This is a genomic window from Micromonospora sp. WMMD1120, assembly GCF_029626235.1.
Classification (GTDB): Bacteria; Actinomycetota; Actinomycetes; order Mycobacteriales; family Micromonosporaceae; genus Micromonospora.
The window spans coordinates 1-230,686 of record NZ_JARUBO010000005.1; the positions used below are offsets into that span (position 1 = coordinate 1).

Below are 230,686 nucleotides of genomic sequence, written 5' to 3' on the forward strand. Positions count from 1 at the left end.
GGTCGTCGTGCTCGTGCCGGACCGCACCGGTGGCGGCCGGCACCCCGGTCAGGCCGCGCAGGCGCTTGAGCGGGGTGAAACGCCAGTCCTCCTCCAGCCCGGTGAGGGCCGGGAAGTCGGCGACGTCGTACGAGCGCAGCGCCTGCGACTTGGTGCTGGGCGGCGGCGCGGAAGCCTGGGTAGTCATCTCTTCCTTGGTCTGTCATGGATCGGAGGGTCGAAGCGGGCTGGACCGGACCCTGCGCACCGGGTCCGGGTCCGGCCCTGGCCGGGCGGAGGCGGCGTCAGCCGACCGCGCCCTCCATCTGGAGTTCGATGAGCCGGTTCAGCTCCAGGGCGTACTCCATCGGAAGCTCCTTGGCGATCGGCTCGATGAAGCCACGCACGATCATGGCCATCGCCTCGTCCTCGCTCAGGCCCCGGCTCATCAGGTAGAAGAGCTGGTCATCGCTGATCTTGGAGACGGTCGCCTCGTGCCCCATCGCCACGTCGTCCTCGCGGATGTCGACGTACGGGTAGGTGTCCGAGCGGGAGATGGTGTCGACCAGCAGGGCGTCGCACTTGACGGTGCTGCGGCTGTGGTGCGAGCCCTCCAGCACCTGCACCAGGCCCCGGTACGACGTGCGGCCGCCGCCGCGGGCGATCGACTTCGACACGATGGTGCTGCTGGTGCGCGGCGCCGCGTGCACCATCTTGGCGCCGGCGTCCTGGTGCTGGCCCTCGCCGGCCATCGCCACCGAGAGCACCTCGCCCTTGGCGTGCTCGCCGGTCATGTAGACCGCCGGGTACTTCATCGTCACCTTGGAGCCGATGTTGCCGTCGACCCACTCCATGGTCGCGCCCTCGTGGCAGACGGCGCGCTTGGTGACCAGGTTGTAGACGTTGTTCGACCAGTTCTGGATGGTCGTGTAGCGGCAGCGCGCGTTCTTCTTGACGATGATCTCCACGACCGCGCTGTGCAGCGAGTCGGAGGAGTAGAGCGGCGCGGTGCAGCCCTCGACGTAGTGCACGTACGCGCCCTCGTCGACGATGATCAGCGTCCGCTCGAACTGGCCCATGTTCTCGGTGTTGATCCGGAAGTACGCCTGCAGCGGGATCTCCACGTGCACGCCCTTCGGCACGTAGATGAACGAGCCACCGGACCACACCGAGGTGTTCAACGCGGCGAACTTGTTGTCGCCGACCGGGATCACCGTGCCGAAGTACTCCTTGAAGATGTCCTCGTGCTCGCGCAGCGCGGTGTCGGTGTCCAGGAAGACGACGCCCTGCTCCTCAAGGTCCTCACGGATCTTGTGGTAGACGACCTCCGACTCGTACTGCGCCGCGACACCGGCGACCAGACGCTGCTTCTCCGCCTCCGGGATGCCCAGCCGGTCGTAGGTGTTCTTGATGTCCTCGGGCAGGTCCTCCCAGCTGGCAGCCTGCTTCTCGGTGGACCGCACGAAGTACTTGATGTTGTCGAAGTCGATCCCGGTCAGGTCGGCGCCCCAGGCCGGCATCGGCTTGCGGTCGAACAGCCGCAGGCCCTTCAGCCGCAGGTCGAGCATCCACTGCGGCTCGTTCTTCTTGGCCGAGATGTCCCGTACCACCGCCTCGTTGAGGCCGCGCTGGGCAGACGCCCCGGCGACGTCCGGGTCGGACCAGCCGTACTCGTAGCGACCGAGGGCCGCGAGCTGCTCCTCCTGGGTCAGGGGCTGGACGATCTGCTCGGTCATCTATCTGTCCTCACAGTGGTGACGGGATTACCGGATGGAGCACGGCCCGGCTGGGTCGGGATGTGCGTGGTGCACACCCCGTCGCCGTGTGCGATGGTGGCCAGGCGCTGCACGTGGGTGCCGACCAGACGGGAGATCACCGCGGTCTCGGCCTCGCACAGCTGGGGGAACTCGGCGGCCACGTGCGCCACCGGACAGTGGTGCTGGCAGAGCTGGCCGCCCGAGGCGATCGTGGTCGCGTTGGCAGCGTAACCCTCGGCGGTCAGCGCCGAGGCGAGTGCCTCGGCTCGGGCGAGAGGGTCGTCGCCCGCGTCCTCCATGGCGGCACGGCAGCGCGACTCCAGCGCCGACACCTGCTCGGCGGCGAACGCCGCGACCGCGTCCGAGCCGCCGCTGCGGGCGATCCAGCGCAGCGCGGCGGTGGCCATGTTGTCGTAGTGGTGTGTGCCACAGCGGCCCCGGGCGGCCTCGGTCAACAGGAACACCTTGGCCGGACGCCCCCGGCCACGGCTGCCCCGCACGGTCTGCTCACGGGCGTAGACGTCGCCGTCGGCGAGCATCGCGTCCAGGTGCCGGCGGATCGCCGCCGGACTGAGCCCGAGGGCCACACCGAGCTGCGCGGCGGTCGTCGCGCCCCGCTCCAGCAGCAGGTGGGTGACCCGGTCCCGGGTGGAGACCTCGGTCGCCGACGACCCGGCAAGAGCGGTCGGCGCGGCCCCGACGGACGCGGACGCGGGCGCGCCGAGGGCCGGAACGGCCGTCGGTTGGTGCCCGGAGAGCGCCGCCGCGTTTTTCACAACGCCAACGTTACGTAATTACCCGGACTGTCGCAAACCTGGGTTCCGGTGATCCGAACCACCGGGTCGGCGGAGTCGGACGAACCTCGATCACTACGGTGCGTAGGATTTGGGCCGTGAACCGAATCGTCCCCCCGGTCTCCGGCACCCTGCTGCGCCGCCTCGCCCTCGCCTCGATCATCGCGAACGTGGGCATCGTCGTCACCGGCGGGGCCGTCCGGTTGACCGCCTCGGGTCTCGGCTGCCCCACCTGGCCCCGGTGCACCGACGATTCCTACGTCACCACGCCCGAGATGGGCGTCTACGGGGTGATCGAGTTCGGCAACCGCATGCTCACCTTCGCGGTGGGCCTGATCGCGCTGGCCACCGTCCTGGCCGTGCTGGCCCACCGACCGCGCCGCCCCGGGCTGCTCGGGCTGGCCGTGGCGGTTTTCCTGGGCATCCCCGCCCAGGCGGTGATCGGTGGCATCACCGTGCTCACCAACCTCAACCCGTGGGTGGTCGGGCTGCACTTCCTCGCCTCGATGGCGGTGATCGCCGCCGCGTACGCCCTCTGGCGTCGCGTCACCGACCCGGACGGCCCGGCCGTGGCCGTGGTGCCCACCCCGCTGCGGACACTGGCCCGGATCACCACCGCCGTCACCGTCGCGGTGCTCGTCGTCGGCACCTGGGTCACCGGCAGCGGCCCGCACGCCGGCGACCACGGCGCGGCGCGCAACGGGCTCGACCCGGAGACCATCTCCCAGGTGCACGCCGACGGGGTGTTCCTGCTGGTCGGTCTGTCGGTGGCGCTGATCCTCGCGTTCCGCGCGGTGCACGCGCGGCGGGCCACCCGCGCCGCGATCGTCCTGATCGCCGTCGAGCTGGGCCAGGGTCTGATCGGCTTCGTGCAGTACTTCACCCACCTGCCGGCGCTCCTGGTCGGCGCGCACATGCTCGGGTCCTGCCTGGTGCTGCTGGCCGCCCTGTCGGTGCAGTGGTCCACCCGGGAACGCCACCCGGTCACGTCGGCACCGGAGGCCGTCCCGGCCCAGGCCGCCCCGGTGCCGGTCAACGCCTGACGCGCCCCGCGCCCCGCGCCCCGCGCCCCGCGCCCCGCGCCCCGCGCCCCGCGCCCCGCGCCCCGCGCCCCGCGCCCCGCGCCCCGCGCCCCGCGCCCCGCGCCCCGCGCCCCGCGCCCCGCGCCCCGCGCCCCGCGCCCCGCGCCCCGCGCCCCGCGCCCCGCGCCGAAGATCGTGCTCGAACCACGATGTAGTGGCCTCACCGACACGCCCAGGCCACTACATCCGGGATGTTGCGCGATCTTGACCTCGAGAACCCCAGGTAGCGCCCGCGCACTGGGCCATCGGCCTCAAGATCCGCGCAACATCAGGGAAAGTGCTGGCTCATCGTGCGGTGAGGCCGCAACTCCGGTGAAGTTGCGCGGATCTTGGGACGCCCCCCGCGGGTCTCGGCCCGCGACGCACGGCAGAAGGCCTCAGCGCGTGGCAGGAAACGGCAGCGCGTGGCAGGAAACGGCAGCGCCCAACCCAGCCCCCACTCAAGGGTCGCGACCAACCAGGGCGACGCGCGCCCAACCCAGCCCTCACTCAAGGGCCGAGACCAACCAGGGTGACAAGCGCCCAGGCCAGCCCGGCTCAGGGGCGGCGGGTCAGGTGGGTGGTGATCGCCCCGGCGAGGCGATCGGGGGCTCCGTCGGCGTACCCGATGAAGAGCGACGGCTCGGTCAACTCCAACTCGACCAGGACCGGCTCGCCGTCCGGGCCGGGGATCAGGTCGACCCGGGCGTAGAGCAGTGCCCGGGTGCCGCCGGGGACCGCCGCGAGAGTGCGCTCGGCCACCGCCAGCTCGGCGCGCCCGGGGGTACGGGGACTGATCTCCTCGGCCTTCTCCGGCGCGGACGGGCCGAGGTCGGGACCGGTCAGCATCGGGCCCTTGCGGATCGCGTGGCTGAAGGTCAGCCCGTCCGGACCGGCCAGGTAGAGCAGGGCGGTCTCACCCTCGGTGTCGACGGCGGGCAGGTAGGGCTGCACCATTGTCACCCGGCCGGCGTCGGAGAGCCGACGGGCGTGCGCGGCGGCCAGGCGCCGGTGCTCCGGGTCGGCCAGGTCGTAGCGGCCGGTGTCCTGGCTGCCGGCGCTGATCGAGGGCTTGAGCACGTACTCGCCGGTCTCGGCGGGCGGCTGCCAGGTCTCCCCGGGTTCGATCCAGGTCGTCGGTACGACCGGCACCCCGGCGGCGGCCAACTCGGCGAGGTAGCGCTTGTCGGTGTTCCAGCGCACCACGTCGGCCGGGTTGACCAGCCTGGGCACGGATGCCGCCCAGGCCACGAACTCGTCCCGGCGCAGCGCGTAGTCCCATGGTGAGCGGAGCACGACCAGGTCGTAGCGGACCCAGTCGACGGCGGGGTCGTCCCAGACGACGATGTCGACGGCGACGCCACGGGCGGCGAGCGGGGACAGGACCAGCTGGTCGTCGCCGTTGAGGTCGACCAGTTCGGCCCAGGTGACGAGAGCGACCCGGGGTTCCCCCCGGGTCGACTGGTGGTTGGTGGTCAATTCAGGTGTCTATATCAACGGGCCATCGTGCGTCGGGCCATCGACCGCCAGAGGTCGTTGCTCGGCCGCATCTGGTCCATCAGTTCACGCTCCCAGGCGTTCTCGACGGTGACTCCCGCCTTGGCGCACGCCTCCCGGGCGGTGACGGTGTCGTCGGCGAACTGGTCGCCCCACTCCCCGTCGGCGCCCACCAGGACGATTCGTGCGCCACGCTTGCCGACGTACTCGATGACCGCCTTCGCGCCGCCGTGTCCGGCGGCGAAGGCCTTGAGGCCCGCGACCAGGCCGTGGTGCGCCTGCTCGCCGGCGGTCTGCTCGGCCGTCAGCGTCGTATCGGAACCATCTGCCATAACGCGAAGCCTAAGCAGACTTGCACACCGTTGGGCGAGAACCATGAACCTTTTGTGATGCCAATTACCTAAGGGTTTAAGGCTGACCACAGGTAACCTGACCGGATTTATCCGACTTGTACGGGCGAAACCACCCGGCAAACCTCCCGCAGCCGGCGCAGGTTGAGCCGATCCGACTCATGCTGAAAGTTACTCTGATGTGATGTTAAACCCGGACAACTCATCTACGAGCATGATTAGTCGGCGGTTATCCCGGTAAGCCACCGACGACAGAAACGTGAGAGCGAATCAGATCAACGCGTCGAGCGCGACGGCGACGAAGACGATCGTCAGGTACGTCGTCGACCAGTGGAACAACCGCATCGGCTTGACCGCCTCGCCGCGCGTCGCCCGGCGGCAGAGCCGGTGCGCCTCCACGATGAAGATGGCTCCCACGACCAGGGTCGGCACCCCGTAGATCGCGCTCAACCCCAGCGGCCAGACGGCCAGTGACGTCAACACGGTCAGCCACGCGAAGATCAGGATCTCGGCGTTCACCCGGCGGGTCGAGGCCACCACCGGCAGCATCGGGATGCCCGCACGGGCGTAGTCGTCCTTGTACTTCATGGCGAGCGGGTAGAAGTGCGGCATCTGCCAGAAGAAGACCACCGCGAAGAGCCCCCAGGCGGCCGGCGCCAGCGAGCCGGTGACCGCCGCCCAGCCGATCAGCACCGGCGCGGCCCCGCAGGCGCCGCCCCAGAAGGTGTTGGCCGGGGTGGAGCGCTTCAGCCACAGGGTGTAGACGAGGTCGTAGTAGGCGATCGCGGCCAGCGTCAGACCCGCGGCCAGCAGGTTCGTGAACGTCGCCATCAGGACGACCGACACCGCCGCCAACACCAGGCCGAAGACCAGAGCGCTGCGCGGTGACACGGTGTGCGCCGGCAGCGGGCGACGCTTGGTACGCCGCATCAGCTGGTCGATGTCCCGGTCGATGTAGCAGTTGAGCACGCTTGCCGCGCCGGCGGCGAGCGAGCCGCCGATGAGCACTATCGCCATCAGCCACAGCGACGGCAGCCCACCCTCGGCGAGCATCATCGCCGGAACGGTGGTGACCAGCAGAAGTTCGACGATCCGGGGCTTGGTGAGCGCCACGTACGCCGAGATGACCGCGCGTACGTCCCGCCGGGCCACCGGGCCCTCGGCCGCCCGCGCCGGATGCTGCCCGGCCGGGTTGCTCACGGGGCGCTCGGTGATCATGCTCACGGATTGCCACCTTCCGGCATCGCCATGGGGAGATCGGTTCGGCGGAGCCCGCTCGGGTCCGCACACCGACCCACACACTACGCGTCGTCGTTTTGGCTGCCCGGCCGACCCGACAACGGTGCGGGCCGTCACACCACCGGGTGCTGTCGCGCAGTCAGATCGTCACGTAGCGCACACCATGATGAGATCCCCGGGCGCACGTTTAGGCACGCTCGATAAGGTCATCGGTGAGGGTTCCGCCCATCTGCCGAGGAGCACAAACCATCGTGGCTGCCAAACGACCCGAGCACTCCGCACTGAACTGGTCCGACCTCGATCGCCGGGCTGTCGACACCGTCCGCGTGCTGGCCATGGACGCCGTGGAGAAATCCGGCAACGGCCATCCGGGCACCGCGATGAGCCTCGCGCCCGCCGCGTACCTCCTCTTCAACCGCGTGATGCGGCACAACCCGGCCGACCCGAACTGGCCCGGCCGGGACCGTTTCGTGCTCTCCGCCGGACACTCGAGCCTGACGCTCTACATCCAGCTCTTCCTGTCCGGTTACCCGCTGAGCCTGGACGATCTGAAGTCGCTGCGGCAGTGGGGCTCGCAGACTCCGGGGCACCCGGAGCACGGGCACACGCCGGGCGTGGAGACCACCACCGGCCCGCTCGGTCAGGGCCTGGGCAACGCGGTCGGCATGGCCATGGCGGCCCGCCGCGAGCGCGGCCTGTTCGATCCGGAGGCCGAGCCGGGCGCGTCGGTCTTCGACCACGACATCTGGTGCATCGCCTCGGACGGCGACATCGAGGAGGGCATCAGCCACGAGGCCAGCGCCCTCGCCGGGCACCAGCAGTTGGGCAACCTGACGCTGATCTACGACGACAACGAGATCTCCATCGAGGACGACACCCGGATCGCCAAGAGCGAGGACGTGGCCGCCCGCTACGAGGCGTACGGCTGGCACGTGCAGACCGTCGACTGGCGCAGCGGCGACGCGGACCAGGGCGACTACCACGAGGACGTCGAGGCGCTGTACGCGGCGCTGCTGGCCGCCCGGGCGGAGACCAGTCGCCCCTCCTTCATCGCGCTGCGCACCATCATCGGCTGGCCCGCGCCCAACAAGCAGAACACCGGCAAGATCCATGGTTCGGCGCTCGGCGCGGACGAGGTGAAGGCCACCAAGCGCCTCCTCGACTTCGACCCGGAGCAGACCTTCCAGGTCGACGAGAACGTGCTCGGCCACGCCCGCACGGTGATGGGTCGCGGCGCGGACGCCCAGCAGGAGTGGACCACCTCCTTCGACGCCTGGAAGGCGGCCAACCCGGAGCGCGCCGCGCTCTACGAGCGGCTGGCGGGTCGGGTGCTCCCGGACGGTTGGACCGACGCGCTGCCGGTCTTCCCGGCCGACGCCAAGGGTGTGGCCACCCGGGCCGCCTCCGGCAAGGTGCTGGAGGCCCTGGCGCCGGTGCTCCCGGAGCTGTGGGGCGGCTCCGCCGACCTGGCGGAGAGCAACAACACCACGATGAAGGGCGAGCCGTCGTTCATCCCGGCGTCACACGCCACCAAGGACTTCCCCGGCCACGAGTACGGCCGCACGCTGCACTTCGGCATCCGTGAGCACGCCATGGGCGCGATCCTCAACGGCATCGCCCTGCACGGCGGCACCCGCCCGTACGGTGGCACCTTCCTGGTGTTCAGCGACTACATGCGCCCGTCGGTGCGGCTGGCCGCGCTGATGAAGCTGCCGGTGACCTACGTGTGGACGCACGACTCGATCGGTCTCGGCGAGGACGGCCCGACCCACCAGCCGGTGGAGCACCTGACCGCGCTGCGGGCGATCCCCGGCCTGGACGTGGTCCGCCCGGCGGACGCCAACGAGACGGCCTGGGCCTGGCGGCAGGCGTTGGAGCACACCGACCGGCCCACCGCGCTGGCGTTGAGCCGGCAGCCGCTGCCGACCCTGGACCGCGACGTCCTCGGTAGCGTGGAGGGGGTGGCCAAGGGCGGTTACGTGCTGGCCGAGGCGTCCAACGGCAAGCCCCAGGTGATCATCGTCGGCACCGGCTCCGAGGTGCAGCTCTGCCTGACCGCCCGGGAGCGGCTGGAGGCCGACGGCACCCCGACCCGGGTGGTCTCGATGCCCTGCCAGGAGTGGTTCTACGAGCAGGATGAGGCCTACCGGGAGTCGGTTCTGCCACGCGGGGTAAAGGCACGGGTGAGCGTGGAGGCGGGCATCGCGATGTCGTGGCGCGCCATCGTCGGTGACCTGGGCGAGAGCGTGAGCCTGGAGCACTACGGGGCGAGCGCTCCGCACACCGTGCTCTTCGAGCAGTTCGGGTTCACCCCCGACCGGATCGTGGCGGCGGCGCACGCCTCGCTGGCTCGGGTGGGCGACATCACCGGTTTCACGACCGGCAACTGAGGGAGCGTGGACGGCATGACCGACAAGTTGAATGAGCTGACCGCCGCGGGCGTGGCGGTCTGGCTCGACGACCTTTCCCGGGTGCGGTTGAGCTCAGGCGGGCTGGACCAGCTCCGCCGGGAGAAGCACGTCGCCGGGGTCACCACCAACCCGACGATCTTCGCCAAGGCGCTGAGCGATGCCGACGAGTACAACTGGCAGCTGCGTGACCTCGCCACCCGTGGGGTGGACGTCGAGGAGGCCGTGCGCATGCTCACCACGTACGACGTGCGGTGGGCCTGCGACGTGATGCGCCCGTCGTACGACGGCAGCGACGGTGTCGACGGCCGGGTCTCGATCGAGGTCGACCCGCGCAGCGCGCACGACGCGGACAAGACGGTCGCCGAGGCCAAGGCGCTGTGGTGGCTGGTCGACCGGCCCAACCTCTTCATCAAGATCCCGGCGACCGAGGAGGGCCTGTCGGCGATCACCGACACGCTCGCCGAGGGGATCAGCGTCAACGTGACGTTGATCTTCGGGCTGGACCGCTACTCGGCGGTCATGGAGGCGTTCCTGGCCGGTCTGGAGCAGGCCAAGGCGAACGGTCACGACCTGTCCACGATCGGCTCGGTGGCGTCGTTCTTCGTCTCCCGGGTCGACTCGGAGGTCGACAAGAGGCTGGAGAAGATCGGCTCGGACCAGGCGAAGGCGCTGCGCGGCAAGGCCGCCGTCGCCAACGCGCAGCTCGCGTACGAGCGCTACACCGAGGTCTTCTCCTCGGACCGCTGGAAGGCGCTCGAGGCCGCCGGGGCGCACCCGCAGCGGCCGCTGTGGGCGTCCACCTCCACGAAGAACCCGGACTACCGCGACGTCATCTACGTCGAGGAGCTGATCGCCGCCGGCACCGTCAACACCATGCCGGAGTCGGTCATCCACGCGTACGCCGATCACGGCGAGACCCGGGGCGACACCGTCACCGGCTCGTACGACGCGGCTCGGCAGGTCTTCGCGGACCTGGAGTCGGTCGGGATCGACATGTCCGACGTGATCGCCACCCTGGAGCGCGAGGGCGTGGAGAAGTTCGAGGTCAGCTGGCAGGAGCTGCTCGACGGCGTGCGCAAGTCGCTGGACGCGGCGAAGCAGGGCACCGGAGCCCCGAACAAGGCGGCCACCGGCAACGCGCAGGCCGCCCAGAAGGCCGGTGGGGCATGAGCGAGCGAATCGGCGGGCACGGCACGCGGCGGAGCGGAGTGACGGCATGAGTGACCTGCTCGCGGGACCGGTAGAGGCGGCCGCCGGGCTGGCCGTGTACGGCGCGGACGCGGTCGACAAGACCGCGCCGGCGTCTACCCGGGACGCGCTGGTCAAGGCCGGTGTGCCGGGCAGGCTGGCCGGCAAGGACGCCAGCCTGTGGGGTCCGGACGCCGAGGCGGAGGCGAAGATCCGGCTGGGCTGGGTGGACACCCACCAGCGCAGCCGGGAGCTGCTGGCGCAGTTGGCCGAGCTGAAGGCCGAGCTGACCGACCTCGACCACGTGGTGCTCGCCGGCATGGGTGGCTCGTCGCTGGCCCCCGAGGTGATCACCCGGACGCTCGGTCGTCCGCTGACCGTGCTGGACACCACCGACCCGGGCCAGGTCCGGGCGGCGCTCGGCGACCGGTTGGAGCGCACCGTCGTGGTGGTGGCCAGCAAGTCCGGCTCCACCGTCGAGACCGACAGCCACCGGCGCGCGTACTGGCAGGCGTTCCTGGACGCCGGGATGACCGAGGCGGAGGCCGGCCGGCACTTCGTCGTCGTCACCGACCCGGGTTCGCCGCTGGAGCAGACCGCGACCGAGATGGGCGCGTTCACCGTGCTCGCCGACCCGAACGTGGGCGGCCGCTACTCCGCGCTCACCGCGTTCGGCCTGGTGCCCTCGGCGCTGGCCGGGGTCGACGTGTCGGAGCTGCTCGACCAGGCCGACGCGCTGGCCGCGTCGCTCGGCGCGGACCGGGACAACCCGGCGCTGGCGCTGGGCGCCGCCCTGGGCGCCGCCGCCACCCTGGCCCGGGACAAGGTCGCCCTGGTCTCCGACGGCACCGGCATCGACGGGCTCGGCGACTGGGCCGAGCAGTTGATCGCCGAGTCGACCGGCAAGGCCGGAGTGGGCATCCTCCCGGTGGTGGTGGAGTCGCCACAGAGCCCCGGCGCCACCGGCGCGGACGTGCTGACGGTCAGCTACGGCGGCGCGCTGGCCGCCGGGGAGATGCCCGGCGGCGGCGCCAACCCGGACGTGGCCGTCAACGGCCCGCTCGGCGCGCAGTTCCTGGCCTGGGAGTACGCCACCGCGGTGGCCGGCGTGGTGCTCGGCATCGACCCGTTCAACCAGCCGAACGTCACCGAGTCCAAGGAGAACACCAACAAGATCCTGGCCTCGGGCCTGCCGGCGGAGACGCCGTCGTTCACCGAGGGCGCGATCGAGGTGTACGCCCCGCAGGGCGCTCCGGCAGACCTGGTCGGCGTGCTGCGCTGGCTGCTCGACGGGCTGGGCGACGACGGCTACCTCGCGGTGATGGCGTACCTCGACCGGTTCGCCGACGCCGACACGGCCCGGCTGCGGTCGCTGCTGGCCGAGGCGGGCGGGCGTCCGGTCACCTTCGGCTGGGGCCCGCGGTTCCTGCACTCGACCGGCCAGTACCACAAGGGCGGGCCGCAGGTGGGCAGCTACCTCCAGGTGACCGGCGCGGTCGCCGAGGACCTGGAGGTGCCGGGCAAGCCGTACACCTTCGGCACCCTCCAGGCGGCGCAGGCCGCCGGCGACCGTCAGGCCCTCGCCGGTCGGGAGCGCCCGGTGCTGCGCCTGCACCTGACGGACCGGACCGCCGGCGTCGCCCAACTGCTCGACGCGGCCGGTCAGCTCCGGGCCTGAGGATGAACGACGTGAGTGAAGCGGAGCGAGGAGGCGACTCGGTGAACCCGCTGCGCGACCCACAGGACCGCCGGTTGCCCCGGATCCCGGAGCCGTGTGCTCTGGTGATCTTCGGGGTGACCGGCGACCTGGCCCGCAAGAAGCTGCTTCCGGCGGTCTACGACCTGGCCAACCGGGGGCTGCTGCCGCCCGGGTTCGTGGTGCTCGGTTTCGCGCGCCGCGACTGGGGCGACGGCGACTTCGAGACGTTGGCCTGCGAGGCGGCCCGCAAGCACGCCCGTACCCCGTGGCGGGACGAGGTGTGGGCGCGGCTGGCCGGCAACATCAAGTTCGTCGGCGGGTCGTTCGACGACGACGCGGCGTTCGACACGCTCGCCGAGACGCTCGACGACCTGCGGCAGACCCACGGCATCGCCGGCAACGCCGCGTTCTATTTCTCCATCCCGCCGGCCGCGTTCCCGGTCGTGCTCAAGCAGCTGGCCCGCACCGGCATGGCGGACAACAACAAGTCCGGCGGCTGGCGCCGGGTCGTGGTGGAGAAGCCGTTCGGTAGCGACCTGCCGTCGGCGAAGGCGCTCAACGACCTCGTCGACGACGTGTTCACCCGGCAGGACGTCTTCCGGATCGACCACTACCTGGGCAAGGAGACGGTCCAGAACATCCTCGCCCTGCGGTTCGCCAACAACCTGTTCGAACCGTTGTGGAACTCGAAGTACGTCGACTCGGTGCAGATCACCATGGCCGAGGACGTCGGCATCGGCACCCGGGCCGGTTTCTACGACACCGTGGGGACCGCCCGCGACGTCCTGCAGAACCACCTGCTGCAACTCCTCGCCCTGGTGGCGATGGAGGAGCCGACCAGCTTCGACGCCGACGAGATCCGGGCCGAGAAGCTGAAGGTGCTCAAGGCCATCACCCTGCCCAGGGACGTCGCGCGGGACACCGTTCGGGGGCAGTACCTGCCGGGCTGGGTCGGCGGCGAGCGCGCCGTCGGCTACCGGGAGGAGCAGGACGTCCCACCCGACTCCACCACCGAGACGTACGTGGCGGTGCGGCTGGGCATCCAGAACCGCCGGTGGGCGGAGGTACCGTTCTACATCCGGGCCGGTAAGCGCCTGCCCCGGCGGGTCACCGAGGTCGCCATCATCTTCAAGAAGGCGCCGCACCTGCCGTTCAACGACGCCGACATGGAGTCGCTGGGCAACAACCAACTGGTCATCCGGGTGCAGCCGGACGAGGGCGTGGTGCTCAAGTTCGGCTCGAAGGTGCCGGGCACCACGATGGAGGTCCGCGACATCGCGATGGACTTCCAGTACGGCGAGGCGTTCACCGAGTCCAGCCCGGAGGCGTACGAGCGGCTGGTGCTGGACGTGCTGATCGGCGATCGCACGCTGTTCCCGGACGCGGCCGAGGTCGAGCAGAGCTGGCAGGTGATCGACCCGCTGGAGCACGCGTGGGCGGGCACCACGCCGGAGCCGTACCGGGCCGGCGAGTGGGGGCCCCGGGCCTCCGACGAGATGCTGGCCCGCGAGGGCCGCGCTTGGAGACGAGCATGATCGGGCTGTGGGACACCACCGGCAACGAGGTGGTCAAGGCGCTCGCCGCCGAGCGGCGCAGCGCCGGTGGGGTGGCCAGCGGCATGGCGCTCACCCTCATCGTGGTGGTGGACGAGAAGCGGGTCCGGGAGGCGGAGGCGGCGGCGACGATCGCCGCCGCCGCCCACCCGTGCCGGCTGCTGGTGGTGGTGCGCTCCGACATCGAGCGGGACCGCAACCGGCTGGACGCCGAGATCGTGGTCGGTGGCCGGCTCGGCCCGTGCGAGGCGGTGGTCACCCGGATGTACGGCCGGCTGGCCCTGCACGCCGAGTCGGTGGTGCTGCCGCTGCTGGTCCCGGACGTCCCGGTGGTCACCTGGTGGCACGGTGAGCCGCCGGCGGAGATCGCCACCGACTTCCTGGGTGTGGTCGCCGACCGGAGGATCACCGACGCCGCGCAGGCCGCCGACCCGGTGGAGGCGCTGCGACAGCGGGCCCGGGACTACGCCCCCGGCGACACCGACCTGGCGTGGACCCGGATCACCCCGTGGCGCACCCTGGTCGCGGGCGCGTTCGACACCACGAGCGCCCAGGTCACCGAGGCGACGGTGGTAGCGCCGCCGACCGACCCGACGGCGACGCTGATGATCGGTTGGCTGTCCAGCCGGCTCGGCATCACCCCCCGCCGGGTGGACAGCACCGACGCACCCCGCATGCGCGAGGTGCAGCTGAGCTGCGCCAACGGCGACCAGCTCACGCTGACCCGGGAGGAGAGCCTGGCGGTGTTCCGGCGGACCGGCCAGGACGACCGCACCCTGCCCCTGGTCCGCCGCCCGCTCGGCGACGAACTGGCCGAGGAGCTGCGCCGGTTGGACGCCGACCAGGTGTACGCGGAGGCGTTGGGCGCGACGGTCGGGCTGCGTGGGCTGGAACAACGGCCCGCACAGCGGGTCCACGTCTGGAAGGATCCGGCCACCGCACAGCGCGCCGAGGCCGGCGTCACGGCGCACTCCGGCACCAGCGGCGAGGTCTGAGCCCGTACCGGGTTCGCGCACCAACCGCCCACCCCCTCGGGCACCCCGTCCGGGCACGACGCGACAGCGACCGCCGAGCGGTCGGGAAACGAAGGCGCAATCAATGAGTGAGGCGAGTGTCGCCGTACACGCCGACGCCGACCTGCTGGCGCAGGCCGTGGCCGCCCGGTTGCTGGTGAAGCTGCTCGACGCCCAGTCCGACCGGGGCGAGGCCTCGGTGGTGCTCACCGGCGGCCGGGTCGCCGCGGCCGTCTACCGGGCGGTGGCGGCGCTGCCGGCCCGGGACGCGGTGGACTGGTCCCGGGTCGACGTGTGGTGGGGCGACGAGCGGTTCCTGCCGGCCGGTGACCCGGACCGCAACGAGACGCAGGCCCGGTCCGCCCTGCTGGACGTGGTGCCGCTGGACCCGGCCCGGGTGCACCCGATGCCGGCCTCGGACGGCCCGGCCGGCGACGACCCCGAGGTGGCCGCGGCGGCGTACGCGGACGAGCTGCTGCGCGCCGCCGGCCCGGGGCACGGCACGCTGCCGCACTTCGACGTGCTGATGTTGGGCGTCGGCGAGGACGGGCACGTCGCCTCGGTCTTCCCCGAGCACCCCGTGCACTACGACACGCGACCGTGCAGCGCGGTGCGGGGCAGCCCGAAGCCGCCGCCGACGCGGACCACCCTCACCCTGCCGGCGATCAACACCGCCGAGGAGGTCTGGTTGGTCGCGGCCGGCGCCGACAAGGCGCACGCGGTGGGTATGGCGCTGGCCGGCGCCGGGCCGGTGCAGCTACCGGCGGCCGGGGTGCACGGCGTGGCCCGCACCCGCTGGCTCCTGGACCGGGCGGCGGCGACCGACGTGCCGGCCCGGCTGCGCAGCCTCCGCTGAGCGCGGGCTGCCCCACCCGCCGCGTGGCGGCCCGCTGACCTGCTCGGCCGGCCGCGCTGCGCTACTCGCCCCGGCGACGACGCAGCGCGGCCAGCGCCTCGTTCAGCAACGCCTCGCCCTCCTCGGCGGTGCGCCGCTCCTTGACGTACGCCAGATGGCTCTTGTACGGCTCGGCGCGGACGCGGCCCGGCGGGTTCTGCGCGTCCGGCCCGGCGGGTAGGCCGCAGCGGGGGCAGTCCCACAGGCTCGGCGGCACGGCGTCCGCGGCGATCCGGATGTCGACCTGGTGGTCGTTACGGCACCAGTAGGTGACGTTCTTGCGCGGCGCGGGTTGGTGCCGCTCGTCCGGGCGCATGGGCGCGGACCCGACCCGGGCGCCCCTGATGATGTTGCCACTCGGCACGGCTGCTCGCTCCTGTCGTCGGAGGGGACCCGCCGACTTCGGGGGTGGAGCGGCGGGCGACGCGGTGCAGCGGAGAAAAGTCTGCGCGCGGCCCGTCGAGTGACGGACCGCGCGCAGATTGTACGACTTGACGAGCCTGCTCAGGCGCCGCTGTTCATCTGGAGGCGTAGCCAGAGCCCGAGCCCGACGATCGCGGCGAACCAGACGACGCTCACCAGGACGGTGTAGCGGTCCAGGTTCTTCTCCGCGACCGAGGAGCCGGCGAGGCTGGAGCTGACGCCACCACCGAACATGCTCGACAGACCGCCACCCTTGCCGCGGTGCAGCAGGATCAGCAGCGTGAGCAGAATGCTCGTGATGACCAGCAACACGATCAACGTGTATGCGAACCAGATCGGCATGGCTGGGGTCAGTTCCTCTCGTAGCGATCCTCGCCCGGTCTGATCGGGCACGGTGGCACCGACCGGCGGACGGGCGGTGTCAAGGATACCGAGCGATCAGCGAACGAGGTGCTCCGGGAACCTGCAGATCTGCGCGAATTCCTCCGCGTCCAGGCTGGCGCCCCCCACCAGGCCCCCGTCCACGTCCGGCTGGGCCATGATCGAGGCGACGTTCGACGCCTTGACCGAGCCGCCGTAGAGGACGCGTACCTGGTCGGCGGTCTCCTGGTCGAAGCGTTCCGCCAGTCGCTGCCGGACCGCCCCGCACACCTCCTGGGCGTCCTCCGGGGTCGCGGTCTTGCCCGTGCCGATCGCCCAGACCGGCTCGTACGCGATCACGACCTGCCGCACCTGCTCGGGGGTGAGCCCGGCGAGGCCACCGTCGAGCTGGTCGGAGCAGTGCGCCACGTGGGTGCCCTGCTCGCGGACGTCCAGCCCCTCCCCCACGCAGAGGATCGGCGTCAGGCCGTGCGTCAGCGCCGCCTTGACCTTGGCGTTGACGAGCGCGTCGTCCTCGTGGTGGTAGGCCCGCCGCTCGGAGTGCCCGACCACGACGTACGTGCAGCCCAGCTTGGCCAGCAGCGGGCCGGAGATGTCCCCGGTGTACGCGCCGGACGCGTGCGGGGAGAGGTCCTGCCCGCCGTAGCCGATCAGCAGCTTGTCCCCGTCCACGGCGGTCTGCACGGTGCGCAGGTCGGTGAAGGGGGGCAGCACGACCGTCTCGACGTCGGTCAGCTGCTTCTCGGTGAGGCTCGCCGCCAGCTTCTGCACCAGCAGGTTGGCCTCGAGGTGGTTGAGGTTCATCTTCCAGTTGCCGGCCATCAGCGGCCGGCGGGTGGTGCTCGCCATGTTCATTTCTCCAGGGCCGCGATGCCGGGGAGGGTCTTGCCCTCGAGGTATTCCAGGGAGGCGCCACCGCCGGTGGAGATGTGCCCGAAGGACGACTCGTCCAACCCGAGGGCACGGACCGCCGCCGCGCTGTCACCGCCACCGACGACGCTGAACGCGTCGGCCTTGGTGATCGCCTCGGCGACCCCCCGGGTGCCCGCCGCGAAGGCCGGCATCTCGAACACGCCCATCGGCCCGTTCCAGAAGATGGTCTTCGCCTGGGACAGCGCGGCGCTGAAGCCGGCCACCGTCTCCGGGCCGACGTCCAGGCCGAGCCGGTGGCTCGGGATGCCGTCGACGCGGACCGTGTCGTGCGCGGCGTCCGGGGCGAACGCGTCCGCCACCACCACGTCGACCGGAAGCATGATCTTGCCGCCGGAGCGCTCCAGCAGGTTGCGGCAGGTCTCGACCATGTCCTTCTCCAGCAGCGAGGTGCCCACCTCCAGGCCCTGGGCCTTGAGGAAGGTGAAGCACATGCCACCGCCGATGAGCAGCCGGTCCACGGTGGGCAGCAGCGCCTCGATCACCGCGAGCTTGTCGGACACCTTCGACCCGCCGAGCACCACCACGTACGGTCGCTCCGGGTCGCCGGTCAGCTTCGACAGCACCTCGACCTCGCGCAGCACCAGTCGGCCCGCGACGTGCGGCAGCCGCGCCGGCACGTCGAAGACGCTCGCGTGCTTGCGGTGCACCGCGCCGAACGCGTCGTCCACGTACGCGTCGCCGAACGCGGCGAGCTGGTCGGCGAAGGCGCCCCGCTCGGCTTCGTCCTTACTGGTCTCGCCCGCGTTGAAGCGCAGGTTCTCCAGCAGGGCAACCTGACCGTCGGCCAGGTCGGCGACGGTGGCGCGGGCCGACTCGCCGACGGTGTCGGTGGCGAAGCGCACCGGCGCTCCGAGCAGCTCACCGAGCCGCCCGGCGACCGGGCTGAGGCTGAACTGCGGGTCCGGCGCGCCCTTCGGGCGGCCCAGGTGCGAGCAGACGACCACCTTCGCGCCGGCCTCAACCAACGCGCCGAGGGTCGGCAGCACCGCGCGGATGCGGCCGTCATCAGTGATCGCACCGGTCTGCTTGTCGAGCGGGACGTTCAGGTCGGCGCGCACCAGCACGCGCCGACCCGACACCCCCTCGGCGAGCAGGTCGTCGAGGGTCCGGATGCTCACAGTGAGCTACCGACCAGCTTGACCAGGTCGACGAGGCGGTTGGAGTAGCCCCACTCGTTGTCGTACCAGCCGACGACCTTGACCTGGTTGCCGATCACCTTGGTCAGCGGCGCGTCGAAGATGCACGACGCCGGGTCGGTGACGATGTCGGCGGAGACGATCGGGTCCTCGTTGTAGACCAGGATGCCCTTGAGCGGGCCGTCCGCGGCGGCCTTCAGCGCGGCGTTGACCTCGTCGACGGTGGTCTCGCGGCCGACCTCGACGGTCAGGTCGGTGGCCGAGCCGGTCGGGATCGGCACCCGCAGCGCGTACCCGTCGAGCTTGCCCTTCAGCTCCGGCAGGACCAGGCCGATGGCCTTCGCGGCGCCGGTGGAGGTCGGCACGATGTTCAGCGCGGCGGCGCGGGCCCGGCGCAGGTCCTTGTGCGGCGCGTCCTGGAGGTTCTGGTCCTGGGTGTACGCGTGGATCGTGGTCATCAGACCCTTGGTGATGCCGAACGTGTCCTGCAGGACCTTCGCCATCGGGGCCAGGCAGTTGGTGGTGCACGAGGCGTTGGAGATGATCGTGTGCTTCGCCGGGTCGTACTGGTCGTGGTTCACGCCCATGACGACGGTGACGTCCTCGTTCTTCGCCGGGGCGGAGATGATGACCTTCTTGGCCCCGCCGTCGACGTGCGCCTTGGCCTTGGTGGCGTCGGTGAAGAAGCCGGTCGACTCGATGACGACGTCCGCGCCGACCTCGCCCCACGGCAGCGCCGCCGGGTCCTTCTCGGCGTACGCCTTGATGGTCTTGCCACCGACGGTGATCTCGTCGGCGGTGGCCTTGACCTCGTACGGCAGACGACCCAGGATGCTGTCGTACTTGAGCAGGTGGGCGAGCGTGCCGTTGTCGGTCAGGTCGTTGACCGCCACGACCTCGATGTCGGCGTCGGACGCCAGCACTGCCCGGAAGAAGTTACGGCCGATTCGGCCAAAGCCGTTGATGCCAACCCGGATGGTCACAGGTCCCATCTCCTCGCGTTCTGGTCCGCCGGCTTCTCAGAACGGTCCGGCGGGAATGGTGTGCGCCGACCGTTTGGAGCCGGCCGTCGACGGTTCATCTCGGCCACCCCGCCGCGCGGTCTGAGGACCTGACCGCCCGAGGCGGTGGGCACGACGAGAAGTGCCGGTGTCGGCCCCCTTGCCGTACTCAGCGACCCTATCCGAGCGTGCGAGACCACGCTGCGCCGGGGCGTGCTCCCGGGCGCACCGTACGGCCCCACCGTCCTATCAGACCACGAGCATGTCGGGCGTGACTGCCGCTTCGGTATCCGGGATGCCGAGGTCCCGGGCGCGCTTGTCGGCGAGCGCCAGGAGCCGGCGGATCCGGCCGGCGATGGCGTCCTTGGTCAGCGGGGGGTCGGCCAGCGCGCCCAACTCCTCCAGCGACGCCTGGCGGTGCTCCAGGCGCAGCCGCCCGGCGTCGGTCAGGTGGTTGGGCGCCTCGTCGGCGAGGATCTCCAGGGCGCGGGTGACCCGGGCGGCGGCGGCGACCGCGGCGCGCGCCGAGCGGCGCAGGTTGGCGTCGTCGAAGTTGGCGAGCCGGTTGGCGGTGGCGCGCACCTCGCGGCGGACCCGGCGTTCCTCCCAGGCCAGCACGCTGGAGTGCGCGCCGATGCGGGTGAGCAGTGCGGCGATGGCGTCACCGTCCTTGACGACCACCCGGTCCACCCCGCGTACCTCGCGGTTCTTGGCGGTGATGCCGATGCGGCGGGCCGCGCCGACCAGCGCCAGCGCGGACTCGGGCCCCGGGCAGGTGATCTCCAGCGCGCTGGAGCGGCCGGGTTCGGTGAGCGAGCCGTGTGCCATGAACGCGCCCCGCCACGCGGAGACCGCGCAGCAGACGTTCGCCGCCACCACGTGCGGGGGCAGCCCGCGCACCGGGCGGCCCCGCACGTCGAGCAGGCCGGTCTGCCGGGCGAGGGCCTCGCCGTCCTTGACCACGCGCACGATGAAGTGGCTGCCCTTGCGCAGCCCGCCGGAGGCCAGAACGTGGATCTCGCTCGGGTAGCCGTAGACCTCGGCGATCTCCCGCCGCAGCCGTCGGGCCACCGCCCCGGTGTCCAGCTCGGCCTCCACCACCACCCGACCGGAGACGATGTGCAGCCCGCCCGCGAAGCGCAGCAGCGCGGCCATCTCCGCGCGCCGACAGCAGGGCTTGGGCACGTCGACCCGACTCAGCTCGTCCTTGACCGCGGCCGTCATCGCCATTGTGCGTCCCCTCACGGACCTGTTCCGGCGTGTCGCCGGAGATTACGTACGTGTCTAACGATCGGAGCCCAGGACAGGCACCAGCGCGGCGCCCAGGGCAGCGGGATCATGGCGGGGAGTGCCGTCGATGACCGCGACGGGGGCGAGGACCAGGCGGGCGCCCAGCGATTCTGCCGCACGTTCGACCGGTTCGGGGTCACCCACCGCCTTGGCGTCGGCGAGCACGAGATCCACCTTGAGTTCGGGCAAATACCAGTGCAGGGCCGCTAGGTGGTCGGCGACGGAGAGCCCGAGGGTCTCCTTCTCCGCGGCGAGGTTGAGCGTGACCAGCCTCCGGGCCGAGGTGGACACGATCGCGTCGGCGAGCTGCGGCACCAGCAGGTGTGGCAGCACGCTCGTGTACCAACTCCCCGGTCCGAAGATCAACCAGTCCGCCGCGCGGATGGCCTCGATGGCCTCGGCGCAGGCCGGCGGGGCGCTCGGGGTGAGTCGCAGCGACTCGACCCGACCCGTGGTGACCGCCACCTGGTGTTGACCGCGCACGGTGCGCACCTCGTCCGGGGCGGCCGGGTCGGCGCCGCGGACCCGGGCCTCGATGCCGACCGGCTGGCGGGACATCGGCAACACCCGGCCCACCGCGCCGAGCATCGCGCCGGCGTGCTCCAGCGCGGCCACCGGGTCGCCGAGCAGCTCCATCAGGCCGCAGAGCACCAGGTTGCCCACCGCGTGCCCGGTCAGCCCGTCGCCGCCGGCCGACGCGCCGTCGGTGCCACGCGGGCCAGCCCCGTCGGTCCCGCGCGGGCCGCCGCCGGACCGGTCCGGGTCGTCGCCGGCAGCCGGGGCCGCGTCGACCGCCCCCGTTGCGGGTACGCCCGCCGGCACGGCGGCGAAGCGGTGCTGGAACAGCCCGGCGCTGCGCCGGGTGGCCGGATGGTCCCCCGCCAAGGCCACCAGCGCCTGCCGCAGGTCACCCGGGGGCAGTCCACCCCGCTCGGCGCGGAGCCGACCGCTGGACCCCCCGTCGTCGCCCACCGTCACCACGGCGGTGATGTCGAGGTCGAGTTCGGGGGCGCAATGGCGCAGCGCGCGCAGGGAGGCGGACAGCCCGTGCCCGCCGCCGAACGCCACGACCCGCCGGGACGTCATTCCCGCCCCAGGTCGCGGTGCTGGGCGTTGGCCGCCAGGCCGGAGTGGCGCAGCCGGCTGGCCAGCTCCTCGGCGATGGCCACGCTGCGATGCTTGCCACCGGTGCAGCCGACCGCGACGGTGAGGTAGCGCTTGCCCTCCCGCTCGAATCCGGTGGTGGTGGCGTTGACCAGGTCGGCGTACGAGGCGACGAAGGCGTCCGCGCCCTCCTGACCCAGCACGTACGCGCTGACCGCCTCCTCCCGTCCGGTGTGCTCGCGCAGCTCCGGCACCCAGTACGGGTTCGGCAGGAAACGGGCGTCCAGCACGAAGTCGGCGTCCGGCGGCAGGCCGTACTTGAAGCCGAAGGACAGCACAGTCACCCGCAGCCGCCGGGCGTCCTCGCCGCCGAACAGCTCCTCGATGCGCCGCCGGAGCTGGTTGACGTTCAGGTGGCTGGTGTCGATGATCACGTCGGCCTGGTCGCGCGCCTCCTCCAGCAGGCCACGCTCCACGGCGATGCCGTCGGCCAGCCGCCCGTCGCCCTGGAGCGGGTGCGAACGGCGGACGCTCTCGAACCGCCGGATCAGCACCTCGTCATCGGCGTCGACGAACACCACCCGGGGTGAGAACCCGCGGTCCCGCAGTTCTCGGATGGCTCCGGCCAGATCGGTGAAGAAGGCCCGCGACCGGACATCCAGCACCATCGCCGTACGCCGGGCCGCTCCGCCGGCCTTGAACGCCAGCTCGGCCATGTCCAGCATCAGTGCCTGCGGCAGGTTGTCGACCACGTAGTAACCGACGTTCTCCAACGCCCGGGCGACGGTGCTACGGCCACCCCCGGAGACGCCGGTGACCACCACGAGAGTGGTCTCCGACTCGGTCGCCACCTGCCCGTCGCCGACAGCCCGGTCGTCCATCCGGTCACCGGACGTGCGCGCCTCGCTCACCCGTACCCCCAAGCCGTGGCGCCGCGGCCGCCATCGGCCGCGATTGGTCAATCAGCGACTCTATCCCGCCACCAGGCCGTGGCCGGGCACCCGTGGCCGGACGGGGGCAACCGTCACGCTCCCGACAGTCGGCGCACTTGATGACGATCAGTAATCGTCTATACGCTTCGTGTGATCACCGCAGGTCACGGTCGACTTTTGGAGGGTGCGATGCACGACCTGGCGGACAAGAACAAGTACGTCGGCTTCCTGTTCATGCGAATCAGCCCCGAGTACTTCGCCCTCGGCCGCGAGGGCATCCACGAGATCTCCGCCGAGCACGCCCGCGACCTGGGCCGGTTCGCCAAGCAGCTCACCCACGTCGTGACGACCGGGGTGAACGGCACCTACGACCAGGTCACCATCGTCGAGGGCGACACCCTGGAGGAGATCAACGCGGCGGCAACCGCGTTCCGGATGGGCAACAAGGCCCGCTACATCGAGATCGTCGACATCGTGGTCGGGATGAAGGCCCCGCCGCGCGGGCTGGCCAACCGGTCCAGCCAGCCCGGCTGACCGCCCCGCCCGGCGTACCCGACCGCACGGGTGCGCCGGGCGGGCGCTGTCGGGGTGGGCTCGTAGACTCCCCGGATGGCCTCTCCCACCGACCTGCGTGCCGCCTCCGGCGCCCTCGATGCGCTGCGCCGGGTGTTCGGCTACGACGCGTTCCGAGGGTTCCAGCAGGACGTGATCGACCACGTGGTCGCCGGCGGTGACGCGTTGGTGCTGATGCCCACCGGTGGTGGCAAGTCGCTGTGCTATCAGATCCCCGCGCTGGTCCGCGACGGGGTCGCCGTCGTCGTGTCCCCGCTGATCGCGCTCATGCAGGACCAGGTCGACGCCCTGACGGCGGTCGGCGTCCGCGCCGGTTTCCTCAACTCCACCCAGAGCCTGGACGCCCGGCGCCGGGTGGAGGCCGCCTTCGTCGCCGGTGAACTGGACCTGCTCTACCTGGCTCCGGAAGGGCTCGGCGTCCGGTCCACCCTCGCCCTGCTGGACAGGGGGCGCATCGCCCTGTTCGCGATCGACGAGGCGCACTGCGTGTCCCAGTGGGGGCACGACTTCCGCCCCGACTACCTGGCGCTGTCGATGCTGCACGAACGGTGGCCCGACGTGCCCCGCATCGCGCTGACCGCCACCGCCACCAGCGCCACCCGCACCGAGATCGCCAGCCGGCTCAAGCTCGACGACGCCCGGCACTTCGTGGCCAGCTTCGACCGGCCCAACATCCAGTACCGGATCGTGCCCAAGCGGGAACCGCGCAAGCAACTGCTGTCCCTGCTGCGCGACGAGCACCCGGGCGACGCCGGCATCGTCTACTGCCTGTCCCGCGCCTCGGTGGACAAGACGGCGGAGTTCCTCACCGCCAACGGCATCCCCGCGCTGCCCTACCACGCCGGGCTGGACGCGGGCACCCGCGCCGCCAACCAGCAGCGCTTCCTGCGCGAGGACGGCCTGGTCATGGTGGCCACCATCGCCTTCGGCATGGGCATCGACAAGCCCGACGTGCGGTTCGTGGCCCACCTCGACCTGCCCAAGTCGGTCGAGGGCTACTACCAGGAGACCGGCCGCGCCGGGCGGGACGGCCTGCCGTCCACCGCCTGGCTGGCGTACGGCCTGCAGGACGTGGTCCAGCAGCGCAAGATGATCGACACCTCCGACGGCGACCTGGCCCACCGCCGCAACCTCGCCGCGCACCTGGACGCGATGCTCGCCCTCTGCGAGACGGTGCGCTGCCGCCGGGTCCAGATGCTCGAATACTTCGGCGAGACCACGGCGACCGCCTGCGGCAACTGCGACACCTGCCTCACCCCGCCGGAGTCCTGGGACGGCACCGTCGCCGCGCAGAAGTTGCTGTCCACCGTCTTCCGCCTGGACCGCGAACGCAACCAGCGGTTCGGTGCCGGGCACTGCATCGACATCCTGCTCGGCAAGCAGACCGACAAGATCAGCCAGTACGGCCACGACTCGCTCACCGTCTTCGGCATCGGCGCCGAGCTGAGCGAGGCGGAGTGGCGCGGCGTGGTCCGGCAGCTCCTCGCCGAAGGGCTGCTCGCTGTCGAGGGCGACTACGGCACGCTGGCGCTCACCGACGCGAGCGCCGACGTCCTCGGTCGCCGCCGCACCGTCACCATGCGCCGCGAGCCGGAGAAGCCGGCATCGAGCCGCTCGTCCAAGCCGCGCGGCGCGTCCACCGTCGTGGCCGAGCTGACCCCGGCCGCCGCGTCCGTCTTCGAGCGGCTGCGCGGCTGGCGGGCGGCCACCGCCAAGGAGCAGGGCGTCCCCGCGTACGTGATCTTCCACGACGCCACGCTGCGCCAGATCGCCAGCGACGCGCCGAGCACGCTCGCCGAGCTGTCCCGCGTCAGCGGTGTGGGCGAGAACAAGCTCGCCAAGTACGGCGACCAGATCCTGGCCGTCCTCTCCGAGTGACCACGTGCCGAAGGGCCGGGCCCCGGGTGGGGTCCGGCCCTTCCTTCGTGGTGGTGCTTAGCTGGTGGCGTAGCCGCGGGTGGCGATCCAGTCGGCGAGGTGCTCGACGGTGATCTGGTAGGAGGCGGTGTCCGGGTCGGCGGAGTCGGCGATCGTGACGACGTTGCCGTTGTCGCGGTAGCCGGTGACGCTGATGTAGTGCCCGCCCTCGAACGAGTGCGTGTTGCCGTCGGTGTCGGTGGTGGTGCCGGCGATGTTGGCCACCACAGCCCGACCGTCGTCGACGGTCTTGACGATGTCGGCGCGCAGCGTGTCGGTCTGCGCCGCGTCGGCGTCGGGCTTGCTGATCTCGACCGAGTGGTACGCGTCGGCCTTACCGGTCTCCTTGTTCAACACCGGCGTGATGTCGTTGATCGAGTTCGTGCCGGCCTCGGTCGTGCCCATCTCCTTGGCCATCGCGTCCACGCTGATGTCCTTGCCCTGCACACTCAGCGCGTTACGGGCAGCGGCCGGGCCGCAGTAGTAGAAGTTCGGCTGCGCCTCGTAGCGCACGCCGAGCTGACGCTCACCATGCCCCTGACGGTCGGCGACCGTCTGGGTGGTGGGCCTGGCGGTGCTCTGCGCGGCGAACGCGGTCGTGACGGGGCCGACGATGGCCCCACCGGTGAACGCGAGACCGGCAGCGGTCAGAGCGGTCCTACGAATCAGATCGGTACGCATGATGGCGTGCTCCTCTGCTTCATTCGGGGGAAAGAACCCGCACGCTGTGATCGGGGGGGCGTGCGGGGGAAGATCGGTGCTGGCGCCCGGCGGCCCTGCGGTGGGGCCGGCATCGGGACCCTGTGCAACGACACCCGACCGGGGCTCATTCCCAGGCCCGGGATGGTGCGACGGGCGCGGGTGGCCGGTGGCCGCTGTTCGGGGGATGTAACCGAGGCGGCCTGGCCGGTGTTCCCGGCGGCTGCCCCGCGCCATCGACCTACCAGTCGCGGCGGCGTGCCAGGTATAACGACCCCGCCCCGGCGGGGATTCCACCGCCCGGGTGACCCCGTCCACAGGACGAGCCCTCTGCAAAACCGGTCAAATGACCCAGCCAGGCAACCCGCGCCCCGGCTACCCGGACGAACCGCCCAGTCGGGCAGTCTCACATACCGGCCCACTCACGTGATCCACTCGGGGTTCCTGGAAGTTGGGCCCTCCGGCTTGGGCGGATGGCCCGGTTTCAAAGAATCCGAGTCGATCACGTCGTCTGACTGTTCCAGGTCGACCAGGCCCGGCGCGCCGACGCGCGCACGTCCGGGTGGTTCGTGTCCGGGGCGGTTCGTATCCGCGCGCTTCGTGTCCGCGCGCTTCGTGTCCGGTTCCCTAACACCCAGCCGGGCCTTCCCGTCCGGCCATGGCCGCGCCTGCTGGATGACCCACTCGGGTTCCTGAAAGTCGGGCCCACCAAGCGTGCGCGACGGCCCGACTTCCCAAAAGACGAGTCGATCACGCCGGCCGTCCGAGCGCTTCCTGTCCGGGCGCGGCAACCCTGTTCCGTCATCCACGCGCGCTCCCGCGAGCCGGGCCTCCCGGGTCCACAGGAAGACGCGGCCTCCCTCAACCCGAGACGATCACGCCGCCGGGCCACAGCGCCGACAGGGCGCGCGGGATCAGGACCCCGAGGTCGACTCCGCGCCCTCGTTGGCGGCGCCCTGGTCGAGGGCGGCCTGGATCGCCTCGGCCGTACGGCGACCCACCCCGGGCACCTCGGTGATCTCGTCGACGCTCGCCGCGGAGAGCCGCTTGAGTGACCCGAAGTGACGCAACAGCGCCTTGCGTCGTACCTCGCCGAGGCCGGGCACGGTGTCCAACGCCGATTCGGTCATGCGCTTGGACCGGCGTTGCCGGTGGAAGGTGATGGCGAACCGGTGCGCCTCGTCACGCACCCGTTGTAGCAGGTAGAGGCCTTCCGAGGTGCGCGGCAGGATGACCGGGAACTCGTCGTCCGGCAGCCACACCTCCTCCAACCGCTTGGCCAACCCGCACAGCGCCACGTCCTCGATGCCCAGGTCGGCCAGGGCCTGGGCGGCGGCCGCTACCTGTGGGGCGCCGCCGTCGACGACCACCAACTGCGGTGGGTACGCGAACTTTCGCGGCCGACCGGTGGTCGGGTCGATCAGGACACCGACCTGCGGCTCGGCCGCTTCCTCCGGGGCGGTCGGGTCGTCGGCCGACTCCACCCCCACCTCACCTGTCTCGGCCCGGGAGTCCAGGTATCTGGCGAAACGCCGACGCAGCACCTCGGACATCGCGGACAGGTCGTCGGTGGCGCCCCGGACGATGAACCGCCGGTATTCGCTCTTGCGGGGCAGCCCGTCCTCGAAGACCACCATGCTGGCGACCACGTCGGTGCCCTGGATCTGCGAGATGTCGAAACACTCGATGCGCAGCGGTGAGGTGCGCATGCCCAGCGCCTCGCTGATCTCGTCGAGCGCCTTGCCCCGGGTGGTCAGGTCACCGGAGCGCTTCAGCTTGTGCCGGGCCAGCGCGTCCTTGGCGTTGCGCTCCACCGTCTCCAGCAGCGCCCGCTTGTCGCCGCGCTGCGGCACCCGCAACGACACCCGGCTGCCCCGGTGGTCGGAGAGCCATTCGGCCAACGCGTCCGCGTCCGCGGGCAGCTCGGGCACCAACAGCTCACGGGGCACGTCGCCCTCGCCGTGCTCACCGCCGTACACCTGGGTGCAGAAGTGGTGGACCAGGTCTCCGGTGGTCAGGTCCTCGGTCTTCTCCACCACCCAGCCGCGCTGGCCACGGACCCGGCCGTCGCGGACGTGGAAGACCTGCACCGCCGCTTCGAGGGGGTCGTCGGCGAACGCGACCACGTCGGCGTCCGTGCCGTCGCCGAGCACCACCGTCTGCTTCTCCATGGCCCGGCGCAGCGCGGCCACGTCGTCGCGCAGCCGGGCGGCCCGCTCGAACTCCAACTGCTCGCTGGCCTCGGTCATCTCACGTTCGATCTTGCGGACCATGGTGTCGGTCCTGCCGGCCATGAAGTCGCAGAACCCGTCCACGATGGCCCGGTGCTCGTCTGCCGAGACGGTGCCGACGCACGGCGCCGAACACTTGCCGATGTAGCCCAGCAGGCACGGGCGGCCCACCTGCCCGGCCCGCTTGAACACCCCGGCGGAGCACGTCCGGGCGGGAAACACCCGCAGCAGCAGGTCGAGGGTTTCCCGGATCGCCCAGGCGTGCGAGTACGGACCGAAGTAGCGCACACCCTTGCGCTTGGCGCCGCGCATCACCTGCAACCGGGGGTATTCCTCGTTGAGGGTGACGGCGAGGTACGGATACGACTTGTCGTCGCGGTAACGGACGTTGAACCGGGGGTCGTACTGCTTGATCCAGGTGAACTCCTGCTGGAGCGCCTCGACCTCGGTGCCGACGGTGATCCAGTCCACCGACTCGGCGGTGGTGACCATCTGCCGGGTGCGCTCGTGCAGGTTCCACACGTCGCCGAAGTAGGAGTTGAGCCGACTGCGGAGGTTCTTCGCCTTGCCGACGTAGATCACCCGGCCGGTGCCGTCGCGGAAGCGGTAGACCCCGGGCGCCTCCGGGATGGTGCCAGGTGCGGGGCGGTAGGTAGAGGGGTCAGCCACGCCAGCAAGCCTAGTCCGCGGCACCGACAGCCCTACGCAACCTCTAGATCGACTCGGTTTCCGGGAAGTCGGGGTGTCGCCGTGTCACGAACACCCCGACTTCCTGAAACGCGAGTCGATCAACCGGCCGGGCAGACGCCTCACCGACCGGCCACCCGGCAGGACCGGCCTCGCCGCGCGGGTCAGGCCAGCGAGATCTGGTCGCCGGTGACCTTGATGTCCCTGGGCGGCAGCGGCTTCGTCGCCGGGCCGGCCTTCACCGAGCCGTCCTCGATCGAGAACTTGCTGCCGTGGCAGGTGCAGTTGATGGTGCCGCCGTCGATGTTCGACACCGGGCAGTTCTGGTGCGTACAGATCGGGCTGAAGCCCTTGAACTGGCCGGCGGTGGGCTGGGTGATCACCACGCCCTCGGCGGCCAGGATCTTGCCGCCGCCGACCGGGATGTCGGCGGTGGTGGCCAGCGACTGGGCGTTCTGCCGGTCGCCGCCGCCGGCGTCGCCGGTGCTGGGCACGGCCGGGCCGCCGCTGGTGGGGGCGTCGCTGCCGCCGCCGTCGTCACTGCCGCAGGCCGCCAGGACGACAGCCGCGCCGACCGCCCCGACGCCGGTGAGCAGGGTACGACGGGTCTGCGTGCCCGGACCGGTCAGCGCCTGATCGTCACTCATGCCTCGCCTCTCTCTAGCCCGCTGCGCCGGTCGGACGCCGGCCACACCTCTCCACACGCGCAACTGTGCCGGATGGTTCAGGGCGGCACCCGGTCGACCCGGCAAAAGGCGCGGGGCGGGGTCGTCATCCGACCCGCCCCGCCCACGAACACGCAGAGAGAGGTCAGCGCGCGCCGGCCGCCACCTTACGGCCGGCCCGTGCCTTGGTAGCGCCGTTGGCCTTGGCGGCACGGCTGGTGGCGGCAGCCGCGCCCTTGGCCTCGCCGTCGAGCTTGAGCACCTGGCGCAGGAACTGACCGGTGTGGCTCTCCGCCACCTCGGCGACCTCCTCGGGGGTGCCGGTGGCGAGCACTGTGCCGCCCCGGTGACCGCCCTCCGGGCCCATGTCGATCAGCCAGTCCGCCGTCTTGATCACGTCGAGGTTGTGCTCGATGGTGATCACCGTGTTGCCCTTGTCGACCAGCCCTTCCAGCACCATCAGCAGCTTGCGGATGTCCTCGAAGTGCAGACCGGTGGTCGGCTCGTCGAGCACGTACACCGTCCGCCCGGTGGAGCGCTTCTGCAGCTCGGAGGCGAGCTTGACGCGTTGCGCCTCGCCACCGGAGAGGGTCGGCGCCGGCTGGCCGAGGCGTACGTAGCCCAGGCCCACGTCGACGAGCGTCTTGAGGTGCCGGTGGATGGCCGGGATGGCGGAGAAGAACTCCGCCGCCTCCTCGATCGGCATCTCCAGCACGTCCGAGACGGTCTTGCCCTTGTAGTGCACCTCCAGGGTCTCCCTGTTGTACCGGGCGCCCTTGCAGACCTCGCACGGGACGTACACGTCGGGCAGGAAGTTCATCTCGATCTTGATCGTGCCGTCGCCGGAGCAGGCCTCGCAGCGCCCGCCCTTGACGTTGAACGAGAACCGGCCCGGACCGTAGCCACGGACCTTCGCCTCGGTGGTCTCGGCGAAGAGCTTGCGGACGTGGTCCCAGACCCCGGTGTAGGTGGCCGGGTTGGAGCGCGGCGTCCGGCCGATCGGCGACTGGTCCACGCCGACGACCTTGTCCACGTGCTCCAGGCCGGAGACCCGCGTGTGCCGGCCGGGCACCAGCCGGGCGCCGTTGATCTGGTTGGCCAGCACCGCGTAGAGGATGTCGTTGACGAGCGTCGACTTGCCCGAGCCGCTGACCCCGGTGACCGCGATCAACTGACCCAGCGGGAACGAGACGGTCAGGTTGCGCAGGTTGTGCTCCCGCGCGCCGTGCACCACCAAATCCCGGCCCGCGGTCTGCGGGCGGCGCGACGTCGGCGTCGGGATCGACCGGCGCCCGGACAGGTACGCCCCGGTGATCGACTCCTTGTTCTTCAGCAGCGCCGGGACCGAGCCGCTGTGCACGATCCTGCCGCCGTGCTCACCCGCGCCGGGCCCGATGTCGACGATCCAGTCGGCGACCCGGATGGTGTCCTCGTCGTGCTCCACCACGATCAGCGTGTTGCCCAGCCCGCGCAGCCGGATCAAAGTCTCGATCAGCCGGTGGTTGTCGCGCTGGTGCAGCCCGATCGACGGCTCGTCGAGCACGTAGAGCACGCCCACCAGGCCGGAGCCGATCTGGGTGGCCAGCCGGATGCGCTGCGCCTCGCCGCCGGAGAGCGTGCCGGCCGGGCGGTCCAGGGAGAGGTAGTCCAGACCGACGTCGAGCAGGAACCGCAGCCGGGCGTTGATCTCCTTGAGCACCCGCTCGGCGATCAGCTTCTGCCGGTCGGTCAGCTCGATGCCGGCCAGCAGGTCGGCGCACTCCCCCACGGACAGGTTGCAGACCTCGGCGATGCTCTTGCCCGCGAGGGTGACCGCGAGCACCTCGGGCTTGAGCCGGGCGCCGCCGCACGCCGCGCACGGCACGTCGCGCATGTAGCCCTCGTACTTGTCGCGGGACCACTCGGACTCGGTGTCGGCGTGCCGGCGCTCGATCCACTGCACCACGCCCTCGAAACCGGTGTAGTAGGAGCGCTCGCGACCGTACTTGTTGCGGTATCGCACGTGCACCTGATCGTCGGAGCCGTGCAGGATCGTCTTCTGCGCCCGCGCCGGCAGCGCCCGCCACGGGGTGTCGACGTCGAAGTGCTGGGACTCGCCGAGCGCCTCCAGCAGGCGCAGGAAGTATTCCAGGTTGTGCCCGGTGGACCAGGGCTGGATGGCGCCCTCGCGCAGGCTGCGCTCCGGGTCGGGGACCAGCAGCTCCGGGTCGACCTCCTTCTTGGTGCCCAGGCCGGTGCACTCCGGGCACGCGCCGTACGGCGCGTTGAAGGAGAACACCCGGGGCTCCAAGTCCTCGATGGCGAGCGGGTGGTCGTTGGGGCAGGCCAGGTGCTCGGAGTAGCGGCGCTCCCGGTCCGGGTCGTCCTCCGGCAGGTCGACGAAGTCGAGCAGCACCAGGCCGTTGGACAGGCCCAGGGCGGCCTCGACCGAGTCGGTCAGTCGCTGCTTGGCGCTCGGCTTGACGGTCAGCCGGTCGATCACCACCTCGATGGTGTGCTTCTCCTGCTTCTTGAGCTTCGGCGGCTCGGTCAGCGGGTGCACCACGCCGTCGACCCGGGCGCGGGCGTAGCCCTTGGCCTGCAACTCGGCGAAGAGGTCGACATATTCGCCCTTGCGGCCACGGATGACCGGGGCGAGCACCATGAACTTGGTGCCCTCGGCCATCGCGAGGACGCGGTCGACGATCTGCTGCGGGCTCTGCCGGGAGATCCGCTCACCGCAGACCGGGCAGTGCGGCTCGCCGATGCGGGCGAAGAGCAGGCGCAGGTAGTCGTAGACCTCCGTGATGGTGCCGACTGTCGAGCGCGGGTTACGCGAGGTGGACTTCTGGTCGATCGAGACGGCCGGGCTGAGGCCCTCAATGAAGTCGACGTCGGGCTTGTCCATCTGACCGAGGAACTGCCGGGCGTACGACGAGAGCGACTCGACGTAGCGCCGCTGCCCCTCGGCGAAGATCGTGTCGAAGGCCAGGCTCGACTTGCCCGACCCGGACAGCCCGGTGAAGACGATGAGTGCGTCCCGGGGCAGGTCGAGACTGACGTCACGCAGGTTGTGCTCGCGCGCGCCACGGATTAGCAGTCGGTCGGCCACGATGCGGGTACTCCCGAAAGAAGACGAAGCAAAGGTTGTGTCCCGCTCTGGGTGGTAATGAGCGGTCGTACGGGCGCGGAAAGCACGCCTCGGCAACTCTAGCCCCGAGGTACGACACTTTCCCTCGCCCGCACATTCCCCCAGCTCAACCCGGTCGGCCGCGCCGCCCGTCACCAGCGTCAGAAGCCCCCGGGGGTCGGCGGCCGGGTCGCCCGCCGCCGGGCCGAGCGCCAGCCGCCGCGCCGCTCCGCCGCCGTCCGGGCCTCCCGTCGGCGGCTCTCGTGGGCGACCTCCCCCTGCAGTCGCCGCCAGCTCTCCCAGCGGCGGGTGGAGAGCTCACCGCTGTGCAGCGCCTCCCGCACCGCGCAGGCCGGCTCGCCGTCGTGGCCGCAGTCGGCGTACCGGCACCCCTCGGCCAGCCCCGCGATGTCGGCGAACGCCCGGTCCAGCCCGGCCACGCCGTCGAGGAGTCCGACCGCCCGTACACCGGGAGTGTCGATCACCGCGCCGCCGCCGGGGATCGGTACGAGCGCCCGCCAGGTGGTGGTGTGCCGACCCTTGCCGTCGACCCGCCGGATCGCCTGGGTCGGCATCAGCACCGCCCCGACGAGGGCGTTGACCAGGCTCGACTTGCCGGCCCCGGAGGGCCCGAGCAGACCGAGCGTGCGGCCGGGCGCCACCTCGGCGCGCAGCGGGTCGAGCCCGACGCCGCGCTCGGCGCTGACCGGCAGCACCGGCACCCCGGGAGCGACCGCTGCCAACTGGCGGGCCAGCGCCGCCGGGTCGGCCGCCAGGTCCGCCTTCGTCAGGACGACGAGCGGCCGGGCGCCCGAGTCGTGGGCCACCGCGAGCAGCCGCTCGATCCGGCCGACGTCCGGCTCGGGGTGCACCGGTTCCACCACGGCGGCGGCGTCGAGGTTGGCGGCCAGCACCTGCCCGCTGGCGTCCTTGCCGGCGGTACGCCGGATCAGCGCGGCCCGCCGGGGCAGCACCACCTCCACCGTCACGCGGCGGTCCGGCCAGTGGGTGAGCAGCACCCAGTCCCCGGCGCAGGGCAGCGCGGACGGGTCTGCGGCGGCGGCGGCGGCGAACACCGCCCCGCCGAGGCTGGCGCGGACCGGACCCGCGGCGGTGAGCACCGTGCAGACCCCCCGGTCCACCCGGGCCACCCGACCCGGGTGCTGCTCGCCGCGTCGTTCGGCGTACGCCGCCCGCTCGGCGTCCCAGCCCAGGGCGGTCAGATCGATAGTCATGGCATCCTCATCGGTGTCGAAGCTGGTGATGGCGGAACACGCGTGCCACGTCCGGCATGATCACCACCCCCCGCCCGATGTCCCGGTGCCGCGTCTGCCGCTGACGGTAGGTCGCGCGCCGACGCGCCGAAAGCGAATTCCTCGGCGACGCCGCGACGGGTTCACCGCTAGGGTCTACGGGTGACCACGGACCCGCTGCTGCTGATGGGCGAGGTGGACGCGGCCACCAGCCGGCTCCTGCGTACCGCCGGGTCCTTCGACGCGGCGGGCCTGGCCGCCGCGTCGCTGCTGCCCGGCTGGACTCGCGGCCACGTGCTGGCCCACCTGGCGCGCAACGCCGACGGTTTCGTCAACCTGCTCACCGCCGCCCGCACCGGGGAGGCGCTGCCGATGTACGCCTCGGTGGACGCCCGCAACGCGGACATCGAGGCCGGCGCGGGCCGGCCGCCGGCCGCGCACCTCGACGACCTGCGACGCACCGCGGACCTGTTCGCCGGGGCGGTCGCGGCGATGCCGGTGGAGGCCTGGGCGGCGACGGTGCAGGCGCGTCTCGGCCCGTGGCCGGCGGCGCTGCTCGTCTGGGGCCGCCTGCGCGAGATCGAGGTGCACCACCTCGACCTGAGCGCCGGGTACGGCCCCACCGACTGGTCGGAGACGTTCGCCCACCGGCTGCTGCGGGAGACGGCCAGTCATCACGCCATGCGGTCGACACCGCCGTCGATGGTGTTACGCGCCGACGGCAGTGGGCATGAGGTGGTGATCGGGGACCGCGTCGGCGCCCCGATCGTCGCCGGTCCCGTTCCCGACCTCGCCGCCTGGCTGATCGGCCGGGCCGACGGCGCCGCGCTCTCCGTCACTCCCGACGGTCCCCTACCCACTCCACCGGAATGGATCTGAACACCTCATGACTTACAGCGGAGACGTCACCCCCGGCGGCGCGCCGGCGGTGCGGGAGCTGGACGGGCTGACCATCAGCAAGCTGTCGGTGGGCCCGATGGACAACAACGCCTACCTGCTGCGCTGCGCCAGCACCGGCGACCAGGTGCTGATCGACGCCGCCAACGAGGCGCCCCGGCTGCTGGAGCTGATCGGCGACGGCGGGCTCGCCGCGGTGGTCACCACCCACCAGCACATGGACCACTGGGTGGCGCTGGAGGAGATCGTCGCCAAGACCGGCGCGCGGGCGCTGGTGCACGCCGACGACGCGGCAGGGCTGCCGATCGAGGCCGAGCGGCTGGCCGACGGTGACACCGTGCCGGTCGGCGACTGCGCGCTGGAGGTCATCCACATCAAGGGGCACACCCCGGGCTCGATCGCGTTGCTCTACCGCGACCCCGCCGGCACCCCGCACCTGTTCACCGGCGACAGCCTGTTCCCCGGTGGCGTCGGCAACACCGACAAGGACCCGGAGCGCTTCGCCGCGCTGATCGACGACGTCGAGCACAAGCTGTTCGACCAGCTGCCGGACGAGACCTGGTTCTACCCGGGCCACGGCGGCGACAGCACCCTGGGCGCCGAACGCCCCGCCCTCCCCCAGTGGAGAGCAAGAGGCTGGTAACCAGCCTCCGACAGGGGCGACCCCACGTTCACTGAGAACCCCGAAAGATCAAACCCCACCGGCTGCTGGCGGCACGGACGGACGCCACGGCACGGGGGCGGGGGCCTGCCGTGCCCGGCGGAGGGATCAAGCCTGACCGCCCGGAGCCGGGCACGGCAGGCTCCCGCCCACCACCGCAACCACCGCAACCCCTCAAGAAGCGACAGCGAACAACCGACGCCGAGCCCCCAGCAGGACGACAGACGCCAGCACCATCCCGACCCCCATGGTGACCAGCAGCGGGCTGGGCGCACCGGGTAGCAGCCCGGCCAGCGTCCGGGACGCGGTGCCGAGGGCGAGGTAGAGACCGGCCCAGGCGGCGGCGCCGAGCGCCGCGCAGCCGAGGAAGCGACGGTACGACATCCGCAGCCCACCGGCGGCGAGTGGCAGCAGCGCGTTGAACACGGGCAGGAAGGGCGCGACGACCATCATCCGGCCCCCGCCACGACGCAGGATTCCCTCGGCCGCCGCCCAGCGTGTCTCGCCGATCCAGCCGCCGATCCGGCTCTGCCGCAGCCGATCGGAGTAGCGGCGGCCGACCAGGAAGCTCAGTGACCAGCCGGCGAGGCAGCCGACCAGCACCGCGGCGAAGGTGGCCAGCCCGGTGGTGGGGCGGCCCACTCCGACGGCCGCCAGGATCGCGACGTCGCCGGGGACCAGGACACCCAGCAGCGGTACGGCGTCGAAGAGCATGACGAGCCCGAGCGCCGCCATCAGCAGCACAAGCGGTAGTTCGCCGATCTGGGCCAACCATTGCGTCATGCTCCGACGCTATGACCGCCGCGCCACCGCGGACATCCGGTCGTAGCCCCCACCGACCCCTGGTATCCGCCTCGGGGTCGCCCCTGAGAGGGGTCCACGTCAGACCGGTCGCAGCACCTGGACGTGCCGCGGCGAGGAGTCGACTGTCGGCTCGGTGGTGGGCACCGGGTAGTCGGCAAGCACCGCCAGCCGGTCCGCCGGCAGGTGGTCCCGGCCGGGGTCGCCGACCAGGACGACGGCACCGGAGGCGGCGGCCCGCTCCAGGAACGGCAGCACCCGGTCGGCCAGCGCGCGGTCGTAGAAGACGTCGCCGGCCACCACCAGGTCGACGTCGGTGCCGGCGCCGTCGAGCAGGTCGTCCCCGGTGGCGTCGACGGCGACCCGGTTGGCCCGCGCGTTGAGCGTGACGGCGGCGACCGCGTACGGGTCGATGTCGTTGGCGGTGACGGCGCTCGCGCCGGCCAGCGCGGCGGCGATGGCCACCAGCCCCGATCCGGCCGCGAGGTCGAGCACGCGTCGACCGGCGGCCAGCTCGGGGTGGTTGAGCAGGTGCCGGGCCAGGCCCTGGCCGCCGGCCCAGGCGGATGCCCAGTACGGCGCGGGCAGCGGGTGCCCGGCGCTGGCCTCCATGCGCGCCCACCAGACGATCGCGTCGACGGCCAGGTGCAGCCGCACCTCGGGGACGAACGGGGTGGGCACCAACCGAAGCCGGTCCAGGCCGGCGCCAGGGGCGTCGATCTCCCGTTCCAGCTCGGTCAGCGCGTCGGCTGCGGCACCCTCCATCGGCGCAAGCATGCCCCAGCGGTAGGTGATCGGGATGGGTTTCGCAGGCCGGCACGCAGAGTTCACCCGAGTTCACCCGAAGACCTACGGCACTTCGGCCAGCAGATCGGGGTTTTGCCCGTTACTGTCGGACAGGTACGGGCGATCATCGGCCGAAGGCCGGTGGTCAGCCGCTTTGAACAGGGAGAGATGCATGGCAACCGGCACGGTTAAGTGGTTCAACTCGGAAAAGGGCTTCGGCTTCATCGAGCAGGACGGTGGGGGTCCGGACGTGTTCGTCCACTACTCCGCCATCGCGACGAGCGGCTACCGGGAGCTCAACGAGGGCCAGAAGGTCGAGTTCGAGGTGACCCAGGGGCAGAAGGGCCCGCAGGCGGACAACGTCCGCCCGATGTAGCTCCGTGCCGGTGACGGCGGCCGGCGACCCGGCCGCCGTCGCAGCGCACTCACGACGTCTCCGGGGCGGCGGGCAGGTCCCGCCGCCTTCGGATTGGCCCCACCAGCAGGGTCAACGGGGTGAACGCCTGCCAGGTGGTCATCACGACGATCGCCGTCCCGACGCCGTAGCGCGCGCCGAGCGCGCCGGCCACCACCGCCGCGAGCGGGATCGTGCCGTAGTTGAGCAGCTGCATGCTCACTGTCACCCGGCCCAGCAGGTGGTGCGGGGTGTAGGTCTGCCGGAAGGCGCCCTTCACCACGTTGCCGACCGCGACCCCGAGGCTGACCAACAGACCGCCGAGCGCCGGCCAGGCCAGCCCGATGCCCGGCGCGGCCAGCGGGATCAGCAGGGCGGGCGGCCCGGCGAACGCCGCACCGATCACCATGGCCCGGGCCGTGCCGCAGCGCCGGGAGAGCCTGGTGGCGAGGAGCGCGCCGAGGATGCCGCCGGTGCTCATGACGCCGACCAGCACGCCGACCACGCCCGGTTCGACCCGCAGGTCGCGCACGAGGAAGACCACCAGCAAAGCCTGGTAGCCGGTCAGCCCGATGTTGCTGACCGCGCCGAAGACCGTCAGCACCCGCAGGTACGGGTCCCGGACGACGAACCGTAGGCCCTCGGTGATATCCTGGCGCATTGAGCGCGCTCCGGTCGAGCGGCGTACCAGTGGTTCACGGGTGCGGATGCGCAGCAGCAGCACGGCGGAGAACAGGAAGGTGAGCGCGTCCAGCACCAACGCGGTGACGGCCCCGATGAGCTGGGCGATCAGGCCGGCCAGGCCGGGCCCGACAACGTAGCTGACGGTCTGGGTCGCCTGGAGCTTCGCGTTGCCCTCGGGCAGGTGTTCGGGGCGCAGCAGCACCGGCAGGTACACCTGGTCGGCGGTCTCGAAGAAGACCCGCGCCGCCCCGGCGCCGAGGGCGACCACCAGCAGGTGCGAGACGGTGAGCCGGTCCACCAGGGCGGCCACTGGCACGCTGAGGAACGCCACGGCGCAGCAGACGTCGCAGGCCACCATCAGTGGCCGACGCGACAGCCGGTCCACCCACGCGCCGGCCGGCAGGCCGATCAGCAACCAGGGCAGCCACGCCGCGGCGGTGAGCACCGCCACCTCGAACGTGGTGGCGTCGAGGACGGCGACCGCGACCAGCGGCAGCGCGACGGTGGTGACGTTGCTGCCGACGCTGCTGACCGCCTGGGCGGCCCAGAGCAGCCGGAAGTCCCGGTGTCGCAGCAGGCCACCGGCCGCCCGGCGGCGGGTCGGGGCGCTGCGCGCGGCGGTGGTCACGGCCGGGCCGGCACGCCGTGGACGAACACGAAGACCGGTCGGCGCTCGGCGTCGTCGCCGGGCAGGTCCCGGTCGGCCCAGCGCGCGAGCAGGTCGACCACCTCGCGGCTCAGCTCGGCCAGCTCGTCCGGGGTGAGGCGCAGCCAGTGGTCGGTGGAGAACGGCGCGTCGTGCCAGTCGGCCTGGGTGGCCTCGTCGGTGGCGTGCCACGCTCGGGCCAGGGCGACGTGCCGGTCGAGGTTGAGGGAGGTGGCGGCGTCGGCGACCGCCCGGGCGGCCGGGTCGGTGTCGAAGTCGGCGTTGGACCAGCGCAGCTTGCGGCTGACCAGGCGCCACCAGCGTTCGCGCCGGTCCCGGGCCAGCTCCGGCGCCTCGGTGACCAGGTCGGCGGCGGCGAGCACCTTGAGGTGGTGACTGACGTTGGCGGGCGACTGGTCGGTGCGCTCGGCGAGCAGGCCGACAGTCGACGGCCCGTGCACCTTGAGCACGTCCATCAGCCGGCGACGCAGCGGGTGGGCCATGGCCGCCAGCACCCGCGAGTCGGTGATCTGGCGTACGTCGGGGGTGTCCATGCGCACAGCCTGCCATCCGCAACACCTGTTGCGCAATTGCTGTTGCTCAAGAGGTGTTGCGAAGTGAGGGGCGGCCCGGCGGCTACGGACCGCCCCTCGGCTCAGGCAACGAGTCTGCGGGCCAACTCGTCGGCGACCTGCTTGGCGATCGTGGGCGGGATCGCGGCCGCGATCTCCTCCGGCGTCAGCCCGGCCAGCACGCCCTGGATGATCGCCTCCTCGTCGGTGAAGTCCCGGTTGGACAACTCCGTCAGCGCCGCCTGCAGGGCGGCCACCTGCGCGGCGAGCGACTTCAGGGTCGGGTGGGCCGGTTTGTAGTTCGGAACGGTCACGTCCTCACCCATGGCCATCCGGGTGTAGATCTGCCCGACCGGGTTGCGGCCGTCGAGCACCGTGAGGTTCCTGTGGACGGTCGCCAGCCAGTTGTGTTCCTCGGGGGTCATGTCGTCCTCCAACAGTCCGATGGAGCTGAGGTAGCGGCGGAAGAGCGGTCGCTGGTCGCGGCCCGCCCTGATGGCGTCGCGGAAGAAACTGAAGTGGGTGTGCCAGCGGTGTGAGCTGTCGCCGCTGCTGCGTTTACCGAGGCGGTCCCACCGCTTCACGGTGGTGCCGTCCGGGCTGTAGATGATCTCGCGGATGTCCCGGGTGTCGGCGGCGTTGGCGACGCACTGCGCCACGCACCAGACCGAGAAGCTCCGCAGGGTGTGGGATCGACCACCGGAGCGGACGTCGAACTGGCCGACGTCGAGCGCCGCCGCGTCGAGGGTCAACCCGGCCCGGTCCCGGGGTGACTCGACCACCGAGTAGTCGTTGGGGACCACCCGGTCGGATCCGCAGTGGTAGCCGCCCCGGTGAGCCGAGTCACCGACGATGCCGACCTCACCCGGGTCCAGGTCGTCAGGCCCGGGGGCGTTGTCGAGATGGGTGAGGAGCAGACTTCGGACGGCCAGGAGATTAGCCGGGGCCCGCGTCATGGGGTCCCCCTCTCTGGTGGGCGGGGACCGGGCACAACGTCACACCGCGTGCGCGGCGCGGGGCTGGTGACGCGCCCGGTCTACTGGTGCACAGCGCCGGGCGTTGAGTCCACCATAGCCCGCGTTTCCGGCAAACGCCCAGCTCAGGGGGGCTCTGTTCAGATTGGAGACTGCGCCGGGGCAGAGTGGACGATGGGCAACACCACCGCCGAGGGATAGGCCGGATCGTGCAGCACCTGCCGCCAACCAGCACGCAACGTAACCGCCTCGCCGAGGGAGTCCCCGGTGCCGGGGTTACGTGCCCACCGCGGGTGGGCCCCGCCGGACACCTGGGCGCGCAGCCGGTGCCCGGCCCCGAACCGGTACGCGGTCGGCCAGAGCGACACCACGACACGCCGTACCCCGGCCGCGTCGGCGGGGACATCCTCGGGGGTGACCCGCACCAGGCCGTCGCAGACGTTCCACGAACGACCCCGGCGGTCCACGTCGCACAGTCGGACGAAGACGTCCAGGTACGGCAGCTCGCTGCGGACGTGGATCTCCGCGCGGACCGGACCGACGACCTCGACCGGCCGGGTCAGCGCCGCACTGGTGTAGGTCAACACGTCGGGGCGCGCCTCGACGTGCCGGTTGTCCACCGGCCCGGCCCGCTGGGCGACCAGCAGCGGCCCTCCCACCGACGGGGTGGGGTCGGCGGGGTCGTAGCGGAACCCGTCCGGCGCGGACTCGACCGGAGGGCGTACCGCCAGCTCACCGTCGGGATGCAGGTGCCAGGCGGTCTCGACCGCCGGCGGCGGCCAGTGCGGGAGGTCCCGCCAGCCGCCACCGGCGCCCCCGACGTGCACCCGCACGGCAGCCGAGCCGCGGCGGAGCCGCCCGCGGGCCGGTGCCGACGCGGGCAGGTGCGCGTCGAGCCAGGACAACCCCTCCCGCAGCGCGGCGACGAAGAGCCCCGGGCTGCCGTGCGTCCACGGGCCGACGACCAGGCGTGTCGGCGTGCCGGCGGCCCGCAGCACGGCGTGGTCGTCGAGCTGGGCGGGCAGGAAGATGTCGTGCCAGCCGGTGACCATGACCACCGGCGCCCGGACCCGGCCCACCCGGTCGGCGAAGACCCGGGTCCGCCAGTACGCGGCCTGCGGGGTGTGGTGCCGCAGCCACTCCTGGAAGAACGGGATGCGCACGCCGGTGGCCACCCGGTCGGCCTCGGCCAGCGGCAGGTGCGCCAGCGCGGCGGCGAGCCGGGGTTGCCCCCGCTTGAGTTCCCACTGCCGGGCCAGCCACGGCACGGTCTGCGCGTGCAGCAGCTCCGCCCAGGTCAGCACGGTGTCCAGGGCGAAGGACTCCCCCGCGTACGTCGAGTCCCGGGTGGCCGAGGCGGTCACCACAGCGACCATCGCCCGCAGCTCCTCGCCGGCGTCGGCGGCGAGCGCCCACTGCGCGAAGCCCTGGTAGCTGACGCCGAACATGCCCAGCCGCCCGGTCCACCACGGCTGGCGGCGCAGCCAGTCCAGGGTGTCCACGCCGTCGTCGCGCTCGTGCACCAGGGGGGCGAAGGTGCCGCCGGAGCCGCCGGTCCCCCGGCACGACTGGATCACCGCGTGGCAACCCCCCGCGGCGAGCAGCCGCCCGAGCAGTCGCAGCGGCCCACCTCGCCCGTACGGGGTACGGATCAGCACCGTCGGCGCGTCCGGGACACTCGGGGAGTAGTGGTCGGTACGCAGCACCACGCCGTCCCGGACCCGGACCGGGAGGTCGCGGGTGACCCGTACCGGGCCGGGGCGGGTCGGCGGCAGGCCCAGCGCGGCGCCGGCGAGGCGGGCGACGAGTCGTCCCGGCACCGGTCAGCCCGTCGGGCGGCGCGACGACTCGGGCCGGGCGGCGCGCACCGCGTCCCGGTGCCCGCGCAGCGACTCGCTCATCTCCGCCATGAACCGGTGTACGACCTCGAGCTCGTCGTCGCCGAAGCGGTCCATCACCGTGTCGGTCCGCGCGCCCAGCGGTCGGAAGAACTCCATGGCCAGGGCGGCGCCCCGGTCGGCGTAGCGCAGCAGCACCTTGCGCCGGTCGACGGTGTCCCGGTCCCGACGGATGTGACCGGCGCGCTCCAGCCTGTCGATCAGGGCGGTGACCGAGCCGGACGAGAGGTTCAGTTGCTCACCGAGGCGGCCGGCGGTGATCGGGTCGCCGAACAGCTCGGCGTCCATCACCGCGATCAACGCCTGCAGGTCGGTCGGGTTGAGGCCGTGCAGGTTGGCGAAGGCGTGGCCGACGTGCTGGGCGTCCACCGCGTACCGCCGGAGGTTGTTGGTGATCTCCGCGACCAACTGCTCGCGGCGCGTGTCGCGCCGCCGGTACATGCCGTGAGTCCCCACCTCGCGCCGCTCTTCCCGTCGTCGGTCCCCCGGGTTGCAGCATAGAACAGCCGCCGATAATCTCGATTATCAAGATACTCGGCTTCCGAAGGACCTTGAGGTCACCTGATGTCTGTGTTCACCAGAGTCGCCCTGGGCCGGCTGGCCGCCTGGCTCACCGTGGCCGCCGCGATCGTCGTCGGCGCGGCCGTCTTCGGGACGCCCCAGCCGGACAACCCGGAGCCGGTCTCCGCCACCGGGTTGTCCGTGCAGTGGCAGTCGACCCAGGTGCAGCGCCTCCAGGACCAACTGCCCAACAGCGAGGTGCAACCCGCCATCGTGGTGGTCAGCCGGGGCGACGGCGGCGCGCTGAGCGACGCCGACCGGGCCGCCATCGGCGCGCGAACCGGTGACCTCGGCCGCTTCGCGGTGGGCGGGCGGGTCAGCCCCGCCCAGGTCTCCCCCGACGGCGCGGTGGCCCTCGTCGCCGTGCCGCTGGACACCTCCGGCGGCCAGGAGGCCGTCACCGAGACCGTGACCCAGCTGCGCGACGCCGTCGGTGACCTGCCCGGCGGGCTGACCGCCGAGGTGACCGGCGCGCCGGCCTTCACCGCCGACCTCTCCTCGGTGTTCGACGGCGCCGACGTCACCCTGCTGGCGGTCACGGCCGCCGTCGTCGCGCTGCTGCTGCTGGTCACCTACCGCAGCCCGTTCCTGTGGATCGTGCCGCTGGTCGTGGTCGCCGCGACCGAGCAGATCACCCTGCGCGCGGTGGACGTCATCGTGCCGGCCGTCGGCATCAACCTCCAGCAGGGCCAGGTCACCGGCATCGCCAGCGTGCTGGTCTTCGGCGCCGCCACCGACTACGCGCTGCTGCTCATCGCCCGCTACCGGGAGGAGCTGCGACGCGAACAGGACCGGTTCGCCGCCATGCGCGCCGCCCTGCGCAGCACCGCCGAGCCCATCCTCGCCAGCGGCGGAACCGTCGCGCTCGGTGTGCTCACCCTGCTGCTGAGCGAGCAGGAGGTCAACCGGGCGCTGGCCGTGGCCTGCGCCACCGGTGTGGTCTTCGCCATGCTCTCGGCCCTGTTCGTGCTCCCCGCCGTGCTGGTGCTCTTCGGACGCCGCCTGTTCTGGCCCTTCGTGCCCCGCGTCGGCGGTCCGGCCCGCGAGGGCCGGCTCTGGGGTCGGCTCGGCAGCGCCGTGGAGCACCGCCCGGTGCTGGTCGCCGCGCTGTCCACCGTGCTGCTCGGCGGCCTGGCCCTGGGCGGGCTCGGCATCCGCACCGGCCTGTCCGAGACCGAGCAGTTCCGGGCCACGCCCGAGGCGGTCACCGGGGCGCAGACCCTGGCACGGGCGTTCCCCGCCGGCAGCACCCAGCCGGTGGCCGTGATCACCACCCCGCGGGCGGTGCGGGCGGTCACCGACGCCGCCGCCGCGGTGCCCGGCGTCGCCTCGGCCCGTCCGGGCGACGCCGGCGCGGCCGTCGCCCAGGTCGACGTGGTCCTGGACGCCGAACCCGGCACGACCGCGTCGGACCGCGCGATCGAAGCGCTGCGCGAGGCGGTGGCCGCCGTGCCCGACTCCGCGCCGCCGGCCGTCCCCGGCGCCGACGCCCCCTCCGGGGCGATCGTCGGCGGCTCCGTGGCCGCCACCTACGACTCCGACGAGGCCAACAACCGGGACCTACGCCTCATCCTGCCGATCATCCTGCTGCTCGTCGGCGCCGTGCTGGTCCTGCTGCTGCGCGGCCTGCTCGCCCCGGTCCTGCTGGTGCTCACCGTGATCGCGTCGTTCTTCGCCAGCCTCGGCGCGGCCTGGCTGCTCTTCGACCACGTGCTGGGCTTCCCCGCCCTGGACAGCGGGGTGCTGCTGCTCGCCTTCGTGTTCCTGGTGGCCCTCGGGGTGGACTACAACATCTTCCTGGTCACCCGGGCCCGGGAGGACGCCCGCAGCGCCGGCACCCGGGACGGGATGCTCTCCGCCCTGCGGGTCACCGGCGGGGTGATCACCAGCGCCGGTGTGCTGCTCGCCGCGGTCTTCGCCGTGCTCGGCGTGCTGCCACTGATCACGCTGACCCAGGTCGGCATCATCGTCTGCATCGGCGTCCTGCTGGACACCCTGCTGGTGCGTACCGTCCTGGTGCCGGCGCTGGCGTTCGTGCTCGGGGACCGCTTCTGGTGGCCCGGCCGGGTCACCCGCGACCCCGCCCCGGCGACCCCCAGGTCACCGGAGCCGGTCGGCACGCACGACTGACCGGCTCCGGCCCGAGCGGGTCAGTACGACAGGCAGACGCACTGGGTCATCAGGGCCCGCACGTTGCGCACGTACGACGGGTTGGGGATGGCCAGCGGCTTGCCCTCCTGCGCCACCGCCCCGTGCCCGTAGTTGTACGCGGCGATGACCGCGTTGATCAGGCAGGAGTTCAGTTCGCTGGTGCACAGGGCGGGGTCGAGACGGAAGTCGGACTCGAAATACATGTCGCCGATGTACTTCGTCAACCACGCCAGGTAGGTGGCGCCCAGGTAGGCGTTGTCCTGGTAGTTGTCGATCTGGTAGCTCTTCTCGAACCGCTGGTTCATCCAGGTCGCGGTGTCCGGCATCACCTGCATCAGCCCGACCCCGCCGTCACAGGCGTAGATGTTGGACTGCCAGCCGCTCTCCTGCCAGGCGGTGGCCTTGAGCAGGTCCAGCGGGATCCTGATGTCCGGCGCGGAGACCGGCCAGTAGACCCGGGTGGAGGCGTTGGTCAACGCCGTCTTCACCTCGGCGCGGGTCGCCTGGTTGCCCTGGTAGAAGGGACAGTTGGCGGGGAGCGGCAGCTTGCGGTTGGGCGCCGGCGGAACGCTGGTCTCGGTGGGGCGCCGCGGCACCGTACGCGGTCGTGGCGCCACGGCCGGGCGGTCCGGCCTGGCCGCCACCTTCGCCACCGGTGGCGCCTCGCTGCTGGGCGGGGGCGCCGCCGACGTGACCCGGGCCGCCGACGGGGTCGGCTCCTCGGTGACCTCGTCGGCCTGCGGAGCGGCCACCGGGGCCTCGGTGACCGCGACCGGCGCGGCGACCGGCTCCTGCGCGGCCTCCTCCTTGGGGCCACAACCGACCAGCGCGCCCGCCAACAGCAGTCCGGCGAGCACCGCAGCGCCCCGCCGGCCGGTCCGTCGAACCATTCCGATGCCTCCCCCGTGTGATCGTCGCCGCACCCTAGCAAGGTTCGGCGGGGCTGCGATGCCCCTGCGACGGCGGCGTCGGCTGGTCCACCGGAGACGCCCGGTCGCCCACCGCGCGGTCCCGGGTGGCCCAGGCGACCATGAACACCACGGTCCAGAGCACCCCGAGCAGCACCGCCGCCGCGATTCCGCTGGCCGTGTCCAACCCGAGGTAGAGGCGCGCGCCAACGATCCCGAGCAGGCCCGCCGCTGCGGCGGTCCAGGCCGCCACCGCCACCGGCCACCGGGCGCCGCGCGACACCAGCCAGGCCAGGGTGCAGAAGCTCGCCGCGACCACGGCGCTCTGGGTGGAGAGCGGGGCGACCCCACCGCCACCCGGGGCGGTCCCGTCCGCCCCGGTCAGCTCGGCCGCCACCGCCAGCACCACCAGCGGAACGAACGCGCCCACCGTCCCGACCACGCTGAGCAGGTCGGCGCGCCAGGGCCGGTTGCGCCACGCCAGCACACCGGCCACCACCGCCACCAGGACGATCAACACCGACCCGCGGACCACCGACACCACCATCAGCGTGGCGTCGGCGGCGCCCGGGGTACGGCGGGCGGCGAACCACCCCGCGATGGCGCCGTCGAGCGCGGCGAGCCCGCTGTTGCGGACCGCCACGGAGAGCAGGCCGGCGATGGCGAGCCCGGCGGCGAAGAGCAGCAACAGCCCGGCGGCCAGGTTGAGCAGCAGCGTCCAGGCCGGTCCGATCCGCATGGCGAGCAGGAAGAACAGCACCCCGTAGCGGGCGGTGAGCCAGCGCACCGGAGGAAACGCGCCGGCCCGGGACAGCAGCGCGCGCACCGGGTCGGGGTTGCGGCCCAGCCACCGGCCGACGAGCACCACGCCCAGCAGACCGGCCAGCAGCAGCAGCGCCACCCCGGTGGCGCGGCCGAGCAGGCGGGAGACAGTGTCGTACGACTCACCGGCGAGGTGACCGAGCAGCACCGAGCCGCCCACCCAGGTGACCACCCCGCCCAGGTTCCACAGGAAGAACCGCCGGTACGGCATGCCGGCCGCGCCGGCCAGCCGGGGCACCAGGGTCCGGGCGAAAGCCACCCACCGGGCCGCGAACACGCCCCGACCACCCAGGCGGGCCAGCATCGCGTCGGCACGACTCCACCGCTGCGGCCCCACCCGGTGACCCAGCCCGGCGCGCAGGCGGGGGCCGTACCGGCGACCGGCCCGGAAGGCCAGCCCGTCACCGAGGACACCGGCGGCGATCATCGCGAGCAACGCCGGCCCGAGCCGCAAGGTACCGTTGTAGGTGAGGAAGCCAACCAGCAGCAGGGTAGCCTCACCCGGCACGAGCAGGCCGAAGATCACCGCGGTCTCGCCCGCCACGATCAGCGCGGCGACCAGGTAGATCCACAGGGTGGGCAGACCCTGCAAGAAGGTCAGCAGGTCGTGCACTCAGGCCCCCGGGACACGGGAGCCAGCATGCCAGCCGGGAGAACCGCCGGCACAGTGGTTTCACCAGAGATCAGGGGCACCTGGGGGTGACCCCGACGCGGCCTGCGCGAGCGCAGGCGGAAGGATAGAGGGTATGCAGCTTCGCACCGACCTCCGCAACGTCGCCATCATCGCTCACGTCGACCACGGCAAGACCACCCTGGTCGACGCCATGTTGCGGCAGGCCGGCGCCTACGGTGCCCGTGGCGAGAACACCGAGCGGGTGATGGACTCGATGGACCTGGAGCGGGAGAAGGGCATCACCATCCTCGCCAAGAACACCGGCGTGCGCTACCTGCCGGCGGACGGGTCCGACCCGGTCACCATCAACATCATCGACACCCCCGGCCACGCCGACTTCGGCGGCGAGGTCGAGCGTGGCCTCACCATGGTCGACGGTGTGGTCCTACTCGTCGACGCCAGTGAGGGCCCCCTGCCGCAGACCCGCTTCGTGCTGCGCAAGGCCCTGCGGGCCCGGATGCCGATCATCCTCGTGATCAACAAGGTGGACCGCCCGGACGCCCGGATCAAGGAGGTTGTGGACGACACCTACGAGCTGTTCCTCGACCTGGACGCCGACGAGGAGCAGATCGACTTCCCGATCGTCTACGCCTGCGCCCGCGACGGCATCGCCTCGCTCACCCAGCCCGCCGACGGCGCGGTGCCCGACGACAGCACCTCCCTGGAGCCGCTGTTCCGCACCCTGCTGGACACCATCCCCGCCCCCGCGTACGAGGAGGACGCGCCGTTGCAGGCGCACGTCACCAACCTCGACGCCTCGCCGTTCCTGGGCCGGCTGGCGCTGTGCCGGGTCCGGCAGGGCACCATCAGCAAGGGCCAGACGGTCACCTGGTGCCGCACCGACGGCAGCAGCCAGCGGGTCCGCATCTCCGAGCTGCTGATGACCGAGGGCCTGGAGCGCAAGCCGGCCGAGACCGCCGGGCCGGGCGACATCATCGCCGTCGCCGGCATCCCGGAGATCATGATCGGTGAGACCCTCGCCGACGCCGAGAACCCGATCCCGCTGCCGTTGATCACCGTCGACGAGCCGGCCATCTCGATGACCATCGGCACCAACACCTCGCCGCTGGTCGGCCGGGTCAAGGGCTCCAAGGTCACCGCCCGGATGGTCAAGGACCGCCTCGACAAGGAGCTGATCGGCAACGTGTCGCTGCGGGTGCTGCCCACCGAGCGGCCGGACGCCTGGGAGGTGCAGGGCCGCGGCGAGCTGGCGCTGGCCATCCTCGTCGAGCAGATGCGCCGGGAGAGCTACGAGCTGACCGTCGGCAAGCCGCAGGTGGTCACCCGCGAGATCGACGGCAAGACCTGCGAGCCGGTCGAGCGGCTCACCATCGACGCCCCGGAGGAATACCTCGGCGCGATCACCCAGCTCCTGGCCACCCGCAAGGGCCGGATGGAGCAGCTGGTCAACCACGGCACCGGCTGGATCAGGATGGAGTGGCTGGTCCCGGCGCGCGGGCTGATCGGCTTCCGCACCGAGTTCCTCACCGACACCCGCGGCACCGGCATCCTGCACCACGTCTTCGAGTCGTACGAGCCGTGGTTCGGCGAGCTGCGCACCCGCAACAACGGGTCGCTCGTCGCCGACCGGGCCGGCGCGGTCACCGCCTTCGCGATGATCAACCTCCAGGAGCGTGGCCAGCTCTTCGTCGAGCCGACAACCGAGGTGTACGAGGGCATGATCGTCGGGGAGAACTCCCGCTCCGACGACATGGACGTCAACATCACCAAGGAGAAGAAGCTCACCAACATGCGGGCGTCCACCTCCGACGAGACGGAGAAGCTGATCCCGCCGCGCAAGCTCTCCCTGGAGCAGGCCCTGGAGTTCTGCCGCGAGGACGAGTGCGTCGAGGTCACCCCGACCGCGGTACGCATCCGCAAGGTGGTGCTCGACCAGCAGCAGCGGGGCCGCGCCGCCGCCCGCCGCAAGCACGCCAACTGACCCACCAGCACCCGACACCGGGCGCGCCGGCCACCACGGCCGGCGCGCCCGTCCGCTCTCCCCGACGGGTACCCACGCCCGCCCACCCGTGATCCGCTACGGTCACCCGCATGACCTGGGATGATCTCGACGCCCACCTGGACCGGGTCCCCGGCATCGTCTCGGCGTACGTGGGCCGCCTCGGCGCGGCGCCCACCTGGACCCGCCACCCGGACGCCGCCCACTACGCCGCCAGCACCATGAAGATCGCGGTCCTGGCCGCGCTGCACCGCGCCGCCGAGGCCGGCGCCCTCGATCTGGACGCCCCCGTCCCGGTCGTCAACGAGTTCGACTCCGCCCGGCCCGGCGCGCCCCGGTTCGCCTGCGCCCAGGCCTACGACAACGACGACGCGGTCTGGGACCTCCTGGGCGGCACCGCTCCCCTGCGCTGGCTGGCCGACCGGATGATCGTCCGCTCCAGCAACCTCGCCACCAACCTCGTCCTCGGGCACGTCGGACTGCCCGCGGTGGCCGAGGTCTGGGCGCTCGCCGGCGCCCGCACCAGCAGCACCGGCCGGGGCATCGAGGACTTCGCCGCCCGCGACGCCGGCATCACCAACACGGTCACCGCCGCCGATCTGGCCGCCCTGCTCGGCGCGCTGGCCACCGGGGCCAGCACCCCGGGCCGGCTCGCCTCGCCGGTCGCCTGCGCCGCCATGCTGGACGTCCTGCTCGCCCAGGAACACCGTCAGGACCTGGCCGCCGGCCTACCCGACGGCACCCGCGTCGCGCACAAGAACGGCTGGGTCCACGGGGTACGCCACGCCGCCGGGGTGGTGCTGCCCGACGACGCGCCGCCCTACCTGATCGCCGTCTGCACCACCACCGACCCGGACGACGGGGTCGACGACGACGCCTGCCTGCTGATCGCGGACGTCTCCGCGCGGGCCTGGACCGCCCGCCACGACCTCTGACCCGAGCCGGTCACTCCAGCAGCCGCGCCCGCAGCGCCGCCACGTCGGCGTCGGTCAACCCCAACCCGTCGCGCAGGTACGCGTCGAACGAGCCGTGCGCCCGCCGCACCTCGTCGTAACCGGCGTCCAGATACTCGGCGCGGACCTCCAGCACCGGCAGCACCGCGTCGACATCCAGGTCGGGCTGCCGCCGCCGCATGGCCTCGATGATCACCGCACGCAGGCTCTCGGTCAGCGCGTTGTTGCGCAGGTAGTCGGCGCGGATCGCCGCCTCGTCCACCCCGAGGGCCGTCAGCAGGATGACGGTGAGCCAGCCGGTCCGGTCCTTGCCGGCGGAGCAGTGGTAGACCAGCGGGAGGTTCTCCGCCCGGCCCGCCAGCCGCACCGCCTCGGCGAAACCAGCCCGTGCCGACTCGCCGGTCACGAACCACCGGTAGATCGCCGCCATCGCCCCCGCCGTGCCCTGCCGGGCCAACTCCGCGTAGGCGTCCAGGTCGTGGCCGAGCAGCACCGCCGAGACGTACGTGAAGACCGGATGCTCCGGATCGTGTACCGGCAGGCGTACCACCCGTGGCTCACCGGCGAGCCGGTCCGCGGGGGCGACAGCGATCTCCGCGGGGGCACGCAGGTCGAGCACGCACGCCGGCCCGAGCTTCGCGAGCACCGGCACGTCCTCGTCGGTCAGCCGACCCAACGCCGGGGTACGGATCAGCTGCCCGTCCCGGACCCGCCGCCCGCCCGCGCCGACAAGCCCGCCCAGGTCACGCGCGTTCGGCGCGCCCACCAGTTCCCAGCTCTGCCCGGCCATCGGTCCCCCCTCGCGCCACGAACCTGCGTATAGGGTGCCTCACATGACGATCTCGGCGGTACGCACCCACCGGGTTTCCGCCCCCTTACACACCCCGTTCGTCACCGCGTTGCGCCGTACCACCACAGTGGACACGCTGGTCGTCGAGCTGGTCGACGCCGACGGCCGCTCCGGCTTCGGCGAGGCGCCCCAGGTCTGGCAGGTCACCGGCGCGTCGATCGCCGGCGCGCAGGCCTGCGTCGCCGAGGTCCTCGGCCCCCGGCTGGTCGGCCGCGACCCGGACGACCTGGTCACCCGTTGCGCCGAGGTCCAGCGCGCGGTGGCTGGCAACGAGGCCGCCAAGGCGGCGGTGGACGTCGCCCTGCACGACCTGGCCGCGCAACGGCTGGGCGTACCCCTGGTGCGTCTGCTCGGCGGCACCACGCTGCGGGTACCCACCGACGTCACGCTGGCCGCGGGCGACGCGGTCGATCTGGCGGCGGCGGCGCGGCAGCGCCAGGCCGACGGTTTCGGCGTGCTCAAGCTGAAGGTCGGCACCGACGCGGCCGGCGACCTGGACCGGGTCCGGGCCGTCCGCGCGGCGGTCGGCCCCGGCGTCCAGATCCGGCTGGATGCCAACCAGGGCTGGACGCCCCGCGAGGCCGTCCGGGTGATCCGGGGCATTGAGGACGCCGGCCTCGATGTGGAACTCGTCGAACAGCCGGTGGCCCGCTGGGACCTGGACGGGCTGGCCTGGGTCAGCGACCGGGTGTCCGTGCCGATCCTGGCCGACGAGGCGGTCTTCGGGGTCCGCGACCTGGTCGAGGTGATCCGCCGCCGGGCCGCCGACCTGGTCAACGTCAAGCTGGCCAAGTGCGGCGGGCTGTATCCGGCGCGCACCCTCCTCGACCTCGCCGCCGCCCACGGGCTCGGCACCGTGGTCGGCTCGATGATGGAGAGCCAGGTCGGCATCGGCGCGGCGGCCAGCCTGGTCGCCGCCTACGGCACCAGCGCCGTCGCGGACCTGGACGCCGCGTGGTGGCTGGCGTGGTCGCCGGTGCGGGGCGGGATACGTTACGACGGCTCTACCGTCGTGTTGCCGAACGTCCCTGGCCTGGGCGTTCTCGGTCTCACTGAAGCAAAGGTGCGCGCCAACGGTTGAGGACCGTTGCTTTCTTTCATATGGTTTTCCCGGGACAGCCGACACGATCTGGGGGTTGACGTGGAGCTGCAACCGGGCCAGACGGCCGTCGTCCGGGTCGCGGTGGCGACGCTGTGGACCTCCCCCGAGGCGGTTCGCTCGGTCGACCGCCCCGCCCTGACCGCCAGCGCCGACATCTCCGCCTGGGTCTCCGGGATGGACACCGACCAGCTGGTTGGCGACTGCGTGCTGAGTCAACTGCTGCTCGGCGAGCGGGTCATCGTCAGCGCGGTACGCCCGGACGGCTGGACCCAGGTCGTCGCCGTCGAACAGCCGGCCGCCAAGCTCGACCCGCGTGGCTACCCGGGCTGGCTCCCCGCCGACCAACTGACCACCGTCGACCCGGCCCACACCGACCAGTCGCTGGTGGTGGACGCCACGGTCACCGCACTGCACGCCACCCCGGACGGGTCGGTGGTGCTCCCCGGCGTCGCCGTCGGCACCCGCCTCGCCCCGGCCGGCCCCGCGCGCGACGGCTGGCGGCCGGTCCACGTCCCCGGCCGGGACGCACCGCTCTGGCTGCCCGACGCCCACCTGGTTCCGGCGTCGGTCACGTCGCCGACCGCCGAACAGGCGCTCGCTGTCGCCCAGCGGCTGCTGGACGTCGTCTATGTCTGGGGCGGCCTCTCCGCGCACGGCATCGACTGCTCCGGGCTCGTGCACCTGGCCTGGCGTCGGTTCGGGGTGTCCCTCCCCCGGGACGCCGACGACCAGGCCGTGGCCACGACACCGCTGACGATGGGCGCGGAGCGCCCCGGCGACCTCTACTTCTTCGCCCGACCCGGCCGCAAGATCCATCACATCGGCATCGTCACCGCCGTCCCCGGCGAGGGCGACGAGCGCCGGATGCTGCACGCCTGCTACCGGCGGCGGCGGGTCGTCGAGGAGCGGTTGCCGGCCGAGCGAACCGCGACGCTCGTCGGCGCGCACCGGGTCTGACCGGCCGGGCGCGGTCGGCACCCGGCCGGTGACCGGTCAGCGTCGGGCGTCGGCCAGCTCGCGGCGGCGGTCCCGGGAGGACTTGATCAGGCTGGCGGCCGTGGCCACGGCCAGGGTGCCGAGGATGACCAGCAGCGACAGCCAGATCGGGATGTGCGGCGCCCAACCCACGTGCTCGCCACCGTTGATGAACGGCAGCCTGTTGTCGGCCAGCGCCTCCAGCACCAGCTTGACCCCGATGAAGCCGAGCACGACGGCCAGCCCGTAACTCAGGTAGATCAGCCGGTCGAGCAGGCCACCCAGCAGGAAGTAGAGCTGCCGCAGGCCCATCAGCGCGAACACGTTGGCGGTGAAGACCAGGTACGGCTCCTGGGTGATGCCGAAGATCGCCGGGATCGAGTCCAGGGCGAAGATCAGGTCGGTGGTGCCGATCGCGATCATCACGATCAGCATCGGGGTGAACAGCCGCCGACCGCTGACCGTGGTCGTGAGCTTCGCGCCGTCGTAGTCCTTGGAGATCGGCAACGCCTTACGGCTCCATCGGATCAGGACGTTCTCGGAGAACTCGTCCTCGTCCGGCTCGCCCTGTCGGGCCAGGTTCACCGCCGTGTAGATCAGGAACGCGCCGAAGATGTAGAAGACCCAGGAGAACTGCGAGATCAACGCCGCGCCGGCGGCGATGAACCCACCGCGCATGACCAGCGCCAGCACGATGCCGACGAGCAGCACCTTCTGCTGGTACTGCCGGGGCACCCCGAAGCGGGCCATGATGATCACGAAGACGAACAGGTTGTCCACGGAGAGGCTGTACTCGGTCAGCCAGCCGGTGTAGAACTGGCCGGCCGAGCTGGCCCCGGAGGTCAGCCAGACACCGGCGCCGAAGAGCAGGGCGAGACCGACGTAGAAGGCGACCCAGAGGCTGGACTCCCGCACACTGGGCTCGTGCGGGCGTCGACCGATGATCAACAGGTCGACCAGCAAAACCGCGGTCAGGGCGACCAGCGTCCCCGCCCAGACCAATCCGGACACATCCAACGTTCATTCCTCCGGCAGACACGCGGCGTCGGGCACACCGTACGCCCCCGTGGGGGTCGGTGTGCCGCTGTCGCTCACTCTGGTGACTGTCGGAGGTCTCTTCCGCCACCGGCCCGGATGGGACGGCGACCGACGGGGCCGGGCCGAGCCACCGTGGTTCCGGCGATCGGCCGTGCTGACGACTCCGTCGCGGGGGAATACTCCCCTCCTTGATGACCATTCTTGCCCACCACGCCCCGTGATCACACCCCGGGCGGTTGGTGGTGCGGTACACCCCACACACCCGCTATGGCTTCCTAGGAGGCTAGCCCATATCCGAGAGGCCTGGCCACCGGACAGGGGTGACCGTCGGATTCCCTCCGTCGGGGCCGGACGCACTGGTGAGCGACCTGGCGGGCCGGCCGAGTCGAAGGCGGGGAGGGTGCAGCGTCGACCGCAACGGACCCGCGACGACACCGACCGCCAACGGCGTGGGAGGCTTTCCGGCATGGTGCTTGAGGTCGCGTTGATCGACGTACTTCCCGGACACGAGGACGCGTTCGCCGCCGCGTACGCCGAGGGGCGCCCGGTGCTCGCGGGTGCGACCGGCTGCCGGTCGGTACGGATGACCCGAGGAATCGAGTCCCCCACCCGCTTCGTGCTGCTCGTCGAGTGGGACTCGGTCGAGGCGCACGAGCAGAACTTCCGGGCCACCGACCGGTTCGAGCGCTGGCGGGCGTTGATCGGGCCGCACTTCGCGAGCCCGCCCATCGTCGAGCACTTCCTCGACGTGCCGGCCTGAGCCGAGCTGTCGTACCCCTCGATTATCGTCCCCGCGCACGCGCCGGCCGCCGGTCCCGACGGGCTCGGGGGCGCCGGGCCCGGTGGCCGCGCGTCGCACCAGCGCGGTCGCCGACCGGCTACTCGCCGACGCGGCGGGCCAGCGTCGTCACCGTCTCCTCCGGCGACAACGCGGCCGCCAGCAGCGACTCGGTCATCCGCTGGTAGCGGTCCACGTCGAGCACTGTGGCCAAGCGGACGTCGGTGGTCAACGCCTCCAACATCACCGTGCGCGGGTCCGCCGGGTCGGGGAAGGCATAGCAGGAGTACGGGGTGAGCGGGTGCAGGCCACCGCCGGCCGCCCCGCGCGGCAGCAGCCGCACCGTGACGTGGGACAGCCCGGTCACCGTGACCAGATGCCGCAACTGCTCCCGCCAAACCGCCACCGGCAGGTCGCCCGGGTCGCAGACGGCGTCGGCGAGCACCGCCGTGTACCGCGGCGGGTAGGCCCGCCGTAACACCTCCTGCCGCAGCGCCCGGGCGCGCACCTCGGCCTCCACGTCGACGTCCGGCGCGAGCTGGGCGCCGGCCGCGACCAGCACCCGGGCGTACGCCGGCGTCTGGAGCAGCCCCGGCACCACCGACGGCTGGTACTCCACGATCTCGGCGGCGCCCGCCTCCAACTCGGCGTAGGTGCGCTGTCGCTCGCTCATCTCGCCGAGAGTCTTCCACCAGCCCCGACTGGTCGCGGCGTCGCGAGCGATGACGATCAGCGCGTCCCGGGCGGGCGTCGGCACCTTGTAGACGTCGAGCAGATCGAGCACGTCGGCGAGGTCCGGTCGGCTCTGACCCAGCTCGATGCGGGACAACTTCGACGTCGACGCCCAGCCCAACCGGTCGCAGACCTGCTCCAGGGTCAGCGACTCACGCCGACGGAGCTGGCGCAGCTCTGCGCCGAGACGTACGCGTCGAATGACAGGACTTGTTGGCAGCGGCATCCCGGCCTCCCCACCGAGGGAGACTACGCAGGACGATCACCCAGTGCAATAGCGCGCTCGCACACCGCAATCAGGGCATTCGACGCCGCCTACCGCCGGTCCCGACCCGAGCTGACGTTTCCGCAGCTCAGGGCAGTTGCGGACGGTAGGCGGCGACGTTACTTCACGCCGGCCGCATCCATTCCCCGCAGCTCCTTCTTGAGGTCGGCGACCTCGTCGCGGATCCGTGCCGCCAGTTCGAACTGCAACTCGCGGGCGGCCGCCAGCATCTGGTCGTTGAGCTCCTGGATGAGCTGGGCGAGGTCGGCGCGGGCCATCCCCTCCCGCGAGGTGGTCGGTGCGGCGGCCCGGCTCCGGCTGCGAGTCTCCTTGACCGGCGCCTTGCCTCGGGAGAGCTGACGCACCGCGCCCCCGACCCTCGAACTCTCCGTGTCCTCCGCCTCGCGGTAGATGTCGTCGAGGATGTCGTGGATCTTCTTGCGCAGCGGCTCCGGACTGATGCCGTTCGCCTCGTTGTGCGCGATCTGCTTGGCCCGGCGCCGGTCGGTCTCCTCGATCGCCGCCGCCATCGACGGGGTGATCTTGTCGGCGTACATGTGCACCTGGCCGGAGACGTTACGGGCCGCCCGTCCGATGGTCTGGATCAGCGACCGACCACTGCGCAGGAAGCCCTCCTTGTCGGCGTCGAGGATCGCCACCAGCGACACCTCGGGCAGGTCCAGACCCTCCCGGAGCAGGTTGATGCCGACCAGCACGTCGTAGTCGCCCTTGCGCAGCTCGCGCAGCAGCTCCACCCGGCGCAAGGTGTCGACCTCGGAGTGCAGGTAGCGCACCCGGATGCCGTTCTCCAGGAGGTAGTCGGACAGGTCCTCGGCCATCTTCTTGGTCAGCGTGGTGACCAGCACCCGCTCGTCCCGCTCGGTACGCAGCTTGATCTCGTGCATCAGGTCGTCGATCTGACCCTTGGTCGGCTTGATCACGACCTCCGGGTCGACCAGACCGGTGGGCCGGATGACCTGCTCGACGAACTCGCCCTGGGCCTGCTCCATCTCCCAGGTGCCAGGAGTCGCGGAGAGGAAGACCATCTGGCCGACCCGCTCGAGGAACTCGTCGAAGCGCAGCGGCCGGTTGTCGGCGGCGCTGGGCAGCCGGAAGCCGTGGTCGATGAGCATCCGCTTGCGCGACGCGTCACCCTCGTACATCCCGCCGATCTGCGGGATGGTCACGTGCGACTCGTCGATGACGGTGAGGAAGTCGTCGGGGAAGTAGTCGAGCAGGCAGTGCGGCGGGCTGCCGGGCAGCCGGCCGTCCATGTGCATCGAGTAGTTCTCGATGCCGGAGCAGAAGCCCACCTGCCGCATCATCTCGATGTCGTAGGTGGTGCGCATCCGCAGCCGCTGCGCCTCCAGAAGCTTGCCCTGGCGCTCCAGCTCGGCGAGCCGCTCGGCCAACTCGGCCTCGATGTCACGGATCGCCCGCTCCATCCGCTCCGGACCGGCGGCGTAGTGCGTCGCCGGGAAGATCACCAGCTGGTCGACCTCGCGGACCACGTCGCCGGTCAACGGGTTGAGGTAGTAGAGCTTCTCCACCTCGTCGCCGAACAGCTCGATGCGGACCGCCAACTCCTCGTACGCCGGGATGATCTCCAGGGTGTCGCCCCGGACCCGGAAGGTGCCGCGCTGGAAGGCCATGTCGTTGCGGGTGTATTGAATGTCGACCAGCCGGCGCAGCAGCTGGTCACGGTCGAGGTCCTGACCGACCTGCACCCGCACCGCCCGGTCGAGGTATTCCTCCGGGGTGCCGAGACCGTAGATCGCCGAGACGGTCGCCACCACGATCACGTCGCGTCGGGTGAGCAGGGACATCGTCGCCGAGTGCCGCAGCCGCTCCACCTCCTCGTTGATCGAGGAGTCCTTCTCGATGTAGGTGTCGGTCTGCGGGATGTACGCCTCGGGCTGGTAGTAGTCGTAGTAGGAGACGAAGTATTCGACGGCGTTGTGCGGCAGCAGCTCGCTGAACTCCTTCGCCAGCTGCGCGCAGAGCGTCTTGTTCGGGGCGAGCACCAGGGTGGGCCGCTGCAACCGCTCCACCAGCCAGGCCGTCGTGGCGCTCTTGCCGGTGCCGGTCGCGCCGAGCAGCACGCTGTGCCGATCACCGCGGCGAACCCGACGCTCAAGATCGTCGATCGCGGCCGGTTGGTCGCCGGCGGGTTGGAACTCACTGACGACCTGGAAGCGGCCGTCGAGCCGGGGAATGTCGAGCGCCATGCCATCAACGGTACGCCGGAGGTCCGACAGGTTCGGCCGTCACGCCAGGTACGTGATCGGCTTCAATATTCCCATTGTGTGGCCCATGTCACCGGGACTACCCTTCTCCTGTAGGCCGCTCGCGGCGGCCGACCGGGCCGGCGCCAGGCCGTTCATCACGGGCCGGCGCCCCCGGCACCTCGGTCGCAGCACCCGGCTCGTCCGGCGTGCGCACCGGTGCGGTCGCGCTCACGGCGCAGACCGGCCGCCGCGAGCGCCCCCTGCTCGTCACCCCGGTGCCGTTCCGCCCGTTTCACCTTCGTGGACACGACTTCGACCCCGATGCCCGGCGCCACCGCCACGAACCCCGCCGGGACGACCGCCCCCGACGAGGACGCCGCCGGCTCCGCACCGGCCGGCCGACGCCGCCGCCGTGCGCTGCTGCTGCTCGGCCTGACCGCCGTCACGTCCGCGACGGCACTGGTGCTGGGGCTGTTGAGCTGGGCGCCCGACCCGCCCGAGCCGGCCCGGCCGGTGACCGTCGCGGAGGCCGAACGACTGGCCGCCGTACGGGTCACGAACCTGCGGGACCTGCGCGCCGGCGTACGCGTCACCGCCGGCGCCGACGCCGACCGGATCGAGCTGGTGGGCTGGGTTGACTGGTCCCGGTCGCTGCTCTACGTCGACGTGGGCGGGCCGGGCGCCGGCGCCGAGCGCGGGCTGGTGCAGCAGAACGGGCGGGTGCTGGTGCTCCGTCCCGACCCGGCGGCGGTGCCCACCCCCGCCGCGCCGCCGCTGGTGCCACCGGCCGATCGGTGGCGGCTCCACCGGCTGACTCCCGGGACGCCCCTGGGACCGGTGCTGGGCCTGCTCCTCGGGCTCGCCGCCGACCGTCCCGACCCCCCGGCGACCGGCGCGCGCTGGATCGCCCGGGAGACGGTGCTGGCCGGCCCGGTGGACGTCCTGGAGGCGGCCCCGCCCGCCGGGACGAGCACCCCGACCCCGGCGGCGGACGGGCCGACCCGGTACTGGCTCGACCAGGACGCCCGGCTGCACCGGCTGGTGACCCGAGTACCGGACGTCGGACCGGTCACCATCGTCCTCAACCGCGCCGACCGGCCGACACTGCGACCGGTGGACGCCCTCGGCGGTCGACCGGGTCTGCCCCGGGGGCTGACCGACGACGAGCAGCGTCGGCTGGACCGGTTGCCGGCCCGGTTACGCGCCCAGGGCGGTGCCACGGTGACGCTCACCGCCCCGGTCGGCACGGAGACGAACCTGCGGGGCGCCGGCTGGTTGAGCTGGACCGCCCGTAGCGCGTACCTCGCGGTCGCCGACCTCGGCGTACCGGATCGCCGGACCCTGCTGCGCCGCGACAGCACCGGTCTGGCCCGCGCGGACGTGGCGGCGGTGGCCGCGGACGGCGACACCGCGGAGGCGCCGGCCCGACCGCCGCTGCCGCTCCCGGCCGGGCCCTGGCGGACCAGCCGGACCGGCGCGGACGACCTCGGGGTGCTCGTGGACGCCGCGCTGGCCGCCGGGTCGGTCCGGCACCGCGGTACTGCCGAACGGGTCCGCGAGGACGTCATCGCCGGGCGGGCCGTGGACGTCGTCGAGTCCGGCCCGGCCACCGCGCGGTTGCGCTACTGGATCGACCGTGCCGACGGGTCGCTACGCCGGCTCGAGCTGCGGACCGGCGCGGACGCCTGGGCCCAACTGGACCTGCGGCCCGCGGTGGTGCCCCGCCTGGCTACCGCCCCTCGCCCCGGGGCCCGCTGAGCCAGCCGGTCAGGGACGCCAGTCGGTCTGCGCGGCCCACTGCTCGGCCCGCAGGTACTCCTCGTCGAACCACGGGTCGCGGGCCGTGCCGGAGTCACCGGCCTCCGGAGCGGCGTCGACCAGGTCCCGCTTGAGCAGCAGGTACGCGGACCGCTGATCCGGGTCGGCGCGCAGGTGGTCGCGCATCAGCAGCGCGTACCGCCACCCCGGCGAGTCCGCCACCCGCACGTGCAGGCGCACCGGACGGGCCGGGTCCGCGCTGCCGTGCAGCCGCTTGCGCCAGCGGGCCCGACCGGCCGGACGCGGGTCGTCCCACCACTCCCCCGGCACCCGGGGGAACCCGGCGCCCGCCAGCCGGTCGGCCAACGCCCCGTCCGCGTCGGCGAGACTGGACACCGCGACCTGGATGTCGATCACGTCCTGGGCGGCGAGACCGGGCACCGCCGTCGCGCCGATGTGATCGATGCGCAGCGCTTCCGCGCCGAGCGCGTGCCGGATCCGAGCGGCCAGCCGCGCGTACTGCTCCGGCCAACTCGCGTCGGCTTCGGCCGGGGCACGCCGGCTCGGGGGAATCACCCGCCGCTGGCGCAGATTGTCCTCGTAGGGCCGCAGCCGCTGCCGCCAGAGCGCGTCGACGGCGTCGTGCAACGCCGTCAGGCTGTCGTCGTTGGTCAGCACCACGTCCGCGGCCGCCCGGCGACGGGCGTCGTCGGCCTGGGCGGCGATCCGCCGCTCGGCCTCCGCGCGACTCATCCCCCGGTCGCGCGCCAGCCGCTCCAGTCGGATCGGCGCCGCCGTCTGCACCACGACCACCAGGTGGTACGTGGGCGCGAGGCCCGTCTCCACCAGCAGCGGCACGTCGTTGACGACGATCGCGTCCGGCGCCGCCGCGGCGATCAGCTCCGCCGTACGGGCCCGGACGCGGGGGTGGACGATCGCCTCCAACCGACGACGGGCGTCCGCGTCGGCGAAGACCACCGCTCCGAGGGCGGCGCGGTCCAGGGCGCCGTCGGCGTCCAGCACGGCGTCGGAGAACGCGGCGACGATCTCGATCAGCCCGTCCGTGCCCGGCGCCACCACCTCCCGGGCCACCTGGTCGGCGTCGATGACCACGGCGCCCCGTTCGGCGAGCCGCGCGGCCACGGCGCTCTTGCCTGACCCGATCCCGCCGGTCAACCCCACCCTCAGCACCCGACCAGTCAACCGGATCGGTGCACGCGTCGCCAACCCGCCCCACGCCCCGCCGCCGCTTTGATCGACTCGCTTTCCTTGGAATCGGGCCTTCCACGCCGCTTCGACACCGCGTCATCAAGGAAACCGAGTGGATCAACACTCACGACCGGTCGCAGGATCAGCGCACCAGGTACGGCGAAGGCCCCGCCCCCGGCGATCCGGAGATCGCGGGGGACGGGGCCCGTCGTCGTCAGCGGGTCACTTACCGCCGGCGAGCTTCTCCCGCAGTGCGGCGAGCGCCTCGTCGGTGGCCAGGGTGCCGGCCGGCTCCTCGGCCTGCCGGCTCGGGGCCGGGCTGGACGAGGAGGTGGTGCCACCGCCACCGCCACCGGCGGCCGAGACGGCGGGAGCCGGGTTGGCAGCGGCCTCGGCGTCGGCGGCCCGAGAGGTCTGCACCTGCTTGGTGTGGGCCTCCCAGCGCTGACGAGCCTCGGCGTACTGGTTCTCCCAGGTCTCGCGCTGCTTGTCGTACCCCTCGAGCCACTCGCCCGTCTCCGGGTCGAAGCCCTCCGGGTAGATGTAGTTGCCCTCGTTGTCGTACGTCGCGGCCATGCCGTAGAGGGTCGGGTCGAAGTGCTCCTCGCCCTCGACGAAGCCCTCGTTGGCCTGCTTGAGCGACAGCGAGATCCGGCGGCGCTCCAGGTCGATGTCGATGACCTTGACCATGACCTCGGAGCCGACCTGGACGACCTGCTCCGGGATCTCCACGTGGCGCTCGGCCAGCTCGGAGATGTGGACCAGGCCCTCGATGCCGTCGTCGACGCGGACGAACGCACCGAACGGCACCAGCTTGGTGACCTTACCCGGCACGATCTGCTGGATCGCGTGGGTACGGGCGAACTGCCGCCACGGGTCCTCCTGGGTCGCCTTCAGCGACAGGGAGACGCGCTCGCGGTCCAGGTCGACGTCCAGGACCTCGACCTCGACCTCCTGGCCGACCTCGACGACCTCGGACGGGTGGTCGATGTGCTTCCAGGACAGCTCGGAGACGTGCACCAGGCCGTCGACGCCACCCAGGTCCACGAAGGCGCCGAAGTTGACGATCGAGGACACGACGCCCTTGCGGACCTGGCCCTTCTGCAGCTTGTTGAGGAACTCGGTGCGCACCTCGGACTGCGTCTGCTCGAGCCAGGCCCGGCGGGACAGGACCACGTTGTTGCGGTTCTTGTCCAGCTCGATGATCTTGGCCTCGAGCTCCCGCCCGACGTACGGCTGCAGGTCACGCACACGGCGCATCTCGACCAGGGAGGCGGGCAGGAAGCCGCGCAGCCCGATGTCGAGGATGAGGCCGCCCTTGACCACCTCGATGACCGAACCGCGGACGACGCCGTCCTCGTCCTTGATCTTCTCGATCGTGCCCCAGGCCCGCTCGTACTGTGCCCGCTTCTTGGAGAGGATCAGACGACCCTCCTTGTCCTCCTTCTGGAGGACCAGGGCCTCGATGTGGTCGCCAACCGTCACAACCTCGGCCGGGTCCACGTCGTGCTTGATCGACAACTCCCGAGAGGGGATGACGCCCTCGGTCTTGTAGCCGATGTCGAGCAGGACCTCGTCCCGATCGACCTTGACGACGGTGCCTTCGACAATGTCGCCGTCGTTGAAGTACTTGATGGTCTCGTCGATCGCGGCGAGGAAAGCCTCCTCGGAACCGAGATCGTCGTGGGTGACCCGGGTGGCGCTCGAGGGGGCCTCGATGCTGCTCGTCATGTGGGCGGTTGCTCCGGTCGGTGGGTTGTCACAGCAGGCTGGTGTGTCGCGGTGACCCGTTCGCGCCAGCGGATTTGTCGCCGGGCACACCGAACGATCGCCAAATGAGATCATGATGTGGCTCCGTCGACCGCGCACCTGCTCCCTGCCGAGGCAACGCGATCCGCGAGCGCATCGTCTAGCCTACCGTGCGCATTACCACAGCGTGCAAGCCCTCCCGGCATCTCTACGCGTGCCGACCTGCGAAAGCCGAACAATCGCCCGGAAACCACCACTGCTGTCTCGTGCGTCACAGCAGCCCCAATCGCCCCGGCCGCACGGCTGGTCGCCGGGTCGGGGCGGCCCACCGCGTACTCCGACAGCGGCGGGGCCTAGCGTTGGCGCGTGGATGACGACAGCCGGGTCACCCGGCGCCGGGTGGATGACGCGGAGGCCCGCCGGGCGAACCGGGGCTGGTGGGACGCCGACGCCGACGACTACCAGGCCGAGCACGGCGCGTTCCTGGGCGACGTGGACTTCGTCTGGTGCCCGGAAGGGCTGCGCGAGGCCGACGCCCGGCTGCTCGGTGACGTCGCGGGGCGACGGGTGCTGGAGGTGGGCGCCGGCGCGGCCGCCGCCGCCCGGTGGTTGGCCACCCAGGGCGCCCGGCCGGTCGCCTTCGACCTGTCCGCCGGCATGCTGCGGCACGCCGCCGAGGCCGCCGAGGTCACCGGGGTACGCGTACCGCTGGTGCAGGCCGACGCGCTCGCCCTGCCGTTCGCCGACCGGTCGTTCGACATCGCCTGTACGGCCTTCGGCGCGATCCCGTTCGTGGACGACTCGGCGGCCCTGCTCGCCGAGGTGCACCGGGTGCTGCGACCCGGTGGCCGTTGGGTGTTCTCGGTGACCCACCCGATGCGCTGGATCTTCCTCGACGACCCGGGCGAGGGCGGGCTGACGGCGGTGCACTCGTACTTCGACCGTTCCCCCTACGTGGAGCAGGACGAGTCCGGCGTGGCCACCTACGTCGAGCAGCACCGCACCCTCGGCGACCGGGTCCGGGAGCTGGTCGGCGCCGGGTTCCGGCTGCTGGACCTGGTGGAGCCGGAGTGGCCGGAGGGGCACGGGCAGACCTGGGGACAGTGGAGCCCGCTGCGCGGACGCCTCTTCCCCGGCACCGCCATCTTCGTCACCGAGAAGCCCGCCGACTGAGCGCGTCGCACCCGCAGTCCGACCTGCGCGCCATCGATCGCCGGTAGGCTCCAACCCATGAGCGCCGAGCCCATCCCGACATCACCTGGCCCCTGGTGTCCGGACCCGATGCGGCAGCAGCGTGCCGACTACACGCTGGAGGACCTGCTCGCCCTGCCGGACGACGCCCCCCGCGTCGAACTCGTCGACGGAGTTATCCAGGTGACACCCTCCCCCACCCTGGGCCATCAGGACATCTCGCTGCTGCTGGCGCACTGGCTGCTGCAACACGTGCCGGCCGACCTTCGGGTCGTCCAGGCCGTCGGCGTCGGGCTGAGTCCCAACACCAGCCGGCAGCCGGACGTGCTCCTACGGCGGGCCGGCGTCGACTCCTCCCGGTCCACTCTGCGGCCGGCGGACGTCGTGCTCGCCGTGGAGATCGTGTCGCCCGGCACGCGACGGATCGACCGGTTCGCGAAGCCCGGTGAGTACGCCGCCGCCGGCATCCCGTTCTACTGGCGGATCGAGCAGGACCCGGTGCACGTCTACGCGTACCAGATCGGCGACCGGGTGGGGCCGGGCGGTGAGCGGCAGTACGAGCTGGTCGCCGACGGCGCCGACGTGATCGAGCTGACCGAGCCGTTCGACATCAAGCTGCCGATCGCCGAGATCACGCCGTAGCCGTTTCGCCCCGACGGTGCCGGGTAGCCGGTGACCATGGCCGAACAGCGATTCCACGAGGGCGACCACGTCTCCTGGTCGGCGCACGGCAGCCGCGCGTACGGCGTGGTCCAGGGCACGATCACCGAGCGGACGCGGATTCGCGGGCGGGCGGTGAACGCGTCCCCGGACGACCCGCAGTACCGGGTCCGCAGTGACGGCACGGGCCGCGACGTGGCCCACCGGCCGGAGGCGTTGCGTCATGAGCAGAGCTGACGACCAGGGCCGGGACACCTACCGGGAGTTCACCGAGGCGGTGAACATGAAGCCCGGCGAGCTGTCCACATGGCTCGAAACCAACGAGTCGAAACAGGTCGGCTGGCACAAGGGTGGCCGTACCGGCGGTGGGGAGTCCGTCGGGCACGAGTCCGGCCGAAAGATCATCAACCTGCTGCGCCGCAAGCGCGGTGACCTGTCCGAGGCGGACTACAAGCACATGCGCAAGGTGGTCGGCTACGTACGCCGACACATGGCGCAGCGCCCCTCCGGCAACGTCCGCGACACCAAGTGGCGCTGGTCCCTGATGAACTGGGGCCACGACCCCCTCAAGTAACCGACACCCCTCTCCGATCCCGACCCGCGCGATGGCCGGGCAGCAACGCGACCAGGTCAAGCCGGTCAGGGTTCCGGGGCAGCCCGACCCGCGCAGGGATCAAGCCTGACCGCCCGGAGCGGGTCGGGCTGCCCCGGAACCCCCCATCGCAACCACACTCCGGAACCTCACACCGTGACCACAGATCAGTGGTCAGCGCTGTTCCAGTCCCGACCCACGCCGACCGACACCTCCAGCGGCACCGACAGCGGGTGCGCCCCGCCCATCTCCCGCCGGACCAGCGCCTCCAACGTCTCCCGCTCACCGGGAGCCACCTCGAAGACCAGTTCGTCGTGCACCTGCAACAGCATCCGGGAGCGCAGCCCGGCCTCGCGGATGGCGGTGTCGACGTGCAGCATCGCCACCTTGATGATGTCGGCGGCGGAGCCCTGGATCGGGGCGTTCAGCGCCATCCGCTCGGCGATGTCGCGACGCTGTCGGTTGTCGCTGACCAGGTCGGGCAGGTAGCGGCGGCGGCCCAGGATCGTCGAGGTGTAGCCGTCCTGGCGGGCCCGGGCGACCACCTGGTGCAGGTAGTCACGCACGCCGCCGAAGCCGGCGAAGTAGTTCTCCATCAGCCCGCGCGCCTCTTCGGTGCTGATGCTGAGCTGCTGGGACAAACCGAACGCGCTGAGCCCGTACGCCAGGCCGTAGTTCATGGCCTTGATCTTGCGGCGCTGGTCGGGCGTGACCTCGTCGACCGCCACCCCGAAGACCGACGAGGCGGTGGCGGCGTGGAAGTCGGCGCCGGAGTTGAACGCGTCGATGAGCGCGTCGTCCGAGCTGAGGTGCGCCATGATGCGCATCTCGATCTGGCTGTAGTCGGCGGTGAGCAGACACTCGTAGCCCTCCCCCACCACGAAGGCCCGGCGGATCCGCCGGCCCTCCTCGGTGCGGATCGGGATGTTCTGCAGGTTGGGCTCGGTGGAGGAGAGCCGCCCGGTGGCCGCGACAGTCTGGTTGAAGGTGGTGTGGATGCGGCCGTCGTCGGAGACCGACTTGAGCAGCCCGTCGACAGTCGACTTGAGCTTGGCGACGTCGCGGTGGCGCAGCAGGTGGGCCAGCACCGGATGCTGCTGCTGCGCGTAGAGCCACTGCAGGGCGTCGGCATCGGTGGTGTAGCCCGTCTTGATCTTCTTGGTCTTCGGCAGACCCAGCTCGGTGAAGAGGATCTCCTGGAGCTGTTTGGGCGAGCCGAGGTTGAACTCCCGGCCCACCGCCTCGTACGCGCCCTGGGCGGCGGCCTTCACCTCGGCGGCGAAGTGCGCCTCCAAGTCGGACAGATAGTCGGTGTCGGCGGCGATGCCGACGGTCTCCATGCCGGCGAGCACCCGCATCAGCGGCAGCTCCACCCCGGCCATCAGGCGGGCGGACTGCTCGCCGTCGCGGGACAGCTCGGCGTCGATCGCGTCGGCCAGGTCGAGGGTGGCCCGCGCCTGGAGCATCAGGTTCTGCTCGGCCACCCCCTCGTCGCCCAGCCCGTCGAGGGTGAGCTGGCCGGTCTCCGGCGCGTCCACCCGCAGCTCGCGGTGCAGGTAGCGCAGCGCCAGGTCGGTCAGGTCGTAGGACCGCTGGTCGGGGCGGGCCAGGTAGGCGGCGATCTGGGTGTCGCGGACGATGCCGATGAGCTGCCACCCGTGCGCGGCGCAGGCCAGGACCGCCGGCTTGCTGTCGTGCAGCACCTTGGGCCGCTGCGGGTCGGCCAGCCAGCCGGACAGCGCGGCCTCGTCGGTCGGGTCGAGCCGCGCCGGGTCGACCCAGGCCGCGGCTCCGCCGGCGGTGGCCAGAGCCAGGCCGGTGATCGAGGCGGTGTGCCGGCGGTTCGGGCCGGTGTCGAGCTTGACGGCCAGCCCGACCGGGGTGCCGGTCGGGACGTGCGTGCCCAGCCACCCGGACAGCGCGCCCGGCTCGGTGAGGACCTCGCCGGCGAGGTCGAAGCCGGACTCCGCCTCCGGCTCGACAGACTCCAGGTATTGGTAGAGGCGGTCCCGCAGGATGCGGAACTCCAGGGTGTCGAAGACCTGGTGCACGGCCTCCCGGTCCCACCCCGTCCAGCGGGTGTCCTCCGGGCGCAGCGGCAGCTCCAGGTCGGAGACGAGTCGGTTGATCTCGTAGTTGCGGATCACGTCGGCGAGCCGCTCCCGCAGGCTGTCGCCGGCCTTGCCCTTGATCTCGTCGGCGCGGGCGATCACGCCCTCGACCCCGCCGTACGTGGTGATCCACTTGGCGGCGGTCTTCGGGCCGACGCCGGGGATGCCGGGCAGGTTGTCGCTGGTCTCGCCGACCAGGGCGGCGAGATCCCGGTACTGCTGGGGGCCGACGCCGTATTTCGCCTCGATGGCCGCCGGGTCCATCCGGGCCAGGTCGGAGACACCCTTGCGCGGGTAGAGGACGGTGATCTGGTCGTCGACGAGCTGGAAGGCGTCCCGGTCGCCGCTGCTGATCAGCACCGTCATGCCCTGGTCGCGGGCCTGGCAGGCGAGCGTCGCGATGACGTCGTCGGCCTCGAAGCCCTCCTTCTCCAGCACCGGGATCTGCAGCGCGGCGAGGACCTCCTTGACCAGGCTGACCTGGCCCTTGAAGTCGGTCGGCGTCTCGCTGCGGCCGGCCTTGTACTCCGCGTACTGATCCGTGCGGAACGATCGGCGGGAGACGTCGAACGCCACGGCGATGTGGGTGGGCTGCTCGTCGCGCAGCACGTTGATCAACATCGAGATGAAGCCGTAGACCGCGTTGGTGGGCTGGCCCGTCGTGGTGGAGAAGTTTTCCACAGGCAGGGCGAAGAACGCCCGGTATGCCATGGAATGTCCGTCGACGAGGAGCAGGCGCGGTGTCGTAGCTGTCACGGCAGCGACTCTAGTCCGTCGTACCGACATCCCTGGCCGGCGGCACGGCCGCCGCGACGTCGAAACGACGGACCGGCCGCACACGCCGGCGGCCGGCCGTCCCCCGGGAAGGACGACCGGCCGCCGGTCGGGGTGGCTCAGGCCACGCCGAGGTACGCCTCCTTGACCGACGGGTCGTGCAGCAGGTCCTGACCGGACCCCTCCTTCACGATCCGGCCGGTCTCCAGCACGTACCCGCGGTGTGCCCGCGACAGTGCCTGCTGGGCGTTCTGCTCCACCAGCAGGATGGTGGTGCCCTGCTGGTTGATCTCCGTGATGATGTCGAAGATCTGGCGGATCACCAGCGGGGCCAGACCCATCGACGGCTCGTCGAGCAGCAGCAGCTTCGGGCGGCTCATCAACGCCCGGCCGACGGCGAGCATCTGCTGCTCACCGCCGGAGAGCGTGCCACCGGCCTGCTTGCGCCGTTCGGCCAGCCGCGGGAAGAGGGTCAGCACCCGATCCAGGTCGGCGGCGATTCCGGCGGAGTCCCGCCGGGTGTACGCCCCCATGTCCAGGTTCTCCATGACCGTCATGCCGGGGAAGATCTGCCGACCCTCGGGCGACTGGCACAGCCCCCGGACCACCCGCAGGTCGGCGCGGAGCTTGCTGATGTCCTCGCCGTTGAAGGTGATCTTGCCGTTGGCGAGGGAGCGGGTGCCGGAGATGGCCCGCATGGTGGTGGTCTTACCGGCGCCGTTCGCGCCGATCAGGGCCACCACCTCACCCTCGTTCACGGTGAGGCTGATCCCGTGCAACGCCTCGATCCGACCGTACGCGACGGCGACGTTGTCCAGCTCAAGCAGCGTCATCGGCGGACTCCCCCAGGTACGCGGCGATCACCTTCGGATCGCGGCTGACCTCCGCGGGCGCACCCTCGGCGATCTTGCGGCCGAACTCCAGCACCACGATCCGGTCGGTGACGCCCATGACCAGCCGCATGTCGTGCTCGATGAGCAGGACGGTCAGGCCCATGTCACGGATCTTGCGGATCAGCGTGAGGAGCTCCTCCTTCTCCGCCGGGTTGAAGCCGGCGGCCGGCTCGTCCAGGCAGATCAGCTTCGGCTCGGTGGCCAGCGCGCGGGCGATCTCCAACCGGCGCTGGTAGCCGTACGGCAGGTTGCGCGCCTCGTCGTTGGCCCGGTCGGCGATGCCGACGAAGCGCAACAGCTCCAGCGCCTTGGCCTCCGCCGCCCGCTCCTCCAGGATGTGCCGGGACAACCCGAACGTCTTGGCGAACGTCAGGCGCGTCTCCTGCCACGTCCGCTGGATGCCCGACTCGGCGGTCACCTGCGGCAACTCGTGCGGCTTCGCCTTCTTCCGGGGCAACCGGAAGAGCGCCCCGGGCACGCTGGTCTTGTGCCGGGAGTCCGTGCCGACCATGACGTTCTCCAGAGCCGTCATCTCCGGGAAGAGACGGATGTTCTGGAACGTCCGGGAGATGCCCAACTGGCTGATCTGGTGCGGCTTACGGCCGGTCACCCTCTGGCCGCGGAACAGGACCGCCCCGGAGGTCGGCCGGTACACACCGGTCATCACGTTGAAGCTGGTGGTCTTGCCGGCGCCGTTCGGCCCGATGAGGCCGAGGATCTCGCCCTCGTAGATCTGGAAATTGATCTTGTCAAGGGCGACCACGCCGCCGAAGCGGAGCGTGACGTCGTCGACTTCGAGCAACACCGACCGGGGACCGGGCTGGGCCGGGATCTTCGGCGCTGACGTGCTGGTGGTCTGGTCAGACATGAGCGGGCGCCTCCTCTGCCTCCGACGCGCGGTCCTTCAACTCGCGGGCTCGCCGCCGGCTCGGGATCAGGCCCTGCGGACGCAGGATCATCACCAGCACCATGGCCAGGCCGAAGACCAACCACCGGTAGTCGGCGAAGTCGCGGAACCGCTCCGGCAGGTACGCCAACAGCACGGCGCCGAGCGAGACGCCGACCATGTTGCCGGAGCCGCCGACCACGACCATGGCGACGAAGAGGATGGAGAGGTTCGCGTTGAACTGGGTCGGGTCGATGAACGCGTTACGGCTGCCGAAGAGGAAGCCGGACAGGCCACCGAGGGCCGCGCCCATGGCGAACGCCCACAGCTTGAACTTGAACGGGTACACGCCCATCACCGCTGCGGCGTCCTCGTCCTCGCGGACGGCGAGCCACGCGCGACCGACCCGGCTGTGCTCCAGTCGACGGACCAGGATCACCATCAGCAGTACGAAGGTGATCGCCAGCCAGTACCAGGGCTTCGCGTCGATCAGACCGAAGACCTTGTTGTCCGCCGCCGGCGGACCCTCCGGACCCGGGATGGCGGAGATGCCGACCGGACCGTTGGTGACACCGGTGGCGTTCCGGGCCACGATCCGGATGATCTCGCCGAAGCCGAGCGTCACGATGGCCAGGTAGTCACCGCGCAGCCGGAGCGTCGGCCAGCCCAGCAGCACGCCGGAGATCATCGTCAGCACGATCGCGATCAGCAGGCAGATGCCCCAGGTGACCGCCCAGGTGGGCGGCAGGTCGAACTCCTGCTGGATCCACTTGACCACCGGCGAGTTCACCGAACCGAAGAGCGCCACGCTGTAGGCGCCGATGGCGAAGAAGCCGATGTATCCCAGGTCGAGCAGGCCGGCGAGACCGACCACCACGTTCAGTCCGATGGCGACCAGCACGTAGATGGCGCAGACGAACAGCACGCCCGCCCAGTTGTTGCCACCCTCGATCGAGTCGGTACGCAGGTCGTTCAGACCGGGGATCATGAGACCGCCGGGCAGCTTGCCCAGGTACGGCAGGGAGTAGATGAACACGAGCAGCGCGACCACGCCGATGGCCTTCTGCCACTTCGGCAGCGCCTGCCAGCGATCGCCGATCGAGGTCAGGAAACCGACCCGACGGCGGTCTGCGGAGCGGATCTTGTCGATCATGCGCGGGCCCTCCCGAGCGACTCACCCAACAGGCCGGTGGGCCGGAACATCAGCACCACGATCAGCACCACGAAGGCGATGACGTCCTCCCAGTTGGACGCGAAGAGCGTCGCCCCGTAGACCTCGACGATGCCGAGGAAGAGGCCGCCCAGCAGTGCGCCGCGCAGGTTGCCGATGCCGCCGAGGACCGCGGCGGTGAACGCCTTCAGACCCAGCACGAAGCCGATGCTGTTCTGGGTGAAGCCGAACCGCATGCTCCACAACAGCGCGGCGGCGCCGGCCATGATGCCACCGAGCACGAAGATCAGCATGATCACGCGCTCCTGGTTGACGCCCATCAGCGCGGCTGTCTCCGGGTTCTGGGCCACCGCCCGCACACCCCGGCCGTACCGGGTGCGGTTGATGAACCAGTCCAGCACCGCCATCATCGCGACGGCCGCGACGAAGACGATCACCTGGATGTTCGTGATCGCCGTGTTGCCGATGGTGAACAGGGTCTCCTGCTGGATGATCGTCGGCATACCGACGATCTGCCGGGGCCGGCCGAACGCCTCCGGCAGCGCGCTGCCGAGCAGCTTCGGCAGCACCTGCCCGAAGAGCTCCACGAAGACCAGCGACAGACCGATAGCGGTGATCAGGAAGATCAGCGGCGGCGCGTTCTTGCGCCGCAGCGGCCGGTACGCGATCCGTTCCAACGCCAGGGCCGTACCGCCCGAGGCGACGGCCGCGACGATCAGGCCGAGCACCAGGAAGAGGATCGCCTGGCCGACCGGAGGGTTATTTTGCACGCCGAGCTGCGTCCACAGGATCAGCACCGCGAAGGTACCGACCATGAAGACCTCGGAGTGCGCAAAGTTGATCAGGCGAAGGACGCCGTAGACGAGGGTGTAGCCAAGCGCGATCAGGGCATAGATGGCGCCCTTGGACAGGCCATCGACCGTGTGCTGGCCGAGATGGCCGATCAGTTCATCAAAATGCACCGGGGGTCTCCTTGAATCGAGTGCGGCCGGGGTGAGACACCCCGGCCGCACTCCACTGCCTGGGCGTCAGCTGAGCTTGAGCTCCTGCAGCGGCTCGATAGCGGTGCCCTTGATCTGGTAGGCCCAGATGACGACCTTGGTCGGGTCCACGTCACCCTTCGAGTCGAACTTGATGTACTTCGACACACCCTGCTTGTCGTACGACTTCACGAACGCCAGGATGTCCGCCCGGGTCTTCTTGCCGGCCTTGAAGGCGTCCAGGTAGATGGTCGCGCCGTCGAAGCCCTCAGCGCCGTAGGAGCCCGGCGGGATGCCGAACTTCTTCTGGTAGTCGGCGGAGAAGGTGCCGCCGGCCTTGTCGGCCGGGAGGCACGGGCAGGTGATGATCGCGCCCTCGGCGCCACCGGAGGCACCCGACGGGAACGCGGTGTCGTAGAGACCGTCCGGGCCGACGAACTTGGCCTGGACACCGGCGGCACGCATCTGCTTCACCAGCGGCGCGGCCTCACGGGTGTAGCCGCCGTAGAAGACGAAGTCCGCCTGGGCGGCCTTGATCTTGGAGATGGTGGCGTCGAACTGGGTCTGCCGCTCCTGGACCTTGTCCTTGTTCACGACCAGCGGGCCGAGCTGCTTGCCCAGCTCGTCGGTGATGCCCGCGCCGTACGCGCTGGCGTCGTCGACCATGAAGACCTTCGTGGCGTTCTGGGTCTTCAGGTAGCTGGCCACCGCGCCGGCCTGGGTGCCGTCGTTGCCGACCACCCGGTAGAAGGACGTGTTGCCCTTCTGGGTCAGGTCGGTGCGGGTCGCCGAGGGGCTGACCATGGCCAGGCCGGCGGCCTGGTAGATCGGCATCGTGGCGTCCGACTCACCGGAGAAGTGACCACCGATGACACCGAGGAACGAGTTGTCGCCCGCGATCTGGTTCGCGAACGGGGTCGCCACCGCGGGGTCACCCTGGGTGTCGAACTCCTGCATGGTGACCTTGCAGTTCGGGTTCGCGGTGTTGAACTGCTCCACGGCGAGCTTCGCGCCGTTCAGCGACGGGATCACCAGACCCGCGTTGTCGCCGGTGAACGCACCGAAGATCGCGATCTTGCCACCGCAGTCGCCCGACGCGGTGCCACCCTCGCCGCCACCGGAATCCTGGCAACCAGCCGCAACCACCAGGGTCGCGGCGAGCGCGACGGTGCCCAGCGCCCGTACATAGCTTCGCCTCACGGCTTCCTGACCTCCTCGAGATACGGACGGCGGCTGACCCGCAGCGACGGCGACAGCAGCTGACCGCAATTCCACCCACCCCGCAGGGACACCCCCTGCGTTACGGCTCGTGATGGCGGAGCGTACCGACACGACATGTCGTCTCGGAAGGCCTGAAGGCGGGGTCTGCGAAACCGTTACGAAGACGTGGGCAATCTCGTCGATGCCCGTAACAGGTGAATCGGCCAGACGGTCCTTAAGCCCGCCTCGCGGCCCAGTCCGCGCACGCTCACCGACACGGAAAAACGCCGCCGAAACGGCTGATCACCTGCGCAGACGTCGGTTCATGACGGATCAACGCCGGAGCGCCACCCGAATGTCGGCATTCAGACGCCGATGCCCGTCGCCGACCACAAACCGGCCCGCGTGCCGTCGTCGGCGGCCAACCAGCACCGGTCACCCACCGCCACCAGCGCCACATCCCGGTCGACGCCCGCCGGCACATCGGCCGGCATCGCGACCTCCCGCCACGATTCGCCACGGTCCGTCGACACCCACACCGAGTGCCGCGACCCGTCGGCCACGGCGGCGAACAGACGATCACCGGACGACACCAACGCCACGACCACCGGCACCCCGGCGCCGGACCGTCGCCCGAACGTCCCGGCCGCCACCCAACCGGCGCCCTCCTGCCGCCACGCGCCGAACGTCGCCCCGCGCAGCCCCACCGCCACCGGCACGCCGCCGACCAGCACGACCCGCTGCAACTCCTCGTACTCCGAGCCGCCCGGCAGCACGGTGCGTCGCCACGACCGCCCGTCCGGCGACGACCACACCGCCGGGTCCCGGTCGATCCGGCCGGCGGGCAGCAGACCACCCACCGCCAGCCACCCCGAGGAGGTCGCCACCGCGTCGAACGCCCAGGTCACACCCACCCTGTCGCTGGCCAGCTCCGGCGCGCCCTCGATCAGCGTGAACTCGGCCGCCGCCGGCGACGCCACCCAGGACGCCGCGCCCGCCGAACGGTTGCCGACGATCAACCAACCCGGCGCGCCGGCCGTCAGGCGGGACACGTTCACCGCCGTCGGCCCGCCGTACGTCTCGAACGGCGCCTGCACCTCGACCAGCGCGCCGTCGGCCACCTGCCGCCAGGTGCTCACCCTCGGATAGCCGTGCGCGCCGCCGACCTTCGCGCCGATCACCGCCACCCGCCCATCCCGGCAGGCCGCCGACAGGAACACGTTCTGCTTGCCGTAGAAGGACTCCGGTCGGACCGGAAGCACCGTCCAGGTCGTACCGTCCATGCTGGTCCAGGCCGCCGGGCGGGTGCCACCGGCGGAATCCGCGAGGCCACCGACCAGGAACCAGCGGCCCGCGCAGGCGGCCGCGTCGCGCAGCAGGGCGCGGCCGGCGGGACCGGGCGGGGCGGGCAGCGTCAGCGGCTGCCAGGCCGGCCGCAGCGCGGGCGCGGCGGCCGTCGTGGCTCCGGCGCCACCCGGCGTGGCCGGGCCGTCACATCCGGCGAGCAGCAGCGCGAGAAGGCCGAACACCGCGATCACCCGTCGAACGGACACCCGTCGATGCTAACGCCGCAAACGACCCGGCCGACCGCGCGCTCAGACGGACGGCTGCTGCGACACCTCGCCGCCGGAGGTCTCCGCGAGGATCCGCTCGGCGACCTCCTTCATTGTCATCCGGTGGTCCATCGCCGTGCGCTGGATCCACTTGAACGCCTGCGGCTCGGTCATGCCGTAGGTGGTCATCAGCGCGCCCTTCGCGCGCTCCACCGACTTGCGGATCTCCAGGCGGTCGGTCAGGCTCGCGACCTCGGCCTCCAGGGCCGCTACCTCCGAGTAACGCGACAGCGCGATCTCCACCGCCGGGACCAGGTCGCTCTTCTGGAAGGGCTTCACGAGGTACGCCATCGCGCCCGCCGCGCGCGCCCGCTCCACCAGGTCGCGCTGACTGAACGCGGTCAGGATGATCACCGGGGCGATCCGCGCGCCGGCGATGCGCTCGGCGGCGGCCAGCCCGTCCATGATCGGCATCTTGATGTCGAGGATGACCAGGTCGGGCTTCAACTCCTCGGCGAGGCGGACGGCTGTCTCGCCGTCGCCGGCCTCCCCGACCACCTCGTAACCCTCTTCGACAAGCATCTCGGCGAGGTCCAGCCGGATCAGCGCCTCGTCCTCGGCGATCAGCACGCGCCTGCGCTCGGCATCCGTCGGCGTCTCAGCCACCAGCCCTACCCCCACCAGTTCGAACGGGCACCCGCCCAGCCGGGTGTCGCCGCCTTCAGCGTAGTGGGTATCCTGTCAGTGCTGAATCAGGGAAGCGCCCTCGTAGCCCAACTGGCAGCAGGCAATGGTCTCAAACTCCATACAGTGTGGGTTCGAATCCCACCGAGGGCACAAATCAATGTCGTACAGGTGTTCGAAGATGACCCTGTGCATCCACCTGAGATCCGAGCCCGTGCTCGACGGCTCTTCCTCGCCGGCAGCACCGTGGCGGACACAGCTCGCGCTGTCGGTTTGCCATATCGGACCGTCTGGCACTGGTGCAACGACCGGCCGGACGCGAAGCAGCAGAGCACCCAGCTCCGGTGTTTCCGCTGCCGGGCGGGTGTCGACAGTCCGACAGATCCCGGCTCCTACGCATACCTGCTCGGTCTCTACCTCGGCGACGGTCACCTGGTCACGTCCGCACGTGTTCCGGTGTTGCGCATCTACTGTTCCGATGACTGGCCCGGGCTGATCGAGGCGTGCGATGTGGCCATGCGAGCCGTGTTGGCCTCGAAGGTGCAACGGGTCCAGAAGCAGGGTTGCGTGGGCGTGCAGAGTTACGGCCTGCACTGGCCGTGCCTGCTCCCGCAGCACGGTCCCGGCAAGAAACACGAGCGACCGATCGTCCTCGCCGACTGGCAACGACCGATCATCGAGCAGCACCCCGGCGACTTCCTGCGCGGCCTGTTCCACTCCGACGGCTGTCGATGCGCCAACCGGGTGACAATGCGTGGCAGGACGTACGTCTACCCCCGCTACATGTTCGTCAACGAGTCGGCCGACATCATGGGGCTCTGCCAGTGGGGCCTGGACCTGCTCGGCATCGCCTGGCGGATGAACCGACGCAACTCGCTGTCGGTGGCACGACGCGACGCGGTCGCCACCCTCGACCGCCACGTAGGCCCAAAATCCTGACCCCCCACCCCACCCCCACCCACCCACCCACCCCACCCCCACCCGGCCCGGTCGATCATGAAGTTATTGCGCCGACACGCCGATGTCGCAGGCAATAACTTCATGATCGACCGGCGTGGGGACGGCGACCCGCATGAGCGTGGGAGCCTTGCGGGGTCCACGACGGAGGGTGGTTCTGATGCGGGTGGTGATCTTCGGTGCGACCGGAATGGTCGGTCAGGGCGTCCTGCGGGAGTGCCTGCTCGCCGAGGACGTGCGGGAGGTGCTCACCGTCGGCCGCCGGCCGACCGGTCAGCGGGACCCGAAGCTGCGCGAGCTGACGGTCGCCGACGTCGGTGACCTGGAGTCGGTACGCGCGGAGTTGACCGGCGTGGACGCATGCTTCTACTGCCTCGGGGTGTCCTCCCTCGGTCTCGACGAGGCCGCGTACACCCGGATCAGCTACGGCTATCCGCTGGCCGCCGCGCGGCTGCTGGCCGAGGTGAGCCCGCAGGTCACGTTCGTCTACGTCTCCGGTGTCGGCACCGATTCGAGCGGGCGGGGCCGGGTGATGTGGGCGCGGGTCAAGGGCCGTACCGAGAACGAGATCATGGGCCTGCTGCCCAACGGTTACGCGGCGCGGCCGGGGTTCATCCAGCCCACCTACGGGGCGGTGTCGCGGACCCGGGCCTACCGGATCGGGTACGCGGCCACCCGTCCGCTCTTTCCGGTGCTGCGTCGGCTGCTGCCGAACCACGTCACCACCACCGACGGGATCGGCCGGGCGATGCTGCGGGTGACCCGGGAGGGCTCCCCGACCCGGGTGCTGGGCAACCGCGAGCTGCGCTGATCAGGCGATCGTGTCGAGCGCTCGGGCGAGGTCGGCGCGCAGGTCCTCGGAGTCCTCCAGGCCGACCGAGAGGCGCAGCAGGGCGGCGGCGGGCTTCGCGTCGCCCGCGACGGGCCGGTGGGTGAGCGAGGCCGGGTGCTGGATGAGGGTGTCCACGCCGCCGAGGGAGACCGCGTGGGTGATGAGGTGGCAGGCGTCGGCGACGGCCGCCGCCGCGGGCGCGCCGCCGCGTACCTCGAAGGCGAGCAGGCTGCCGGGTCCGGCCATCTGCCGGCCGACCAGCGCCGCCGGGTCGTGCGTCGAGGGGTGGTGCACCCGGTGTACGGCGGGGTGGTCGGCCAGCCAGCCGGCGAGTTTCTCGGCGGTGGCCTGCTGGGCGCGGACCCGCAGCGGGAGGGTTTGCAGGCCACGGTGCAGCAGGTAGCCGCCGAGCGGATGCAGGATCGCGCCGGTGACCGCGCGGACCTGGCGCAGGCGCGCGGCCCAGTCGGCGTCGCAGGCGACGACGCCGGCGAGCACGTCGCCGTGCCCGCCGATGCTCTTGGTGGCGCTGTGCAGGACCAGTGTCGCGCCGTGTCGGGCGGGTTGTTGCAGCACGGGGGTGGCGACGGTGTTGTCGACGAGCAGCGGGACGTCGCCGGCCTCGGCGGCGAGGGCGGCGATGTCGACCAGGTCGAGTGTGGGGTTGGCGGGAGTCTCGACGATGACCAGCGCGGTGTCCGGGCGGACGGCGGCGGCGACCTCGCCGGGGCACGCCCAGCTGACGGTGGTGCCGAGCAGGCCGGCGGCGAGGACGTGGTCGGTGCCGCCGTAGAGGGGGCGGACGGCGACGACGTGCCGGCGGTCGTCGCGGGCGGCGGCGAGCAGTGTCGCGGTGAGGGCGGCCATTCCGCTGGCGAAGGCGACGGCCTGGGCGGTGCCCTCCAGCTCGGCGAGGGCGCTCTCGAACCGGGCGACGGTCGGGTTCCAGAGCCGTTGGTAGACCGCGCCGCCCTCGCTGGGGAGCGTGCCGCCGGTGGCCAACCGCTCGTAGGCGGCGCCGCCGTCGTCGACCGAGGGCAGCGGGTTGGTGGTGGAGAGGTCGATGGGTGGCACGTGCACGCCGAGGGCGCGCAGGTCGTCGCGGCCGGCGTGTACGGCCCGGGTGTCCACCGTCGTCATGCCCGAAGCGTCGAACATCCTCCGGGGCGGAGGCAATAGATCGGCAGATCATTCTGTCGAAGGCACTGGTTTCCGCGTCGTGTTCGGGCGAGGATGGCGCGATGCCCAGTGAGTCGAATGTTCTGCGGCCGTATCCGGCGCTGGACGACGTGGACCGCGCGATCCTGACCGAGTTGGTGGCGGATGGCCGGCTACCGAACAACGCCCTCGCCGAGCGGGTGGGGGTGGCGCCGTCGACGTGCCTGGCGCGCACCCGGGCGCTGCGCGATCGCGGGGCGATCCGCGGCTTCCACGCCGAGGTGGACCCGGCCGCGCTCGGCCTGCCGTTGCAGGCGCTGGTGTCGGTACGGCTGACCGCGCACGAGCGCGCGGCGGTGGACGCCTTCCGGGCCCGGTCGGTGCGGCTGCCGGGGGTGGTGTCGGTGTTCCACGTGGCCGGCGCCGACGACTACGTGCTGCACGTGCGGGCGGCGTCGGGGGACGCGTTGCGGGATTTCGTGCTGGACCAGCTCGCTGTCGACCCGGCGGTGCAGCACACGCAGACCAGCCTGATCTTCGAGCAGGCGCGCGGGATGGGTTGATGGTGGCGGAATGAACGGGCAGGCCAACGGGTTGGCACCACGTGTGATCACCGTACCGTTGTCTGTTCTTGATCTTGCTCCGGTGGCCCGGGGCGCCACCGCCGGCGCGGCCCTGGCGGCCACCACCGAGCTGGCCCGGCGCACCGAGGAGCTGGGCTACCACCGGTTCTGGGTGGCCGAGCACCACAACATGCCGGCCATCGCCAGCTCGGCGCCGGCGGTGCTGCTGGCGCACCTGGCCGCCAACACCTCGACGATCCGGCTCGGGTCGGGCGGGGTGATGCTGCCCAACCACGCGCCGCTGGTGGTGGCCGAGCAGTTCGGCACCCTGGAGGCGCTGCACCCGGGCCGGATCGACCTGGGCATCGGCCGGGCGCCCGGCACCGACCAGGTGACCGCGCTGGCGCTTCGGCGCACCATGGAGGGCCTGTCCGCCGAGCATTTCCCCCGCGAGCTGGCGGACCTGATGAACTACTTCAGCGGCGAGAAGCCGGGGCAGATCGTCGCCACGCCGGGTCGGGGTGAGCAACCGGCCGTGTGGCTGCTGGGCTCCAGCGGTTTCAGCGCCCAGCTCGCCGGCCTGCTCGGTCTGCCGTTCTCCTTCGCCCACCACTTCAGCTCGGCGAACACCCTGCCGGCGCTGGCCCTGTACCGGCAGCACTTCCGGCCGTCGCAGTGGCTGGACAAGCCGTACGCGATGGTGGCGGTCAACGCGGTGTGCGCGGAGACAGACGAGCGGGCCGAGTGGTTGGCCGGGCCGAGCGCCCTGTCGTTCCTGAAGCTGCGCTCCGGACGCCCCGAGCCGCTGGCCACGCCCGACGAGGCGGCGGCCTACCCGTACACGGAGGTCGAGCGGGAGTTCGTCCTGGCGCGTCGCGACGGCCAGGCGATGGGTTCCCCGGAGACGGTACGCCGGCAGCTCACCGAGTTGCAGGAGCGCACCGGGGCGGACGAGCTGATGCTGACCACGCTCGTCTACGACGTCGAGGACCGGGTGCGCTCGTACGAACTGGTCGCCGAGCAGGTGGCGGGCGGTCTGCGCCAGCCGGCGTGAAACACGATCTTCACGTCAGCGTCACCCCGCCGACCCGGACGGTCCCTAATGTTGGTTCCGGTGGTGGTACGGCATTCCCGGTCGGGACGGGTTGGGAATGCCGCGGTGTGGAGCACCGGGCCGGAGCTGAGCGGATTCCGCGGCTGCGGCCCGGTGCCTGCCACCCTAGGCGATCCGACTCACCTGAGGTAGATGTCCGGCGTGGGCGGATCGGTCATCCCGTTGCCGATGAAGAACCCCGGGTGCGGCGGCTGGTTGTAGGCGGTGTTCTGCCAGGCGATGGCCACCCGATACTGCGGGTCGTGCATCAGGGTGTGGATCCGGACGCTGGTCGGGGTGGGTGTGCTGTAGATCCGCAACGCCCGACTGTCGCTGGTGCGCCAGATCACCTCCTCCCGCCAGTCGCCGAGGATGTCGCCGGAGAGCGCCGGGGTGGACTTGGTGCCGTTGTTGGACGCCACCGAACTGCCGTCGAGCAGCCGGGTCTCCCCGCCGGTGCCGTACTTGTCGATCTTCGTGCCGTCGAGCAGTTCCCGCACCGGGTCGGCGTCCCACCAGGCGAGGAAGTTGGCCGAGGACGGTTTCCGGCCGATGTTCTGACCCCTGGTGTTGGCCAGCCCGGAGGCCGCCGACGACCACGACTCCGCGCCGGGGCTGCCCGCCCAGATGTCCGCGGAGACGCCCCGACCGTTGTCACCGGAGGCCGGCGTGGACCAGAGCACCTGACCGGTACGCGCGTCGGCGAAGTACGAGCTGGGCTTGCTGCCGTCCTCGTCGACCTTGAAGACCTCCAGGCCGGTACGGCTCGGGTCGAGGTCCCCGACGTGCAGGGCGTCGCCGTGCCCGTTGCCGGTGGAGTACAGCAGCCGGCCGTTGTCGTCGATGGTGGCCGCGCCGTACACGATCTCCTGGCGGCCGTCACCGTCGACATCGGCGACGGAGAGCTGGTGGTTGCCCTGACCGGCGACGGCGCCGTTGCCGGACGCGTTCGAGTCGAACGTCCAGCGCCTGGTCAGCGTGCCGTTGCGGAAGTCCCAGGCGGCGATCACGGCCCTGGTGTAGTAGCCGCGCGCCATGATCAGTGAGGGGCGCTGCCCGTCCAGGTAGGCGGTGCCGGCGAGGAACCGGTCCACCCGGTTGCCGTACGAGTCGCCCCAGGACGAGACGGTGCCGCGCGGCGGGTCGTAGTTGACCGTGGAGAGGATCGCGCCGGTCTGGCCGTTGAACATGGTCAGGTACTCCGGGCCGGACAGCACGTAGCCGCTGGAGTTGCGGTGGTCCGCCGACGACGAGCCGATGAGCTGGCCGGTGCCGGAGCGGGTGCCGTCGGCGGTCTTCATGGCCACCTCGGCGCGGCCGTCGCCGTCGTAGTCGTACACCTGGAACTGGGTGTAGTGGGCGCCGGCCCGGATGTTGCGGCCCAGGTCGATGCGCCACAACCGGGTGCCGGTGAGGGTGTACGCGTCGACGTAGACGTTGCCGGTGTAGCCGGACTGGGAGTTGTCCTTCGCGTTCGACGGGTCCCACTTGAGCACGATCTCGTAGCTGCCGTCGCCGTTGAGGTCGCCGACGGAGGCGTCGTTGGCGCTGTAGGAGTAACTCTCCCCGGAGGGGGTGGTGCCGCCCGGCGGGACCTGCAACGGCACGTCCAGGTAGCCCGCGCCGAACTGCGCCGCCGGTGCCGACGCCGCCTGCTCGACGCCGCCCACCACGGCCCGCACCGTGTACGCCGACCCGGCCGCCGCGCCACTGTCGAGGTAGTTGGTGGCGCCGGTGATCGGGCTGGCGTTGACCCTGGTGGAGCCCCGGTACAGGTTGAAGGCGATGCCGGAGGTCTCGGTGCCGAGCAGCCGCCAGGAGACCAGGTTGCCGCTGCCGGAGCGGACGCTGACCAGCCCCCGGTCCAGGTTCTCCATCTGCAGTCTCCCGCTCGACGGCGGAGGGGTGGTCGGCGGAGGGGTGGTCGGCGGAGGGGTGGTCGGCGGTGGGGTGGTGGGCGGTGGGGTGGTCGGTTCCCCGGTGGGCGGCGCGCCGGTGCAGGTGACGCCGTTGAGCGCGAAGCTGCTCGGCACCGGGTTGCTGCCGGTCCACGAACCGTTGAAGCCGAACGACGCGCTGCCGTTCGTACCGATGGTGGCGTTGTGGTCGACGTTGCGTGCGGTCACCTGCGCGCCGGACTGGCTGACTGTCGCGTTCCACGCCTGGGTGACCTGCTGGCCGGCGGCGTACGACCAGGTGAGCGTCCACCCGTTGACCGGGTCGCCGAGGTTGGTGACGGTGACGTTCGTGCCGAAGCCGCCCTGCCACTGGTTGGTGATCTGGTAGTCGACACGACAGCCGACGGCGGCGGCCGAGGCGACAACGGCGCCGAGGGTGCCGGCCACCACGGCGGTGGCGGTCGTGGCGGCGACCGCCGTCGTGGCGGCGAGCAGGAACAGCCGATGTCTGGACGGGTGCATGGACTGCCTCCGGAGATCCGGTGGTGATCGCCTTGGCCCACCGGCCCTGCCCGGGAAGCACGGTGGAGCGAACCTGCCGCGACGGCGGCGGACGGCGATCTGGTCGGGAGAACGCCCTGGGACTCACGGATCCGACTCACCGCGCATCGTAGGGCAAGCGCTTTCCGACACGCAACATCGATCGATGTCGCTGGGCTGGCCGGCCACGGAGTTCGGCGCGCAGCCACCGGGCTGGCGGCGACGGAGTTCGGAGCGCAGCTTCCGGGCTGGCGGCGGCGGCCTTGCCCCGGCGATCGATGCCTGATCAACTCGTTCGGGTGAGCGCCAACCACATGGACCCCGCCGAGTTCCGTCGCGCCGGCCACGCCGTGGTCGACTGGATCGCCGACTACTGGACGACAGTGCAGCACCGACCGGTGGCGCCGGCCGACCCGCCGGGCACCGTCGCCGCGGCCCTGCCCACCGCGCCGCCCACCACCGGCGGCGAACCGGTCGAGGCGATCCTCGCCGACCTGGACTCGATCGTCGTACCGGGGCTGACCCACTGGCAGCACCCGGGCTTCTTCGGCTACTTCCCGGCCAACACCTCCGGGCCGAGCGTCCTCGGTGACCTGGTCAGCGCCGGGCTCGGGGTGCAGGGCATGCTCTGGGCCACCAGCCCCGCGGGCACCGAGTTGGAGACGGTGATGATGGACTGGCTGGCCCACCTGCTGGACCTGCCGGAGCGGTTTCGGTCCACGAGCACCGGTGGCGGGGTCATCCAGGACTCGGCGTCCTCGGCGACCCTGGTGGCCACCCTGGCAGCGCTGCACCGGGCCAGCGGAGGCCGGTGGCGCGACACCGGCATCGACCGGCGCTACCGGGCGTACACCTCCACGCACGGGCACTCCTCCATCGAGAAGGCCGCCCGGATCGCCGGGTTGGGCAGCGACGGAGTCCGCTCGATCGAGGTGAACCCGGACACCCAGGCGCTGCTGCCGGGCGCGCTCCGCGCGGCGATCGAGGCCGACCTGGCCGCCGGTGACGTGCCGGCCCTCGTGGTGGCGACCATCGGCACCACCTCCACCACCGCCATCGACCCGCTACCGGAGATCGGGGCCATCTGCGCCAAGTACGGCATCTGGCTACACGTGGACGCCGCGTACGCCGGCGCCGCCGCCATCTGCCCGGAGCTGCGGTGGTCGCACGCCGGCCTGGAGTACGCCGACTCGTACTGCTTCGACCCGCACAAGTGGCTGCTCACCGGCTTCGACTGCGACGCCTTCTGGGTGGCCGACCGGACCGAGCTGATCGAGGCGCTGACCGTGCTGCCGGAGTACCTGCGCAGCGCCGCCTCCGAGTCCGGCGCGGTGATCGACTACCGGGACTGGCAGGTGCCACTCGGCCGCCGGTTCCGCGCCCTGAAGCTGTGGTTCGTGCTGCGCTGGTACGGCGTCGAGGGTCTGCGGGCGCACATCCGTACCGGGGTGGCGCTGGCCGCGCGATTCGCCGAACGGGTCCGGGCCGACGACCGGTTCGAGCTGGCGGCGGCACACCCGTTCTCCCTGGTCTGCTTCCGTCTATGCGCCGACGACGACACCAACGCGGCTCTGCTGACCTCGGTCAACGCCACCGGACGCGCGTACCTGACCCACACCCGCGTGGCCGGCCGCTACACGCTACGGCTGGCGATCGGCGCACCGCAGACCACCGAACGGTACATCGACGAAACCTGGGCCATCCTGGCCGACACGGCCGACACCCTCTCCACCGGCTAGCCCCGCGCCCCGCGCCCCGCGCCCCGCGCCCCGCGCCCCGCGCCCCGCGCCCCGCGCCCCGCGCCCCGCGCCCCGCGCCCCGCGCCCCGCGCCGAAGATCGTGCTCGAACCACGATGTAGTGGCCTCACCGACACGCCCAGGCCACTACATCCGGGTCAACGCCGTTGGGAGTGTGGGTCTAAGGGTGTTTCCGGCCTGACCTGCCGGGCGTTGTGCCTGGTGAGGAGGGTGCCGTGATGACCGCGACGCTGAACGAGCAGACCGGACGCAGGAAGCGGCCCGAGCCGTCGGCGGAGGCGAAAGCCGCCGCCGAGCTGGTTCGGGCCGCAAAGGAGCAAGGGCTGTCGTTGACCGGCCCGGACGGGCTGCTCAAGCAGTTGACCAAGACGGTCCTGGAGACTGCGCTGAACGAGGAGATGACCGAGCACCTCGGCTACGAGAAACACGACCAGGCCGGGGCGGGGTCGGGCAACATCCGTAACGGAACCCGGTCGAAGACCGTGTTGACCGAGGCCAACGGTCCGGTGCAGATCGACGTGCCGCGGGACCGGGCTGGCACGTTCGAGCCGCAGATCGTGCGCAAGCGGCAGCGCCGCCTGTCCGGGGTCGACGAGGTCGTGTTGTCGCTGTATGCCAAAGGGCTCACGACCGGGGAGATCTCGGCGCACTTCGCCGAGATCTACGGGGCTTCGGTGTCGAAGGAGACGATTTCGCGGATCACCGACAAGGTGATCGAGGAGATGACCGACTGGTCCCACCGGCCCTTGGACGAGATCTACGCGGCGGTGTTCATCGACGCGATCGTGGTCAAGGTCCGCGATGGGCAGGTCGCCAACCGGCCGTTCTACGCCGCGATCGGGGTCACCCTCGACGGTGATAAGGACATCCTCGGGCTGTGGGCCGGCGCCGGCGGTGAGGGCGCGAAGTTCTGGATGAGTGTGTTGACCGACCTGCGCAACCGGGGCGTCAAGGACGTGTTCTTCCTGGTCTGCGACGGCCTCAAAGGGCTGCCGGAGGTGGTCACGAACGTGTGGCCCCGAACGGTGGTGCAGACCTGCATCATCCATCTGATCCGCAACACGTTCCGGCTCACGTCCCGCCGCTACTGGGATGAGCTCAAGCGGGACATCAAGCCGATCTATACCGCCGTGAACGCTGACGCGGCCAAGGCCGCGTTCGACGACCTCGCGGAGAAGTGGGGCGGCCGGTATCCGGCGGTGATTCGGCTCTGGGACAACGCCTGGGCCGAGTTCATTCCGTTCCTCGACTACGACCTGGAGATCCGCAAGGTCATCTGCTCCACGAACGCGATCGAGTCGCTCAACGCCCGCTACCGGCGGGCCGTGAAGGCCCGTGGCCACTTCCCCAACGAACAGGCCGCGTTGAAGTGTCTGTACCTGGTGACCCGATCCCTGGACCCCACCGGAGCAGGCAGAACCCGATGGACGATGCGCTGGAAACCCGCGTTGAACGCCTTCGCCATCACCTTCAGCGACCGCTTCCCAGCCGCTGAAACCTACTAACCAAGATCGCCGGAAACACCGTTAGCGAGACAGCCCCAGCCCCGATCGCCAAACGCAACGGCGTTGACATCCAGGTTCGAGCGCGATCATGCGCGTCGCCCCGGGCCGGCGGCACTCGACGATCCGTCCGGCGGGCCCGCCAGCGCTTCCGGCGAGCCCGGCGAGGCTTCCGGCGAGCCCGCCAGCGCTTGGGGCCAGCCCGGCCGCGCTTCCGGTCAGCCCGGCGAGGCTTCCGGCCAGCCCGCGTTGACCGGCGGCCCAGCCAGGGGCGGCAGACGTCGCGTGGATCAGCGCGGGCTCGGCGTACCCGTCACGGCCAGATCGGCCGGGACCACGTCGCCGGCAGGAGCGACGGAATCGGTCGAGACAGCGCTCGCGGCGTCGGCGGCGGGAACGGCATCGGCGGTCGCAACGGCCTCGGCGTGGGACCGACGGGTTCGCCGCAACGCGCGGACGGCGAGGACCATGGCGGCCAGCCACCCGGCGGCCAGCAGGACGTAGAGGGTGGGGCGGACCGGACCGTCCAGCTCGGCGGACCGGATCAGGGTACGGGCGTTGGTCAGCACGATGACTCCCCCGACCGCCGCGCCGAGCAGTTGGGCGGGCACGATGCGCACCAGCCAGGCGGCCAGCGGGGCGGCGATGAGCCCGCCGATCAGCAGGGCCGCGACGGTGGGGAGCAGGAATCCCTCCGTGCCCAGCCCGATCAGAAAGCCGACGCTGGCGGCGCCGGCCACGACGAACTCGGCGGTGTCCACCGAGCCGATCACCTTGCGCGGCTCCATGCGGCCGGACACCAGCAGCGCCGGGGTGGCGACCGGACCCCACCCGCCGCCACCGGTCGCGTCGACGAAGCCGGCGACCAGGCCCAACGGGCCGAGGAAACGTCCGCGGAGCCGGCCGCCGACCCGGCCGGTGCGCAGCGGCCGGGCGAAGCGCACCAGCAGGTACGCGCCCAGAGTGAAGAGGATGGCGGCCATCCACGGCGCGGCCGTCTCGGTGGAGATCGAGCTGAGCACCGTGGCGCCGGCGAAGGCACCGATCGCGCCGGGCAGGGCGATGCGGGTCACCACCCGCCAGTCGACGTTGCCGAACCGCCAGTGCGCGACCCCGGCGGCGAGCGTGGTGCCGATCTCGGCCAGGTGCACCGACGCCGAGGCGACGGCCGGGGCAACCCCGACGACCAGCAGCAACGTGGACGAGGTCAGCCCGTACGCCATGCCGAGCGAGCCATCGATCAACTGCGCGACGAGCCCGACCAGAGCGAGGACCAGTAGCTTGCGCATGAGCGCCCCCTGACTTTTCGGCATCTCCTATCGACTTGGTCGACAATGCGGTACGCGGCAGCCCGGGTCAAGCCCCCGATCGGTGGATGGGACGCCACTGCCGGGCGCGGGCCGGCGGAGCCGCTGCACGATGTATCCCGGCGATGCGACGTATCAACGCAAACCAACCGCCCGACGCCCCTCCACGACGGCCGCACGCATCGCCACGATGAGATCTTGGACAGTTTCCGTTCCGCGTGGACGGAAACTGTCCAAGATCTCGTGGGGGCCGCGCCGGACCGTCGGCGATCGGCAGATCAGGGGCACGGGCTGCACTCAGGCCCGGCACGGGCTGCACTCAGGCCCGGCACGGGCTGCTCAGGCCCGGCACGGGCTGCACTCAGGCCCGGCACGGGCTGCTCAGGCCCGGCACGGGCTGCTCAGGCCCGGCACGGGCTGCACTCAGGCCCGGCGCGGGCGGCGCGGTAGGCCCTGGGCGGACGATGCCGCAGGCCCAACGCGGGCAGCGCGCTCAGGTCCGGGTGGGCGGGTCGGCGGCCCGCCCGACGCGACGGGCGGGTCAGGCGTCCGCTGCTAGCTCAGGTCCAGGCGCGCGGGTCGGCGACCAGCTCGGTGACACGGGCGGGCAGGGTTCCCGCCGCCACGTCGGCGACGCTGACCAGTTCCAGGATCTCGCGTTCGCTGGCGCGCAGCGCGATCCAGACCTCCTGGAGCGCGCGGGCCGGACCGTGGTAGCCGAGCTGCTCCGGGCGCTGGCCGCGGACGTGGGCGAGCGGCCCGTCGATGATCCGGATCACCTCGGCGAGGGAGATCTCCTCGGCGGGGCGGGCCAGCCAGTAACCACCCTCCGGGCCACGCTGGGCGTGCACGATGCCGCCCCGGCGCAGTTGGAGCAGGATGCTCTCCAGGAACTTCGGCGGGATCTCCTGCGCACGGGCGATCTGGTCGGCCGTGACCGGCCGACCGCGCCCAGGGCCGCTGGCCGTCGCGGCAAGCTCGGCGGCCGCGCGGAGGGCGTAGTCGACCCGGGCGGAGAGGCGCATGCCGGCAAGGTTAGCCGTTGGTCAACCGGGCGGGCGGCCGACCCTCGACCGGCGGTCGCGACAACGCCGAGATCGATGAATATCCGCGAATCCCGGCGCTCGGGGAGAACCCGTGAACTGCGTCATGATCCACCATGAGGTGGCGGCCGAAATGCGGCTGCGGGGCGTCCCTATGCTGAGCGGGAGTACGGCTGTCCGACCGTTTACCCGACCGTCCGGCAGATATTGACAAACACCCGGGCACGCCGGGGGGAAGGCCACACGATGACCGACACCGCGACACGCACCTGGGATGGCATGACCATCCCGGTTGCCGGCACCTATCTTCTCGATCAGGCGCACAAGCGGATCGGTTTCCTGTCCCGGCACATGATGGTGAGCCCGGTACGCGGTGAGTTCGCCGAGGCCACGGCGCAGATCACGGTGGCGGAGGATCCGCTGCTCTCGTCGGTGACGGCCACCATCACGTCGGCCAGCCTCACCACCGGCAGCGTCGACCGGGACACGCACCTGAAGAGCGCCGACTTCCTCGACGTGGAACGCCACCCCACCCTCGAATATCGAAGCACCGGGATCAGGTGGGCAAGCAACGACAACCCCATTTTCCAGTGGGCCCGACTGCGCAACCACCGACTCGGTGGACGAGGCAGAAGTCACACTGTTCCGCCGCAGTCCGGCGGGGCGCCCAACCGATTCATTCTCATCGGTGAGTTGACGGTGAAGGGAATCACCCGGGCCGTCGATCTGAGTGTTCTTTTCGGCGGCGCGCGTCGCGATCCGTACGGGCAGAACATCTTTGGCTTCAGCGCCACCGCCGAGATCAACCGCGAGGACTACGGCCTGCTCTGGAACGTCGCGCTGGAGAGCGGCGGTGTGCTGGTCGGCCGGACGGTGCAGATCGAGATCGCCGGCGAGGCCATCCACCAGGCCTGACGACCGTCGGGGCCACCGGGCGGGCAAGCAGTCCACCGGCGGCCCTGGCGCACAGCACCGCCGCCCCACAACACCAGCCACCCACAACGGCCACCGACCCCACAACACCAGCCGCCCACGCCGGACGGCGACGGACGGCGACGACGGGTGGGCAGGCGGGCGGCGGCAGGCGGCAGCCGGGCGGACGGCAGGCGGCAGCCGGGCGGACGGCAGGCGGCAGCCGGACGGCGGGTGGACGGCAGGCGGCAGCCGGGCGGACGGCAGGCGGCAGCCGGGCGGCAGGCGGCAGCCGGGCGGCAGGCGGAGGGCGGACGGCAGGCGGGCGCCCGACCTGGCCCGGTTCGCGGCCCGGCCCGGCTCGGCTCGCGCCCGGCCCGGCTCGCGGCCCGGCGACGACGGGGCGTCAGGCGCCGACGCGGCGGAGCAGGCCCTCCTGGACGGCGCTGGCGATCTGCCGGCCGTCGGTGGTGAACATGCGGCCGGTGGCCAGCCCGCGCGCCCCGGACGCCGACGGGCTCAGGCAGTCGTAGAGGAACCACTCGTCGGCGCGGAACGGCCGGTGGAACCAGAGCGCGTGGTCCAGGCTCGCGCCGACCAGCCCGCCCGGCCCCCACACCTCGCCGTGCGCGGAGAGCACCGAGTCCAGCAGCGTGAGGTCGGAGGCGAAGGTGAGGGCGCAGGCGTGCAGCAGCGGGTCGTCGGGCAGCTTGCCCTCGATGCGCATCCAGACGCGCTGGTGCGGGTCGGCGGGCCGGTCGCCCGGCCGGACCCAGCCGGGCTCCCCCACGTACCGCACGTCGATCGGTCGCGGGATCTGACTCCAGATGCCCAGTCGTTCCGGGTAGCGGGCGAGCCGGTCGGCCATCGTCGGCACGTCCTCCGGCGGGGGTACGTCCAGCGGGACGGTGACCTGGTGGTCCAGGCCCTCCTCGGCCCGCTGGAACGACGCCGACATGAAGAAGATCGGCTTACCGTGTTGCAGGGCGACCGACCGGCGGACCGAGAAGGATCGGCCGTCGCGGATGTTCTCCACCTCGTACGCGATCGGCTCGGCCGGGTCGCCGGGGCGGACGAAGTAACCGTGCAGCGAGTGCACGAACCGCTCCGGGTCGACGGTGCGGCCGGCGGCGACCAGGGCCTGACCGGCGACCTGGCCGCCGTACACCCGTTGGGGGCCGACCGGGGGGCTCATCCCCCGGAAGGTCATCTCGCCGGTCGGGTCGAGGTCCAGCACCTCCAGCAGCTGGTCCACCGCCGCCTGGCCGACAGCGACCCGACCGTCGCTCACTGCAGCGCCCGCGCCGACGCGGCGTCGACCAGCGAGCCGAGCTGGTGTACGCGCAGGGTGTTCGTCGAGCCGGGAGTGCCGGGCGGACTGCCGGCGACGATCACCACGTAGTCGCCGGGGTTGGCCCGGTTGAGACCGAGCAGCGCCTGGTCGACCTGGCGGAACATGTCGTCGGTGTGCTGCACGAACGGCATCAGGAAGGTCTCCACGCCCCAGGTGAGGGCGAGCTGGTCGCGCACCTCGGGAACCGGCGTGAAGGCCAGCAGCGGCAGGTCGCAGTGCAGGCGGGACAGCCGCCGCACGGTGTCGCCGGTCTGCGAGAACGCGACCAGCGCCTTGGCGTTGATCGCCCGGGCGATCGACGAGGCGGCGACGGTGAGCGCGCCACCGTGGGTACGCGGGTCGTGCTGGAGCCGCGGCACCCCGATCGAGCCGGACTCGGTGGTCTTGATGATCTTGGCCATGGTGCTGACGGTCAGCACCGGGTACTTGCCGACGCTGGTCTCGCCGGAGAGCATCACCGCGTCCGCGCCGTCGAGCACCGCGTTGGCGACGTCGGAGGCCTCCGCCCGGGTCGGGCGGGAATTTTCGATCATGGAGTCGAGCATCTGGGTGGCCACGATGACCGGTTTGGCGTTTTCCCGGCAGAGCTGCACGGCGCGCTTCTGCACCAACGGGACCTCGTCCAGCGGCATCTCGACACCGAGGTCGCCGCGGGCGACCATGACGCCGTCGAAGGACAGCACGATGGCCTCGAGGTGGTCGACCGCCTCTGGCTTCTCCACCTTGGCGAGGACCGGGCGGAACACGCCCTCCTCCGCCATGATGCCGTGCACCAGCTTGATGTCCTCGGGCGAGCGCACGAAGGACAGCGCGACCAGGTCGACGCCGAGGCCGAGGGAGAAGCGCAGGTCCTCGGCGTCCTTCTCCGACATGGCGGGCACGCTGACCGCCACGTTGGGCAGCGACACACCCTTGTTGTTGGAGACCGGACCGCCCTCGGTGACCAGGCAGCGGATGTCGTTGCCGGTGATGTCGGTGACCTCCACGGCGACCCGACCGTCGTCGATCAGGAGGCGGTCACCGGGCTTCACCTCCTGCGGCAGCTTCGTGTAGGTGCAGGAGACCCGGTCCTTGCTGCCGACGACGTCGTCGCCGGTGATCACGACGGAGTCGCCGGTGCGCCACTCGTGCGGGCCGTCGGCGAACTTGCCGAGCCGGATCTTGGGGCCCTGGAGGTCGGCGAGGACGGCCACCGGCTTGCCCGCGGCCTCGGACGCCTCCCGGACCAGTCGGTAGACCGCCTCGTGGTCGGCGTGGCTGCCGTGGCTGAAGTTGAGCCTCGCCACGTTCATGCCGGCCTCGACGAGACCCCGAATGCGCTCCGGGGACGAGGTGGCGGGACCAAGAGTGCAGACGATCTTCGCGCGGCGTGTCACGCCCATCAGGCTAGTCTCTCCTCCAGGTCGGACTCGTGGCCGACCCCTTGCAGGCAGCGGAACATTGTCCAACGACGCGCGGCGCGCGTCGGGCCGGCGGGCGGAAGCGCACCGGGAACGTTGTGGCGACGGGCAGCAGCGACCGCGCGCCGGGAATCGTACGCCCCCGGCGGGGCGTGGTGTCGGGGTGCTCCCGTCGGCGACTCACTCCGGGCGCACCGAGGGCGGCAGGGTGGGCACCGCGTCGAGCAGGTCGCGGGGGTCGTAGCGGTGCTTCGCCCGGCGCAGCCGGGCCCAGTTCGGGCCGTAGGCGAGCCGGACCCGGTCGGTCTCCTCCGGGGCGAGCAGGTTCGGGTACCCGCCGGGCAGGGCGTGCGGGGCCAGCGCGGTCGAGGCGCGCTCGGCCCACCGCCGGTGCGGGTCGTCCCGCTCACCGGGCGGCCAGACCGCGATGATCTCGGTCAGCAGGTGGTCGGCGCGCAGGCCGAACGCCGTGTCGGCGGTGCGGACCCGGGTCGCCGCGCCGTGGAAGTGGTGCACGGCCAGCGCGGAGAACGGTGAGCTGACCCGCCGGGCGGCGTCGACGAGCGCGTCCGCCGCGCCGTCGGTGAGCGCGGGCAGCCATCGGGTCCGCAGCAGGTAGTGGTTGCCGTCGACCATCCCCCCGTCGAACAGCCGCAGCGCGTCGGCGTACGGCATGGGGTTGATCTGGTCGACCAGCGGGGTGCCCAGCGCGCGCAGCCGGTCCAGCCACGGCGCGCCGGCGGCCAGGTCCGGGCCGCTGTAGAACGGGCAGACGAAGACCACCGGCTCGCCGGCCGGGCCGGGCAGGAAACCGGTCATCACGGTCAGCTCGTCCGGGGCCTCGGCGAGGAGCGCGCGGTAACCGCGCAGCACCCTCGGCGCCTCGGCGAGCGCAAACATGATCATGCCGGCCAGCACGGCCGGGAGCCGGTGCGCCCGGAAGCGCAGCTCGGTCACGATACCGAGATTGCCGCCGCCGCCGCGCAACGCCCAGTACAGCTCGGCGTCGTGCCGGGCGTCGGCGGTGACCCGTCGACCGTCGGCGAGGACGACCTCCGCGCCGAGCAGGTTGTCCAGTGCCAGACCGAACCGACCGCACAGCGGGCCGTACCCACCTGCGAGGGTCAGCCCGGCCATGCCCACGGCGTCGACCACGCCGGTGGGCACCACCAGGTCGTACGGCCGGGCGGCGGCGAGCAGCCGAGCGCCGGTGGCCCCACCGCCGACGGTCACCGTCGCCGCGTCGCTGTCCACCCGGACGTCGTCCAGGCCGGTGAGGTCGAGCGCCAGACCGCCGTCGCGCAGCGCCCGGCCCGCCCAGTCGTGCCCACCGGAGCGGACGGAGACGGGCAGGTGGCACCGGGCGGCGACGCGGACCGCCCCGGCCACCTCGTCGGCGTCGCGGCAGTGCGCGACGAGCGCGGGAGTATGCCGCACCGCGCCGTTCCAGAGTCGGGTGGTGGTGGCATAACCGGCATCGCCCGGCTCGTGCAGCCGGTCGCCGAGCAGGGCGCGGAGCCGAGCGGCGGCTGTGGCGACATCGGGGGTGGCGGCGGGAACCATGGCGACTCCTCGACCGGGGGCCGACCGTTCGCGCCGGGTACGCCCCGGTGGCGGCCCTCGCTGGCCGCGACCGTAGCACCGGCGGGCGGGTGGGCGCCGTCGTCATCACGACAGCCGCCTGACCAGCAGCTCAGCTCCCGGCCTTGACCAGCGGGAACTCGAGGGAGCCGGCCGGGCAGAGGAAGGTCAGCACGTCGATCCGGTAGAGCCCGGCCTGCACCGCCGGATCGGCCTCCAGCACGCTGCGTACGTCCTCGACGCTGCCGGTGCGGGCCAGCCCGAAGCCGATCGGCGGTTCCGGGTTGTTGGTCGTCCCGTCGATCGAACCGGCGACCAGCACGATGCCGCGGCGCTGCAACGCCTGCATGTGCTCGGCGTGCTCGGCCTGCAACCGCTGCACGGTCTCGGTGGGCAGGGCCCGTCCGGCCGCGCCGGGATAGATCACGATGCACTCGTACGTGTCGAGCGCGAAGTTGACCTGCGGCACTCCCGCCATGGGTGCTCCCTCCGCCGTCGCGCGCCGGACCGCACCGGCTCCGGCCAGCGTCGCACGGACGCCCCGGTCCGACCCCGCGCTTCGCGGCAACTCGTCCGGGCGGTGTCGGCGCACACAGTCCGATGGTGAGCGGTGTGCGGGGCCGGTTACGGGGGATGATCTGCCAGTGGCGGGGCGGCTGCGCGTGCCCGCGCGTTCGCCGTCCACCACGACGAGACGATTGGGGATCGGGCAATGGCGACAAACATCAGTGAGCAGCCCGCGAAGGCGTCCGGCACGTACCGGATCGGCGGCGACGTCACCGTCAACCGGTTGGGTTACGGGGCGATGCAGCTCACCGGCCCGGGTGTCTGGGGTGACCCCAAGGACCCGGCCGAGGCCGTCCGGGTGCTGCGTCGGGCGATCGAGCTGGGCGTGACGTTCATCGACACCGCCGACTCGTACGGGCCGTTCGTGTCGGAGCTGCTGATCCGGGAGGCCCTGCACCCGTACGCCGATGACCTGGTCATCGCGACCAAGGGTGGGTTCACCCGGTCCGGGCCGGGCGACTGGCGGGTGGTGGGCCGCCCGGAGTACCTGCGGCAGCAGTGCGAGCTGAGCCTGCGCCACCTCGGCCTGGACAGTATCCCGCTGTACCAGCTGCACCGGATCGACCCGCAGGTGCCGCTCGCCGACCAGCTCGGTGAGCTGGCGCTGCTGCGGGACGAGGGCAAGGTCCAGCACATCGGGCTGTCCGAGGTGACCGTCGCGCAGATCGAGGAGTCCCGGGCGATCACCGAGATCGTCTCGGTGCAGAACCTGTACAACCTCGCCAACCGTAGCGCCGAGGACGTGCTGGAGTACTGCGAGCGCAACGACCTCGCGTTCATCCCGTGGTTCCCGATCGCCACCGGCGAGCTGGCCCGTCCGGGCGGCCCGCTGGACGCGATCTCCACCGCGCACGGCGCGTCGCCCGCGCAGCTCGCGCTGGCCTGGCTGCTGCGCCGCTCGCCGGTGATGCTGCCGATTCCGGGCACGTCGTCGGTGGCGCACCTGGAGGAGAACGTGGGCGCGGCCGAGGTGCGGCTCACCGACGACGAGTTCGAGGCGCTCGCGAAGGCGAGCTGAACCGCCGGTCCGGAGGCGTCGACTCAGTCGGCGGCGTCCGGGCCGGGCTCCCTGGCGGCGCGCAGCGCCTCGGTCGCCTGGGCGAGCAGGCGAGCGGAGTCGGTGCGGCCGTTCACCTGGATCTCCACCTCGGCGTCGCCGGCCTGGATCCGGACACTGGCCTCGGTGCGTTGCTGGTCGACCCAGGACTGCAGCAGGTTGAACAGGCCCGGCAGCAGACCCTGGGCCAGCACCGCGATGATGACGGCGTCGCTGAAGCCGGGCCGCCCCCCACCGCCGCCGCCCTGGCGCACCACCGGCCGGTACTCGGGGCGGCGGTGGATCCAGGTCAGCAGGTCGACCGCCGTGGGCTGCCGCTGCCGGGGGTTGATGGTCAACCGCACGGGCAGCCGGGCCGCGACGTCGCTGTCGGTCACTGTGTCGTCTCCCGGTCAGTCGGAGGGCGGTTGGAAGCTGACGGTGTCGCCCTCGGCAGTGGCGACGCCGGTGACGGTGAACGTGTCGTCGTCGGTGAACGGCGAGCTGCCCCCGAAGTACGTATTGGTGCCGCTGACCTGCACCCGGCCCCGGGTCTCCACCGGGGTGGACACCCGGGCGGTGCTCGGACCGGTCAGCTCGACGGCGACCTTCGGGTACTCCAGGATCTTCCAGGTCACCTTCTGCGTGCTCGAACCCCCGTAGTAGCTGAACGGGCAGTTCGGCGGCGCGGCGACAGTCTGCTTGGCGCACTCGTCCAACCAGGACCGGACCCGGGTCTCGACCGCCTCGATCGCGGTGGGCTTGAGCACCGGCACCAGCTCCAGGGTCGCGGCGCTCTGCCCCGGGCCGACCGTCACCGTCGTGGTGGGCGTCTCGCTGAGCGCGCTGGACGGCCCGGTCGCGGTGTACGCGCCGGGCAGCAGCACCGGCGGCGGACCCTCGGTGGCGACCGGCAGCTCCACCCCGTTGAGGCGTACGCCGGGGTCGGCGATCGACGAGTTGAGCGGGATCGGCCCGCCGTTCAGCCGCCAGCCGTGGAACAGCCCGAGGGTGGTCTCGTCCCGGCGGGTCAGCGTGAGGGTGGCGGTCTGCGGCGCGTCGGCCAGCCGGTACGTCACGGTGGCGGTGGCGTTGTCGCCGTCGCGTTCCAGCGTGCTGATCTCGACGTCGGTCGGCGGTCGGTAGCCCTTGCCGCGCAGCAGTTTGGCGAGCAGGTCACGGTCGCTGCCGGCGCCCTGGTCGGTGAGGACGTCGAGCGCCGCCTCGCTGTCCCGGTCGGCGAGCGCGGAGAAGTAGCTGTCGATGGTCGCCTGGGGGCGAAAGAACGCCCACTGCACCACGCCGAGGCCGCTGGTGCCGAGGCAGGCGGCGAGGACGAGGGCGCCGACCAGCAGCCAGGTGCGGCGGGTGCCGACCGGCCCGGGGTGGCCGAACAGCCGCTCGACGGTGACCGGCTCGGCCGCGCGGTCGGGCACACCGGCAGTCGCCGCCACCGACGCCCGCTCCAGCGCGTCGAGCCGCAGTTCGTGCGGCGGATGGGTGGCGCAGACCGCCTCGTCCCAGCCACTGCGGCCGCTCTCGAAGGACAGCCGTCGTTCCAGGACGCGCCGCAGCCCGTCGACGTGCCCGGTCAGCACCGCGCCGAGGTCGGCCCGGTACTCGGCGGCCCGTACGTCGCGGGCGTGCAGGGGCAGCACCACGTACCGCATGGTGAGCAGCACCGGCCAGAAGAACAGGAAGACCACGAAGTTGGTCGCCGGGTGCGGGAACGTCCGCATCAGCCAGGTGGGCAGGGCGTGCGCGAGGGTCAACGGCAGGCCGACACCACGGACGAAGGCGCTGGTGATCTCGTCTCCGGTGCGCCAGTGCACCAGCTCGTGGCTGAGCAGCGCGGCCACCTCGTCGTCCGGCTCGGTCAGCACGGCGGTGGTGACCACCACGTGCCGGGCGTACGTGCGGGCGTTGCTCAGCACCGGGTCGTCCTCCATGAGCAGCCGGGGGACGCTGGGCAGGCCGAGTCGTCGCGCGCAGTCCTCCAGCACCGGGCGCAGACGCGCGGTCTCGCGGCGGCTGGGCTGGCGGGCGCCGGACACCACGAGCAGTTTCGGTTCGAGCAGCACCCGGTACAGCGTGTAGAGGACGCCGATCAGCGCCGCCGCGGCGACGGTGCCGACCAGCCCGGTGAGCAGCGCCAGCGGTTCGTCGGCGACCCCCATCCAGGGCAGCGCGAGCACGGCGAGGAAGCCGCCCAGGAAGCCGACGGCGAAGCCGACCACGCCGCCGAGCAGGCCGCCGGAGCGGGCGAAGAAGGCCTCCAGCAGAGAGCCGATCAGCGGGGCGTCGCGCAGCGCCGAGGGGATCTGCTCGTCCGCGTTGAGGCCACCGGCGAAGAGGCCGACAGCGGCGAGACTGAGCCCGCCCCAGAACGCCAGCAGCAGCCCGATCGGCAGGTAGAACCAGGTGGCGACGAACGCGCCGAGCACGCCCCGCCAGTCCCGCAGGATGCCGGCGCGCAGCCACACCAGCGCGCTGGGATAGCCCGGTGGCCGGTCGGCGAACCCACCGGTCTTCGTCGGGGTGTCGGCGGTCGGGGGTTCGGCGGCCCGGACGTCGAGTTGCGGCACTGTCGGCGGTGTGCTCTCCGGCGGCACGCTGTGCGGCTCGGTCATGCGCGCTGCTCCTTCGTGCGCGGCGTCGACTGTCGGGAATGGACAGCCGGAGCAGGCTATCGAGGACGCCTGATGCGACGCCACACCGTTTCGCGTCATCGTCGCCGACCCGACACTCCGGGTGGGGTGGTCCCACCGGGACCACCCCACGGTCCGGGTCAGAGCGCGAGGCAGTTGGGTCGCACCGGGCCGTCGACCAGGGCGCCGCGCACGATGGTGTACGCCGTGCCGTCGAGCACCAGACCGAGGTGACCCACCACCCGCAGCGGGCAGGACGCCTGGATCAGCACGTTCGTCGCGCCGTCGTTGACGGCCGCGTTCCCGGTCGGCCGGACCAGCTCGTCCTGGAGCGTGCGGATGGTGGTGTAGCGCACCGCGCCCGGTGTGTCGTCACCGGCGTTGAGATCGGCGAGGAACGACGAGCCGATGGTCATCTGCTGGCAGGCCACCACGCCGGCGCAGCTACCCAACCCGAGGAAGGCCACGATGTTGGCCACGTAGGTGCCGTACTGCGGGGTGCCCAGGCTGACGTACCGGCCGACGGAGGCGGTGCCGCCGAGCCGCTTGAGGTAGTAGCGGCTGACCAGGCCGCCCTCGGAGTGGGCGACGAGGTCGACCGCCGACGCTCCGGTGCTGGCGCGCACCTGGCTGACGTAGGTGGCGAACGCCCGGGCCGAGGTGGGGATGTCGCCGAGGCCCAGGCCGGGCAGTTGGTAGATGAACGTGCGGTAGCCGTCGGCGCGCAGCCGGCCGGCGATCGGCTCGTACGCGACGGCGACGCCGCTGAGCCCACCGACCACGATCACGGGGTTGGCCGCCGCCGCGGCCCGGACGTCGGCGGCGGTGGCCGTTTCGGCGGGGCCGGGGGCGGGCACGGGATCTGCGGTAGCGGCGCTCGCCGCGCCGGTGGACGCGAGCACGGCGGCGGTGGCGAGGGCCAGGACGAGGACGGTCTTTCGGAGCAGCATCGCTGCACCTCCAGGGGGAGGCGCCCGGCGAGGCGGGCAGGTGGGTGGGGGTGTCCGGCCGACCGTGCGACGATCATGCCCGCAACAATCCAGAAACGTCAATGACTTGTTACGCGCCGGTAACCCGTTGTGCCGGCGGGGGCGTAAACCGGCATACCCGCCACGCTCCATGTCGGACACCGAGCGCGCCTGACATGCTGTGGCCGTGGCTGTCGACGAACCCCGCACCGAGCGCGAGTTGCGGGTGATGCCGTGGTGGCTGGTCCTGGTCGGCCTGCTGCTTTCCGTAGCCCTGGGTTGGTTGGTCCTGGCCCTGCTGCTGGGCGAGGCGGACCGGGCCAGCCAACCGGACACCCGCGCCACCCTGCGCATCGACGCGATCCGGACCGGGCTGACAGTGGTCGCCGGCACCGGCGGAGGGCTGGCGCTGCTGTTGGCCGCCCGCCGGCAGTGGATCACCGAGCGCGCCCAACGACACCAGGAGATCGTCGCCGCGCGGGACCAGGCGCACCGGGACCGGGTGCAGGCGCACGCCGAGACGGTGGCCGAGGCCGCGCAGCGCCACCAGGACCGGCAGTCCACCGCCGCCGAACACGACGCGGCGGAGCGTCGCCTGACCGAGCTCTACACCCGCGCCGTCGAGCTGCTGGGCAACGACAGCGCGGCGGTACGCCTCGGCGGCCTGCACGCGCTGGAGCGCCTCGGCCAGGACAATCCGGCGCAGCGGCCGACGATCGTGGCGGTGCTCTGCGCGTACCTGCGGATGCCGGCGCCCGACGACGAGCCGCGCGAGACGGAGGTGCGGCGCAGCGCGCAGCGGGTGCTCACCCGGCACCTGCGGGCGGACGACGCGGCCCACTGGCCGGAGGCCAGGTTGGACCTGAGCGGGGCGCGGCTCGTCGACTTCGACGCCACCGGCTGCACCCTCGTCGACGCGGACTTCACCGGCGCGGTCTTCGACGGGGCCACCAGCTTCGCCGCCGCGACCACCCGCGGACCGCTCCGCCTCGGCGCGGCGGTCCTCGGGGACGTGGTCTTCGACGGGCTCGCCACCGACGGGGGGGTCGTCCTGGACGACGCCCGCGTCGCCGGTCGGGCCAGCTTCGACGGGGCCGACCTCACCGGGCTGTCCTGCCGGCGGTCCCGCTTCGCCGGCCCGACGTCGTTCCACCGGGCGACGTTCCACGAGCCGAGCAGCTTCGACGCGTCCCACTTCGCCGACGGGGTCCGGTTTCGCAAGGCGACCTTCCTCGGTGGGCTGTCGATGGAGCACACCGAGTTCGCCGGTTACGCCGGGTTCCGCGCGGCCCGCTTCGCGGACATGGCGCTCTTCCGGTGGGCGGTGTTCGCCGCCGACGTCACCTTCGAGCAGGCGCGCTTCGAGGGGGCGGCGACCTTCGGCCGGGCCCGGTTCGAGGGCGCGGTCAGGTTCGACGGGGCCCGGTTCAGCCGGCCGCCGCTCGTCGACCAGGCACGCGCGGCGGCCGGCGCGGAGCACTCCTGGCCGGCCGGCACCACAGTGGAACGGCTCGACGACGAGTGGCTGCTGCTCGTCGACCGCTGAAGCTGGGGCGGCGTCAGCGGGACGCGCCCGGCGGGCGCAGGCCGTCCAGGGCGACGCCGAGCACCCGGTCGCGCTGCTCGGGCGACGGGAACTGGGCCATGGTGAGCCCGCTGATCAGCCGCACCACGTCGTCGAAGCCGATGTCGTCGCGCACCGCCCCGGCGGCCTGGGCGCGGCGCATCAGCGGCTCACCGGCGGCGTAGATCTCCGTCCGGCAGGTCCCGAAGATCTCCGAGTCCTGTAGCAACTGCTCGGCGAGCGCCCGCTTGGTGGCGACGTACGCGACGAAGCGGTGCAGCCACGCGACCAGCGCGTCCCACGGGGGCAGCTCGCTCAGGTCCTCGGCGGAGCGGCTGAGCGCCCGGACCTCCTCGACGTAGACCGCCTCGAAGAGGTGCCGCCGGCTCGGAAAGTTGCGGTAGAGCGTGCCGATGCCCACTCCGGCACGGCGGGCCACGTCCTCCAGGGAGGCGGCCGCCCCGTGCTCGGCGAACGCGTCGCGCGCCGCGGCGATCAGGGCGTCGTAGTTCCGCCGCGCGTCGGCGCGCTTCGGCCGCCGGGCGAACACCTCGGACGCCGGCCCCGCGCTGGTCATGACGTACGTCACCTCACCCTGGTTGCAACCGGAGGCAACCCTCCGCTAGCTTAGTGGAGGCACCCCTCCGGAAACCCCGGAGGCCTGCCTCCGGTTAGCTTACTCCAGGACCCGCCCGATCCGCCTGGCCACCCGATCGCCCGGGCCCCCGACAGCCAGCCCGTCCCCTGGACGACGGGTGACACACCTCCTTCCGTACGTAATCAGGGAGTTTTCTCTCGTGACAGTGACCTCCCGACGCGGCTCGCGTCGGCTCACCTTCACCGTGCTCGCGGCCGGCGCCGGGTTCTTCGCGATGCTCCAGTCGCTGATCACCCCGGTGCTGCCGACCATCCAGCAGGACCTGCACACCTCGCAGAACACCGTGACCTGGGTGCTGACCGCCTACCTGCTGAGCGCGTCGATCTTCACGCCGATCCTCGGACGGGTCGGCGACATGGTCGGCAAGGAGCGGATGCTCGTCGTCTCGCTCGCCGCCCTCGCGCTCGGCTGCCTGCTGGCCGCCATCGCGCCGAACATCGGCGTGCTCATCGTCGCCCGGGTCGTGCAGGGCATCGGCGGCGCGGTCTTCCCGCTGTCGTTCGGGATCATCCGGGACGAGTTCCCGGCCGCCCGCGTCTCCTCCGCCGTGGCCGCCATCTCGGCGATCGTCGCCGCCGGCGGCGGCCTGGGCGTCGTGCTGGCCGGCCCGATCGTGGCCGCGCTCGACTACCGGTGGCTGTTCTGGATCCCGATGGTCGTGGTGGGGCTGACCGCCGTCGCCGCCCACCTGTTCATCCCGCAGTCGCCGGTGCGTACGCCCGGCCGGATCGACTGGCGTGCCACGCTGCTGCTCTCCGGCTGGCTGGTCGCGCTGCTGCTGCCGATCAGCCAAGGCGCGGCCTGGGGCTGGACCAGCACCCGGGTGCTCGGCCTGCTCGCCCTCGCCGTGGTGCTCCTGGTCGGCTGGCTCATCGCCGAACTGCGCTCGCGTAACCCGCTCATCGACATGCGGATGATGCGCCTGCCCGGCGTCTGGACCACCAACCTGGTCGCGCTGCTCTACGGCGGCTCGATGTTCTCCGTGTACGCGTTCCTGCCCCAGTTCGTGCAGACCCCGACCGCGGCCGGCTACGGCTTCGGCGCCAGCATCAGCCAGGCTGGTCTGCTCATGCTGCCGATGCTCGTCGCGATGTTCGTCGCCGGCCTGGTCGCCGGCCGGCTCCAGGCGGTGTTCAGCGCCAAGGCGCAGCTCGCCACCGGCGCCGCGTTCAACGTGGCCGCGTCCGCGATGCTCGCCGCCGCCCACGACACCCGCTGGGAGGTCGCCCTCGCCGGTGGTCTGGTCGGCCTCGGCATCGGCCTGGCGTTCGCGTCGATGGCCAACCTGATCGTCGCCAGCGTGCCCGCCAGCCAGACCGGCGTGGCCACCGGCATGAACGCCAACATCCGTACCATCGGCGGTGCGATCGGCGCGGCGGTGGTCAGCGGCGTGATCACCGCGCACCCGCAGGCCAGCGGCCTGCCCCGGGAGGCCGGCTTCACGACGGGGTTTCTGGTCCTCACCGCGATCGCCCTGGCCGCCGCGCTCGCGGCCCTCGCCGTCCCGTCCGCCCGGCGGGCGGCGGCCGGTCGCCGGCCGTCCGCCACGGCGATCGTCGAGTCCGAGCTAGCCGGCGAGTTCGCCACCATGCCGGCGACCCGCTGAGAGTTCGTGTCGCGGCCCGGGCGGTTCGCTGCCCGGGCCGCGACGTGCTCCGGAGTACGCTGGCCGCTTCCCGCCCCTCGTTCGTCAGGATGCGCCCATGTCCGAGTTGCTGACCGCCGACCGCATCGACGAGATCGGCGCCACCGGCCCCGGCAGCCCCGACCCGGCGGCACTGGTCACCGAACTGGTCAGCGCCGTCGACGAGGGGCGGGTCGCCGATCCCGCCGACACCGGGTACGCCCTGCTGGTCGCCGCGGACATCCTCCGGCAGGCGGGCGACCTGGCCGACGCCCTCGCCCTGGCCACCCGCGCCATCGCCGAACAGCCCGACGACGACGCGTACGCCCGGGCGGTGCGCGCCGGCCTGCTGCTGCGCCTCGACCGCACCGACGAGGGCCTGGCCGAGCTGACCGCCCTGCGTCCGCTGCTGGAGACCGACCCCGACGCCGCGTACCTGATCGACGAGCTGGCCGGGGCCGGCCACACCGACACGGCGGTCGAGTGGCTCACCGGCGCGCTCGACGTGCTGCTGGAACGCAGCCGCGCCCAGCAGCACGAGTCGGAGGACGCCCAGGACGCGGCGGCCGCCATGATCTACGGCCTCGCCCAGCAGCGGCACGACCTGCGCGAGGACATGGGCCTCCCGCACGACGAGTACGACACCCTCGCCGACCGGCTGCGCGACGCGGCCAGCCACGCCCTCGACGCGCTCGACGACGGCCCGGCGACACTGCTGTTCTGGCCGAAGGCGGAGTTCGACGCGCTGCTGGTGCGCTGGCCGGCCCTCGCCGAGAGCTACCCGACCACCTGGGACGGACACCGCGCCCAGATCGAGCGCGCGTTCGTCGAGACCTCCGGACTGGGCGGCACCGGCCTCGGCGTGGTCGCCGGCAGCGTCGACGGTCTGGCGGCCTTCGCCGGCACCGAACCCATCGATGAGGAAACCCTCGACGAGTACGCCGACAGCCTCGAGGACACGGGCGTGACGTCGTGGCCGCCGGGCCGCAACGACACCTGCTGGTGCGGCTCGGGCACCAAGTACAAGAAGTGCTGCCTGCCGCGCTCGCGCGCCTGATGGCGCTCCCGGGTGGGTGCCGGGCTTCGAGGCTGGAGCTTCGGGGCCTCGGCCCAACACGATCGATTGATGGTGGTGAGCCCCGGTGATGGCTACGGTGACCGTGGGAAACGCACCCACTCCATTGAGGAGGACCGCCGTGCGCCGCGTCGCCACCACCATCGCCCTGCTCAGCCTGTCCCTGTCCGCGCTGCTGGTACCAACTCCAGCGAGCGCGGCCGCCACCGTCGAGGTCACCTCGGCGAAACTGGTCGCACGCGGCGTCGCCGTCGACATCACCATCACCGTGACCTGCGAATCCAGTCAGAACGGCGGCGCAGAATTCAGTCTGCGTCAGCGCGCCGACGACCACGTCGCCTACGGCAGTGGTTGGTCGGCCGTTCACTGCACCGGCGCGCCGCAGGCCGTGACCGGCCGGGTGTACGCGGAGGCCGGAGGCTACGCCTTCAACCGGGGCATAGCGCTCGTCAACGGGGGCATCGAGCTGTGCACCGAGATCGACTGCGACTACTCGACACGCTTCGACGGCGAGATCCGCATCACCCGCTGACCGTCACCGGAGTGCTCGCGGCGACTCCCCCGCGAGCACTCCGGATCGTCAGTCATCCGTCGGCCGAGCCTCAGAATGTTCGTCACCGAATGTGGTGATCCAGGCGGTTACAGCTTCCCGGCGGCGGCTGGTACAACCTGTAGGGACGGGCAGATCACCTGGCTCCACCGGGCTGCGCCGGATCTGTCGGAGCTGCGGTAATCCCCACTGCGATCGCCCGCAGGGCGTCCGGGGTGAACCGCTCCGGATCGAGGAGCACGTCGAGAGCCACACCAGGCTCGACCAGCCAGAACGCCTCGGCGGCACCGATGAGGCCGGGTTCCTCGCCGTGCTGAAACCCCCTCAACGCCCAGTCGGCGGGATCGCGCTCGTGATATTCGGCCAGGAAATCGCGCAATTCGGCGAGGCTGCTCAGGCGATCGCCCCGGAGCACGTGCACCCGCAGATCGACCCGATGACCGTCCTCGACCTGGCGCTCCCACATTCGGGTGGAGAAACTGACCTCCTCCCACTCGGAGGCGAAATCCGACGCGAGGTCGCCGACGTCCGGCGGCAGATGACCGATGCGGAAGCCATCCAACTCGCCGCCGTCCCGGGACGCCGGGTCTATCACGACCGTCATCCGGCCGCCTCGATTGCAGCCTCCACCTTGTCCAGATAGTTGAACCACCACTGCCCCTCAGGCATTGGCTTTGCCGAGAGCAGGCTGCCCGCGACGACGAACGCCAAGACCACAGCGTTCGGGGGTGTGAACCGCTCGGTCAAGGGCTGACCAGCGACAACGGCGTTCATGAAGGAGGCGGCTTCACCCACACTGACGGCTGCCCATGCCTCCATACGGCTGATCTCCTCAGCCAAAGCATTCACCTGCTGCGGAGTGGGCCTCGCACCGTGCAGGTCGATAAGGATGAAGCCCGACACCGCTCTCTCTGCGCGTTGGACTCGGGGCCTCGGCAGCACTCTGATCTCGGAAGGCAGGAGACAGACTGCCAGCGCTGGGCGCGACGGCTGATGCTTCGCTTGGTACTGCCGGTCGCAGGGTGACTCCGGTCGCTGCGGGTGGTTGGTGGGTTGCGCTGCCACCACCCGTGGTCAGTTTCCCAGCGCTCGCACCTTGGCGATCGTCTCCTGGACGTGCTGCTTGGCCGGGTCGCCGCCCTGGGAAGCCTGCGCGAGCGCCTGCCGGTACGAGTCGATCATGCCGACCAGCGGTCCGGCGGCCACGCCCTCCAACGCGCCCGCGACGAGCGCCCGCGCCTCGGCCGCGTCCTGGGCTGCCGCCGCGGTCTTCGCCTTCGCCTCGTCCAGCTTCTGCGACGCCGCCGCCAACCTCGCGATGATCTGTGCCGCGCTCACGCGCACCTCCCCGTGGTCGACCAGAATCTCCACCGCCGCACCGGCGAAGACCACAAGGGAGAGTACGAGATTCGCGCACCGAGCGCGACCGCCGCCTTCCCGATCGTCACCGAGCGAGGCAGGCGTGCAGGTCCGCCGAACCCAGATCTTGGACACTTTCCGTCTTGCGCTAACGGAAACTGTCCAAGATCTCGCGCCACCGACGCGGCGACCCCATCGGGACCAACCGATCGTCGGTCGGGTCGACCAGCGGAGCCCGGGGCCGTCGAACGATCAGCGCTCGGCCACGAACACACCCACGCCGCCGACGCCCTCCACCAAGCCCTCGATCTTGAGGGCGTTGATGGCTTGGCGAACCACGATCGCCGACACGTCGTGCTGACGGCACAACTCCGAAGTCGACGGCAGTTTGTCGCGGCCCGGCGGTTCGCGGCGGCGATCACGCGGTTGGACGTGGTCGTTGCCCGGCTCGCGGTCGGCGGTTGCCGACTCGACCGGTCGGTGGGGGTGTTGACCGGTGAGGCGACCACGACGCCCACCGTCGGGCCGCAGAGCCGGGCGACGGCCGCGGAGATAGCCCTCGGCTGCCGGACGGCGAGCGCCCTGGTGGTCCGGCGGGTCCGACGAAGCGGGCGAGGCAGGTCCACACGGGCACTGATGTGGAGGCGACGATGGTGAGTGATCCGCACGCGGCGCTACGCGGTCTGCTGACGGGACGGATGCGCGGCCACGAGCGGCGGCTGCGCCGGTTTGCCGAGGCGGACTGGCGGCGGTACGCGGACCTGCTCGCCGGGGCACTGCTGGTGGCGGTGCGGCGGCGGTTCGTGGCCGGGCAGGATCGGGGGCCGGTGATCCGGTTTGTGGCCTCGGTCCGGGGAACGCTACGACGCGACCGGGCGCGACGTGGACCCGGCGCTCGCCGAGGCGCTGGTCTGGGCGGCGCTCGGTGAGCGCCCGCCAGCGCCCGACGACGCGGCGGCGTTGGTCGCGCGGACGGTGCTGCTGCTCGGGCTGCTGGAAGACGAGGGTCTGACCGACAGCAAGGTCGACGAGATCCTGGCGGCCGCCGCCCACGCGGTGGACGACTCGGCGCAGGGCGCGGAGTGTCGACAGGTGCACCCGTCGAGACCGATCGCGGGTGAGCGCGAGATCAACACGAGTTCGTGGAAGTCGGGGTATCCCGCTGGCACGGATACCCCGACTTTATTGATACCGAGTTGATCACGCCCGAGGCGGGCCGCCGACGCGGCCGGGCTCGCGCTAGGCGGCCGGCGGGCCGTTCTGCGCCCGGTTGATCAGGTCGCGCAGCGGCTTGGTGCCACTGCCGACCATCACACCGGTCACGATGGCGTCCACCCAGACCGCCACCCCGTTCCAGTCTCCGCCCGCCACGGCGTGCAGCACACAGAACACGCCCGCGCTGGACGCCGCAGTGGCCAGGCCGATTGCGAGGCCCCAGGCGACGATCGTGCGGTTCGCCCTGGCCCGCGCCACTGTGGCGGGATCGACTCGGGTTCCGTAAAGCCGGGCTGTCCCGCCGGCTTGGATGCCCCGATGTCAAGGAAATCGGGTTGATCATGGGAGGGCGCTCAGCGCAGGCCGCGCACCAGCAGCAGGTAGGCGCAGTAGGCCATCGGCACCAGCAGGAAGCAGATCAGGAAACCCAGCGGCAGGTAGCGCGGCGGGGTGCCGGCCACCATCGCGGGCCGGCCCCACCGGCCCAGCACCAGGTAGCCGGCGAAGAACGCCACCGCCGGCAACCCCGCGCAGATCCACGCGCCGAGGGTGAACCCGTCCACCAGACCGACCCCGGAGGCCACCACCAGCATCAGCATGAGCACCCCGGCGGCGGTCCCGCAGGCCGCGTAGACGGCGACCGCCCGGGCCAGCGGCGACCACGTGGGCAGCAGCGCCGGGCGCTGGGCCAGCAGCTCCGCCTGCTGCCCGTGCCGGTCGGCCTCGTCGGCCATCCGCCGGGCCAGCTCCAGCTCCACCGCCGGGTCGATCGCCGCGCGCTGCGCCGGCACCCCCACGCCCGCCGGGCTCACCGCCGTCGGCAGCGCCAACCGCGTCTCCCCCGCCGGCAACGGGGGGTACGCCCCGACATCCGACCGCCCTGGCACGCCGGCTGCGCCGTCGAATGCCCCGTGCACCGGTCCGGGGCTCCCAGCGGCGGAAACACCACCGGCACCGGGAGCCGGGCCGGGGCCGGTGGCGGCCGGTGGGCCGGGTGGGGGCTGGTCGACACCGATGGCGCGGCCGAGCTGGTCGAGGCGTTGCCCCTGAGCGGTCAGCCGCTGCTGGAGATAGTCGACCGCCGCGTTCAGGTCACGGCGGCGCGCGGACTCGGCGGCGGCGTGGTGCTCGCCGGCACGACGCTGCTCGGAGAGCTGTCGGGCCAGCGCCGCGTACTCCTCGAAGGACACCGTCACCGCTCCCCGTCCGGCTCGTGCCCGTCGCCGACGAACGGGACGATCAGCCGGGTGCGCTGGTCGTGCCGGTCGATCAGCAGCGCCCGGTCGGCGCGGGGCGTGTAGGTCAGCTCGTGCGCCCCGAGGTGCAGGGCCAGCTCCGCCCCGGGCACGTTGAGCGCGACCAGGCAGGCGATGTCGTCGCGGTTCTGGGTGCCGCCGAGGTCGTCGGCGAGCCGGCGCAGCCCGCGCCACCAGCCGAGCAGGTGCAGCCCGTGCCCGGGGCCCTGACGCAGCACGGTACGCAGGTCGTCAAGGCCGGAGCGGAACGTGCCCGGGTCGGTGGCCCCGAGGACCGGCGCGGCGGCGTCCATGCCGAAGACCACCAGGTATTCGCGGCCGGCGGGCTCGGCGGCCAGCGCGGCGATCCGTTCGCGCAGCCCGGCCGCGTCGAGTCGTCCGACACGGTGGCCGGCGGCGCGCAGCACGGCTTCGGTGTCGTCGGCGACCGGATCGGCGGCGCCGACCAGGCAGGCCAGCTCGAACCGGGCGTCGCCGGGGGTGTGCTGGCGGGCCAGGCTGAGCGTTGCCGCGCGCAGCACGTCCGCGCCGGCCGGCGCGGTGCCCACCACGGCGAGGTGCCGGCCGGGGGTGGTGTCCATCAGGAACAGCGCCGTGGTGCCGTGCACGTCGACGGTCCGGCCGACCAGCGCCATCGGGCGTCGCCCGCCGGGGCGCAACCCGGCGAAGGTGGTGTCGTCCTCGATCCGCGCGGCTTCGTACCCCCTGAAGACCGCTGGCGCCCGCGAGCCCGGCGGACGGGCCTGCCACAGCTCGTGGCGCAGCGCGGCGAGGTCGGCCGCGGCGGCGTGCGCGTCGGGGAAGCGCAGCACGGTGTCGGCGCCGACCGCGCCGGCGGCGGTGTTGACCACGGCGGAGCCGATCGGAAGGGCCGCGGCGGCGTCGTTGAGCTGGTCGAGCACGCCGCCGCCACCGGGCAGCGCCACCCGCAGCGCGAACTGCCCGAAGATCGCCTCGGCCCGCCCGTAGAGGGCTTCGATGCCGGTCATGCTCTGGCTGGCGAGCACCAGGTGGATGCCGTACGAGCGGCCCTTGCGGGCCAGGTCCTCCAGCAGGTCCACCGACTCCCGGGCCAACGCGTCGTTGCCGGCGAGCAGGACGTGGAACTCGTCGATCACCGCCACGACGCGCGGCAGCGGATTGTCAGGGGGCAGGTCGGCGAGTTTGGTGACGCCGTGCCGTTTGAGCGCGGTGGCCCGGCGCTGCGCCTCGCGACGCAGCTCGCGGAGCACGGCCAGGCCGTACTCGCGGTCGGACTCGATGCCGACGGCACGGGCGTGCGGCAGCCAGGACGGGTCCCGGCCGGTGGGCACGAACTCGCTGAAGCTCACGCCCTCCTTGAAGTCGAGCAGGTAGAGCTGCAACTCGGCGGGCGCGTAGCGGGCGGCCAACCCGTACAGGACGTCGAGGAGGAAGACCGTCTTGCCGGCGCCGGTGCGCCCGCCGACCAGCCAGTGTGGGGTGACGTCGTCGAAGGCGAGCGTCAGCGGGGCGCCGCCGGCCCGGCCGATCACCGTCCGTAGACCGTTGCCGGCGGACTCGGCCCAGCGCCGCTCCGGCAGCAGCTCGCTGAAGGGCAACGCGTCGGCGCGGCGGGTGGCGGTGCCGAGGTGCTCGGCGAGCGCGCGTACCGAGGCGGGCGGCGGGTCACCGTCGAGCCGCACCGGTGCGGCGAGCCCGCTGCCGTCGGCGCTGAACGGTGTGCCGGGCGGGTCGCCGACCTGCGCGTACCCCTGGTGGAGCCGGACCGCCGTGGTGCCGCCCAGCGGTGGCGCGCTCTCGCCCGGCACCCGGGACGGGTGGCCGGCGAGCAGCACGCAGACCGCGGCGGCCGGGCCGGCGTGGGTGAGCGCGGCGAGCCGGGCCAGCTCGCGCGGCGGCGGCGCGGCGGTGGCGACCACCACCAGCAGCTTCCGCGCGGCGGGCTGACCGTGCTGCGCGGCGCGGGCGTGCTGCTCGGCGGCGTCCAGCAGGGCGACCACCTCGGCCTCCCCGGTGGCCGGCGGGTCGAGCACCCCGGCGTCGAGCAGGGGACGCAACGGGCCGAACGTGGCGCCGAGCGCGGCGGTGTCGATGCCGGCGACGCGCACCTGACCGGGTGGCGCGGTGGCGACCAGGCGCAGCACCAGCGCCCGCAGCAGCCCGGCGACCTGCGGGTCCCGGGCGTCGGTGTCCACCGCCAGGTGGTGGCCGCCGCCGAGCGGAACCAGCACCGGGAAGACACCGTCCGCCGTGGACGCCTCGCCGATCCGCACCGGGGTCGGCTCGTCGGTCAGCGGCGTCGCGCCCGGGGCCGGTGTGGCCAGCGCGCCGCCGAGGCGGGCGAGACGGGCCACCAGCTCGTCGACGCCGGTCGGGGCGGCGGCGGTCGGTGCCGAGCCGAGCGCGCCACGGGCGCTGTCCAGGTGTGCCCGGGCCGCCCGGTGGGAGTTGACCGCCTGCCCGTACGCCGACGCGAGCCTGCCCACCCTCTGCCCCCAACGCCTACGGCCGTCTGGTCCCAGGAACCCTAACGGACACCGGTGGCACCCGGACAGTCCTGCGAGGACGTGTCACAGCGGGTCGGTCACGCCGGACCGCAGGCCGCCGGGCCGGTCGCGTCCGCCACTCCACAACGGAACACCTCGACCGGCGCGGTGGCCACGTCGGGCACCTGCTCCACCCGCATCAGCGCCAGCCGCTTGTCGACCGGCTCCCCGGAGTCGGGCGTGAACCGGATCAACCCGGCCACCCCCGGGTAGCCCTGGCCGGCGTTCTGCCGCAGCACCTCGGCGTGCACGGCGACCGGGTTGACCGACTCCGGTTCCCAGCGTTGCCGCGGGTCGGCGTGTTTCAGCCGGGCGGCGAGGCTCTCCACCGCCCGGATGAGCATCATCGCCGCGTCGTAGGCGAGGCTGACCCGCTCACCGACCTGCACTTCGGAGTCGGGTCGGCACCGCGGCGGGTCGAGCAGGTCGTCGGCCTGGACCCAGGACAGGAAGCTGGCCCGCGCGTCGTCGCGCCGGTCCTGGGCTGTCCGCAGCGCGGCGCAGGTGGCCAGGGCCGCCTTGGAGACGTACGTGACGGGCAGGTTGCCGGGCGCGGCGGCGCGCAGACCGGGGTTGGCCATGTAGCGGTTGGCCGAGTCGTCGGCGACGAGGTGCCGGGGCGGGTTGCCGCCGCACTCGCGCAGCGCCCGCAGGAAATCGTCGAACTCGGCCCACCGGCCGGCGTAGAAGAGCAGACCGGCGTAGCCGCACTCGCCGGTCAGCCGCTGCCCGGTGCGCCACTCGTCGAGCCGCGTGATCCGGCTGCCGAACCGCTGCCGCAGCCCGTCGACGAGGGTGCCCACGTAGAGGTCCTCGGTGAGCGAACTGCCCTCCAACGTCGTGTAGTAGACGTGCGCCTCGTCGACCTTGAGCACCTGCGTGGCGTACGCGTCGACCAGCTTCACCTGGTCGGCGTTGGGCGCGGAGATCTGCAGGTAGAGGCGGGAGTTGGCGTCCATCCGGTCGGCGGAGAGGGTGGGCGCCAGCACCGGCAGCCCGACCTGGTTCAGCTCGCGCAGCGCACGGGCGGTGCTGGTCCGGCTCTCCACCAGCCCGACCACCCCCAGCACCGTGGGGTCGTCGTGGGCCAGTTCGGCGAGCATCGCCACGGCCCGGTCGGCGTGCACCATCTGGTGGCCGGCGTTGGCGACCACGATCCGCAGCAACGCGGCGCCGGCGGCGCCGGCCGACTCCTTGAGCAGCGCGTACTGGGCGGTGGCCATGCCCTCCAGCTCCTCCCGCTCGGAGACGTACGACTCCTCGTCCTTGCGGGTCAGGTTGCCGGTGAGGGTGCCCAGGTAGACCAGGGTGAGGAAGGGCCGCCGCCGGTCGCTGCGCTCCCAGACCTCCTCGGCGGCGCGGTTCTGCGCGAAGATCCGCCGCTGGACGGTCCGTAGCCGGTGGCGGATTCTTGGGGTCCTCGCAACACCTGATGGTTTATGTGGTCGTCAGTAGATCACGCAGGCGCTCGGCTGGGGTTCGCCAGCCGAGCGTTTTGCGTGGTCGGCTGTTGAGTCGTTGCGCGACGTGTTCGAGGTCTTCGGGGCTGTGCACGGACAGGTCGGTGCTCTTGGGGAAGTACTGCCGCAGCAGGCCGTTGGTGTTCTCGTTTGATCCGCGTTGCCAGGGTGAGTGCGGGTCGCAGAAGTAGACCGGCACGCCCGTGGCCACGGTGAACTGCTTGTGCGCGGCCATCTCGCAGCCCTGGTCCCAGGTCAGCGAGCCGCGTAGGTGTGCGGGCAGGGTTTGGATCAAGGGCACCAGCACGTCACGGACTTCCTCGGCGGTGTGTCCGCCGGGCAGGTGCCCGAGCAGGACGTAGCGGGTGGAGCGCTCGACCAGAGTCACGATCGCGCTTTCGCTGCGGGGGCCGACGATCAGATCGCCTTCCCAGTGGCCGGGAACCGCCCGGTCCTCGACCTCGGCGGGTCGTTGGGAGATCATCACCATCTCGTCGACGAAGCGGCGGGTGCGCTGCTGCGGACCGCGGTGTGGCTTGCGGCGGGTGCGCCCAGTGCGCAGTGCGACCGCGACCTCGCGGCGCAGCCCGCCACGGGCCTGGACGTAGATCGCCTGGTAGATCGTCTCCGGACTCACCCGCATGCTCTCGTCGTCGGGGAACTCGATGAGCAGAGCGTGACAGATCTGCTCAGGTGACCACTGTTCCCGAAGCTTGTCCGCGACGAACTCGCGCAGCGGACCGTCCTGGGCAAGCTTGGACTCCTTGGGGCGTGACCGGCTCTTCGCCCACGCCCGCTGCGCCCGATGCGGCTGGTAGACACCATCGACTGCACGGGCATCGACCTCGCGTTTGACGGTGGATGCCGGTCGGCCCAGTTCCCGTCCGATCGCGCGTAGTGACCGGCCCTCACGACGCATGTCAGCGATCAATTCCCGCTCACCGACGGTGAGGAACCGAGCGTGCAACTCGGCCTCGACCGCCGCGAGAGACGACGCTGACGTGGCGGCAATGAGGCTGGTCATGCCCGTTGTGTAGTCGATCCTGCGTCCATCGGGGTGCAGGCGCGCGTTGCCGATCTTCCGGATACCACGGTCCCAGTCCCGGGCAGTGCGTTCGTGGACCCCGACCTGCGCCGCAGCGTCGCGCCGTCGCACCCCGCACGCCCGAAGCCGCTCATACTCCACCCGACCCGGATGCCCGCTCGTGCCCGTCTTCCCACGACCACGAACACCGGCCTTGCGCGCCCACCCGAACGCCGTCGCACGGTTCACCCCGACCGCCCGAGCAGCTCCCGAGACGCTGCCGTTCTCCCGGTCCAGCGCCTCGAAGAACTTCACCTTCAAGTCCTCAAAACCCACGATCCCCGCAACTCCCTGGATTTCAGGGTGTTGCGGGGATCGCTAGAACCCGCCGGTCCTGGCCGGGGTCGTTGTTGAACACGTGGGCGGCGCTGTCGCTGTAGCCGACGCACTCGCCGCCGGCGGCGATCTCGACGGAGACCCGGCCACCCGTGAGCGAGGGGTGGCAGCCGGCTCCCCACCGGGCGCCCACCCACAGACCCAGCGCCGCCACCAGCACCAGGCAGAGCGCCGCCGGCAGGAAACGCCGCGACCACCAGGGCGGGTCGGGCGCGGAGAAGGGTCGGACGCCCGCCCGGGACGGCGGGCCGGTGTCGGTGTCGTCCGGACGCAGCGCCACCAGCCAGGCGGCCGGGCGGCGCAGTCGCCGCATCTCCGGCAACGCCTCGGTCCACTCGTCGTACGCCTCCTCGGCCTCGCTCAGCGGATGCGGTTCGGGCAACTCGGGCGGGGCGTGCCCACCGGACGCGACGACGAGCAGCGGGTCGTTGCGGCCGGTCTCGGTGCGGACGTCGCCGAGCAGCCGGACCAGTTCCCCGCCGACGTTGTCGGGGGCGACGTGGTCGAGCAGCAGCGCCGGGTAGGCGGTGCGCCGCCAGTCCGACGGACGCCAGAACCGACGCCGGTACGCCTGGCGCAGATCCTCCAGGAACGCGTGCAGCAGCAGCTTGTTCACCTGGTCGGGTTGCTCCCCGTCGCGCCAACCGGCGGTGAGACGCTCGGCGAAGCCGAGGAACGTCACCGACTGCCGGGGCGCCAGGTACTGCTGGCGCATGAACCAGCGGTAGTGCCGGCCGAGCAGCGGCACCCGACCGGAGACGGCGGCCCGGAAGAGCACCCCGGGCACGGCGCGGCGGACCAGCCAGAGCAGCAACTGCGAGACGATGCTGACGGCGTCACCGCCGGAGGGCGGCGCATCCGGAGCGCGCCGGCCCCGCCGGTCGCGCAGCCGGCGCACCAGGGCCGCGCGGCTGTCGTCGGCGTCGACGCTGACGTTGAGGCTCTGCTGCATCAGCCAGTCGGCGAGGGGGTAGTGCCGGAAACGCAGCCGGGCGGCGCCGAAGGCTTCCAGCGAGAGCTGCCGGTACAGCTCGCGCAGCACCGCCGGCACGTCCCCGGCGCCCGGTGGCACGTCGGCGTCCAGCACCGCGTGCGGCACCCGTCGTCGGGGACCCTGGCCGAGGAACCGGCGCAGCGGCACCATCAGGTCCTGCGGGTCGGCGCGGACCAGCCAGAGCAGCGGCAGCCGGCGCTCACCACGACGGGGGCGACGCAGCAACCGCGCGAGCAGACCGAAGAACTCGAGCCCACCGGCCGGCAGCCGGTCCCGGCTCCCGGGCACCTGTCGCTGGCCGATCAACTCCCGCTTGGACACCTCCGACCGGCGCACGCGTCACCTCCGATGCACACAGTGTGACCTTGCGGTGCAACATACGCCAGGGATCGACCGACGGTGGGCCGGCGATGTTCACGGTTGTCGATTAGGTTGGCGTGGCGAACACCCGATGGAGGGAGTCCACCCCGTGCGACGAGTCCTCACGGCGGCTACCACCGCCCTGACCCTCACCACCGCCGGCACCATGCTCGCCGGCACCCCAGGCCACGCCGCCCCGACCGGCTGGGGCCGTCCCGTCGTGACCGCCGCGCCGCAACCCGGCGCGCCCGGGATCGGCGACAGCTACTACCCCGACTACGGCAACGGCGGCTACGACGTCCAGCACTACGACGTCCGGCTGCGCTACGACCCGGCCACCGATTTGCTCACCGGCACCACCACCATCCTGGCCACCGCCACCGCCGACCTGTCGTCGTTCAACCTGGACTTCCTGCTCGACGTCGAGTCGGTCCGGGTCAACGGCTGGGCGGCGGGCACCAGCACCGCCGGCGTGCACGAGCTGGTGGTCACCCCGGCGCGTACGGTGACCCGGGGCCAGCAGCTCACCATCGTCGTGCGGTACTCGGGCGTCCCCTCGGAGACCCTGGTCGGCGGCTACACCGGCTGGACGCGTACCGACGACGGCGCCCTGGCGGTCGGCGAGCCCGAGTCGGCGTGGTGGTGGTACCCGAGCAACGACCACCCGCTGGACAAGGCCACCTTCGACATCTCCGTGTCGGTGCCCACCGGCGTCGAGGTGATCAGCAACGGCGTGCAGCCCAGGCCGCCGCTGGCCGAGGCGGGCAACCGCACCCGCTGGAGCTGGCGGACCACCTCCCCCACCGCGACCTACCTGGCGTTCCTGGCCATCGGCCAGTACGACATCGTCACCGACACCACCCCGGGCGGCCAGCCGGTGGTCAACGCGTACAGCACCTCCCTGGGTGAGCTCGGGCCGGCCGCGCGGGCCAGCATCGAGCGGACCGCCGAGATCGTCGACTGGTGCGCCGGGATCTTCGGCCCGTACCCGTTCGAGGCGCAGGGCGGCGTGGCCGGGCCGCCGGACGGCATCGCCTTCGCCCTGGAGACGCAGACCCGACCGGTGTACGGGCCGGGCTTCTGGCGACGCGGCGCCAACACCTACGTGGTGACGCACGAGCTGGCCCACCAGTGGTTCGGCGACTCGGTCTCGGTGGCCGACTGGCGGCACATCTGGCTCAACGAGGGCTTCGCCACGTACGCCGAGTGGCTGTGGTCCGAGGAGCAGGGCGAGGGCACCGCGCAGGAGCTGTTCGACTTCTACTACGGCAGCTACCCGGCCGACAGCGGGTTCTGGCAGGTGCTGCCCGGCGACCCGGGCGCCGACCGGATCTTCGACGGCGCCGTCTACGACCGGGGTGCCATGGCCCTGCACCAGCTGCGGCTGGCTGTCGGCGACGACGCGTTCTTCGAGATCCTGCCGGCGTGGGCCAGCGAGCACCGCTACGGCAACGGCACCATCGCGCAGTTCCAGACCCTCGCCGAGCGGATCTCCGGACTGGACCTGGACGAGGTGTTCACCGCCTGGCTGTTCACCGCCGGCCGACCCGACGTGGCCAGCGCCGCCCGCCAGGCGGCCCCGCCGGCCGAGCCGAAGTCCTGGGCGAAGATCCGCGAGTCGCACCACCTGCTGGCGCACTAGAGGCTGCTGTCGGCCGGGGCATCCGCTTCCACCGGGGCGTGGGTGCTTCGGCCGACTGGACCGGGCGGGCAGTGTCCCGTCGCATGCCTGTAGAGCTGCCCCACCCGCGGGGCAGCTCTACAGGCGACATGAGGATGTTGCGACACCTGCCAGCGGCCGCCGAGCGTGGTCCGGCCGGTGGGCGGCGATGCCGCCACACCGACCGGACGCCCTCGGCTCAGCGCGCCGCGAGAGCCTGCGCGCGCGGACCCACCGGGGCCGGCAACGCGCCGACACCGCCCAGATAGGTGTGGATGGCGGCGGCCGCCGCACGCCCCTCGGCGATGGCCCAGACGATCAGCGAGGCGCCCCGGTGCATGTCACCGGCCACGAACACGCCGTCGGCGTCGGTCTGCCAGTCGTCACGGGCGTCGATGGCGCCCCGGGCGTTGCGGACCACCCCGAACTGGGCCAGCAACGGCTGCTGCTCGGTGCCCTCGAAGCCGATGGCCAGCAGCACCAGGTCGGCCGGCAGCTCCCGCTCGGAGCCCGGAACCACCGTCACCACCCGGCGTCCGTCCACCTTCTCGACCGTCACCTCGGCGATCCGTACCGCCCGCACCTGGCCGGTGCCGTCGTCCACGAACTCCTGCACCGCCACCGCGAAGACCCGCTCGCCACCCTCCTCGTGCGCCGGGTAGCTGCGCAGGATCCACGGCCAGGTCGGCCACGGGTCCCGCGCCTCGTCGCGCGTCTGGGGCGGCTGCGGGTAGAGGTCGAGCTGGTGTACGCCGGCGGCGCCCTGCCGGTGCGCGACACCGAGGCAGTCGGCCGCCGTGTCGCCGCCACCGATGATCACGACGTGCTTGCCGGCCGCGTCGATCGGTGTGCCGTCCGGCAGTGCCGCGGTGGCCGGCCGGCCCTCGCCGGGCTGGCCGGTGGCCGCGGCGGCGACCGCGCGGTTCGCCGCGACGAGATGCGCCATCGCCTGGTGTACGCCCCGCAGCGCCCGCCCGGGGGTCTCCGGGGTGTCCCGACCCTGCAACGCGCCGCAGGTCAGGAGCACCGCGTCGTGCTCGGCGCGCAACTGTTCGGCGGTGACGTCCACTCCGACGTCGACGCCGGTGCGGAAGCGCACCCCCTCGGCGGCGAGCTGGGCGAGCCGGGCGTCGATGTGCCGCTTCTCCAACTTGAAATCGGGGATGCCGTACCGGAGCAGGCCGCCGATCGCGTCGTCGCGCTCGTACACCGTCACCGCGTGACCGGCGCGGGCCAGTTGCTGGGCGGCGGCCAGGCCGGCGGGCCCGGACCCGACGACGGCGACCGACCGGCCGGACGGCGCCGGCACCGGGCGGGGCGTGAACCCGCGCGCCGCCGCGGCGTCGGCGATCTCCACCTCGACCTGCTTGATGGTGACCGGCTGGCCGCCGGAGATGCCGAGCACGCACGCCGCCTCGCAGGGCGCCGGGCAGAGCCGGCCGGTGAACTCCGGGAAGTTGTTGGTGGCGTGCAGCGACTCCACAGCGGCGTCCCAGTTGCCGGTGCGGACCAGGTCGTTCCAGTCCGGGATGCGGTTGCCCAGCGGGCAGCCGTCGTGGCAGAACGGGATGCCGCAGTCCATGCACCGGGTGGCCTGCTCGCGGATCAACTCCTCGCCGGCCGGCGGGTACACCTCCCGCCAGTCGCTGATCCGCACCGGCACCGGGCGGCGGGCCGGCAGCCGCCGGTCGTAGCGCAGGAAACCGTTCGGGTCAGGCACGTGCCACCTCCTGGGCCGCCACCCGCGGGGCGGGCGGCACCGGCGCGACCGGCGCGCTCAGCGCGCCCATGACCGCGTCGTCGACGTCGCGGCCGGCGGCTTCGGCGGCCCGCATGATCTCCAGCACCCGGCGGTAGTCGCGGGGGACCACCGCGGTGAACTCGGTGACCGCCTCCGGCCACCGCTTGAGCAACTCCTCGGCGACCGCCGAGCCGGTCTCGGCCACGTGCCGTTGGACCAGCTCGTGCAGCAGCGCCTGCTCCTGCTCGCCGAGCGGCGTCAGGTCGACGAGCTCCGCGTTGACCCGGTCGCGGTCCAGCCGGTGCACGAACGCCGTGCCGCCGGACATGCCCGCCGCGAAGTTGCGGCCGGTCGCGCCGAGCACCACCACGGTGCCGCCGGTCATGTACTCGCAGCCGTGGTCACCGACACCCTCGACGACGGCGACGGCGCCGGAGTTGCGCACCGCGAACCGCTCCCCCACCCGACCGCGCAGGAAGACCTCGCCGGCCGTGGCCCCGTACAGGATGGTGTTGCCGGCGATGATCTGGTCCTCGGCCCGCCGGCCCGGCTCGGCGTCCGGGTCGAGGAACGGCGCGGCGGCGTCCGGGCGGACGACGAGCCGCCCACCGGAGAGGCCCTTGCCCACGTAGTCGTTGGCGTCGCCGTGCAGACGCAGCGTCACCCCACGCGGCAGGAACGCGCCGAACGACTGCCCGGCCGTGCCGCGCAGCACGAACTCGATGGTGTCCTCGGGCAGGCCGGCGCCGCCGAAGCGGCGGGTCACCTCCCCACCGAGCATCGCGCCGACGCTGCGGTGCTCGTTGCGCACCGCCACCTCGACCCGCACCGGCGACCCGTCGGTCAGGGCCGGACCGGCCAGCGCGATCAGCTCGTTGTCCAGAGCCTGCTCCAGGCCGTGGTCCTGGGCGCGGACACCACGACGGGCGGCGTCGGCGGGCACCTCCGGCAGGTGCAGGACGGGTGACAGGTCCAGCCCGTGCGCCTTCCAGTGCGAGACCGCCGGGGCCACGTCGAGCAGCTCGGACTGCCCGATCGCCTCCTCGATCGACCGGAAGCCCAGGTCGGCCAGGTAGCCCCGGACCTCCTCGGCGAGGAAGAGGAAGAAGTTCTCCACGAACTCCGGCTTGCCGGTGAACCGCTCCCGCAGCACCGGGTTCTGGGTGGCGATGCCGACCGGGCAGGTGTCCAGGTGACAGACGCGCATCATCACGCAGCCCTCGACGATCAGCGGAGCGGTGGCGAAGCCGAACTCCTCCGCGCCGAGCAGCGCCGCGATCAGCACGTCCCGGCCGGTCTTGAGCTGGCCGTCGACCTGCACGGTGACCCGGTCGCGCAGCTTGTTGAGCAGCAACGTCTGCTGCGCCTCGGCCAGCCCCAGCTCCCACGGCGTGCCGGCGTGCTTCAGCGAGTTCATCGGGGACGCGCCGGTGCCGCCGTCGTGCCCGGAGATCAGGATGACGTCCGCCTTGAGCTTCGCCACGCCGGCGGCGACGGTGCCGACGCCGACCTCGCTGACCAGCTTGACGTGCACCCGGGCGGCCGGATTGACGCACTTGAGGTCGTGCACCAACTGGGCGAGGTCCTCGATGGAGTAGATGTCGTGGTGCGGTGGCGGGGAGATCAGACCCACGCCGGGGGTGGCGTGGCGGGTACGGGCGACCCACGGCCAGACCTTGTTGCCGGGCAGTTGACCGCCCTCGCCCGGCTTGGCGCCCTGGGCCATCTTGATCTGGAGGTCGTCGGCGTTGACGAGGTATTCGCTCGTCACCCCGAACCGACCGCTGGCGATCTGCTTGACCGCCGAGCGGCGGACCGGGTCGTGCAGCCGCTCGACGTCCTCGCCGCCCTCACCGGTGTTGGACTTGCCGCCGAGCCGGTTCATCGCGATGGCGAGCGTCTCGTGCGCCTCCGCGGAGATCGAGCCGTACGACATCGCCCCGGTGGCGAACCGCTTGACGATCTCGGTGGCCGGCTCGACCTCCTCGATCGGCACCGCCGGCCGGACCCCGGTGCGCAGGGTGAACAGCCCGCGCAGCGAGCCGGCCTGCGCGGCGAGCGCGTCGACCTTCGCCGTGTACTGCCGGAAGACGTCGTACTGGCGGCTGCGGGTGGCGTGTTGCAGCAGGAAGACCGTCTCCGGGTTGAACAGGTGCAGCTCGCCCTCGCGCCGCCACTGGTACTCGCCGCCGACCTCCAGCCGGTTGGAGGTGGCGGTGCCGGCCGGTGGCCAGGCCAACGCGTGCCGGGCGGCCACCTCGGCGTGCACACCGGCAAGCCCCACCCCGCCGATCCGGCTGGGCGTGCCCCGGAAATACCGTTCGACCAGGCGGGTCTCCAGACCGACAGCCTCGAAGACCTGCGCCCCGCAGTACGACGAGACGGTCGAGATGCCCATCTTCGACATGACCTTCAGGACGCCCTTGCCGAGCGCCTTGGCGTAGTTGCGCACCGCGGCGGCCGGTTCCACCCCGGCCAACCTGCCGGTGTGGATCATGTCTTCCACCGACTCGAACGCCAGGTACGGGTTCACCGCCGCGGCGCCGTAGCCGATCAGCACCGCCGCGTGGTGCACCTCCCGGCAGTCGCCGGACTCCACGACCAGCGCCGCCTGCGTCCGGGTCTGCTCACGGACCAGGTGCTGGTGCACGGCGGCGGTGAGCAGCAGGGACGGGATCGGCGCCAGGTCGGCGTTGGAGTCCCGGTCGGAGAGCACCAGGATGCGGACGCCGTCCTCGATCGCCTCGGACACGTGCCGGCAGATCTCGGTCAGCCGGGCCTTGATCCCGGCGGCGCCCTCGCGGATGCGGTACAGCCCGGACACCCGGACCGCCTTGAAGCCGGGCAGGTCGCCGTCCTCGTCGATGGAGAGGATCTTGGCCAGCTCGTCGTTGTCGAGGATCGGGTGCGGAAGCACGATCTGCCGGCAGCTCGCCGCGCCCGGGTCGAGCAGGTTGCCCTCCGGCCCGATGGTGGACGCCAGGCTGGTCACCAACTCCTCGCGGATGGCGTCCAGCGGCGGGTTCGTCACCTGGGCGAAGAGCTGGTGGAAGTAGTCGTAGAGCAGCCGAGGCCGGGTGGACAGCGGCGCGATCGGGGTGTCCGTGCCCATCGAACCGAGCGGCTCGGCGCCGGTGCGGGCCATCGGCCCGAGCAGGATCTTCAGCTCCTCCTCGGTGTAGCCGAAGGTCTGCTGCCGGCGGCGCACCGAGTCGTGGGTGTAGACGATGTGTTCGCGGGCCGGCAGGTCGTCCAGCTCGATCAGACCGGCGTGCAGCCACTCCGCGTACGGCTGGGCGGCGGCCAGCTCGGACTTGATCTCCTCGTCGTGCACGATCCGACCCGCGACGGTGTCGACCAGGAACATCCGACCCGGCTGGAGGCGCCCCTTCGCCACCACGTGGGCCGGGTCGAGATCCAGCACGCCCGCCTCGGAGCCGAGCACCACGAGCCCGTCGTCGGTCTGCCACCAGCGCCCCGGGCGCAGCCCGTTGCGGTCCAGCACCGCGCCGACGATCTCGCCGTCGGTGAAGGCCACCGACGCCGGCCCGTCCCACGGCTCCATCAGGCTCGCGTGGAAGCGGTAGAAGGCCCGCTTGCCCGGCTCCATGCCGGGGTCGTTCTCCCACGCCTCGGGGATCATCATCAGCACCGCGTGCGGCAGGCTGCGGCCGGCCAGGTGCAGCAGCTCCAGCACCTCGTCGAAGTTCGCCGAGTCGGAGGCGCCGGGCGTGCAGACCGGGAAGACCCGCCGGATGTTGCCGGGCAGGTTCGGCGAGCGCAACAACGCCTCGCGCGCCTGCATCCAGTTCCGGTTGCCCCGGATCGTGTTGATCTCGCCGTTGTGGGCGATGAACCGGTACGGGTGCGCCAGCGGCCAGGACGGGAACGTGTTCGTGGAGAAGCGGGAGTGCACCAGCGCGATGGCGCTGTCCACCCGCTCGTCGCGCAGGTCCGGGTAGTAGGCCGGCAACTGGTCGGGCGTCAGCATGCCCTTGTAGACCATGGTGCGGCTGGACAGCGACGGGAAGTACGCCGGGACGCCCCGCTCGGCGGTCTCCCGCTCGGCCTGCTTACGCAGGCAGAACGCCACCCGGTCCAGTTCGATGCCGCGCAGCGGGGAGCCGGCCGGCCCGTCGGGCGTGTCGGTGAGCCGGCGCGCGGCGAGGAAGAGCTGACGGACCCGGGGCATCGCCGCCAGGGCGGTCTCCCCCAGGTCGCTCGGGTCGGTCGGCACCTCCCGCCACCCGAGCAGGTCGGCGCCCTCGACCAACGCGTACTTCTCGACCACCTGGCGGGCGCGCGCCTCGGCCGTGTCGTCGTCCGGGAGGAAGACCAGGCCGGTGGCGTACTCGCCGGCCGGGGGGAGCGGCACGTCGGCGACCGCGCGCAGGAACGCGTCAGGCACCTGGATCATGATGCCCGCGCCATCGCCGGTGTTCGGCTCCGCGCCGCGGGCGCCCCGGTGGTCCAGTCGACAGAGCGCGCCCAGCCCGTTGGCGACGACCCCGTGCGAGCGCCGGCCGTGCAGGTCCGCCACGAAGGCCACCCCACAGGCGTCGTGCTCCTGCGCCGGGTCGTAGAGGCCCTGGGCGGACGGGCGGGAATCAGGCGTGGGGGACACCTGCGGGCTGCGCGGGGACGGCTGGTTCTTGTCCGGGTACGGCTGAGCCACCGGGCCTCCTGTCGTCACTCAGGTTGATCATGTGGGGACGACGTCGGCCCGTGGGTCTATTGAGTCTACGTTAGGGCTCAGGTCGTACGGCCACCCGAGATTGATCACACCGTCCATTGGCTGGGACGTGTAGTCTCGCGCGGTGGAGCCGCGACACAAGCACGTCTTCGACCGGTTGGAGCACTTCTACGACGCGGTACCCCGCGACGTCGCCGGTGCGGAGGAGCATGGCGGGCTGGTGCTGTTCGTCCGCGAGCACGTCGGCTGGCCGTTCTACGCCCGCCCGAGGATCGACGCCACCGAGCCGCCGTCCCTGGCCGACGTGATGGCGGTCCGCGAACGGCAGCGCAAGCTGGGCCTGCCGGAAGCCTTCGAATGGGTGCACGAGACGACCCCCGAGCTGCTGGCGGTGGCCCGCTCGGCGGGGCTCTCCGTGCTGGAGGCGCCGCTGATGGTGCTGGACCCGAGCGCGCTGCCCGACCCGGCGACGCTCACCGACGCGGCGATCCGGGTGCTGGCCGCCGACTCCCCCGGCTTCGCCGCCGACGTCGCCGCCCGACGCGCCGTGGCCACCGTGTCGTTCGCCGCCGCCGGCACCGCTCCCGGTCCGGCCGGACCGGCCGAGCGCGACGCCGCCGTCACCGAACTCGAACTCGCCGCGCTGGACGAGGAGCGCGCCCGCATCGCCGACGGCCGGCGAATCTCCGTGCTGGCCGGCACACCGGACGAGGGCGCGCTGGCCAGCGGCATGGCGATGCGGGTGGGCGACGTCGCGGAGATCGCCGGGGTGGCCACCCTGCCGGCCGCCCGGCGACGCGGCCTGGGCGCCGCGGTCACCGCCACCCTGGCCCGGGAACTCCGCGCCGCCGGCACCGACCTGGTCTTCCTCTCGGCGGGCAGCGAGGACATCGCGCGGGTCTACCTGCGGGTCGGCTTCCGTCGCATCGGCACCGCCTGCATCGCCGAGCCCGCCGCCCTGATCCCCTGACCGTCAGGCCGGCGGGCGCCACTGCGCGGCGGACGCGGCGGCGCTGGACAGCAGTCGGGTGTTGATCGTGCCCAGCGCGGCGTCCCGGGCGCGCAGCGCCAACCGGCCCCGGGTCTGCAACACCGCCGACATCCGCCGGGTCTGCCGGACCACCGTCGCGGCCCGGGGGCGACGCACCCGGTCGTACGCCTGCACGGCGTCGGGCAGCCGCGCCTCTCGCAGCAGCGACGCGAGCGTGGCGGCGTCCTCGAACGCCAGGCAGGCGCCCTGACCGAGGTGCGGCGGCATGGCGTGCGCCGCGTCGCCGAGCAGCACCACCCCACCCGGCCCGACCGGGAAGCCGTACGCCCGGGGCAGCGGGCGCAGCTCGCGCACCTCCTGCTGCACCAGGTCGGCCGGATCGGTGGCGTCGAGCAGCGCGCCGACCGGGGCGGGCCAGCCCGCGTACCAGCGGCGCAGCAGCGCGAGCTGGGTCTCCGGAGGTTCCGGGCGGGGCGCGCCGGCGGCGGTGGCCACCCAGTAGATGCCACCCCGGCTGGAACCACCGGAGGATCCCCGCTCGCCGAGCGAGGCGGCCACGAACCGGTAGCCCGCGCCGAGGATCTCGCCGGCCAGCGGTTGGTCGTCGGGCAGTCGGGGCGCCTGGTACCAGGGGATGACGGCCCGCCAGGCGGCGCACCCGGAGCTGACCACCCGGGACTCCGGGGCGAGTTGCCGGCGGATGCCGCTGTCCGTGCCGTCGGCGGCGACGACCAGGTCGGCCTCGATGGTGTGCCGCCCGTCGCTGACCCCCGGTCGGTGACCGGGCTCGACGCGGACGTGCCGCACCGTCACCCCGGTCCGCAGCTCGACCCGGTCGCCGAGACCGGCGATCAGGGCGTCGTGCAGGTCCTCCCGGTGCACCACGACCGGCATCCGGTCGGCCGGCACGGGCCGGGGTTGCACCAGCCAGTGCCCGTCCGGGCGACGGACCCCGCCGTCGGACAGCGGCGTGGCGATGGCGGCGAGGCCGGCGCCGAGGCCGAGAGCCTGGAGCGCCCGGACGCCGTTGGGCCAGAGCACCACGGCGGTCGGCTCGGGACGGACCCGCTCGGCGCGTTCCAGCACCGTCACCTGCCAGCCGGAGCGGGCGAGCGCGCCGGCCACCGCGAGGCCACCGACCCCTGCGCCGACCACCACCGCGCTTCGCATCGCCGTACCCCCGTTCAGCTGTCCCGGTCGGCCGGACGCGCGCCGGTGGCGTCGGCCCGGTCGGCGCGCGGCACCGGCGACCCGTCCGCCGGCTCCTCGGCGTCGGACGGCCCGTCGACGAGCGTGGTGTCCCCGGACGGCCCGTCGCCGGCCGGCCGGTCGTCGTCGGTTGCCGCCTCCGGGGGTACGACACCGGTGTCCCGCCAGGTCGCGTACTGCTCCTCGCTCACCACCCGGTAGCCCTCCGGCGCGGCGGCCCGGGTGGGGGTCTCCCGTTCGGAGAGGTCGACCTGGGACAGGTCGGACGCCGGCGGCGGGGTCGTCGCCGCGCCGAGCGGAATCAGGTAGTCCCGGGGGCCTCGCACCCGGACGAAGTAGATCAACCCGCCGAGGAAGACCAGCGCGGCCGTCCAGACGTTGAGCCGGACACCGAGGATCTGGTTGGCCTCGTCGGTGCGCATCAGCTCGATCCAGAAGCGACCGGCGGTGTAGCCCATCACGTAGACCGCGAACGCCCGACCCCGACCCAACCTGAGCCGGCGGTCGAGGAGCAGGACGAGCGCGACGACGCCGAGGTTCCACAGCAACTCGTAGAGAAACGTCGGCTGGTAGAGGCCCGGCTCGAGAATCGGCTGACCGGCGTCGTCGCGCAGCGCCCGGCCGGGGTTGTCCGGGTCCATCCGGTGGATCTCCAGGCCCCACGGCAGCGTGGTCCGGGCACCGAAGAGCTCGTTGTTGAACCAGTTGCCGAGCCGACCGACGGCCTGCGCCAGCGGCAACCCGGGCGCCAGCGCGTCGGCCACCACGCCGAACGGAATGCCGAGCTGTCGGGCGGCGATCCAGGCCCCGAGCGCGCCACCGGCGACCGCGCCCCAGATGCCGAGACCACCCTCCCAGATGGCGAACGCCTTCATCGGGTCCCCACCGGCGCCGAAATATTTCTCCGGCGAGGTGATCACGTGGTAGATCCGGGCGCCGATGATGCCCGCCGGCACCGCCCAGACGGCGATGTCGAGGACCGCGCCGGGCGCGACGCCGCGTTGCCGCAGCCGGCGCTCCGTCACCCAACAGGCCAGCACGATGCCGGCGATGATGCAGAGCGCGTACGCCCGGATCGGGACCGGCCCGAGCTGCCAGACCGCGGTGCTGGGACTGGGCAGGGCCGCCTGGGGGGACAGCGAGGCGAGGGTCACGGGTGCACACGCTACCGCTGCACACCCCCACAGCGGCACCCCGGGCCACCGGAGCGGGCATCTCGGTGACTTCTGGTTTGCGCCACCGTAGGCTCTTTGTCCATGAGCGCGCTCACCTGGGCGGTCGCCGCGGTCGTGCTCGACGACGCCGGTCGGGTGCTGCTCTGCCGGCAGGGCCGGGGCACCCGCCGCCACGCGCTGCCCGGCGGGCGGCTGCGCCCGGCCGAGAGCCCGGCGCGGGCGGCGGTGCGGCACGTCCGCGCGGAGACCGGCTGGGACATCACGGTGATCGACCTGGTCGGCGTCTACCACCTGACCGGCCCCGCCGGGGGCACCCGGGCCGGTCGCGCCGGGCCCCTGCCGGACGTCCTCGTGCACGTGTTCCGCGCTCGGGCCGCCGACCCCGGCCCGTCGGCCGACCCGTCGCCGGACTGCCGGTTGTCGTGGCACTCCCCGGCCGCGCTACCCGAGGCGGTCACCCCGTTGACCCGGGCCGCCGTTGTCGACGCGGCCGCCGGCCACTCCGGGGTGCTCCGCGAGGTTCCCTGGTCTACCGGCGCGACCGGCACCGGGGGCGCCGCGCCGACGGGAGCGAGGCAGCCACCGGCGCAACGCGGCGAAACCGAGGACCCGTCAGTGCGTCGCTGACCCCTGTGTGCGCGGACCGGCGGATCGCTCAGCGGGTCGGGTTGCGGACGCCCTCGGCGAGCTCGGCGCTGAGGGTACGCAGAGCGTCCAGCCCCTCCGCCTCGGTGGAGGCGTCGAGCAGACACCGCACCAGCGCGCTCCCCACGATCACCCCGTCGGCGTAGCCGGCGACGGTGCCGGCCTGCGCGCCGGTGCCCACGCCCAGCCCGACCCCGACCGGCAGGTCGGTGACCTCCCGGACCCGGGAGACGAGCGTCGGCGCGGCGGCGGAGGTCTGCGCCCGCGCGCCGGTCACCCCCATCACGGCGGTCGCGTAGACGAAACCACGGCAGTGCCCGACCGTCATCGCCAGCCGCGCGTCGGTCGACGACGGCGAGACCAGGAACGTGCGGTCCAGGCCGTGCGCGTCCGAGGCGGCCAGCCACTCGTCCGCCTCGTCGGGAATCAGGTCGGGCGTGATCAGGCCGGTGCCCCCGGCGGCCGCCAGGTCACGGGCGAACACGTCCACGCCGTACCGCTCGACCGGGTTCCAGTAGGTCATGGTGACCACCGGCGCGCCGGTGGCGGCGACCGCCTCGACGATGCGCATCGTGTCCGCGGTGCGGACGCCCCCGGCCAGCGCGATGTCACTGGCCCGCTGGATGACCGGCCCGTCCATCACCGGGTCGGAGTAGGGGATCTCCACCTCGATCACGTCGACGCCGGCCTCGACCATCGCGGTCATCGCGGCGATGCTGCCCTCGACGGTGGGGAACCCGGCCGGCATGCAGCCGACCAGCAGCGCCCGCCCGTCGGCGCGGGCCTTGTCGAAGGCCACTCCGATCCGGCTCATCTCACCGCTCCTTGTCGAGGATGCCGAAGTAGTCGCCGGCGGTGTGGACGTCCTTGTCGCCCCGACCGGAGAGGTTGACCACGATGGTGGGCTCGCGACCCAGCTCGGCGGCGAGCTTCGGGGCCAGCGCGACGGTGCCGGCGAGAGCGTGCGAACTCTCGATCGCCGGGATGATGCCCTCGGTGCGGCAGAGCAGCTCGAACGCGGCCATCGCCTCGTCGTCCGTGACCGGCAGATATTGTGCCCGGCCGGTGTCGTGCAGCCAGGCGTGCTCCGGCCCGACGCCCGGGTAGTCCAGGCCCGCCGAGATCGAGTGCGACTCCAGGGTCTGCCCGTCGGCGTCCTGGAGCACGTACGTCCGGGTGCCGTGCAGCACCCCGGCGGACCCGCCGGTGATGCTCGCCGCGTGCCGCCCGGTGGCCACCCCGTCGCCGCCGGCCTCGAAGCCGTACAGCCGCACCGCCTCGTCGCCGACGAACGCGTGGAAGATGCCCAGGGCGTTCGAGCCGCCCCCCACGCAGGCGCTGACCGCGTCCGGCAGCGCGCCGGTCAGGTCGAGGCACTGCTGACGAGCCTCGTCACCGATGCCCCGGACGAAGTCGCGGACCATCGCCGGGAACGGGTGCGGGCCGGCGGCGGTGCCGATCAGGTAGTGCGTCGCGTCGACGTTCGCCACCCAGTCGCGCATCGCCTCGTTCATCGCGTCCTTGAGCGTGCGCGAGCCGTTCGTCACCGGGACGACCGTGGCGCCGAGCATCCGCATCCGCGCCACGTTCAGCGCCTGCCGCTCGGTGTCGACCTCGCCCATGTAGACGACGCACTCCAGGTCGAACAGGGCGGCGGCGGTCGCGGTGGCCACGCCGTGCTGGCCGGCGCCCGTCTCGGCGATCACCCGGGTCTTGCCCATCCGCTTGGTGAGCAGCGCCTGACCGAGCACGTTGCGCACCTTGTGCGCGCCGGTGTGGTTGAGGTCCTCCCGCTTGAGCAGCACCCGCGCGCCGACCTTGGCGGAGAACCGCCGGGCCTCGTACAGCAACGACGGCGTGCCCGCGTAGTCGCGCAGCAGCGCGGCGAACTCGGCCCGGAAGGAGTCGTCCGCCATCGCCGTGCGCCACGCCCCGTCCAGCTCGTCCAGCGCGGCCACCAGGGCCTCCGGGACGAAGCGGCCGCCGAAGCGGCCGAAGTGACCGGCGGAGTCGGGCTGCGGGCCGGCCACCGGGGCCAGCGCGTCGGCGCTCATGGGGATTCCTCTCGGTGGGACGTCACACCGGCGCGAAGTCAGCGCACCGGTCGGGGCGTTGCCGGGTGGTTGCCAGCGTTGACCAACTCGGCCACCGCCTCCCGGGGGCTCTTCTGCGTGACCAGGCCCTCGCCCACGAGGACCGCGTCGGCGCCGGCGGAGGCGTACCGGATCAGGTCGTGCGGGCCGCGCACACCGGACTCGGCGATCTTGACGACGCTGCTGGGCAGGCCGGGGGCGATGCGCTCGAACACGGACCGGTCGACCTCCAGGGTACGCAGGTCGCGGGCGTTGACCCCGATCACCTGCGCGCCGGCCTCCAGGGCGCGGTCGGCCTCCTCCTCGTCGTGCACCTCGACCAGAGCGGTCATGCCCAACGACTCGATCCGCTCCAGCAGGCCCATCAGCACGTTCTGTTCGAGCGCGGCGACGATCAACAGGACCAGGTCGGCACCGTGCGCGCGCGCCTCGTGCACCTGGTAGCTGGAGACCACGAAGTCCTTGCGCAGCACCGGCACGGTGACCGCGGCACGAACCGCAGCCAGGTCGTCCAGCGAGCCGCCGAACCAGCGCCCCTCGGTCAGCACGCTGATCGCCCGCGCCCCGCCGGCCGCGTAGTCGACGGCGAGGTCGGCCGGATCGGCGATCTCGGCCAGTCGACCCTTGGACGGTGACGAGCGCTTCACCTCGGCGATCACGGCGACGCCCGGCTTGCGCAGCGCCGCGTACGCGTCCATCGCCGGCGGCGCCGCCGCGGCCAGTTCGCGGATCCGCTCCAGCGGAACCTGCTCCTGGCGTCGGGCGACGTCCTCACGCACGCCAGCCAGGATCTCGTCGAGCACGCTTACGGACGCAGCCTGACCGGCGTCGTCCCCCTCCGCGTGCGCATGCTCAGCAGTCACCAACGGACTCCCCTCTCCGGGCGTCATGGGCCGATGCTAGGGGCAGCCGACCGACGGCAGATGCCGGGGGTATGGCGCTGCTCACGAAAAGGGCTGCGGCATAATGGCCGACTTGCCGTGAACGGGGTGTCACGCAGCGCCACCTCCGGTATCGACGACCGTCAGAAGGTACGGAGTCTGTCGACCGCTGTAGACCACGGCCGATCCATCGATCATGCCACCAGTTCCCGGCCGCCGCCCGACGGCAGCGATCTCGGTCGATGCTGTGAGCAAGCTCAAGGCGACCCGGACGGGCCTGGTCAGGAGCCCGGCGGGACAGTTGACCGGTCCGTCACGGCGGCGAAACGTCGGCCGGCCAGCATCGTCCTCGGGCAGACTCGATGACGCGCCCGCTCCGACCGCCGCAACTCGTGCGAGGTGACCATGAGCAATCCCGAGCCGCTTCCCACCATCGGACTGACCACCATCTCACGGACGGTGGCGTCGCTCGCCGTCGGCGTGGTGCACACCGTGGAACGGGCCGTGGTGGGCGAGGGACGGATGCGCACCGCGCGGGGCAACGCCTGGGAGGCGGTCTGCGCCGACCGGGCCCGCGCCGACCAACGCGCCGAGCTGAACCGCCTGGTCGCCGAGCTGACCGCCGCCCGCGCCGCCGACCGCCGCGCCGCGTGGGAGCGCCAGCCCGTCGGCTGACCCGACACCGGCGTCAGTCGGCCGTCGGATCCTCGCCCCGGTCCAGCGCGTTCCACGCCTCGGTGGTGCGTCGCCCGGCGAGCGGCGTCGACGACCCCGCCGCCGTCGCGGCCTCCGGCACCCGGGCGGGACGCTCGTACCGCGCGCCCATCGCCGGCCAGTCGCCGCCCCGCAGCGCCGTCCATCCGCCCCCCACCGCCGCCGCCAGGCCACCGAGCAGGCAGAGCGCCGGCCACTGCCGACTGACCGGGCCACCCAGGTCGGCGCCGAGCGCGTACCCGCCGCCGCCGGCCACGACCAGACCCAGCGCGGCCAGCAGCACCCCGAGCACCCGCCGCACGCGGCCCCGGGTCGCCAGCACCGCGCCGGCGCCCGCCAGGGTCACCACCGCCAACGCCGGCAGCCAGGGCAGCAGGCTCGCGCCGGTACGGGTGCCCCGCACCGGCGGCAGCGGCGCCGGCCGCGCCGTCAACTCCACCGACCAGCCCCGCGTCGCGGCCCACAGCGCCAGGCCCGCGCCCGCCAGGCAGAGCAGCACGGCGTACGTCAGAGCCCGCCGACCCCCCGCGGAGCGCTCCCCGTCACTCAACGGGATGGCCTTTCGTTCGCGACTGCGGGGCTCCGCTGCGCTGCACTCCTCGCGCTCACCGGGATGGCCTTTCGTTCGCGACTGCGGGGCTCCGCTGCGCTGCACTCCTCGCGCTCACCGGGCCGGCCTTTCGTTCGCGACTGCGGGGCTCCGCTGCGCTGCACTCCTCGCGCTCACCGGGCCGGCCTCAGTGTCTCGGCGGCGGCGATGGCCGCCAGCACGGCCCTGGCCTTGTTCCGCGTCTCCTCGTCCTCGGCCGTCGGGTCCGAGTCGGCGACCACCCCCGCGCCGGCCTGGACGTAGGCGCGGCCGTCACGGATCAGCGCGGTACGGATGGCGATCGCCATGTCCAGGTCGCCGCCGAAACCGAAGTAACCGACGGTGCCGCCGTAGACGCCCCGGCGTACCGGCTCCAGCTCCTCGATGATCTCCATGGCGCGCACCTTGGGCGCGCCGGAGAGGGTGCCTGCCGGGAAGGTCGCGGCGAGCGCGTCGAAGGCGGTCTGGTCGTCACGCAGGGTGCCGGTGACGGTGGAGACGATGTGCATCACGTGGCTGTACCGCTCGATGGTGGCGAACTCCGGCACCTCCACGGTGCCCGGCCGACAGACCCGCCCGAGGTCGTTGCGGCCCAGGTCGACGAGCATCACGTGCTCGGCCCGCTCCTTCGGGTCCGCGAGCAGCTCGGCGGCGAGCGCGGCGTCGGCGGTGGGGGTGTCGCCGCGCGGCCGGGTGCCCGCGATCGGGTGCAGCAACGCCCGACGCCGCCCGTCCGGAGCGCCGGTCACCTTGAGGTGCGCCTCCGGGGACGAGCCGACGATGTCGAACCCGTCGAAGCGCAGCAGGTACATGTACGGGCTGGGATTGGTCGTGCGCAGCACCCGGTAGACGTCCAGCGGGTCGGCGTGGGTCGTGCGTTCGAAGCGCTGGGAGAGCACGATCTGGAAGCACTCGCCGGCCCGGATCGCCTCCTTCGCCGCCTCCACCGCCTTCGGGTAACCGCCCTCGGGCGTACGACAGAGGACCTCGCCGCTGGACGGACGCTCGACCGTGGAGATCATCGGTGGGATCGGCCGGGACAGCGCCGTCGTCATCGCGTCCAGCCGGCCCACCGCGTTGTGGTACGCGGCGGCGACCTGCGGCGCGCGGTCCGGGGCGTCCAGCGGCGGCAGCACCGCGTTGGCGACCAGGATCGCCGAGCCGTCGTAGTGGTCGAGCACCACCAGATCGGTGGCGAGCATCATGCCCAGCTCCGGCACGCCCAGGTCGTCCTCGGTCAGGTCGGGCAACCGCTCGAAGCGCCGGACCAGGTCGTACCCGAGGTAGCCGACCATTCCCCCGGTCAGCGGCGGCAGGTCGCCGGACGGGTCCCCGGCCGGGCCGGCCAACGCCGTCACGGTCTCCCGCAGCATCCGCACCGGGTCACCCTCGGTGGGCAGCCCGGCCGGCGGCTGACCGAGCCAGGTCGCCACACCGTCGCGCTCGACGAGGGTCGCGCTGCTGCGGACACCGATGAACGAGTACCGCGACCACGCCATGCCGGCCGAGCCGACGCCCTGCTCGGCGGATTCCAACAGGAACGTGCCCGGTCCGCCGGCCAGCTTCCGGTAGACCCCCACCGGGGTCTCCGCGTCGGCCAGCAACCGCCTGGTGACCGGCACCACCCGCCACTCGGCGGCCAGCGCGGTGAAGCTCTCCAGGCTCGGGCTCAGGGCGCCGTCGGTCATGGGAGTGCCTCCGGGGTCGTGACGGGCAGTTCGGTGAAGAAACAGGTGCGGTGGCCGGTGTGGCAGGCCGCGCCGACCTGGTCCACGCTGACCAGCAGCGCGTCCCCGTCACAGTCGAGGGCGACGGACCGGACGTACTGGTGGTGGCCGGAGGTGGCGCCCTTGACCCAGTATTCGCGGCGGCTGCGAGACCAGTAGGTGGCCCGGCCGGTGGTGAGGGTGCGGTGCAGCGCCTCGTCGTCCATCCAGGCGACCATCAGCACCTCGCCGGAGTCGTGCGCGCGGACCACCGCGGCGACCAGGCCGTCGGCGCTGCGCCGCAGCCGGGCCGCGATGGCCGGGTCGAGCCGGGACGGGCGAGCCGGCGGGACCGTCTCGGTCGAATCGCTGGGAACGCCGGTCACCGGCGGGTCAGGTACGGGCACAGTCGCCAATTCTCCCGCACGCGGCGCGGGCACGGGGAACCGCTCCCGCCGGGGCGCGGGCCGCGACCCGGCGGGCCGGGCCAACTGGGCGACGTAGCGACCCAGGCGACCGTCGACCAGGGCCGCCGCCAGGTCCGCGCCGGCCGCCTCGGCGATCTCCTCGGCGTACGGCCGGATCAGCGGCAACGTGCCGGCGACCAGCCGTACGGCGGCGGCCCAGAGCTGCCCGGTGGCACCCGGGCGCAGGCCGAGGCAGAGCAGCATGTCCGCCCGGTAGCCGGGCGGGGCCACCGGCAGGTCCAGGGCCGCCGCGAAGGCCGCCCGACGGGAGTGGACCCGCACCGACGGGTTGGCCGGGCGCAGCACCGAGGGGCAGAGCCGGGCCAGGTCGGCGACCGCGAGCCGCATCCCGATACGGTCGCGCGTGGCGCGGGCGGAGGCGGCCTTACCCAGCGTGGCGATCAGCTCCTCGAGCCGGGGCGGTTCGGCGGGCTGGCAGAGCACCGGCAGGTCGATCCGGGGCCGCCAGTGCGGGTCGGCCCAGAGCAGTCGGGCGGGCGCGGTGACCGGCAGCCCGAACGCCCAGTCGGCCGGCTCGCCGAGGCGGTGCACCCAGGAGTGGACGTCGCGGGCGGCCACCGAGACGTGGGTGACCTGGCCCGCGGACTCCGCGAGGTAAGCCTGCCGCGCCGCGTACGGGGCGCCACCACCCACCAGCACGTCGAGGTCGACGTCGCTGTGTGCGGTGGCGGCGTGACGGGCGTGGCTGCCGCGTAACAGGATGCCGACGACCGGCCGCTCGGCGGCTTGCCGCAACCGCGCGGCCCAATCCTCGAGAAAACCGCTGTCCGGTAACGGAGCGTGACCCACCGCGCCATCGTGCCGCACGTCCGATCAGCGCGCAATGCCCGTTGGCGGACTTCGTGTCCGGTCCGGAGCCTACTGCCCGTTCTCGCGCCACCTGCGACGCCCGACGGTCGGCCACCCGTCACGACCGTTGCGGTCCGCCGAAGATTTCATCTAGCGTTGATTTCAACAGATGATGAGTTCTTGGGAGGTGCGTGATGGACGACGCGATAGCCGTCCAGAACCTGGTCGTGAACCGGGGTGGACGGCGGGTGCTGGACGGGATCAGCTGCCGCGTGCCGCGCGGCGCCGTCACCGGGCTGCTCGGCCCGAGCGGCAGCGGCAAGACCACGTTCCTGCGGGCGGTGGTCGGGGTGCAGGTGGTCGCCGGTGGCACCGTCACCGTGCTCGGCCAACCTGCGGGCACCCCGGCGCTGCGGCACCGGGTGGGCTACCTGACCCAGGCGCCGAGCGTCTACGCCGACCTGACCGTCCGGGAGAACGTCCGCTACTTCGCTTCCCTCTACGGCCGTGGGCGGAGCGAGGCCGACCAGGCGGTCCAGGATGTCGGGCTGGCCGCGGCGGCCGGCCAGTTGGTCGCCACCCTCTCCGGTGGCCAACGCAGCCGGGCCTCGCTGGCCTGCGCCCTGGTCGGGGAGCCGGAACTGGTCATCCTCGACGAGCCGACGGTCGGGCAGGACCCGGTGCTGCGCGCCGACCTGTGGGCCCGGTTCCACGCGATGGCCGCCGCCGGCACCACCCTCCTGGTGTCCAGCCACGTCATGGACGAGGCGGCCCGCTGCGACCGGCTGCTGCTGATCCGCCAGGGACGGCTGATCGCCGACGACAGCCCCGCCGCGATCCGCGCCGCCGCCGGGGTGGACGACCTCGACGAGGCGTTCCTGCGACTCATCCGCGCCGGCGAGGCCGCCGCCACCGGCACCGACACGACAGCCACCCGGGAGGCGACCGCGTGAACCCACGAATCCTGGCCGCCACCACCGGCCGCATCCTGCGTCAGCTCCGGCACGACCGGCGGACCATCGCGCTGCTCGTGGTGGTGCCGGCTGCGCTGCTCACCCTGGTCTACTTCATGTACGCCGACCAGCCGACCCCACCGGGGCAGCCGAGCGCCTTCGACCGGATCGCGCTGGTGCTGCTGGGCATCTTCCCCTTCGTGATCATGTTCCTGGTGACCAGCATCGCCATGCTGCGGGAACGCACCTCCGGCACCCTGGAACGGCTGCTCACCACGCCGCTGGGCAAGCTCGACCTGCTCTTCGGCTACGGCATCGCGTTCGGGCTGGCCGCCGCCGCGCAGGCCGCCGTCGCCGCCGCCGTGGCGTACTGGATCTTCGACCTGGACACCGCCGGCAGCATCGGGCTGGTGCTCGGGATCGCCGTGCTCGACGCGGTGCTCGGCGTCGCGCTCGGGCTGCTGTGCAGTGCCTTCGCGCGCACCGAGTTCCAGGCAGTACAGTTCCTGCCAGTCGTGGTGGTCCCGCAACTGCTGCTCTGCGGGCTGTTCGTGGCCCGGGACCAGATGGCGGGCTGGCTCCAGGCGCTCAGTGACGCCCTTCCCCTGTCGTACGCCATCGAGGCGTTGCAGGAGGTCGGCGCGCACGCCGAGCCGACCGGCCGGACCTGGGCGGACGTGGCGGTGGTGTTCGGCGCGGTGGTGCTGGCGCTGGTGCTCGCGGCGGCCACCCTGCGCCGACGCACCGGCTGACCGCCGGGGCCGGGCCAGTCGCCGGCGCGGGCCGGGCTGACGACCTGGCGCGGGCCGGACGACCTGGCGCGGGCCGGACGACCTGGCGCGGGCCGGGCGACCTGGCGCGGGCCGGGCTGACGACCTGGCGCGGGTCCGGTGATCCACGACAGGCCCGGGTGGACGAACGAGGGGCGGCGATGACGCGGCGGACCGGCCGGCGACCCGGCAAACCGGGCACCCGGGAGGCGATTCTCGACGCGGCGCGCACGGCGTTCGCCGAGCGCGGCTTCGACAACGCCTCGATCCGCGCCATCGCCGCCGGCGCGGAGGTCGACCCCGCGCTGGTGCACCACTACTTCGGCAGCAAGGACCAACTCTTCCTGGCCGCGATGAACTTCCCCGTCGATCCCAGTCAACTGGTGCCGAAGGTGCTCACCGGCGACCTGGACACCGTCGGCGAACGCATGGTGCGGATCTTCCTCGGTGTGTGGGACTCCCCGGCCGGCAGCGCCGGGGTGGCGCTGCTGCGCTCGGCGGTGAGCAACGAGTGGACCGCGCGGCTGCTGCGCGAGTTCATCACCACCCAGGTGCTGCGCCGGGTACTCGAACAACTCGACGTCGACCCGGCCCAACTGCCACTGCGGGGCTCCCTGGTCGCCACCCAGATGATCGGCCTGGCCATGATGCGGCACGTGGTGCGCCTGGAGCCGGTCGCCTCCGCGGACGCGGAGACCCTGGCCGCCGCAGTGGGCCCGACCATCCAGCGCTACCTCACCGGCCCCCTACCCCACTAACACCAACCCTCACACCCCACCGCCCCGCCCCGTCCCACCGCGCCCCGCCCCGCCCCCACCGCGCCCCGCCCCGCCCCCACCGCGCCCGTCGATCTTGCACTTTCTGCTGCGACTTAAAGGGCATACCGCGCGAATCAACGACCGAAAGCGCAAGATCGACGCTGGCAAGGGCGTGGCGCGAGGGTGCGCCCGGCCGCACTCCGCGATCTTGCGCTTTGTGCTGCGACTAAAGGTACAAAGTGCAAAGATCGTCGACCGAAAGTGCAAGATCGGCGGGCGCGGGAGCGCGGGAGCGCGGGAGCGCGGGAGCGCGGGAGCGCGGGAGCGCGGGAGCGCGGGAGCGCGGGAGCGCGGGAGCGCGGGAGCGCGGGAGCGCGGGAGCGCGGGAGCGCGGGAGCGCGGGAGCGCGGGAGCGCGGGAGCGCGGGAGCGCGGGAGCGCGGGAGCGCGGGAGCGCGGGAGCGCGGGAGCGCGGGAGCGCGGGAGCGCGGGAGCGCGGGAGCGCGGGAGCGCGGGAGCGCGGGAGCGCGGGAGCGCGGGAGCGCGGGAGCGCGGGAGCGCGGGAGCGCGGGAGCGCGGGAGCGCGGGAGCGCGGGAGCGCGGGAGCGCGGCCTCGTTGATGAGGTCAGGTTGGTGGGTGGGCTTCGGCGGGCTGGCGTAGCGGCGGCAGCAACCACGACAGCTCCGCCGGATCGGCCACCGGGCCGGGGAAGGCGAGCCGGATTCGCCGCCGGGCACCGGGGCGGCCGACAGCCACCACCAGACCGTAGCGGTCGACGCGTACCACCCGGGGCGGCCCGTCGGGCGTCTGCTCGGTCAGGCCGAGCTGCCGGCGCAGGTACGCCGTCACCCGGGTGCTGTGGCGCTCGGCGAGGTCGGCGAGCAGGCGCGCCTCCACCGGGTGCACGGGGTCCGGCTCCGCCTCGGCGTACTCCCCGGGGTCGACCCGGCGCACGACGCCGGCCCGCTCCCAGCGGACCTCGACCACCTCGAAGCGGAACAGCCGGAACCGGGTGCCCAGGTCGAGCAGGTCGCCGGTCGGCTCCACGGCGGCGAAGTCGACGGCCGCGTGCCGGGCCTCGTCGCCGCGCAGCTCCGCCGCCCAGCCGGAGACCCAGGCGCGGCCCAGGCCGGGCGCGCCGGCGGCGGGTGGCAGGTCCAGCACGTCGAGCACCACCGCGACGTCACTGCCGCCGGTGGCCGGTTGCAGGGCGGCGGCCAGGTGGCTGGCCACCGGCACCAACAGCAGCACCCGCCCGTCCGGGTCGGTCACGTGCCGGGCGTGGTGCGGGCCCGGCCGGTGGGCCAGGTGGACGAGACCGGGTAGGCGACCGGCGACGAGGGTACGGACGATCTCGGCGGGATTGGGCCGCATGGGCGCGACTCCTTCAAAGGTTAGGCTTACCTAACCGGAGACTAGAGCACCCGCCCCGCGCCGTCCACCGACACCGCCACACCCGGTCACCGGGTCTGCTCCAGCCAGGAGGCGTAGAGCAGCGCGTAGACCGAGCCGGCCTCGCGGACCAGCTCGTCGTGCGGGCCACGCTGCACCACCCGACCCCGGTCCACGACGATGACCTCGTCGGCGGCCTGCGCCGTGGAGAGCCGGTGCGCGATCGCGAGGGTTGTCCGACCCCGGGTGACCGCGTCCAGGGTGCGCTGCAACCGCACCTCCGTCGCCGGGTCGACAGCGCTCGTCGCCTCGTCGAGCACCAGCAGGTCCGGGTCGGCCACGTACGCCCGGGCCAACGCGACCAACTGCCGCTCGCCCACGCTCAGCGCCTCACCGCGCTCCCCGACCGGCGTGTCCAGGCCCGCCGGCAGACCCTCCAGCCAGTCCGACAGCCCCAGCTCGGTGAAGGCCGCGGTGAGCTGCTCGTCGGTCAGCTCCGGCCGGGCGAACCGGACATTTTCCCCCACCGTCGCGTCGAACAGGAAACCGTCCTGCGGCACCATCACGACCCGCGAACGCAGCGAGTCGAACCGGACGTCCGCCAGCGGCACCCCGGACAGCAGCACCGCCCCGGCCGACGGGTCCATCAGCCGGGTCAGCAACTTGGCGAACGTCGTCTTGCCGCTGCCGGTCTCGCCGACCACCGCCACCCGGCTCTTCGCCGCGATCTCCAGGTCGATGTCGTGCAGCACCGGCGGGCCACCCGGATAGGCGAACCGCACCCCGGAGAACCGGACGTCCAGCGGCCCACCCGGCAGCTCCCGCCCCTGCTCCCCCGGGTCGGCGACGTCCGGGGCGACGTCCAGCACGTCCAGCACGCGACGCCAACCGGCGATCGCGTTCTGCGCCTCGTTGAGCACCTCCGTGGCGATCTGCACCGGCTGGATGAAGAGCGTGACCAGGAAGAGGAACGCGGTGAGCTGGCCGATCGACAGCGTGCCGTCCACCCCCAGCAACACGCCGAGCACCACCACGCCCGCCAGCGCCAACCCGGCCGCCAGCTCCCCCACCGAACTGCCCACGATGCTGATCCGGATCGCCCGCTGCTGGGCCAGGCGCTGCGCGTCGATCGCCTCGTCCAGCCGACGCTCGGTGCGCCCAGCGATCCCGTACGCCCGGATCACCGGCGCGCCCACCACACTCTCGCCGATCGCGCCGAGCAAGGTGCCGGTCCGCTGCCGTACCGTCGCGTACGCCGCGCCGAGGCGCCGTTGCAACTGCCTGATGATGAACACCGCCGGCAGGAACGCGGCCAACACCACGAGCGTCAACTGCCAGGAGTACGCCAGCATGACCGCCGTGGTGACCACCAGCTGACCCAGGTTGACCAGCAGGATCACGCCGCCCCACTGGAGGAACTGGGTGATCTGGTCGACGTCGCTGGTCACCCGCGACACCAGCGAGCCACGCCGCTCCGACTGCTGGTGCAACATCGACAGGTCGTGCACGTGCCGGAACGCCCTCGTCCGCACATTGGCCAGCGCCGTCTCGCTGACCGTGAACAGTCGACGCATCATCAGGTAACCGCAGAGGGTCGTGACCGCCAGGATCGCCGCGGTGGCGGCGACCACCGTCCAGACCACCTCCAGGTCCAGGCCACCGACGATGCCCCGGTCGATGCCCTGCTGCACGGCCACCGGTACGGCCACCCGACCGACCATGTACACGAGCGCCAACGCCAACGTGCCGGCCAGTCCCGTCCGCAACTCCGGCGAGAGCGCCAGCCCTCGGCGCAGGGTCTGCCAGGTCGTCTCCTCCCGCTTGTCACTCGTTTCCGTGGCTGCGCTCGCGCTCACCGGGCCCGCCTTCCGTTCACGACTGCGGGGCTCCGCTCCGCTGCACTCCTCGCGCTCACCGGTCCACCTCGATTTCTAGGCCCGACGGCAACGGCGCGACCTCGTCGTCGTACGGGGTGTCCTGTGCGCGGTCGACCTCGGCCTGCTCGTAGGCGGTGACCAGGTCCACGTAACCGGGCACGGTGGCCAGCAGCTCGCTGTGGGTGCCCCGGGCGACCACCCGTCCCTGCTCCACGTAGATGACCTCGTCGGCGAGCGCGATGGTGGCCCGGCGGTACGCCACCACCAGGATCGACGCGACCGGCACCCCCGCCTCGGCGGTCGAGGAGCGCAGCCCCGCCAGGATGGCCGCCTCGACCCGCGGGTCCACGGCGCTCGTCGCGTCGTCGAGCACCAGCAGGCGGGGCCGGCCGGCCAACGCGCGGGCCAGGGTGAGCCGCTGCCGCTGGCCGCCGGAGAGCGAGGTGCCCCGCTCACCGACCATGGTGTCCAGCCCGTCGGGCAGCGCGGCGACGAACCCGTCCGCCTCGGCGAGCCGCAGCGCCGCCCAGACCACCTCGTCGTCGACGCCCGGCCGGTCCAGGGCGATGTTGGCGCGGACGGTGTCGTCGAAGATGAAGGGCACCTGCGCGACCAGGGCCACGGTGCCGGCCAGCGAGGCGGCGGTCAGCTCGCGCACGTCCACCCCGTCCACCGTCACCGAGCCGGCGTCCGGGTCGACCAGGCGCACCGCCAGCGAGGCGATCGTGGACTTTCCCGACCCGGTGGGCCCGACCAGGGCCACCGTCCGACCGGCCGGCACCGTGAAGCTGACCTCGCCGAGGACCCGCGCGCCGGGCTGGTGGGCCTCGGCCGGCGGATAGGAGTAGTGCACGTCGTCGAAGGCGAGAGTGGCCGGGCCGGCGTCCGTCGGGTCGAGCGCGCGCCGCCCGTACGGCATCTCGCCGGTGGCGTCGAGCACCCGGCGGACCCGGTCCCAGCCGGCGACGCTGCGCGGCAGCTCGGCCAGGACCCACCCGATGGCCCGCACGGGGAAGGCCAGCACGGTGAAGAGGAAGGCCACGCTGACCAGCTCGGCCACGCTGATCGCGCCCTGCCGCAGCCGGAACGCCCCGACCACGAGCACGGCGAGCGTGCCGAGGCTGGGCAGCGTCTCCAACAGCGGGTCGAAGACGCCGCGCAACCGACCGACGGCGATCAGCGAGTCGCGCAGCTCGCCGGCGCGGCCCGCGAACCGGGCGGTCTCCTGCGCCTCGCGGCCCATCGTCTTGACCACCAGCGCGCCGTCGAAACTCTCGTGGGCGATGCCGCTGACCTCGGCGCGCAGCCGCTGCGCCCGAGCCTGTCGAGGAGCCATCCGGCGGGAGTAGACGACGTTGAGCGCGAACAGCGCGGGAAAGACCGCGAGACCGACCAGGGCGAGCGCCCAGTCGGTGGCGAACAGCGACACCATCGCCCCGACCAGCATCACCAGCGTGCCGACGGCGAAGGGCAGCGGGGCGATCGGATACCACGCCGCCTCCACGTCCGAGTTGGCGTTGGACAGCAGGGTGCCGGTGGAGTTGCGGTGGTGCCAGGACAGCGGCAGTTCCAGGTAGCGACGGGTGACCCGGCGGCGGTAGGCCGCCTGGAGGCGGTACTGCATGTAGCCGGCGCCGAGCCGGCGGCCGAAGATGCCCGCCACCCGCAGCACGCTGATCCCGAACAACGCGGTCGCGGCCAGCGCCAGGGCGCCGGCGCCCACCTCGCCGCGCTCGATGGCGGGCAGCGCCACCCCGCCGACGACCGACCCGACGACCCGGGCGCTGACGATGATCATCCCGCCGAAGAGCACGCTGCCGACGACCGCCACCGTGAAGATCCGCGGCTGCTCCCGGATCGCCTGCCGCAGGACGCCCAGCCCTCGACTGAGAACGTCCCGACTTGTCCTGCTCGCCACGCTCTCCCCCGCCGTAAGCCGCAATTATCTCCCTCATCCTTACCGTTCGCGGCCGGCACCGCCGACCCTGACCGGATATGTCGACCGTCACGTACCGGACGGGGGCCGGCGGCGTTGTCGACGGTCGCCCGCCGCCCAGCAGCGACCGCCCGCCCGGCCTACGATCGGGTCATGCCGCGGTACGCCCGAGCCGAGCGCGAGGCGCTGGCCGATCTCCTGTTGGCCCTCGGGCCGGACGCCCCGACGATCAACGAGGGCTGGGCCACCCGCGACCTCGCCGCGCACCTGGTGCTCCGGGAGCGCCGACCGGACGCGGCGGGCGGGATCGTGCTGCCGCCGCTGCGCGGCCACGCCGAGCGGGTCCGCCGTCGGCTCGCCGACTCGCCCTACGCCGAGCTGGTGGCCCGGGTGCGACGGCCGCCGCTGTGGAGCCCGATCAGCAACCCGCTGACCGACGAGGTCGCGAACCTGATGGAGTTCTTCATCCATCACGAGGACGTCCGGCGGGCCGCCCCGGGGTGGCGGCCCCGCGACCTGCCCGCCGGCCTGCAACGCGCGCTCTGGAAGCGAGCGGCCCCGATGGCCCGGCTGGCCCTGCGCCGGTTTCCGGCGGACCTCTACGTGCAGGCGCCCGACCACGGCGAGGTCTCGGTCGGGCGTGGTGGCGAGCGGTTGCGCGTGGTCGGCCCACCGGGCGAGTTGGTGCTCTTCTTCTCCGGTCGGCAGCGGGTCGCCCGGGTGCAGGTGAATGGTGCGGTGGAGGCCGCACAGCGACTGCGCGCCGCCAGCCTGGGCTTCTGACTCTCTGCGCCCAAACGGTCACGAAAACCCTGTGTCATTCCCCACACCCAGCGAAACACGCGGATGCGCCCTCCCGTACGCTTCACCGCGCCGCTCCGCGCCGGGCGGCACGAAAGTGGGGGCGCACTGTGCGTAGTTTCGCGATGTCGGCGCTGCGGGAACCCCCGTTTCCCACGCGCCGCCATAGCGCCACGGAGCAGGTGGCGAGCGAGAGCATCGAGTGGGCGCGGGCGTTCGGGCTGGTCGATTCCGGTCAGCGGGTGCATCGGCTGCTGCTGGCCGACGCCGCCGGCCTGGCCGGTCGCGCCTGCCCGGACGGGTCGGTGGACGGCCTGCGGCTGCTCACCGACCTGATCAGCTGGCTGTTCGTGATGGACGACGCGTGCGACGAGGACGGTCTCGGCGCGGACCCGGTCCGCCTGGGGCCGGCGATCAGCACGCTGCTCGACGTGCTCGACCGGTGCGGCGACCCGGACATCGTGCCGCCCGCCGTCGGGCCGCTGGGGGACGCGCTGCACGACCTCTGCCGTCGGACCCGGCTGCACGACCACGCGGCGCTGCTGCTGCGGTTCGTCAGCCAGATGCGGGAGTACCTGCTGGCGTTGCTCTGGGAGGCGGGCAACCGGGAGCGTCACCGGGTGCCCGAGGTGGCGGAGTACCTCCAGTTGCGCCGGCACATCGGCGGCGTACACCCGTGCCTCACGCTCACCGACCTGGCCTCGACGCGACCCACCGGGCCGACCCAGCGCGCCGATCCCGGGCTGGTCGCCCTGGATCTGCTCGCCGTGGACCTGGTCTGCTGGTGCAACGACCTGTTCTCCTACGGCAAGGAGAGCCGGGCCGACCCGGACGCGCACAACCTGGTGACGGTGCTCGCCCAGGACGCCGCGGCGGACGAGGTCACCGCGCTGCGGACCGCCGCGCACCGGTTCAATGAGGGCCTGGCGACGTTCCTGGACGCCGAGGAGGCGATCCTGGCCGAGGGCGACGACGTGATGCGGCAGGCGTTGGCCGCCCGGCGCAACTGGGTCCGGGCCACCTACGACTGGTCGGTGCTGGCCGCCCGGTACGCCTGATCCGCCCTACCGGCGGTCAGGAGGGGACGGCCGGACGATCACCAGGACTAGCCGATGCGCACCGCCAGGCAATACTCTTCGGTAACCATCATGACGTGACGACCGTCACGCCACCACCCCCGAAGGCGGCTACAGCGATGGCTCTCGATGTACCGTACCGCTCCATCCCGGACATGTTCCTCAAGCGCGTGGCGGCCACCCCCGACCGGAACGCGTTCGCGTCCCCGAACCCCGACGACTCCGCGCCGGTCTGGCTCACCTGGGCCCAGGTGGGTCAGCGGGCCAAGGCTGTCGCCGCCGGCCTGCACGGCCTGGGCGTCGGCCAGGAGGACCCGGTCGCGATCCTCGCCAACACCCGGCTGGACTGGGTGATCGCGGACCTCGGCATCATGTGCGCCGGTGGCGCGACCACCACCGTCTATCCCACCACCGAGCCGGCGGACGCGACGTACATCATCGCGGACTCCGGGTCGAAGGTGCTGTTCGCGGAGAACCCGGCCCAGGCGGCGAAGATCGCCGGCGCCGACCTGCCCGCGCTGACCCACGTCGTGCTCCTCGACGGCGCCGTCGACCCGGCCGCGGCGGTTCCGCAGCTGACGCTCGCCGAGTTGGAGGAGCGGGGCGCTGCCGCGCTGGCCGCCGAGCCGGACCTGATCGACATGCTGGTGGCCGGCATCGGCCCGGACCACCTGGCGACCCTGATCTACACCTCCGGCACCACCGGCCGGCCCAAGGGCGTCGAGCTGCTGCACGGCGGCTGGTGCTGGGAGGCCGTGGCGCAGGCCGAGGTCGGGCTGCTGCGCGACGACGACCTGCAGTACCTGTGGCTGCCGCTGGCCCACTCGTTCGGCAAGACCCTGCTCTGCGGCGCCATCCACGTCGGCCTGCCCACCTACGTCGACGGACGGGTGGACAAGCTCGTCGACCTGCTCGCGGTGATCCGTCCGACGCTGATGTGCGGCGCTCCCCGCGTGTTCGAAAAGGTCTACAACAAGGCCGTGACCACCGCGCAGGGCGCCGGCGGCGCGAAGGCGAAGATCTTCACCTGGGCGGTGGGCGTCGGCAAGCAGAAGGTCGAGTTGGAGCAGGCCGGCAAGCCGGTGCCGGCGGGGCTGGCGCTGCGCTACGGGCTGGCCGAGAAGCTGGTGTTCAGCAAGCTCCAGGCGCGGCTGGGCGGCCGGATGCGGGTGCTGGTGTCCGGCGCCGCCCCGCTCAGCCCGGAGATCTCCACCTTCTTCGCCGCGGCGAACCTGCCGATCTCCGAGGGCTACGGCCTCACCGAGACCAGCGCCGGCAACTTCGTCAACCCGCCGGACGGTCTGCGGATCGGCACCGTGGGCCGGGCGATGGGCGACCTGGAGTGCCGGATCGACACCGACGGGGAGATCCTGGTGCGCGGCCGGCCGGTGATGCGCGGCTACCACAACCTGCCGGAGGAGACGGCCGCCTCCTTCACCGAGGACGGCTACTTTCGCACCGGTGACATCGGCAGCCTCGACGAGCAGGGCTACCTCCGGATCACCGACCGCAAGAAGGACCTGGTCAAGACCTCGGGCGGCAAGTACATCGCTCCGTCGCACATCGAGGGGATGTTCAAGGCCATCTGCCCGTACACCTCGCAGGCGGTGGTGATCGGTCAGGCCCGCAACTTCTGCACGATGCTCGTCACCCTGGACCCGGAGGCGATCCGCGGCTGGGTCGCCGGCGGCCCGCTGGAGGGGCGCAGCTACCCCGAGATCGTCGCCTCGCCGGAGGCGCAGACGATGGTCGAGGAGTACGTCGCGCAGCTCAACGCGAAGCTCAACCGCTGGGAGACGATCAAGAAGGTGGCCATCCTGCCCCGTGACCTGACCATCGAGGATGGCGAGATCACCCCGTCTCTGAAGATCAAGCGACGGAGCGTGGAGAGCAACTTCGCCGGCGAGATCGACAAGATGTACGCCGGCACCCTCGCCGAGCTGTGACGCGTCGCCGGTGGCCCCGTACCCGCCCGGGTGCGGGGCCACCGGCGTCCGCGCCCGGTCGGGGGCTCAGGCGATGACCGCCGGCTCCCGCCACCGCTGGCGACCGGCCCGGTCCAGGTCGTAGCGGACCGCCGCGATCCGCTCGACGGCCTCCACGAGGTCCGCCGCGGGCCGGGTGAACGGCAGCCGCAGGAAACGCTCCAGGGTGCCGTCCAGGCCGAACCGGGGGCCGGGGGCCAGCCGTACGCCGACCTCCTCCGCGGCCCGTGCCAGCGCGCTGGAGACCGGCCCGTCCAACTCGGCCCAGAGCGTCACGCCACCCTGCGGCACGGTGACCCGCCACTCCGGCAGCCGCCGGGCGAGCGCGCCGAGCAGGGCGTCGCGCTGGGCGGCGAGTTGGACCCGACGCTCGGCGACGACCACGTCGGCGTCGGCGAGCAGACGCACCGCCACCAGCTGGTCGAGCACCGGACTGGCCATGTCCACCCCGACCCGGACGGCGGCCAGCCGCTGCACCTGGGGCGCGGAGGCGCGCACCCAGCCGATCCGCAGACCGCCCCAGTAGAGCTTGCTCATTCCGCCGATGCTGACCACCCGGCTGTGCCGGTCGTAGGCGGCGACCGGAGGCGGCGGCGCGGCGCCGTCCAGCGCGAGGTCCACGAAGGACTCGTCGATGACGAGGTCGGTGCCGACCGCGTGGGCGGCGGCCACCACGCTCTCGCGGAGCGCCGCGGGCATCAGGTGCCCGGTCGGATTCTGGAACTCCGGTATCAGATAGGCCAGCTTGGGTCGGGTCTGCCGGAGGCTGCCGAGCAGCAGGTCGGGCTCCCAGCCGGCGTCGGCGGCCAGGCCGTGGGTGGTGATCCGGGCCCGCCGGCCGGCCAGCGCGGCGAGCGCGTTGGGGTAGGTCGGTGATTCCACCAGCACACTGCCGCCGGGGGCCAGGGCAAGCCGCAGCACCAGGTCGAGGGCGTGCTGGGTGCCGCTGGTCACCATGATCTGGTCGGCCGTGGTGGGCAGGCCCCGGGCGGCGTACGTGGCGGCCACCGCCTCGCGCAGCTCGACGATGCCGGTCGGGTGGTAGCCGGCCCCGCCCAGGTAGCGGGGCAGGTCCTCGGTGGCGGCGCGGGCGGCCGCCAGCAGCTGGGGCGGCGCGGCCAGCGCGGCGACGCCGAGGTCGAGCATCTCCCGGTCGTCGGTCGGCGTCCACAGGCCCGTGCTGGCCACCCGGTGGTTGCCGGGCAGCATCGTCCAGCTGCCGGCGCCCCGCCGGCTGGCCAGGTGCCCGGTCTCGCGCAGTTGCCGGTAAGCGGCGGTGACGGTGGTCCGGCTGATCCGCAGCGCTTCGGCCAGCTCCCGCTCGGCGGGCAGGCGGACCCCCAGCGGCAGTCGGCCATCGGCGAGCAGACCGCGCACCGCGCCGGCCAGGGCGGCGTAGTCGGGGCTGCGACGGCGCCCCGGCAGGGCATGCCACTGCCCGAGGAGACGTGCCAATTGGACGCCTCGCACCTGCCCCGTCATGGCCACTCCTCCGATATTGGCTTCTTCCTTGCCGAGGATTGGCACCTAGGGTGGCATGCATGGCACTGATTGGCAATCTGCGGCACCGGCCGCTCCGGCGGCTGTCCCAGCTGTACCTCGGGCTCGTGCTCTACGGGCTCAGCATGGCCCTGATGATCCGCTCCCACCTGGGCCTCGATCCGTGGGACGTGTTCCACCAGGGCGTCGCGGAGCGCACCGGGCTGTCCTTCGGCACCGTCACCATCGGCGTCGGCGCGCTGGTGCTGCTGCTCTGGATCCCGCTGCGGCAGCGACCGGGCCTCGGTACGGTCAGCAACGTCGTGGTGATCGGCCTGGTCGTGGATGCCACCCTGGCCCTGATGCCCGCCACGGACCCGCTCGGCCTCCGGATCGCGCTGCTGGTCACCGGGATCGTGGCCAACGGCGCCGCCACCGCCCTCTACCTCGGCGCCCGGCTCGGGCCCGGCCCCCGCGACGGGCTGATGACCGGTCTCGTGGCCCGCCGGCCCGGCCTCTCGGTACGACTGGTCCGCACCGTCATCGAGGTCACCGTGCTGGCCCTGGGTTGGCTACTCGGCGGCACTGTCGGCGTGGGCACTGTCGCGTACGCGCTGGCCATCGGTCCACTGACCCAGCTGTTCCTGCCGCCGTTCACGGTGTCCGACACCGTCGCGCCCGCGCCCGACGGCGCCGCGCCGGTCGCCCCCGTCGGCTGACCCTCACCGACCGTTCGCGAACCGGTACGTCCTGGTGGTACGAGATACCAGGATGGAGAGTGGGTGTTCCCTTCCGCCACGCGCGCCGTCATCATCTCTGCATGGGGGAGAACGGCTGGCACCGGACAGACGCCTGGATTTTCGTGTCGCTCGTCATCGCGAGTGGGGCCGGACGACACCGACGCTCGGCGACGAGTCGACGGCCGGAGGGGGTGCGCCTGGCCGACGTGCTCTCCACCGCCGACCACCTCAACCACTCGATCCCGCAGCGGCACGAGGTGGAGGCCGCGGTCCAGCGACTGGTCGGCGCCGGCCTGGTCAGCGTCGTGGACGGCTGGTTCCGGATCACACCCGAGGGTGAGCGGCTCTGGCGCACCCGTCCGCGCGCCGGGGTGGCCACCATGGTGGACACGGTCCAGGGGGTGCTGACCCGCCGGCACGCGCCCGGCCGGGCCGACTGGATCCTGGACGAGGCCGAGCACGCGGCCGCCGTTCAGGAATACGCGGTCCGCTCGATCCCCACGCCCCGGCGATCGCCGGAGGGGCACTCCGGGGAGCGCTGACCAGCTCAGCGCACCGGGTGGCCGCAGCGCTCAGCGCACCGGGTGGCCGTCGCGGCGCAGGGCGTCCTTGACCTCGGCAACGGTCAGCTCGCCGAAGTGGAAGACGCTGGCGGCGAGCACGGCGTCCGCACCGGCGCCGATCGCGGGCGGGAAGTGGCCCACCTGGCCCGCTCCGCCACTGGCCACCACCGGCACCTCCACCACCGCCCGCACGGCGGCGATCAGCTCCAGGTCGAAGCCCGCCCTGGTGCCGTCGGCGTCCATCGAGTTGAGCAGGATCTCCCCCGCGCCCAGCTCGGCGACCCGACGGGCCCACCAGACGGCGTCGATCCCGGTGCCGCGCCGGCCGCCGTGCGTGGTCACCTCGAAGCCACTGGGCGTGGCGTCGGTCGTGGCCCGGCGTACGTCGAGGGAGAGCACGAGCACCTGCCGACCGAACCGGTCGGCGATCTCGGCGATCAGCTCCGGCCGGGCGATGGCCGCGGTGTTGACACCGACCTTGTCCGCGCCGGCCCGCAGCAGCGTGTCGACGTCGCCGACCTGCCGGACCCCGCCGCCGACGGTCAACGGGATGAACACCGACTCGGCGGTGCGGCGCACCACGTCGAGCATCGTGCCCCGGTCGCTGGAGGACGCGGTGACGTCGAGGAAGGTCAACTCGTCCGCGCCGGCCCGGTCGTACGCGGCGGCCAGCTCCACCGGGTCACCCGCGTCGCGCAGGTCGAGGAAGTTGACCCCCTTGACCACCCGCCCGGCGTCCACGTCCAGACACGGGATCACCCGAACCGCCACCGTCATGCCGCGAGCCTATCCCCCGCCCACGCGGGGGTGACCGACCGGTGCGGCGGGTCACCCCCGTGCGGCGAGAGGGCACTCACAGGCGGACGAGCATCTTGCCGAGGTTGTCGCCACGCAGCAGGCCGAGGAACGCCGCCGGGGCGTTCTCGATGCCGTCCACGATCGTCTCGTCGTAGGACAGCGTGCCCTCGCGCAGCCAGCCGGCGACATCGCGCACGAACGCCGTACGCACGTCGTTGTGGTCGTTGACCAGGAAGCCGCGCAGGGTGAGCCGCTTGCCGATGACCAGCGCCAGGTTGCGCGGCGCGGCCGGCGGCTCGGTGGCGTTGTACTGCGCGATCATGCCGCAGATGGCGATCCGGCCGTGCAGGTTCATGGCCGAGATCGCCGCCTCCAGGTGGTCGCCGCCGACGTTGTCGAAGTAGACGTCGACGCCGTCCGGCGCGGCCACCCGCAGCGAGTCGCGGACCGGCCCGTCGTGGTAGTCGAACGCGGCGTCGAAGCCCAGCGCCCGCAGCCGCTCGACCTTCGCCGGGGAGCCGGCGCTGCCGATCACCCGCCCGGCGCCCTTGAGCTTGGCGATCTGGCCGACCAGGCTGCCGACCGCGCCGGCCGCGGCGGAGACGAAGACCGTCTCGCCGGGCTTCATCGCGGCCACCTCCAGCAGCCCCGCGTACGCGGTCAGCCCGGTCATGCCCAGCACGCTCAGGTAGGCGCTGACCGGGGCGAGGGTCGGGTCGACCGGGCGGGCGGCGCCGGCGTCGAGCAGCGCGTACTCCCGCCAGCCCAGCCCGTGCAGGACCGTGGCCCCGACGGCAACGTCGTCCGACCCGCTGGCCACGACCTCGCCGATCGCGGCCCCGTCCAGCGGCGCGTCGAGCGCGAACGGCGCGACGTACGACTTGACGTCGTTCATCCGCCCGCGCATGTACGGGTCGACGGACATGTACTGGTTACGGACCAGGATCTGGCCCGGTCCCGGGGTCGGGACGTCGGTCTCGACGAGCCGGAAGTTCTCCTCGGCCGGCCAGCCGTTCGGGCGGCTGGCCAGGTGGATCTCGCGGTTGCTGGTCACGGGGTGGTCGTCCTCTCGTCCGGGGTTCTGGCCGGCAGGGCTGGTCAGGCCGACAGGGTCTCGCGGACCGTCAACGCGACGTCGATGTTGCCCCGGGTGGCGTTCGAGTAGGGGCACACCTGGTGGGCCTGCTCGACCAGCTGCTCGGCGGTCGCGCGGGGCACGGCGGGCAGGTCGACGACGAGCCGCACGGTGAGCCCGAAGCCGCCGCTGCCGTTCGGGCCGATGCCGACCTCGGCGCCGACGACGGAGCCGTTCACGTCGGCCTTGGCCCGGCGGGCCACCACCCGCAGCGCGCTGTGGAAGCAGGCGGCGTAGCCGGCGGCGAAGAGCTGCTCGGGGTTGGCCGCGCCGCCGGCGCCACCCATCTCCTTCGGCACGGCCAGGTCGAGCGCGAACGTGCCGTCGGAGGTCTCGACGTGGCCGTCCCGGCCGTCGCCGCTGGCGGTGGCGGACGCGGTGTAGAGAACCTGCATGATGGTCACTGCTCCTTCTGTCGGTGGATGGTGTCGGTGACCCGGGTGAGGGTGTCGCGCAGCGTGACCAACTCGTCGAGGTCCAGCCCGGTGGCCCGGGCGACGCACAGCGGGACGTGGTCGACCCGTTGCCGCAGGGCCCGACCCTGGTCGGTGAGCCCCACCTCGACCCGCCGCTCGTCGAGGGCCGACCGCCGCCGGACCACCAGGCCCGCCCCCTCCAGCCGCTTGAGCAGCGGGGAGAGGGTGCCGGAATCCAGTCGCAGCTCGGCGCCCAACTCGGACACGGTGCGGGCGTCGTCGGGGCGCTCCCAGAGCGCCAGCAGCACCAGGTACTGCGGGTAGGTCAGCCCGAACTCGTCGAGGAGCGGCCGGTAGACGTCGGTGAGCGCGCGCGACGCGGTGTAGAGCGCGAAGCACACCTGCCGGCGCAGCACCAGGTCATCGGTCACCGTTGAACCGTAGCGCGCAATTAGGTTGTGCACAACCTATCGGGCTGGGGCCGGGGTCGTCCGGCGTACCTCACCGGTCGCCGAGGTACGCCTCCAACTCCACCTCCACCAGGTGTTCCGGGTCCAGCAGGCCGGCGACCACCACAAGGGTCGCCGCCGGCCGGACCGCGCCGAAGACGACGTTGTGCGCCCGACCCACCTCGTCGGCGTGCAGTCGGTCCGTCACGTACATCCTGGTCCGGACCACGTCACCGGGCTCCGCTCCCACCTCGGCGAGCGCCGCCAAGCCGATCCGCAGCGCCTGCGCGGTCTGCGCGGCGGCGTCACCCACGTGCGCCACCCGACCGTCCACCGTCGACGTGCAGCCGGCGGTGAAGACCCGGTCACCGGCCCGCACCACCCGGGCGTAGCCGTACCGCTGTTCCCAGGGACCGCCCGAGCCCAGCCGGGTGACGGTCACGCCTCGGCCAGCGTCCGCAGCGCCTCGGCCACCGTGAAGGCGCCCGCGTACAGCGCCTTGCCGGCGATCACGCCCTCCACCCCCACCGACTCCAGACCCGCCAACGCCCGCAGGTCGTCCAGTGTGGACACCCCGCCGGAGGCGATCACCGGACGGTCGGTACGGCCACACACCTCGCGCAGCAGGTCCAGGTTCGGCCCGCGCATCGTGCCGTCCTTGGTGATGTCGGTGACCACATACCGGCTCGCGCCCGCCTTGTCCAGGCGCTCCAGCACCTCGTACAGGTCACCGCCGTCCCGGGTCCACCCCCGCGCGGAGAGGGTGCGACCCCGCACGTCCAGCCCGATCGCCACCCGGTCGCCGTACTCCCCGACCACCCGGTCACACCAGACCGGGTCCTCCAACGCGGCGGTGCCGATGTTGACCCGGGCCGCTCCGGTGCCCAACGCGGCGCGCAGCGACTCGTCGTCCCGGATGCCACCGGAGAGCTCCACCTTCACGTCCAACTGCCGCACCACCTCGGCGAGCAGGTGCGCGTTGGTGCCCCGCCCGAAGGCCGCGTCCAGGTCGACGAGGTGGATCCACTCCGCGCCGTCCTGCTGCCACGCCAGTGCGGCCTCCAACGGGTCACCGTAGACGCTCTCGCTTCCGAGTGCGCCCTGCACGAGCCGGACGGCCCGGCCGTCGGCGACATCCACGGCGGGCAACAGGGTGAGGCTCAACGTCTTCTCCTCGATCAGGTACGACGGTCCAGTGCGATCACCACGATCGCCGGCAGTACGAGCAACAAGAGCACGATCAGCGCGACACGCAACGCCAGATTGTCGACGAGCGTCCAGATCAGGATCAGCGCCGCGCCGGTGAGCAGCACGATCGCGGCCCGCTCACCTCGGGTGTGCCGGGCCAACCGCCCGGAGCGGCCCCGCCGCAGCCGTGGCGTCAACCGGCGGAACACCGCGCGACGGCGCTCCCGACGGGCGACCCGGCGCTGCCGGACCGCCCGCTCCCGGGCCTGCTCCGCCTCCCGCTGGGCCCGGCGACGGGCGCGTTCCCGACTCACCGCGACACTCCACGACCGGACGTCGCGCGACGACGCTCACCCACCGCTGGGCAGTGTGGCCAACCAGTTGCGCAGCAGCGCGGCACCGGTGTCGGCGGACTTCTCCGGGTGGAACTGGGCCGCCGCGAGCGGCCCGCGCTCCACCGCGGCGACGAAGTCCTGGCCGTGGTGTGCGATGGTCACGGTGGCGCCGGCGGCGGCCAGCGCCGCCGGGTCGCCCACGGCGTACGAGTGCACGAAGTAGAACCGGCTCTGCTCGCCCAGCCCGGCGAAGAGCACCGACTCCCGGGGCGCCCGGACGGTGTTCCAGCCCATGTGCGGCAACCGGTCGGCGGCCAGCCGGGTCACCCCGCCGGGCAGCAACCCGAGCCCCTTGGTCACCACCCCGTGCTCGTCGCCGTGCTCGAAGAGCACCTGCATGCCCACGCAGATGCCCAGCACCGGCCGGCCGGCGGCCACCCGCTCGGCGATCACCGGACCCGCACCGAGCGCCTCGATCCCGGCCATGCACGCGGCGTACGCCCCCACGCCCGGCACCACCAGACCGTCGGCGGCAGCCGCGGCGGCCAGGTCGTCGGTCACCCGAACGTCCGCGCCGGCGGCGGCCAGGGCCCGCTCGGCCGAGCGCAGGTTGCCCGAACCGTAGTCGAGCACCACCACGTCGCTCACGCGTTCTCCCCGGGCAGAAGCCACAACACCCCGCCGGCCGTGGCCAGCACGGCGAGCAGCGCGGTGATGATCACCGCTCCCTTCGGCGCGCCCTGCCGGTGCAGCGACCACGCCCCACCGACCAGCACCCCGGCCAGGATCAGCAACAACGTCGGCAACGCGGTCATCAGCGACACCTTCCATTCGCGACTGCGGGGCTCCGCTTCGCTGCACTCCTCGCGCTCATCAGAGCGCACCCTTCGTGCTCGGGATCGCGCCCGCCGACCGCGGGTCGATCGCCGTGGCCTCGCGCAGCGCCCGGGAAACGGCCTTGAACTGCGCCTCCACCACGTGGTGCGCGTCCGGGTGCCCGCCCGGCCGGGCCGCCCGCAACACGTCCACGTGCAGCGTCACCCGGGCCGCCTGGCCGAACGACTCCCAGATGTGCCGGGTCATGCTCGTCGCGTACACCGGCCCGATGTACGGGGCCAGCACCGGCTCGTCGTGCACCACGTACGGCCGACCGGACAGGTCCACCGCGGCCCGGACCAGCACCTCGTCCATCGGCACCGTCGCCGAACCGTACCGCCGGATGCCCGCCTTGTCGCCCAGCGCCTCGTCGAACGCGGCGCCCAGCGCCAGCGCGGTGTCCTCGATCGTGTGGTGCGCGTCGATCTCCAGGTCACCCACCGTGCGCACGGTGAGGTCGAACCCGCCGTGCCGGGCGATCTGGTGCAGCATGTGGTCGTAGAAGCCGACGCCGGTGCTGATCTCGGCGGCGCCGGTGCCGTCGAGGTCGATCTCGACGAGGACCTTGGTCTCCTTGGTGATCCGCTCCACCCGGGCGGTCCGGCTCATTGAAGATTCTCCATCGCAGAAAGAAAGGCGTCGGTCTCGGCGGCGGTGCCCGCGGTCACCCGCAGCCAGCCGGGCAGGCCCACGTCGCGGACCAGCACCCCCCGGGCCAGCAGGGCGTTCCAGACGACGGTCTGGTCGCCGCCCACCTCGAACAGCACGAAGTTGGCGTCGCTGTCGGCGACCCGCAACCCACGCTCCCGCAGCGTCGCCACGATCCGGTCCCGCTGCGCCATGATCGCGCTCACCGTACCGAGGAGGGCGTCCCGGTGGGCCACCGCCGCGCGGGCGGCGGCCTGGGTGAGCGTGGAGAGATGGTACGGCAGCCGGACGAGCTGCACCGCCCGCACCACCGCCGGGTCGGCCGCCAGGTAACCCAGCCGCCCGCCGGCGAAGCCGAACGCCTTGCTCATCGTCCGGGTGACCACCAGCCGCGGGTGGCCGGGCAGGACCGCGAGGGCGCTGACCGTCCCGGGCCTGGCGAACTCGGCGTACGCCTCGTCGACGACCACCATTCCCGGCGCGACGTCGAGCACCGCGGCGACCACCGCCGGGTCCAGCGCGGTGCCGGTGGGATTGTTCGGCGAGCAGAGGAAGACCACGTCGGGCCGGTGCTCGCGGACCTGCGCGACCGCCTCGGCGGCGGTCAACCCGAAATCGACGCCGCGCGCGGCCGGCACCCACCGGGTGCCGGTGCCGAGGGCCAGCAACGGGTGCATCGAGTACGCCGGGACGAATCCCAGCGCGCTGCGCCCCGGCCCGCCGAACACCTGCAACAGTTGCTGCTGGATCTCGTTGGACCCGTTCGCCGCCCACACGTGCTCGACGGTCAGCCCGTGGCCGAGATATTCGGCCAGGTCGGCGCGGAGCGCCACGGCGTCCCGGTCCGGGTAGCGGTTCAGCTCGCGCAGCTCGGCGGCGACGGCCTTGCCGATCGCCTCGACCACCGGCTCCGGCACCGGGTGCGAGTTCTCGTTGGTGTTGAGCCGCACCGGCACGTCGAGCTGCGGCGCCCCGTACGGCGACAGCCCGCGCAGGTCGGCGCGGATCGGCAGGTCCTCCAGACCGGTCACGCCAGCCCTCCCGGGAAGCGGGCCTGCACCGCCTGGCCGTGCGCGGGCAGGTCCTCGACGCCGGCCAGGGTGACCACGTGCGGGGCGACGTCACGCAGCGCCGCCTCGGTGTACTCGATCAGGTGCACGCCGCGCAGGAAGGACTGCACGGACAGGCCGGACGAGTGCCGGGCGCAGCCGCCGGTGGGCAGCACGTGGTTGGAGCCCGCGCAGTAGTCACCGAGCGACACCGGCGACCACGCGCCGACGAAGATCGCCCCGGCGTTGCGCACCCGCAGCGCCCACTCCCGGGCGTCGGCCGTCTGGATCTCCAGGTGCTCGGCCGCGTACGCGTCGACCACCCGCAGCCCGGCCTCGAGATCGTCGACCAGGACCACGCCACTCTGCTCGCCGGTCAACGCGGTGGTCACCCGCTCGGCGTGCTTTGTCGCCGGCACCTGGCGGGCCAGCTCGCGCTCGACCGCCTCGACCAGCGCCAGCGAGGGGGTGACCAGCACGCTCGCGGCGAGCGGGTCGTGCTCGGCCTGGCTGATCAGGTCGGCGGCGACGTGCGCCGGGTCGGCCGTGTCGTCGGCCAGGATGGCGATCTCGGTCGGGCCGGCCTCGGCGTCGATGCCGACCACGCCGCGCAGCAGCCGCTTGGCGGCGGTCACCCAGATGTTGCCCGGGCCGGTGACCAGGTCGACGGGATCGCAACGCCGCTCCCCCGCCGGGTCCACCGCCGCGCCGTACGCCAGCATCGCCACCGCCTGGGCGCCGCCCACCGCGTACACCTCGTCGACGCCGAGCAACGCGCAGGCCGCGAGGACCCGGGCGTCGGGCAGGCCGCCGTTGTCCCGCTGCGGCGGGCTCACCACCACCAGCGAGCGCACCCCGGCCGCCTGGGCGGGAACGACGTTCATCACCACCGTCGACGGGTACATCGCCAGGCCGCCGGGCACGTAGAGGCCGACCCGGTCGACCGGCAGCCACCGCTCGGTGACGGTGCCGCCGGGCACCACCCGGGTGGTGTGGTCGGTGCGCCGCTGGTCTTCGTGCACCCGCCGGGCCCGGCTGATCGACTCCAGCAGCGCGGCGCGGACGGCCGGGTCGAGCACCCCCTCGGCCTCGGCGATCGCCTCGACCGGCACCCGCAGCACCTCCGGGGAGATGCCGTCGAAACGCTCGCTGGCCTCCCGGATCGCCGGGTAACCATGCTCGCGGACCGCCTCCACCAGAGGCCGGATGCGCTCGACGGCGACCGACACGTCGAGCTGGGCACGGGGCAGCAGGCGACGCGGGTCGTCGAGACCGTCGCGTAGGTCGATCCGATTCAGCACCCTTGCGAGTCTAGGCGGCCCACCCGGCGTCCACCCGGGCCGCCCGTACGCCGGGACGGTGAGCCGGGCCACGCCCGGCAGGGCGAGATTGGTTAGGCTCGACCATGTGACCGCACGGCTGCCGGTGTTCCCGCTCGCAACGGTGCTCTTTCCCGGTCTGGTGCTGCCGCTGCACATCTTCGAGGAGCGCTACCGGGCCCTGGTCCGACACCTGGTCGACCTGCCCGAGGGCGCCCCGCGCGAGTTCGGCGTGGTGGCCATCCAGGCCGGCTGGGAGGTCGCGCCCGCCGGCCCCGGCGAACGGGCGACGGCGGGCGTCGGCGACGTCACGCTGCACGAGGTGGGCTGCACCGCCGAGCTGCGCCAGGTGACCGAGCTGGCCGACGGCGGTTTCGACATCGTCACCGTCGGCCGGCGGCGGTTCCGGATCGCCGAGGTCGACGACAACGCCGCGCCCTACCTGACCGCCGACGTCGAGTGGCTGCCCGATCCGGGCGGGCCGGACGAGGTCGCCGATCTGCTGGCCGCCCGGGTGATCGCGGTGTTCCGGCAGTATCTCGGCCTGATCCGCGCCGACCCGGAGGAGATCTCCGAGCAGCTGCCGGAGGACCCGACGGTCCTCTCCCACCTGGTGGCGGCGACCGCGGCGCTCACCGTCGACGACCGGCAGCGCCTGCTGGCGATCGACGACACCGCCTCCCGGCTCCGCGCCGAGCTGCGGCTGCTCAACCGCGAGGCGGCTCTGTTGCGTCAGGTCCGGGCGGTTCCGGTGCCGCTGGCGGAGCTGGCGTCCCCACCGACACCCAACTGAGCTGCGCCGGCTCGGGGCGCAGGTTGGGCCACCGGGACCAGCCGGCGAGCAGGGTGTACATGACGGCGGCGCCGAACGCCGGCAGCAGCAGGTTGCCGTGCGGCACCGGCAGCACCCCGAGCAGCCAGTCGACGCCGCCCGCCCGCAGGTCCGCGGGCTTGCCGAAGGACTGGCCGGCCGGCGCGGTGGCCAGCAACCGGTCGAAGGTGGCCAGGCCGACGCGCCGCCCCACCTGCCACGCCACCGGCGCGGCGACCAGCGCGCCGAGCACCGCGGCCAGCAGTCCGACCGGGCCGCGCTGCCGACGCAGCACGAACCAGAGGGCGAACGCCGCGAGCAGCCCGAAGGCGAGACCGAGCAGGCTGAACCAGCCGTCCGCGGCGATCGGCTGCTCCGGTTGCGGCTCGGCGTAGATCGCCCCCTCGGCGGTCTTGAGCACCGGCGTGTCCGGCGCGAGCGCGGCCCAGAGCAACCCGAGCGGGATGCCCAGCGCGGCCAGCGCGAGCACCGCGCCGAGGACCGTCGCCGCCGTGCGCAGCGGGCGACGAGGCTCGTCGAACCGCAGCTCCAACGAACTCTGGTACGCCGCCGAGGCGCCACCGTCCGGAAGGGGGCCGCCCACCGACGGCGCGACCGGCGCGACAGGTCCGGGCGTCCCGTCCGCCGTGACCGCCTGTGGGGTGCCGGCGCCCGGTGGCGGGTCGGCCGGTGACCCGGCGGGCGGCGGTGTGGCGCCCGCCGGCTGGGCAGCGGCGGGTCGGTCGGGCTCGTCGACGGGGCGCGCGGGATCGGGGTTGTCCGGGCTCACCCGATGATCCTCTCAGGCCCGGTACCCGGCCGGGGCTCCGGTGGCGGCGGACCCGCTCACCGGGCGAACGGCTCCACCATCATGGCCGCCGCCCGCAGCCACGCCTGTCGGGTCTCCGGTTGGAGTTGGTGGTACTCGATCGACGAGCCGGTCTCCAGCGCCGGGTCGTACGGCACCACCGCCACACCCCGGGTGCGGGTCGCGAAGTGCCGCTCCAGGTCGTCCTGGAGGGGCGAGCGGCCCGGGGTCGGGCAGGAGATCAGGGTGATGGCGTTGTCCGCCAGCTCGCTCATGCCCTCCTCGTGCAGCAGGTCGAGCATCCAGTCCGCGCTGAACGCCGCGTCCTCGCGGGGAACCGTCGTCACCACCAGTTGGTCGGCGGCCTGCATCACGGTGCGCCAGTTGGGGCTCTCCACGTTGTTGCCGGTGTCCACGCAGACCACCTCGTGGGTGCGCCGCAGCAGCTCCAGCACCCGCCGGACGGTGAACTGGTCCAGTCGCTGCGCGAAGCGCGGGCTCTCCTCGCCGGCCAGCACGTCGTACGAGCCGTCGGAGGCGTGCCGGAGGTAGTCGTCGAGCCGGTCCAGAAGGGTCGCGCCCTCCAGGATCTCGATCTGGGCCAGCTCGCTGACCAGGTGCCGGATCGTCCGGGCGTGCCGGGCGCTGCCGGCGCGCAGGCCGAGGGTGCCCCGTAGCTCGTTGTCGTCCCAGGCCAGTACGCCCTTGCCGCGCACGCTGCCGACGGTGGCGGCGGCGAGCACCGTGGCGGTCGTCTTGTGCACCCCACCCTTCGGGTTGGCGAAGGCGAACACCCGGGGCGTGCCCAGGTCCCGGCGGAGCACCCCGTTGGCGCGCTCCTGCTCCTGGTCGACGCCCTGCGGGCGCCACTCGATCCGGGCCGGGTAGGAGCGCTCGGCGACCGCCGAGCCGACCGCCGGGGCGGGTGGCGTCGGCGGGACGGACGGCCGGGTGACCGGCGGCGCGGGAGGCGGGGCCACCGGCGGGGGTGGCGCGGCCACCGGATAGCCGGTCTCCGGCTGGTAGCCGGTCTCCAGCAGGGCGTAGCGCGACTCGACCGGCTGGTCGCCCGGCCGGTAGCCGTTGTCCAGCAGGGCGTAGCGCGACGGGACAGGTTCGGAGCCGCGCGGCGGCTCGGGCGCGGCCCGATAGTCCGGCTCGGGCGCGGCCCGATAGTCCGGCTCGGGCGCGGCCCGATAGTCCGGCTCGGGCGCGGCCCGGTAGTCCGGCGCGGCGCGGTAGCCCGGCTGCTCGGTGCGGTAACCCGGCTCGCTCCGGTAACCCGACTCGGCGCGGTAGTCCGGCCCGGCGCGGTAGTCCGGCTCGGACCGGTACGCCGGCTCCGCCTGGTACGCCGACTCGGACCGGTACGCCGGCTCACTCCGGTAGGCCGGCTCCGCCCGATAGGCCGGCTCGGACCGGTACGCCGGCTCGCCCCGGTAGTCCGGCTCGGACCGGTACGCCGGTTCGGCCCGGTAGTCCGGCTCGGCCCGGTAGGCGCTGTCGACGCGGTAGGTCCCCTCGGCCCGGTAACCGGGCTCCGCGCCGTACGACAGCTCGGAGGGGTGCCCGATGGCGGGGGCCCGGCCGGCGTAACCGTTGCCTGCCGCGCGCCGGGGCAGCGGGTCCGGCGGGGCCTCCTCGGCATGCCGGTCCGGTTCGGTCTGCTCGGCGCCGCGACCGCCCAACCGGGCACGGTCCAACAGCGCGCGCCACCGCGGTGCTGGTTCGGCCGGCCGGCCCCAGCCGGTCTCACTGCCCTCCACGGCCCGCCCTCCCAGCGCCATCAATCTTCGTCTGACAGGCTACGAACCAAACCCTATTCGGACCACACCCGCACGCGCACACCAGCCGACGCACATCACGACGACGTCGGGGTCGGCGGCTCGACGTCGAGGGTGTCCGGCGAGGTGGTGACGCCCGACGGCGTCGACAGGGTGGGTTCCGGTGTGAACGGCTCGGGTGACGGAATCGTCACGACCGGTGCTGATTCCGACGATTCGCCCAGCGTCGGCGAGGGCGACGTCGCGCTCGGCGTCGACGCCGGCCGCTCGGGCGCGGTCGGCTGCGGGGTGGGCCCGGTGTCGGCCGGCGGGCGCACCACGTCGCGCTGCTCGGGCAGCGGCGGCGTGAAGACCGTGCGGTCCAGCCGGTACACCTCGGGGGCGGGGTCGACCGCCCGCACGTCGGGTCGGGTCGCGACGCCGCGAAGGACCACCGGCGTCGCCCGCACCACCGCCGCGTAGACGCAGGAGCAGCCGAGGCGGTACGCGGCCGCCTCGGCGGCGGCCACCTCGGCGCCGCCGAGGTAGCGCTCCCGCAGCTCCCGCTCGCCCGCGTCGGCGCCCCGCACCGCGGCGGCCCGCGCCCGGTAGTCGGCGGCCTCGTCGTCCTTGCGGGTCGCCACCCTTGCCATCCCGGCGAGCACGTCGTCCGGCACCCGCAGGGCGGGAATCTTGACGATCTCGGTCTGCCGGCCGGGCAGCGGCACCCGCCCGAACACCGTCGAGACCGGCACGTCGCCGAGGACCTGCGCCAGCCGCTGCGGCGGCAGGTACGTGTCGAGTGTGACGAGCGCGTACGTCGTACCCTCGGCGGTTTGGGCGGACGCGTGGAGCGCGGCCAGGTCGGCCGCCGCGGACCGCAGGTAGCCGGGGACGGAGTCACCCTCGGAGACGCCGACCCGGGTCACCTCGCCCACCGTCCGGTCGCCGACCGGCGTGTCGTCGACGGCCCAGACCGCGGTGCCCAGCACCGCCGCCGCGGAGAGCACGGCGGCCCAGGTGAGCACCCCGGACCGCGCCGACCGGTCGCCCAACCGGGCGACGGTCCGGCTCAGCCGCGGCAGCAGCCGCTGGTCCAACTGCCGCAGCAGATCGCCGGCGCGCACGGGCGGGATCCCCTCTGTGGATCGGTGTGGGGCGGTCGCCGCTCAGTCACGCAGGATCTGGAGCGCACGGTCCAGATCGTCAGGGTAGTCGCTGACGAACCGGACCTCGTCCCCCGAACGGGGGTGCAGGAAGCTCAGTTCGCGGGCGTGCAGCCACTGTCGGGCCAGGCCGAGACGGGCCGAGAGGGTGGGATCGGCGCCGTAGGTGAGGTCACCCACACACGGGTGCCGCAGGGTGGAGAAGTGCACCCGGATCTGGTGGGTCCGGCCGGTCTCCAGCCGGACGTCGACCAGGCTGGCCGCCGGGAACGCCTCCAGGGTGTCGTAGTGGGTGACGCTCGGCTTGCCCCCGGAGACCACCGCCCACCGGTAGTCGTGCGTGGGGTGCCTGTCGATCGGCGCGTCGACGGTGCCGCGCAGCGGGTCGAGGTGGCCCTGCACCACCGCGTGGTAGCCCTTGTCCACCTCGCGGTACTTGAAGGCCCGCTTCAGCGCCGTGTACGCCTGCTCGCTCTTGGCCACCACCATGATCCCGGTGGTGCCCACGTCGAGCCGGTGCACCACGCCCTGCCGCTCGGCGGCGCCACTGGTCGAGATGCGGTGCCCGATCGCGGCGAGGCCGCCGATCACCGTCGGCCCGGTCCACCCCGGGCTCGGGTGCGCGGCCACGCCCACCGGCTTGTCGACCACGACGATGTCGTCGTCGGCGTAGACCACCCGCAGGCCCGGCACCGCCTGCGGCACCACCGTCGGCGGCGCGGCCGGGGCGGGCAGCGTGACCTCCAGCCAGGAGCCGGCCTTGACCTTGTGGGAGTTGGGTCGGGCGGCCCCGTCGACGAGGGCGTCCCCGGCGTCGACCAGTGCCGCGGCGGCGGTGCGGGAGAGCCCGAACAGGCGGGCCACCGCCTGGTCCAGGCGCATGCCGTCGAGGCCGTCCGGCACCGGGAGGGAACGGTGGTCGCCGCCGGCGGCGAACGCGGCGGTCACGCCCGCTCCCGCTGCTCGGCGCCCGACGCGGCACCGGTCGCGGCCGGCTCGCCGTCGCGCCCCACCCGCCGGCCGTCCCGCTGCCGGCCGGTCAGCTCCAACAGCACGGCCAGCAGCACGCCGCTGACCAGCGAGCTGTCGGCCAGGTTGAACACCGGCCAGACCTGACCGTACGGGTCGAAGAGGCTGATCATGTCGACCACGTGACCGTGGAAGGGGGACGGCGCCCGGAAGATCCGGTCGACGAGGTTGCCCAGCGCCCCGCCCAACACCAGGCCGAGGGAGATCGCCCAGGGCAGCGAGCGCAGTCGCAGGGCCATCCAGACGATCCAGCCGACCACCCCGATGGTGATCAGCGGGAAGACCCAGGTGTGGTCGGCGCCGATGCTCCAGGCCGCGCCGCTGTTGCGGGTCAGGCTCAGGTAGACGAGCCCGCCGAGCAACCGGACCGGCTCCCGGTCGGTCAGCGCGGCGAGCGCGAGGTGCTTGGTGACCAGGTCGGCCAGCAGGGCCACCACGGCGACGCCGGCGAGGATCGCCACGGCGCGGGGCCGGCGGGTGCCGCCCCCGGGGTCGGTGCGGTCAGGTTCGGCGGACGGTGCTGCGGTCATGCGCTCCCCATCGACAGTCTCGGCGGTGATCGCTCACCGTCTCATCGCCGCCGGGGAACGGGCCTCAGCGCCGCTCCTCCAGCTGCTTGCACGTCACACACTGGGTGGCCGACGGGAAGGCGGCGAGGCGCTCGACCGGGATCGGGTTGCCGCACCGCTCACACCAGCCGTAACCACCCTCGTCGAGGCGCTCCAGAGCGCGCTCGACCTGCGTGATCCGTTCCAGGATGCTGTTGGCGAGAGAGATCTCCTGCTCGCGCTCCAGGGTCTTGGTGCCCGTGTCGGCCTGGTCGTCCCCGGCCGAGTCGGTCAACCGGTCGCGCTGCAGCTCGGTGATCTCACTCAGCGTCTGATCGTACTCGGCGCGAAGCTCGTCCCGCCGCGCCGCCAGCGCCGCCCGGATCTTCTCGGTCTCCGCCGCGCTGCGGGTGGCCTTGGCCACCGGCTTACGCCCGGCGGTTCTGGTGTCGGCTGGCTTCGCCATGGTTCGCTCCCTCGGCCGGGGAGCCGCGCGGTCCGCGGCGCCTGGTCAGGGGGCGCCGACCAGGGCGTCCCCTATGGACAAAAAGGGGCGCACGGCGACAAGGCCGCGCACTCCGGAGGTTGGCAAGAATACGGAACGTACAGGCGTCCGACAACGTGGCGCACCGTCGTACCGACTAACGACCCCTAGCTCTGCCTAACCGGGGCAAAAGGAACGCTAGCAGATCAACCGGGTACCTCATCTCCGTACTCGCCAAACCATCGGGCCAGACGACCCCGCCGACTGACCGCCCGCAGCCGCCGTTCCGCGGCGTCGCGGACCCCGGCGGTCGCCACGATCAGCAGACTGTCGGCGGTCTTCAACCGGGTGTCCGGCGCCGGCACGAAGCCCACCCCGTCGCGCAGCACCAGGGTCACCGACGCGCCCACCGGAAGCCGCAACTCGTCGACGTGCACGCCCGCCAGCCGCGAGCCCGGCGGCACCTCCACCTGGAGCAGATCCGCCCGCATCCGCTCCAGCGGCGCGGTCTCCACGTGGATCTCGGCGGCCTCGGCCGGTGCGGTCACCCGCAGCCGACGGGCGAGCGGCCCCAGCGTCCCGGTCTGCACCAACGTGAAGATCACCACCAGCACGAAGACCACGTCGAAGAGCCGCTCCGCGCCGGGCACCCGCTCGGACAGCGGGATGGTGGCCAGCACGATCGGCACCGCCCCGCGCAGCCCGGCCCAGGACAGGAACGCCTGCTCGCGGAGGCTGACCCAGAACGGCAGCGCCGAGGCGGCCACCGACAGCGGGCGGGCCAGCAGCACCAGGGCCAGCCCGGCGACAACGGCGGGCAGCACCGCCGCGTCCAGCCGGCCCGGTGAGGCCAGCAGCCCGAGCAGCACGAACAACCCGATCTGGGCGAGCCAGGCCAGCCCGTCGGCGAAGCCGAGGATCGCCTGCCGGTGCGACAGCCGGGCATTGCCCAGCAGCACCCCGGCCACGTAGACGGCGAGGAAGCCCGACGCGTGCAGCACCGCCCCCGCGGCGTACGCCAGCACCGTGATGCCCACCGCGGCGATCGGGTACAACCCGGCCGACGGCAGCGCGGCCCGGCGCAGCGCCCAGGTGCCGGCGACGCCCGCCCCCACCCCGACCGCCGCGCCGGCGCCCAGCTCGTAGCAGACCAGCGCGACCTCGTAGTACCACGGGTGCGACAGGCCCCGGTGGGACAGCAGCACCACCAGCAGCACCACCGGCGCGTCGTTCATGCCCGACTCGGCCTCGAGGGTGGCCACCAGCCGGGGCGGCAGGCGGAGCCGGCGCAGGGTGGCGAAGACGGCCGCCGCGTCGGTGGACGAGAGCACCGCCCCGTAGAGCAGCGCCAACCGCCAGTCCAGCCCCAGCAACAGGTGTACGGCGACGCCCACCACCACGATGCTGACGACCACCCCGACGGTGGAGAGCGCGGACGCCAGCCCGAGCACCGGACGCAACGTGCTCCAGCGCGCGGTGAGGCCCCCCTCCGCGATGATGACGATGAGCGCGCAGAACCCGAGGGTCCGGGTCAGCTCGACGTCGTCGAAGCGGATACCCAGCCCGCTCTCCCCGATCGCCACGCCCAACGCCAGGTAGACCAGGAGGCTGGGCACGCCGAGCCGGGTGGAGAGCCGTACCGCGCCGACCGCCACCAGCAGCACGGCCGCACCGAGCAGCAGCGCGATGTCCAACCCCGGCGTCACGACCGCCGCGCCTGAGCTGTCCTCACCCGGCGGATCCGTCGCGCAGCCGACGCAGCAGCTCGGGCACCCGCGGACCGGGCCGATCGACGAGGAAGAGTTTGTCCCGGCTGGCCGCGCCGGCGCGCAGTGACACAGTCGCCGGACGCACGCCCAACGCCCCTGCCAGCGCCCGGCGGGCCGCCTCGGTCGCCCGGCCGTCGACGGCCGGATCGTGTACCGCGATCACGAGAGCGGGCCCGTGCGGGCCGTCGAAGCGGCCACCCACCCGGTTCCGGGAGGCGCCGGGCTTCACCCGCACCGCCACGGTGAGCGTGTCCTGCGCGGGCACCGGTGCCGCTTCAGATCGGCCGGACGTCGGCGAGGAGGGCGGTCGCTGGCGCGCAGAGCGCGCACGGGGTGAAGCCGAGCTCCACCGCCTCGGCGACCGGCAACGTCTCGGGTTGCCGGCCGACCAGGTGTGGACAGGTGTCGAGGTGGTAGCGGGGTCGGCCGTCCACGACCTCGACGTCGTCGAGGAGCCGTGCGACCCGGGCCGCCTCGGCGACGGTGACCGGCTGCTCGGCCGGCTCGTCGGCGAGCGACCCCCGGCCGTCGAACACGTCACCGGCCGCGTCGGCGACCGGCGGCGCCGGGCTGACGGGCCGGGCGCGGGCAGGCGCCTCGTCGGTCACCGGCACGAACGGCGGGTCCTCGTCGAGCGGGGCCGCCTCGTCGACGCGCGGTGTCTGGTCGACCGGCGGCGCGGGCGGTTGCCGCCACCCGGTGCCGCCGGTACCGACCGTCGTGGGCACGTGCTGGACCGGCACCTCCGGCTCGACCAGCGGCGGCCCGTACGCGACACCCGGGCTGGCCTGGCTGGCCGAGTGGGGAGCGTCGGGGTGCCGCCGGCCGGTCCGGCCGGAATCCACAGTGGCCCGGTTGGCAGCCGCCTGGCGGGCGCCCACCACCAACGCCACGGCGGCCAGCAGACTGGCCGCGATGGAGATGATCAACAGGAAGCTGGAGCCACTGGCCAGGCCGAGCACCAGGAGCACCACCGCGACGAGGATGAGCAGAAGACTTGCGACTATCACGGCTCACCCCCGCCGCGTCGTACCGTCCAGGCAGGGCCGGCGACCGTCACCATTGTTGGCGGACCGTGATCGCCGGCCGGTGCTCAGCGTCCGGCTTCGAGGGCGCCGGAACGCCCGCCGCCGCCGTACGAGCCGGCGAGACCCGCGGCGGCCAGCCCGTTGCCGCCCGTGACGCGGCCGGACTCGGAGCGGGTCATCTCGGCCTCGAGGCCCTGGCCGCGACCGTCGAGGTCACGCAGCTGGCTCTCCAGGTACGCCTTGAGCCGGGTGCGGTACTCGCGCTCGAACTGCTTGAGCTCCTCGATGTGCTTCTGCAGCGCCGTGCGCTTGGCGTCCAGGCCACCCATGGCCTCCTGGTGCCGCTGGCGGGCGTCCCGCTCCAGGGCATCGGCCTTGGCACGTGCCTCGCGGGTCACCTCCTCGGCCTTGCTGCGGGCCTCGGACAGCAGGCTGTCGGCCTCGCGGCGGGCGTCGGACACGTGGTCGTCGGCGGTGCGCTGGGCCATCATCAGCACGCGCAGGGCCTGCTGCTCGCCGTCACCGGTGACCCCCGCGGGACCGCCGGTGGCACGAACCTGCTCCAGCTCGGCCTGCATCGCGCGGGCCGCCTGCTCGGCTGCCGACTTGTCGCGCTGCACCCGGTCGAGCTGGGCCTTGACGTCGTTGAGCTCCGCCGCCAGTCGGGCGTCGCCGCCGGGGCCGGCGGGGGCACCGCCACGGCCGCCGCGCTCCACCTGGGCGCGCAGCTCGTTGTTCTCCTCGATGAGACGGGCGAGCTCGCGCTCGACCTCGTCCAGGAAGGCGTCGACCTCCTCCTCGTCATACCCCCGCTTGCCGATCGGCGGCTTTTTGAAGGCGACGTTGTGGACGTCGGCCGGGGTCAGCGGCATCGAAACTCCTCGGGTCAGTTGCGGCCGCGAAAGCGCGTCGGTCATCAGGCAGATGCCCTGATCGACGGCCCTAACACGAACTCCATCAGCACGAACAGGATAACCAGGAGCACAAGGGAGGCCAGGTCGATGCTCACGGTACCAATTCGCAGCGGAGGGATCACACGCCTCAACGCGTTGAGAGGGGGATCAGTGACGCTCCACACGGATTCCAATCCCGCTGATGCTCCGCGCCCCGGTTGCCAGCGGCGGCCGTACTGCAGGACGGCGCTCAACACGAACCGGGACAGAAGGAGGAGCAGGAAGACATAAAGGATCAGGTACAGCACTTGCAGTAAGATCGACAACACGATCAGCGACGTCCCTCGGGTCGGGCGGTATCAACTCAGACTGAAAAAGCCGCCCTCAGCGATCTTGGCCTTGTCCTCAGCGGTGACCTGGACATTGGCCGGTGAGAGCAGGAACACCCGATTGGTCACGCGCTCGATCGTACCGCGCAGGCCGAACGCCAACCCGGCGGCGAAGTCCACCAGACGGCGGGCATCGGCCTCATCCATCTCGGTGAGATTGATGATCACCGGGACGCCGTCGCGGAAGTGCTCGCCGATGGTGCGCGCCTCCCGGTAGGTGGTGGGGTGCAGCGTGGTGATCTGGTAGCGCTGCTCCTCCTCCGGCATGGCCCGCTCACGCGCTGTGACCTGCGGCGCGAGGGCCAGGTTGTCCCGCGTGTGGTAGGTCAACGCGCCCGAGGTCTCGCTCGCCGGCGACCGGGTGATCGACCGTACGCTGGACCGCTCGATCCGCTCCGGACGCTCACCGTCAGCGCGCTCGGAATCGCCCAGCCGCCCGCTCGCGCGCTCGGAGAGCCGACCCCGCTCGCTGACCCGCGGCCGGGGAGCCGGCGGCTCCTCGGTGTCGTCGTCGTCCTCGTCGGCGAACTCCTCGGCATACCGGCTCTGCCGGTAACGCGAGTCGCGGTAGCCACCCTTGTCGTAGCCACCGTCGTCGTAGGCCCGCTCGTCGTCCTCTTCGACCAGACCGAGCCAGACCCCCGCCTTGCGCAGTGCACCCATCCCGCGCCCTTCCGTCCGCCGTGCGGCACGCGCCCCCGTGCCGTGTCGCCCGTCGCGAGTGGACAACGATGCCCATCGGACCGGAACGGCAATCCCCCGGCACGCGATTCGCGTCGCGTGCCACGGCCCCCGACTGAGGACGCCCGCCCCTGAAACAACACTGATGTAATTTGCCTGTCTGGCGGTCAGGCTACCGCAGCGTGGGACGCATTCCGAGCAACGCGCTACCCACACGGACATGTGTCGCGCCGTATTGGATCGCGATCTCGAAATCTCCACTCATCCCCGCGGACAGCGCGGTGGCTCCCGGATGGACGGTGCGAAACACGCCGGTAACCTCGGCGAGTCGCGCGAAGGCCCGCTCCGGTTCCCAACCCAGCGGCGCGACCGCCATGAGACCGACCAGGCGCAGGCCCGACGCGTCGGCCACCGCCCCGGCCACCGGCTCCAGCCCGGCGTCCGGATCGGCCGAGCCGGGCAGCGCCCCGCCCCGGGCCCCGTCACCGTCGACGCTGACCTGGACCAGGACGTCGAGCGGCACCTCCCGGTCGGCGGTCGCGGTGGCCAGCGCACGGGCCAGCCGGACACTGTCGACGGAGTGCACCACGTCGGCGTAGCGGACCACCGAACGGGCCTTGTTGCGCTGCAACTGGCCGATGAAGTGCCAGCGGGGGCGTACCCCGGCGGCGGCGACCTCGGCGACCTTGCCGGCCGCCTCCTGGTCGCGGTTCTCCCCCACGTCGGCCACACCGAGCCCGGCCAGCGCCACCACGTCGCTGGCCGGGTACGTCTTCGTCACCGCGATCATCGTGACCTCGGCGGGGTCCCGGCCGGCCCGCGCGCAGGCGTCGTCGATCCGGGACCGCACCCGGGCCAGCCCGTTGGCGAGTTCCGCACGCCGGTCCGGTCGTACCGTTGCTGAGCTGTCGGTCATCGGCGGTGCTCAGGACCCGTTCTTGAGGAAGTCGGGAACGTCCACGTCGTCGAAGAGCACCCGACGGGGTGACTGGGCCGGAGCCGGGTTGGTCACCGGCGGCGGCACCGGGGTGCTCTGCGGCGCGGGCTGGTTGGTGTTGGTCTTGCGGGTCGGCTCGGCCGCCTTGTAGGCGGGCGTGCCGCCGTCGAAGCCCGCCGCGATGACGGTCACCCGCACCTCGTCACCGAGCGCGTCGTCGATGACCGCTCCGAAGATGATGTTCGCGTCCGGGTGGGCCGCGTCGGTGACCAGCTGCGCGGCGTCGTTGATCTCGAACAGGCCCAGGTCGGAGCCACCGGCGATGGAGAGCAGCACGCCACGCGCGCCGTCCATGCTCTGCTCCAGCAGCGGGCTGGAGATGGCCGCCTCGGCCGCCTCGACGGCGCGGTTCTCGCCCCGGGCGCTGCCGATGCCCATCAACGCGCTGCCGGCGCCGCTCATCACGCTCTTGACGTCGGCGAAGTCCAGGTTGATCAGACCCGGGGTGGTGATCAGGTCGGTGATGCCCTGCACACCGGAGAGCAGCACCTGGTCGGCGGTGCGGAACGCGTCCATCATGCTGATGTTGCGGTCGCCCAGGGCCAGCAGCCGGTCGTTCGGGATCACGATGAGGGTGTCGCACTGGTTGCGGAGTTCGTCTATTCCCGACTCGGCCTGCACCTGCCGGCGCTTGCCCTCGAACGAGAACGGCCGGGTCACCACACCGATGGTCAGCGCGCCGAGCTTCCGGGCGATGTTGGCCACCACCGGCGCGCCACCGGTGCCGGTGCCGCCGCCCTCACCGCAGGTCACGAAGACCATGTCGGCGCCCTTGAGCACCTCCTCGATCTCGTCGCGGTGGTCTTCGGCGGCGTTCTTGCCGACATCCGGGTTGGCGCCGGCCCCCAGGCCACGGGTCAGCTCCCGGCCGACGTCGAGCTTGACGTCGGCGTCACTCATCAGCAGCGCCTGCGCATCGGTGTTGATCGCGATGAACTCGACGCCCTTGAGCCCAACCTCGATCATCCGGTTGACGGCGTTGACGCCGCCACCTCCGATGCCGACGACCTTGATGACCGCCAGGTAGTTGTGCGGAGGTGTCATCTCCGGTCCTTTCCTTCGAGATTGGCTTCGGCCGACCGGGTACGGCGTGGCCAGCCCAGTGGCCGACGACAGCTGCCACCGGCGGGGATCAGGGGTGAACCCTCACCCTCTACTAGAGGCTTACAGTTATGTCAACCACTGATGCTCTTCGGGGCAACGTAAGCGCCACCGCCCGATGAGCCAAGGACCCGAGCGGCGTGTCGCCGAGCGGAGCGCGACGGTTCACGTTCCGGGTCAACGGAAGGTCACCACGTCCGGCGCGCTCACGTCGATCCGATCGGGCTTCTCGTCGAGCAGCGCGGTCGCCACCCGGGCCTTGTCCGTACCCCGGCTCGCGTCCCCCCAGACCACCGTCCGGTCCCCCCGCAACCGCAGGCTGATCCGGGCCAGCCCCTCCACGTGCACGTCCACCAGCTCCGCGCGCAGCTCCGGCGTCAGCGCGCCGAGCACCTCCAGCGCGGCCCGGGTGCCCGGGTCGTCGGCGGCCGGGCGCGCCACAGTCACCTGCGGCAGGCCGGCGGGGCGCTGGTCCACGGTGCGGAACGCCGTCCCGCTGCGGTCGATCAGGGCGAACGCCTCCCCCTGCGGCACCACCGCCACCGGGGTCCGCTCGGTGACCCGCACCACGAGCGTGCCGGGCCAGTCCCGGGACACCGTCGCCCGCTCGACCGCCGGTAGCGCACCGACCCGACGGGCGGCGGCGGCCAGGTCCACCTGGGCCAGCGGCACCCCGTCCGGTACACCGACCGCGTCGTGCACCTGCACCGGAGTGACCAGGTCGGCGCCCTCCACGCGCACCTCCCGGACGCCGAACAGCCCGGTGCCCAGCACCGTCCAGGCGACCAGCCCGGCCACCGCGAGCACGCCGGCGGCCACCGCCCAGGGCAGCGCCGCACGCATCCGACGCTGCCGGGCGCGGGCCATGAACCGGCGGGTCGAGGGCGGCACCGCGTCGCTGCCGGCCCGGACCAGCTGCCACCGCCGGGCCGGACCCCGACGCGTCGCGCCGCTGTCGGCGGCGGGGCCGCGCCCCCGGGTCGGGCCCTGACTCATCCGGCCGTGGGCGCCGAGCCGCCGGGTGCGGTGGTACGACCGAGAGCCGCGCCGTCGCCGCCGGCCGTGGCCCCGCCCGGCACCGGTTCGCCGACCGCCGGGGTGGTCGCCACCGGGTCCACTGTGGCGGTCGGCGTCGCACCGGCCGCCCGCGCGCCCAGTGCGGCCAGCAGTTCGTCACCCATCAGCGAGATCGGCGGCGCGCCCATGGTGACCACCACGTCCCCGGGGCGGGCCCGACGGGCCACCTCGACCGGCGCGGCCTCCCACGAGTCGACGAAGACCTTGCGCTCGTCGGGCAGCGGCACCGCCGCGATCAGGGCCGCCGAGCCCTCACCGGGCTGGCGCAACTCACCCGGCCCGAAGACCTCCAGGAGCACCAGCTCGTCGGCGATGGCCAGCCCTTCGGCGATCTCCGCCTGGTTGTCCCGGGTGCGGTAGAGCCGGTAGGGCTGGAAGACCACGATCAGCCGACCGTCGCCGGCCACCTCACGCAACGTCTGCAACGCCAGGGTGATGGAGGTCGGGTGGTAGGCGTACTCGTCGTAGACCAGCACGCCGTCCGCGACGCCCTTGCGCTCGAAGCGCCGTCGCACGCCGGGGAAGACCGCCAGCGCGGCCTCCGCCGCCTCCAGCGGCAGCTCCAGGAGGTACGCGGCCAGCACGGCGGACGCGCTGTTGAGCCCCATGTGCCGCCCCGGCACCGGCAGCCGGAACTCGCCCAGCGACCGGCCGTCGATCGCGGCCAGGTAGCGCACCCCCCGGGCGGAGGAGACGATCTCGGTCAACCGCAGGTCGGCGTCGACGGCCTCGCCGTAGGTGAACACCCGCCGCCCCTCGGACCGCAGGCTCTCGGCCAGCCGCCGACCGCCCGGGTCGTCGGCGCAGGTGATGATGAAACCGTCCGGGTCGGTGAGGCGGGCGAACTCCACGAACGCCGCCTCCAGCGTCGCGTAGTCGCCGTAGGTGTTGAGGTGGTCCGCCTCGACGTTCGTGATGATCGAGACGTACGGGCGGTAGATGAGGAACGAGCGGTCGCTCTCGTCCGCCTCGACCACGAAGTGCTCACCCGTGCCGTGGTGGGCCCCCGAGCCGACCTCGGAGATCTCCCCGCCGATCACGAACGACGGGTCCACACCGGCCTGCTGGAGCACCATCGTCACCATCGAGGTGGTGGTGGTCTTGCCGTGCGTGCCGGCCACCGCGATCGCCCGCCGGCCGGTCATCGCCGCCGCGAGGGCCTCGGAGCGGTGCAGCACCCGCAGGCCGCGCCGACGCGCCTCGACCAGCTCCAGGTGGTCCGCCGGGATGGCCGAGGAGTAGACGACGGTGTCCACCCCGTCGAGGTTCGTCGCCTCGTGGCTGAGGTAGATGGTGCCGCCCAGCGCCCGCAGCCCGGCCAGCGAGGGCCACTCCCGCAGGTCGCTGCCGGAGACCCGGATGCCCCGGGTGAGCAGCAGCCGGGCCACGCCGAGCATGCCCACCCCACCGACGCCGATCAGGTGCACGGCGCCCAGGTCCTCGGCGGTGAGGGTGCCGGCCGGGGTGAACTGCGCGGTCATCGGGCCACCGCCGCCATCACGAAGGAGCGCAGCGCCTCGTCACCGTCGCGCCGGCCGTACGCCGCGGCGGCGGCGCCCATCGCGTACAGCCGCTGGGGGTCGCGGATGAGCGGGATGACGGTGCGCTCCAGCCAGTCCGGGGTCAGCTCCGCGTCGTCGACCAGCAGACCGCCGCCGGCCTCCACCACCGGCAACGCGTTGCGCCGCTGCTCCTGGTTGCTGTGCGGGTACGGCACGAAGATCGTCGGCTGCCCGATCGCGGCCACCTCGGCGACGGTCATCGCCCCGCCCCGGGCGAGCATCAGGTCGGCGGCCGCGTAGCCCAGCTCCATCTCCGACAGGTACGGCAGCGTCACGTACGGCACCGGCAGGTCGGAGGGGATCGGCACCGGCTCGTTGCGGGCGCCCATCACGTGCAGCACCTGCACGCCGTTGCGGGCCAGCTCCTTGGCCGCCCCGGAGACCGCCAGGTTGATCGTCCGGGCGCCGGAGGAGCCGCCGGAGACGAAGAGCACCGGCAGGTCCGGGCGGAGCCCGAAGTGGGCGCGGGCGGCGTTGCGCAGCGCGTACCGGTCCAGGCTGGTGATGCTGCGCCGCAGCGGCACCCCGACCACCGTGGCGTCGCGCAGCGACTCGGCCTGGCTCGGCTGGTGCGGGAAGCCCACCGCGACGTTCTTGGTGAACTTCATGCCCAACCGGTTGGCCACCCCCGGCGGCACGTTCACCTCGTGGATCACCATCGGCAGCTCCCGGCGCCACGCGGCCAGGTAGGCCGGCACCGAGACGTACCCGCCGAAGCCGACCACCGCGTCGGCCCGCACCTCGTCGATCACCTTGCCCGCGGCGCGCGCCGCGGTCCACATCCGGCCCGGGGTACGGACCAGGTTCATGTTCACCGAGCGGGGGAGCTGGTACGCCGGGATCTGTCGCAGGTCGTAGCCGTGCGGCGGGATCAGGTCGTTCTCCATGCCCCGGGGTGTGCCGAGGCAGGTGATCCGGACGCCCGGGTCGTGTCGGCGCAGGCAGTCGGCGAAGGCGAGCAGCGGGTAGACGTGCCCCCCGGTGCCCCCTCCCGCGAGCACCACCGAACGCAGCGGACCCATCAGCGTCTCCTCTCGCTCGCCGTACCCCTGCGGTCGCGGTCCTGTCGGACCCCGCGCGGCGCGGCCTGGTCGTCGTGGCGCCGCTCGCGGGACCGGGGCACTGACCCTCGGTCACCCGGCGGAGTCGCCGGGCGGCGACGCCGGCCGGGAAGCGGCGGCAACGGGGCCCAGAGTAGTCGGACCCACCGGGCCGGCGGACGGGCATGCAGCGCTCTGGCCGCATCGGGTTCGGCGCGGGCGAAGGAGGCCAGCATGCCGATGCCGGCCAACGTCACCACCAGGGCGCTTCCGCCGTCGGAGATGAACGGCAGCGGCAGACCGGTGATCGGCAGCAGGCCGACCACCCCACCGATGTTGATCACGGCCTGGCTGACCAGCCAGGTGGTCACCGCGGCGGCGGCGAGCCGCCGGAACGGGTCGTCGACCCGCCGGGCGATCCGCAGACCGGTGTACGCGAGCACGGCGAACAGGCTGAGCACCACCGCGCAGCCGATCACGCCCAACTCCTCGGCGATGACGGCGAAGATGAAGTCGTTGTGCGCCTCGGGCAGCCAGTCCCACTTCAGGCTGCCCTTGCCCAGCCCGACACCGAACCAGCCGCCGTGCTCGATGGCCAGTCGGCCCTGGTGGAACTGGTAGCAGGGGTCGCCGCACTCCTCCGGTGGCGGCGGATTGAGGAACAGGGTCAGCCGGGCCAGCCGGTAGTTGTCCGCGCCGCGCTCGCCGGAGCCGGCGCCGAGCGAGGCCACCGCGACGAGCAGACCGACGCCGAGCAGCCCGAGCACCGTCAGCGCGCCGAACACCCGCATCCGCACGCCGGCCGCCCAGAGCAGACCGACCACGAGCGCCAGCAGGCAGAGCATGGTGCCCACGTCGTTGTAGCCGACCAGGACGAACAGCAGACCCATCACCGGGAAGAGCGGGGTGGCCAGCTCCCGCCACCAGCCCAGCATGGCGCCCTTGCGGGCGATCAGGTGCGCGCCCCAGAGCACCAGCGCGAACTTGGCCAGCTCGGACGGCTGCACCTGGATCCCGCCGATGAACAGCCAGAGCAGCCGCGCCTCGACCGGGCCGACCCGGGCGGACTCCTGGTCGGTGAGCCGGGCGTACGCCAGCAGCAGGTTGAGCACCAACAGCAGGGCGATCGCGGTGAACAGCAGCGGCCGGCCCAGCGAGCGGTAGGTGCTGGCGGGCAGGCGCTGGCAGACCCAGAACGCCCCGATGCCGATCACCGCGAAGATCGCCTGCTTGGTCACCGACGCGGAGGCGTTGCCGTCCTCGGCGTAGTCCTTCACGCTGGTCGCGGAGAAGACCATCGTCAGCCCGATCAGCAGCAGCAGGCCGGCGCTGGACAACAGCAGGTAGTAGCTGGCCAGCGGTCGGTCCAGCAGGCCCCGCAGCGCGGTGAGCCCGCTGGCCGCGTCGAACCCGCGCAGCGGCGCCGGCGCGCTCTCCCGGGCCGCCCCGCCGGGCTCCGGCCCGCGTACGCCGTCCGGTGGCGCGGTCGCCTCGACGGTGCGCGCCGCGCCCGGTGACCGTCGCTGTCGACCGGCTGCCCTGTCGTCGGTGCCGAGTTCCTCCCCCACACCCACATCATCACCGTTGAACACGCGCGAGCACCCCAGAACACCACCCCCGGCGTGTCGCCGCCCCCGCCCCCCGCGCGCCCCCGGCCCCCGGCCCCCGCTGATCTTGCACTTTCTGTCCCGGCGAAAACCCCGAAGCGGGACATTCCGGCGTACGAAAGTGCAAGATCGACGGAGATCGGGGCGGGGCGCGCGGCGGGTGGGCTAGCGGGGGCGGGGGCGGGTCAGACCATGTTGGCGAGGAACTCGCTGTAGAACAGGCCCAGGGCGATGGCCACGCCGATGCCGGCGATGATCCAGAAGCGGACCACGATGTTGACCTCGCTCCAGCCGGCCAACTCGAAGTGGTGCTGGAGCGGGGACATCCGGAACACCCGTTTACCGGTGGTCTTGAAGGAGATGATCTGGATCACCACGGACATCGTGATGATCACGAACAGCCCGCCGATGATGGGCAGCAGCAGGATCGTCCGGGTGGACATCGCCATGCCGGCGATCAGTCCGCCCAGACCCAGCGCACCGGTGTCACCCATGAAGATCCGCGCCGGTGACGTGTTCCACCACAGGAAGCCCACACAGGCCCCGGCCGCCGCCCCGGCGATCAGCGCGATCTCCAGCGGATCGCGCACCTCGTAGCAGTACGGCTGGGTGTAGCTCGGGTCGGCGCACCAGTGCCGGTACTGCCAGAAGGCGATGAGCGCGTACGCGCTCAGCACCATCACCGACGCGCCGGTGGCGAGACCGTCCAGGCCGTCGGTGAGGTTGACGCCGTTCGTCGCGGCCATCACCACGAAGATGAAGATGATCACCGCGCCGACCTTGCTGACCTCCAGGGCGTCGATGTCCCGGATGAAGCTCAGCGTCGTGCTGCCCACTGTCTGCGTGTTCGTCGCGTTGCCCGTGGCGTCGGTCATCGTGCTGGGGAACCACAGCGCGATGACCCCGAAGACCGCGCCGACCAGGATCTGGCCGAGCAGCTTGCCGCGCTTGTTCAGCCCGGCGCTGTTGCGCTTGCGCACCTTGAGGAAGTCGTCGAGGAAGCCCACCGCGCCGGAGAACACCATCAGCCCCAGCAGCACCAGCGCGGTGATCGTCGGCTCGACCTGCGCGATCTGCTGGTCCGGCAGGGTGGTCAGGGCCAGGTGCCCGGCCACGTACGCGATCACCGTGGCCAGGATGAAGACCACGCCACCCATGGTGGGGGTGCCCTTCTTGCCCTGGTGCATGGCCGGGCCGTCGGTACGGATCGGCTGACCGGCCTTGAGCCGGGTGAACACCTTGATCGCGATGGGGGTGCAGAACAGCGAGACGAGGAAGGCCACCCCCATGGCGACGATGACCGCCCTCATTCGGTGCCACCTTCAGTCGCGACTGCGGGGCTCGCAAGCTCGCTCCTCGCGCTCCGGACCGACTCCGCACCGGCGTCGGCGCGCAGGGCGTCGGCCACCTCCCAGGTCCGGTACCGGGAACCCTTGACCAGTACGACGTCACCCGGTCGTAGCTCGTCCCGCAGCACCTCGACGGCCGCCGCCTGATCGGTGAGCAGCACCGACTCTCCTCCCCAGTTCGCTACCGCTGTCGCGCCTTCGTGGATCGGCGCGGCCGGCTCGCCCACCACGAGCAGCCGGTCGACGCCCAACTCGGCCACGAGTCGGCCGATCTCGGCATGGCCGTCGTGCTCGAACGGGCCCAGCTCGGCCATGTAACCGAGCACCGCGACGGTACGCCGTCCCTGACCGATGCTCGCCAACGCCCGCACCGCCACCGCCATCGAGGCCGGGTTGGCGTTGTACGAGTCGTCGATGACGGTGACCCCGTCGGCGCGGTCGAAGACGTCCATCCGCCGGGTCGAGACCAACCCCAGCTCGCCGAGGGCCACGGCCAGCTCGGCCAGCGGCATGCCCAGCTCCCGGGCGACCGCCGCCGCGGCGAGCGTGTTGCCGACCTGGTGCCGGCCGGTCACCGCGAGCCGCACCGGCGCGCGTCCCTCCGGCGTGACAAGGGTGTACGACGCGCGCCCCCGCTCGTCGAGCGTGACGTCCTCGGCGCGCACGTCGGTAGACGGCGCCTCGCCGTACCGGACCACCCGGGCCCGGGTACGGCTCGCCATCGCGTCCACCCGGGGGTCGTCGGCGTTCAGCACGGCGAGCCCGTCCGGCGGCAGCGCCTCGACCAGCTCGCCCTTGGCCTGGGCGATCGCGTCCTGCGAACCGAACTCGCCGATGTGCGACGTGCCGACGTTGAGCACCACGGAGATCCGGGGCGGCACCACCTCGCACAGGTACCGTACGTGCCCGATCCCCCGCGCGCCCTTCTCCAGCACCAGGTAGCGGGTGTCCGGTCCGGCCTGCAACGCGGTGTACGGGTGTCCCAGCTCGTTGTTGAACGACCCGGGCGGCGCCACGGTGTCCCCGAGGCGGGCGGTGAGCTGACCGATCAGGTCCTTGGTGGTGGTCTTGCCGGAGGAGCCGGTGATGCCGACCACGGTCAGACCGGGCAGCCGGTCCACCGCGGCGCGGGCCAGCCGGCCCATCGCGGTCAGGGCGTCGTCGACCAGCACCATCGGCACCCCGGGCACCTCGCGGCTGCCGAGCACCGCCACCGCGCCGGCCTCGATCGCCGTCGCCGCGTAGTCGTGCCCGTCGACCTTCTCCCCGGGGAAGGCCACGAAGAGCGAACCGGGACCCACCTTGCGCGAGTCGAACTCCACAGTGCCGGTGACGGCGCTGGCCGGGTCGGCGGCCACCAGCCGCCCGTCGACCGCTTCGGCCACCTCGGCCAGGCTCAGCGCGATCACCGCTGACCCGCCAGGTTGCCGAAGCGGGCCCGCAGCGCGTCGGCCAACTCGATGCTGTCGTCGAACGGAAACACCTCGCCCGCCACCTCCTGGCCCCGCTCATGCCCCTTGCCGAGCAGCGCGACCACGTCACCCGGCTCGGCCAGCCGGACCGCCTCGTCGATGGCGGCGCGACGGCCGGCCACCTCGATGATCCGCGCGGGCGTCCCCGCCCGGTACGCCCCGGCCAACACCTCGGCGCGGATCTCCGCCGGGTCCTCGGTCCGCGGGTTGTCGTCGGTCACCAGCACCACGTCGGCCCCCTGGGCGGCGGCGGCGCCCATCACCGGCCGTTTGCCCCGGTCCCGGTCCCCGCCGGCGCCGAGCACACAGATCAGCCGGCCGGCGCTCAGCTCACGCAGCGCGGCCAGCGCGGCCACTATCGCGTCCGACTTGTGCGCGTAGTCGACCACCCCGCGTACCGGCGCGGACACGTCGACGAGCTGCAACCGCCCCGGCACGCCGCCGCAGGCGGCCACGCCGTCCGCCGCGGTCGCCGGGTCCACCCCGGCGCCGACCAGCATGGCGATGGCCAGCAGCGCGTTCGCCACGTTGTGCCGGCCGGGCAGCGCGACCCCGGCGGGCACGGTCAGCCCGTCCGGGCCGTGGGCGGTGAACCGCTGGGCGTACCCCTCGCCGTTGACACCGTCGGCCCACCAGGTCGCGGCCTGGTCGCCGGCCGCCGAGTAGCTGACGGTGGCGGGCTTGAACAGCGGTGTCAACGCCGGGTCGTCGTGGTTGAGCACCTCGACCGCGCAGCGCCCGTCGAAGAGCTGCGCCTTCGCGGCGAAGTAGTCGTCGCTGTCGGCGTGGAAGTCCAGGTGGTCGGAGCCGAAGTTGGTGTAGCCGCCGACGGCGAACCGCACCCCGCCCACCCGGCCCATCGCCAGCGCGTGGCTGGAGACCTCCATGACCACCGCCGTGACGCCGCGCTCGCGGGCGGTGGCCAGCATGGCGTGCAGGTCGGTCGCCTCCGGGGTGGTGCGCACACTGTCGATCACCAGGTCACCGAGGCGGGTCTCCACGGTCCCGACCAGCCCGGTGGTGTGGCCGGCGGCCCGCAGCCCCGACTCGACCAGGTACGCCGTGGAGGTCTTGCCGGCGGTGCCGGTCACCCCGATCACGGTCAGGTCGGCGGTCGGGTCGCCGTAGACGGCCGAGGCCAGCTCGCCGAGCACCGCGCGCGGGTCGGGAACCACCAGCAGGGGCAGACCGCTCGCCGCCGCCAGCTCCGCGCCCGCCGGGTCGGTCAGCACCGCCACGGCACCCGCCTCGGCGGCCCCGACGGCGAACTCCGCGCCGTGCCGGCGGGCCCCGGGCAGTGCCGCGTACAGGTCGCCGGGGCGGACCTCCTGGCTGGCGTGGGTGGCCCCGGTGACGGTCACCGCGGCGGCGTCGAGCGGGAGGTCGACGGCGAGCCGGACGGCGAGATCACCGAGCCGGACTCCGGTCACGGTACGTGGACGTGGATTGCCGGGCACGGCGTCAGACCCTACCCGGTCGTCCGGTTCCGGCCGCACAGCCGCCCCGGTGGTTCGTCGGCACTCACCGATGATGTCCCGCCGCCCCTGCTCAGCGCGGATAGACAGTGAACTTGGGCGCGGATCCGCTCGCGGACGGCGGCACCCGGTAGTGACGCAGGGTGAACTGCATCATGTCCCGAAACGCCGGATTGGCGATCGCCGCGCCTCCCCCGTTGGGCGTGTAGACGAAGACCGCGATCACGTACCGGGGATTCTCGGCGGGGGCCATGCCGATGAAGGAGGACACCTTGTCGGTCTCGATCTTCCCGTTGACCAGCCGCGATCCGGTGCCGGTCTTGCCGGCGACCCGGTAGCCGGGGACCGCGGCGGTGACGCCGGTGGCGCCGTCGACGGTGGTGACCGCCTCCAACATGGTGCGCAGGGCCGCCGCGTTCTGTGGGCTGAGCACGGACCGGGTGGTCGGAGTCGGCCCGGGGGTGCGCTTGCCGTCCGGGCCGATCACCTCTTTGACCAGGTGCGGCTGCACGTACGTGCCGTTGTTGGCGATGGCGGCGTACGCGGCGGCCATCTGTAGCGGCGTGGCGTCGACGCTGTGCCCGATCGGCACCGATCCCCGCGACGATTCGCTCCACTCGTCGGCCGGCAGCAGTCGCCCGCTGGCCTCCCCGGGCATCCCCTCACCGGTCGGCTTACCCAGCCCGAACCGCTTCTGGTAGTCGATCAGCCGGTCCCGGCCGAGCTTCTCGGCGATCGTGATGGTGCCGACGTTCGACGAGTAGGCGAGCATTCCCGGCACGCTCATCCGCTTGCCGTTGGCCGGGTGCGTGTCGGAGAACCAGGTGTCACCCATCTTGATGCTGTTCGCGATGGGCAGCGTGGTGTCCGGCGTGATCACGCCCTCCTGCAACGCCGCGCCGTAGGTGATCGCCTTGTGCACCGAGCCCGGGTCGACGACGAAACTGGTCGCCGCGTCCTCCCGGGCGACCGGGTCGCTCGGCGTCGGCTTCGCCGCGTTGTAGGTGGGGTGGCTCGCCTGGGCCAGCACCGCGCCGGACGGGATCTCGATGATCACGGCCGCGCCGGTGCCGCCCCGCACCTTGGCCATGCCCGCGCTGAGAATCTGCTGGGTGCGGAACTGGAGGTCCCGGTTGATGGTGAGCACGAGGGAGCTGCCCGGCTTGGCCGGCGTCGTCCGGCTGTAGCCGCCCGGGATCGGGGCCGCCAGGTCACCGAGGCCGGCCTCGTACACCCGCTTGCCGTCCTGACCGGCGAGCACGTCCTCGTAGCGGGCCTCCAGCCCTTCCAGCCCAGCCATGTCCTGGCTGGTGAAGCCGATCAGGTTGGCCGCCAGGTCGCCGCCGGGCACGTCGCGACGCTCGTCGCGGTGCACCCCGATGCCGGGGAGGTCGAGCGCCTGCACCCGCTTGGCGGTGGGGATCTCCACGCCCCGGGCCAGGTAGGCGAACGTCGACTCGACGCCGTTCTCCAGCCGGCGCGGCTTCATCAACTCGAGCAGCTTCGACGCCGGGATGCCGAGCAGCGGGGAGAGCGCCTTCGCGGTGGCGGGCGGGTCCGTGACCTCGGTCGGATCGGCGTACACGTAACGCGCCTCGACGCTGCGGGCCAACGGCGCGCCGGTGCTGTCGTAGATCGCGCCGCGCGGCGCGGGCAGCTCGACGGTGCGGGTGCGGTCGGCGACGCCGCCCCCGGCGTACGCCGGAGCGTCCACCGCCTGGAGGAAGACCAGCCGGATCCCGATGACGGCGAACAGGGTGAGGGCCAGCGCGGTGCCGAGCCGCAGCCGCAGCCGCGAGTCGGCGAGCTTCGGCGGACGTGGCGGCTTGCGCGACGGTCGACGCGCCGCCGGGCGGTCGCCCCGGCGCGGCGCGCGCGGGGTGGTCCGGCGGCGCGGCGGTGGCTCGTCCTGACCCGGATTGCGCGGGGTGCGCGGGGTGACGGTGCGCACCACGCCGCCACGCCCGGCGGCCGGGGCGTCGCGCCGGCCGGTCCGGGCGGCGGCCCGGCCGCCGTCGAGCACCTGCAACGCCGGCCGGAACGGGTCGCCCGAGCGGGTGCTGCGTGGGGTACGCCGCTGCTCGGCGCCACCGCCGCCGCGGGCGGCCGTGCCGCGCTCGTCGCGGACGGTCCGCCCTCTCGGGGTGTACGCGCGGGCGCCGGAGATGCCGCCGATGCCCGGCTCGCCGCGCGACTCCCCGTCACCGGGGCGGGCGTCTCGCGAAGAACCGCGCCGGGACCCAGCGGGGTCCCGGCGCGGCTCGTCCGACCGTGGTGGCACTGCTCAGCCTCCCGCACCCTGGCTGGTCACCGACGGCTGACCGCTGGCCGGCTGCGGAATGCCCAGCGGCAGCTTGCCGTCGGGCAGCCGGATGTAACCGGGCTCGCCGGCGTCCACCAGCCCCAGCCGCCGCGCCTCGGCGGTCAGGTTGCCCGGCGCCTCGGCGTCGGCGATCTGCTTGTCCAGTTGCTGCTTCTCCAGGTCCAGTCGGGCCTGCTGCTGCTGCAGTCGCTCGAGCCGGAACGCGTTCTCATTGATCTTGGTGTTGACCGCCAGGATGCCCAGCACCCCACCGACCACCAGCACCACGATCAGCGCCGCGAACGGCGCGCGCGGCACCGACACCGGCGGCGGCGGGGCCACCCGCAGCCGAGGCGAACGGGCCTTGCCGGTGCTGCCGGCCTTCTCGACCGGCCGCAGCGCGGCGGCGCCCTGGGTGGGGAACTCGCGCGCCCCCCGGGCGCGAGTCTCCCCCTGCTTGTTCACTCGATCGATGCGTGGCGTACCGTTTCCGACGCGCGGAGCCCGCTCCGCCGCGGTCCGGCCCCCCGACCGCGGTGCGCGCTGCCCGCCGCCGGTGACGTCCCGGCGGTCGCGCTTGTCAATGCTCATGTCCCTCCCCCTCAACGTCCGTCCCTCTGCCCGTCCCGGTGCCCCTGACCCCCCACGGATCAGGCGGACCCCGTGCCCGGTTGGTGCATTCCCTTCACCCGTCGGCGGGACCGTTCGCGGTCGGTCCGCGCCTGTTCCGTCGCGTTCGGATCGAGTCGTTCCGCCGCCCGCAGCCGCACCGAGGCGGCGCGCGGGTTCGCGGCGACCTCCGCCTCCCCGGGCAGTTCGGCGCCCCGGCTGAGCAGCCGGAACGTCGGACCGGACCCGGGAAGCTCGACCGGGAGGTCGACCGGGCCCTTACTGCGTACCCGGTCCGCGAGCGCCGCCTTGGTGAGCCGGTCCTCCAGCGAGTGGTAGGACAGGACCACCATGCGACCGCCCACGGTCAGTGCGTCGAGCGCGGACGGCAACGCTGTCTCCAGCGCTGCGAGTTCTCTGTTTACCTCGATCCGTAAAGCCTGAAACGTTCTCTTTGCCGGGTGCCCACCCGTTCGGCGGGCTGGTGCCGGAATGGCGTCCCGCACCAGCTCCGCCAGCAGCGCCGACGAGGTGATCCGGGCCCGTTCCCGCTGCCGGATGATCGCCGAGGCGATCCGACCGGCGAACTTCTCCTCGCCGTAGACCCGCAGCACCCGGGCCAGGTCCGGATGCGCGTACGTGTTGACCACCTCTTCGGCGGTCATCCCCCGGGTCTGGTCCATCCGCATGTCCAGCGGCGCGTCCTGGGCGTACGCGAACCCGCGGTCGGGCGCGTCCAACTGCAACGACGAGACACCCAGGTCGAACAGGATCCCGTCGATGCCCGGATAGCCGAGCCGGTCCAGCACGTCCGGCAACTCGTCGTAGACGGCGTGCTCCAGGTGCACCCGGTCGGCGAACCTGGCCAGCCGGACCCGCGCGTGCGCGAGCGCCTCGGTGTCGCGGTCGAGCCCGACGAGGACCGCCCCCGGATGCGCCTCGAGCACCGCCTCCGCGTGCCCGGCCAGGCCGAGCGTCGCGTCGACGTAGACCGTCCGGTCGCCTCGACCCAGCGCGGGGGCCAGTAGCTCGAGACAGCGCTCGAGCAGCACCGGCACGTGCGTGCCGCGCAACTCCCCCATGTCGACCCCCACTGGTTGAAACGTCCGTTCTCTTCGTGCGCCTGTCGTCGGACGGCGCTGCCGTCGTACCGCCAGATCCCCATCCGCTCCCGCCGGACACCGGACTCGCACCCGATGACTGGATCGTGCGCCTGGCACCGGGGAAGGGATGCCAGGAACTCGAAAGCGGCTGGAGATCTCGCAGTACGTCGGGCGCCGTTCCGCCCTACAGACCGCCGGGCAGCACCCCCTCCTCGATGTCGGCGAAGTCGTCTTCGCTCTCGGCGAGGTAGGTCTCCCAGGCGACCTGGTCCCAGATCTCCACCCGCGTGCTCGCGCCGATCACCACCAGATCGCGGTCCAGCCCGGCGTACGACCGCAGGTGAGCCGGAATGGTCACCCGACCCTGCTTGTCCGGAACCTCGTCGTGCGCGCTGGCGAAGAAGACCCGGCTGTAGGCCCGGGCCGCCTTGTGTGTCATCGGCTGCGCGCGCAACTGGTCGGCGATGCGCTGGAACTCAGGGGTCGGGAAGACGTAGAGGCAGCGATCCTGCCCTTTGGTGACCACGACACCCCCCGCCAGCTCATCTCGAAACTTGGCCGGAAGGATCAACCGGCCCTTTTCGTCGAGACGCGGAGTGTGGGTGCCGAGAAACATCGGCCCAACCCCCTCGCCCCTGAGCGGCGTTCGCGGCGCCGCTGACCCCCCGGGCCGGTGAGCCCTCCCGGCCTCACCATCGGCCCCCACTCTACTCCACTTCCCTCCACCCGCAAGAAGATTCGCCCGCGTGGCGCGGTCAATCGGACGGCAAAACCGCACGTCACAGGGGGTGGAGCGGAGTGGAGGGCCACGGCGGCCACCCGGCGTGGTCCGCTTTCCGACATTGATCGACTCCGTCCGGGGGAGACCGCCCCGGCCGCGCGCCCGAGCGCCACGGCCGAACGGTTCGCCGTCGGCGGCGATCTGGTGGGGCGGGCGGTCCGGTAACCTCGCTCGCGTGACGGACGCGAAAATGCCCCTACGGGCCAAGGTGGCCAGCTCCGTGTCACGGACCGCCGCGGCGCTCTCCCGGGCGGCCGGCCGTGGCGACGGTTCGGTGATCGGCGGGTGGATCGGCCTGAAGATCGACCCGGACCTGCTGGCCCACCTGTCGGCCGGGCGCGCCATCGCGCTCGTCTCCGGCACCAACGGCAAGACCACCACCACCCGGCTGACCTCCGCCGCCGTCGGCGTGCTCGGCCGGGTCGCCACCAACTCGTTCGGCGCCAACATGCCCACCGGGCACACCTCCGCGCTGGCCAAGGCCGGCAGCACCCCGTACGCGGTGCTGGAGGTCGACGAGCACTACCTGGCCCAGGTGCTGGAGGCGACCGAACCACACGTCGTCGCCCTGCTGAACCTCTCCCGCGACCAGCTGGACCGCGCCAAGGAGGTCGCCATGATGGCGCAGCTCTGGCGCGCGGCGCTGGTCCGGCACAGCGACGTACGGGTGGTGGCCAACGCCGACGACCCGATGGTGGTCTGGGCCGCGACCCCACCCGGCGATCCCGCCCGGGGCATCCGCCCACCGCACGTGACCTGGTTCAGCGCCGGCCAGCGCTGGCACGACGACTCCTGGGTCTGCCCGGAGTGCGGCTCCACGATCCAGCGCACGGGTGAGCAGTGGTGGTGCACCGGGTGCCCGCTGCGCCGCCCGGAACCGCAGTGGGTCGTCGAGGACGAGGGGGTGCTCGACCCCACCGGCGCCTGGCACAAGGTCTCCCTGCAACTGCCCGGTCGGGTCAACATCGGCAACGCCGCGACCGCGCTGGCGGTGGCCGCCGAGTTCGGCGTCCGCCCCGTCGACGCGGTGTCCCGCCTCGGCATCGTCACCTCGGTGGCCGGCCGCTACGCGCAGGTCGACAGGGACGGGCGCAACATCCGGCTGTTGCTCGCCAAGAACCCGGCCAGTTGGCTGGAGGCGTTCGACATGGCCGACGAGGCGCCCACCCTGCTCTCCATCAACGCACGGGACCCAGACGGCCTGGACACCTCCTGGCTCTTCGACGTCGACTTCGCGCCGCTGCGCGGCCGTCAGGTGTTGATCACCGGTGACCGGGCATACGACCTGGCGGTACGACTGGACGTCAACGACGTGCCGTTCCAGCACGTCCGCACGTTCGACGACGCCGTCCGGTCGGTCCCGCCCGGCCGGCTGGAGGTCATCGCGAACTACACCGCGTTCCAGGACATCCGAGCGGAGTTGGACCGTGTCAACTGAGAGCCTGCGCATCGTCTGGATCTACCCCGACCTGCTCTCCACCTACGGCGACCGGGGCAACGCCCTGATCCTCGCCCGCCGGGCCCGGCAACGCGGGATGCCCGTCGAGGTGGTGGAGGTCCGCTCCGACCAGCCGCTGCCCGCGACCGCCGACATCTACCTGGTGGGCGGCGGCGAGGACGGGCCGCAGGCGCTGGGCGCGCAGCGGCTGCTCGCCGACGGCGGCCTGCACCGGGCGGTCGCCCAGGGTTCGGTGGTGTTCGGCGTCTGCGCCGGCTACCAGTTGCTCGGCACCTCCTTCTTCGCGAAGGGTGTGCAGTGCCGTGGGCTGGAGCTGCTCGACCTCCAGTCCGACCGCGGCCCGAGCCGCGCGGTGGGCGAGCTGGCCGGTGAGATCGACCCACGACTGGGCCTGCCCCCGCTGACCGGCTTCGAGAACCACGGTGGCCGCACCCACCTCGGCCCGGAGGTCTCCCCGCTGGCCCGGGTCACCGCCGGGGTCGGCAACGACGGCGCCACCGAGGGCGCGTGGCGCGGCAAGCTCCTGGGCACGTACTCGCACGGCCCGGCCCTGGCCCGCAACCCGGCCCTGGCCGACCTGCTGCTGCGCTGGGCCACCGGAGCGCACCAGCTCCCACCACTCGACGACACCTGGTCGGACCGGCTCCGCAACGAGCGCCGCTCCGCGGTGGCCGCCGCCCGGGCATGATCCACGCCGTCCGGCGGTTGCTCCGGCAGCCGTCGGCCGCCCGGTTCGCCCTGCTCCTGCTGCTGATCGGTGGCTGCGGGCTGCTGCTGCTCCTGGTGCCCCGGCCGGACCCGGAGCAGCTACCGCTGCTGGCCGACCGGCTGGGTGACCTCGCTCCGGTGGCGGCGATCCTCGGCGGCGCGCTGCTGCTGGTCGCGCTGGTGCCCCGGACCTTCATCACGCTCGCCGCGGGGGCGATCTTCGGTCCCCTGGAGGGCGCCGCGTACGCCCTGGGCGCCGCGCTGGTCGCCGCGGCCATCGGCTTCACCGTCGGTCGGTTGCTCGGCCGGGAGTTCGTGGCCGAACGGGTCCGTGGCCGGCTGGCCCGCCTGGACGGCTGGTTCGCCCGGCAGAGCGTGCTCGGTGTGATCACCGTACGACTGCTGCCCATCGCCGGGTTCGGGCTGGTCAGCTACGGCTACGGCACGACCGGGGCGCGGGTGCTGCCGTTCCTGGCCGGCAGTGTGCTCGCGTCCGCGCCGACCGCCTTCGGGTACGCGGCGCTCGGCGCGGCGGTCAGCTCCCCCGGCCACGTCAACTGGTACGCCGCCGCCCCCGCCAGCCTCGGCCTGATCGCCAGCCTGGTGCTGATCCACCAGTGGTGGCGCGCCGAGCGCCGCCGCCGAATCCCACACCCCTAACCCCACCCACCCCCACCCCGCCCCCAAACCCCCGCGCCCCCGCGCCCCGCCCCCACACCCCCGCCCCACACGCCCACGATCTTGCAGTTCCTGTCCCGACGAACCGCCCCTCAAGGGGCGAATCGGCAACCGAAACTGCAAGATCGGCGAGGCGCGGAGCGCCGCGAGGCGCGGAGCGCCGCGAGGCGCGGAGCGCGCGCGGCCGCGCCCCGCGGCCGGGCGCGGGGCGCGGGGCGCGGCGTGACGGGTTAGGCGACCACGGAGACCATTCGGCCCTTCACGACGATGACCTTGCGCGGTGCCTTGCCGGCCAGCGACGCGGCCACCGCGTCCAGGGCCGCCGCGCGGACGGTCTCCTCGGCGGCGTCGGCGGGGACCTCGACGCGCCCCCGGACCTTGCCGTTGACCTGCACCGGGTAGGTCACCGTCTCGGCCACCAGCAGCGCCGGGTCGGCGGTCGGAAAGTCCACGTACGTCAGCGAGGTGTCGTGGCCCAGCCTGCGCCACAGCTCCTCGGCCAGGTGCGGAGCGAACGGCGCCACCATCAGCACCAGCGGCTCGGCCACCTCGCGGGGCGTCGCCGACAGCCCGGTCAGCCCGTTGGTCAGCTGGATCAGCTTGGCGATGGCGGTGTTGAACCGGATGCCGTCCATGTCGCCGCGCACACCGTCGATGACCTTGTGCAGCAGCCGGCGGGTCGCCTCGTCGGCCGGGTCCTCGGTGACCCGCAGCGCGCCGGTCTGCTCGTCGACGACAGCGCGCCAGACCCGTTGCAGGAACCGGTACGAGCCGACCACGGCCCGGGTCTCCCAGGGGCGGGACACCTCCAGCGGACCCATCGACATCTCGTACACCCGGAAGGTGTCCGCGCCGTACGCCGCGCACATGTCGTCGGGGGTCACCACGTTCTTCAGCGACTTGCCCATCTTGCCGTACTCGCGGTTGACCACCAGGTCTTCCAGGTAGTACGCGCCGTCGCGCTCGACCACGTCCTCGGCCTGCACGTAGCTGCCGCGCGAGTCGGTGTAGGCGTACGCCTGGATCATGCCCTGGTTGAACAGCTTGCGGAACGGCTCGAACGACGACACGTGCCCCAGGTCGTACAGCACCTTGTGCCAGAACCGCGCGTACAGCAGGTGCAGCACGGCGTGCTCGGCGCCGCCGACGTACAGGTCGGTGCCCCCGCAGTCGCCCTCGCCGCGCGGACCCATCCAGTACCGCTCGTTCTCCGCGTCGACGAACCGCTCCGAGTTGGTCGGGTCCAGGTAGCGCAGCTCGTACCAGCAGGAGCCGGCCCACTGCGGCATCACGTTGGTCTCCCGGGTGTAGCGCTTCGGCCCGTCACCCAGGTCCAGCTCGACCTCGACCCAGTCGCGCCGCCGCGACAGCGGGGTCTCCGGGTTGCTGTTTGCGTCGTCGGGGTCGAACGTCTTCGGCGAGAAGTCGTCCACCTCCGGCAGCTCGACCGGCAGCATCTCCTCCGGCAGGGCGATGGCAGCGCCGGTCTCGTCGTAGACGATCGGGAACGGCTCACCCCAGTACCGCTGCCGGGAGAACAGCCAGTCGCGCAGCCGGTAGGTCACCGCGCCGGTGCCGTGCCCGTTCGCCTCCAGCCACGCGATGATGGCGGCCTTGGCGTCGGCGACCCCCAGGCCGTTCAGGTCCAGGCCGCGCTCGGGCGCGGCGCTGTTGATGGCCGGGCCGTCCCCGGTGTACGCCGCGCCGTCGAAGCCCTCCGCCGGCTGCACGGTACGCACGATGGGCAGCTCGAAGACCTCGGCGAACGCCCAGTCCCGCTCGTCCTGCGCGGGCACCGCCATGATCGCGCCGGTGCCGTAACCGGCCAGCACGTAGTCCGCGATGAAGATCGGGATCTGCCCGCCGGTGACCGGGTTGGTGGCGTACGCCCCGATGAAGACGCCGGTCTTCTCCTTCGTGTCGGCCTGCCGCTCGACGTCGGTCTTCGCGGCGGCGGCCTTGCGGTACGCCTCGACGGCCGCACGCGGGCTGGCGTGACCGCCGGTCCAGACCTCGCGCGTGCCCTCCGGCCAGGCGGCCGGCGCCAGCGTGTCGACCAGCTCGTGCTCGGGGGCCAGCACCATGTAGGTGGCGCCGAAGATGGTGTCCGGACGGGTCGTGAAGACCCGGACCGGGGCCGCGGTGGTCGGGAAGTCGATGTGCGCTCCCTGCGACCGGCCGATCCAGTTGCGCTGCATCAGCTTGATCGGCTCGGGCCAGTCCAGGCTGTCCAGGTCGTCCAGCAGCCGGTCACCGTACGCGGTGATGCGCATCATCCACTGCTTCAGGTTGCGCTTGAAGACCGGGTAGTTGCCCCGCTCCGAGCGCCCCTCGGCGGTGACCTCCTCGTTCGCCAGCACGGTGCCCAGGCCGGGGCACCAGTTCACCGGCGCCTGCGAGACGTACGCCAGTCGGTGGTCGTCGACGACCTGGCGGCGCTCGGCGACGCTCAGCTCGGCCCATGCGCGCCCGTCCGGCGTGGGCCGGTTGCCGCCCTCGAACTCGGCGATCAGCTCGGCGATCGGGCGGGCCCGGCCGGCGTCGTTGTCGTACCAGGAGTTGAAGACCTGCAGGAAGATCCACTGGGTCCAGCGGTAGAAGTCGGTGTCGATGGTCGCCACCGAGCGCCGCTCGTCGTGCGCCAGGCCCAGCCGGCGCAGCTGCGCCCTGTACCGCTCGATGTTCTGCTCGGTGGTGGTCCTCGGGTGGGTGCCGGTCTGCACGGCGTACTGCTCGGCGGGCAGGCCGAACGCGTCGAACCCCATCGCGTGCAGCACGTTGTGGCCGGCCATCCGCTGGTAGCGGGCGTAGCAGTCGGTGCCGATGTAGCCCAGCGGGTGGCCCACGTGCAGGCCCGCCCCGGAGGGGTACGGGAACATGTCCAGCACGTACAGCTTCTCCGCGTCGGCGCGCGGGTGGGTCGGGTCGGCCAGCGGGCCGGTCGGGTTCGGCGCGTGGAAAGTGCCCTCGCGTGCCCAGATGTCCTGCCAACGGATCTCGATCTCGTCGGCCAGGGCCGCTGTGTACCGGAACGGGGGGATGTCGTCCGCCGGTGCGGCTGCCTCGCTCATCGTCTCTCCTCGCTTCGCTTCGCTTCGTCTCGGCGCCACCGGGCCGGACCGGCAGCGGGCACAAAAAAGCCCCTCGCGCAGGAGGGGCCGCCGTGCTGTCGCTGTGTCAGCGCATCAGCACGGCCCGGTAAGAAGCAGGAAGACTCCGGCCATGTCCCGCAGTGTACCCCGCCACCCGGTCCGTTGACGCGGCACTATCGCCGGGCCGGACCCGCGTACCCGTCGGCGCTTCGGCACCGTCCCTCCGCCTGGCTGATATCCGGTGCGTAACCGGCGGACTACCTGCGGGGTTCGGCGATAACGACAAACATGGTTAGCCTGAGAGGCCAGTGAGATTCCTGCGGCAATCGAGGCTCGACGTCGCGAACCCAACGGCGGGTCCAGGTGCTCTACAACAGAGCTGCCGTGACGGCGACGAGGAGGAGGCCCGTGACACAACAGACCTGGGACGAGGTGGGCGGCCTGCTGCCGCACGACGAGTTCCGCGCCGCCAGCGAGGCCATCGTGGCCAACATCGAGCAGGTCATCGAGGGTAAGACCGCCACCGTGCGGCTCGCTCTGGCCGTGCTGCTCGCCGAGGGCCACCTCCTCATCGAAGACGTTCCCGGGGTCGGCAAGACCAAACTGGCCAAGGCCCTCGCGCGGTCCATCGACTGCACGGTGCGCCGTATCCAGTTCACTCCCGACCTGCTGCCCAGCGATGTCACCGGCGTCAGCGTCTACAACCAGGAGACCCACGACTTCGAGTTCCGCCCCGGCGCCGTGTTCGCCAACCTGGTGGTCGGCGACGAGATCAACCGTGCCTCCCCCAAGACGCAGTCGGCGTTGCTGGAGTGCATGGAGGAGCGGCAGGTCACCGTCGACGGGGTGACCTACCAGCTCCAGACCCCCTTCATGGTCATCGCCACGCAGAACCCGATCGAGATGGAGGGGACCTACCCGCTGCCGGAGGCGCAGCGGGACCGGTTCACCGCCCGCATCGCGATGGGTTACCCGGATTCCGGGGCCGAGCTGGCGATGCTCGACGGGCACGGCGCGACCGACCCGCTGCACGAGCTGCGCCCGGTCTCCGACGCCGCCACCGTCCGGCAGCTCATCGCCACCGTCCGGCAGGTGCACGTCGCGGACGCGGTCAAGCAGTACGCGATCGACCTGGTCACCGCCACCCGCGAAGCCCCCGACCTGCGTCTCGGCGCGTCCCCCCGGGCGACCCTGCAACTGCTGCGCACCGCTCGGGCGGTCGCCGCCCTGGAGGGCCGCGACTACGTCCTCCCCGACGACCTCCAGGCGCTCGCGGTGCCGGTGCTCGCGCACCGCATCATCCCGACCGCCGACGCGCAGCTCGCCCGCCGCACCACCGACGCGATCGTCTCGGAGCTGGTGCACCGCCTGCCGCTGCCGCACGACAGGCAGCGCAACCCCTACGACACCCGGCCCGCCACCGGCAACGGTCGCGCGCCCTACGAGCCACGGAGGCCATGACGTGCGTGCCGGGCTGCGCGGGCTGACCACCCGCGGCCGCTCCTTCCTCGCCGCCGCGGTGGCGGCAGCGGTCTCGGCCGGCATCCTCGGCGAGAAGGACCTGCTCCGGGTGGCGGTGCTGCTGGCCATCCTGCCGTTGCTCGCCGCCGCCTACGTCGGGCGCAGCCGGTACAAGCTGGCCTGCAACCGTTCCCTGGACCCGCACCGGGTTCCGGTCGGCGCCAACTCCCGGGTCGTGCTGCGCCTGCAGAACCTGTCCCGGCTGCCGACCGGCACCCTCCTGCTGGAGGACCGGCTGCCGTACGCGCTGGGCAGCCGGCCCCGGGTGGTGTTGGAGCGGCTCGGCGCGCACCAGGCCAGCTCCGTGGCGTACACCGTGCGGGCCGACGTGCGCGGGCGCTACGACGTGGGCCCGCTGGTGGTCCGGATGACCGACCCGTTCGGTCTCTGCGAGCTGGCCCGGTCCTTCCCCAGCACCGACCACCTGACGGTGATCCCGCAGGTCACCCCGCTGCCGTCGGTCCGGCTCCCCGGGGAGTACGCGGGCAGTGGCGACAGCCGGGCCCGCTCGGTGGCCGTGCACGGTGAGGACGACGCGGCGACCCGGGAGTACCGGCGCGGCGACGACCTGCGGCGAGTGCACTGGAAGTCCACGGCGCGCACCGGCGAGCTGATGGTGCGCCGCGAGGAGCAACCGTGGGAGAGCCGGGCCACCGTCGTCCTGGACACCCGGGCGTACGGCCACCGCGGCGAGGGCCCGACGGCCAGTTTCGAGTGGGCCGTCTCCGCGGCCGCGAGCATCGCCGTGCACCTGCGCCAGGCCGGCTACAAGCTGCGCCTGGTCACCGGCTCGGGGGTGGACGTGGACGCCTCGGAGGCCGGCGGTGACGGGGTGCTGCTGGACCACCTCGCGGAGGTCCGGCTGGATCAGCGCGCCGAGGTCGCCAGCCTGGTGCAGCGGGTTCGCGAGCGCGCCGACGGCGGTCTGATCATCGGCCTGTTCGGCACCGTGAGCGTGGCCGAGGCGGAGCTGCTGGCCGGGCTGCGGGGCAACGGCGCCACCTGCGTCGGTTTCCTCCTGAACAGCTCCACCTGGCTCAGCCTGCCGGAGAAGGCCCGCGCCGAGGCGGAGCACGCGCACGCCGCCTCCGCGCTCGCCATGCTGCAGAGCGGTTGGCGGGTGGTCGGCGTCGACCACGGCGCCCGGCTCCCGGCGCTCTGGCCGCAGGCCGGCCGGGGCTCCCAGGGGTTCGCCCTGCGCGCCGCGCTGGCCGAGACGGTGGCCGGCGGCGTCCGATGAACGGAAGGTCCCCCTCATGACCCCCAGTCGGAACATCGGCGTGGTGGCGGCCGCCGCCACGCTGCTGGCCGCCGCGCCGCTGTCGGCCATCTTCCAGGGCTGGACGTGGCTGCTCGAGTCCATCATCGCGGTCGCCGTGGTGGCCGGTGTGGCGGCGTTGACCCGACTGGCCCGGGCACCCCTGTGGGGTCAGGTGCTGGGCATGCTGGCCGGCCTGGCGCTCGCCCTGACCTGGCTGTTCCCCAGCGGCAAGGAACTCCTCGCCGTGCTGCCCACGCCGAGCACGTTCGGCTACTTCGCCGACCTGCTGTCCGCCTCCGTGCAGGACATGCGCTCGTACGGGGTCGAGGTTCCGGACACCGATCCGCTGCTGTTCATCGCCGTGCTCGGCGTCGGCGGCGTCGCCGTACTCGTGGACGTCCTGGCCGTGGGGCTGCGCCGGCCCGCGCTGGCCGGGCTGCCGATGCTCGCCATCTACTCGGTGCCGGTCGCCGTCTACGTGGACAGCGTCCCGGCGGTGCCGTTCGTGGTCGGCGCCGCCGGCTACCTCTGGCTGCTGGTCACCGACAACGTCGACCGCGTACGCCGCTTCGGCCGCCGGTTCACCGGCGACGGCCGCGACGTCGACGTGTGGGAGGCCTCGCCGCTGGCGGCCGCCGGCCGCCGGCTCGCGGTGGTCGGGGTGGTGCTGGCGGTGATGCTGCCGCTGGCGGTGCCCGGCATGACCGGCGGGCTGCTCGACTCGCTCAGCCGGGGGTCGGGCAACGGCAGTGGCAACGGCACCGGTCCGGGCGGCACGTCGGGCCGGATCGACCTGTTCGCCTCGCTCGCCGGCCAGCTCAACCAGTCCCAGGTGTCCGATCTGGTCAAGGTGACCACGTCCGAGCCGAACCCGTTCTACCTGCGGTACGCGGTCGCCGACGAGCTGCGACCCAACGGTTTCCAGGCGCGCAGCCCGAGCGGTCGGTCGGTCAACCGGAACCTGCCCGACCCGCTCGAACGGGCTGGCCGGGGCGTGCAGCAGACGACCTACCGGGCGACCGTCGAGGTCACCAAGAGCCTGAGCATGTCGCTGATGCCGGTGTACGCCGAGCCGGTGCGCGCCGACGACCTCAGCGACAACTGGCTGTACGACCCCGGCCAGCAGGTCGTCTTCTCCAACCGGGAGAACTCCCGGGGCCGGAAGTACTCCTTCGACTACGTCCGCTCGACGTTCACGCCGGCGGTCCTGCGGGCCGCGCAGCCGCTGTCCACCGAGCACCCGATACGCCGGCAGATGACCGCCACCCCCGGGCCGGTGCCGGAGGTGGAGGAGCTGGTCAAGGGGCTGATCCAGGGCAAGCGCACGGACTACGACCGGGTGCTGGCGATCTACCAGCACTTCTCCGCGGACAACGGGTTCAGCTACCGGTTGAGCACCGCGAGCGGCAGCAGCGGCCAGGACATCGTCAACTTCCTGACCAACAAGGTCGGCTACTGCCAGCAGTACGCCGCCGCGATGGCCTGGCTGGTCCGCTCGGCCGGCATCCCGGCCCGGGTGGCGTTCGGTTTCACCAACGGCAGCAACCGCGACGGCGACACCTTCACGCTGACGAACCTCAACCTGCACGCCTGGACCGAGGTCTACTTCAACGGGGTGGGTTGGGTGCCGTTCGACGCCACCCCGGCGTACGGGGTGCCGGGCTCCACCCGGTCCGCCTGGGCACCGGACACCGACGCGCCGGAGCCGACCACGCCGGGCAGCGGCACCGCCGAGACCCCGACGGATCCCGAGGCGACGGCCGGGCCGGCCGGACCGGACAACGCCGACCGGGACATCGACGACGGGCTCTCCCTCGGCGGGACGACGCCGGACGAGCAGCCACCGGCCTGGCCGTGGTGGGCAGCGGGCGTGGTGGCGCTGCTGCTCCTGCTCGCGGTGCCCGCGCTGCGCCGCGCGGCGCTGCGCCGACGACGGGCCGGCCGGGCGGCGAGGGCCGCGACGGCCCCCGTGACGGTCGACACCGGCACCGGACCGGACACCCGACCGGTGGTGGTCGGCGCGGACGCCAACCAGGCCCGCGCGGACGCGCACGCCGCCTGGGCGGAGTTGCTGGACACGCTCGTGGACTTCCGGGTCCCGGTCGATCCGACCGAGACGCCCCGGGCGACAGCCGACCGGCTGGTCCGGGACACGCTGACGGACGACGACGCGATCGGGTCGGCACGGCTGCTCGGCCGGGCGGAGGAGCGGGCCCGCTACGCGCGGGATCCGCTGACCGGTGAGCGACTGCTGCCCGCCCTCCGTACGCTCCGGGGCGCGCTCGCCGCACGGGCGGATCGACGCACCCGCCTGGCCGCCGCCGTGCTGCCGCCGTCGGTGCTGCTGCACTGGCGAACCGCCCTTGCGGACCGCTCCAGCCGGATGGTGGCGCTGACCGCGCAGGCCCGGCACCGGCTGCTGCGCTGGAACCCCCGGCGACTGCTGGCCGGACGAGCGGCCCGCTGACCAACCCAACCCGAGGCGCCGGGGCGGCGCCCACCCCCGCCGCCCCGCTCTCATCCCCGCCCCACCCCCGCCCCACCCTCATCCCCACCCCGCCCCGCCCCACCCTCGCCCCCGCGATCTTGCACTAGCTGTCGTCGGTATGCCCCTTTTGACGGCTAATGTCTAGACAGAAACTGCAAGATCGCGTGGGGGTGAGGGGGTGAGGGGGCGGGGCGGGGCGGGGGGCGCGCCAGGCCACCAAGATCGTGCTCGATCCAGGAAAGAGGCCCCTCAACGCGCCCCGAGGCCACTACTTCCAGGACCGAGCGCGATCAACGGAGGGGCCCAGCGCGCCGGAAGGGCACGGGAAACCGACACCAGCGCGATCACGCGGAGGGTTTCGCGGCGCGCCGGGAGCGTGCGGATTCCGACGCCGCCACGCCCAGGGTTGGGCGCGATCACGCCGACAGACTGCGACGCGCCGGGGCGCGCGGATACGACGGAAGTCGCCGGGTGTCCGGCGACCGGCTCGTCGCGGCGTACGACCGCCTCAGCGGCGGGACGGGCTCAGCGGTGCCCCTCCGGGCGCTGCCGCCACCTGTCCTCCATCCGGTCCAGCAGCGACGACCGGCGACCGGTACGGCCACCACCGCGCGGACGGCGACGACTCGTCGTGCCGCCCACCACGTGCAGGTCGGGTGACTGCGCCCGACGGTGGGACTGCACCGCGAACGCGGCCGACGCCAGCATGACGACGAAGCCCGCCACCGCCAGCGGTGGGGTCTTGATCACCGCGCCATAGACCAGTAGAGCCAAGCCAGCAATGATCACGCCGGCGGCGACGAGCAGGCGACGCCGCGCGTGGAAGCGCGGATCGCTGGCGCGCACGGCCGAGGCGAATTTGGGGTCCTCGGCAAGCGACCGCTCGATCTGCTCGAACAGCCGCTGCTCGTGCTCCGAGAGCGGCACGGCACTCCTCCCCGGTCACGTTGGTCGGCCCACTCGGGCCGACAGACCGTGGCAGCCATCCGGCTGCTTACCCGCAAGTCTACGAGGGGGGTCGCGCGTCGGAAAGCGGGACGACCTACGGGTGCTCTGGATTTTCCTTTCGACGGGGATCACGGTCGCCCATCAGACTGGCCGGACCTATGACGGACCGCCCGAAACGGGCAGCAGCGGCGTCCGCGGCAGCTTCGGCCTCCCGCCAACCACGTTCGGGGGCGCCGAGAGCGAGCTGTTGGGAGAGGCCCTGCGCCGGGGCGAGCCCTTCCATCCGCACACCGACGAGGCGGATCCGCTCGCCCGGGTCCAACGCGGTGTAGAGCGCCCAGGCCGTGTCGAACATCTCCCGGGCGGTATCGGTGGGCACGTCGAGGGTCCGGGACCGGCTCACGGTGCGGAAGTCGGCCAGCCGGACCTTCAGCGCGACGGTGCGCCCGACCTGGCCGGAGCCACGCAACCGGACGCCGACCTTCGCGCTGAGCGCCAGAAGCGCACGGCGGATCTCCAGCGGGTCGGCCACGTCGACGTCGAAGGTCACCTCCGCGCCGATCGACTTGTCCACGTGCTCGGGGCTGACCCGGCGCGGGTCCCGTCCCCAGGCCAGCTCGTGCAGGTGCGTCGCCGAGGCGGCGCCGACCGCGCGGCGGAGCATGCCCACCGGCGCCTCGGCGAGGTCGCCGACAGTGGCCAGGCCGAGCCGGCGCAGCGCCTCGGCGGCCCGCTCCCCCACCCCCCACAACGCGTTCACCGGCAACGGGTGCAGGAAGTCGAGCACCTGCCCGTGCGGGACGACCAGCAGGCCGTCCGGCTTGGCCCGGGTGGAGCCCAGCTTGGCAACGAACTTGCTCGGCGCCACCCCCACCGAGCAGGTCAACGCCTGCTCGTCGGCGACCCGGCGGCGGATCAGCCGGGCGATGGTGGCCGGGGAGCCGAAGAGGCGGCGTGCGCCGGTCACGTCCAGGAACGCCTCGTCGAGGGAGAGCGGCTCGACGAGCGGGGTGACGTCCCGGAAGATCTGCATGACCGCCCGCGAGGCCGCCGAGTAGGCGGTGAAATCCGGTGCCAGGTAGACCGCCTGCGGGCAGCGGGCACGCGCCTGGCTGGTCGGCATCGCGCTGCGGACGCCGTAGCGGCGGGCCTCGTAGCTGGCCGAGCTGACCACCCCGCGTGGCCCGAGCCCGCCGACGATCACCGGCCGGCCGCGGAGCTCGGGTCGGCGGCGCACCTCGACGGCGGCGAAGAAGGCGTCCATGTCGACGTGCAGGATCGGGCTGCCGGAGTCGTCGGCATCCGGCCCGAAGCGCGGATCGCCGCCCCGGGGCAACGACTGACTGCGGCCCATCACGGCAGGTTAACCCGGGGGTACGACAGCACCGCCCGGCGGTCAGCCCCGGACGACCAGCAGCGGCACCGTCAGCTCGGTCGCGGTGTCCGACCCGTGGTACGCCACCAGCTTCGACGCCATCGGCCGCTCGGTACGACTGGCCATGACCGCGTACGTGTCGTTGCAGATCACCACGACGTCGCCGATCCGTGCGAGGTGCTCCTCGGCGACCGGCCCGAACCAGCCGGTTGCCACCACGGCGTCGCGGGTGCGGACCCGCGCCGCCTCGCCCAGCACCTCCGACCACGCGGCCATCACGTCGTCGACAGCGCCCGGCTCGACGTGCAGGTAACGCACCCGCGCCTCGCCGGCCACCAGCCGTACACCGGCCCGCAGGCGCGAGTCGGTGTCCAGGTCGAAGCGGTGCGCGGCGGGGATGTCGAGCTGCCCGTGGTCGGCGGTCACCAGCAGCGCCGCGTCCGACGGCAGCCCGTCGACCAGCCGGGCGAGCAGGCCGTCCACCTCGGTGGCGGCGATCCGCCAGGGCTCCGAGTCGACGCCGTGGACGTGGCCGTACCGGTCCAGGTCGGCGTGGTAACCGGAGACTAGCGTCGGCCCGGAGCCGGTGGCCAGGGCGGCCAGCATGGCGTCGGCCACCGCCTGGCCGCCGGCGGCGCCCCGGAAGTCGCCGCCCCGGTTCGCGGCCAGCGTCAACCCGCTGCCACCGAACTCCGGACGGCTCACCACCGTCGTGGTCACCCCCGCGGCGCGGGCGCGTTCAAGCTGGGTGGGCACCGGCTGCCAGGTCAACGGTGACGGGTCGGCGGCCCAGTCGGTGTGGGTGAGCACCCGGTCGGTGCCGGGCACCCGCACGGTGAAGCCGACCACCCCGTGCGCCCCCGGAGCGACACCGGTGCCCAGCGACACCAGGCTGGTCGGGGTGGTGGACGGGAAGCCGGCGACGAGCGGCCGGCCCACCGTCGCCGCGAGTCCGGCGAGGGTCGGCGCGTACGGCGCGGCGGTCGGCACCTGGTACCACCCGAGCCCGTCCACCAGCAGCACGGCGATCCGACGTACGCCGACCAGCGCGGGCACGAGCCCGAGCGGATCGGGTGAGCCGGGCACGCCCAGCACGGCCAGCGCGCTGGGCAGCACGTCGGCGAGACGGCCGTCGCCGTGCTCCGGCCCGAGGACGTCCAGCGGCGCCGGCGGGCCGCCCGGTGCGGCGATCATGCCGGTCGGCGGGCGAACAGGTGCAGTTGGGCGGCGAGGTCGCGGTACGGCACCTGGGCTGCCAGCGCGCGTTCCAGGTCGACCACGGCGGCGGACTGCCCGTCCGAGACGGCGGCCGGCAGCAGGTCGGCGAGCACGCGTACCCCGTGGATCTCCTCGACCATGAGCCCGGCGGCGCCGAGCAGCGCGGCGGCCCCGGTCGCGTCGTAGCGTCGCCGCAGGGTGTCGCGCGGGCCGGCGGTGCCGGCCGGGTCGGCGGCCAGGGCGGCCGCGACGTCCAGGTGCCCGTTCATCGCCCGGCCCAGCACGGCGGCGGCCCGGCCGGCCAACAGCACGCTCGCGGCGCCACCGGGGCGCAGCGCGGTGGCCACCGCGGTCACCACCGGCGTCGGATCGTCGACGACCTCCAGGACGGCGTGGCACAGCACCAGGTCGACGCCGGCCGGCTCGACCAGCCCGGCGAGCGCGTCACCGTCGCCCTGCACGGCGACGACCCGGTCGGCGACCCCGGCCTCGGCGGCGCGGCGGGTCAGCGCTGCCAACGCGTCCGGGCTGGCGTCGACCACAGTGACGCGGTGCCCGGCCTGGGCGAGGGGTACGGCGAAGCCGCCGGTGCCGCCGCCCACGTCCAGCACGGTCAGCTCGGCGTCGCCGCGTCGGTCCAGCTCGGCGCGCAGCACCGACCAGATCACTGCGGTACGGGGGGTCAGCGGCGGTCCGGCGAACCGGCCTCGGGTCTGCTCCACCCGGTCGAGCCTAGTCACCTGCCGCGCTCAGCCCTTACGGCCGGTGGTGGCGATGCCCTCGACGAAGTGCCGCTGCGCCAGGAAGAACAGAATGATCATCGGGATGGTGGCCAGGACGCTGCCGGCGAGCACGATCTCCCACTGCTGCTCACCGCCGTAGCCGAACCGGTCCAGCACCACCTTGAGACCGCGCGGCAGGGTGTAGAGCTGCTCGTCGCGCAGGTAGATGAGCGGCTTGAGCAGGTCCGTCCAACTGGCCTTGAACTCGAACACGAAGGCGACCAGCAACGCCGGTCGGATCAGCGGAAACGCCATCTTCCAGAACAACTGCGGATAGCTCGCCCCGTCCACCCGGGCGGCCTCGAAGTATTCCCGCGGCAGCGACAGCAGGAACTGCCGCAGCAGGAAGATGTAGAACGCGGAGCCGAACAGGTTGCCCGCCCAGAGCGGCACCTGCGTGTTCGTCAGACCCAGGTTCGACCAGATCAGGTACGTCGGGATCATGGTGACCGCGAACGGCAGCATCATGGTCGCCAGCACCAGCCCGAAGAGCAGGTTGCGACCGGGAAACCGGAAGTAGGCGAAGCCGAAGGCCACCCAGGCGCTGGAGAGGGTGACCGCCGTGGCGGCGGCGACCCCGACCACCACGCTGTTGCCGAACCAGGTCAGCAGCGGCACGGCCCGCCACGCCTCGGCGTAGTTCTCCGGGGCGAACGGCAGGGGCAGGAAGCCGGGGGCGAAGACGTACTCCCGGGGGCGCAGTGAGGCGCTGACCAGCCAGACGAACGGCAGCATGAAGATCACCGCGGCGCCGACGAGAGCCGCGACGAAGAGCACCCGGCGCCAGGGTGACCGGCCGGGCTCCTCGGCCGGCGGGCGGCGCGCCGCCGACCGGGCCGGCCGGAGGCCGGGTACCGGTGCGGCGGCGCTGCGTTCGACGGCTGTCGTCACGGCTGGTTCCCGGCTGCCAACTCGTCCTCCGCCCGGGACCGCCGGGCGTTCGCCACCGGCCCGTCGGTGACCTGGTACTCGCGCGGCTCCAGGCGCTGGGCGGGCACCCAGCCGGCGGTCAGTCGGGTCCGTCGCGCGTTGGCCACGCCGTTGTGGCCCATCATGCCCATCACTTGTCTTCCCCCTCGTAGTACACGAACCGGTTGCTGAGTTTCACCTGCACCAGGGTGATCACCAAGATAATCACGAAGAGCAGCCAGGCCATCGCCGAGGCGAGGCCCATGTGGAGGAACTGGAACGCCTCCCGGAACAGGTGGATGACGTAGAAGCTCGCCGCGTCGCTGTTGAACGAGCTCTGGGTCTGCCGGTTACCGAAGTACATCGTGTAGACCTCGGTGAACATCTGTAGCGACGCGATCGTGTTGACGATCAACGTGAAGAACAGCGCCCCCGAGATCATCGGCAGGGTGACCGAGCGGAACCGGGCCCAGGGGCCTGCGCCGTCGATGGCCGCCGCCTCGTACAGGTCGCGCGGGACGTTCTGCAACGCGGCCAGGTAGATGATCACGGTGGAGCCGAGACTCCACAGGCTCATCAGGATGATGCCCGGCATCACCCAGTTCGGGTCGGTGGTCCAACTCGGACCGGAAACCCCGACCCATCCGAGCGCCCGGTTGATCAAGCCGTCCTGGGTGTTGAGCAACAGCAGGAACAGGATGCCGACGGCCACCGCCGGGGTCATCACCGGCAGGTAGAAGACGGTCCGGAAGAACCCCTGCAACCGGCCGACCCGCTTGAGCAGCAGCGCCAACCCCAGCGAGATCAGCATCACCAGCGGCACGTGCAGCGCCGTGTAGTAGACCGTGTTGCCCAGGCTGCGGGCGACCGACGGGTCGCTCATCAGCTCCCGGTAGTTGTCCAGCCCGGTGTACTCGGGTGGGTTGATCACGTCGTACTCGGTGAAGCTCAACCACAGGCTCGCGACCATCGGCCCGGCGTAGAAGACCAGGAACCCGACGATCCAGGGCGCCAGGAAGAGGTACGCCCAGCGGGCCTCCCGCCGGGCCAGCGGCGTACGGCGACGCCGGCCCGGGGCGGGAGCGGTGACGGTGGCCACCGTCTCCTACTTCGCGGCCTTGTCGAGGGCCGCCGCGGCCTCTCCCTGGGCCCGCCGCAACGCCTGTGCGGGCTGCTCCTGACCGGCGAGCACCCGGTTGACGGCGTCGTAGTACGCCTTGTCGAACTCGGCGCCGGCCGGCGAGGCGGGCACCGCGAACGCGGCGTCCTGCACCGAGCGGATGGTGACCACCGCGTCGTCGAAGCGCTTGTTGCCGGTCGGCTGGTACAGCTCGTCGAAGATCCTCTTGTCCGCCTCCTCGTTGGCGGTGTAGAGGCCGGTGAACGGCTGACCGGCGGCCTTGCGGGCGTCCACCCGGGCCTTGGCGGCGGCCACCCAGGTGTCGGTGGCGGTCATCTGCTTGACGAACGCGCACGCGGCGTCCGGGTTCTTCGCGCCCTTGGTGATCACCCAGGCCTGCCCGGCGGACTGGGTCAGCGGCCTGCCCTGCCGGTCCACGAACGGCTTGACCACCAGCTCGGCGTTCGGGGTGTTCTTGGCGGCCTGGTTGAGGAACCACTCCTCCATGGGCCACGCCACGATCTGGTTCTTCGACAGCGGGTTCTGCGCGCCGAAGAAGTCGAAGGTGTCCCGGAACGACTTGAAGTTTCCCCAGCCACCCTGCTGCCGGATGAGGTTGACCCCGGTGGTCAGCGCTTCGATCACCTTGGGGTCGTCCAGCTTGGCGGTACGGCCGTCGGCGGAGAGCATGTCGGCTCCGTTGGCCTTGGCCCACATCGGCAGGAACTCGGGGATCTTCGGGTCGATGCCGATCCGGGTGAGCCGCCCGCCGGAGACCGCGGCCAACCTCGCGTTGAGCGCGGGCAGCGCCGCCCAGTCCGCCAGGTTCACCTGGTCGGCGGTCATACCGAGCTGCTTGAGCAGCGCTTCGTTGAGGTAGACCACCCGGACCGTGGAGAACTCCGGGATGCCGTAGACGGTGCCGTCGAGGGTGACCTGCTCGCGCGCGGCGGGCCGGTACTGCGCGAGGTCGATGTTCTGCTTCTCGACACAGTCGGTGAGCGGCTGGATGGAGCCGCGCTTGGCGTACGTGCCGATCAGTTTGCGGTCCATGTAGACCAGGTCCGGCGGGTTGCCCGAGGCGACGGCGGAGAGGAACTGCTGCTCGTCGAAGGCGCCCTCGGTGATCGTCAGCTCGACGTCCGGGTGGTCCCGCTTGAACGCGTCGACGCGGGTGGTGGCGATCTCGTCGGAGAAGCCGAAACCCATGGTGCTGAGCGTGCCCCTGGTGGCGGTGCCGCCCTGCTCGCCGTCGCCGCCACCGACGCCTCCGCAGCCGGCGAGCGCCACTGTGAGCGCGCCGACGACCGCTGTCGCCCGCAGTATCCGTGCCATCTGGTCCTCCCCGAATCCGCGCGCCGCACCGCCCGCGCGACCTGCACTGCTCCTCTTCTCCTCGACTCCGAGCCCGAAACACCGGTAACGAAAAGATCACCGAAAGTCACGGGAGGCGGGGCTGACCGGCGGCTCGATCGCGTCCAGCCGGTCGGCGACCAGGTTGGTCACCCCCTCGTGCCGCTGCAACCGCCCCCGGACCACCAGCGCGGCGCTGGTCCGGGCCACCCGCCGGTAGCGCTGCCACAACCCCGGTGAGCAGGTGACGTTGAGCATCCCGGTCTCGTCCTCCAGGTTGAGGAAGGTGACCCCGCCCGCGGTCGCCGGACGTTGTCGGTGGGTGACGATGCCGCCGACGCGGATCCGCTGTCCCGGTTCCACCCGGCCCAGCCGGGCGATCGGCACCGCGCCGAGCACGTCGAGCTGCCCCCTGATGAACCGGGCGGGATGGCTCTCCGGGGACAACCCGGTGGCCCACACGTCGGCGACCAGCCGGTCCACCGCCTCCATCCCCGGCAGCGTCGGGGCCGCCGCGCCGGTCACCGTGCCGGGCAGCCGGCCCGGCCGGTCCTGGGCCGCCGCGCCGGCGGCCCAGAGCGCCTGCCGCCGGGTCAGGCCGAAACAGGCGAAGGCGTCCGCGGTGGCCAACGCCTCCAGCTGCGCCGCGGTGAGACCGACCCGCCGGGCCAGATCCGGCATGTCCCGGTACGGCCCGTGCGCCGCCCGCTCGGCCTCGATCCGCTCGGCCACCTCGACGCCGAGGGTACGCACGCTGGACAGCCCCAACCGGACGGCCGGCCCGCCCAGCCCCCAGGCGTGCGGCGGCTCCCCCGGCACGCTGCCCCAGCGGGTGTCCGGGGTGGACTCCAACACCGCCTTCGCGCCGCTGGCGTTGATGTCCGGGCGGTGGACCTGCACCCCGTGCCGGCGGGCGTCGTCGACCAGGGTCTGCGGGGAGTAGAAGCCCATCGGTTGGGCGTTGAGCAGCGCGGCCAGGAACGGCGCCGGGTGGTAGCGCTTGAGCCAGGAGCTGGCGTACACCAGGTAGGCGAAGCTCATCGCGTGGCTCTCCGGGAAACCGTAGCTGGCGAACGCGGTGAGCTTGCGGTAGACGTCGTCGGCCAGCTCGCCGGTGATGCCCCGCTCGGCCATCCCGGCGTAGAGCCGGTCGGCGATCCGGTTCATCCGCTCGACCGAGCGTTTGGCGCCCATCGCCCGACGCAGCTGGTCGGCCTCGGCCGCGTCGAAGCCGGCCAGGTCGATGGCGAGCTGCATCAACTGCTCCTGGAACAGCGGCACCCCCAGGGTCTTCTCCAGCGCGTTGCGCATCAGCGGGTGCGCGAAGGTCACCGGCTCCTGGCCGTTCTTGCGCCTGATGAACGGGTGCACCGAGCCACCCTGGATCGGACCGGGCCGGATCAGCGCCACCTCGACCACCAGGTCGTAGAACTCGCGCGGCTTGAGCCGGGGCAGGGTGGCCATCTGGGCCCGACTCTCCACCTGGAACACCCCCACCGAGTCGGCCCGGCAGAGCATGTCGTAGACCTCCGGGTCGTCCAGGGTCATGTCACCCAGGTCGAGACTCTCGCCGATCATGTCGTAGCCGTAGTGCAGGGCGGAGAGCATGCCGAGGCCGAGCAGGTCGAACTTGACCAGGCCCACAGCGGCGCAGTCGTCCTTGTCCCACTGCAGGACGCTGCGCCCGGGCATCCGCCCCCACTCCACCGGGCAGACCTCGATCACCGGCCGGTCGCAGATCACCATGCCGCCGGAGTGGATGCCCAGGTGCCGGGGGAACGTCTGCAACTCGTTGGCGTACTGCACCACCTGCTCGGGGATGTTCTCGACGTCGACGGTGGCGACCGAGCCCCACCTGTCGATCTGCTTGCTCCAGGCGTCCTGCTGCCCCGGCGAGTAACCGAACGCCTTGGCCACGTCCCGCACCGCCGACCGGGGCCGGTAGGAGATGACGTTGGCGACCTGGGCGGCGTGCTCCCGGCCGTAGCGGGTGTAGACGTGCTGGATCACCTCCTCCCGCCGGTCGGACTCGATGTCCACGTCGATGTCCGGTGGGCCGTCCCGTTCCGGGGCGAGGAAGCGCTCGAAGAGCAGTTGGTGCCGGACCGCGTCCACGTTGGTGATCCGCAGCGCGTAGCAGACCGCCGAGTTGGCCGCCGACCCCCGGCCCTGGCAGTAGATGTCCTGCTTCCGGCAGAACGTGACGATGTCGTAGACCACCAGGAAGTAGCCGGGGAATCCCAACTCCTCGATCATGTTCAGTTCGTGGTCGAGCTGCGCGTACGCCGTCGGGTGCGCCTGCGGCGGCCCGTAGCGCTCGCGGGCCCCGTCGGCGGTCAGCTTCCGCAGCCAGCTCATCTCGGTGTGCCCCGGCGGCACCGGGTACGCCGGCAACCGCGGCGCAACCAGTTGCAGGTCGAAGGCCAGCTCCGCGCCGAACTCGGCGGCCCGCGCCACCGCCCCCGGGTACGCGGCGAACCGGGCCGCCATCTCCGCCCCGCTGCGCAGGTGGGCGGTGGCCGCCGCGGGCAACCAGCCGTCGATCTCGTCCAGACTGCGCCGGGCCCGCACCGCGGCGACGGTGGTGGCCAGGCGACGCCGGCCGGGGCTGGCGTAGTGCACGTTGTTGCTGGCCACCGTCGGCAGCCCGGCCGCGGCGGCCAGTTCGGCGAGCGCGTCGTTGCGGTCGGCGTCGACCGGATGACCGTGGTCGGTCAGCTCCACCGCCACCGTCTCCGCCCCGAAGAGCGCGGTCAGCCGGTCCAACTCGCGGGCCGCCGCGTCCACCCCCTCGGTGAGCAGGGCCCCCGGCACGTGCCCCTTGCGGCAGCCGGTCAACACCAGCACGTGGTCGCGCAGCTCGGCGGCGACCTCCTCCAGCTCCCCGTAGACCGGGCGGCCCTTCTCCCCACCCCGCAACTGGGCGCGGGCGATGGTGGTGGCCAGCCGGGCGTACCCCTCGTGGCCGTGCGCGAGCACCAGCAGGTGCGCGCCGTGCGGGTCCGGCTCGCCGTTCTGCGGGCCGGGCAGCCCGAGGGACAGCTCCGCGCCGAAGATGGTCGGCAGGCCCAGCGTACGAGCCGCCTCGGCGAAGCGGACCACCCCGTAGAAGCCGTCGTGGTCGGTGACGGCGAGCGCGGTGAGCCCCAGCCGGGCCGCCTCCTCGGCCAGCTCCTCCGGGTGACTGGCACCGTCGAGAAAGCTGAAGTTGGTGTGCGCGTGCAGCTCCGCGTAGGGCACCACGCCGTCCGGGCGGGTCAGCTCCGGTGGCTGGTACTGCTCGCGCCGACGGCTCCAGGCTGGGGAGTCGCCCCCGTCGGCGTCCACGGCGAGCGGGTCCACCACGTGCAGGTGCCGTTCGCCAGGCCTCTTGCCGCCGGGTTTTCCGGAGAGCACCCGCTCCAGCTCCGACCAGGGCATCTTCGGGTTGTGGAAGCTCATCGGGCCGCCCTCCCGGGTGGCCGGGTCCCGGCGGCCGGACCCGCTGGCGAGCGACATACCTGAGAGTCATAGATATGCCTGACAGTCATATCGCTCTTCGGGACGCCCGCCTCCGACCTGGGGCGCACCGCCTCAGTCATAGATCGCCTCCACCAGCCACCGCCCGGCCTCGACGGCCAGCAGCAGGGCGGCGCCGTCGGCCAGGCTGACCTGGAAACGGGCGCGGCGACGGGCCTCGGCCGGCGCCCACCAGCGCTCGTCCACCGGCCACGGGCCGGCCCAGCCCACGATCTCCGTCGGCTGGCCGGAGCCGACCACCAGCCGGGCCGGTGGGGCGCTCACCGCCAACCGCGCGCTGATCACCACCGGTTCACCGGCGGCGTCGTGCACGGTGGCCGCGAGCGGGCTGGGCAGCACCACCGCCGGCGCGGGCGGCGGCAGCCGGCCCGGCCACGGCGGAACTGCGCCGCCGCTGCGGTCAGCGGGCCGACCGGAGCCGGCGGCCCGGTCGGCGCCGCTGGTGATCGGCTCGCCGGGCAGCGGGGCGGGGCCGGGGCGGGCCGGAAGGCGTTCGTCGCCCCACGGCACCAGTCGCACCTGGTCGGCCGGGGAGCGCCCGCCACCGAGCACGGCGGTGACCACCGCCTCCGGGCCGAGGATGCCCTGCACCCGGCTCAACGCCCGATGGGCCCGCTCCCGCTCCTCGCCGGTCTCCCCCCACAGGCCGGTCTGCAGGCCGGCCTGTGCGATCACCCCGTCCGGGATCAGCCGCAGCCGGATGATGCCGGCCGTCGGTCGGGCCGGTCGGGCGCCGGTGCGGCCGGCGCTGCCGGAGAGCCACCCGTCGAGCTGCCAGCGCACCCGGTCGGCGATGGCCGCGGCGGTGAGCAGCCCGTCGTGCCGCCACACCCGGTGCAGCTCCTGCCCGTGCTCGGTGACCGCCTCGATGCCGAGCCGGGTGCAGGCCAGCCCGTGCCCGGCCAGCCGATCGTGCAGCTGCTCCGCCAGCGCCCGGGCCACGAACGCCGCCGTGTCGACCCGGTCGATCGGCTCCTCGTGTTCCGCGGTCACCGTCAGGTCGGACGGCGGCTGCCGGACGGCGAGCGGGCGGTGGTCCCGCCCGGCGGCCAGCCGGTGGGCCAGCGCGCCGTCGAACCCGAACCGGGCCAGCACGTCGCCGGCCGGCAGCGCGGCGAAGTCGCCGAGGGTACGCACCCCCAGCCGGCGCAGCAGGTCGGCCAGCGCCGACCGGCCGAGCGCCTCGACCGGCAGCCCGGCCAGGAACTCCGGTGTCCCGCCCGGCACCACCACCCGGCCGGCGCGCGCGGCCAACCCGGCCGCGAACACCCCGTCGGCGATGCCGACCTGGCTCTCCACCAGGCAGGACTGGGCGACGTGCTCGATGATCCGCTCGGCGGCCGCCTCCTCGCCACCCAGGTAACGGCTCGGCCCCCGGGCGGCCACCGCGCAGGCGCCCGGCCGGACCACCTCGACGCCCGCCACCAGCTCCTCCACCGCGGCGACCACCGGCTCGAACGCCCGGGCGTCCCGGCCCGGGTCGTACTCCACGACGGTGAGCTGGGGGCAGCGGCCCTGCGCCTCCCGTTTGCGCAGGCCCCGCCGCACCCCCTCGGCGCGGGCCCGCTCGGAGCAGGCGACCACCCGGTTGGCGTGCAGCACGGCGACCGGGCCGGTCGCCGGCACCCCGTCGACGATCTCGGCGGCGAGGACCGGCCAGTCGGGGCACCACAGCAGCAGGGTCCGTGCCGGCGAACCGGTCATCCCCTACCGACCAGGGAAAGCGGCGCGGCCGGTCGGCTCGCGGGCGAGGACAGCGTGCGGGGGATCACCCGGGTCAGCTCGGAGCCCGGAAGCCAGACCTTGATCTCCTTGGGGCGGGCGGCTGCCCCGCGTCCGCGCGCCGAGACGGTGATCTCCCGGCGGCGCAGCCGTCCCCGACCCCGACCGAGCCCCTCCCACACCCCACGGACCACCTGGAGCGTCACGTCGGCGCCGTCCCACCGGCCGTACGGAACGAGCACGCTGCCGCGCTGCCGGGCGCGGGCGGCCAACCGGGTGGCGACCGAGGTGGAGACCGTGGCCGGCACGGCGGTGACCACGACGTCCACCCCGTCGATCAGCGCGGCGACCACAGTGGCCCACTCGGGGCCGGGGGTCGGCACCAGGGCCAGCCGGTCCAGGGCGATGCCCAGCTCGGCGGCAGCGCCCACGCCGAACGTCGGCACGCCGACCACGGCACACCACGAGCCGGCCCGGGACGCCTCGGCGAGCAGGGCCAGCATCAGCGAGGTGCCACCGCTGCGCCGGGGCTGGCCGGCGGCGACCGCTATGGTGCTGCCCCGGCGCAGGCCCCGGTTGGGCAGCAGACCGGTCAGCTCGGGCACCACCGGCAGCACCCGGTGGCCGCCGACCGGGTCGGGCGCGCTCGCCGGGCGCACCAGGTCGGCCAGCGCGGCGGAACCGACCACCATGCGGCCCGCCATTGGACCAACTCCCCCGTCGTTGCTGTGGATCAAGATCAGGACCGACACGCCGTGTCGCCGACCGCCCGGCTCCCCCCGCGGGGCGGCCGGCGACACGGCCGGATCAGGCGGCGAGGCCGTCCAGGGCCGGTTGGTGGGCCATGCCGAGCGTGGTCTCCACCACCGTCACGAACTGTTCGGCCGCGCGGAGCAGGTCGTCGGCCTCCCGGGCGCTGACCACCCGGGGGATGCCCGCCTCGGCGGCGGCCCGTTTGCTGGCCCCGGCGGCGAAGAAGCGGGACCACTCGTCGAGCTCCGGAGCGACGGCGCAGAGCAGGACCCAGACGCTGGTGATCCGGTTGCGACGGCTCGGCGCGGGTCGGGCGCGGGCGGCGAGCAGGGCGGCCGCCGCGCGCAGCGCCGCCAGGTGGGCGGCCGCGTAGCGCAGGCCGTCAGGTCGGGTCTGGCCGGCCTCGACCAGCCCACCACGGGCCAACGTGAGGAGTTGGGCGGGGGTGCGGTGCGGCAGCACGTGCGCCGGCACCGTCGGCGCCTGAGCCGGGTTTGTCGCCATCAGTGTTTCTCCTCCACGTGGCCGAGACGTCGCTCCCGGCGCGCTGAAGCCGCCGACGGGACGCCGAGGTCGGTGGTGCGGAGGAAGACGCACCGGGTGCGGCCGGCCGGGTGTGGACGCTTCCCCACACCACACCCGGCCGGCGGACCGGCGGGTGCGTTGCCCGCCGCCCGGGGGTCGTGGGCGGCGGGCAACGCTCCTGCCTGTTGGGACCGGGCTCGCGACTGCCCGGAAACCCGGGTGCGGCCCGCGGAGCCGCACCGCCCGGAGTCGGCGCCGCGAAACACCGCGCTCCGGCTGGTTGGAACGGGCGTTCGAGGCAATCGAACACTCGTTCTAACTGCTGCTGACAGTACACCTCCCCACCGACGAAAATGCAACGTGTGACGCGCTGGGCGTACCCGCCGGGTGAACCGGCACCGGTGAACCGGAAGAATGACGGCATGCGGCCACACCCGAACGTACGAGCGGCGCACGCCGCGCCCACCCTCGCCGGCGATCTGGCCGAGGTGGCGTGAGCACGCCTCCGGAGTTGGTCACACTGCACGTGTGGCGGACGTCCCGCGGCGCGCTGCCCCGGGCGCTGACCCGGATGGCGGTGGACCCGCGCCGGCTGCGCGCCCTGCCGGGCGTGCGGTTCGGCAAGCTGCTGGGCACCGGGACGGGCACCGACTTCGGGCCGAGGGACGCCGACCTGACCCGGTGGGCCGCGCTCACCGTCTGGGACTCCCCCACCGCCGCCGACGACTTCGACGACTCGTCGGTCGGTCGCGGCTGGGCGCGCATCGCCCACGCCGGGGTACGCATCGACCTGCGCCCGCTGACCAGCCGGGGCGAGTGGTCCGGCCAGCGGCCGTTCGGCGACCCGCCGGGCGGTTCGGTCACCGGACCGGTGCTGGCGCTGACCCGGGCCCGACTGCGGGCCCGCCGGGCGGCCACCTTCTGGCGGGCGATCCCCCCGGTGGCCGCCGCCCTGCGTGACGCGCCCGGGCTGCTGGCCCGGTTCGGCGTCGGAGAGGCGCCGCTGGGCTGGCAGGGCACCGTGAGCGTGTGGCGCGACCCGACAGACCTGGTGGCGTTCGCGTACCGTCACCCGGAGCATCGGGCGGCGATCATGCGAACCCCCACCGAGGGTTGGTACGCCGAGGAGCTGTTCGCCCGGTTCGAGGTGCGCGACGTGGTCGGCGACCGGACGGTGCTCGGATGGGTCACCGACGGCGACTCGGAGACGGTGAAGGGTGGACGGGCATGAGGTTGGTGCGCTGGACACCGGACGATCTCGTCCGGCGGCTGGACGACGTGGTCGCCGTCTACGGCGAGGCGATGGGGTACCGCACCGACCTGCTGGAGGCCCGGCGCGGCTACATCGCCACCCACGTCCGCCGACCGGGTTTCCGGGCGGTCGCCAGCCTGACCAGCGAAGGCCACCTCGCCGGCTTCGGCTACGGCTACCTGGGCGCCACCGGGCAGTGGTGGCACGACCAGGTGCACAGGGCGCTGGACGCCCCCGCCCGCAAGCGCTGGCTCACCCACTGCTTCGAGGTGGTCGAGTTGCACGTCCGGCCACCCGCGCAGGGTCACCGCCTGGGCACCGGCCAGCTCCGCGCGCTGCTCGGCATGGCCGAGGGCGACACCACGCTGCTGTCCACCCCGGAGGCCGACGAGCAGACCTCACGGGCCTGGCGGCTGTACCGGCGGTTCGGCTTCGTCGACGTCCTGCGCGACTTCCACTTCCCCGGCGACGAGCGGCCGTTCGGGGTGCTCGGCCGGGATCTGCCGCTCGAGCAACCGGCGTCATGACCCGACGGATGCCCTGGGCGCTGCTCGCGGTCCTGGTGCTCGCCCAGATCTGCTACCCGCTCACCACCGGCGCCACCCGGGCCGGGCTCACCGTGGCCACCGTCGTTCTCGGTTGGCTGCTCTCGGTCGGCCACGCGCTGCTCAGCCGGGGCCCACGGGTCGCCGCGGCGCTGGTGACGGTGGCCACCGGCGGCGGGTTCGCGATCGAGGCGATCGGGGTGGCGACCGGCGTGCCGTTCGGCAGCTACGACTACTCCGGCGAGCTGGGGCCCAAGCTGGCCGGGGTACCGCTGATCATCCCGCTGGCCTGGACCTGGATGGCCTGGCCAGCCTGGCTGGCAGCGGTCCGGCTGACCGGGGGCGCCGGCACGACGACCGACGGCACCGGCACCGGCACCGGCACCGGCACGACAGCCGACGGCACCGGCACCGGCACGACGGCCGGCCGGTGGGTGGGGCGGATCGCGCTGGCCACCGTGGGGTTGGCCAGCTGGGACCTCTTCCTCGATCCGCAGATGGTGGCCGAGGGCTACTGGGTCTGGCGCGACGCCACCCCGGCGCTGCCCGGCCTGCCCGGCATCCCGGTCAGCAACTACCTGGGCTGGGTGCTCTTCGCGGTGCTGATGATGAGCGCGCTCCGCCCGCTGGCCGGGCCGGCCACCGCGCACACCGACGCCCGGGACCACCCGATGGTCGCGCTCTACCTGTGGACGTACCTCTCCAGCATCCTGGCCCACGCGGTCTTCCTCGACCTGCCCGCGTCGGCGCTCTGGGGCGCCGCCGGCATGGCGGTCACCGCCGTACCGCTGGCGGTGACGGTGCTGCGGGCCCGGCGGGGCCGCGACCCGGGCCGGGCGGACCGACGGCCGATCCGCGCCGGCGTCGACGCGACCCGATGACGGTCCCGCTCGCCCTGCTGGTCGTCGTCGCCGCGCTGACCGCGCACACCTGGGTCAACGCGGCCCGGTGGTTGCGCCGGCCCACCGACCGGCCCGACGCGGTCGACGAGCCGGTCGCCGTGCTGCTCCCGCTGCGCGACGAGGCCACCCGGGTCACGCCGTGCCTGCGCGCCCTGCTCGCCCAGCGCGGCGTTCCCGGACTGCGGGTCGTGGTCCTCGACGACGGCTCCACCGACGGCACCGCCGACGTGGTCCGCGCGGTGGCCGGCGACGACCCCCGGGTCACAGTGCTCACCGGGGTCGCCCCACCGCCCGGCTGGCTGGGCAAGCCGCACGCCTGCTGGCAGCTGGCCACCCGGGCCGACCCGGAGGCCACCGCGCTGGTCTTCGTCGACGCCGACGTGGTGCTCGCCCCGCACGCCGTGGCGGCGGCCGTCACCGAGCTGCGCACCGCCCGCGCCACGTTGCTGTCGCCGTACCCCCGGATCGTGGTGGCGACGGCGGCCGACCGGTTGGTGCAGCCGCTGTTGCAGTGGCTCTGGCTGACCTTCCTGCCGCTGCGGGCGATGGAGCGCTCGCCGCGGCCGTCGCTGGCCGCGGCGGGCGGGCAGTTCCTGGTGGTGGACCGGGCCGGCTACACCGCCGCCGGCGGGCACGCCGCGGTCGCTGACAAGATCCTGGAGGACGTCGAGCTGGCCCGGGCGGTCAAGCGCGCCGGCGGGCGGATCGCCCTGGCTGACGGCTCGCGGCTGGCCACCTGCCGGATGTACGACGACTGGCCGCAACTGCGCGACGGGTACTCGAAGTCGCTCTGGGCGTCGTTCGGGCACCCCGGCACGGCGGCGGCCGTGCTGGCGGCGTTGCTGCTGCTCTACACCGCCCCGCCGCTGGTGGCGGTGACGGGTGTGGCGGTCGGCGCGCCGGGGGTGGCCGCCGTGGGCCTGGCCGGCTACCTGCTCGGGGTGGCCGGGCGGGTGCTCACCGCCCGCGCGACCGGCGGCCGGTGGTGGCCCGACGCGCTCGCACACCCCGTGTCGGTCGTGGTCCTCGGTTGGTTGACACTGCGGTCGTACCATCTGCGGAAGCGACGTCGCCTGACCTGGCGGGGTCGCCCGGTCAGCTAGGGAGGCGCGGCATGGCGCGGATCGTGGTCGTCGGCGCCGGAGTGGGCGGCCTCGCCACCGCCGCCCGGCTGGCCGCCACCGGGCACCAGGTGACGGTCCTCGAACGGGCCGGCACTGTCGGCGGCAAGCTCGGCCGGTACGTGCACGACACGGCGGCCGGGTCGTTCCACTTCGACACCGGGCCGAGCCTGCTCACCCTGCCCGAGGTGTTCCACGACCTGTTCGAGGCGACCGGCGCGAAGCTCGACGAGTACCTGGACCTGACACCGCTGGACCCGATCGTCCGGCACGTCTTCCCCGGCGGTGGCCCGACAGTGGACTCGTGCGCCGACCCGGTGGAGTTCACCGCCCGGATCGGGGCGGCCCTCGGTGACCGGGCGGCGGCCGACTGGCAGCGGCTGTGGCGTCGCGCCGCGCGGGTGTGGCACGCCTCCTCGCGGGACATCCTGCGCCGTACCGTCGACTCCCCGCGCGACCTCGCGTCGCTGGCCTGGCGGGTGGGCGACCTGGCCGCCATCGCGCCCGGTCGCACCCTGCGCGGCCTGGGCCGTCGACACCTGTCCGACCCGCGGCTACGGATGCTGCTGGACCGGTACGCCACGTACACCGGCGCCGACCCACGCCGGGCGCCGGCGGCGCTGGTCGCGGTCCCCTACGCGGAGCTGGCCTTCGGCGGCTGGTACCTGCGCGGCGGGCTGGGCACCCTCGCCGACGCGCTGCTGACCCGTTGCCTGGATCTCGGCGTGGTCGTGCAGACCGACGCCACCGTCACCCGGATCGACGCCGCCGGTGGCCGGGTGCACGGGGTACGCATCGCCGGCGTCACCGCGCCGGTGCCCGCCGACGTGGTGGTGGCCAACGTGGACGCGCTCACCGTCTACCGGGACCTGCTACCCCACCCACGCCGGCTGGCCGGGCTGACCGACCGCAGCCTCGCCGGCTTCGTGCTGCTGCTCGGCGTCTCCGGCAGCACCGGGCTGGCCCACCACAACGTCTTCTTCCCCGACGACTACGACGCCGAGTTCGACGCGGTCTTCGGCGATCCCGGTCGGGGCGTGCGGGCCCGACCGGCCGCCGACCCGACGGTGTTCGTCACAGTGGCCGACGACCCGATGGTCCGCCCGGCCGGGCACGAGGCGTGGTTCGTACTGGTCAACGCCCCACGGCAGGGCACCGCGGCGGGCGCTGTCGACTGGCGACGGCCGGGGCTGGCCGACGCGTACGCCGATCGGGTCCTGGACGTGCTGGCGCAACGCGGCGTGGACGTGCGCGACCGGCTGCTGTTCCGGGAGGTGCGTACTCCGGCCGACCTGGACGCGGCCACCGGCACGCCGGGCGGAGCGATCTACGGCACCGCCGGTGGGCTGCTCCGCCCGGCCAACCGGGGGCCGGCGCACGGGCTGTGGCTGGTGGGCGGCTCCACCCACCCGGGCGGCGGCCTGCCGATGGTGACCCTCTCCGCGCAGATCGTCGCCGACGAGATCGGTCCCGCCTGGTAGGCGGGGCCTCCCGGCCGCGCCGGGCCGGGGCTCGACGGGCCCGGCGGTTCAGCGGGCGGCGGCTACTCGACGTCGAGCAGGGCGCGGCGGATGCTGGAGAGCAGCTGCCCCAGGCCGAAGCCGGCCAACAGCACCCACACCGCTGTCGCCATGGTGATGGTGCCAGCGGCCAGGTCCGGCTCGATCAGCCCGGCCAGCCCGGCGACCACCAGCCCGCCCAACGCCACCGAGACCCGGGTGGGCCGTTCGCCCACCGTCACCGCGCCGATGTCGCGCATGCCGGCGGCGACCGCCCGGGCCCGGACGTACTCGTGCAGCCAGGACAGCGCGCCGCCCGCGACGACCAGCCCACCCGGCGCCCCCAGCAGCCAGAAGGCCAGCAACCACGCCACCTCACCGAGCCGGTCGGCGACCGAGTCGTAGACGTAGCCGAGCCGGGTGGTGCGGCCGGTGGCGACCGCCACCGCGCCGTCCACGCTGTCGGCCACCGCGGCGAGCAGCACGAACAGCGCGCCGAGGAACGGCCCGTCCCCCGGCCGGTCCACCAGCAACGGTACGCAGAAGCAGAGCAGCACGCCGGCAACGGTGACCGCGGTGGGGCTGACCCGCAGCCGGCCCAGCACGTACCCGACGTGGTACGCGAACCGCAGCCAGGCGCGCACCACCGGCGCCGCGCCCCGGGGGTCGAACCCGCCGTGCAGTCGCGCCCACGCCGTGGCGTACTGATCCCAGTTCAGCTGTGTGCCCACCACGGCTCAACCGTCGTGCCGGGCATCAGGTGTCGCGGGCCCGGCGTTCACACCCGAGCGCCGGCCTTCAGGTTCTGCCAGACCTCGCGGGTAGCGGTGGACCGGTTGAGGGTGATGAAGTGGATTCCCGGAACGCCCTCGTCGAGCAGCCGGCGGCACATCTCGCTGGCCTGCTCGACGCCGAGCCGACGGACGGCCTCCGGGTCGTCGGCGACGCGTTCGAAGCGGGCCGCCAGCGCGGGCGGGAACGGCGCGCCGGACAACTGCACCGACCGTTCGATGGTGCCGATCTGGGTCACCGGCATCACTCCGGCGAGGATCGGGGTGTCACAGCCGGCGGCGGTCACCCGGTCGCGCAGCCGCAGGTAGTCGTCGGCGTCGAAGAACATCTGCGTGATCGCGAACTCCGCGCCGGCCCGGCACTTGCGGACGAACTGCGCCGTGTCGCTGGCCACGTCGGGCGAGCGGGGGTGCTTGTAGGGAAACGCCGCCACGCCGACGCTGAAGTCGCCGGCGTCGCGCACCAGGCGGACCAGGTCCTCGGCGTAGTCCACACCCTCGGGGTGGCGGACCCACTCACCGCCCGGGTTGCCCGGCGGGTCGCCGCGGACGGCCAGCACGTTGCGCACCCCCACCCCGGCGAGCCGGCCGACCACGTGCCGCAGCTCGGCGACGGAGTGGTTGACGGCGGTGAGGTGGGCCATCGGCAGCAGGGTGGTCTCGGTGGCGATCCGCTCGGTCACCGCCACCGTGGTGTCCCGGGTCGAGCCGCCCGCGCCGTACGTGATCGACACGAACGACGGTCGCAGCGACTCCAACTCGCGGATGGCCTGCCAGAGCAGCCGCTCCCCCGCCTCGGTCTTGGGCGGGAAGAACTCGAACGAGAAGGTCGGCTGGTGCTCACGGATCAGCTCCCCGATCGCCGGCTGCGGATTGGGGAGTTTCGAGGGAAGACCGAGCGCCACGCCCCGACTCTAGCGGTCGTTGCCGTCACGACCCAGGCGCTTCCCACCCCGGTGTCCGGTGCCGCCCGATGTGCGGGGCGACACTGCCCGAAAAGGCGGGCGGGCGGGAAGGCGTCGTACCTGCGGGGTAGTAATGGTGCTGCGGGAGGGGCGGTGGGGGCGGCCCCGGGCCCGCGGGGGTCGGTGACCGAGCGGTGACGCGGTCCCGTCCGGTCCGGCCGGCGGGCCGTCACCGCACCGCTGCCCGCCAGGAGGACGGCCCATGACCCCGCCCGCTTCGTCGTGTCCCACCCAGCTCGGGCCATTGCTGGCCCGGTGCCGGCTGGCCCGTGGCTGGAGCCAACGGCGTACCGCCGCCGAGTTGTGCACCGCCGCCGGAGTCCCGACGCTGAGCCGGCACGAGGTGTCCCGGTGGGAACGGGGGCGGCGCGTGCCGGGCGGGTTCTGGCTCGGCTGGCTCGCCGCCGTCCTGGGCGTCCCGCTGGTCGTGCTCGCCGAGGCCGCCGCGGCCACCCGCCGGGCCGGTGCGACCGGAGCCACCCGGCCGGGCCGGGCCACGGCGGCCGGCACCCGACCGGCGGGGCGGACGGGTCCGGGCCGCACCGGCGGGACCACGCGTGGCGGTGGAGCGCGAGCCACGGTGACCCGCTAGCGTCGGGGCGTGACCCACGCTGCTTCCGTGTCCCCCGTCGACCGCGCCGGCCTGCGGCAGCGCGTCGACAAGGCCCTCACCGAGTTCCTGGCCAGCCAACGGGTCCGGCTCGCCGCGGTGGACGACGCCCTGGGCCCGGTGGCCGAGGCGATCGAGGCGTTCGTGCTCGGTGGCGGCAAGCGACTGCGTCCGGCTTTCGCGTACTGGGGATTCCGCGGGGCCGGTGGGGTGGACGGCGACCAGGTGGTCACCGCCCTGGCCGCGCTGGAGCTCGTCCAGGCCAGCGCCCTGGTCCACGACGATCTGATGGACCGCTCGGACACCCGCCGGGGCGAGCCGGCGGTGCACCGACGGTTCGCCAGGCGGCACCGGAAGGCCGGCTGGGGCGGCGACCCGGACAGCTTCGGCGACGCCGCCGCCATCCTGCTCGGTGACCTCTGCCTGGTCTGGTCCGACGAGTTGCTGCACTCCTCCGGCCTGGACCTCTGGTCGTTGGCCCGGGCGCGGCCGGTGTTCGACGAGATGCGCACCGAGGTGACCGTCGGGCAGTACCTCGACGTGCTGACGCAGGTCACCCGGGACACCTCGGTGGAGCGGGCCAGCAAGGTCGCCCGGTACAAGTCCGCGAAGTACACGGTCGAGCGGCCGATGCTGATGGGCGCCGCGCTGGCCGACGCGGCGGACGACGTGAAGGTGGCCTACTCGGCGTACGGGCTGCCGCTGGGCGAGGCGTTCCAGCTCCGCGACGACGTGCTGGGGGTCTTCGGCGACCCGGCGCAGACCGGCAAACCGGCCGGGGACGACCTGCGCGAGGGCAAGCGCACCTACCTCGTCGCGGCGACGGTGGAGACCACCGACGACGCCGGTCGGGAGCTGCTGCTCAGCCGGCTCGGCGACCCGGACCTGGACGAGCGCGGAGTGGCCCGGCTCCGCGAGGTGATCTCGGCGAGCGGGGCCCTGACCCGCACCGAGCAGCGGATCGTCACACTGACCGACGCCGCGCTGGCCGCGCTGAGCACCGTCGACCTCGACACCGAGGCCCGCCAGGCCCTGGTGGACCTGGCCGTCGCCGCCACCCGCCGAAGCGACTAAACCCCGGCGTCCCGGCGTCCCGGCGTCCCGGCGTCCCGGCGTCCCGGCGTCCCGGCGTCCCGGCGTCCCGGCGTCCCGGCGTCGATCATGAACTTAGCGCCACGACACGCCGGCGCAATGGTCACTAACTTCATGATCAACCCCTGGGGCCTGGGCGGGGCGGGCCTGGGCGGGGCGGGGTTGGGTCAGAAGCCTAGGGCTTGGGCTCGGCGTTTCACCTCGCGGGCCTGGTCTCCGCCCAGGGCGGCGGCCGGAGTTGCGCCGGGGAGAGTGTCGTCCGGCTCGTAGAGCCAGCGCAGGGCGGCCTCGTCGTCGTATCCGTTGTCGGAGAGCAGGTTGAGCACCCCGGGCAGGTGCTTGCGCACGGTCTGGTTGGCGACCAGGTCCGCCGGGATCCGGCGAACGCCGTCGCGGCGAACCGCCAGCAGCTCCCGGTCGCGGATCATCTGGTGCACCTTGCTGATCGACACGTCGAGGCGTTCGGCGACATCGGGCAGGGTCAACCAGCCGGCCGGGTCGGTGGGTCCGGCGAGTCGCAGGTCGGGCTCGGCCTGGTCGGGTACGGGTTCGGTCACCCGACCACCCTGCCACGCCGCCACCGCAACGAGCCACCGGCACCCCGCACCATCGATCGACAGCCTCTGCTCGGACCAGCGCTGACCAGCGGAGATGGGGTGGCCAGCGCGGCGGGACGGTCCGGTTCGGCGTACGGCTGTAGCATCCTGTTCAACCCTCACCCTCTGGACACATAGACTGCCTGCCGATGGACACACAGGTCGCCGACACGTTGCTGGGCTCGCTGATCGACGGGCGCTACCGCATTCGCGGTCGCGTGGCCCGTGGTGGCATGGCGACCGTTTACACCGCCACCGACGAGCGTCTTGAGCGCACCGTCGCTGTCAAGATCATTCATCCGACCCAGGCGCCCGAGGCGCGGGCCCGGGTCGCCAACTTCGTGGCGCGGTTCACCGACGAGGCGAAGACCATCGCCCGGCTGACCCATCCGAACGTGGTGGCGGTCTACGACCAGGGCACGCACGCCGGCCTGCCGTACCTGGTGATGGAGTACGTCCGCGGTCGCACCCTGCGCGACGTGCTGGCCGAACGACGCCGGCTCAACCCCGACGAGGCGCTGGCCATCGTCGAGCAGATGCTCGCGGCGATCGCCGCCGCACACCGGGCCGGCCTGGTGCACCGCGACGTCAAACCGGAGAACGTGCTGGTCGCCGAGGCGCCCACCGGTGGCGTCGCCAACCTGGTCGACAGCGTGGTCAAGGTGGCCGACTTCGGTCTGGCCCGGGCGGTCGAGGCGAGCGCGGACGAGGCGCAGGGCAACCAACTGATGGCCACCGTGGCGTACGTCGCCCCGGAGCTGGTCACCGAGGGCCGCGCCGATCCGCGTACCGATGTCTACTCGGCCGGCATCGTGCTGTTCGAGATGCTGACCGGCCGGGTGCCGTACGACGGGGACCGCCCGGTCGACGTCGCCTGGCAGCACGTCGACCGGGACGTACCGATGCCGTCCACGCTGGTGCCCGGCCTGCCGTCGGTCCTCGACGACCTGGTGCAGCGGGCGACCCGGCGCGATCCCGCCGCACGACCCGCGGACGCCGGCGCCCTGCTGGCCGAGGTGCAGGTGGCCCGGGACCGCCTGGGCGACGCCAACAGCCACACCGCGGTGCTCCGGCCGGTGAGTGGGCCGCCGCCGCTCGACCAGCCGACGATGATGGTCGCGACGGTCCGACCGCCCGACCGCCCGGCCTGGGCCCGCCTGCCGGAGGGGGCCAGCAGCCAGGGGGCGGGGCGGCGGCGGGCCAACCCGGGTGCGGCCGAGGGTCTGGCCGCCCGGTTCGCCGAGTTCCGCAGTTCCGTGCTGGGCAATCCGCGTGGCCGGCTGGCCGTCGCGGCAGTGGTGGTGGCGCTGGGTCTGGTGGCCGCCGTCGGCGGCTGGTGGTTCGGCGTCGGCCGTTACACGGCCACCCCGCAGCTGGTGAGCCTGAGCAAGGCCGAGGCGCAGGCGCAGGCCGACCGCGCCGGGCTCCTCCTGAAGTACGCGGAGCCGCGTTTCGACGAGAAGGCCCCGAAGGACAGCGTGCTCGGGCAGAGCCCGGCGTCCGCTGCCAAGATCCTCAAGGGCGGCACGATCACCCTGACCCTGTCGCTCGGCCCGGAGCGCTTCCCCGTGCCGGACGTCATCGGCAAGGAGTACGAGCTGGCCGAGGCGGACCTGGTCAACGTGAAGCTGGTGGTGGTCAAGGGCACCGCCCGCTACGACGACACCCTGCCGTCGGGGGTCGTGCTGGACAGCTCCCCCAAGGTGGGCACCGAGGTCAAACCGGGCACGAAGATCACCCTCATCCTCAGCCGGGGCAGGGCGCCGGTGACGGTGCCGAACCTGGTCGGCAAGAGCCTGACCGAGGCCCGGGCCACGCTCGCCCAGCTCAACCTGGTGCTCGCGGAGACCTACAAGGACTCCGACAAGCCGAAGGACGAGATCCTCGGCCAGAGCCCGGCCGACGGCGCGGGCGTGGAGAAGGGCACCCAGGTCAAGCTGGACGTCAGCAAGGGCCCACCGCTGGCCGTGCTGCCCCGGGTGATCGACCTGCCCTGTCAGCAGGCCAAGCAGTTGCTGGAGAGCCAGGGCTACCCGGTGACGGTGGCGGTCAACCCGAACGCCGTGGTCCGGATCCAGGCCCCCGGCGAGAATTCGCAGGTGCCGCCGGGCACCCCGGTCGTCATCACGTGTTTCTGATGCCGGCGATCCAGTCGCGGCCGGTGGGCGCACACGCCCCCACCTCGGGCGGGTTGGCGAAGGCCACCCTGCCGTACGCCGACGCGACCGGCGCCCGGGTGGTGCAGGTCTACGTCTCCAACTCGCGGGGCTGGGCGCTGCCCGCCGGTGACCCCGGACAGGACGCCCTGTTCCGGGACGGTTGCGCCGAGCGGGGCATCCCCGCGTACATCCACGCCTCGCTGCTGGTCAACCTCGGTTCCCCGACAGCGGCCACTGTCGAGAGGTCGGCCCAGACACTGGAGCACGCGCTGCGTCGGGGCGTGGCGATCGGCGCCCGCGCGGTGGTCTTCCACGCGGGCAGCTCGGTGGACGAGGGGCACGCCGAGGCCGCGATGCGGCAGGTCCGCGAGGAGTTGCTGCCGCTGCTCGACTGGGCCGCCGACGCGGGCGGGCCGATGCTGCTGGTCGAGCCGAGCGCGGGCGGCGGCCGGTCGCTCGCGTCCCGGGTCGAGCAGCTCGGGCCCTACCTGGACGCGGTGGACCGGCATCCGATGCTCGGCGTCTGCTTCGACACCTGCCACGCCTGGGCGGCCGGTCACGACCTGGCGGCCGAGGGTGGCATGACGGCGACCCTGGACACGCTGGTCGCCACGGTCGGCGCGGACCGGTTGCGGCTGGTGCACGCCAACGACTCGAAGGATCTCTGCGGCTCAACCCGGGACCGGCACGAGAACATCGGCAAGGGCACCATCGGTGAGCCCGCCTTCGCCGAGCTGATGGCGCATCCCGCCACCGACGGCGTTCCCGTCGTGGTGGAAACCCCGAGTGAGAAGCAGCTCGGCCACGCGGCCGACATCCAAACCCTAACCCGCCTCTCCCCCTGACCCCCACACCCAACCCTGTCCCTGGCCCCCGTCCGGCCCTAGCCCCGGTTGATCATGAAGTTGTGGCCACGACACGCCGGCGCGAGTGGCCATAACTTCATGATCAACCGGGGCCAGGGCTGGGGCCAGGCGGGGGGCCAGGCGGGGGGCCAGGCCGGGGGGGCAGCGGGGGTGGGGTTATCTGGCGCTCAGGATGGGGGGGAGGACTTGTAGGGCTCGGTTGATGTCGGCGTCGGTGAGGCCCAGATGGGTGACCAGGCGGGCGGTACGGGGGCCGAGCACCGAGATCAGCACACCTTCCGCTCGGGCGGCGGCGGCGAGCGTGCGGGCGTCCAGGACGTGCTTGGTCAGGTCCAGCGCGACCAGGTTGGTGCGGACCGTGCTGGCGAGCACGCCGAACGGCGCGACCGCCTCGGCCAGTCGGGCCGCCCGCGCGTGGTCGTCCGCCAGTCGGTCGATGTGGTGCGCGAGCGCGTACCGGCCGGCGGCGGCGAGGATGCCGGCCTGACGCATGCCACCGCCCATCCGCTTGCGGATCATCCGGGCTCGTTCGATCTTCTCCGAGCTGCCCACGACAAGCGAGCCGACCGGCGCGCCGAGCCCCTTGGAGAGGCACACGGAGAGCGTGTCGAAGAGCCGACCGTACTCGATGAGCGGCACCCCGTCGGCGACGTGCGCGTGCCAGATCCGGGCGCCGTCGCAGTGCAGCGCGAGACCCGCGTCGTCGGCGACCTCGCGCAGGTCCCGCAGGGTGGCCAGCGGGATCACCCCACCGCCCCGGCGGTTGTGGGTCTGCTCGACGGCGATCGCGCGGGTGGGGACGGCGAAGTATCCGTCCGGCCGGATCATCCCGGCCACGACCTCCGGGTCGATGTCCGCGCCGACCGCCGGCCAGGTCCGCGAGGAGATTCCGCCGTACGCGGCCGCGGCCCCGATCTCGTACGTGACGACGTGCGCGTCGGCGTCGCAGAGCAGCTCGTCGCCGGGCGGCACCAACAGCTGCAGAGCGATCTGGTTGGCCATCGACCCGCTCGGGGCGAACAGCGCGGCCTCGTGCCCGAACAGCGCGGCGACCTCGGCTTCGAGGGCGTTGACTGTCGGGTCCTCGCCGTAGACGTCGTCACCGACCTCGGCGGTGGCCATCGCCTCGCGCATCCCGGCGGTGGGCCGGGTCACCGTGTCGGACCGGAGATCAACGAGGTCAGCCACTGTCCTCCCTTCGGCTGCCGACCGCGGGCTCGCAAGCTCACTCCTCGCGTCAGCCACGCAACATCTCCGCCACCAGGAAGGCCAGCTCCAACGACTGCTGGGTGTTCAGTCGCGGGTCGCAGGCGGTCTCGTACCGGTCGGGCAGGTCGAGGTCCTCGATGCCCTGGGCGCCGCCGAGGCACTCGGTGACGTCCTCGCCGGTCAATTCCACGTGCAGGCCACCGGGGTGGGTGTCCAGCCCGCGGTGCACCTCGAAGTAGCCGAGCACCTCGTCGACGATGCGGTCGAAGTGCCGGGTCTTGTAGCCGTTCGACGACTCGTGCGTGTTGCCGTGCATCGGGTCGCACTGCCAGACCACCTTCGCGCCGGCGGCGGTGACCTTGGCGACGATCGGCGGCAGGGCGTCGCGTACCCGATGGTTGCCCATCCGGCTGATCAGGGTGAGCCGGCCGGGGATGTTGTCCGGGTTGAGCTTCTCGCACAGCTCGATCGCCTCGTCCGGCGAGGTGGTCGGGCCGAGCTTGACGCCGATCGGGTTGGCGATCCGGGAGATGAAGTCGATGTGCGCGCCGGTGATCTGCCGGGTGCGCTCGCCGACCCAGAGGAAGTGCCCGGAGAGCCCGTACGCCCGACTGTCGGAGACACGGGTGAGGGCCCTGTCGTACTCCAGGGCGAGGGCCTCGTGGGAGCAGTAGAGGGTGACGGTGCGCAGCGCCTCGTCGTCGGTCATGCCGCAGGCCCGGATGAAGGCCAGCGCCCTGTCGATCTCCCGGGCGATCGCCTCGTAGCGCTCCCCCGCCGGGGAGTTCTTCACGAAGCCCTTGTTCCAGTCGTGCACGGCGTGCAGGTCGGCGAGCCCACCGGCGAGGTACGCCCGGAGCATGTTCATCGCCGCCGCCGAGTTGGCGTACGCGCGGATCATGCGCTGCGGGTCGGCGACCCGGGCGGCCGGGTCGGCCTCCAGCGAATTGATCATGTCGCCGCGGTACGCGGGCAGGCCGCGGGCGTCGGTGGGCAGTGACCGCGGCTTGGTGTACTGCCCGGCGACCCGGGCGACCTTGACCACCGGCAGCGACGCGCCGTAGGTGAGCACGATCGCCATCTGGAGCAGGGTGCGGGCGTTGGCCAGCAGGTGGCTCTCGGTGTTGTCGGCGAACGTCTCGGCGCAGTCACCGCCCTGGAGCAGGAACGCCTTGCCCTCGCAGACCAGGGCCAGTTTCTGCCGGAGCTGGTCGACCTCGTAGGGCGCCACGACCGAGGGGACGGTGTCGAGGACCTTGCAGACCTCCGCGACGGCGGTCGGGTCGGACCACGGGGGGACCTGCTCGCGGGGCAGCTCCCGCCACCGGTCCAGGCCGAGCGCGGCGTCCTCGGCGGAGTCGACGGTCGGGCGGCTGGTCTGCAGGCCCGGGCTGCTCACCCCGGGATGGCTCAGCTGATGCCACTCATGGCGCATGACAGAAAGCGTACGGCGATGGCCGGGGTACCCGGGCGGCGAGGGGGACGGTTCCGGCAGATGGGAGATCAACCCGCCGGGGGACCGGTCAGGACGCGGGCGAGGGGACCAGGCCGTTCGGCTGCGGGCTGGCGACCGCGGCGTCGCCCGGCTTCTCCCCGGAGATGCACCAGTCGCCGCCGTCCCGGGTGACGGTGAACACCAGCGGCCGGACCACTGTGCGTTTGCCGACGCGGACCGAGACCGAGACGCTGACCTCCTGCCCGGAGGGGCCGGACCGGACGTCGGTGATGGCCGCCTCCGGCACCTGGAAGTGGTCGGCGAAGTCACCGTTGGGGCTGGTGGCACCCAGGTCGAAACCGTCCTGGAGCAGGGCGCAGAGCTGGCTCCGGCCGGCGGCGACGTCCTTGGCGGTCATCGCGTCGAGGTACGCCTGCACGCGCTCACGGGAGCGGGTGGCGGCCTCCTCGGCGGGCGCCCGTGCGGGCTCGGCAGACGGCTTCTCCTCGGCGTCCCCGCCACCGATCCCGCAGCCGCCCAGAGCGACCGGCAGCAGCACCAGCCCCGCGGCGGTCGCCGCCAGCCTGCGGTGGGTCGGGCGCATGATCACCTTTTCGTCGTCGGTGTCGAGATGTGCCGAGCCGCGAGTCTGCCATATCGGGCCTACCGATCCCAACGGCGGCGGCCCGGCCGACGCTGGGCGTCGACCGGGCCGCTGCGGCACGGGCGGGAAGGGGCGGTGCGGGCCCCTTCCCGCCGTGTGGGTGGTGCGTCGGCCCTCGGCTCAGCCGAGACCGCCCCTGATGGCGCTGATCAGCTCACCGTTGCTGGTGTCACCGGAGAGCTCCCAGAAGAACGCGCCACCGAGGCCCTGGTTGTTCGCGTACGTCATCTTGCCGTTGATGGTCGACGGGGTGTCGTAGCTCCACCAGTTGCTGCCGCACTTGGCGTACGCGGTGCCGGCGATCGTGCCGGTGGCCGGGCAGGTGTTCTTGAGGACCTTGTAGTCCTCGATGCCCGCCTCGTAGGTGCCCGGCGCCGCGCCGGTGGCGGTGCCACCCGGAGCGGCCTGGGTGACGCCGGTCCAGCCCCGGCCGTAGAAGCCGATGCCGAGCAGCAGCTTGTTGGCCGGGATGCCCTTGCTCTTGAGTTTCTGGATCGCCGCGTCGGAGTTGAAGCCCTGCTGCGGGATGCCGGTGTACGACGTCAGCGGCGAGTGCGGGGCGGTCGGGCCCTGCGCGTTGAACGCGCCGAAGTAGTCGTAGGTCATCGGCATCAGCCAGTTGAGGTTGCCGATCGCGCCGGCGTAGTCGGTGGCGTCGATCTTGCCGCCGTTGCTGCCGTCCGCGGTGATGGCGGCGGTGACCAGGGCACTGGACCCGAACTTCGACCTAAGCGCGCCGATCACGTTCTTGAACGCGTTCGGGCCGCTGCTGTCACAGGTCAGACCGCAGGCGTTCGGGTACTCCCAGTCGACGTCGATGCCGTCGAAGACGTCCGCCCAGCGCGGGTCCTCGACCAGGTTGTAGCAGCTGTCGGCGAACGCGGCCGGGTTCTGCGCGGCCTGGGTGAAGCCGCCGGACCAGGTCCAGCCGCCGAACGACCAGATCACCTTGAGGTGCGGGTTCAGCCGCTTGAGCTTGCGCAGCTGGTTGAAGCTGCCGCGCAGCGGCTGGTCCCAGGTGTCGGCGACGCCGTCGACGCTCTCCGCCGCGGTGTACGCCTTCTCGTAGTCGGCGTAGCTGTCACCGATCGAGCAGCGGCCACCGGTGGTGTTGCCGAAGGCGTACAGGATGTGGGTGAGCTTGGCGGCCGAGCCGCTGGTCTGGATGTTCTTGACGTGGTAGTTGCGCCCGTAGACACCCCACTCGGCGAAGTAGCCGACGACCTTCTTGCCGCCGGTGTTCGGCGGCGGGGTGGTCGGTGGCGGGGTCGTCGGCGGCGGCGTGGTCGGCGGGGTGGTGGTCGGTGGCGTCGTGGTCGGCGGGCTGGTCGGGGTGCCGCCGCCGCACGCCGCCCCGTTGATGGTGCAGTTCAGCGGCGCCTTGAAGGCGCCGGTGCCGTTGTAGCCCCAGCTGAACGAGGCGCCGGGGGCGATCGGGCCACCCCAGCTCTTCTTGACCGCGACGTAGTGGTTGCCGCTGCTGGTCACGTCGGCGTCCCAGGCGCTGCTGATCGTGGTGCCGGAGGGCAGGTCGAACTCGATGCGCCAGGTGCTGACGGCGGCACTCGAACCGTTGGTGATGGTCACCCTCGTCTCGTGACCGGTCCCCCAGTCCTGTGCCCTGGTGAACGTGGTGGTGACACTGCCGGCACCGAACGCGCCCGTCACCGGCACCGCCGCGGCGGCGAGGGCGACCACGGCACCGGCCCAGAGGGCCCGGCGGAGCGATCTTTTCATGAGGCGTCTCCCGAACTGTTAGGAAACTTTCCAAAAGAGATGCTGAGACGGTACTCACACCGTCATCAGTTCGTCAAGATGCGCATGTTTCGATTTCCCCTGGTGCACGGAGCGCTGATCGCCGCCGGCCGCGGACCCACCGCCGCCACCGGTGGCCCGCCCGTTCCGGGCACGCGACCGGCCGACGCGTAGCCTCGTCCCATGACCGTGTTCGACATCCCCATCGATGCCCTCGACGGCGGCCCCGCCGACCTGGCCCGCCACCGCGGCCGGGCGCTCCTGATCGTGAACGTGGCCTCCCGCTGCGGCCTGACCCCGCAGTACGCCGGCCTCCAGGCGCTCGCCGACGCGTACGCCGACCGCGGCCTGGTGGTGCTCGGCGTGCCGTGCAACCAGTTCGCCGGGCAGGAGCCGGGCAGCGCCGCCGAGATCAGCGAGTTCTGCCAGGTCAACTACGGCGTCACCTTCCCGCTCACCGAGAAGGTCGACGTCAACGGCCCGGACCGGCACCCGCTCTACACCGCGCTCGTGGACACCCCGGACGCCGACGGGCACGCCGGGGACGTCCGGTGGAACTTCGAGAAGTTCCTCGTCGCCCCGGACGGCACTGTCGCCGCCCGCTTCGCCCCCACCGTCGATCCGCAGTCCGACGACCTCCGCACGGCCGTCGAGAAGGTCCTCCCCGCCGCCTGAGCCCGCCGCCTGAGCCCGCCGAGCGGGCGCGTCGTGTCGTCGACGGCGCGACGGCCACGGCGAAACCTCTTGATCAACACGCCGGACCGACCGGCCGGTGGCCGGTCGGGCCGTAGGTTGGACGGGATGGGTCCGGAATGCGTCGCGGGTGGACGGAGTTGGCAACGGGCATGACAACTGTGGGACTGATCGGCAGTGGCCACATCGGCGGCACCGTCGCCCGGCTGGCCGTGGCCGCCGGCTACGACGTGGTGCTGAGCAACTCACGCGGTCCGGAGACGCTGACGGATCTCGTCGACGAGTTGGGTGAGCACGCCAGCGCCGGCACCGCCCAGGACGCGGCCCGGGTCGGCGACCTGGTGGTGGTCAGCGTGCCGCTGAAGGCGTACCGCGCGGTGCCCGTCGAACCACTGGCCGGCAAGGTCGTCATCGACACCAACAACTACTACCCGCAGCGCGACGGGGCCTTCCCGGAGCTGGACTCGGGCGAGATCACCAGCAGCGAACTGCTCCAGCGGCACCTGCCCGACTCGCGGGTGGTCAAGGTCTTCAACAACATCTACTTCGCTGGCCTGGCCGCGCTGGCCCGGCCGTCCGGCGCCGCCGACCGCAGCGCGCTCGCCGTCGCCGGTGACGACGCCGCCGCGAAGGCCGAGGTGACGGCCTTCCTGGACCGGATCGGGTACGACGCCGTCGACGTCGGCCCGCTGGCCGAGGGGTGGCGCTACCAGCCGGACACCCCGGCGTACGGCACGCTCTACTCGGCCACGCCCACCGACTGGGAGCACCCGGCGCCGGGTGACGCCGAGAAGCTGCGCGCCGCACTGGCCGCCGCCACCCGTTGAGCACCGCCGCCGCCCCTCCGGCAGCCGCCTACCGGCTGGTCGTACGGAGGGCGGCGGCGAGTTCGTCGTCGTAGCTGGCGATCGGCCGGCCGTCGGCGGCGTACGCGACAAGTCGCCCCTGGGCCATCGTCGCCGCCCGGAACGAGAACGTCCGGGTGCCCGGATAGGCGGCGAGCAGCGGGATGCTCCGGGGCGCCCCGCCCGGCGCGGAGTAGTACTCCAGGCGGGTCACCGCCGCGGAGACCACGCCGTTGACCCGCACCTTGGTCTTCTCCGCGCGGGTGCCGAAGGTCACCGGCGCGTCGGTGGCGTACCGGGCGCACTCGGCCGGCCCGCGGCAGACGAAGAAGTACCGGGGGTTGACCACGTCGTCAATGGTGTACGCCTTGAAGGTCGGGTCGGCGCCCGCCGGCAGCGGCTGCACGGCGAAGAAGGCGACCGCCACGGTGGCCGTGACGCCCACCCGCAGCCACGCCCGCCCGGCGGTGGGCCGCCTGCTCGTACGCCGGGCGGCGACGGCTACCCCGCCGAAGCCGACCAGGCACAGCAGGCCCACGCCCACGGCGCGGGCGTTCTCGAAGAGGAACTGCACGCCGGGTCGGGTCGAGATCGGACTGAGCACCGCGCCCAGCGAGACCACCATGGCGGCGAGCAGCGCCGCACCGCCAACCCGCTGGGCGACCCCGGACGCGCCGATCAGCAGCATCGCGGCGAGCACCGGCCACACCTGGTGGTGGGTCCAGGACACCGGCGACGCGGCCACCGTGGCGCAGCCGACGAGCACAACGGCGTGCCCGGGCCGACCGTGCCGCGTCAACTGTCGGGCCCGCAGCAGCGCCACCGCGCAGATCAGCGCCACCAGGCCCGCCCAGAGCAGCGGCAGCGTCGACTCGTCCACGCCGACGCGCAGCAACATCCCGTGCACCGACTGGTTGCCCAGCGAGGCCAGGTTGCCGATCCGGGAGGTCTGCCGGACGGCCTCGGTCCAGTACGTCCAACTCTCGGTGGGCAGCACGACCGCGCCGAGCCCCGCGCAGGCCAGGAACGTGACCGCTGCCCGGCCCGCGTCACGGTAGCGCCGGACGGCGAGGAAGTAGACAACGAACAGCAGCGGGGTGAGCTTGATCGCCGCGGCCACCCCGACCAGCGTCCCGCGCAGCCGGGGCGGCACCAGGCCGATCCCGTCCACCAGGGCCAGCAGCACGATGAAGATGCTGACCTGACCGAAGCGGAGGTTGCTCTGCACCGGCGCGGAGAGCAGCAGCACGGTGGCCGTCAGCGCCACGACGAGTGGGCGCCGGGACTGTCGGGTGGTCAGCGCGGCGCCGACCGACCCGGCGATGGCGACGACCGCCGCGCACGTCGCGACCAACCAGATCAGCTGGAGTATGCCCTCGCTGACGGCGGTGATCGGCCACAGCACGAGAGCGGCGAACGGCGGATAGGTGAACGGACCCCCGTTCTCCGCGACGTACCCGTACAGTGGCCGGCCGGCCCGCAGGTCGGCCAACGCGCCGTAGTAGATGTGCAGGTCGGAGAGGCGATCCGGCCGCCGCAGGACGAGCACGGCGGAGACCAGCGCGACGACGACGAAGGTCGCCCACGCCAGCGCCACCCGGCGATCCCGCATCGACCGAGAATAGGCGAACCCGGGGCTTCCGGTGGTCCCGCGCGACAGTCGGATCGGACGGTAGTCGACGACGACCGGACCTGGAGAAACGCCGGCTCGGCAACTTGCGTCGCAGTCCCGTACACGGGACCCTTTTTCTCTGGGATGCCGCCCGCTCACCGAACGTGCCCCGGAGGCGACATGCACACGTTCCGTACCCTGACCCGCCGGCTG

General features: G+C 72.6%; 201 protein-coding genes, 1 tRNA gene and 4 pseudogenes (1 of these 206 cut by a window edge). 69 read left to right on the top strand and 137 right to left on the bottom strand.

The features are described 5' to 3' along the window. The 3 genes and pseudogenes from O7634_RS00080 to O7634_RS00090 form a co-directional block, all read right to left on the bottom strand. Window positions 1–187 (bottom strand): annotated as a pseudogene (locus O7634_RS00080) (Fe-S cluster assembly protein SufD); the annotation flags it as partial. A 97-nt stretch (window positions 188–284) separates the two neighbouring features. Continuing rightward, window positions 285–1,715 (bottom strand): Fe-S cluster assembly protein SufB, encoded by a 1,431-nt coding sequence (gene sufB, locus O7634_RS00085; RefSeq protein WP_278148130.1) that lies wholly within the window; start codon window positions 1,713–1,715, stop codon window positions 285–287. After that, entirely contained in the window at window positions 1,712–2,365 is a 654-nt protein-coding gene (locus tag O7634_RS00090; protein WP_278153811.1) for a transcriptional regulator, read from the bottom strand. The genes sufB and O7634_RS00090 overlap by 4 nt, the downstream gene beginning before the upstream one ends. Window positions 2,366–2,628: 263 nt before the next feature. Here O7634_RS00090 and O7634_RS00095 point away from each other — a divergent pair, with 263 nt between their 5' ends. Then, window positions 2,629–3,573, top strand: coding sequence for a COX15/CtaA family protein (locus tag O7634_RS00095; RefSeq protein ID WP_278148131.1), 945 nt, complete (start codon window positions 2,629–2,631; stop codon window positions 3,571–3,573). 576 nt (window positions 3,574–4,149) lie between these two features. Here O7634_RS00095 and O7634_RS00100 read toward each other — a convergent pair. From O7634_RS00100 to O7634_RS00110, 3 genes are all read right to left on the bottom strand, one after another. Continuing rightward, window positions 4,150–5,070 carry a hypothetical protein gene (locus O7634_RS00100; protein WP_278148132.1) on the bottom strand — a complete coding sequence of 307 codons (921 nt, stop codon included), beginning with the start codon at window positions 5,068–5,070 and terminating at the stop codon, window positions 4,150–4,152. A 14-nt stretch (window positions 5,071–5,084) separates the two neighbouring features. Next, window positions 5,085–5,420, bottom strand: coding sequence for a hypothetical protein (locus O7634_RS00105; protein WP_278148133.1), 336 nt, complete (start codon window positions 5,418–5,420; stop codon window positions 5,085–5,087). 288 nt (window positions 5,421–5,708) lie between these two features. Beyond that, complete coding sequence (locus O7634_RS00110; RefSeq protein ID WP_278148134.1) at window positions 5,709–6,662, bottom strand: heme o synthase; 954 nt, start codon at window positions 6,660–6,662, stop codon at window positions 5,709–5,711. 266 nt (window positions 6,663–6,928) lie between these two features. Here O7634_RS00110 and tkt point away from each other — a divergent pair, with 266 nt between their 5' ends. The 6 genes from tkt to pgl all read left to right on the top strand — a co-directional run bounded on the left by tkt (window position 6,929) and on the right by pgl (window position 15,397). After that, window positions 6,929–9,067 (top strand): transketolase, encoded by a 2,139-nt coding sequence (gene tkt / locus O7634_RS00115; protein ID WP_278148135.1) that lies wholly within the window; start codon window positions 6,929–6,931, stop codon window positions 9,065–9,067. A gap of 15 nt (window positions 9,068–9,082) precedes the next feature. Beyond that, on the top strand, window positions 9,083–10,258 hold the full coding sequence (tal, locus tag O7634_RS00120) for a transaldolase (RefSeq protein ID WP_278148136.1): 1,176 nt from the start codon (window positions 9,083–9,085) through the stop codon (window positions 10,256–10,258). A gap of 46 nt (window positions 10,259–10,304) precedes the next feature. Continuing rightward, on the top strand, window positions 10,305–11,954 hold the full coding sequence (locus O7634_RS00125) for a glucose-6-phosphate isomerase (protein ID WP_278148137.1): 1,650 nt from the start codon (window positions 10,305–10,307) through the stop codon (window positions 11,952–11,954). Window positions 11,955–11,956: 2 nt separating this feature from the next. After that, on the top strand, window positions 11,957–13,510 hold the full coding sequence (gene zwf, locus O7634_RS00130; RefSeq protein ID WP_278148138.1) for a glucose-6-phosphate dehydrogenase: 1,554 nt from the start codon (window positions 11,957–11,959) through the stop codon (window positions 13,508–13,510). After that, window positions 13,507–14,523 (top strand): glucose-6-phosphate dehydrogenase assembly protein OpcA, encoded by a 1,017-nt coding sequence (locus O7634_RS00135; RefSeq protein WP_278148139.1) that lies wholly within the window; start codon window positions 13,507–13,509, stop codon window positions 14,521–14,523. Before zwf ends, O7634_RS00135 begins: the two co-directional genes overlap by 4 nt. A 103-nt stretch (window positions 14,524–14,626) precedes the next feature. Beyond that, window positions 14,627–15,397, top strand: coding sequence for a 6-phosphogluconolactonase (pgl, locus tag O7634_RS00140; RefSeq protein ID WP_278148140.1), 771 nt, complete (start codon window positions 14,627–14,629; stop codon window positions 15,395–15,397). A gap of 61 nt (window positions 15,398–15,458) precedes the next feature. Here the strand turns inward: pgl and O7634_RS00145 are convergent, their stop codons facing one another. The 8 genes from O7634_RS00145 to rapZ form a co-directional block, all read right to left on the bottom strand. Next, complete coding sequence (locus O7634_RS00145) at window positions 15,459–15,800, bottom strand: RNA polymerase-binding protein RbpA (protein WP_278148141.1); 342 nt, start codon at window positions 15,798–15,800, stop codon at window positions 15,459–15,461. A gap of 140 nt (window positions 15,801–15,940) precedes the next feature. Continuing rightward, window positions 15,941–16,201: a preprotein translocase subunit SecG gene (gene secG, locus O7634_RS00150; RefSeq protein WP_030337344.1), complete on the bottom strand. Its 261-nt coding sequence runs from the start codon at window positions 16,199–16,201 to the stop codon at window positions 15,941–15,943. Between the two features lie 96 nt (window positions 16,202–16,297). After that, the gene (gene tpiA / locus O7634_RS00155) at window positions 16,298–17,089 is read right to left on the bottom strand and encodes a triose-phosphate isomerase (RefSeq protein WP_278148142.1); all 792 of its coding nucleotides are present in this window, start codon (window positions 17,087–17,089) and stop codon (window positions 16,298–16,300) included. A 2-nt stretch (window positions 17,090–17,091) separates the two neighbouring features. After that, window positions 17,092–18,291, bottom strand: a complete 1,200-nt coding sequence (locus O7634_RS00160) for a phosphoglycerate kinase (protein WP_278148143.1) — start codon at window positions 18,289–18,291, stop codon at window positions 17,092–17,094. Further along, the gene (gene gap, locus O7634_RS00165) at window positions 18,288–19,292 is read right to left on the bottom strand and encodes a type I glyceraldehyde-3-phosphate dehydrogenase (protein ID WP_278148144.1); all 1,005 of its coding nucleotides are present in this window, start codon (window positions 19,290–19,292) and stop codon (window positions 18,288–18,290) included. The genes O7634_RS00160 and gap overlap by 4 nt, the downstream gene beginning before the upstream one ends. Before the next feature lie 267 nt (window positions 19,293–19,559). Next, window positions 19,560–20,540, bottom strand: coding sequence for a DNA-binding protein WhiA (gene whiA / locus O7634_RS00170; RefSeq protein WP_030337350.1), 981 nt, complete (start codon window positions 20,538–20,540; stop codon window positions 19,560–19,562). A gap of 54 nt (window positions 20,541–20,594) precedes the next feature. Then, window positions 20,595–21,686 (bottom strand): 2-phospho-L-lactate transferase CofD family protein, encoded by a 1,092-nt coding sequence (locus O7634_RS00175; RefSeq protein WP_278148145.1) that lies wholly within the window; start codon window positions 21,684–21,686, stop codon window positions 20,595–20,597. Then, the gene (gene rapZ, locus O7634_RS00180) at window positions 21,683–22,585 is read right to left on the bottom strand and encodes an RNase adapter RapZ (protein WP_278153812.1); all 903 of its coding nucleotides are present in this window, start codon (window positions 22,583–22,585) and stop codon (window positions 21,683–21,685) included. Before rapZ ends, O7634_RS00175 begins: the two co-directional genes overlap by 4 nt. 240 nt (window positions 22,586–22,825) lie before the next feature. On the opposite strand from rapZ, the gene O7634_RS00185 reads away from it, so the two are divergent. After that, on the top strand, window positions 22,826–23,170 hold the full coding sequence (locus O7634_RS00185) for a hypothetical protein (protein WP_278148146.1): 345 nt from the start codon (window positions 22,826–22,828) through the stop codon (window positions 23,168–23,170). Window positions 23,171–23,245: 75 nt separating this feature from the next. Then, window positions 23,246–25,087, top strand: coding sequence for a DNA helicase RecQ (gene recQ / locus O7634_RS00190; RefSeq protein ID WP_278148147.1), 1,842 nt, complete (start codon window positions 23,246–23,248; stop codon window positions 25,085–25,087). 57 nt (window positions 25,088–25,144) lie between these two features. Here recQ and O7634_RS00195 read toward each other — a convergent pair whose 3' ends face one another. From O7634_RS00195 to rsgA, 5 genes are all read right to left on the bottom strand, one after another. After that, on the bottom strand, window positions 25,145–25,807 hold the full coding sequence (locus O7634_RS00195; protein WP_278148148.1) for a C39 family peptidase: 663 nt from the start codon (window positions 25,805–25,807) through the stop codon (window positions 25,145–25,147). A 932-nt stretch (window positions 25,808–26,739) separates the two neighbouring features. Beyond that, a complete protein-coding gene (gene uvrC, locus O7634_RS00200; RefSeq protein WP_278148149.1) occupies window positions 26,740–28,725 on the bottom strand; it encodes an excinuclease ABC subunit UvrC in 1,986 nt (661 codons plus the stop codon). 182 nt (window positions 28,726–28,907) lie between these two features. Next, window positions 28,908–29,390, bottom strand: a complete 483-nt coding sequence (locus tag O7634_RS00205) for a Rieske (2Fe-2S) protein (protein WP_278148150.1) — start codon at window positions 29,388–29,390, stop codon at window positions 28,908–28,910. Window positions 29,391–29,553: 163 nt separating this feature from the next. Then, entirely contained in the window at window positions 29,554–32,499 is a 2,946-nt protein-coding gene (gene uvrA, locus O7634_RS00210; protein ID WP_278148151.1) for an excinuclease ABC subunit UvrA, read from the bottom strand. 179 nt (window positions 32,500–32,678) lie between these two features. Beyond that, window positions 32,679–33,752 carry a ribosome small subunit-dependent GTPase A gene (gene rsgA / locus O7634_RS00215; RefSeq protein WP_278148152.1) on the bottom strand — a complete coding sequence of 358 codons (1,074 nt, stop codon included), beginning with the start codon at window positions 33,750–33,752 and terminating at the stop codon, window positions 32,679–32,681. 180 nt (window positions 33,753–33,932) lie between these two features. Between rsgA and O7634_RS00220 the strand changes: the two genes are divergently transcribed. Both O7634_RS00220 and O7634_RS00225 read left to right on the top strand, forming a co-directional pair. Continuing rightward, on the top strand, window positions 33,933–34,649 hold the full coding sequence (locus O7634_RS00220; RefSeq protein WP_278148153.1) for a maleylpyruvate isomerase family mycothiol-dependent enzyme: 717 nt from the start codon (window positions 33,933–33,935) through the stop codon (window positions 34,647–34,649). Window positions 34,650–34,656: 7 nt separating this feature from the next. Further along, the gene (locus tag O7634_RS00225) at window positions 34,657–35,310 is read left to right on the top strand and encodes an MBL fold metallo-hydrolase (RefSeq protein WP_278148154.1); all 654 of its coding nucleotides are present in this window, start codon (window positions 34,657–34,659) and stop codon (window positions 35,308–35,310) included. Window positions 35,311–35,502: 192 nt separating this feature from the next. Here the strand turns inward: O7634_RS00225 and O7634_RS00230 are convergent, their stop codons facing one another. Continuing rightward, complete coding sequence (locus O7634_RS00230) at window positions 35,503–36,111, bottom strand: VTT domain-containing protein (RefSeq protein ID WP_278148155.1); 609 nt, start codon at window positions 36,109–36,111, stop codon at window positions 35,503–35,505. 99 nt (window positions 36,112–36,210) lie between these two features. After that, window positions 36,211–36,906: a 50S ribosomal protein L11 methyltransferase gene (locus O7634_RS00235; protein WP_278148156.1), complete on the bottom strand. Its 696-nt coding sequence runs from the start codon at window positions 36,904–36,906 to the stop codon at window positions 36,211–36,213. 181 nt (window positions 36,907–37,087) lie between these two features. Here O7634_RS00235 and O7634_RS00240 point away from each other — a divergent pair, with 181 nt between their 5' ends. Then, on the top strand, window positions 37,088–37,291 hold the full coding sequence (locus O7634_RS00240; protein ID WP_007072071.1) for a cold-shock protein: 204 nt from the start codon (window positions 37,088–37,090) through the stop codon (window positions 37,289–37,291). 49 nt (window positions 37,292–37,340) lie between these two features. Here O7634_RS00240 and O7634_RS00245 read toward each other — a convergent pair whose 3' ends face one another. The 5 genes from O7634_RS00245 to O7634_RS00265 all read right to left on the bottom strand — a co-directional run bounded on the left by O7634_RS00245 (window position 37,341) and on the right by O7634_RS00265 (window position 42,524). Beyond that, window positions 37,341–38,621 (bottom strand): MFS transporter, encoded by a 1,281-nt coding sequence (locus O7634_RS00245; protein ID WP_278148157.1) that lies wholly within the window; start codon window positions 38,619–38,621, stop codon window positions 37,341–37,343. After that, on the bottom strand, window positions 38,618–39,193 hold the full coding sequence (locus O7634_RS00250; RefSeq protein ID WP_278148158.1) for a metalloregulator ArsR/SmtB family transcription factor: 576 nt from the start codon (window positions 39,191–39,193) through the stop codon (window positions 38,618–38,620). Before O7634_RS00250 ends, O7634_RS00245 begins: the two co-directional genes overlap by 4 nt. A gap of 101 nt (window positions 39,194–39,294) precedes the next feature. Beyond that, window positions 39,295–40,167 (bottom strand): hypothetical protein, encoded by an 873-nt coding sequence (locus tag O7634_RS00255; RefSeq protein ID WP_278148159.1) that lies wholly within the window; start codon window positions 40,165–40,167, stop codon window positions 39,295–39,297. Window positions 40,168–40,325: 158 nt separating this feature from the next. Further along, window positions 40,326–42,005, bottom strand: a complete 1,680-nt coding sequence (locus tag O7634_RS00260) for a CocE/NonD family hydrolase (RefSeq protein ID WP_278148160.1) — start codon at window positions 42,003–42,005, stop codon at window positions 40,326–40,328. A gap of 3 nt (window positions 42,006–42,008) precedes the next feature. Further along, window positions 42,009–42,524 carry a MarR family winged helix-turn-helix transcriptional regulator gene (locus O7634_RS00265; RefSeq protein ID WP_278148161.1) on the bottom strand — a complete coding sequence of 172 codons (516 nt, stop codon included), beginning with the start codon at window positions 42,522–42,524 and terminating at the stop codon, window positions 42,009–42,011. A gap of 123 nt (window positions 42,525–42,647) precedes the next feature. On the opposite strand from O7634_RS00265, the gene O7634_RS00270 reads away from it, so the two are divergent. Beyond that, window positions 42,648–44,774 carry an efflux RND transporter permease subunit gene (locus O7634_RS00270; protein ID WP_278148162.1) on the top strand — a complete coding sequence of 709 codons (2,127 nt, stop codon included), beginning with the start codon at window positions 42,648–42,650 and terminating at the stop codon, window positions 44,772–44,774. 20 nt (window positions 44,775–44,794) lie between these two features. On the opposite strand, the gene O7634_RS00275 is transcribed toward O7634_RS00270, so the two are convergent. Both O7634_RS00275 and O7634_RS00280 read right to left on the bottom strand, forming a co-directional pair. Next, a complete protein-coding gene (locus O7634_RS00275) occupies window positions 44,795–45,685 on the bottom strand; it encodes a transglycosylase SLT domain-containing protein (protein WP_278148163.1) in 891 nt (296 codons plus the stop codon). Window positions 45,686–45,719: 34 nt separating this feature from the next. After that, entirely contained in the window at window positions 45,720–47,138 is a 1,419-nt protein-coding gene (locus tag O7634_RS00280; RefSeq protein ID WP_278148164.1) for a DedA family protein, read from the bottom strand. A gap of 133 nt (window positions 47,139–47,271) precedes the next feature. Here O7634_RS00280 and typA point away from each other — a divergent pair, with 133 nt between their 5' ends. Both typA and O7634_RS00290 read left to right on the top strand, forming a co-directional pair. Then, window positions 47,272–49,140: a translational GTPase TypA gene (typA, locus tag O7634_RS00285; protein WP_278148165.1), complete on the top strand. Its 1,869-nt coding sequence runs from the start codon at window positions 47,272–47,274 to the stop codon at window positions 49,138–49,140. A 110-nt stretch (window positions 49,141–49,250) separates the two neighbouring features. After that, window positions 49,251–50,093, top strand: a complete 843-nt coding sequence (locus O7634_RS00290; RefSeq protein WP_278148166.1) for a serine hydrolase — start codon at window positions 49,251–49,253, stop codon at window positions 50,091–50,093. A 10-nt stretch (window positions 50,094–50,103) separates the two neighbouring features. Here O7634_RS00290 and O7634_RS00295 read toward each other — a convergent pair whose 3' ends face one another. Further along, the gene (locus tag O7634_RS00295; RefSeq protein WP_278148167.1) at window positions 50,104–50,901 is read right to left on the bottom strand and encodes a tyrosine-protein phosphatase; all 798 of its coding nucleotides are present in this window, start codon (window positions 50,899–50,901) and stop codon (window positions 50,104–50,106) included. 43 nt (window positions 50,902–50,944) lie between these two features. Here O7634_RS00295 and O7634_RS00300 point away from each other — a divergent pair, with 43 nt between their 5' ends. Together O7634_RS00300 and O7634_RS00305 are read left to right on the top strand one after the other, a co-directional pair. Further along, the gene (locus O7634_RS00300) at window positions 50,945–52,042 is read left to right on the top strand and encodes a dipeptide epimerase (protein WP_278148168.1); all 1,098 of its coding nucleotides are present in this window, start codon (window positions 50,945–50,947) and stop codon (window positions 52,040–52,042) included. Window positions 52,043–52,102: 60 nt separating this feature from the next. Further along, a complete protein-coding gene (locus O7634_RS00305) occupies window positions 52,103–53,020 on the top strand; it encodes an NlpC/P60 family protein (RefSeq protein WP_278148169.1) in 918 nt (305 codons plus the stop codon). A gap of 36 nt (window positions 53,021–53,056) precedes the next feature. On the opposite strand, the gene O7634_RS00310 is transcribed toward O7634_RS00305, so the two are convergent. Then, window positions 53,057–54,055, bottom strand: coding sequence for a TerC family protein (locus O7634_RS00310; RefSeq protein ID WP_278148170.1), 999 nt, complete (start codon window positions 54,053–54,055; stop codon window positions 53,057–53,059). A 487-nt stretch (window positions 54,056–54,542) separates the two neighbouring features. On the opposite strand from O7634_RS00310, the gene O7634_RS00315 reads away from it, so the two are divergent. Then, on the top strand, window positions 54,543–54,836 hold the full coding sequence (locus tag O7634_RS00315; protein WP_278148171.1) for an antibiotic biosynthesis monooxygenase family protein: 294 nt from the start codon (window positions 54,543–54,545) through the stop codon (window positions 54,834–54,836). A gap of 118 nt (window positions 54,837–54,954) precedes the next feature. Here O7634_RS00315 and O7634_RS00320 read toward each other — a convergent pair whose 3' ends face one another. Further along, window positions 54,955–55,812, bottom strand: coding sequence for a helix-turn-helix transcriptional regulator (locus tag O7634_RS00320; protein ID WP_278148172.1), 858 nt, complete (start codon window positions 55,810–55,812; stop codon window positions 54,955–54,957). Between the two features lie 158 nt (window positions 55,813–55,970). Beyond that, window positions 55,971–58,079, bottom strand: a complete 2,109-nt coding sequence (gene uvrB, locus O7634_RS00325) for an excinuclease ABC subunit UvrB (protein ID WP_278148173.1) — start codon at window positions 58,077–58,079, stop codon at window positions 55,971–55,973. 300 nt (window positions 58,080–58,379) lie between these two features. On the opposite strand from uvrB, the gene O7634_RS00330 reads away from it, so the two are divergent. Beyond that, window positions 58,380–59,837 (top strand): hypothetical protein, encoded by a 1,458-nt coding sequence (locus O7634_RS00330; protein WP_278148174.1) that lies wholly within the window; start codon window positions 58,380–58,382, stop codon window positions 59,835–59,837. A 9-nt stretch (window positions 59,838–59,846) separates the two neighbouring features. On the opposite strand, the gene coaE is transcribed toward O7634_RS00330, so the two are convergent. Continuing rightward, complete coding sequence (gene coaE / locus O7634_RS00335; RefSeq protein WP_278148175.1) at window positions 59,847–61,028, bottom strand: dephospho-CoA kinase; 1,182 nt, start codon at window positions 61,026–61,028, stop codon at window positions 59,847–59,849. Between the two features lie 240 nt (window positions 61,029–61,268). Beyond that, on the bottom strand, window positions 61,269–62,777 hold the full coding sequence (gene rpsA, locus O7634_RS00340; RefSeq protein WP_278148176.1) for a 30S ribosomal protein S1: 1,509 nt from the start codon (window positions 62,775–62,777) through the stop codon (window positions 61,269–61,271). Between the two features lie 384 nt (window positions 62,778–63,161). Here rpsA and O7634_RS00345 point away from each other — a divergent pair, with 384 nt between their 5' ends. Genes O7634_RS00345 through O7634_RS00360 form a run of 4 tightly spaced genes read left to right on the top strand, consistent with a single transcriptional unit; the run spans window position 63,162 to window position 65,220 of the window. Beyond that, window positions 63,162–63,968: a class I SAM-dependent methyltransferase gene (locus O7634_RS00345; RefSeq protein WP_278148177.1), complete on the top strand. Its 807-nt coding sequence runs from the start codon at window positions 63,162–63,164 to the stop codon at window positions 63,966–63,968. Window positions 63,969–64,025: 57 nt separating this feature from the next. Beyond that, window positions 64,026–64,628 carry a Uma2 family endonuclease gene (locus tag O7634_RS00350; protein WP_278148178.1) on the top strand — a complete coding sequence of 201 codons (603 nt, stop codon included), beginning with the start codon at window positions 64,026–64,028 and terminating at the stop codon, window positions 64,626–64,628. Window positions 64,629–64,664: 36 nt separating this feature from the next. After that, the gene (locus O7634_RS00355; protein ID WP_278148179.1) at window positions 64,665–64,883 is read left to right on the top strand and encodes a DUF2945 domain-containing protein; all 219 of its coding nucleotides are present in this window, start codon (window positions 64,665–64,667) and stop codon (window positions 64,881–64,883) included. Continuing rightward, window positions 64,870–65,220, top strand: a complete 351-nt coding sequence (locus tag O7634_RS00360) for a DUF3140 domain-containing protein (protein WP_347404232.1) — start codon at window positions 64,870–64,872, stop codon at window positions 65,218–65,220. The genes O7634_RS00355 and O7634_RS00360 overlap by 14 nt, the downstream gene beginning before the upstream one ends. Before the next feature lie 185 nt (window positions 65,221–65,405). On the opposite strand, the gene polA is transcribed toward O7634_RS00360, so the two are convergent. The 8 genes from polA to O7634_RS00400 form a co-directional block, all read right to left on the bottom strand. Then, window positions 65,406–68,105 carry a DNA polymerase I gene (polA, locus tag O7634_RS00365; RefSeq protein WP_278148180.1) on the bottom strand — a complete coding sequence of 900 codons (2,700 nt, stop codon included), beginning with the start codon at window positions 68,103–68,105 and terminating at the stop codon, window positions 65,406–65,408. A gap of 137 nt (window positions 68,106–68,242) precedes the next feature. Further along, on the bottom strand, window positions 68,243–68,956 hold the full coding sequence (locus O7634_RS00370) for an ABC transporter ATP-binding protein (RefSeq protein ID WP_278148181.1): 714 nt from the start codon (window positions 68,954–68,956) through the stop codon (window positions 68,243–68,245). Then, window positions 68,943–69,884 carry an ABC transporter ATP-binding protein gene (locus O7634_RS00375; protein ID WP_278148182.1) on the bottom strand — a complete coding sequence of 314 codons (942 nt, stop codon included), beginning with the start codon at window positions 69,882–69,884 and terminating at the stop codon, window positions 68,943–68,945. The genes O7634_RS00370 and O7634_RS00375 overlap by 14 nt, the downstream gene beginning before the upstream one ends. Next, on the bottom strand, window positions 69,877–71,055 hold the full coding sequence (locus O7634_RS00380) for a branched-chain amino acid ABC transporter permease (RefSeq protein WP_278148183.1): 1,179 nt from the start codon (window positions 71,053–71,055) through the stop codon (window positions 69,877–69,879). The genes O7634_RS00375 and O7634_RS00380 overlap by 8 nt, the downstream gene beginning before the upstream one ends. After that, a complete protein-coding gene (locus O7634_RS00385) occupies window positions 71,052–72,035 on the bottom strand; it encodes a branched-chain amino acid ABC transporter permease (protein ID WP_278148184.1) in 984 nt (327 codons plus the stop codon). The genes O7634_RS00380 and O7634_RS00385 overlap by 4 nt, the downstream gene beginning before the upstream one ends. A 66-nt stretch (window positions 72,036–72,101) precedes the next feature. Continuing rightward, a complete protein-coding gene (locus tag O7634_RS00390; protein ID WP_278148185.1) occupies window positions 72,102–73,253 on the bottom strand; it encodes a branched-chain amino acid ABC transporter substrate-binding protein in 1,152 nt (383 codons plus the stop codon). A 365-nt stretch (window positions 73,254–73,618) separates the two neighbouring features. Next, window positions 73,619–74,806 (bottom strand): hypothetical protein, encoded by a 1,188-nt coding sequence (locus O7634_RS00395; protein ID WP_278148186.1) that lies wholly within the window; start codon window positions 74,804–74,806, stop codon window positions 73,619–73,621. A gap of 42 nt (window positions 74,807–74,848) precedes the next feature. Further along, window positions 74,849–75,472, bottom strand: coding sequence for a response regulator (locus O7634_RS00400; protein ID WP_278148187.1), 624 nt, complete (start codon window positions 75,470–75,472; stop codon window positions 74,849–74,851). Window positions 75,473–75,568: 96 nt separating this feature from the next. Between O7634_RS00400 and O7634_RS00405 the strand changes: the two genes are divergently transcribed. From O7634_RS00405 to O7634_RS00415, 3 genes are all read left to right on the top strand, one after another. Beyond that, window positions 75,569–75,643: transfer RNA gene (locus O7634_RS00405), tRNA-Leu, on the top strand. Window positions 75,644–75,763: 120 nt separating this feature from the next. Further along, a complete protein-coding gene (locus O7634_RS00410) occupies window positions 75,764–76,429 on the top strand; it encodes a transcriptional regulator (protein ID WP_278148188.1) in 666 nt (221 codons plus the stop codon). Window positions 76,430–76,607: 178 nt separating this feature from the next. Next, window positions 76,608–77,258: an NAD-dependent epimerase/dehydratase family protein gene (locus O7634_RS00415; RefSeq protein ID WP_278148189.1), complete on the top strand. Its 651-nt coding sequence runs from the start codon at window positions 76,608–76,610 to the stop codon at window positions 77,256–77,258. On the opposite strand, the gene O7634_RS00420 is transcribed toward O7634_RS00415, so the two are convergent. After that, window positions 77,259–78,437, bottom strand: a complete 1,179-nt coding sequence (locus O7634_RS00420) for a PLP-dependent aspartate aminotransferase family protein (protein WP_278148190.1) — start codon at window positions 78,435–78,437, stop codon at window positions 77,259–77,261. Between the two features lie 83 nt (window positions 78,438–78,520). On the opposite strand from O7634_RS00420, the gene O7634_RS00425 reads away from it, so the two are divergent. Both O7634_RS00425 and O7634_RS00430 read left to right on the top strand, forming a co-directional pair. Continuing rightward, on the top strand, window positions 78,521–79,000 hold the full coding sequence (locus O7634_RS00425) for an Lrp/AsnC family transcriptional regulator (protein WP_278148191.1): 480 nt from the start codon (window positions 78,521–78,523) through the stop codon (window positions 78,998–79,000). Window positions 79,001–79,010: 10 nt separating this feature from the next. After that, window positions 79,011–80,054: an LLM class flavin-dependent oxidoreductase gene (locus O7634_RS00430; RefSeq protein WP_278148192.1), complete on the top strand. Its 1,044-nt coding sequence runs from the start codon at window positions 79,011–79,013 to the stop codon at window positions 80,052–80,054. 179 nt (window positions 80,055–80,233) lie between these two features. On the opposite strand, the gene O7634_RS00435 is transcribed toward O7634_RS00430, so the two are convergent. Further along, the gene (locus O7634_RS00435; RefSeq protein ID WP_278148193.1) at window positions 80,234–82,513 is read right to left on the bottom strand and encodes a cellulose binding domain-containing protein; all 2,280 of its coding nucleotides are present in this window, start codon (window positions 82,511–82,513) and stop codon (window positions 80,234–80,236) included. 317 nt (window positions 82,514–82,830) lie between these two features. Here O7634_RS00435 and O7634_RS00440 point away from each other — a divergent pair, with 317 nt between their 5' ends. Together O7634_RS00440 and O7634_RS00445 are read left to right on the top strand one after the other, a co-directional pair. Next, window positions 82,831–84,270, top strand: a complete 1,440-nt coding sequence (locus O7634_RS00440; RefSeq protein WP_278148194.1) for a pyridoxal-dependent decarboxylase — start codon at window positions 82,831–82,833, stop codon at window positions 84,268–84,270. 237 nt (window positions 84,271–84,507) lie between these two features. Continuing rightward, complete coding sequence (locus tag O7634_RS00445; RefSeq protein WP_278148195.1) at window positions 84,508–85,794, top strand: IS256 family transposase; 1,287 nt, start codon at window positions 84,508–84,510, stop codon at window positions 85,792–85,794. Between the two features lie 287 nt (window positions 85,795–86,081). Here the strand turns inward: O7634_RS00445 and O7634_RS00450 are convergent, their stop codons facing one another. Continuing rightward, complete coding sequence (locus tag O7634_RS00450) at window positions 86,082–87,080, bottom strand: sulfite exporter TauE/SafE family protein (RefSeq protein WP_278148196.1); 999 nt, start codon at window positions 87,078–87,080, stop codon at window positions 86,082–86,084. A 578-nt stretch (window positions 87,081–87,658) separates the two neighbouring features. Continuing rightward, entirely contained in the window at window positions 87,659–88,123 is a 465-nt protein-coding gene (locus O7634_RS00455; RefSeq protein ID WP_278148197.1) for an Rrf2 family transcriptional regulator, read from the bottom strand. A gap of 264 nt (window positions 88,124–88,387) precedes the next feature. Between O7634_RS00455 and O7634_RS00460 the strand changes: the two genes are divergently transcribed. Then, the gene (locus tag O7634_RS00460; RefSeq protein WP_278148198.1) at window positions 88,388–89,056 is read left to right on the top strand and encodes a YceI family protein; all 669 of its coding nucleotides are present in this window, start codon (window positions 88,388–88,390) and stop codon (window positions 89,054–89,056) included. A gap of 403 nt (window positions 89,057–89,459) precedes the next feature. On the opposite strand, the gene O7634_RS00465 is transcribed toward O7634_RS00460, so the two are convergent. From O7634_RS00465 to O7634_RS00480, 4 genes are all read right to left on the bottom strand, one after another. Next, window positions 89,460–90,344 (bottom strand): acyl-CoA thioesterase II, encoded by an 885-nt coding sequence (locus O7634_RS00465; RefSeq protein WP_278148199.1) that lies wholly within the window; start codon window positions 90,342–90,344, stop codon window positions 89,460–89,462. Further along, the gene (gene pyk, locus O7634_RS00470; RefSeq protein WP_278148200.1) at window positions 90,341–91,789 is read right to left on the bottom strand and encodes a pyruvate kinase; all 1,449 of its coding nucleotides are present in this window, start codon (window positions 91,787–91,789) and stop codon (window positions 90,341–90,343) included. Before pyk ends, O7634_RS00465 begins: the two co-directional genes overlap by 4 nt. 198 nt (window positions 91,790–91,987) lie before the next feature. Then, window positions 91,988–93,370, bottom strand: coding sequence for an FAD-binding oxidoreductase (locus O7634_RS00475; RefSeq protein WP_278148201.1), 1,383 nt, complete (start codon window positions 93,368–93,370; stop codon window positions 91,988–91,990). A 130-nt stretch (window positions 93,371–93,500) separates the two neighbouring features. Further along, window positions 93,501–93,866: a YciI family protein gene (locus O7634_RS00480; RefSeq protein ID WP_278148202.1), complete on the bottom strand. Its 366-nt coding sequence runs from the start codon at window positions 93,864–93,866 to the stop codon at window positions 93,501–93,503. A 234-nt stretch (window positions 93,867–94,100) separates the two neighbouring features. Between O7634_RS00480 and O7634_RS00485 the strand changes: the two genes are divergently transcribed. Then, window positions 94,101–94,973 (top strand): aldo/keto reductase, encoded by an 873-nt coding sequence (locus O7634_RS00485; protein WP_278148203.1) that lies wholly within the window; start codon window positions 94,101–94,103, stop codon window positions 94,971–94,973. Window positions 94,974–94,996: 23 nt separating this feature from the next. Here O7634_RS00485 and O7634_RS00490 read toward each other — a convergent pair whose 3' ends face one another. The 3 genes from O7634_RS00490 to O7634_RS00500 form a co-directional block, all read right to left on the bottom strand. Then, window positions 94,997–95,389 (bottom strand): hypothetical protein, encoded by a 393-nt coding sequence (locus O7634_RS00490; RefSeq protein WP_278148204.1) that lies wholly within the window; start codon window positions 95,387–95,389, stop codon window positions 94,997–94,999. A 15-nt stretch (window positions 95,390–95,404) separates the two neighbouring features. Then, the gene (locus tag O7634_RS00495; RefSeq protein WP_278148205.1) at window positions 95,405–97,621 is read right to left on the bottom strand and encodes a M48 family metalloprotease; all 2,217 of its coding nucleotides are present in this window, start codon (window positions 97,619–97,621) and stop codon (window positions 95,405–95,407) included. 158 nt (window positions 97,622–97,779) lie between these two features. Next, complete coding sequence (locus O7634_RS00500) at window positions 97,780–98,589, bottom strand: alpha/beta fold hydrolase (RefSeq protein WP_278148206.1); 810 nt, start codon at window positions 98,587–98,589, stop codon at window positions 97,780–97,782. A gap of 205 nt (window positions 98,590–98,794) precedes the next feature. Here O7634_RS00500 and O7634_RS00505 point away from each other — a divergent pair, with 205 nt between their 5' ends. After that, entirely contained in the window at window positions 98,795–100,153 is a 1,359-nt protein-coding gene (locus tag O7634_RS00505) for a pentapeptide repeat-containing protein (RefSeq protein WP_278148207.1), read from the top strand. Window positions 100,154–100,166: 13 nt separating this feature from the next. Here O7634_RS00505 and O7634_RS00510 read toward each other — a convergent pair whose 3' ends face one another. Continuing rightward, a complete protein-coding gene (locus O7634_RS00510; RefSeq protein WP_278148208.1) occupies window positions 100,167–100,748 on the bottom strand; it encodes a TetR/AcrR family transcriptional regulator in 582 nt (193 codons plus the stop codon). Window positions 100,749–100,968: 220 nt separating this feature from the next. On the opposite strand from O7634_RS00510, the gene O7634_RS00515 reads away from it, so the two are divergent. The 3 genes from O7634_RS00515 to O7634_RS00525 all read left to right on the top strand — a co-directional run bounded on the left by O7634_RS00515 (window position 100,969) and on the right by O7634_RS00525 (window position 104,060). Beyond that, window positions 100,969–102,435: an MFS transporter gene (locus O7634_RS00515; RefSeq protein ID WP_278148209.1), complete on the top strand. Its 1,467-nt coding sequence runs from the start codon at window positions 100,969–100,971 to the stop codon at window positions 102,433–102,435. A gap of 97 nt (window positions 102,436–102,532) precedes the next feature. Next, on the top strand, window positions 102,533–103,510 hold the full coding sequence (locus tag O7634_RS00520; protein WP_278148210.1) for an SEC-C metal-binding domain-containing protein: 978 nt from the start codon (window positions 102,533–102,535) through the stop codon (window positions 103,508–103,510). 139 nt (window positions 103,511–103,649) lie between these two features. After that, window positions 103,650–104,060, top strand: a complete 411-nt coding sequence (locus O7634_RS00525) for a hypothetical protein (protein WP_278148211.1) — start codon at window positions 103,650–103,652, stop codon at window positions 104,058–104,060. 154 nt (window positions 104,061–104,214) lie between these two features. On the opposite strand, the gene O7634_RS00530 is transcribed toward O7634_RS00525, so the two are convergent. From O7634_RS00530 to O7634_RS00545, 4 genes and pseudogenes are all read right to left on the bottom strand, one after another. After that, window positions 104,215–104,682, bottom strand: coding sequence for a hypothetical protein (locus O7634_RS00530; RefSeq protein ID WP_278148212.1), 468 nt, complete (start codon window positions 104,680–104,682; stop codon window positions 104,215–104,217). Beyond that, on the bottom strand, window positions 104,679–104,981 hold the full coding sequence (locus tag O7634_RS00535; RefSeq protein ID WP_278148213.1) for a hypothetical protein: 303 nt from the start codon (window positions 104,979–104,981) through the stop codon (window positions 104,679–104,681). The genes O7634_RS00530 and O7634_RS00535 overlap by 4 nt, the downstream gene beginning before the upstream one ends. Window positions 104,982–105,152: 171 nt before the next feature. Continuing rightward, complete coding sequence (locus tag O7634_RS00540; RefSeq protein WP_030489032.1) at window positions 105,153–105,416, bottom strand: DUF6244 family protein; 264 nt, start codon at window positions 105,414–105,416, stop codon at window positions 105,153–105,155. A gap of 273 nt (window positions 105,417–105,689) precedes the next feature. Further along, window positions 105,690–105,830 (bottom strand): annotated as a pseudogene (locus O7634_RS00545) (GntR family transcriptional regulator); the annotation flags it as partial. 257 nt (window positions 105,831–106,087) lie between these two features. On the opposite strand from O7634_RS00545, the gene O7634_RS00550 reads away from it, so the two are divergent. Beyond that, complete coding sequence (locus tag O7634_RS00550) at window positions 106,088–106,366, top strand: hypothetical protein (RefSeq protein ID WP_278154135.1); 279 nt, start codon at window positions 106,088–106,090, stop codon at window positions 106,364–106,366. Further along, window positions 106,275–106,637, top strand: a complete 363-nt coding sequence (locus tag O7634_RS00555; RefSeq protein WP_278148214.1) for a hypothetical protein — start codon at window positions 106,275–106,277, stop codon at window positions 106,635–106,637. Before O7634_RS00550 ends, O7634_RS00555 begins: the two co-directional genes overlap by 92 nt. A 39-nt stretch (window positions 106,638–106,676) precedes the next feature. Here O7634_RS00555 and O7634_RS00560 read toward each other — a convergent pair whose 3' ends face one another. The 6 genes from O7634_RS00560 to O7634_RS00585 all read right to left on the bottom strand — a co-directional run bounded on the left by O7634_RS00560 (window position 106,677) and on the right by O7634_RS00585 (window position 114,646). Next, window positions 106,677–106,910 (bottom strand): hypothetical protein, encoded by a 234-nt coding sequence (locus tag O7634_RS00560; protein ID WP_278148215.1) that lies wholly within the window; start codon window positions 106,908–106,910, stop codon window positions 106,677–106,679. Window positions 106,911–107,005: 95 nt separating this feature from the next. After that, on the bottom strand, window positions 107,006–107,842 hold the full coding sequence (locus tag O7634_RS00565; protein ID WP_278148216.1) for a hypothetical protein: 837 nt from the start codon (window positions 107,840–107,842) through the stop codon (window positions 107,006–107,008). A 2-nt stretch (window positions 107,843–107,844) separates the two neighbouring features. Then, window positions 107,845–110,376: an FtsK/SpoIIIE domain-containing protein gene (locus tag O7634_RS00570; protein ID WP_278148217.1), complete on the bottom strand. Its 2,532-nt coding sequence runs from the start codon at window positions 110,374–110,376 to the stop codon at window positions 107,845–107,847. 98 nt (window positions 110,377–110,474) lie between these two features. Then, complete coding sequence (locus O7634_RS00575) at window positions 110,475–111,659, bottom strand: hypothetical protein (RefSeq protein WP_278148218.1); 1,185 nt, start codon at window positions 111,657–111,659, stop codon at window positions 110,475–110,477. A 214-nt stretch (window positions 111,660–111,873) separates the two neighbouring features. Beyond that, window positions 111,874–113,052 carry an IS30 family transposase gene (locus tag O7634_RS00580; protein WP_278153813.1) on the bottom strand — a complete coding sequence of 393 codons (1,179 nt, stop codon included), beginning with the start codon at window positions 113,050–113,052 and terminating at the stop codon, window positions 111,874–111,876. 226 nt (window positions 113,053–113,278) lie between these two features. Then, complete coding sequence (locus tag O7634_RS00585; protein WP_278148219.1) at window positions 113,279–114,646, bottom strand: hypothetical protein; 1,368 nt, start codon at window positions 114,644–114,646, stop codon at window positions 113,279–113,281. A gap of 133 nt (window positions 114,647–114,779) precedes the next feature. Between O7634_RS00585 and O7634_RS00590 the strand changes: the two genes are divergently transcribed. After that, window positions 114,780–116,312, top strand: a complete 1,533-nt coding sequence (locus tag O7634_RS00590) for a M1 family metallopeptidase (protein ID WP_278148220.1) — start codon at window positions 114,780–114,782, stop codon at window positions 116,310–116,312. Window positions 116,313–116,529: 217 nt separating this feature from the next. On the opposite strand, the gene O7634_RS00595 is transcribed toward O7634_RS00590, so the two are convergent. Continuing rightward, window positions 116,530–118,050, bottom strand: coding sequence for a glutamate synthase subunit beta (locus O7634_RS00595; protein WP_278148221.1), 1,521 nt, complete (start codon window positions 118,048–118,050; stop codon window positions 116,530–116,532). Further along, window positions 118,043–122,695 (bottom strand): glutamate synthase large subunit, encoded by a 4,653-nt coding sequence (gltB, locus tag O7634_RS00600; protein WP_278153814.1) that lies wholly within the window; start codon window positions 122,693–122,695, stop codon window positions 118,043–118,045. The genes O7634_RS00595 and gltB overlap by 8 nt, the downstream gene beginning before the upstream one ends. 193 nt (window positions 122,696–122,888) lie before the next feature. On the opposite strand from gltB, the gene O7634_RS00605 reads away from it, so the two are divergent. Beyond that, window positions 122,889–123,734, top strand: a complete 846-nt coding sequence (locus O7634_RS00605) for a GNAT family N-acetyltransferase (protein WP_278148222.1) — start codon at window positions 122,889–122,891, stop codon at window positions 123,732–123,734. Between the two features lie 3 nt (window positions 123,735–123,737). Here O7634_RS00605 and O7634_RS00610 read toward each other — a convergent pair whose 3' ends face one another. Further along, a complete protein-coding gene (locus tag O7634_RS00610) occupies window positions 123,738–124,925 on the bottom strand; it encodes an NAD(P)/FAD-dependent oxidoreductase (RefSeq protein WP_278148223.1) in 1,188 nt (395 codons plus the stop codon). Window positions 124,926–124,939: 14 nt separating this feature from the next. After that, complete coding sequence (lgt, locus tag O7634_RS00615; protein ID WP_278148224.1) at window positions 124,940–126,118, bottom strand: prolipoprotein diacylglyceryl transferase; 1,179 nt, start codon at window positions 126,116–126,118, stop codon at window positions 124,940–124,942. 102 nt (window positions 126,119–126,220) lie between these two features. Here lgt and O7634_RS00620 point away from each other — a divergent pair, with 102 nt between their 5' ends. Beyond that, window positions 126,221–126,766, top strand: a complete 546-nt coding sequence (locus O7634_RS00620) for an NUDIX hydrolase (protein ID WP_278148225.1) — start codon at window positions 126,221–126,223, stop codon at window positions 126,764–126,766. 28 nt (window positions 126,767–126,794) lie between these two features. Here O7634_RS00620 and trpA read toward each other — a convergent pair whose 3' ends face one another. The 3 genes from trpA to trpC are packed head-to-tail and all read right to left on the bottom strand — an operon-like array spanning window position 126,795 to window position 129,680. Further along, window positions 126,795–127,598 (bottom strand): tryptophan synthase subunit alpha, encoded by an 804-nt coding sequence (trpA, locus tag O7634_RS00625; RefSeq protein ID WP_278148226.1) that lies wholly within the window; start codon window positions 127,596–127,598, stop codon window positions 126,795–126,797. 1 nt (window position 127,599) lies between these two features. Next, window positions 127,600–128,838, bottom strand: coding sequence for a tryptophan synthase subunit beta (gene trpB / locus O7634_RS00630; protein ID WP_278148227.1), 1,239 nt, complete (start codon window positions 128,836–128,838; stop codon window positions 127,600–127,602). A gap of 38 nt (window positions 128,839–128,876) precedes the next feature. Beyond that, entirely contained in the window at window positions 128,877–129,680 is an 804-nt protein-coding gene (gene trpC, locus O7634_RS00635) for an indole-3-glycerol phosphate synthase TrpC (protein ID WP_278153815.1), read from the bottom strand. Between the two features lie 483 nt (window positions 129,681–130,163). Here trpC and O7634_RS00640 point away from each other — a divergent pair, with 483 nt between their 5' ends. After that, window positions 130,164–130,433 carry a hypothetical protein gene (locus O7634_RS00640; protein ID WP_278148228.1) on the top strand — a complete coding sequence of 90 codons (270 nt, stop codon included), beginning with the start codon at window positions 130,164–130,166 and terminating at the stop codon, window positions 130,431–130,433. Between the two features lie 13 nt (window positions 130,434–130,446). On the opposite strand, the gene O7634_RS00645 is transcribed toward O7634_RS00640, so the two are convergent. From O7634_RS00645 to O7634_RS31855, 4 genes and pseudogenes are all read right to left on the bottom strand, one after another. Continuing rightward, on the bottom strand, window positions 130,447–131,022 hold the full coding sequence (locus O7634_RS00645; protein ID WP_278148229.1) for a Trp biosynthesis-associated membrane protein: 576 nt from the start codon (window positions 131,020–131,022) through the stop codon (window positions 130,447–130,449). Window positions 131,023–131,195: 173 nt separating this feature from the next. After that, a complete protein-coding gene (locus tag O7634_RS00650; RefSeq protein ID WP_278148230.1) occupies window positions 131,196–132,749 on the bottom strand; it encodes an anthranilate synthase component I in 1,554 nt (517 codons plus the stop codon). After that, the gene (gene hisI, locus O7634_RS00655; protein WP_278153816.1) at window positions 132,746–133,174 is read right to left on the bottom strand and encodes a phosphoribosyl-AMP cyclohydrolase; all 429 of its coding nucleotides are present in this window, start codon (window positions 133,172–133,174) and stop codon (window positions 132,746–132,748) included. The genes O7634_RS00650 and hisI overlap by 4 nt, the downstream gene beginning before the upstream one ends. Before the next feature lie 180 nt (window positions 133,175–133,354). After that, window positions 133,355–134,062, bottom strand: a pseudogene (locus O7634_RS31855) (phosphoribosyl-AMP cyclohydrolase); the annotation flags it as partial. A 176-nt stretch (window positions 134,063–134,238) separates the two neighbouring features. Here O7634_RS31855 and O7634_RS00665 point away from each other — a divergent pair. The 3 genes from O7634_RS00665 (at window position 134,239) to O7634_RS00675 (ending at window position 136,525) form a co-directional block, all read left to right on the top strand. Continuing rightward, window positions 134,239–134,997, top strand: a complete 759-nt coding sequence (locus O7634_RS00665; RefSeq protein ID WP_278148231.1) for an ABC transporter ATP-binding protein — start codon at window positions 134,239–134,241, stop codon at window positions 134,995–134,997. After that, window positions 134,994–135,749, top strand: coding sequence for an ABC transporter permease (locus O7634_RS00670; protein WP_278148232.1), 756 nt, complete (start codon window positions 134,994–134,996; stop codon window positions 135,747–135,749). Before O7634_RS00665 ends, O7634_RS00670 begins: the two co-directional genes overlap by 4 nt. Before the next feature lie 179 nt (window positions 135,750–135,928). Beyond that, window positions 135,929–136,525, top strand: a complete 597-nt coding sequence (locus tag O7634_RS00675; protein WP_278148233.1) for a TetR family transcriptional regulator — start codon at window positions 135,929–135,931, stop codon at window positions 136,523–136,525. A gap of 624 nt (window positions 136,526–137,149) precedes the next feature. Here the strand turns inward: O7634_RS00675 and O7634_RS00680 are convergent. From O7634_RS00680 to O7634_RS00690, 3 genes are all read right to left on the bottom strand, one after another. Beyond that, the gene (locus O7634_RS00680) at window positions 137,150–137,899 is read right to left on the bottom strand and encodes a DUF2470 domain-containing protein (protein WP_278148234.1); all 750 of its coding nucleotides are present in this window, start codon (window positions 137,897–137,899) and stop codon (window positions 137,150–137,152) included. Between the two features lie 86 nt (window positions 137,900–137,985). Then, complete coding sequence (locus tag O7634_RS00685; protein WP_278148235.1) at window positions 137,986–139,773, bottom strand: ABC transporter ATP-binding protein; 1,788 nt, start codon at window positions 139,771–139,773, stop codon at window positions 137,986–137,988. 55 nt (window positions 139,774–139,828) lie between these two features. After that, on the bottom strand, window positions 139,829–141,712 hold the full coding sequence (locus O7634_RS00690) for an ABC transporter ATP-binding protein (RefSeq protein ID WP_278148236.1): 1,884 nt from the start codon (window positions 141,710–141,712) through the stop codon (window positions 139,829–139,831). A 171-nt stretch (window positions 141,713–141,883) separates the two neighbouring features. Here O7634_RS00690 and O7634_RS00695 point away from each other — a divergent pair, with 171 nt between their 5' ends. From O7634_RS00695 to O7634_RS00705, 3 genes are all read left to right on the top strand, one after another. Continuing rightward, a complete protein-coding gene (locus O7634_RS00695; protein ID WP_278148237.1) occupies window positions 141,884–142,513 on the top strand; it encodes a TIGR03085 family metal-binding protein in 630 nt (209 codons plus the stop codon). 200 nt (window positions 142,514–142,713) lie between these two features. Next, window positions 142,714–143,589, top strand: a complete 876-nt coding sequence (locus O7634_RS00700; protein ID WP_278148238.1) for a terpene synthase — start codon at window positions 142,714–142,716, stop codon at window positions 143,587–143,589. 137 nt (window positions 143,590–143,726) lie between these two features. Next, window positions 143,727–145,553, top strand: a complete 1,827-nt coding sequence (locus O7634_RS00705; RefSeq protein ID WP_278148239.1) for a long-chain fatty acid--CoA ligase — start codon at window positions 143,727–143,729, stop codon at window positions 145,551–145,553. A gap of 66 nt (window positions 145,554–145,619) precedes the next feature. On the opposite strand, the gene O7634_RS00710 is transcribed toward O7634_RS00705, so the two are convergent. Then, window positions 145,620–147,074 (bottom strand): PLP-dependent aminotransferase family protein, encoded by a 1,455-nt coding sequence (locus tag O7634_RS00710; protein ID WP_278148240.1) that lies wholly within the window; start codon window positions 147,072–147,074, stop codon window positions 145,620–145,622. Window positions 147,075–147,133: 59 nt separating this feature from the next. On the opposite strand from O7634_RS00710, the gene O7634_RS00715 reads away from it, so the two are divergent. Together O7634_RS00715 and O7634_RS00720 are read left to right on the top strand one after the other, a co-directional pair. Continuing rightward, the gene (locus O7634_RS00715) at window positions 147,134–147,790 is read left to right on the top strand and encodes a hypothetical protein (protein ID WP_278148241.1); all 657 of its coding nucleotides are present in this window, start codon (window positions 147,134–147,136) and stop codon (window positions 147,788–147,790) included. A 101-nt stretch (window positions 147,791–147,891) separates the two neighbouring features. Next, entirely contained in the window at window positions 147,892–148,353 is a 462-nt protein-coding gene (locus O7634_RS00720) for a hypothetical protein (RefSeq protein WP_278148242.1), read from the top strand. A gap of 30 nt (window positions 148,354–148,383) precedes the next feature. Here O7634_RS00720 and hisF read toward each other — a convergent pair whose 3' ends face one another. From hisF to hisD, 12 genes are all read right to left on the bottom strand, one after another. Then, complete coding sequence (gene hisF / locus O7634_RS00725) at window positions 148,384–149,151, bottom strand: imidazole glycerol phosphate synthase subunit HisF (protein WP_278148243.1); 768 nt, start codon at window positions 149,149–149,151, stop codon at window positions 148,384–148,386. A 76-nt stretch (window positions 149,152–149,227) separates the two neighbouring features. Further along, window positions 149,228–150,226, bottom strand: coding sequence for an NADP-dependent oxidoreductase (locus O7634_RS00730; protein WP_278148244.1), 999 nt, complete (start codon window positions 150,224–150,226; stop codon window positions 149,228–149,230). A gap of 44 nt (window positions 150,227–150,270) precedes the next feature. Further along, on the bottom strand, window positions 150,271–150,702 hold the full coding sequence (locus O7634_RS00735) for an organic hydroperoxide resistance protein (protein WP_278153817.1): 432 nt from the start codon (window positions 150,700–150,702) through the stop codon (window positions 150,271–150,273). A gap of 5 nt (window positions 150,703–150,707) precedes the next feature. Continuing rightward, on the bottom strand, window positions 150,708–151,154 hold the full coding sequence (locus O7634_RS00740; protein ID WP_278148245.1) for a MarR family transcriptional regulator: 447 nt from the start codon (window positions 151,152–151,154) through the stop codon (window positions 150,708–150,710). 70 nt (window positions 151,155–151,224) lie between these two features. Further along, window positions 151,225–151,614, bottom strand: a complete 390-nt coding sequence (locus tag O7634_RS00745; RefSeq protein ID WP_278148246.1) for a RidA family protein — start codon at window positions 151,612–151,614, stop codon at window positions 151,225–151,227. Next, entirely contained in the window at window positions 151,611–152,336 is a 726-nt protein-coding gene (priA, locus tag O7634_RS00750; RefSeq protein ID WP_278148247.1) for a bifunctional 1-(5-phosphoribosyl)-5-((5-phosphoribosylamino)methylideneamino)imidazole-4-carboxamide isomerase/phosphoribosylanthranilate isomerase PriA, read from the bottom strand. The genes O7634_RS00745 and priA overlap by 4 nt, the downstream gene beginning before the upstream one ends. A gap of 14 nt (window positions 152,337–152,350) precedes the next feature. After that, the gene (locus tag O7634_RS00755; protein ID WP_278148248.1) at window positions 152,351–152,674 is read right to left on the bottom strand and encodes a hypothetical protein; all 324 of its coding nucleotides are present in this window, start codon (window positions 152,672–152,674) and stop codon (window positions 152,351–152,353) included. Between the two features lie 36 nt (window positions 152,675–152,710). Then, on the bottom strand, window positions 152,711–153,343 hold the full coding sequence (hisH, locus tag O7634_RS00760; RefSeq protein ID WP_278148249.1) for an imidazole glycerol phosphate synthase subunit HisH: 633 nt from the start codon (window positions 153,341–153,343) through the stop codon (window positions 152,711–152,713). Further along, the gene (locus O7634_RS00765) at window positions 153,340–153,510 is read right to left on the bottom strand and encodes a hypothetical protein (RefSeq protein ID WP_278148250.1); all 171 of its coding nucleotides are present in this window, start codon (window positions 153,508–153,510) and stop codon (window positions 153,340–153,342) included. Before O7634_RS00765 ends, hisH begins: the two co-directional genes overlap by 4 nt. A 58-nt stretch (window positions 153,511–153,568) precedes the next feature. Beyond that, window positions 153,569–154,180 (bottom strand): imidazoleglycerol-phosphate dehydratase HisB, encoded by a 612-nt coding sequence (gene hisB / locus O7634_RS00770; RefSeq protein ID WP_278148251.1) that lies wholly within the window; start codon window positions 154,178–154,180, stop codon window positions 153,569–153,571. Further along, the gene (locus tag O7634_RS00775) at window positions 154,177–155,250 is read right to left on the bottom strand and encodes a histidinol-phosphate transaminase (RefSeq protein WP_278148252.1); all 1,074 of its coding nucleotides are present in this window, start codon (window positions 155,248–155,250) and stop codon (window positions 154,177–154,179) included. The genes hisB and O7634_RS00775 overlap by 4 nt, the downstream gene beginning before the upstream one ends. Continuing rightward, window positions 155,247–156,569 (bottom strand): histidinol dehydrogenase, encoded by a 1,323-nt coding sequence (gene hisD, locus O7634_RS00780; RefSeq protein WP_278148253.1) that lies wholly within the window; start codon window positions 156,567–156,569, stop codon window positions 155,247–155,249. The genes O7634_RS00775 and hisD overlap by 4 nt, the downstream gene beginning before the upstream one ends. A 106-nt stretch (window positions 156,570–156,675) precedes the next feature. Here hisD and O7634_RS00785 point away from each other — a divergent pair, with 106 nt between their 5' ends. Then, the gene (locus O7634_RS00785; protein WP_278148254.1) at window positions 156,676–157,380 is read left to right on the top strand and encodes an LON peptidase substrate-binding domain-containing protein; all 705 of its coding nucleotides are present in this window, start codon (window positions 156,676–156,678) and stop codon (window positions 157,378–157,380) included. On the opposite strand, the gene O7634_RS00790 is transcribed toward O7634_RS00785, so the two are convergent. The 25 genes and pseudogenes from O7634_RS00790 to mraZ all read right to left on the bottom strand — a co-directional run bounded on the left by O7634_RS00790 (window position 157,295) and on the right by mraZ (window position 184,266). Beyond that, complete coding sequence (locus O7634_RS00790) at window positions 157,295–158,188, bottom strand: DUF2567 domain-containing protein (RefSeq protein ID WP_347404233.1); 894 nt, start codon at window positions 158,186–158,188, stop codon at window positions 157,295–157,297. The two genes, O7634_RS00785 and O7634_RS00790, sit on opposite strands and share 86 nt — an antisense overlap. 56 nt (window positions 158,189–158,244) lie before the next feature. Further along, complete coding sequence (locus O7634_RS00795; RefSeq protein WP_278148255.1) at window positions 158,245–159,972, bottom strand: ATPase; 1,728 nt, start codon at window positions 159,970–159,972, stop codon at window positions 158,245–158,247. A 95-nt stretch (window positions 159,973–160,067) separates the two neighbouring features. Continuing rightward, the gene (locus tag O7634_RS00800) at window positions 160,068–161,096 is read right to left on the bottom strand and encodes a hypothetical protein (RefSeq protein ID WP_278148256.1); all 1,029 of its coding nucleotides are present in this window, start codon (window positions 161,094–161,096) and stop codon (window positions 160,068–160,070) included. 42 nt (window positions 161,097–161,138) lie between these two features. After that, on the bottom strand, window positions 161,139–162,083 hold the full coding sequence (locus tag O7634_RS00805) for an RluA family pseudouridine synthase (protein WP_278148257.1): 945 nt from the start codon (window positions 162,081–162,083) through the stop codon (window positions 161,139–161,141). Further along, window positions 162,080–162,694, bottom strand: coding sequence for a signal peptidase II (lspA, locus tag O7634_RS00810; protein WP_278148258.1), 615 nt, complete (start codon window positions 162,692–162,694; stop codon window positions 162,080–162,082). The genes O7634_RS00805 and lspA overlap by 4 nt, the downstream gene beginning before the upstream one ends. A 64-nt stretch (window positions 162,695–162,758) precedes the next feature. Further along, window positions 162,759–163,178 carry a TraR/DksA C4-type zinc finger protein gene (locus O7634_RS00815; RefSeq protein WP_088988421.1) on the bottom strand — a complete coding sequence of 140 codons (420 nt, stop codon included), beginning with the start codon at window positions 163,176–163,178 and terminating at the stop codon, window positions 162,759–162,761. Between the two features lie 224 nt (window positions 163,179–163,402). Further along, a complete protein-coding gene (locus O7634_RS00820; protein ID WP_278148259.1) occupies window positions 163,403–164,902 on the bottom strand; it encodes a potassium/proton antiporter in 1,500 nt (499 codons plus the stop codon). A 22-nt stretch (window positions 164,903–164,924) separates the two neighbouring features. Next, window positions 164,925–165,230 (bottom strand): DUF167 domain-containing protein, encoded by a 306-nt coding sequence (locus O7634_RS00825; protein WP_278148260.1) that lies wholly within the window; start codon window positions 165,228–165,230, stop codon window positions 164,925–164,927. 10 nt (window positions 165,231–165,240) lie between these two features. Continuing rightward, window positions 165,241–165,975, bottom strand: coding sequence for a hypothetical protein (locus tag O7634_RS00830; protein ID WP_278148261.1), 735 nt, complete (start codon window positions 165,973–165,975; stop codon window positions 165,241–165,243). An 83-nt stretch (window positions 165,976–166,058) separates the two neighbouring features. Beyond that, on the bottom strand, window positions 166,059–166,865 hold the full coding sequence (locus tag O7634_RS00835) for a DivIVA domain-containing protein (RefSeq protein ID WP_278148262.1): 807 nt from the start codon (window positions 166,863–166,865) through the stop codon (window positions 166,059–166,061). A 44-nt stretch (window positions 166,866–166,909) separates the two neighbouring features. Then, entirely contained in the window at window positions 166,910–167,215 is a 306-nt protein-coding gene (locus O7634_RS00840) for a YggT family protein (protein ID WP_030334503.1), read from the bottom strand. Between the two features lie 30 nt (window positions 167,216–167,245). Beyond that, on the bottom strand, window positions 167,246–167,938 hold the full coding sequence (gene sepF, locus O7634_RS00845; RefSeq protein ID WP_278148263.1) for a cell division protein SepF: 693 nt from the start codon (window positions 167,936–167,938) through the stop codon (window positions 167,246–167,248). A gap of 190 nt (window positions 167,939–168,128) precedes the next feature. Continuing rightward, window positions 168,129–168,872, bottom strand: coding sequence for a YggS family pyridoxal phosphate-dependent enzyme (locus O7634_RS00850; protein ID WP_278148264.1), 744 nt, complete (start codon window positions 168,870–168,872; stop codon window positions 168,129–168,131). 9 nt (window positions 168,873–168,881) lie between these two features. Beyond that, entirely contained in the window at window positions 168,882–169,997 is a 1,116-nt protein-coding gene (ftsZ, locus tag O7634_RS00855; RefSeq protein WP_278148265.1) for a cell division protein FtsZ, read from the bottom strand. Window positions 169,998–170,231: 234 nt separating this feature from the next. Continuing rightward, the gene (locus tag O7634_RS00860) at window positions 170,232–171,050 is read right to left on the bottom strand and encodes an FtsQ-type POTRA domain-containing protein (protein WP_278148266.1); all 819 of its coding nucleotides are present in this window, start codon (window positions 171,048–171,050) and stop codon (window positions 170,232–170,234) included. Next, window positions 171,047–172,612: a UDP-N-acetylmuramate--L-alanine ligase gene (gene murC, locus O7634_RS00865; protein WP_278148267.1), complete on the bottom strand. Its 1,566-nt coding sequence runs from the start codon at window positions 172,610–172,612 to the stop codon at window positions 171,047–171,049. Before murC ends, O7634_RS00860 begins: the two co-directional genes overlap by 4 nt. Then, entirely contained in the window at window positions 172,609–173,715 is a 1,107-nt protein-coding gene (gene murG / locus O7634_RS00870; protein WP_278148268.1) for an undecaprenyldiphospho-muramoylpentapeptide beta-N-acetylglucosaminyltransferase, read from the bottom strand. The genes murC and murG overlap by 4 nt, the downstream gene beginning before the upstream one ends. Then, a complete protein-coding gene (locus O7634_RS00875; protein ID WP_278153819.1) occupies window positions 173,715–175,151 on the bottom strand; it encodes a putative peptidoglycan glycosyltransferase FtsW in 1,437 nt (478 codons plus the stop codon). The genes murG and O7634_RS00875 overlap by 1 nt, the downstream gene beginning before the upstream one ends. Before the next feature lie 374 nt (window positions 175,152–175,525). Then, on the bottom strand, window positions 175,526–176,650 hold the full coding sequence (gene mraY / locus O7634_RS00880; RefSeq protein WP_278148270.1) for a phospho-N-acetylmuramoyl-pentapeptide-transferase: 1,125 nt from the start codon (window positions 176,648–176,650) through the stop codon (window positions 175,526–175,528). Beyond that, complete coding sequence (gene murF / locus O7634_RS00885) at window positions 176,647–178,098, bottom strand: UDP-N-acetylmuramoyl-tripeptide--D-alanyl-D-alanine ligase (RefSeq protein WP_278148271.1); 1,452 nt, start codon at window positions 178,096–178,098, stop codon at window positions 176,647–176,649. The genes mraY and murF overlap by 4 nt, the downstream gene beginning before the upstream one ends. Beyond that, entirely contained in the window at window positions 178,095–179,657 is a 1,563-nt protein-coding gene (locus O7634_RS00890; RefSeq protein WP_278148272.1) for a UDP-N-acetylmuramoyl-L-alanyl-D-glutamate--2,6-diaminopimelate ligase, read from the bottom strand. Before O7634_RS00890 ends, murF begins: the two co-directional genes overlap by 4 nt. Before the next feature lie 52 nt (window positions 179,658–179,709). After that, complete coding sequence (locus O7634_RS00895; protein ID WP_278148273.1) at window positions 179,710–181,917, bottom strand: penicillin-binding protein 2; 2,208 nt, start codon at window positions 181,915–181,917, stop codon at window positions 179,710–179,712. 3 nt (window positions 181,918–181,920) lie between these two features. Then, complete coding sequence (locus tag O7634_RS00900) at window positions 181,921–182,529, bottom strand: hypothetical protein (protein ID WP_278148274.1); 609 nt, start codon at window positions 182,527–182,529, stop codon at window positions 181,921–181,923. Continuing rightward, window positions 182,519–183,629 (bottom strand): annotated as a pseudogene (rsmH, locus tag O7634_RS00905) (16S rRNA (cytosine(1402)-N(4))-methyltransferase RsmH). The gene O7634_RS00900 and the pseudogene rsmH overlap by 11 nt, the downstream one beginning before the upstream one ends. Window positions 183,630–183,834: 205 nt before the next feature. Then, window positions 183,835–184,266 carry a division/cell wall cluster transcriptional repressor MraZ gene (gene mraZ / locus O7634_RS00910; RefSeq protein WP_278148275.1) on the bottom strand — a complete coding sequence of 144 codons (432 nt, stop codon included), beginning with the start codon at window positions 184,264–184,266 and terminating at the stop codon, window positions 183,835–183,837. Between the two features lie 355 nt (window positions 184,267–184,621). On the opposite strand from mraZ, the gene O7634_RS00915 reads away from it, so the two are divergent. Genes O7634_RS00915 through O7634_RS00925 form a run of 3 tightly spaced genes read left to right on the top strand, consistent with a single transcriptional unit; the run spans window position 184,622 to window position 187,258 of the window. Continuing rightward, the gene (locus O7634_RS00915; protein ID WP_278153820.1) at window positions 184,622–185,869 is read left to right on the top strand and encodes a MurT ligase domain-containing protein; all 1,248 of its coding nucleotides are present in this window, start codon (window positions 184,622–184,624) and stop codon (window positions 185,867–185,869) included. Then, a complete protein-coding gene (locus O7634_RS00920; RefSeq protein WP_278148276.1) occupies window positions 185,859–186,578 on the top strand; it encodes a glutamine amidotransferase in 720 nt (239 codons plus the stop codon). Before O7634_RS00915 ends, O7634_RS00920 begins: the two co-directional genes overlap by 11 nt. Continuing rightward, window positions 186,575–187,258 (top strand): VTT domain-containing protein, encoded by a 684-nt coding sequence (locus O7634_RS00925; RefSeq protein ID WP_278148277.1) that lies wholly within the window; start codon window positions 186,575–186,577, stop codon window positions 187,256–187,258. Before O7634_RS00920 ends, O7634_RS00925 begins: the two co-directional genes overlap by 4 nt. Window positions 187,259–187,506: 248 nt before the next feature. Here the strand turns inward: O7634_RS00925 and leuS are convergent, their stop codons facing one another. Then, a complete protein-coding gene (gene leuS, locus O7634_RS00930; RefSeq protein ID WP_278148278.1) occupies window positions 187,507–190,347 on the bottom strand; it encodes a leucine--tRNA ligase in 2,841 nt (946 codons plus the stop codon). A 429-nt stretch (window positions 190,348–190,776) separates the two neighbouring features. Here leuS and O7634_RS00935 point away from each other — a divergent pair, with 429 nt between their 5' ends. The 3 genes from O7634_RS00935 to O7634_RS00945 are packed head-to-tail and all read left to right on the top strand — an operon-like array spanning window position 190,777 to window position 195,617. Next, window positions 190,777–191,829 carry a MoxR family ATPase gene (locus tag O7634_RS00935; RefSeq protein ID WP_278148279.1) on the top strand — a complete coding sequence of 351 codons (1,053 nt, stop codon included), beginning with the start codon at window positions 190,777–190,779 and terminating at the stop codon, window positions 191,827–191,829. A 1-nt stretch (window position 191,830) separates the two neighbouring features. Then, on the top strand, window positions 191,831–193,129 hold the full coding sequence (locus O7634_RS00940; RefSeq protein WP_278148280.1) for a DUF58 domain-containing protein: 1,299 nt from the start codon (window positions 191,831–191,833) through the stop codon (window positions 193,127–193,129). A gap of 16 nt (window positions 193,130–193,145) precedes the next feature. Then, the gene (locus O7634_RS00945; protein ID WP_278148281.1) at window positions 193,146–195,617 is read left to right on the top strand and encodes a DUF3488 and transglutaminase-like domain-containing protein; all 2,472 of its coding nucleotides are present in this window, start codon (window positions 193,146–193,148) and stop codon (window positions 195,615–195,617) included. A 546-nt stretch (window positions 195,618–196,163) separates the two neighbouring features. On the opposite strand, the gene O7634_RS00950 is transcribed toward O7634_RS00945, so the two are convergent. The 12 genes from O7634_RS00950 to O7634_RS01005 all read right to left on the bottom strand — a co-directional run bounded on the left by O7634_RS00950 (window position 196,164) and on the right by O7634_RS01005 (window position 209,841). After that, the gene (locus tag O7634_RS00950; RefSeq protein WP_278148282.1) at window positions 196,164–196,565 is read right to left on the bottom strand and encodes a DUF3040 domain-containing protein; all 402 of its coding nucleotides are present in this window, start codon (window positions 196,563–196,565) and stop codon (window positions 196,164–196,166) included. 115 nt (window positions 196,566–196,680) lie between these two features. Then, the gene (locus O7634_RS00955) at window positions 196,681–197,940 is read right to left on the bottom strand and encodes a DNA polymerase IV (protein ID WP_278148283.1); all 1,260 of its coding nucleotides are present in this window, start codon (window positions 197,938–197,940) and stop codon (window positions 196,681–196,683) included. Between the two features lie 42 nt (window positions 197,941–197,982). Next, complete coding sequence (locus O7634_RS00960; RefSeq protein WP_278148284.1) at window positions 197,983–199,155, bottom strand: nucleotide pyrophosphatase/phosphodiesterase family protein; 1,173 nt, start codon at window positions 199,153–199,155, stop codon at window positions 197,983–197,985. Further along, window positions 199,152–199,919, bottom strand: a complete 768-nt coding sequence (locus O7634_RS00965; protein ID WP_278148285.1) for a methyltransferase domain-containing protein — start codon at window positions 199,917–199,919, stop codon at window positions 199,152–199,154. Before O7634_RS00965 ends, O7634_RS00960 begins: the two co-directional genes overlap by 4 nt. Before the next feature lie 9 nt (window positions 199,920–199,928). Next, on the bottom strand, window positions 199,929–200,852 hold the full coding sequence (locus tag O7634_RS00970) for a carbohydrate ABC transporter permease (RefSeq protein WP_278148286.1): 924 nt from the start codon (window positions 200,850–200,852) through the stop codon (window positions 199,929–199,931). Then, on the bottom strand, window positions 200,849–201,022 hold the full coding sequence (locus O7634_RS00975; protein WP_278148287.1) for a hypothetical protein: 174 nt from the start codon (window positions 201,020–201,022) through the stop codon (window positions 200,849–200,851). Before O7634_RS00975 ends, O7634_RS00970 begins: the two co-directional genes overlap by 4 nt. Further along, window positions 201,022–201,969, bottom strand: coding sequence for a sugar ABC transporter permease (locus O7634_RS00980; protein WP_278148288.1), 948 nt, complete (start codon window positions 201,967–201,969; stop codon window positions 201,022–201,024). The genes O7634_RS00975 and O7634_RS00980 overlap by 1 nt, the downstream gene beginning before the upstream one ends. A 6-nt stretch (window positions 201,970–201,975) precedes the next feature. Next, window positions 201,976–203,325 (bottom strand): extracellular solute-binding protein, encoded by a 1,350-nt coding sequence (locus tag O7634_RS00985; RefSeq protein ID WP_278148289.1) that lies wholly within the window; start codon window positions 203,323–203,325, stop codon window positions 201,976–201,978. A 96-nt stretch (window positions 203,326–203,421) separates the two neighbouring features. Then, window positions 203,422–206,784 carry an error-prone DNA polymerase gene (locus O7634_RS00990; RefSeq protein WP_278153821.1) on the bottom strand — a complete coding sequence of 1,121 codons (3,363 nt, stop codon included), beginning with the start codon at window positions 206,782–206,784 and terminating at the stop codon, window positions 203,422–203,424. Window positions 206,785–206,916: 132 nt separating this feature from the next. After that, window positions 206,917–208,566, bottom strand: coding sequence for a DNA polymerase Y family protein (locus O7634_RS00995; protein WP_278148290.1), 1,650 nt, complete (start codon window positions 208,564–208,566; stop codon window positions 206,917–206,919). Then, window positions 208,563–209,288, bottom strand: a complete 726-nt coding sequence (locus tag O7634_RS01000; RefSeq protein ID WP_278148291.1) for a hypothetical protein — start codon at window positions 209,286–209,288, stop codon at window positions 208,563–208,565. The genes O7634_RS00995 and O7634_RS01000 overlap by 4 nt, the downstream gene beginning before the upstream one ends. Before the next feature lie 103 nt (window positions 209,289–209,391). Further along, a complete protein-coding gene (locus tag O7634_RS01005; RefSeq protein ID WP_278148292.1) occupies window positions 209,392–209,841 on the bottom strand; it encodes an SAV_6107 family HEPN domain-containing protein in 450 nt (149 codons plus the stop codon). Window positions 209,842–210,355: 514 nt separating this feature from the next. On the opposite strand from O7634_RS01005, the gene O7634_RS01010 reads away from it, so the two are divergent. Genes O7634_RS01010 through crtI form a run of 5 tightly spaced genes read left to right on the top strand, consistent with a single transcriptional unit; the run spans window position 210,356 to window position 215,163 of the window. Further along, on the top strand, window positions 210,356–211,093 hold the full coding sequence (locus O7634_RS01010) for a monooxygenase (protein ID WP_278148293.1): 738 nt from the start codon (window positions 210,356–210,358) through the stop codon (window positions 211,091–211,093). Further along, window positions 211,090–211,641, top strand: a complete 552-nt coding sequence (locus O7634_RS01015) for a GNAT family N-acetyltransferase (protein WP_278148294.1) — start codon at window positions 211,090–211,092, stop codon at window positions 211,639–211,641. The genes O7634_RS01010 and O7634_RS01015 overlap by 4 nt, the downstream gene beginning before the upstream one ends. Further along, complete coding sequence (locus O7634_RS01020) at window positions 211,638–212,540, top strand: carotenoid biosynthesis protein (protein ID WP_278148295.1); 903 nt, start codon at window positions 211,638–211,640, stop codon at window positions 212,538–212,540. Before O7634_RS01015 ends, O7634_RS01020 begins: the two co-directional genes overlap by 4 nt. Beyond that, on the top strand, window positions 212,537–213,664 hold the full coding sequence (locus O7634_RS01025) for a glycosyltransferase family 2 protein (protein ID WP_278148296.1): 1,128 nt from the start codon (window positions 212,537–212,539) through the stop codon (window positions 213,662–213,664). Before O7634_RS01020 ends, O7634_RS01025 begins: the two co-directional genes overlap by 4 nt. Before the next feature lie 11 nt (window positions 213,665–213,675). Further along, window positions 213,676–215,163: a phytoene desaturase family protein gene (gene crtI / locus O7634_RS01030; protein WP_278148297.1), complete on the top strand. Its 1,488-nt coding sequence runs from the start codon at window positions 213,676–213,678 to the stop codon at window positions 215,161–215,163. 62 nt (window positions 215,164–215,225) lie between these two features. Here the strand turns inward: crtI and O7634_RS01035 are convergent, their stop codons facing one another. Then, window positions 215,226–215,915 carry a CDP-alcohol phosphatidyltransferase family protein gene (locus tag O7634_RS01035; RefSeq protein ID WP_278148298.1) on the bottom strand — a complete coding sequence of 230 codons (690 nt, stop codon included), beginning with the start codon at window positions 215,913–215,915 and terminating at the stop codon, window positions 215,226–215,228. 44 nt (window positions 215,916–215,959) lie between these two features. Further along, window positions 215,960–216,877 carry a methylenetetrahydrofolate reductase [NAD(P)H] gene (gene metF / locus O7634_RS01040; RefSeq protein ID WP_278148299.1) on the bottom strand — a complete coding sequence of 306 codons (918 nt, stop codon included), beginning with the start codon at window positions 216,875–216,877 and terminating at the stop codon, window positions 215,960–215,962. 262 nt (window positions 216,878–217,139) lie between these two features. On the opposite strand from metF, the gene O7634_RS01045 reads away from it, so the two are divergent. Further along, the gene (locus O7634_RS01045; protein ID WP_278148300.1) at window positions 217,140–217,529 is read left to right on the top strand and encodes a helix-turn-helix transcriptional regulator; all 390 of its coding nucleotides are present in this window, start codon (window positions 217,140–217,142) and stop codon (window positions 217,527–217,529) included. Between the two features lie 9 nt (window positions 217,530–217,538). After that, the gene (locus tag O7634_RS01050) at window positions 217,539–218,621 is read left to right on the top strand and encodes a polyprenyl synthetase family protein (protein ID WP_278148302.1); all 1,083 of its coding nucleotides are present in this window, start codon (window positions 217,539–217,541) and stop codon (window positions 218,619–218,621) included. Window positions 218,622–218,806: 185 nt separating this feature from the next. Here the strand turns inward: O7634_RS01050 and O7634_RS01055 are convergent, their stop codons facing one another. Further along, on the bottom strand, window positions 218,807–219,196 hold the full coding sequence (locus tag O7634_RS01055; protein ID WP_278148303.1) for an Rv2175c family DNA-binding protein: 390 nt from the start codon (window positions 219,194–219,196) through the stop codon (window positions 218,807–218,809). Window positions 219,197–219,384: 188 nt separating this feature from the next. Between O7634_RS01055 and pknB the strand changes: the two genes are divergently transcribed. Both pknB and O7634_RS01065 read left to right on the top strand, forming a co-directional pair. After that, window positions 219,385–221,373 (top strand): Stk1 family PASTA domain-containing Ser/Thr kinase, encoded by a 1,989-nt coding sequence (pknB, locus tag O7634_RS01060; RefSeq protein WP_278148304.1) that lies wholly within the window; start codon window positions 219,385–219,387, stop codon window positions 221,371–221,373. Further along, window positions 221,373–222,239: a deoxyribonuclease IV gene (locus tag O7634_RS01065; protein WP_278148305.1), complete on the top strand. Its 867-nt coding sequence runs from the start codon at window positions 221,373–221,375 to the stop codon at window positions 222,237–222,239. The genes pknB and O7634_RS01065 overlap by 1 nt, the downstream gene beginning before the upstream one ends. Window positions 222,240–222,416: 177 nt before the next feature. Here O7634_RS01065 and O7634_RS01070 read toward each other — a convergent pair whose 3' ends face one another. From O7634_RS01070 to O7634_RS01085, 4 genes are all read right to left on the bottom strand, one after another. Further along, window positions 222,417–223,448: a GntG family PLP-dependent aldolase gene (locus tag O7634_RS01070; protein WP_278148306.1), complete on the bottom strand. Its 1,032-nt coding sequence runs from the start codon at window positions 223,446–223,448 to the stop codon at window positions 222,417–222,419. A gap of 49 nt (window positions 223,449–223,497) precedes the next feature. Then, window positions 223,498–224,904: a 3-deoxy-7-phosphoheptulonate synthase class II gene (locus tag O7634_RS01075; RefSeq protein ID WP_278148307.1), complete on the bottom strand. Its 1,407-nt coding sequence runs from the start codon at window positions 224,902–224,904 to the stop codon at window positions 223,498–223,500. 88 nt (window positions 224,905–224,992) lie between these two features. Continuing rightward, a complete protein-coding gene (locus O7634_RS01080) occupies window positions 224,993–225,508 on the bottom strand; it encodes a hypothetical protein (protein WP_278148308.1) in 516 nt (171 codons plus the stop codon). A 180-nt stretch (window positions 225,509–225,688) separates the two neighbouring features. Next, a complete protein-coding gene (locus O7634_RS01085; protein ID WP_278148309.1) occupies window positions 225,689–227,305 on the bottom strand; it encodes a glycosyl hydrolase family 18 protein in 1,617 nt (538 codons plus the stop codon). Between the two features lie 201 nt (window positions 227,306–227,506). Here O7634_RS01085 and O7634_RS01090 point away from each other — a divergent pair, with 201 nt between their 5' ends. Continuing rightward, window positions 227,507–227,998: a glutathione peroxidase gene (locus O7634_RS01090; RefSeq protein WP_278148310.1), complete on the top strand. Its 492-nt coding sequence runs from the start codon at window positions 227,507–227,509 to the stop codon at window positions 227,996–227,998. Between the two features lie 170 nt (window positions 227,999–228,168). Then, window positions 228,169–228,843 carry an NADPH-dependent F420 reductase gene (locus O7634_RS01095; protein WP_278148311.1) on the top strand — a complete coding sequence of 225 codons (675 nt, stop codon included), beginning with the start codon at window positions 228,169–228,171 and terminating at the stop codon, window positions 228,841–228,843. 28 nt (window positions 228,844–228,871) lie between these two features. Here O7634_RS01095 and O7634_RS01100 read toward each other — a convergent pair whose 3' ends face one another. Next, window positions 228,872–230,473 (bottom strand): glycosyltransferase 87 family protein, encoded by a 1,602-nt coding sequence (locus tag O7634_RS01100; protein WP_278148312.1) that lies wholly within the window; start codon window positions 230,471–230,473, stop codon window positions 228,872–228,874. 180 nt (window positions 230,474–230,653) lie between these two features. On the opposite strand from O7634_RS01100, the gene O7634_RS01105 reads away from it, so the two are divergent. After that, window positions 230,654–230,686, top strand: the 5' portion of a protein-coding gene (locus tag O7634_RS01105; RefSeq protein WP_278148313.1) for a DUF4397 domain-containing protein. It continues 828 nt past the right edge of the window; the window shows 33 of its 861 coding nt (coding positions 1–33); the start codon lies at window positions 230,654–230,656; the stop codon falls past the right edge of the window.

What these genes read in the sequence shown, in the direction of transcription:
- sufB (WP_278148130.1), bottom strand. Translation starts at nt 1,715, where the DNA reads ATGACCGAGCAGATCGTCCAGCCCCTGACCCAGGAGGAGCAGCTCGCG.
- O7634_RS00105 (WP_278148133.1), bottom strand. Translation starts at nt 5,420, where the DNA reads ATGGCAGATGGTTCCGATACGACGCTGACGGCCGAGCAGACCGCCGGC.
- tal (WP_278148136.1), top strand. Translation starts at nt 9,083, where the DNA reads ATGACCGACAAGTTGAATGAGCTGACCGCCGCGGGCGTGGCGGTCTGG.
- O7634_RS00125 (WP_278148137.1), top strand. Translation starts at nt 10,305, where the DNA reads ATGAGTGACCTGCTCGCGGGACCGGTAGAGGCGGCCGCCGGGCTGGCC.
- zwf (WP_278148138.1), top strand. Translation starts at nt 11,957, where the DNA reads ATGAACGACGTGAGTGAAGCGGAGCGAGGAGGCGACTCGGTGAACCCG.
- O7634_RS00135 (WP_278148139.1), top strand. Translation starts at nt 13,507, where the DNA reads ATGATCGGGCTGTGGGACACCACCGGCAACGAGGTGGTCAAGGCGCTC.
- pgl (WP_278148140.1), top strand. Translation starts at nt 14,627, where the DNA reads ATGAGTGAGGCGAGTGTCGCCGTACACGCCGACGCCGACCTGCTGGCG.
- secG (WP_030337344.1), bottom strand. Translation starts at nt 16,201, where the DNA reads ATGCCGATCTGGTTCGCATACACGTTGATCGTGTTGCTGGTCATCACG.
- tpiA (WP_278148142.1), bottom strand. Translation starts at nt 17,089, where the DNA reads ATGGCGAGCACCACCCGCCGGCCGCTGATGGCCGGCAACTGGAAGATG.
- whiA (WP_030337350.1), bottom strand. Translation starts at nt 20,540, where the DNA reads ATGGCGATGACGGCCGCGGTCAAGGACGAGCTGAGTCGGGTCGACGTG.
- O7634_RS00175 (WP_278148145.1), bottom strand. Translation starts at nt 21,686, where the DNA reads ATGACGTCCCGGCGGGTCGTGGCGTTCGGCGGCGGGCACGGGCTGTCC.
- rapZ (WP_278153812.1), bottom strand. Translation starts at nt 22,585, where the DNA reads ATGGACGACCGGGCTGTCGGCGACGGGCAGGTGGCGACCGAGTCGGAG.
- O7634_RS00185 (WP_278148146.1), top strand. Translation starts at nt 22,826, where the DNA reads ATGCACGACCTGGCGGACAAGAACAAGTACGTCGGCTTCCTGTTCATG.
- recQ (WP_278148147.1), top strand. Translation starts at nt 23,246, where the DNA reads ATGGCCTCTCCCACCGACCTGCGTGCCGCCTCCGGCGCCCTCGATGCG.
- O7634_RS00195 (WP_278148148.1), bottom strand. Translation starts at nt 25,807, where the DNA reads ATGCGTACCGATCTGATTCGTAGGACCGCTCTGACCGCTGCCGGTCTC.
- O7634_RS00205 (WP_278148150.1), bottom strand. Translation starts at nt 29,390, where the DNA reads ATGAGTGACGATCAGGCGCTGACCGGTCCGGGCACGCAGACCCGTCGT.
- rsgA (WP_278148152.1), bottom strand. Translation starts at nt 33,752, where the DNA reads ATGACTATCGATCTGACCGCCCTGGGCTGGGACGCCGAGCGGGCGGCG.
- O7634_RS00225 (WP_278148154.1), top strand. Translation starts at nt 34,657, where the DNA reads ATGACTTACAGCGGAGACGTCACCCCCGGCGGCGCGCCGGCGGTGCGG.
- O7634_RS00230 (WP_278148155.1), bottom strand. Translation starts at nt 36,111, where the DNA reads ATGACGCAATGGTTGGCCCAGATCGGCGAACTACCGCTTGTGCTGCTG.
- O7634_RS00235 (WP_278148156.1), bottom strand. Translation starts at nt 36,906, where the DNA reads ATGCTTGCGCCGATGGAGGGTGCCGCAGCCGACGCGCTGACCGAGCTG.
- O7634_RS00240 (WP_007072071.1), top strand. Translation starts at nt 37,088, where the DNA reads ATGGCAACCGGCACGGTTAAGTGGTTCAACTCGGAAAAGGGCTTCGGC.
- O7634_RS00250 (WP_278148158.1), bottom strand. Translation starts at nt 39,193, where the DNA reads ATGGACACCCCCGACGTACGCCAGATCACCGACTCGCGGGTGCTGGCG.
- O7634_RS00255 (WP_278148159.1), bottom strand. Translation starts at nt 40,167, where the DNA reads ATGACGCGGGCCCCGGCTAATCTCCTGGCCGTCCGAAGTCTGCTCCTC.
- O7634_RS00265 (WP_278148161.1), bottom strand. Translation starts at nt 42,524, where the DNA reads ATGTACCGGCGGCGCGACACGCGCCGCGAGCAGTTGGTCGCGGAGATC.
- O7634_RS00270 (WP_278148162.1), top strand. Translation starts at nt 42,648, where the DNA reads ATGTCTGTGTTCACCAGAGTCGCCCTGGGCCGGCTGGCCGCCTGGCTC.
- O7634_RS00275 (WP_278148163.1), bottom strand. Translation starts at nt 45,685, where the DNA reads ATGGTTCGACGGACCGGCCGGCGGGGCGCTGCGGTGCTCGCCGGACTG.
- typA (WP_278148165.1), top strand. Translation starts at nt 47,272, where the DNA reads ATGCAGCTTCGCACCGACCTCCGCAACGTCGCCATCATCGCTCACGTC.
- O7634_RS00290 (WP_278148166.1), top strand. Translation starts at nt 49,251, where the DNA reads ATGACCTGGGATGATCTCGACGCCCACCTGGACCGGGTCCCCGGCATC.
- O7634_RS00295 (WP_278148167.1), bottom strand. Translation starts at nt 50,901, where the DNA reads ATGGCCGGGCAGAGCTGGGAACTGGTGGGCGCGCCGAACGCGCGTGAC.
- O7634_RS00300 (WP_278148168.1), top strand. Translation starts at nt 50,945, where the DNA reads ATGACGATCTCGGCGGTACGCACCCACCGGGTTTCCGCCCCCTTACAC.
- O7634_RS00315 (WP_278148171.1), top strand. Translation starts at nt 54,543, where the DNA reads ATGGTGCTTGAGGTCGCGTTGATCGACGTACTTCCCGGACACGAGGAC.
- O7634_RS00320 (WP_278148172.1), bottom strand. Translation starts at nt 55,812, where the DNA reads ATGCCGCTGCCAACAAGTCCTGTCATTCGACGCGTACGTCTCGGCGCA.
- uvrB (WP_278148173.1), bottom strand. Translation starts at nt 58,079, where the DNA reads ATGGCGCTCGACATTCCCCGGCTCGACGGCCGCTTCCAGGTCGTCAGT.
- rpsA (WP_278148176.1), bottom strand. Translation starts at nt 62,777, where the DNA reads ATGACGAGCAGCATCGAGGCCCCCTCGAGCGCCACCCGGGTCACCCAC.
- O7634_RS00350 (WP_278148178.1), top strand. Translation starts at nt 64,026, where the DNA reads ATGAGCGCCGAGCCCATCCCGACATCACCTGGCCCCTGGTGTCCGGAC.
- O7634_RS00355 (WP_278148179.1), top strand. Translation starts at nt 64,665, where the DNA reads ATGGCCGAACAGCGATTCCACGAGGGCGACCACGTCTCCTGGTCGGCG.
- O7634_RS00360 (WP_347404232.1), top strand. Translation starts at nt 64,870, where the DNA reads ATGAGCAGAGCTGACGACCAGGGCCGGGACACCTACCGGGAGTTCACC.
- O7634_RS00370 (WP_278148181.1), bottom strand. Translation starts at nt 68,956, where the DNA reads ATGACGCTGCTTGAGCTGGACAACGTCGCCGTCGCGTACGGTCGGATC.
- O7634_RS00375 (WP_278148182.1), bottom strand. Translation starts at nt 69,884, where the DNA reads ATGTCTGACCAGACCACCAGCACGTCAGCGCCGAAGATCCCGGCCCAG.
- O7634_RS00380 (WP_278148183.1), bottom strand. Translation starts at nt 71,055, where the DNA reads ATGATCGACAAGATCCGCTCCGCAGACCGCCGTCGGGTCGGTTTCCTG.
- O7634_RS00415 (WP_278148189.1), top strand. Translation starts at nt 76,608, where the DNA reads ATGCGGGTGGTGATCTTCGGTGCGACCGGAATGGTCGGTCAGGGCGTC.
- O7634_RS00420 (WP_278148190.1), bottom strand. Translation starts at nt 78,437, where the DNA reads ATGTTCGACGCTTCGGGCATGACGACGGTGGACACCCGGGCCGTACAC.
- O7634_RS00425 (WP_278148191.1), top strand. Translation starts at nt 78,521, where the DNA reads ATGCCCAGTGAGTCGAATGTTCTGCGGCCGTATCCGGCGCTGGACGAC.
- O7634_RS00430 (WP_278148192.1), top strand. Translation starts at nt 79,011, where the DNA reads ATGAACGGGCAGGCCAACGGGTTGGCACCACGTGTGATCACCGTACCG.
- O7634_RS00435 (WP_278148193.1), bottom strand. Translation starts at nt 82,513, where the DNA reads ATGCACCCGTCCAGACATCGGCTGTTCCTGCTCGCCGCCACGACGGCG.
- O7634_RS00445 (WP_278148195.1), top strand. Translation starts at nt 84,508, where the DNA reads ATGACCGCGACGCTGAACGAGCAGACCGGACGCAGGAAGCGGCCCGAG.
- O7634_RS00450 (WP_278148196.1), bottom strand. Translation starts at nt 87,080, where the DNA reads ATGCGCAAGCTACTGGTCCTCGCTCTGGTCGGGCTCGTCGCGCAGTTG.
- O7634_RS00455 (WP_278148197.1), bottom strand. Translation starts at nt 88,123, where the DNA reads ATGCGCCTCTCCGCCCGGGTCGACTACGCCCTCCGCGCGGCCGCCGAG.
- O7634_RS00460 (WP_278148198.1), top strand. Translation starts at nt 88,388, where the DNA reads ATGACCGACACCGCGACACGCACCTGGGATGGCATGACCATCCCGGTT.
- pyk (WP_278148200.1), bottom strand. Translation starts at nt 91,789, where the DNA reads ATGGGCGTGACACGCCGCGCGAAGATCGTCTGCACTCTTGGTCCCGCC.
- O7634_RS00475 (WP_278148201.1), bottom strand. Translation starts at nt 93,370, where the DNA reads ATGGTTCCCGCCGCCACCCCCGATGTCGCCACAGCCGCCGCTCGGCTC.
- O7634_RS00480 (WP_278148202.1), bottom strand. Translation starts at nt 93,866, where the DNA reads ATGGCGGGAGTGCCGCAGGTCAACTTCGCGCTCGACACGTACGAGTGC.
- O7634_RS00485 (WP_278148203.1), top strand. Translation starts at nt 94,101, where the DNA reads ATGGCGACAAACATCAGTGAGCAGCCCGCGAAGGCGTCCGGCACGTAC.
- O7634_RS00495 (WP_278148205.1), bottom strand. Translation starts at nt 97,621, where the DNA reads ATGACCGAGCCGCACAGCGTGCCGCCGGAGAGCACACCGCCGACAGTG.
- O7634_RS00500 (WP_278148206.1), bottom strand. Translation starts at nt 98,589, where the DNA reads ATGCTGCTCCGAAAGACCGTCCTCGTCCTGGCCCTCGCCACCGCCGCC.
- O7634_RS00510 (WP_278148208.1), bottom strand. Translation starts at nt 100,748, where the DNA reads ATGACCAGCGCGGGGCCGGCGTCCGAGGTGTTCGCCCGGCGGCCGAAG.
- O7634_RS00520 (WP_278148210.1), top strand. Translation starts at nt 102,533, where the DNA reads ATGTCCGAGTTGCTGACCGCCGACCGCATCGACGAGATCGGCGCCACC.
- O7634_RS00530 (WP_278148212.1), bottom strand. Translation starts at nt 104,682, where the DNA reads ATGACGGTCGTGATAGACCCGGCGTCCCGGGACGGCGGCGAGTTGGAT.
- O7634_RS00550 (WP_278154135.1), top strand. Translation starts at nt 106,088, where the DNA reads ATGGTGAGTGATCCGCACGCGGCGCTACGCGGTCTGCTGACGGGACGG.
- O7634_RS00575 (WP_278148218.1), bottom strand. Translation starts at nt 111,659, where the DNA reads ATGGCCACCGCCCAGTACGCGCTGCTCAAGGAGTCGGCCGGCGCCGCC.
- O7634_RS00610 (WP_278148223.1), bottom strand. Translation starts at nt 124,925, where the DNA reads ATGCGAAGCGCGGTGGTGGTCGGCGCAGGGGTCGGTGGCCTCGCGGTG.
- O7634_RS00620 (WP_278148225.1), top strand. Translation starts at nt 126,221, where the DNA reads ATGAGCGCGCTCACCTGGGCGGTCGCCGCGGTCGTGCTCGACGACGCC.
- trpA (WP_278148226.1), bottom strand. Translation starts at nt 127,598, where the DNA reads ATGAGCCGGATCGGAGTGGCCTTCGACAAGGCCCGCGCCGACGGGCGG.
- trpB (WP_278148227.1), bottom strand. Translation starts at nt 128,838, where the DNA reads ATGAGCGCCGACGCGCTGGCCCCGGTGGCCGGCCCGCAGCCCGACTCC.
- O7634_RS00640 (WP_278148228.1), top strand. Translation starts at nt 130,164, where the DNA reads ATGAGCAATCCCGAGCCGCTTCCCACCATCGGACTGACCACCATCTCA.
- O7634_RS00650 (WP_278148230.1), bottom strand. Translation starts at nt 132,749, where the DNA reads ATGACCGACGGCGCCCTGAGCCCGAGCCTGGAGAGCTTCACCGCGCTG.
- O7634_RS00665 (WP_278148231.1), top strand. Translation starts at nt 134,239, where the DNA reads ATGGACGACGCGATAGCCGTCCAGAACCTGGTCGTGAACCGGGGTGGA.
- O7634_RS00675 (WP_278148233.1), top strand. Translation starts at nt 135,929, where the DNA reads ATGACGCGGCGGACCGGCCGGCGACCCGGCAAACCGGGCACCCGGGAG.
- O7634_RS00680 (WP_278148234.1), bottom strand. Translation starts at nt 137,899, where the DNA reads ATGCGGCCCAATCCCGCCGAGATCGTCCGTACCCTCGTCGCCGGTCGC.
- O7634_RS00695 (WP_278148237.1), top strand. Translation starts at nt 141,884, where the DNA reads ATGCCGCGGTACGCCCGAGCCGAGCGCGAGGCGCTGGCCGATCTCCTG.
- O7634_RS00705 (WP_278148239.1), top strand. Translation starts at nt 143,727, where the DNA reads ATGGCTCTCGATGTACCGTACCGCTCCATCCCGGACATGTTCCTCAAG.
- O7634_RS00710 (WP_278148240.1), bottom strand. Translation starts at nt 147,074, where the DNA reads ATGACGGGGCAGGTGCGAGGCGTCCAATTGGCACGTCTCCTCGGGCAG.
- O7634_RS00715 (WP_278148241.1), top strand. Translation starts at nt 147,134, where the DNA reads ATGGCACTGATTGGCAATCTGCGGCACCGGCCGCTCCGGCGGCTGTCC.
- O7634_RS00720 (WP_278148242.1), top strand. Translation starts at nt 147,892, where the DNA reads ATGGGGGAGAACGGCTGGCACCGGACAGACGCCTGGATTTTCGTGTCG.
- hisF (WP_278148243.1), bottom strand. Translation starts at nt 149,151, where the DNA reads ATGACGGTGGCGGTTCGGGTGATCCCGTGTCTGGACGTGGACGCCGGG.
- O7634_RS00735 (WP_278153817.1), bottom strand. Translation starts at nt 150,702, where the DNA reads ATGCAGGTTCTCTACACCGCGTCCGCCACCGCCAGCGGCGACGGCCGG.
- O7634_RS00765 (WP_278148250.1), bottom strand. Translation starts at nt 153,510, where the DNA reads ATGACCGCGTTGCCGACGTTGTTGCTGATCCTGGCCGGGGTGCTGGTC.
- hisB (WP_278148251.1), bottom strand. Translation starts at nt 154,180, where the DNA reads ATGAGCCGGACCGCCCGGGTGGAGCGGATCACCAAGGAGACCAAGGTC.
- lspA (WP_278148258.1), bottom strand. Translation starts at nt 162,694, where the DNA reads ATGACCGCAGCACCGTCCGCCGAACCTGACCGCACCGACCCCGGGGGC.
- O7634_RS00815 (WP_088988421.1), bottom strand. Translation starts at nt 163,178, where the DNA reads ATGGCGAAGCCAGCCGACACCAGAACCGCCGGGCGTAAGCCGGTGGCC.
- O7634_RS00835 (WP_278148262.1), bottom strand. Translation starts at nt 166,865, where the DNA reads ATGCCGCTGACCCCGGCCGACGTCCACAACGTCGCCTTCAAAAAGCCG.
- sepF (WP_278148263.1), bottom strand. Translation starts at nt 167,938, where the DNA reads ATGGGTGCACTGCGCAAGGCGGGGGTCTGGCTCGGTCTGGTCGAAGAG.
- O7634_RS00850 (WP_278148264.1), bottom strand. Translation starts at nt 168,872, where the DNA reads ATGACCGACAGCTCAGCAACGGTACGACCGGACCGGCGTGCGGAACTC.
- ftsZ (WP_278148265.1), bottom strand. Translation starts at nt 169,997, where the DNA reads ATGACACCTCCGCACAACTACCTGGCGGTCATCAAGGTCGTCGGCATC.
- O7634_RS00860 (WP_278148266.1), bottom strand. Translation starts at nt 171,050, where the DNA reads ATGAGTCAGGGCCCGACCCGGGGGCGCGGCCCCGCCGCCGACAGCGGC.
- murC (WP_278148267.1), bottom strand. Translation starts at nt 172,612, where the DNA reads ATGACCGCGCAGTTCACCCCGGCCGGCACCCTCACCGCCGAGGACCTG.
- murG (WP_278148268.1), bottom strand. Translation starts at nt 173,715, where the DNA reads ATGGGTCCGCTGCGTTCGGTGGTGCTCGCGGGAGGGGGCACCGGGGGG.
- mraY (WP_278148270.1), bottom strand. Translation starts at nt 176,650, where the DNA reads ATGAGGGCGGTCATCGTCGCCATGGGGGTGGCCTTCCTCGTCTCGCTG.
- O7634_RS00900 (WP_278148274.1), bottom strand. Translation starts at nt 182,529, where the DNA reads ATGAGCATTGACAAGCGCGACCGCCGGGACGTCACCGGCGGCGGGCAG.
- mraZ (WP_278148275.1), bottom strand. Translation starts at nt 184,266, where the DNA reads ATGTTTCTCGGCACCCACACTCCGCGTCTCGACGAAAAGGGCCGGTTG.
- O7634_RS00915 (WP_278153820.1), top strand. Translation starts at nt 184,622, where the DNA reads ATGCCCCTACGGGCCAAGGTGGCCAGCTCCGTGTCACGGACCGCCGCG.
- O7634_RS00925 (WP_278148277.1), top strand. Translation starts at nt 186,575, where the DNA reads ATGATCCACGCCGTCCGGCGGTTGCTCCGGCAGCCGTCGGCCGCCCGG.
- leuS (WP_278148278.1), bottom strand. Translation starts at nt 190,347, where the DNA reads ATGAGCGAGGCAGCCGCACCGGCGGACGACATCCCCCCGTTCCGGTAC.
- O7634_RS00945 (WP_278148281.1), top strand. Translation starts at nt 193,146, where the DNA reads ATGACCCCCAGTCGGAACATCGGCGTGGTGGCGGCCGCCGCCACGCTG.
- O7634_RS00955 (WP_278148283.1), bottom strand. Translation starts at nt 197,940, where the DNA reads ATGGGCCGCAGTCAGTCGTTGCCCCGGGGCGGCGATCCGCGCTTCGGG.
- O7634_RS00960 (WP_278148284.1), bottom strand. Translation starts at nt 199,155, where the DNA reads ATGATCGCCGCACCGGGCGGCCCGCCGGCGCCGCTGGACGTCCTCGGG.
- O7634_RS00975 (WP_278148287.1), bottom strand. Translation starts at nt 201,022, where the DNA reads ATGGGCATGATGGGCCACAACGGCGTGGCCAACGCGCGACGGACCCGA.
- O7634_RS00985 (WP_278148289.1), bottom strand. Translation starts at nt 203,325, where the DNA reads ATGGCACGGATACTGCGGGCGACAGCGGTCGTCGGCGCGCTCACAGTG.
- O7634_RS00990 (WP_278153821.1), bottom strand. Translation starts at nt 206,784, where the DNA reads ATGAGCTTCCACAACCCGAAGATGCCCTGGTCGGAGCTGGAGCGGGTG.
- O7634_RS00995 (WP_278148290.1), bottom strand. Translation starts at nt 208,566, where the DNA reads ATGACCGGTTCGCCGGCACGGACCCTGCTGCTGTGGTGCCCCGACTGG.
- O7634_RS01000 (WP_278148291.1), bottom strand. Translation starts at nt 209,288, where the DNA reads ATGGCGGGCCGCATGGTGGTCGGTTCCGCCGCGCTGGCCGACCTGGTG.
- O7634_RS01005 (WP_278148292.1), bottom strand. Translation starts at nt 209,841, where the DNA reads ATGGCGACAAACCCGGCTCAGGCGCCGACGGTGCCGGCGCACGTGCTG.
- O7634_RS01015 (WP_278148294.1), top strand. Translation starts at nt 211,090, where the DNA reads ATGAGGTTGGTGCGCTGGACACCGGACGATCTCGTCCGGCGGCTGGAC.
- O7634_RS01020 (WP_278148295.1), top strand. Translation starts at nt 211,638, where the DNA reads ATGACCCGACGGATGCCCTGGGCGCTGCTCGCGGTCCTGGTGCTCGCC.
- O7634_RS01025 (WP_278148296.1), top strand. Translation starts at nt 212,537, where the DNA reads ATGACGGTCCCGCTCGCCCTGCTGGTCGTCGTCGCCGCGCTGACCGCG.
- crtI (WP_278148297.1), top strand. Translation starts at nt 213,676, where the DNA reads ATGGCGCGGATCGTGGTCGTCGGCGCCGGAGTGGGCGGCCTCGCCACC.
- O7634_RS01045 (WP_278148300.1), top strand. Translation starts at nt 217,140, where the DNA reads ATGACCCCGCCCGCTTCGTCGTGTCCCACCCAGCTCGGGCCATTGCTG.
- pknB (WP_278148304.1), top strand. Translation starts at nt 219,385, where the DNA reads ATGGACACACAGGTCGCCGACACGTTGCTGGGCTCGCTGATCGACGGG.
- O7634_RS01065 (WP_278148305.1), top strand. Translation starts at nt 221,373, where the DNA reads ATGCCGGCGATCCAGTCGCGGCCGGTGGGCGCACACGCCCCCACCTCG.
- O7634_RS01075 (WP_278148307.1), bottom strand. Translation starts at nt 224,904, where the DNA reads ATGCGCCATGAGTGGCATCAGCTGAGCCATCCCGGGGTGAGCAGCCCG.
- O7634_RS01080 (WP_278148308.1), bottom strand. Translation starts at nt 225,508, where the DNA reads ATGCGCCCGACCCACCGCAGGCTGGCGGCGACCGCCGCGGGGCTGGTG.
- O7634_RS01085 (WP_278148309.1), bottom strand. Translation starts at nt 227,305, where the DNA reads ATGAAAAGATCGCTCCGCCGGGCCCTCTGGGCCGGTGCCGTGGTCGCC.
- O7634_RS01090 (WP_278148310.1), top strand. Translation starts at nt 227,507, where the DNA reads ATGACCGTGTTCGACATCCCCATCGATGCCCTCGACGGCGGCCCCGCC.
- O7634_RS01095 (WP_278148311.1), top strand. Translation starts at nt 228,169, where the DNA reads ATGACAACTGTGGGACTGATCGGCAGTGGCCACATCGGCGGCACCGTC.
- O7634_RS01100 (WP_278148312.1), bottom strand. Translation starts at nt 230,473, where the DNA reads ATGCGGGATCGCCGGGTGGCGCTGGCGTGGGCGACCTTCGTCGTCGTC.